We start from the raw sequence: 213037 nt of genomic DNA, 5'->3' as shown, positions 1-213037 counted from the left end.
AAGAAACCCTAAACTTGGCTCAGCAATCTCAAATGACTACTATGATTTCTCATGTGGCCACTTGTGATGCTGATAATCTTGGCGACTATCAAACCATACTCACAAGCACCCACACGAATTGCTTGATTCAATTTGTTAAAGAGCGATTGGTTAAGAACTTGTTGCCTCAACCGAGATGCGCATCCTACAGAAGCTCATCTCACTTAGCAACCTTTTATTTTTGATTTGTTCAATCAAATCAGTTGCTTGCGCCAGGATCAGCTTGAAGCTTCTCGCTAGCGGGAGGCGAATAATACAGGATAGAAAAAGCCGGTCAACCCCCCCTCCCGCATTTTTTATGGCGGGTCGCATACAGCCAGCCTCCACTGCGATTCCTCTCTATATAGAAGAGCGGTCTGCCCGCGCCACACCCGCCAGGCAAAACACTGGCGCCCGTACGCTGGCGGCAGCAGCCGCAGGCATCCGCCGAATCAATTGGGCCAGTGGCCATCTACACCTTAAGCTGTCGCTCGTCGGGTATAGCAATAAAGTATTGCCTTGGTGATGGCCCATCGCCATATTGGCGTTCCATTCTTGTGTGTGTGATTCATGAGCAAAATCGTGCCCTGTCTGGCAGCAATGATGCTGCTGAGTGGGTGCAATGGAGTGCCAACCTCGTATGTATCTGATCCGGTCTATGATCAGGCTTTCGTAGTCACCTCGCGCGGCCCGTTGCCGATGCTGTTGATGGCCTCTGCCATTCAGTGGAACGAGGACTACGCCGTCACCGCCAAACACACCCCGTTTCTGCCGAACATTGTCCATGAAGGCTTGGGCGATGTGGTGTTCTTCAAGCACAAGGCAACCCAGGTTCCGCTGTGGCGCCAGTATGTGCCTGGCGAAGCTGTGACAGCCGTCGGTTTCAACAGCCTGATGATGCCGATGCAAGGCAAAGGCCACGCATTGCCATCACTGGTGCGCCTGCAAGGTACCAAGGGCAGCGTGTTCTATGGCGTGCATGACGGCCCTATTACCAAAGGCATGTCGGGCGGCCCGGTGTTTGCCGACGACGGCAAGGTGCTGGGTATCAATATCGCTTATCTGTCCAGGGACGAAGTGCAGGCACATGACCGCGCCGACCTGGCCAGCAGCGAGCACATCAGTGTGTTCATGTCCTACAGCGAGATCGACAAGGAATGGCGGCGTTATCAGCATCTGCTGGCCAAGCAGGGCAGGCCGCAACTGCCAGTGACGCCGGTCAGAGGCATGGTAGTTGCGGCCACAGCACGATGAACCAAGCGTGAAAACGTTTGGTTACAGCGCCCCGACCAACAGCCGCGAACCTTGGACCTCGTCCGGCGTCGGATCTGCATCCGCTCCGTTCGAGGTCTACCGCGTGAAACAACTCATCGCCCGCAAGCTGCGCCTGGTGGCGAAGACCTTCGGCTATATCGGTTGGTCGCTGTTCTGGCTGCTGATCTGGGATGTCCTGGTCACAATCGATTTCATGCTGTTCTTCAACAGCAAGTTCACCTTGCCGCTGATGCCACTGACGTTGCTCGGCTCTGCTCTGGTGGTGCTGGTCAGCTTCCGTAACAGCAGTGCCTATAACCGCTGGTGGGAGGCACGCACCCTGTGGGGCGCGCTGGTCAACAGCTCGCGCAGTTTCGCGCGCCAGGTGCTGACCCTGATTGATGACGGCGATGAGGGCTTGAACCCGATCAAGGCTACCTTGTTACGCCGGCATGTCGCCTACGTGAATTGCCTGGCGGCGCACTTGAAGGGGGAAGCATGCCCAGACGAGCTGATGGCGTTTATCCCACCCAAGGAATTCGAGCGGCGTAATCGCTCGAACAACTTCGCCAATGACATCCTCAGCGGCTCGGCCGCCTTGCTCGCCCGCGAATACAAGGCCGGCCGGCTGGACAGCATTCGCCTGGCCAGGCTGGAGTCGACCCTGGTCGACCTGTCCAACGCGCAAGGCGGGATGGAGCGGATCGCCAACACGCCATTGCCCTACCCTTATGTGTACTTCCCGCGGTTGTTCATTTCGCTGTTCTGCCTGATCGTGCCGATCGGCCTGGTCGAGTCGCTGGGCTGGTTCACCCCACTGGCCTCGACCGTGGTGGGCTTCATGCTGCTGGCGATCGAGCGGATCGGCTCCGACCTGCAGAGCCCGTTCCGCTTCAGCGAGCATCAGATCCAGATGGACACCATCTGCGAAACCATCGAGCGCAATCTGGAGTCGATGCAGCGCGAAGCCCAGTGCGGCCAGGTAACCACGGACTAATCATCCAAGGCCAGCCAGTCATTGCCCCGGGCTGAGTATCCGCTCAAGCTCCGCGGCACGGTCGCGGGTCATGCCCATCACACATGTGCCGGCCTCGATCTGGCGCAGGGTGCCGCCGCTGGCCTGGCTATGGAGGGCGCAGTTGTCATCGCGATACTTGATCCAACTGCGCTGCGCCGTGCGCAAGGCCTTCTGCGCATCGCCTGCAAGCTTGGCCTGCAACTGCTTGTAGACACGGTTCAGACGCTGATCCTGCAGGCTGCTCTCGCTTTGGATACAGCTGCTCATGGCAACAGTACTGGAGGCCTTGTCCATACACTCGGTATAACTGGTGGAAAAGTCGTCGGCGCTCGCGGCTGCGCTCAAGCAACCCAGGATCAAGGTCATGACGATTGTAGTGCGGTTATGCATGAGCAAGTCTCGCGGATGAGTGACGGCGACCAGCCTAGCACTTCCCCACCCAAGGTCGGCCGCCAACGGCAACAATCAGACCAAACCCACTCGGCTCACTCCGTGTTCTGACAGATGCTCGCCACCCGCGAACGCAACCAGGCATGGCCGGCGTCGCCTTCCCGGCGTGCATGCCACGCCTGGGCAAAAGCAAAAGGTGCGATGGCCAATGGCGGGGCGAAGATACGCAGCGCCGGGTCCAGACGAGCCCCGCTGAGGCTACGCCGCGCCACCGTAAGTATCAGATCGGTGCCAACCAACAGTGTCTGCGCTACGCCCCAGTGCGGCAGCGTCAAGGCAATCCGCCGTTGCTCGCCCACCTGCTGCAGGGCGCGATCGATCTCATTGTCGATGCCCGGCCGCACCGCAACCAGCACGTGGGGGCGCTGCAACCACTGACTCAAGCTCAGCCCTGCGCGCTGCGGCAGGTTCCTGCGGTCGGCCACACAGACAAAACTTTCTTCGAACAGCACCTGGCGCTGCACTTCAGCCGGCCAATCGGGGAACACGCCGAGCGCCAGATCCACTTCTCCGTCGATCAACTGCCCCAGCATGGCTTCCCGGCTGCCCTGCGAGACCACCAGGTCGACCCCGGGTGCCTCTTCGCGGACCTGCCGTAACAGGCCGGGCAGCAACACCCTGGCGCCATAGTCCGACATCGACAGGCGAAAAGTACGACGCGATTTGCCGGCCTCAAAGCCAGGACTGCCAAGCAGACCGTCCAACTGCTGCAACGCATGCTGCAAAGGCTCGCGCAGGGATTGCGCCCGGGGGCTCAATTGCAGCCTGCCGCCACGCCGCACCAACAGCGGATCGGCAAAGATTTCTCGCAACTGAGCCAGCGCATGGCTCACGGCAGGCTGGCTGCGATGCAGACGCAACGCGGCGCGGGACACGTGCTGCTCACTGAGCAGCGCGTTTAGCGTCAGCAGCAGATTGAGGTCGATGCGGCGCAGATCATCCATCTAGCGAATACCAACTGTGCGGAGTTCGAATTTCCATCATTGAAATGGATAACACAGACTGCAGCCAGTGATTTCTTCAGGAGCATCCCAATGCCGCATGCACTTACCTTGTCTGTCCTGCTTCCCATGCTGATCGCCCTGCTGGCCGGCGCAGCTGTGCCGTTCCAGGCAGGCAGCAACGCCGCCCTCGGCCGACTGCTGGGGCATCCGTTATGGGCCGCGGGGGTTTCGTTATTGGTCAGCCTGATGCTGCTGATACCGGCATTGCTGGTGCTACGGGCACCGCTGCCGCCGCTGCAGAATCTGACCCAGGCGCCGTGGTGGGCCTGGCTGGGAGGCTTGGCAGGCGTGTTGTACATCACTGCTGCGCTGATTCTCACACCGCGCTTGGGTGCGGCCGGGTTTATCGTCTGCGTGATCGCCGGGCAGGTACTGTCCTCATTGCTGATCGATCAGTGGGGCTTGATGGGCCTGCCGGAAAAACCCGTCAACAGTCTCAGGCTGGCCGGCGTGGGCATGATCGTGCTCGGCATGCTGCTGGTGCAGTGGGGCACTGCGCGCTGACAACAGACCGGTCAGAAGGCCTGCGGTTGAATGGGCGGGTCCAGCACTCTTTCCACTTGAAAGCGCAGCGAGGGCATTTCGGTGGCCACGTACACCGTCACCCCCAACGCGGCGATCAAGGCCACGTCGAGCCAGCGCCATCCTGGCATTTGCGCGGCACTGCGGGCCTTCCAGCACCACCAGGCCTGCCCCGCGCAGAACAACGCGATTGCCGCCAGCCACAGGTAAAAGCCCGCGCCAAAACCAATCAGGTCCTGGAAGGCATAGCTGCGATTGTCCGGCAGGCGATCGATGCCCAGGCTGCTCGCCGCCAGATACAGCGCGGCGAGGCCCAGCACCAGTGCCAGCCGACGAAAGCGCCGGTGGCTGAGCACGGCCAGGGCCAACAAAGGATTGGCAAACCACTGGTAGTGCTCGAACGGAATCCCCCAAGGCCCGTATAGCAGGATCTGCAAGGCGGGCATATGCCGCCCCGCGCTCAGGTAGACACCGTCAAACGCCAGACTGCAGAGGAACAGCAACAGGCTCAGGGCGATATAGAACGTGGGCAACTGCAGGAACCAGCGGCGACCGGCATTCACCCGACCGTCATTCACCGTCATATCAGGCAACAGGTGGCTCCAGCAACAAGCCGTAGATACCCGAATCGGACAACTCCCCCGCCACGCACCAACGTGCCCGCAGGGTGCCTTCAAGGACAAAGCCCTGACGCTCAAGGGTACGTGCCGAGCCCTGATTGCGCGGGTCGATTTCACCTTCCAGGCGGCGCAGGTGCAGCGTGTGCGCAAGGTAATCGATAAAGCAGGTCAGTGCTTCGTCCATATAGCCGCGGCCCTGCACGCCGCTGGCCAGGCAATAGCCGATTTCGCCGCGACGGGAGACGTCGTCGATGTTGAACAGCTGGACCATGCCGATCAGCGCCCCGGTGTCGCGCCGGTACATGCCAAGCTTGAGTTGCTCGCCCTTGGCGTACGCTTCGCGGTCTGCCGCCAGAGCGCTTTGTGCCTCGGCCAGGTCCTGCCACGGGGCGTGGTGCCAGTAACGCATGACCTGCGGGTCGGCCATCATCTCCAACCACTGCGCGGCGTCGGCATGACGCATCGGGCGCAGTTGCAGGCGCGGGCTTTCAAGGAGCAAGTCAGAGGGGAAACTGCGGGGCTGGGTCACGCCGGACCTCCTGTCCATCGCTGGAAAGATGACAGTCTAGCGTCAGTCGGACCCCAGGGTCACCGGGCATTTTCAACCCAGTGCAATCACGCCACCTCGGCGCCTTCATCTGGCCAGTGCGGCTCGTTGGCCTCCAGCGGCGGTAACCCATAGGCAGCACGGGCTGCGTCGCAACTGGGATTGTGCACGCCATTGACCCAGGACGCCTCGAACTCGCGACAGGGCGTAGAACGGTTGGCGTAGATGCTGCACCCCACCTGCTTGCCAATCTCGCCATCGAGGCTGATGCAGCGGCACGGCTTGGCGTCGGTGCCGATCATGGCGACCCGGCTTGGGGTGATCTGCACCACCAGATCGTCCGGCACGACACCGCCCGATGACTGGCATTCGCCCCAGAAGAAGGACACACGGAAGTACCCGCAGCACGCGCCGCAGTCAAGGCAAGGGTTATATTCGGACATGATCGCCAGGGAGGGAGAGTTGTTGTTATCGGGGCTTGGCCCGCGGCGCCATTGTTGATCCAACCGGGGGTGGCTGAGAAGAGGGTATATGAAAAAAAACATGCCGCTGATCGGCGGCATGTCGGTTGGCTGTTGAGCGTACGAAGCGGTTACTTGGCGGTCAGCCCATCCGCCCGGAACATCTGGCGAATGCCACGGATCGCCTGACGGATGCGGTCCTGGTTTTCGATCAGGGCAAAGCGCACATGATCATCGCCGTAATCGCCGAAACCAATCCCTGGCGATACGCAGACCTTGGCCTCGGCCAGCAGCTTCTTCGCGAACTCCAGCGAGCCCAGGTGTGCGTATGCCTCGGGTATCTTCGCCCAGATGTACATCGAGGCCTTGGGGTTCTCGACCATCCAGCCCAGCTCGTGCAAGCCCTTGACCAACAGATTGCGGCGCTGGCGGTATTGCTCGGCGATGTCGCGCACGCATTGCTGATCACCCTCAAGGGCGGCAATGGCCGCTACCTGCAGCGGGGTGAAGGTGCCGTAATCGTGATAGCTCTTGATCCGCCCAAGGGCGCTGACCAGCTCTGGATTGCCGACCATGAAACCAATCCGCCAGCCGGCCATGTTGTAGCTTTTGGACAGGGTGAAGAACTCCACCGCGATGTCCTTGGCACCGGGCACCTGCATGATCGAAGGGGCCTTCCAGCCGTCGTAGACAATGTCGGCATAGGCCAGATCGTGGATGACCAGCACGTCGTATTGCTTGGCCAGCGCTACCACACGCTCGAAGAAATCCAGCTCGACACACTGCGCAGTCGGGTTGGACGGGAAGCCGAGGATCATCATTTTCGGCTTGGGGATCGACTCGCGGATCGCCCGCTCAAGCTCGGTGAAAAAATCCACCCCCGGCACCAACGGCACCGAACGCACCTGTGCACCGGCGATCACGGCACCGTAGATGTGGATGGGATAACTGGGGTTGGGCACCAGAACCGTGTCGCCATGATCAAGGGTGGCCAGCATCAAGTGCGCCAAGCCCTCTTTCGAGCCAATCGTGACGATGGCCTCGCTCTCAGGATCGATATCGACCTGATAGCGGTCCTGATACCAGCGCGAAATCGCCCGGCGCAGGCGCGGAATGCCGCGCGAGGTGGAATAACCATGAGTGTCGTCACGCTGGGCAACCTGCACCAGCTTCTCGACGATGTGCGGCGGCGTGGCGCCATCGGGGTTGCCCATGCTCAGATCAATGATGTCCTCGCCACGACGGCGGGCAGCCATCTTCAGCTCGGCAGTGATGTTGAAAACATAGGGCGGGAGACGATCTATGCGCGCAAAGCGGCGCGGCGAACCTTGGTCGGCCATGTGTACCTCGAAGACGTAAGCGCCCGGAACCGTCCGAGCGACGTTAGCCGCTGTAGCGGCCAGATCAGACAATAATGCCGAAATGATTTATCTGCAAAGGATAATTTTCTGTTTTTTTATATATTTTCAGGCGTATTACACAATTGCTCAGAAGCGGCTGCTCAGTGGCGCGCGCTGAACAGCCAGCTCGATCAGCGTAGTACCTTGTAGCTGTCTACGGTTACCCGCTCCAATGCCAAGCCTTCACTGGGCTTGAATGCACTGCCGGTAACCTTGCTGAAGGACGTTTCATCGGTGCCGAAGTGAACAAAGCGGTCTGCTGCACTGCCCTCTGTCACCACCGTGTAGGACTTCTTGCGCATCGCTGTGTAGCGCTCGTTCTCTGCGATCATTTCCTTGTGATACTGCATCAACTGGATATCGCTGAGCTGCAGCCGGTTGTTGAGCTTCACGCCCCAACGGGTCAGGCAGACTTCGGCAAAATGGCGCACCAGCAAGCCCGGCTCATCGAGGTGCTTGCCACCGCCGGCACCATCGACCGAAGCGTTACCGACCAATGTGGCATGCCGACCGTGCATAGGGAAGACGTGGATGCGAGTAGCCGCGGCCACACTCGGTATAACGCAGGCAAAGCCTTTTGAACGCTCGTCACGCGAGTAGAAGCCGACGTACTCCTTCACATTGCTGGCCAGCTGTACGCGGCGCTTGTCGATATTGCCTACCCCGGGTACGGGGTCGATGGCAAAGATGTTGACCGGAATGTGCTTGAGTTCCGGGTCGCTGGCCAGGGTATTGGCGAGCATATGGCAGCTGATGCCGCCGCGACTCCAGCCGACCAGATTGATCTGGGTCGGAATCAGCGGTTTGCGGAAGCGAGTAATGATCCCCTGATAGAGCTCTTGCTTGGCAAAGCTGTCGCCATAGTCGTACGTACGCCAAAACCACGAAGAGCCAGCCTCGGCATCCGGGACCTCAACCCCGCGTTTCTTCAAGTCTTCGTACTCTTCTTTGCTGAGCTTGGTGCGCTGCCAGTTGGTTTTGCCCTTGATCACCTGCACCACGTGGGCGACGTTTTCTTCCCAGCCGCGGCCAAACAGCTGACCGGTCCAGTTGAAATAACTGCCTGGCTTGACGAACAGGTCATCGTCCTGCAGGTTGCCGCTGCCTGGGCCATCGACAGCAATTTGCTCAGCCCAGAGCCGGCCTTGGTCGTTGTGGGCCAACGTCGAGACCAGTTCACCGTTCCAGAAATCAGGGTTGGCGGTGTCATATCGGGTGGAACCGGTGCCACAGAAATAGGCCGTAAATACACTCATCTGGATGTCTCCTGGGGACTAGGGAGGCACACCATATGGCGTGTGAGGCGGTGCCGAGCAGGCGGAAGAACTGCCATGCTCAAGGCAAAAAAAAGCCCCGACACACGGCCAGGGCTTCTTCACAACAGATGTCTTCAGCGGGCGTAAGTCATCAACACGTCAGCAGCAGTCTGGCTGTCTACCGACATCATCACGCTCAAGGCGGTCACGGTGAGGATAGAGAAGCCGAATACCTTGCGCGCCCACTTGCTGTCATCTTCAGCCTTGTAGCCGCCCCAGGCCATGTACAACCAGTACAGGCCCATACCGGCGGCAACCGCCATGTAGCCGAGCCCGGCGTAACCGCCGAGGGTCAGCATCAGGGTAGCGAGGACGAATGCCAGCACGTACAGCACGATCTGCTTTTTCGCCGCGAGGATACCGCGCGCCACCGGCAGAACCGGAATATTGGCAGCGCTGTAATCCTTGAAGCGGAAGATCGCGATGGCAAAGCTGTGCGGCATCTGCCACAGGCTGAACATCACCAGCAGGGTCACTGCAGCCAGGTCGAAGCTGTTGCTCACGGCGCAGTAGCCGATCACCGGAGGCATGGCACCGGACAGGCTGCCAACCAAGGTGCCGTGCACCGATTTGCGCTTCAGCCAGAGGCTGTAGAAACCGACGTAGACGACGAACCCGATCAGGGCGCAGTACGCCGCCAACGGGTTGGCCTGCACGTACAGCAAGCTGAAACCACCCAGCCCAAGCAGGGTGGCGTAAATCAGCGCCAGCGGCAGCGACATGCCGCCCTGGACCATCACGCGGTTCTTGGTGCGCTCCATCTTGATGTCGATGTCACGGTCGATGCAGTTGTTGAACACGCAACCGGACGCCACCACCATCGAGGTACCGAGCACCACCGCCAGGAACAGGGCGAAATCCACATGCCCGCTGGAGGCAAGGAAGAAGCCGCCTGCCACGGAAAGCACGTTACCGAAAATGATCCCCGGTTTGGTGATTTGGATAAAGTGCTTCAGTGACATGCAGTCTTACCTCACTTGGCCATCATTTCGAAGTGGATGCTGAACATGATCCACAGCGACAGGCCGACCAGCAGCGCGATTACCAGAATGGTGAACAGGAACGTCGACACATTGGAACGCTGCTCTTTCGAGCGGTCCATGTGCAGGAAGTACACCAGGTGTACCACTACCTGAATGACGGCCATGGCCACCACGATCAGGACGGTCAGGTTCTTCGGAAAGGTCGGGAACATGACCAGGCCGAACGGGATCGCAGTCAGGATGATCGACAGTACGAAACCGACCATGTACGACTTGACGCTGCCGTGGCTACCTTCGTGATGAGTGTCGTGTGCGTTAGCCATTACAGAACCCCCAACAGGTAAACGACGGTGAATACGCAGATCCAGACCACGTCGAGGAAGTGCCAGAACAGGCTCAGGCAGCTCATGCGGGTCTTGGCAGTCGGCGTGATGCCGTGCTTGTTGATCTGATACATCATGATCGCCATCCAGATCAGACCGGCAGTCACGTGCAGACCGTGGGTACCGACCAGCGCGAAGAACGCCGACAGGAAGCCACTGCGCTGCGGGCCGTAACCCTCAGAGATCAGGTGATGGAACTCATAGATTTCCATCGCGATGAAGCCAGCACCGAACAGGAAGGTCACAGCCAACCAGCCCAGTACACCTGCCTTGTTGCCGTCGAACATCTTCAGCATGGCGAAGCCGAAGGTGATCGAGGACAGCAGCAGGAACGCGGTTTCAACCAGCACGAAGTCGAGCTGGAAGATGTCGTGACCCGACGGGCCGCCGGCGAAACCGCCGGACAGCACCGCGTAGGTGGCGAAGAGCGACGCAAACAGGATGCAGTCGGTCATCAGGTACAGCCAGAAACCAAGTACGGTCATCTGGCCCGAGTCGTGGTGGTGATCGTCGTGCCCATGGTCATGACCATGAGCGTCACCGTGGATTACTTGACTGGACATTGATTACACCCGTTCAAACGATTCGACACGTGCGCCGGCAGGCAGAGCACCTGCTTTGGCCAACGCTTGCATGCGCTCGCCTTCGATGCGCGCCACTTCTTCAGCCGGCACCATGTAGCCCTGGTCGTCACGTGCAGCGTGGCGAACGAAGACTGCGATGGTTGCTACCAGGCTTGCGCCAACCAGCCACCAGATATGCCAGATGAAGGCAAAGCCGAAGACGGTCAACAACATGCCCATGAACAGACCGGTAGAGGTGTTGCTTGGCATGTGGATCGCTTCGTACTTGGCCGGAACCTTGTACGCAACTTCGGCTTCCTTGGCTTCGTGCCAGGCGTCCAGACCAACTTTCTCAGGCATGTGAGCGAAGTTGTAGAACGGCGGCGGCGAAGAAGTCGACCACTCCAGCGTACGGCCACCCCATGGATCGCCAGTGACGTCCAGGTTCTGATTGCGATCGCGGATCGACACGAACAGCTGGATCAGCTGGCAAGCGATACCGAACAGGATCAGCACGGCGCCGACTACCGCTACCCACAGGTAGGGTTCCCACAGTGGGTTTTCGGTGTGGTTCAGACGACGGGTCATGCCCATGAAGCCCAGGGCGTACAGCGGCATGAACGCAACGTAGAAGCCCGAGATCCAGAACCAGAAGGCAGCTTTGCCCCACTTCTCGTTCAGGGTGAAACCAAAGGCTTTCGGGAACCAGAAGGCGAAGCCGGCAATGTAGCCGAATACCGCACCACCGATGATCACGTTGTGGAAGTGAGCGATAACGAACAGGCTGTTGTGCAGCACGAAGTCAGCACCTGGAACGGCCAGCAGAACGCCAGTCATGCCACCGATCGAGAAGGTGACCATGAAGCCCAGGGTCCACAGCATCGGCGCGGTGAAGCGCACGCGGCCTTGATACATGGTGAACAGCCAGTTGAACAACTTCACACCGGTCGGGATGGAGATCAACATCGTCGCCAGGCCGAAGAAGGTGTTGACGCTCGCGCCGGCACCCATGGTGAAGAAGTGGTGCAGCCAAACTGCAAAGCCGAGAATGGCGATCGCGCCCGATGCATAGATCATCGAGTGGTGGCCGAACAGGCGTTTGCCAGAGAACGTCGAGGTAACTTCCGAGAACACGCCGAAGGCCGGCAGAATCAGAATGTAAACCTCAGGGTGACCCCACGCCCAGAACAGGTTGACGTACATCATCGGGTTCCCACCAAGCTCGTTGGTGAAGATATGGAAGTCCAGATAACGGTCAACAGTCAGCAGAGCGAGTGCAGCGGTCAGGATCGGGAACGAAGCCACGATCAGCACGTTGGCCCAGGTGCAGGTCCAGGTGAAGATCGGCATGTCCATCAGCTTCATGCCAGGCGCGCGCATTTTCATCACGGTGACGAGGAAGTTGACGCCGGTCAGCGTTGTCCCCAGACCCGATAGCTGCAGTGCCCAGATGTAGTAGTCGACACCCACGCCCGGACTGTACTGAATACCCGCAAGCGGCGGATACGCAACCCAGCCAGTCTTGGCGAACTCACCAACACCCAGGGAGATGTTGACCAGCAGCACGCCTGCCAGCAGCAGGTAGAAGCTCAGGGAGTTGAGGAACGGGAAGGCCACGTCACGTGCACCGATCTGCAGCGGAACCGCAAGGTTCATCAGACCAGTGAAGAACGGCATCGCCATGAAGATGATCATGATCACACCGTGCGCGGTGAAGATCTGGTCATAGTGTTCAGGCGGCAGATAGCCGGTGTCGCCACCCGTGGCCACGGCCAGCTGGGTACGCATCATGATGGCGTCGGCAAAGCCGCGGATCAGCATGATCATGGCGACGATGATGTACATCACGCCGATTTTCTTGTGGTCGACAGTCGTCAGCCACTCGGTCCACAAGTAGGTCCACTTGCGGAAGTAGGTGATCAGACCTACTACAGCGATACCACCCAGCGCGATCATGGCAAGTGTCACCATGACTATCGGCTCGTGATACGGGATCGCCTCCAGACTTAATTTACCGAACATCTCTTACTCCTCTGCCCCGGCAGCTGGTTGCTTACTCGACTCCACACCCTGGGTTGTGGCCAGGTCTTTGCTGCCTTGTTCTTCGTGGTTCGGCCGACCGCGGTTCATGCCTTCGTACTTGTCGACGATGGTCTGGAACTGGTCAGGCGAGGCCACGCTGTACAGCGTGACTGGGTGGTTTTCGCTTGGTTTGGCCAAGGCTTCGTATTCAGCCTTGCTCAGCGTTTTTGGCGACTGCTTGACTTCAGCAACCCACTTCTCGAAGTCGGCCTGGGAAGTGGCAGTAGCCTTGAACTTCATGCCGGTGAAACCAGCACCGCTGTAGTTGGCGCTGATACCGTCAAACACACCGTTCTCGTTGGCGATCAGGTGCAGTTTGGTGGTCATGCCCGCCATCGCGTAGATCTGGCCGCCCAGACCCGGGATGAAGAACGAGTTCATCACAGCATCCGAGGTCACACGGAAGTTCACCGGCGTGTTGGCCGGGAAGACCAGCGTGTTGACGGTGGCAATGCCCTGTTCCGGATAGATGAACAGCCATTTCCAGTCCAGCGCGACCACATCGACCTGCACCGGCTTCACGTCGGAATCCAGCGGACGATACGGATCCAGCTTGTGCGTGGACACGTAGGTCACGTAGCCCAGGGCAACGATGATGATGACCGGGATGATCCACACGGCCAGTTCGATCTTGGTCGAGTGCGACCAGTCTGGGGTGTAGGTGGCTGCCTTGTTGGAAGCACGATACTTCCAGGCAAATGCCAAAGTCATGATGATGACCGGCACAACCACCAGCAGCATCAGGCCGGTAGCGATCAGGATAAGGTTCTTTTGCTCAATGCCGACCTGACCCTTCGGGTCGAGCAGGGTCCAGTTGCACCCACTGAGTAAAAGCATGCCTAAAAAGGGCAATATGCCAAACAGTCTGGGGTAACGCTTTTTACTCATCTCACGACCTCTAGATCAGCTTGCTTCAATGCAATTTGTGTTTTGGTCACCAACACTTCGTCCTGCCAAGCGTCAGCAATTTTGGCTCGAATTCGCTCCTGCCTGGGATCCTCAACGTGGACCTGGGCGGTTAGCGGGCTTAACGGTATTTATGGTGTAGGCAAACGGCCCGTACAGCTGTACCAAGTCCATTTGGTGCGGGTTAACGCGGAGGGGTGTCCGCCCGGTATCGCCGTTGGGCGAAACTTGACGAAGTCAGCAAAAAGGAGGCCGTGGCTTCCTTCAAATCCTGCGACTCGCAAGCAGTGCCGAACGGAAATTGGGGGCGATTGTAGATAGGTCGCCCACCCTTGACTATGACTTATTGAGCAACAGTCTTTTGCAGATTCGGTAACAATGGAGTAGGGAAAATCAGGTTCGCGACAGTTTGTCGCACCCCATCCTACAGGCCTGAAACACTTATCCTGCAAGGCTTTGTCATTGATCTGGATCAAGCGAATGGCGAGAAAAGGGGCTTCTCTCGCCGTGCAACAGACTTGCGCTCAAACGGTACTTTGGTCTAAGCCCGTTTGCGGTTGCGATAGATGCCTACCGGCACCAGAATCGCGGTCAGCACGAACGCCAGCAGCGCCCATTGTGCCAGCGACAGACCCAGCAGCGGAGGGTATGGCGTGCTGCAGAAACCCTCGACCTGGAACGCCAGTGGCCAGACCTTGGCCAGTGGCAAGTCATCGACGATCGGTTGCAGGGTATCGATACCGCAACTGACCGCAGGGTTGGCGAGTATATACACATGGCGCCCAGCCGCAACGATTCCGCCAATGGCACTGAGTACCACCAGCCCTTCGAACAGGGTCAGGCCCCGACGGTTGGGCATTGCCGCGCCGATGAAGGCAAACAGCGCGATCAGCAGCAATGCATAGCGTTGCAGGATGCACAGCGGGCATGGCGCCTCGCCGAGGACAATCTGCATATACAGCGCGCCGCCAATCAGCGCCAGGCAGATCAGGCCCAGCAGGGCCAGAAAGCGCCGTTCACGGTTCAGGCGCGAGAGTTGTTGGTTCATTGCCGATTCCTTCGAGGGAGAGTGACAGCACGCAGGCCAGCCGCTGGGCAGTTTACACGCTGGCCATGAGCGTGGATGCGTCGAGACAACGGCAAGCGCCACTCTCCGGAGACACTAGGACCGAGCCAAACCTCTTCAGTTCAACGACGGCCCTGTATATAGGCGGGCGAATGCCGGGCAGGCGCAGGCGCCTCGACACACGCAAGTGAAGGATAGCGGGATTAAAGCGAGATTAAGCTGCAGCCGGCCCGTGATCGCGCGAGCCGGCTGTTACAACGGGTTTACTCCAGCGCAGCCGCCGGCCCGAAGAACTCGTAACGGCTCTGCGCCTCGGGCACGCCCAACCCTTTGAGCTGGCGTTTGACCGCCGCCATGAATGCCTTCGGCCCCAGGAAGTAAGCATCGACATCCCGCTCCTGCGGCAGCCATGCGGCCAATTGCTGCTCGCTCAACAGGCCCACGGCGTCTGCGCCCTGCCCCGCTTCGGCGTAGCAGTAAAAGCGTTTGAGCTGCGGATGACGCTCAGCCAGCGCGTCTACCCAGTCGCGGAAGGCATGCACTGCGCCATTACGTGCGCAATGAATGAAATGCACCGGACGCTGCGTCGTCAGGGCGGCCTCGAGCATGGCCAGGGTCGGCGTGATGCCGACCCCACCGCTGATCAGTACCAACGGCTTGTCGCTAGCCGCCAGGGTGAAGTCGCCTGACGGTGGGAACAGATTGAGCGTATCGCCCACCATCAGTTGCTCATGCAGATAGTTGGAGACCTTGCCGCCCGCCTCCCGCTTGACGCTGATGCGGTACTGCTGGCCATCGCTCAGTGCCGACAGCGAATAGTTGCGGCGCTGCTCGATGCCATCGATGAACAGCTGCAGGCCGATGTACTGACCAGGCTCGGCCTTGAGCACCGGCTGGCCGTCCTGCGCGGCAAAATAGAACGAGACGATCTCGCTGCTTTCCTGCTCGCGGCGTACCAAGCGAAACTCACGCGCGCCACGCCAGCCGCCAGTGGCCTGCTCCTTCTGCTGATACAGGCCTTCTTCAGCGCCGATGAGGATGTCGGCCAGCTGGCCGTAGGCACCGGCCCAGGCCTCGATCACCGCAGGTGTGGCGATGTCCTTGCCCAATACTTCCTCGATGGCGCGCAGCAAGCAGCGACCGACGATCGGGTAGTGCTCAGGCAGGATCTGCAAGGCGACATGCTTGTTGATGATCTGCCCGACCAAACCGCCCAGTTGCTCGAGCTGGTCGATATGGCGGGCATACATCAGTACGCCATTGGCCAGCGCCCGCGGTTGATCGCCGCTGGCCTGGTGAGCCTGGTTGAACAGCGGACGTACCTCTGGGTATTCACTGAGCATCATTTTATAGAAATGGGTGGTCAGCGCTTCCCCGCCGCTTTCCAGCAACGGTACGGTGGCTTTGACGATTGCACGTTGGTCGGCATTGAGCATTGCAGCAACTCCTGAGGGGCTTCAAATGGATGCAGATGCTGTTACAGCTATCATGCCAACTATCCGCCCCAGCAAAACCGGGACATTCAACCAAGCAGTGTCAAAATGACCAATCCCGGACTATAGTCATAAAGACCAAAAGGAGTCTTTATGACCGCAAAGCCACTGCTCACTGCCCTTCTTCCGCTGGTCAGCGACCTGTCCCGCGATCTGCCCGACCAGGAACGCTACCGGCGCTTGCTGCAAGCCATGCGCAGCCTGCTGCCTTGCGACGCGGCTGCGTTGCTCCGGTTGGATGGCGAATGGCTGGTGCCGCTGGCGGTCGACGGGCTTGCCCCGGATACCCTTGGCCGGCGCTTTCGGGTCAGCGAGCATCCGCGCTTCAAGATTCTGCTCAGCCACAGCGAACCGACCCGCTTCGCCAGTGACAGCGACCTGCCCGACCCGTACGACGGCCTGGTCAACGCCCCTGACGCCAACCTGGAGGTCCATGACTGCATGGGTTGCCCGTTGCTGGTCGACGAGCAGCCGTGGGGTCTGCTGACCCTCGATGCACTGACCCCGGGGCAGTTTCAGAGCCTGGAACTGGAAGCTTTGCAGGCCTTCGCCAGCCTCGCCGCCGCCACGGTCACCGTCGCCGAGCGGATTCAGCACCTGGCCCTGCGCGTCGAGGACGAGCACCAGCGAGCCGAGGTCTATCGCCAGGCCAGTGGCCAGGACAAGGAGCTGATCGGCCAGAGCAAGGCCCACACCCATCTGCTCGAAGAAATCCGCCTGGTCGGCAGCAGCGACCTGACCGTGTTGATCACCGGCGAAACCGGCGTTGGCAAGGAGCTGGTCGCCCAGGCCCTGCACCAGGCCAGCAGCCGCGCCAACAAGCCGCTGATCAGCCTCAACTGCGCAGCGCTGCCGGACACCCTGGTCGAGAGCGAGCTGTTCGGCCATGTCCGCGGCGCCTTCACCGGCGCCCATGGCGAGCGTCGCGGCAAGTTCGAACTGGCCAACGGCGGTACCTTGTTCCTGGATGAGGTCGGCGAGCTGTCGCTGACGGTCCAGGCCAAGCTGCTGCGAGTGCTGCAAAGCGGCCAATTGCAACGGCTCGGCTCGGACCGCGAGCACCATGTCGACGTGCGCCTGATCGCCGCGACCAACCGCGACCTCGCCGACGAAGTGCGCAACGGCCGTTACCGCGCCGACTTCTATCATCGCTTGAGTGTGTACCCCTTGCAGGTGCCGCCGCTGCGCGAGCGCGGCCGCGACGTGCTCCTGCTGGCCGGTTACTTCCTCGAACAAAACCGCTCGCGCCTGGGCTTGAACAGCCTGCGTCTGAGCAGCGAAGCCCAGGCCGCCTTGCTGGCGTACGACTGGCCAGGGAACGTGCGCGAGCTGGAACACCTCATTGGCCGTTCAGCGCTCAAGGCGCTTGGCCAGCAAGCACAGCGCCCGCGCATTCTCACCCTGCAGGCCGCTGACCTCGACCTGCGCAGCGTAGCGCCCATGCCAGCCGCGGCGCTGCCGCTGCCCGCCGATGCGATTCAGACGACGAACGGCGACCTGCGTACGGCCGTCGATAGTTATCAACGCCAGCTGATCGAGGCCTGCCTGCAAAAGCACCAGAACAACTGGGCGAGCGCGGCTCGCGAGCTCGGTCTGGACCGGGCAAACCTCAGCCGTTTATGTCGTCGGCTAGGCCTCAAATGAGGGCGACTGTACAAAAGGATTAACCCAGAAAGCCTCTGGTTGGCTCCCGCACGGCTGCTATATCTCCCTTACTAACGGTGAACAAGGACCGCTCTGGGCGGCTGCTGCGCACGTCTGCGCCGGCCCTCTGGTCTATGTTCACCGCCGGTCCATCAGCAGGGAGCACCTATGGACAACATCGTCGTTGCCGACAAGCAAACCGCCGCCGTTACCCAGAACGCCTGGGGCAATCTGAGCCTGAAAGGGCCGGGCCTGGTGCAGATGCCAGTGCCGCCCGGCGAAGTGGCCACCGTCACTCGCAGCGGCCAGGACCTGATCGTCACGCTCAAGTCGGGCGAAAAAGTCACCATCGGCAACTTCTTTGTAGTCGACGCGGCGGGCGAGCAGAGCGACATGGTCTTCGTCGGCGAAGACGGCACGCTCTGGCACGCCCAGTACAACGCAGAGGCCTTTACCGGTTTCACCTTCGAGGACATCGCCTCGCTGGATGAGCTGATGGCCGGGGTCGGCGTTGCCGGCAGCGGGACCAACACCTTTGCCATCGCCGCCCTGGGCTTGCTGGGCGCCGGTGGCGCTGCGGCGGCAATCGGCGGTGGTGGTGGCGGCGGTGGCGGTGGCAGCAGCGGTGGCAGCTCACCGAACCCTGGCGACACCACCGCACCCGCCAGCCCGATCGATCTATTGGTCTCGCCTGATGGCCTGCGCCTGAGCGGCCGGGGCGAAGCCGGCACCACGGTCAACATCCGTGACGCGGCGGGCAACCTGATCGGCACCGGCACAGTCGGTGCCGACGGCCGTTTCGATGTCACCCTGAGCCCGCCACAAACCAACGGCCAGGCGCTCGAGGTGACCCTTACCGATGCTGCCGGCAACACCTCAGCGCCTGGCAACACGACGGCCCCGGACATCGATACGCCGCCGGTCGACACCACTGCGCCGAATGCGCCAACCGATCTGGTCATCGCCGGTGCCGGCAAACAACTCAGCGGTCGCGGCGAAGTGGGCACCACCGTGCAGGTGCGCGATGCTGACGGCAACCTGCTGGGCAGCGGTACCGTCGGCGCCGACGGCACCTTCCAGATCAGCCTCGACCCTGCCGTGCTCGACGGCAGCACGTTGCAGGTCACCCTCACCGATGCGGCCGGCAACGTCTCCGCCGCCGGCAGCGTGGTGTCGCGCGACCTGCTTGCACCTGCGCAGCCCACCGACCTGCAACTGAGCAACGGTGTCACCCTGACCGGTAAAGGCGAGCCAGGCACCACGGTGCAGGTCCGCGACGCCTCAGGCGCCCTGATCGGCAGCGGCGTCGTGGCTGCCGACGGCAGTTTCAGCCTGACGTTGAATCCGCCCCAGGCCAACGGTGAAGCGCTAGACGTGCGCCTGGTCGACGCCGCCCAGAACACCTCGGCGCCACTCCAGTTCAATGCCCCCGACACCACCGCCCCAGCCGCTGTCAGCGGCCTGGTTGTCGGTCCGGATCGGCAAGTATTGGGCGGCCGCGGTGAGCCCGGTGCCACGGTCGAGGTACGCGACAGCAATGGCCTGCTGCTCGGCAGCGGCACGGTAGCTGCCAACGGTACCTTCCTGATCGAGCTCAACGGCGCCGTGCAGCCAGGCGAGCGCCTGAACGTGGTGCAGACCGACGCCAGCGGCAATGCGTCAGCGCCGCTGCAGTTCGATGTGCCCCTTACCACTACCCCAGTCAGCCCGAGTGACCTGAGCATCGCCGCCAATGGCAGCTCGCTCAGCGGCACCGCCCCGCCTGGCAGCCGCATTCAGGTGCGTGACGCCAATGGCAATGTAATCGGCAGCGTGGTCGTCGGCGCCGAAGGCACCTTTATCGTGGTGCTCAATCCTGCTCAGGCCAACGGTCAGTTACTCGACGTAGTTGCTCTTGATGGCAACGGCGGCGTGTCCCTGCCAGTGCAGATCAGCGCACCGGATATCACCGCGCCCGCTGCCCCCAGCCAGCTTGTGGTCAGCGCTGATGGCAGCCAGCTCAGCGGCCGCGCCGAGCCTGGCAGCACGGTGCGAGTGGTGGGCGCCAATGGCGTTGAACTCGGCACAGCTGTGGTCGGCCCAACCGGCGTGTTCACCATCGCCCTGAATCCGGCCCAGGTCGACGGCGAAGCACTGCAGGTTACCGCCACCGATGCCAAGGGCAATCTCTCCGCGCCCGGCAGTGTCAGCGCACCCGACCTGGACAGCCCCGACACCACTGCACCGAACCCGGCCAGCGGACTCGCTATCAGCGGAGACGGGCGTACGGTATCGGGTCGCGGCGAGCCTGGCAGCACCGTCAAGGTGCTCGACGCTCAAGGCAATCTGCTCGCGATCGGCACCGTCCTGGCCGACGGCAGCTTCAACCTGCAACTGCCTGCTGCAGTTACCAATGGCTCAAGCCTGCAAGTTACCCTGACCGACGCCGCTGGCAATGCCTCGGCCCCAGCTACGCTGCTCAGCCCTGACCTGCAGGCCCCCGCCCAGCCTACAGACATCAGCCTCAGCGCTGGCGTGACCCTAAGCGGCAGCGCCGAACCAGGCGCCCGGGTGGAGGTGCGCGACGCCAATGGCGACTTGCTCGGCAGCGCCATCGTAGCTGCCAACGGCACCTTCACCCTGACCCTCAACCCACCTCAGGCCAATGGTGAAGTGCTCGATATCCGCGTCATCGACCTGGCCGGCAACGCATCGACGCCGCTGGCCTATGACGCCCCGGACATCACTGCGCCAACGATAATCAGCGGCGTGACCGTGGGCAATGGCGGTCTGACCATTGCCGGTCGTGGTGAAGCAGGTGCCATCGTCGAGGTGCGGGATGCCAATGGCGCCCTGCTCGGCACTGGCACAGTCGGCGCCAACGGCACCTTCCTGTTCGACCTGGATACCCCCGCCGCTGCGGGCCAGGCGATCAGCCTGGTGCAGAAGGATGCCGCCGGCAACACCTCGCCGGAACTCGACCTGACCGTACCCACTACACCCATCCCGGCGACCCCGAGCAATCTCAGCCTGGCCGCGGACGGCAGCTCGATCAGCGGCAGTGCTACCCCGGGTACGCGGATTGACGTTCGTGATGCCCAAGGCAATGTCCTGGCCAGCACGGTGGTCGGCGCGGGCGGTACCTTCACCCTACCGCTGAACCCGGCGCAAGCCAACGGCGAATTGCTCGACGTGGTTGCGGTGGATGGCGCCAGCAGTTCGCTGCCAGCGCAGATCACTGCCCCGGATATCACCCCGCCAGGCGAAGCCAGCGACCTGCAGATCAGCGCCAACGGCGTGACTCTGACCGGGCGCGGCGAAGCCGGCGCCACAGTAGAAGTGCGCAACGCTCAGGGCAATCTGCTGGGCACTGCGCTGGTAGGCGCCAATGGCGTATTCACCGTCACCCTCGTCCCCGCCCAGACCGATGGCCAGGTGCTTGACGTCGAGCTGCGCGATGCGGCGGGCAACGAGTCCAGCGCCAGCGCAACTGCGCCGGACCTCGACGGCCCGTTGCAACCGGCGCAGATGGCACTGGATATCGCCGGCACCCAACTGACCGGTGTCGGTCAGGCCGGCTCGCTGGTCACCGTGCGGGCTGCCGACGGTACCGTGCTGGGCAGTAGCACCGTAGGCGCCGACGGCAACTTCAGCGTGACCCTCAACCAGCCCCAGCGCAACGGCGAGAAACTGACCGTCGAAGCCACCGACAGCCGCGGCAACAGTGCCGGTCCGGTCGACTTCACTGCGCCCGACACTCAGGCACCGGAGCCGATCAGCAATGAGGCGATCAATGGCACCGGTAGCCAGATCACAGGCCTTGGCGAACCCGGCGCTACCGTAACCGTACGCGCCGCTGACGGTACAGTGCTCGGCAGCGCGGTAGTGCAAGCCAACGGCGGCTTCACGATTCCCCTCAGCCCAGCCCAGAACAACGGCCAGGCACTGACCGTCGAGCAGCGCGATCCGGCGGGCAATATCTCCACCACAGTGCCCGTCACCGCCCCTGACGGCCAGGCCCCCGATGCGCCCACCGGCCTGGTATTGGCGGCGGACGGCAGTGTGCTCAGTGGACGCGGTGAGCCAGGCAGCGTCGTCACCGTGACCGGCACTGGCGGCGTCATCCTTGGCAGCGCAACCGTGCAGGGCGATGGCAGCTTCCAGGTCGCCCTCAACCCCGTCCAGCTCAACGGCCAGACCCTGACCGCCACGCAAAAGGACCAGGCTGGCAACATCTCCGAGCCGGACACCCTGACCGCGCCAGACCTGCAAGCTCCTGAAGCTGCTCAAGGGGTGCAACTCAATGCGGGCGGCAACCTGATCAGCGGTCAGGCCGAACCCGGCACGACGGTTCAGGTGCGCGACCCGAACGGGGACCTCATCGGCAGTGTGGTGGTACCTGACAACGGCAGCTTCAGCCTCCCGCTCAACCCCGTGCCGGTCGCGGGCGAGCAGTTGTCGGTAACTGTCACCGACCTGCAAGGGCAGACCTCCCCGAGCGTGCCGATCAACGCCATCGACACTACTGCCCCGATCCTGCCAACCGGCGTGCAGGTCAACGCCGATGGCACCCAGGTCAGTGGCAGGGGCGAAGCGGGCAGCACGGTCGAAGTGCGTGACGCTGCCGGCACTGTGATCGGCAGCACCACCGTGCCGCCAAGCGGCAATTTCAGCGTCATTCTCGACCCAGCACAGAAAGACGGCCAGGGCTTGAGCGTGGTCGCCACCGATGGCCGCAATGAATCCGATGTGGTGCCAGTCACCGCGCCCGACCTGACCCCGCCAGCCCTGCCCAACGGCGTCAGCGTGGCCAATGACGGCACGGTCACCGGCACTGCTCCAGGTGCCACCGAGGTGATCATTCGCGATGCCAACGGCATCGAGTTGATCAGAGGGGATGTCGAGGCAGACGGTAGCTTCAGCGTGCAGCTGCCAGGCAGCCAGAACAACGGTCAATCGCTGCTGCTGGAGGCTGTCGATGCGGCCACCAACACCAGCCCGGTGCTGCCGATCACCGCCCCTGACACCACCATACCCGCAGAAGCGACCGATATCAGCGTCAGCCCTGATGGCACCAGCGTCAGCGGCAACGCCGAGCCCGGCAGCACGGTGATCGTGCGTGACGCTGACGGCAAAGACATAGGCAGCGTGGTGGCAGGCCCGGACGGCAGCTTCGTGGTGCCGATCAACCCGCCGCTGGCCAGCGGCGACAGCGCCACTGTAGTGGTCAAGGACCCGGGCGGCGAAGCCAGCACACCGCTGGCCGGCCCGGATGGCAGCGAAGTCGCAACACCGACCGACCTCGACCTCAGCGCTGACGGCTTCGTCCTGACCGGCATGGGCACAGTCGGTGCACTGATCACTGTGACCTCCGCCGGCGCCACCCTGGGCACTGCGACGGTGGGCAGCGATGGTATCTTCCGGGTGTTCTTCAGCAACGCTCAACTCAACGCCCAGACCCTGCAGGTCAACGCGCGCTTTGGCGCAGGCAAACCTTCGGTACCGGCTATCGTCACGGCTGAGGACACCACGGCGCCTGATGCGCCAACACAACTGGCGATTGACCGCAGCGGCAGCCTGCTGACGGGTCGCGGCGAGGTCGGCGCGACCGTTTCGGTAGTGGATGCCAATGGCACCCTGCTCGGTTCGGCGACGGTCGGCAGTACCGGCCTGTTCAGCATCAGCCTCACTCCGCCACAAGCCAATGCGCAGTTGTTGACCGTCACCCAGAGCGACGCCAGCAACAACGTTTCGCTGGCAGCGACGACCACTGCGCCAGACCTGCAGGCGCCCCTGGCGGCCAGCGGCGTCAGCCTCAATAGCGCAGCTACCGTGGTCAGCGGCCAGGGCGAAGTCGGGGCCATCGTCACCGTGCGCGACGCCAGTGGCGCGGTGCTGGCTAGCGGTACCGTCAACCCGTCCGGCCAGTTCCAGATCACCCTGCCGGCAGCGCAAACCAGCGGCGCGCCCCTGCAGGTCACCCTGAGCGATGCGGCTGGCAATGTTTCTGCTCCCGCCAGCCTGGCCACACCCGATCGCACGCCACCTGCGGCGGTCACCCAAACCGTGCTCAGCGCCGACGGCCGTCAGCTTTCCGGTCTGGGCGAAGCCGGTGCCAGTGTCGAGGTGCGCAACAGTGCCGGCACCTTGCTTGGCACAGCCACAGTGGGTGCCGACGGGCGCTTCAGCGTGACGTTCGACAGCCCACAGGCCAGCGGCCAGCCGATCGGCGTGACCCAGCAGGACGCCGCGGGCAATACCTCACCCGCGACCTCGGTCAACACGCCTGACCTGACCCCACCGGCACCGCTGACCAACCTGATGCTCAACAACAATGGCCTGACCTTGACCGGCCTGGGCGAGCCCGGCGCCAGCGTCACGGTGCGCGGCCCGGACGGCACCATCATTGGCAGCGGCAACGTCGCCGCCAACGGCAGCTTTACCCTGACTCTGGATAACGCACAACTCAACGCCCAGCGCCTGAGCGTGACCCAGAGCGACGCCAGCAACAACATCTCAGCGCCTGTGGCCGTGACAGCTCCGGACCTGACCCCTCCCGCAGAGCCTGCCAATCTGCTGTTGGCCAGTAACGGCGTGCAACTGAGCGGCACCGCCGAGGCGGGCAGTACGGTCACTGTCCGCGACAGTGCCGGCAATGTTCTCGGTAGCGTGGTCGCGGCCAGCAATGGCACCTTCCAGGTCACCCTCAACAGCGTCCAGGCCAACGGTCAAACCCTGCAAGTGACCGCCACCGACGCCGCCGGCAACGTGTCCCAACCCGGTAACTTCACCGCACCTGACACTACCCCGCCCGCCGCCGTCGCCAACCTCGCCGTGGCCGCCAATGGCGCCAGCCTGGCCGGCACCGGCGAAGCTGGCGCAACGGTGGCAGTGCGGGCAGCCGATGGCACCTTGCTGGGGACCGGTACAGTGGCTGCGGACGGCCGTTTCACGGTCAATCTGAGCCCGGCGGCAATCGTCGGCAGCAATCTCAGCGTGGTCCAGAGCGACGCCAGCGGCAACGCCTCGCCCGCCGAAACCGTCACTGCCCCAGGCAGCCTGGCGCCGGATATCCCCGGTAATCTGCTGCTGGCCGCAGATGGCCTCAGCGTGACCGGCAGCGGCACTCCCGGCAGCACGGTCACGGTGTACGGCCCAGGCGGCGTAGTGCTTGGCACTGCGGTGGTAGCGGCAGGCGGCACCTTCACGGTGGCGCTCAACAGCGTCCAGGCCAACGGTGAAACCCTGCAGGTCGGCGCAGTCGGCACCGACGGCAGCGCTTCGCTGCCGGCCACCCTGCAGGCGCCGGATACCACTGCGCCGCAGCCGCTCAGCGAACTGCAACTGGCCAGTGATGGGCTGACCTTAACCGGCCGTGGCGAGCCCGGCGCCCGGGTCAGCATCAGCGGCCCTGGAGGCGTCGATCTGGGCGAAGGGGTGGTCGGCGCCGACGGCCGGTTCAGCCTGCAACTGACTGCTCCGCAGCGCAATGGCGAGGCGCTCAACGCCAGCCAGACCGATGCCGCCGGCAACGAATCCAACAGCGTCAGCCTGACCGCACCCGATCTGCTCGCCCCGAACGCACCGGGCAACCTCGCCGTCACCGGCGGCGGCACCCTGCTCGACGGCACCGGCGAAGCTGGCAGCAAAGTCACTGTGCTGGCCGCTGACGGCAGCGTCATCGGCAGCGGCATCGTGCGTGATGACGGCAGTTTCCAGGTCTCGCTCAATCCGATCCAGGCCAACGGCCAAAGCCTGCAGGTCGTGCTCACTGACAACGCCGGCAACCAATCGCCGGCGGCCAGCACCACCGCGGCCGATATCACCGCACCGGATGCGCTGACGGCGCTGGCGATTGCCAGCGACGGCGCGACCCTGACTGGTCGCGGCGAGGCCGGGGCCACGGTCAAGGTCAGCGGCCCGGATGGCGCGCCGCTGGGCGAAGCACTGGTCGATGCCAACGGCTTCTTTACCCTCACCCTCAACCCTGCCCTGGGCAATGCCGAACGGCTCAGCCTGACCCAGACCGACCTGGCCGGCAACGTCTCTGCGCCAGCAACTCTCGATACGCCTGACTTCACCCCGCCGGCGCAGCTCACTGCGGTGACTATCAGTACCGACGGCAGCATGATCGCCGGCCGCGGTGAAGCCGGCGCAACCGTCACCGTGACCGATGCCAACGGCACGTTGCTGGGCACTACCAAAGTGCTTGCCGACGGCAGCTTCGAGGTCATGCTCACGCCCGCGCAGATCAACCAGCAAGTGCTCGCGGTGCAACAGGCCGACCCGCCCGGCAACATCAGCCAGCCGGTCAACGTCGAGGCACCTGACCTGACCCCACCTGAGGCACCTGCGCAACTGCAACTGAATGCCGATGGCAGCCAACTCAGCGGCGTCGGCGAGCCAGGCAGTACCGCCAGGGTCTACCTTGGCAGCAGCCAGATCGGCACCGTGCAGGTTGGCGCCGATGGCAGGTTCGTGGTGGCATTGAACCCGCCGCAGAACAACGGCCAGCAACTGCAGGTGACCCTTGAGGATGCCAAAGGCAACCTGTCGCCAAGCATCCCGGCGACCGCGCCGGATACCACTCCACCTCCTGCCGTCGACGCCACCATCAACGCCAGCGGCACCCAGCTCAAAGGCTCCGGTGAAGCCGGCGCACGGCTGACCGTACTCAACGACAAGGGCGACCTGGTCGGTCAGGGCAGCATCGCCGCCGATGGCACCTTCGTCCTCAACCTGTCACCGGCGCAACTTGACGGCCAGGTGCTGAGCATCGTTGCCCAGGATGCTACCGGCAATCCGTCGCCGGCCTTTGCCGTCACGGCACCTGACCTGACCCCGCCAGCGCAACCCACTGGCCTCTCCGTGAACTCTGAGGGCACACTGCTCATCGGCACTGGCGAGCCCGGCAGCTTCATCACAGTACGTGCCCCGGACAACACCGTGGTCGGTTCCATCCAGGTCCCCCCAGGCGGTAACTTCAGCGTGCCCCTCGACCCGCCACAAAACAACGGCCAGATACTCGACGTGGTTGCTACTGACGCCGCCGGCAACGCCGCGCTGGCGGTGACTGTCACGGCTGAAGACACCAGCCCACCGGCACCGGTCAGCAACCTGGTGATCGATGCGACCTACAGCGTACTCAGCGGCCGCGGCGAAGCCGGCGCCAGTGTGATCGTCAGCCAGAACGGCGTGCAGATCGGCGAGGGCACCGTACTCGCCAACGGCACGTTCCAGATCGAGCTCGATACCCTGGCCCTGCCAGGTATAGAACTCAGCGTGGTGCAGACCGATGCCGCGCAGAACCCTTCGCTGCCGGCCGACTACACCCCGCCGCTGGTACCGCTGACCGCCGCGCCGCTCAATGTCGCGCTGATTGCCAATGGCGAAACCCTGACAGGTACCTCAATCCTCGGCGCCAGCATCACCGTCTACAACGCGGCGGGTCAGGTCATCGGCGAGGCCTTGGTCGTTCAAGCCAACGGTAGTTTCAGCGTTACGCTGAACCCACCGCAACGCAACGGCGAGGTGCTCTCGGTAACCGCCGACGCGGCCGACGCCGGTGAATCGGCTCCGGTCATTGTCCAGGCCGGTGATACCACTCCACCTGCGATACCGGTAGTCAGCGCACTGTCCAGCAACGGTCTGGTCCTGACCGGCACCGGTGAGGCGGGAGCCACCGTGTTCGTACGGGATACCCAGGGCAATCTGCTCGGCAGTGGCCAGGTCAACGCTGGCGGCGCCTTCAGCATCAATCTCAATGCGCCACAGCTCAACGGTCAGATCCTTGAGGTCAGCCAGCGCGACGCTGCCCTCAATCTGTCCGACAATGTGGGCTTCATCGCCCCTGACGTGCAGGCGCCCAACCCGCCAGGCAACTTGCTGGTCAATGGCTTGGGCACCCAGCTCAGTGGCACGGGCGAAATCGGTGCCACCGTTAGCGTGTTCTCGGCTACAGGCACACCGCTGGGCACCGCCGTGGTCGGTCCCAACGGGCAATTTACCGTCAACCTCACCGCTACCCAGAACGACGGCCAGGTGCTGACCGTGCGCCAGGCCGACGCCGCTGGCAATATCTCCGGCACCACCACCATCGGCGCGCCGGACACTACGCCACCGCCCGCCCCCACCGCCACCATCAATGCTGCTGGCACCTTGGTCAGCGGCGCCGGCATCGCCGGCAACAAGATCACCGTGCTCGGCGCCGGCGGCGTAGTGCTGGGCAGCGCCATCGTCGGCGCCAACGGCCTGTTCGTGGTCAGCTTGCTGGCGGCGCAGGTCGACAACCAGGCCTTGACGGTCAACCAGAGCGATGCCGCGGGCAATACCTCCGGGGTGGCCCTGACTGCCCCGGACATCACCCCACCCGCCATCGCCAGCAATCTGGTGATCAATGCCGACGGCAGCGTCATCACCGGGCGCGGCGAGCCTGGCGCGACGGTGACGGTGCGCGGTCCCAGCGGGGTCGTTTCGCAGCCTGCCACGGTCAATCCGGACGGCACCTTCACGGTCACCCTGAGCCCTGCCCAGGATAACGGCCAAGCCCTTTCGATCACCCTTACCGACCCGCGCAACAATGTCTCCGCCGGGGTTGCGCTGATCGCGCCGGACGTCGACGCCAACGCGCCTGTCTCGGCCAGCGACAATCTGGCGGTAGCCACGGTGAACCTGGCCCCGGTCATCACCACCAAGACCTTCACCGACAGCTTCAGCACGCTGTTGTCCGGCTTCTCGAAAACCTTCACCTGGACGGTCGCCGCCGGCACTACTGCCGACCCGACCCTGACCCTCAGCACCAGCAGCGCCTTGGCCTTGCTCGACGGCGCGACCTACACCCTGCAGGTCAAGAATGCTGCTGGCGGCTGGGTCACCCTCGCCACCGGCAGCAGCCAGGGGCTGCTCGACCTGATCCTGCTGCCGCTGGGCCAGGGTCTGCAGGTCAATATCGGCGAACTGCTGGCGGGTGACTACCGGCTAACGGTCAACAGTACCGGTATCGGTCTGCTGACCACAGTCACCACCAGTCTGGACGTGCAGTCCACCAGCCTGAGCCAGTTCACCGGCACCGGCACGCCGACCACCGGCAACGTCCTCAGCGACCCTGGCACCAACGGCAGCGTCGACCAGACCGGCCCGGACAACGGCGCGGTGGTGCAGGTACTGAAAAACGGCAGCTACGTCTCCGCCGGCGCCGCCACCGAAGTGCAGGGTCTGTACGGCACCTTGCTGATCCGCGCCGATGGCAGCTACAGCTATACCCCCAACGGCAGCCCGTCGAGTGTGGGCAAGGTCGATGTGTTCAGCTATCAGCTGCTGCATGCCAACGGCCTCAAAGACACCGCCAATCTCTACGTGCGCATCGACAGCCCACAAGCCACCGAGATCTGGAACGACAACAACTACAGCGCGCCAGCCACCGTGGTCGACGCGGTCAACGACCTCGACAGCACCGGTATCAGCCTGGTCAACCGTGAAACCAGCGGCAGCGCCAACCTGGCCAACCTGAGCTTGCCGCTGATTGGCAACCGCTCGGTAACGTCGGCAACCAATACGGTTGCGGTCGACACCACTGCCGATCTGCAGGTAGTGCTCAACTCGAGCAATCTGCTCGGGCTGCTCAACGGCACCAAGATCGAGCTGCTCAAGCTCAATCCGGCAACAGGTCTGTATGTAGTTGAGCAAACCGTTACTGGCGGCTCACTGGTCAGCCTGCTCGGCGGCGGCGCGGCGTACACCTTCCAAGACAAGGGGCCAGGTTCGTATCAAATTCGCGTCAGCGCCGGCGGCATTGGCCTGGCCGCTTCGATTGCCACCACTATCAACACCACCACGACCTACACCAAGGAATTCGTAGTCAGTGGCTACACCCCGGTCAGCGGCAACCTGCTCAACGACACCACCGGTACCGGCAGCGATACCCTCGGCTCCAGCCTGACCGTGCTCAGCGTGCTGGTGGCGGCCAACACCTATGCCATCCCCGGCTACAACGGCATCAGTGTCACCGGCACCTACGGCACGCTGCTGGTGCAGGCAGATGGCAGCTACAGCTATACCCTCAAGCCCGGCCTGAGCGCTGCCGTGATTGGCCAGCAGGACACCTTCACCTACGAACTGACCCACCCCAACGGCACCACCGACACCGCCACCCTGACCATTGGCCTGAACAACGCAGCAGCCTTCACCGCTACCTCGGCGCTGCTGGCCGGCGGCGACGATGACGCCGGCGCGCTGTTCAGTGTGGCCGCCGCCACTGCGGTCGAAGGGCTGCACGGCGGCGATAGCAACGACCACCTCGACGGCAGTCAGGGTGGGGCAATCAGCCTGACCGGCGGCGCCGGTGACGACACACTGGTGATCGTCGATCAGCAGTTCACCAACGTCGACGGCGGCAGCGGTACCGACACCCTGTTGTGGGCCGGCGGCGATGCCAGTATCGACCTCGGCAGCCTGGTTGGGCGCCTGCACGACATCGAGGTGATCGACCTCAATGACAGCAGTTCGGTGACCTTGAGCCTGAGCCTGGCCGACGTGGTGGCGGTGACCGAAAGCGCCAACGACACTCTGCTGATCAAGGGTGACAGCAACGATACCGTGCAGCTCAGCGACAACTGGACCCTGACCGGCCAGCAGAATGCCGACGGTATCGACTATACCCAGTACACCGCTCAGGAGGATCCAAGCCACCACTTGTGGGTACAGAACGGCATCCACGTTGTTTGAAGCTGATGAATCCCGCCGGGCAACCGGCGGCAAGGACGACCAGCAGTAAGGGAAACCTGTGAAGCGAGGCTGTCAGCTGTCACCGCTGTTACTGGGAGCCCTCGGGCTCCTCGCGTGCAACCTCTACCCGGTCGCCATGGCGGCCGATGACATAGACCCGCAACTGCGCCAGATCGGCCCGTCGTTGTTGCGCGATGCTCCGGATGCCGTACCGGCGCGCGCGCCGGTCGGCCAGTCGGCCATAGCTGGCGACCGCCTCGGCATCGACGAGGCGGTGCTGATGGCCGCGCAATGGCACCCCAGCATCGCCGAGGCGGTAGGCAACCTGTACAAACAGGGCGAAGGCATCAACGTCGCCCGCGCTGGTTATTACCCGCAGATTTCCGGCGGCCTGCGCGGCGGCTACGACACCGGCAACGGCGCCGACCGCAGCAGCCAGGCACTAAACCTGTCGCTCAAGCAGATGCTGTATGACTTCGGCAAGGTCGACAACGCCGTCAGCGCCGCCCGCGCCGCTGCCGCCCGGGCCCAGGCCAACATCCTGCTGGTGCTCGATGACCTTGCCCGCGACACCGCCTATGCCTGGATCGAAACCCGCCGCTACGAGCAACTGACAGTGATCGCCCGCGAGCAGATCCGCGGCGTCGGCGACATCGTCGAGCTCGCCCGACAACGCAGCGACATGGGCGCCAGCGCCCGTTCCGACACGGTGCAGGCCGAGTCACGGGTCGAAAGCGCGAGAGCCACCTTCGCTGAATATCAAGCGCAGCACCAACGCTGGCGCTCGACCCTGGCGGCGCTGCTCGGGCGCATCTCGCCACCGGCGCTGGCCGAGGAGTCACCGCGCCAACTGGAGGGTGCCTGCAGCCGCACCCAAGGCGGCGACGAGCGTTTGCCAGCGGTGCTGATGGCCTTGGCATTGCGTGCGCAGTCTCAGGCCGAGTTGGCCCAGGCCAAGGCTGAAGCCTACCCGACCCTGTCGTTGCAGCCGCAGGTCAATCACTACCTGGACAACGAATACGACCGCGACAATTCGCGCCTCGACCGCACCCAGGCCGGCATTTACCTCAACCTCGAAGTGCCGATTTATCAAGGCGGCGCCGTCAGTGCCCGCAGCCGCGCCGCGGGCTATGCGCTGACCTCGGCCGACGCTGCTGAAGACGCCGCTCGCCTGCAGGCCCGCCGCGGCCTGGCTGAGGCGCAAGCGCAGACGGCGGGACTGGCGCGGCGGCTGCGCTCTCTGGAAGCGCGCCAGGTCAGCATCCAGGAGGCGCGCATGCTCTATGGCCGGCAGTACCTGGACCTCGGCACGCGACCGCTGCTCGACCTGCTCAACGCCGAGCAGGAGATCTACCAGTCACGCTTCGAACTGGCCGGCACTCGCTCGGACCTGCTCCGACTGGATATCGATTGCCTCTACAACAGCAGTGCGCTGCGCTCGGCCTTCGCTCTTGAAGGCCGCAGCCTGCAAGGCGTGGAGATTCAACCATGAGCGACACCGTCAACCTTGATCTGCAGCAGACGCAACAGGCCGCGCCTGCGCCGGACGCACCGCCCCGGGCTGACCTCGGACCCTGGCTGGAGGTGATGCTGCAGGTCGCCCACCACTACCGCCTGGACGTCTCGCCGCAGCGCATCCGCTTGGCCGCCATCGAGGATGCGCGGCCGCTGGACGAGATCCTGCGGCACATGGCGCGGCAGGCCGGGCTGACCCTGCGTTTCGTGCGCTTCGATGCCAAAGGCCTGCGCCAGTGGCGCACGCCGATGGTGCTGGAACTCGACGACGGCCAGTTGGCCACGGTCGAGGCGGTTACCGAAGAAAACGATCTGGCAGTGGTGTTCGCCGGTGATCAGGGGCTGACCTCACGGCTGCCCCGTGAGGCGCTGACCGGCCGCATCGTGCGGGTGGCCCTGCTGCGTCCGGCGCGGCCGTTGCGCGATGTGCGCACCGACGACTACACCGCGCCGTATGACCGCCACTGGTTCGCCCGCATCGTCCTGCGCGACCTGCGCCCGTATGGCCAGGTCATGCTCGCCTCACTGGTGGCCAACGTGCTGGCATTGGCCGGGGTGCTGTTCTCGATGCAGGTATACGACCGGGTGATCCCGGCCGAATCGCTGCCGACCCTGTACGTGTTGTTCGGCGGCGTAGTGCTGGCGCTGGTGTTCGACTTCAGCATGCGCCTGCTGCGCCTGAAGGTCACCGACCTGCTCGGCAAGCGCGCCGACCTGCGCATCTCCGACCTGGTCTTCGGCCATGCCCTGCGCCTGCGCAACTCGGTGCGGCCAAAATCTACCGGCTCGTTCATCTCACAGTTGCGCGAACTGGAACAGATCCGCGACCTGATCACCTCGAGCACTGCCACGGCGCTGGCCGATTTGCCGTTCTTCCTGTTGTTCCTGCTGGTGTTCTGGCTGATCGGCGGCGTGCTGGTGGTGATCCCGTTGGCAGCGCTGGTGGCCATGCTCCTGCCCGGCCTGCTCGCGCAACGGCGGCTGGCACGCCTGGCGAATGCGTCGATGCGCGAGTCGGCGCTGCGCAACGCCATGCTGGTCGAGAGCATCCAGGGCATGGACGAGATCAAGGCGCTGCAGGCCGAGGCCCGCTTCGAGCGCCAATGGAACCAGTACAACGCCGCCTGCGCCCACAGCAACCTGCGCCTGCGCACGCTGACCAATGGCCTGGTGACCTGGACCCAGAACGTCCAGGGCGCGGTGTTTGCCGTGGTCATCGTGGTCGGCGCGCCGATGGTGATTGCGGGTGACCTGACCACCGGCAGCCTGGTCGCGGCATCCATGCTGTCGTCGCGGATGATGGCGCCCATGGCCCAACTGACCCACGTGCTGACCCGCTGGCAACAGGCCAAGGTCGCCCTGCAAGGGCTGGACAAATTGATGCAGTCACCAGTCGATCATCCCGAAAGCGAAGCACGCGTGCACCTGCCGGCAATTCGTGGCGAATATCAGCTGCGCCAGGCCACTTTCCGCTACAGCCCTGAAGCACCGCCGGCCCTGAGCATCAGCCAGCTGAACATTCAGCCCGGCGAACGCATCGCGATTCTGGGCCGCAATGGCGCTGGCAAGTCGACCCTGCTGCAGGCCCTGGGCGGGGCGATGGATCTGGTCGAGGGCGAGGTCACGCTCGATGGCATCGCCATGGCCCACCTCGACCCGGCCGACCTGCGCCGCGACGTCGGCCTGCTGGCGCAGTACTCGCGGCTGTTCCACGGCACCCTGCGGGAAAACCTCACCCTCGGCGCCGGCCAGGCCAGCGACCAGGAACTGCTCGCCGCCCTGGCTGCCAGTGGCGCGCTGGAATTCGTCCGGCAATTGCCCAAGGGCATGGACCACCTGGTGCTCGAAGGCGGCGCAGGCTTGTCCGGCGGGCAACGCCAGGCCCTGGTCCTGGCGCGGCTGCTGGTGCGCCAGCCACAGGTGCTGCTGCTCGATGAGCCGACCGCATCGCTGGATGACATCAGCGAACGGCGCCTGCTGGATAACCTCGAGCGCTTCTGCCAGGGCCGCACGCTGATCATCGCCACCCACCGCATGAGCGTCCTGCAACGGGTCGATCGGGTGCTGGTGCTCGATGGCGGGCGGATCATCATCGACGACAAACGTGACGCTGCCCTGTCACGTTTGAGTCAGGGCGGTCAGCCAAGCCAGGGAGGCAAAGCATGAGCAGCCACGAACTTCCGGCATCATACCTGGATGGAGAAGACGACCACGCCGTGCTGCGCGCCGGGCGCATCATCATGGTCTGCGCCTTGATGCTGGCGGCGTTTCTGGCCTGGGCAGCGTGGTTCGAGGTGGTCGAGGTGTCGACCGGCACCGGCAAGGTCATCCCCAGTTCGCGCGAGCAGGTGATCCAGTCGTTTGAAGGCGGCATCGTCGCGCAGATGAACGTCGCCGAAGGCGATCTGGTCGAGCGCGAGCAGGTGCTGGCCCAGCTCGATCCAACCAAGACCTCATCCAGCGTCGGCGAGAGCGAGGCCAAGTACTGGGCAGCGCTGGCCAGCGTCGCCCGGCTGCGCGCCGAGGTCACCGGCAAGCCGCTGAACTTCCCGCCCAGCCTGAGCAAGTCGCCGGAGCTGATCGAGACCGAAACCGCACTGTACCAGACCCGCCGCCGCGGCCTCGAGCAGACCCTGGCCGGCATCGAGGACTCGCTGCGGCTGGTGCGCAGCGAACTGAAAATCACCGAAAACCTGGCCAAGATGGGCGCCTCCAGCCGGGTCGAAGTGATCCGCCTCAACCGCCAGCGCTCGGAGCTCGAACTCAAGGCCAACGAAGCGCGCTCGGACTACCTGGTGCGCGCCCGCGAAGACCTGGCCAGGGCCAGCGCCGAAGCCGACAGCCTCGAGCAGGTGATCCGCGGCCGCAACGACTCGCTGTCCCGCCTGACCCTGCGCTCGCCGGTACGCGGCATCGTCAAGGATATCGAAGTGAATACCCTTGGCGGGGTGGTCCAGCCAGGCGGCCAGGTGATGAAAATCGTACCGATGGACGAGCGCCTGCTGATAGAAACACGCATTGCCCCGCGCGATATCGCCTTCATCCACCCCGATCAGGCGGCCAAGGTCAAGATCAGCGCCTACGACTACTCAATCTATGGCGGCCTCGAAGGCAAGGTGGTGGGTATCTCGCCAGATACCCTGCAGGACGAATTCAAACCCGAGATCTATTACTACCGGGTGTTCATCCGCACCGAACAGGACAGCCTGCAGAACAAGGCCGGCAAACATTTCGCCATTGTCCCGGGCATGATCGCTACGGTGGACATCCGCAGCGGCGAAAAAACCATCCTCGATTACCTGATCAAGCCACTCAATCGAGCCAAGGAGGCCCTGCGCGAACGTTGAAGCGGTTGCCCCAAGACCAACACGGTCCCCGTAGGAGCGGCCTTGCGTCGCGAAAGGCCCGCAAAGCGGGCCCGGCGATTATGTGGTGTTGCGCAGATCCTGGGGCCGCTACGCAGCCCTTTCGCGACACAAGGCCGCTCCTACAGTAGTACGCGTGCGCCGATGATAAAGGATGGCGCTAAAGCCTGAGCCGGGCAGGCCGATAACCCGGCATCCTCCCTATTCTGACTTAGCCGAAGGTTGCCCATGGCCACCCAAAATGCCCGCGCGGACTCGTTGTCGCTGCTGCTGTTCACCCTGCGCAGCGGCAAGCTGATGGCGATCAACCTGCTCAAGGTCAGTGAAATCATCACCTGTCCACAGCTGACCAAGCTGCCCGAGTCGCACCCGCACGTCAAAGGCGTGGCCACTCTGCGCGGCAACTCGCTGTCGGTGATCGATCTGTCGCTGGCCATCGGCGAACGGCCGCTGGCCGACCCCGATGGCGGCTGCCTGATCGTCACCGAGATCAGCCGCTCGCGCCAAGGCCTGCATGTACAGGCCGTCAGCCGCATCGTGCATTGCCTGAGCACCGACATCAAACCGCCGCCATTCGGCTCGGGCAACCGTTCGTTCATCACCGGCGTGACCCGGGTCGACAACACCCTGGTGCAGGTACTGGATATCGAAAAGGTCATCCACGCCATCGCCCCGGCGCCAGCCGAGCCGCTGCCGGGCGAACTCGGCGAGGAAGACGCCAGCCTGCTCGCGGCCGCCAACATCCTGGTGGTCGATGACAGCCAGGTTGCCCTGCAGCAGTCGGTGCACACCCTGCGCGGCCTCGGTATCGAGTGCCACACCGCGCGCAGTGCCAAGGATGCGATCAACGTCCTGCTCGAGCTGCAAGGCACCGAACGCGAGATCAACATCATCGTCTCGGATATCGAGATGTCCGAGATGGACGGCTACGCCTTCACCCGTACCCTGCGCGAGACGCCCGACTTCCAGCACCTGTACATCCTCCTGCACACCTCGCTGGATAGCGCCATGAGCAGCGAGAAGGCGAAGAATGCCGGCGCCAATGCGATCCTCACCAAGTTCTCCTCGCCCGACCTCACCGAGTGCCTGGTCACCGCAGCGCGCACCGTGGTATTTGCCGAACGGTAACACCTGGTTGCCATTTGCCCGGCGCACACCGCCAGCTGCATGCCCAGCGGGTGACGAGTCAGGCATAATCGGCGCTCCCTGGGCAATTGTTACCGGTACCCTGTATGAAGTGTTTGCGCTACCTCCTCGCTGTCTGCGCCCTGAGCAGCGGTGTCGCCCAGGCTTCCAGCAGTGAAGCCTGGAACGAATATCGCCAGCAGATGCTCAAGGACTGCCTGGCCGCCAGCCAACTGAAAGACGCCCACGCCCGCGGCAAACCCACCGAGTTCGATGATCGGGTCGGCTACAGCGCCCTGCTGATCGAAGGTATCTACCCGCAAAAACACATGAAAAAGCGCACCGGCACCGAGCTGTGCCTGTATGACCGTGCGCACAAGCAGGCCTACGTCAGCGAGTGGAACCCCAGCGCCAAGTGAATCCACCCATTCGTTTTGCCTGCACTGGCTGTGGCAAATGCTGCACCGGCCACCATGTGCCACTGACCCTCGCCGAGGCCCGCCAATGGGTGGCCGCAGAGGGGCAGGTAGTGGTGTTGATCGAAGGCTTCGTCAGCGATGGCCCAGGCATGCCGCTGGACCAGCGCGAACATGTGCTGGGTCGCTCATATCCAGTCAGTTGCGGCGCAGCCGAGCTGCGCGTGTCGGTGACCTTTGCCGCGTTCAACCCTGGCCGCTGCCGCAACCTCGATGAACACGACCTGTGCCGCATCTATGAAACACGGCCGCTGGTGTGCCGGATCTATCCCGCCGAGATCAATCCGCATCTGCCGCTGCGGCCGGAGAACAAGGACTGCCCGCCCGAGGCATGGCAACAAGGCCCTGAATTGATCCATGGGCAGATGCTGGCCGATCCGCAGTTGGTCGCACTGATCGCCGCGTCACGCCAGGCCGACCGCGACGACATCGCCACCAAGGTGGCCATCTGCGAAGCGCTGGGGATGAACACCAGTGCCCTGAAAGGCAACGGCTTCACTGCGTACCTGCCGGACATGGGCGCATTCAGCACAGCGCTGGAGCAGGTCACCAGCGCTGAGCGTGCTGCCTGGAGCGTGCATGTGGTCGACCCGGCGCTGAGCGCCGAGCTGCTCGAACATGGCCTGCGCACGACCGCCGAGACGCCGCAGTACTACGCCTTTATCGGTTTCTGAACGACACTGCAGTGCGGCGCAGGCATTGAGCGCGCCGCTGTGCCGGGCAAAACTGTCAGGGCTGACAGCTGGCTGTCACCCTGGCGACCCGGTTGCCGGGCTATAAGCTGTGAGTAGACCAAAGCGTTTCCCCCTTCCCTTCGGCTACGGTACCCGACCCGATGCGACGTCCGTCCCGCTCTGTGATTGTGCTGTGTATTGCGCTGATCGTCCTGCTCGCGCTTGCCTGGTGGTTCAGCCAGCGCCAGGCAGCGACGCAGAATCACGCGCCCAGCGCAGTGCCGGTGCGGGTGACCAAGGTGGCGCAGCAGGACGTGCCGCGCTTCGCCACGGCGATCGGCAGCGTGCTGTCGCTGCACAACGTGCAGATCCGCCCGCAGGTCGACGGCATTCTCACCCAGGTGCTGGTCAAGGAAGGTCAGTGGGTCAAGCAGGGCGATCTGCTCGCGGTCATTGACGACCGGGCCATCCGCGCCAGCCTCGATCAGGTCCGCGCCTTGCTCGAGCAGAGCCAGGCGCAGTTACAGGTGGCTGCGGTCGATCTCAAACGCTATCGCTTGCTCAGCAGCGATGACGGCGTATCGAAGCAGACCTTTGACCAGCAACAGGCGCTGGTCAAGCAGCTGCAGGCAACCGCTAAAGGCAATCAGGCGGCCATCGTCAACGCGCAGGTGCAGCTGTCGTACACGCAGATCCGCTCGCCGGTGACCGGGCGAGTCGGTATCCGCAATGTCGACCCCGGCAATCTGGTGCGCAGCAGCGATACCCAGAGCCTGTTCAGCGTGACCCAGATCGATCCGATTGCAGTCGAGTTCGCCCTGCCGCAGCAACTGCTGCCCACCTTGCAGCAGTTGCTCAAGGCACCCGAGCCGGCACTGGTGCAAGCGTTCATGGATGCCGACAATCAGCGCACGCTGCTCGGTGAAGGCCGCCTGGCCTTGATCGACAACCAGATATCAGCCAACACCGGCACCCTGCGCATCAAGGCCGAGTTCGATAACAAGGACGGCCTGCTCTGGCCCGGCCAACTGGTCACGGTCAAACTGCGCACAGGGCTTGATCGCGGCGCGCTGGTGGTGCCACCGCCGGTGGTGCAACGCGGCATCGATGGCCACTACGTCTATCGCCTGGACGGCGACAAGGTCACCAGCGTGCCGGTCAAGGTGCTGTTTCAAGACAGCGACCTGACCATCATCAGCGGGGTAGCCGCCGGCGACCAGTTGGTAGTCGATGGCCAGTCGCGGCTCAAACCTGGCGCGCGCGTCGAAGTGCTCGGCGATTCACCCGCCAGCACTGAGCTGGCCGAGCGCAGGCTACAGCCATGAACAGCCGCAACGGCCTCTCGGCCTGGTGCATCGATCACCCGGTGGCAACCCTGCTGCTGACCTTCGCGCTGATCCTGCTCGGCGCGATTGCCTTCCCCAGGTTGCCAGTGGCGCCGCTGCCGGAGGCGGATTTTCCGACCATTCAGGTCACCACCCAGCTGCCCGGGGCCAGCCCTGAAACCATGGCTTCATCGGTAGCCACGCCTCTGGAGGTGCAGTTCAGCGCCATCCCCGGGCTGGCCCAGATGACCAGCAGCAGCGCACTGGGTTCGACCAACCTGATCCTGCAGTTCAGCCTCGACAAGAACATCGACACCGCCGCCCAGGAGGTCCAGGCGGCGATCAACACGGCCACCTCGAAACTGCCCCAGGACCTGCCCAACCCGCCGACCTGGCGCAAGGTCAACCCGGCCGACAGTCCGGTGCTGGTGCTTACCGTCAGCTCGGCACAAATGCCCGGCAACGAACTGAGCGACTACGTCGAGACCTTGCTCGCGCGCCAGCTGAGCCAGATCGACGGGGTCGGCCTGATCAATATTTCCGGCCAGCTGCGCCCGGCCATCCGGGTTCAGGCGCAGGCGGAAAAACTCGCCGCCATCGGCCTGACCCTGGCCGACATCCGCCTGGCCATCCAGCAGACCAGCCTCAATCTGGCCAAAGGCGCTCTGTACGGTGAGCACAGCGTGTCGACCATCAGCGCCAACGATCAGCTGTTTCATCCCGAGGATTACGCCCGGCTGATCGTGTCCTATCGCGATGGCGCACCGGTCTACCTGAGCGATGTCGCCAAGGTCATCGAGGGCGCCGAGAACGCTTACGTCAAATCCTGGGCCGGCGATCAGTTGGGGTTGAATCTGGTGGTGTTCCGCCAGCCGGGGGCGAATATCGTCGACACCGTCGACCGCGTGCTGGCGGCGCTGCCGCGCTTGCAGGAGATGCTGCCGGCCTCGGTCGAAGTGTCAGTACTGCAGGACCGCACCCAGACCATCCGCGCCTCGCTGCACGAGGTCGAGCTGACCTTGCTGATTGCGGTGGTGCTGGTGATCGGAGTGATGGCGTTGTTCCTGCGCCAGTGGTCGGCGACCCTGGTGGTGTCCAGCGTGCTTGGCGTGTCGCTGATTGCCAGTTGCGCACTGATGTACGTGATGGGCTTCAGCCTGAACAACCTGACCCTGGTCGCGATCGTGATTTCGGTCGGCTTTGTGGTCGACGATGCCATCGTCGTGGTCGAGAACATTCACCGTCACCTTGAAGCCGGCGATGACAGCCGTACAGCGGCGATCAAAGGCGCTGGCGAGATCGGCTTCACGGTGATTTCGATCAGCTTCTCGTTGATTGCCGCGTTCATCCCGCTGCTGTTCATGGGCGGTGTGGTCGGCCGGCTGTTCAAGGAATTTGCCCTGACTGCCACCGCGACCATCCTGATTTCGGTGCTGGTCTCGCTGACCCTGGCACCCACGCTCAGCGCCCTGTTCATGCGCAGGCCGAGTGCCGAGCAGCATGGCGGTTTCGGTGAGCGCTTGCTGCGCTGGTACGAAAAGGGCCTGAATCGCGCCCTCGCCCACCAGCGGCTTACCCTCGGCGTGTTCGGCCTGACCCTGGCGCTGGCGGTAGTCGGTTACGTGGCCATCCCCAAAGGCTTCTTCCCGCTGCAAGACACCGGTTTCATCCTTGGCACCAGCGAAGCGGCGGCGGATGTGTCGTACCCGGCGATGGTCGCCAAGCACGAGGCGTTGGCGAAGATCATTGAGGCTGACCCGGCCGTGCGCGCGTTCTCCCACGCAGTGGGCGTGACCGGCAACAACCAGACCATCGCCAACGGCCGTTTCTGGATTGCCCTGAAACCCCGCGGCGAGCGCGACGTCACCGCCAGCGAACTGATCGATCGGCTGCGCCCGCAACTGGCCAAGGTGCCTGGGGTGGTGCTGTACATGCGCGCCGGCCAGGACATCAACCTCAGCTCCGGGCCGTCGCGCACGCAGTATCAATACGTGCTCAAGAGCAACGACGGCGTTGCCCTGAACCTCTGGACCCAACGCCTGACCGAGCGCCTGCGCGAGGTGCCGGCCCTGCGTGACCTGTCCAATGACCTGCAGCTGGGCGCCAGCGTCACCCGCATCGACATCGACCGTCAGGCGGCGGCACGCTTCGGCCTGACCACCACCGATATCGACCAGGCACTGTACGACGCCTTCGGCCAGCGGCAGATCAGCGAATTCCAGACCGAGACCAACCAGTACAAGGTGATCCTCGAACTGGACGCGCGCCAGCGTGGCAAGGCCGAAAGCCTCAACTACTTCTATCTGCGCTCGCCGCTGACCGGCGAAATGGTGCCACTGGCAGCGGTGGCGCATGTCGCTGCGCCGAGTACTGGGCCGCTGTCGATCGCCCATGACGGCCTGTTCCCGGCCGCCAACCTGTCATTCAACCTGGCGCCGGGAGTGGCCCTTGGCGATGCCGTGCGCATCCTCGAGCAGACCCAGCGCGAGCTGGGCATGCCCGATTCGATCAGCGGCAACTTCCAGGGCGCAGCGCAGGCCTTTCAGAGTTCGTTGTCGAGCCAGCCGTGGCTGATCCTCGCTGCGCTGGTGGCGGTGTACATCATCCTCGGCGTGCTCTACGAGAGCTTCGTGCACCCGCTGACGATCATTTCGACCCTGCCCTCGGCGGGGCTCGGTGCGCTGATTCTGCTCTGGGCGATGGGGCAGGACTTCAGCATCATGGGCCTGATCGGCGTGGTGCTGCTGATTGGCATCGTCAAGAAGAACGGTATCCTGCTGATCGACTTTGCCCTGGAGGCTCAGCGCAAACACGGCATGAGCCCGGAGCAGGCCATTCACCAGGCGTGCCTGACGCGCTTTCGGCCGATCATCATGACCACCCTGGCCGCGCTGCTGGGCGCGGTGCCATTGATGTTCGGCTTTGGCACCGGCGCCGAACTGCGCCAGCCGCTGGGCATCGCCGTGGTCGGCGGTCTGCTGGTCAGCCAGGCGCTGACCCTGTTCACGACGCCGGTGATCTACCTGGCGCTGGAGCGCCTGTTCCATCGCCGCCACCGCACCGACGCCGCCGCGCCACGTATCAGCTGAGAGCAGACCATGCGAGTACTGATCGTCGAAGACGAAGAAAAAACCGCCGACTACCTGCATCGGGGCCTGAGCGAGCAAGGCTTCACCGTTGACGTCGCCCGCGATGGCACCGACGGCCTGCACCTGGCCCTGCACAGCGACTATGACGTGATCGTGCTCGACGTCATGCTCCCCGGCCTGGATGGCTACGGCGTGCTGCGTGGCCTGCGCGCACGCAAGCAGACGCCGGTGATCATGCTGACTGCCCGCGAGCGTGTCGAAGACCGTATCCATGGCCTGCGCGAGGGCGCTGACGACTACCTCGGCAAACCGTTTTCGTTTCTCGAACTGGTCGCCCGCCTGCAGGCGCTGACCCGCCGCAGCAGCAATCATGAGCCGCTGCAGGTGCAGGTCGCTGACCTTTCCATCGACCTGATCAGCCGCAAGGCCAGCCGCGCCGGGCAGCGTCTGGAACTGACCGCCAAGGAGTTTTCGCTGCTCAGCGTGCTGGCCCGACGCCAGGGCGAAATCCTCTCCAAGACCGCCATTGCCGAGCTGGTCTGGGACATCAACTTCGACAGCGACGCGAATGTCGTCGAGGTGGCGATCAAGCGCCTGCGGGCCAAACTCGACGGGCCGTTCGCCAACAAGCTGCTGCATACCATCAGAGGCATGGGTTATGTCCTGGAAAACCGTGCCGGTTAATTCCATCGCGCTGCGCCTGGCCGGGTTGTTCATGCTGGTGGCGCTGGCGGTATTCCTGCTGATCGGCGCTGCGCTGTATCGCCAGGTCGACCGCAGCCTCGACCTGCTGCCCGCGGCCGAACTGGACGCCCGCTACAGCGTGCTCGAGTCGACCTTGAAGCGCTTCGGCACCCACGAGCATTGGCTCAAGGTCAGCAACAAGCTCAATCTGCTCAGTGAAGAAGATCGGCGCATCCGCTTCTGGGCGGTCAGCAGCGACCCGCAGTTCGAGTACGGCAAACCCAGCGAACAGATCCGCGCCTTCGCCGAAGGCGCCGAGGGCATGCGCGACCTGCGCCTGAACGGCAGCCCCTACCCGTACAAGATGTTGGTCAGTGAGCTGCCGCCCTTGGCACAGCGGCCGGCGCTGCGCTTCATTATCGGCATCGACACCGAAACCTTCTGGCAGGCGCAGCACAGCTTGCTGGTGGCCATCGTCAGCCTGGCCGCGCTGGGCGTGCTGCTGGCCGCCCTGCTGGGCTACTGGGTGGCACGCATCGGTTTACGGCCGCTGTCAGCGCTGTCCAGCAAAGCCCAGGCGCTGGCCGTGCCGCGCCTGGACGGGCGGCTGCCGACCGAGCAACTGGCCCCTGAGCTGGCGCAGTTTGCCGGCGCCTTCAACGCCACCCTGGAGCGGGTCACCCTCGCCTATTCGCGACTCGAGGCGTTCAACGCCGATGTCGCCCACGAACTGCGCTCGCCGCTGACCAACCTGATCGGCCAGACCCAGGTGGCACTGACCCGCGGACGCAGCGCCGAGCACTACCTTGAAGTACTGCAATCGAACCTTGAAGAGCTGGAACGGCTGCGCAGCATCATCAACGACATGTTGTTCCTGGCCAGCGCCGATCAGGGCAGCAAGGCCACCGCGCTGACCCAGGCGTCGCTGGCCGCTGAAGTAGCCACCACCCTCGACTACCTGGATTACATCCTCGAAGACGCCCAGGTGCAGGTCAGGGTCAGCGGCGATGCCATCGCGCCGATCGAAACCGCGCAGTTGCGCCGAGCGCTGATCAACCTGTTGCACAACGCCGTGCAGCACACCCAGGCCCATCAGGTGATCACCGTGCGCATCGATGCGCAGCCTGAGGGGGTCAGCATTGCCGTAAGCAACCCCGGCCCGGCCATCGCCGACGAGCACCTGCAACTGTTGTTCGAGCGTTTCTACCGGGTCGATGCCGCGCGCAGCAACAACGGCGCTGGCAATCATGGCCTGGGCCTGGCGATCGTCAAGGCAATCGCGCTGATGCACGGCGGTGAAGTATTTGTGCGCAGCAACCACGGCAGCAACACCTTCGGCATACGCCTGCCGAGCGCTCAAGCCAGCGGGTTTGCCGCTGATAGCTGATGGTTTCGCCGGTTATCATTACTTTTTTCGCAACAGTGCATCTCCAAGCGGATGCTGTTTCTGCGGGCTGAACAGGACTAATTTGGCGCCTGTCCTCACTCACACTTGCAGCGCAAGAAGGTTGTTTCAAATGTCCAACAGTATGGGTATCGCGAGCCTGTTCGTTGCCTCTTCCCTGTTGTTGTCACCGCTGGCCATGGCGGAAGAATCGCCGGCCTTTGTCGCCCGTAACGCAGCCCTTGCCACGGCCCATCAAGAAGCCCGCGAAGGCTATGCCGCGCAATCGGCTGAGGCCGGCAAAGATGCGCAGCAGACAGCTGCCAAGACTGACCAGGATGCTGCCAGCGACAGCTGATCGAGCTGCCTGCATCTGCCCCTCTTCCCAAGGCCTGCACGTGGGCGCCCTGCGCGCCGATATGTTAGCCTCTTCAAGCCGCTGCTGATCAGCGGCTTTTTTTATGTCCAAAATTTGCACCACGCAGATACCTTGACTCACTGCAGTCACTGCGTTTTTCGACAATAAAAATTGCCCCACCGTCAGACCAAAGGAGCTCTAACCGGTGTCTTCCGCTTTCCGTTTCACCCCGCTGTTCATTGCATTCGCCGCAACGATGCCAAGCGTTGCCCACGCCGACGAAGCCGCTGAAGGTTTTGTTGCAGGCTCCTCGTTCAACCTGCATCTGCGCAACGCCTACTTCAACCGCAACAACCTCAATAGCGGTGTGCGCGACAACCGTGAATGGGGCCAGGGTTTCGTCGCCCGCTTCGAGTCCGGCTACACCCCGGGCACTGTCGGCTTCGGCCTGGATGCGCACGCCATGCTCGGGCTCAAGCTCGATGGCGGTGGCGGCTATGCCGGCACCAGCATCCTGCCTGAACACACCAAGGCCAACGGCGAGCTGGGCGCTGCGCCGCACGCCTTCTCCACTGCCGGTGCCGCGCTCAAGCTCAAGGCGTTCGACACCGAGCTCAAGGCCGGTGACTTGTTCCTCAGCAACCCGGTCATCGCCGGCGGCGAAACGCGCATGCTGCCGCAGACCTTTCGCGGCGTCAGCCTGAGCAACAACAGCATCGACGGCCTGCTCCTCGAAGGCGGCCAGGTCAGCTTCACCAAGCCGTACAACCAGAGCGGCCACCGCCGCATCGACACTTACTACGGCGCCTTGCAGGACAACCGCGACAGTCAGCACCTGAGCTGGGCCGGCGCCTCCTGGAGCGGCAGCGAAGCGATCACCAGCAACCTCTATGCAGCCGAGCTGAAGGACATCTGGAACCAGTACTACTTCGACTTTGACTACACCTATGCAGTCAACGACCTGGTCAGCCTCAACCCGGGTTTGCACTTCTATCACACCCAGGACACCGGCCAGGCGCTGCTGGGCGACATCGACAACAACACGTTCAGCCTGCACTTCACGGTCAACGCCGGTCATCACAGCGTTACCGCCGCCTATCAGCGGGTCAACGGCAACACGCCGTTCGACTACATCAATCTGGGTGACAGCGTGTTCCTCGACAACTCGCGGATGTACTCGGACTTCAACGCACCGAACGAGCGCTCGTGGAAGCTGGCCTACGGTTATGATTTTGCCGGCCTAGGCGTCGATGGCCTGAGCACTGAGCTGTCGTACTCACGCGGTGAAGCAGACCTGACCAAGGCAGCGCAAAACAACGCCTACTACGACTACTACAATGCCGACGGCAAGCACGCCACCCATTGGGAACGTGACCTGGACATCAAGTACGTATTCCAGCAGGGCGATTTCAAAGACCTGTCGGTACTCCTGCGTTATGCCAGCCACCGCGCCAACCAGGCCTACGCTGCCGAGCAGGACAACGATGAAATCCGCCTGATCGTGGATTATCCGCTCAACCTGTTCTGATCGCGGCCTGCAAGCACGGGGCACTCTGCAATGCGGCTTTGCCGCTGCAGAGCGCCCCGTATCAGCCCCGCCAGCGCTGCACGCACTCGTCGGATGGCCAGATAACTTCTTGTCCGACAATCACCGCTTCCCTACACTACCGCCGCCCCGCCCTGGCCCTACCCTCAAGGACACGAGGGACTTACGCAGTTGCGAGCCTCATGTTGCCCAATCGATCACCGGGGAATGCCCCGCTCAAGTCGCACCCCGAACTGTTGCTCAATCTAGGCAGCTGCCTGGCTGTGCTCGCGATTTTGGCGATAGTGGTGTTCTTGCTCGCCCGCGAACGCGACAGCGTCGAGCAGTCGGCAATCCGCTCGTCGAGCAACATCGTCCAGCTGATCGAGAGCGATGTGCTACGCAACATCGAGCTTTACGACCAGTCCCTGCAAGGGCTGATCTGGGCAGTCGGGCGCAAGGAATTGACTGGCGTGCCGAGCGAGCTGCGCCAGCGGCTGCTGTTCAACGAAGCCTTCATCGACCGCCGGCGCGGTGACGTGCTGTGGATCGATGCGCAGGGGAACGTGATTGGCGACTCCACCAGCGCTGTCCCGCGCAAGGCCAACTTCGCCGACACAAAGGTATTCAAGGCCCACCAGGCCGACCCCAGCCTGGGCATGTTGATCGGCCCACCGTTCAAGGCCAGGCTTGGCGACCTGGACTGGTGCATCAGTTTCAGCCGGCGTATCAACGGGCTGAATGGTGAGTTCGCAGGTATTGCTGCCGGCGCACTGCGCCTGGGTTACGTCAGCGAGCTGTTCCAGCGCCTGGATATCGGTGTCGACAGCAGCATCAGCCTGTTCAACACCGACGGTCAGTTGCTAGCGCGCCATCCCAGTGCGGCACCCAGTACGCTGATCGGCAGCAACTTCAGCAGCCGGCCCAACTTCCAGCGCATCCTCAGCCAACGCAGTGGCAGCTTTACTGCCAAGTCCAGTGCTTCCGGGGTCGAGCGCCTGTACACCTTCGCCCAGGTTGCCGACCAGCCACTCGTTGTGGTGGTAGCGCACTCGAGCGATGAAGTATTCCAGTCATGGCGCCGTACCGCCGCCGTGGTGAGCATCGCCACGGGCGTGCTGTGCATCGCCATCCTGTGGCTGACGGTGCTGCTCGGACGCGAGCTGCGCCGTCGTCAGGAGCTCGAACTAGGCCTGGAAAAACTGGCAGCAACCGACAGCTTGACCGGCCTTGCCAACCGCCGGCGGCTGGATCAGGTGCTGCGTCTGGAATGGGCACGGGCACAGCGCAACCGCAGGCCGTTGGCGATCCTGATGGTCGATATCGATCATTTCAAGGCGTTCAATCAACGCCACGGGCATGCCGGTGGTGACCATGCATTGCGGGAGGTCGCGAAAACCATAGAAGGCTGTATTCGCAGGCCTTCAGACTTGGCAGCGCGCTACGGCGGCGAGGAATTTCAGATCGTGCTGCCGGAAACCGAACAGGCTGGCGCACTGCTGCTGGCGCAGCGGATCAAGCAGGGGGTGGAGGGCTTGGCGCCATTTGGCGCAGATACCCACTCGGTGACGGTGAGCATAGGCATCGGCCTGTACATCCCCGGTACCCAGCAAGACTTGGCCAGTCTGCTGAGCACCGCGGACGAGGCCCTCTACCGGGCCAAGGCCAAAGGCCGTAACCGGGTAGAGGGACCGCTCGATTAAGAGCGGGCGCGTGCTGCGTCGCGCAGGACCTTCACTTCATCGTGATTGCGCTGTACGCCTTGTAGCTGAGTTTCGACCAGGTTGTAGCTGCTATCGGTAGCAGTACGGCCGAGTTTGACCAGCTTCTCGCGGGCCTCTTTGTAAGCCTTGAGGGCGTGGTCTTCACCGCGCTCCACTTCATTGAGGATCGCTTCGTCGTCCTTGCCGGTCAGCAGCGACTTCAGATTGACCCAACCGCGGTGCAGATCACCACTGACGCTGGTAGAGGTTTCTGGATCGCCGCCCAGGCGACGCACTTCGCTCTGCAGCTCGGCAGCCGAGGTAGCGCAGCCAGCAGCGCGCTTGACGAAGAACGCTTTCAGCTCAGGATTCTTCACGTCCTCGGCAGAGGTCTTGAAGCCTTTCTCGCCATCCTTGCTGTATTCGATCAGGTCGTTGAGGACGTCGATTACATCTTTGTTTGGATTGCTCATTGCTCAAACTCCTTGGCAGTGGGAAGTGGTTATATACAGAGCAGGCTTCGTGCCAATTTATCGAGCAACAAAAAATACTTATAAATCATTAGCTTACGGATTAATGCTTAACCCTTGTAAACGGCGTTCTGCATGATCACCGCTTGGGCCCTCGTGCAGATTGCAGTATCGTCGGCGCTTTATCCGGAGGCGGCTGGCGATGAAACCTGAATACCTGCAACTGCTGGTGACCCGCAGCATGCCATTCGGCAAGTACCAGGGCCGGCTGTTGGCCGATCTGCCTGGCGATTACCTTGGCTGGTTTGCGCGCAAGGGCTTTCCGCCAGGTGAGCTAGGGGCGCTGCTGGCTTTGATGCATGAGATTGATCACAACGGGCTGGGTGAACTGCTGGTGCCATTGCGGCACAAGCACAAACGCTAGGCCCCTTCACCCGAAGGGACCTGGCGCTCAGATCTCAGGCCTTGACCGGCGCTATCGCCAGCTCGACCTGCTCTTTACGCTTGAGCACGGCATAGATCAGCGCCGTGACCAGGCTGCCGGCGGCAATCGCCAGCAAGTACAACAGCGCATGGTTGATCGCATTGGGGATCAACAACACGAACAGGCCGCCATGCGGCGCCATCAGCTTGCAGCCAAAGTACATCGACAGCGCCCCGGTCAACGCGCCACCGATGACGCTTGCTGGAATCACCCGCAACGGGTCCTTGGCAGCAAACGGGATCGCCCCTTCGGAGATAAAGCACAGGCCTAATGCCAAGGCTGCCTTGCCTGCCTCGCGCTCACTCTGGGCGAACTTGCTGCGGGCGATCAGGCTGGCGATTCCCAGGCCGATCGGCGGCACCATGCCGGCAGCCATGGTCGCGGCCATCGGTGCAAAGCTCTGGTTCGACAGCAGGCCGACCGAGAACGCATAGGCCGCCTTGTTGATCGGCCCGCCAAGGTCCACACACATCATCCCGCCCAGCAGCAGCCCGAGCAGAATGGCATTGGTGGTGCCCATGTTGTCGAGGAACTGGGTCAGGCCCGCAAGCATCGAGGCGACCGGTTGGCCCACCACATAGATCATCACCAGGCCGGTGAACAGGCTGGCCAGCAGCGGGATGATCAGGATCGGCTTGAGCGCCTCGAGGCTGCTCGGCAAGCGCACCCAGCGACTGATCGCCTTGGCGCTGTAGCCGGCCAGAAAGCCGGCTACGATGCCGCCGATAAAGCCCGCGCCAAGAATGGTCGCCAGCATCCCGCCGATCATCCCCGGCGCAAGGCCAGGGCGGTCGGCAATCGACCAGGCGATGTAACCGGCCAGCAGCGGCACCATCAGTTTGAAGGCTGCCTCAGCGCCGATCTGCATTAACGCCGCCGGCAGGGTGCCGGGCACTTCGTGGGCATTGATGCCGAATACGAAGGACAAGGCGATCAGCAAACCGCCAGCTACCACCATGGGCAGCATGAACGACACGCCGGTCAGCAGGTGCTTGTACACGCCGCTTTTTTCGCTGCTGGCCGTGGCCCCCGCGGCGGCATCGGCAGCGCTTTCCTGCTTGGCTTCGAGCAGGGCCTTGTCGAGGGTGGCCTTGGCTTGCTTGAGAGCAATGCCGGTACCGCAGCGGTATACCCGCTTGCCGGCAAAGCGCGCAGTGGGCACTTCGATGTCGGCCGCCAGCAGTACCACATCGGCCTCGGCAATGGCCTGCGCCGACAGCGGATTGCGCGCACCGACCGAACCCTGGGTTTCCACCGTGAGCTGGTAGCCCAGTTGCTGCGCGGCCTGCTGCAAGGCTTCGGCAGCCATGAAGGTGTGGGCCACGCCGGTTGGACAGGCCGTGACCGCGACTATCTTCGGCGGCCCCAGCGCGGCCGGTGCATCGACCACGGCGCTGGCGCTGTGGACCTGCGCCTGGGCAGCTGCCTCATCGAGAAAACTCTCGCGATCGGCCAACGCCTGAGCCGGTGTACTCTGGTACAGGCGTTTGCCAACGAAGCGCGACAGATCGACCGCGCCGGTACTGATCACCAGCACCCAGTCGGCCTCAGCGATCTGCGTGGCGCTCAAATTGCGCTCGGGGTGCTCGGCATCCTGCACCTCGACGCTGGTGCTCCAGCCGCGGCGCTGCGCTGCAGCCGCCAGCAGGCGCGCGCTGAGTACGCTGGAGACCTGGCCGTTGGGGCAGGCGGTGACAATGGCAATGTTCATCGGCAAGCCTCTTGTTGTTCTGTGATGTGTACGCCTGCTTGCAGTTGCTCCAGCTGCGCGCGGTCGCGGATACCAAAGCCGACCTGCGTCACCGCCTGGGCGGCGATGGCGGTGGCGCGGCGCAGCGTCTGTGCTGGCGCCTCGCCCTGCAACAGGCCATGGACCATGCCGGCCACCAGCGAGTCGCCGGCACCGACCGTGCTCGCCACGCGCACCTGCGGCGGTTGTGCGTGCAGCACGGCACCTGCGCGGTACCAGCTGACGCCGTGCTCGCCTTGCGACACCACTACGTGCTCGATGCCGCTTGCCAGTAGTTGGCTGGCAGCCTGCTGCTGTTCGGCCCGGCCGGTGACGCTGTGGCCGAGTACCTCAGCAAGCTCGTCGGTGTTCGGCTTGACCAGCCAGGGCGCTGCCTGAAGGCCGGCGCGCAAGGCCTCGCCGCTGCTGTCCAGAGCAATCTTCAAGCCTTGCGCCTTGAGCTGCCCGAGCAGCTCGGCAAACCACTGCGGGTCGATGCCGCGCGGCAGACTGCCGGCGACCACCACCGCGTCATGCCCTGGCGCAATCTGCAGCAGCTTGCGCATCAGCGCGCTGCGTGAAGCGGCATCGACCTCCGGGCCCTGGCCGTTGATATCGGTCACGCAGCCGTTGGCCTCGACCAGCTTGATGTTGCTGCGCGTCTCGCCGGCCACGCGGACAAAGGAGTCGGCAAAGCCGCGCCACTGGATCAGCGCTTCGAACAGCTGCAGGTTGTCGCGGCCAAGAAACCCGCCGACGGTCACGCTGTGGCCAAGGTCGGCCAGCACCTGGGCGACATTCAGGCCCTTGCCGGCGGCGTGGCTGTGCTGCGCCTGGCTGCGGTTGACCTGGCCTGCGCGCAAGCTGTCGAGGCTGACGGTGATATCCAGCGCCGGGTTCAGGGTCAGGGTGAGGATCTTGGCCATCAGTAGTGCTCCACCAACGCGCGCACGGCGGCGGCGCTGTCTTGTTGCAGGGCCTCGAGCGCAAGCGCACGGGCCGTCTGGTAATCACGCTGGCGCACCAGCGCCTTGACTTCGGCGACGCTGCGCGAGGCCACGCTGAGCTCGTCGACCTCAAGCCCAAGCAATATGGCCACCGCTTGCGGGTCGGCGGCCAGCTCGCCACAGACCCCCACCCACTTGCCTTCGGCATGGGCGGCGCGCACGGTCATGTCGATCAGGCGCAGCACTGCCGGGTGCAGGCCATCGGCCTGGGCCGACAAGCTCGGGTGGCCGCGGTCGATGGCAAGGGTGTACTGGGTCAGGTCGTTGGTGCCGATGCTGAAGAAGTCCACCTCGCGCGCCAGCTGTGGCGCCAGCAAGGCCGCGGAAGGCACCTCGACCATGATCCCCAGTTGCAGGTCGGCGACCGGGATCTCCTCGCGCAATTGCTCGACCATGGCCTTGGCTTCGCGCCACTCGTGGATCTGCCCGACCATCGGGAACATGATCCGCAGGGGGCGGCCGTCGGCGGCCTGCAACAATGCGCGCAACTGGTCGCGCATGATCTGCGGGCGCTGCAAGGTCAGGCGCACACCGCGTACGCCAAGGAACGGGTTGTCTTCGCGTGCGATCGGCCAGTACGGCAGCGGTTTGTCGCCGCCGACATCCAGCGTGCGCACTACCAGCGGCCGCCCGTCGAGGCCATCGAGTACGCGCCGGTATTCGGCTTCCTGGGTTGCCACGTCGGGCGCCTGCGGGTGGGCCATGAAGATCAGCTCGGTGCGCAGCAGGCCAACCCCTTCGGCGCCCTGCTCGACCACTTTGTCGATGCCTTGGCTGCCGCCGATGTTGGCAAAAACTTCGATGGCATGGCCGTCGCGGGTGACGGCGGGTTGATGGCGGCTGGCCCAGGCTTGCTGCAGGCGCTGTTCACGCTGGTCGCGTTCGGTCAACGCGCGTTGCAGCTCATCCGCGGCCGGCGCCACGCTGACCCGGCCGCGCTGGCCGTCGAGCAGCAGCGGCGTGCCGGGAGCCAGCAACAGCATCGCCGCGCCTGCACCGACTACCGCCGTGATGCCCAACGCACGCGCAACGATGGCGCTATGGGCAGTAGCGCCACCTTGGGCGGTGACGATGCCGGCGACCCGCTGCGGATCGAGCCGGGCGACGTCGGACGGGCCGACTTCGGTCATCACCAGCACATACGGCTCTGTTGGCTCAGGGGTATCGATGACGCCGCACAGTTGCGCCAGCACGCGCCGACCAATGTCACGCAGATCGGCGGCGCGCTCGGCGAGCAGTGCGTCGTGCAGGGCTTCCTGCTGGCGCGCGGCGGCCTCGATAACGCTCATCCAGGCGGCGGCAGCGCTTTCGCCCTGGCCCAGGCGTTGCTCGACTTCGTCCATCAGGGCCGGGTCGGCGAGCATTTCCTGATGGGTTATGAATATCTCGCCGATGGCTTTGTCGCTGCGCTGCACCAGTGCCTGCAATTCTGCATTGACGGTTTCCAGCGCAGCGCGCAATTGCGCTCGCTCCTGGCTTGGCGAGACACCGCGCAGCGGATAGTCGATGTCACGTTCGACGCAGATATGCGCCGGCCCGCAGGCAATCCCCGGGGCCGCAGGCACGCCTTGAATCAGGCTGCCAGGCACAGGTGCCGAGAGCGGTTCGGCAACCACTACGACCTCTTCGGTGCAAGCTTGGGGCAGTGCTTCAACGGTTTCACCCAGGCCGTCGGCGATGGCCGCCAGCAACACCGGCAGGGCATCGTTGGCAATATTCGGTTCGGCAATCAATTCCAGCGTCTGACCACGGCGGGCGCCGAGGCCGAGCAGCTTGCTCAGGCTCTTCACCGATACCGCCGGCTGGCTGTCGTCGAGCAGACGAATACGGATTTCACCCTCGAAGCCTTTGGCCAGTTGCGCCAGCACCTTGGCCGGGCGTGCATGCAGGCCGTGGGCATTGGCCAGCACAATCCGTGCACTGGGCCAGTCGGCCGGAACTTCACCGCCGAGCACTTCAAGCACGGTGCGGCTGCTGGTGGCCTGATAGAGCATCTGCCCACGGCCTTCGATCAGCACTTCGCACAGGCGCTCGAGCAACGCCTGATGGGCAGCACCCAGGCTGGCCAGGCAGAACAGACCATTGAGCGGCTGATCGCGATAACGCAGCGGCTGCTGCGGGGTGATGAACGCCAGCCCCGGCTGGCGCACCTGGCGCTCGCTGTGCAGCCACCACAGGCCTTCGCCCAGCGGCAGCGGCTCGGCCTGCTGCAGCATGGCGGCAAAGCCGCTTTCGACGCAGCCGGCGCGTTGCAGCAAACGAGCGCCGCGCCAGGCCAGCTCTTCGAAGTCGTCAGCCGGCAGGTTCAGGCTGACCAACTGCGCATCCAGCGCCAGCGCCTGCGGTGCGCCCTGCAATAGTTTGAGCAGCGCCTCGGCCGAACTGGCCCGGCGCAGTGCCTGGGCCAGGTCGGTCTCACCGAGGGCGCGGGTCAGCAGTTGCAGCAGGCGCAGGTGTTCGTCGGAGCGGGCGGCGATGGCAATCGCCAGGTAGACCATCTGCCCATCACCCCAGTCCACGCCCTCGGGGAACTGCATCAAGCGCACGCCGGTGGCAAACACCTGATCACGCGTCTGCGGCGTGCCGTGGGGAATGGCAATGCCCTGACCGAGGAAGGTCGAGCCTTGCTCCTCGCGGTCCTGCAAGCCTTGCAGGTAGCCCTCGGCAACCAGCCCATCGGCAACCAGGCAGTCAGCCAGCAGGCGCAGAGCCTGGCCTTTGTCGGCGGCAGACTGACCCATGGCTATCTGCTCTTTGGCGAGCTCGAGCATGACCTTCTCCTTTTGCAGTCCCGCAGCGGGTACTGAGGTATTGTTGTGAAATTCAGCAAAACAACCAGCTCAACAGCCGACGCAGGCGGCAGTGCCCGCTGATAATTGTCGGCTGAAACGTTTAATCTGACCAGGCGGCCACGTTACTCGATAATCTTGCGACGAAAAAGCCCCATCCCGTCGGACAATTGCGACAATGGTCGCCTGCGCGCAGGCTTGAGGCTGGGTCAAACTACCCAATCAGGTGCCACAGCCAGTCCCGGAAATAACAAGGAAAATTCGGTGAAACTCAGTGATATCGCCCGTCTGGCAGGTGTTTCAGTCACCACCGCCAGCTATGTCATCAACGGCAAGGCCGAACAGCAGCGTATCAGCAGCGCCACCGTCGAGCGTGTCCAGGCGGTTGTCGACGCCCATGGTTTCACGCCAAACCCCCAGGCGGCGGGTCTGCGCAGCCGGCACACGCGCACGTTGGGCTTCATTCTCCCGGATCTGGAGAACCCCAGCTATGCACGCATTGCCAAGCAACTCGAACAGGCGGCCCGCGCGCGTGGCTACCAACTGCTGATCGCCAGCAGCGACGACCAGCCGGACATCGAGCGGCAACTGCAGCAGCTGTTCCGGGCCCGGCGCTGCGATGCGCTGTTCGTCGCCAGTTGCTTGCCAGGTGAGGACGATAGCTACCGCGCCCTGCAAGACAAAGGCCTGCCGGTAATTGCCATCGACCGTGGCCTTGACCCTACGCACTTCTGCTCGGTCATCAGCGACGATCGCGATGCCAGCCAGCAACTCGCCCGCAGCCTGCTGGCAACCGCCCCGCGCAGCATTGCCCTGATCGGTGCACGCCCAGAACTGTCGGTCAGCCAGGCCCGGGCCGGCGGCTTCGATCAAGCCCTGCAGCAGTTCACCGGGGAGATCCGCCGCTATCAGGGCGAAGCGTTCAGCCGCGAGTGCGGCCAGCGCTTGATGGAGCAATTGATTGCCGAGCATGGCGGCTTGCCGGATGCGCTGGTGACCACCTCCTATGTACTGCTGCAAGGGGTGTTCGACGCCCTCCAGGCCCGCCCGGCCGAATCACGCCAGCTGCAGTTGGGCACCTTCGGTGACAACCAATTGCTCGATTTCCTGCCGCTGCCAGTCAATGCCATGGCCCAGCAGCACGGGCTGATCGCCGCCGCCGCGCTGGAGCTGGCCCTGGCGGCCATCGAACAGAAGCGCTACCAGCCGGGTGTGCACGCGGTACCGCGAACCTTCAAGCAACGTATTCAGCCGACCTGACCATGCGCCTGATCGATACCCACAGCCATCTGGACTTCCCAGAGTTCGACGCCGACCGCGAGCATGTTTTGGGTAATGCCGCAGCGAGCGGCGTGGAACGGGTGGTGGTACTGGGGGTGACGGCAGATAACCTGCAGCGGGTCTGGCAACTGGCTTGCAGCGACCCGCGTGTGTATGCCGCACTAGGTCTGCACCCGGTGTTTCTGGCCCAGCATCGGCCTGAACATCTGCTGGAACTGCGCAACTGGTTCGAGCGCCTGCGCGGCGACCCGCGCCTATGTGCGGTGGGCGAGATCGGCCTGGACTACTACCTGCCGGAGCTCGACCCTGCCGAACAACAGGCTTTGTTTGAAGCGCAATTGCAGATCGCCTGCGACTTCGACCTACCGGCGCTGCTGCACGTACGCCGCAGCCATGCCCAGGTGATCGCCACGCTCAAGCGTTATCGCTTGCAACGGGCTGGCATCATCCACGCCTTTGTCGGCAGCTTCGAAGAGGCCCGCGAATACATCAAGCTCGGCTTCAAGCTGGGCTTGGGCGGCGCGGCGACCTGGCCGCAAGCGCTACGCCTGCGCAAGACCGTGGCACGCTTACCGCTGGAAAGCGTGGTACTGGAGACCGACGCGCCGGACATGGCGCCGGCAATGTACCCAGGCCTGCGTAACAGCCCCGAGCACTTACCGCAGATCGCTCAGGTGCTGGCCGAGTTGATGGGCGTCGCCCCGGAGCAGCTGGCGGCCGCGTCCAGCCGCACAGCCTGCGAGCTGTTTGGCTGGTAGCGCCTCCTCTACAGCAACACCGTCCACAGAGCAAAGGCCGCATACCACAGCACTGCCGAGCGCAACAGCAACTCCCACAAGCTGTCCAGACGGGCCAGGCCCAACTGGCTGTCTTCCTGTTCGGGGATGTCGTCAGCGGCACGCCCAACCCGGGTTACCAGCAGCGCAGCGCTGATACGCCAATTGAGCAACTCGTGCAGCATTACCCGCATCACCGCGACAAAGTTGCCGACCAGGGCAAAGCTCAGGGTCAGCACCCGCACTGGCAGCCAATCCATGACATGCCGCAGCTGCTCGGCCCTGGCTTTAAGCGCGGGCTGTCCGCTGTACTCGCTGCACAGCACCAGCAGCCGATACGCCAATGCCGCGCCAGGCCCGAGCAGGAAGTACCAGAAGATCACCGCAAAGAAACTCTGGTAGGCGTGCCACAACAGATACCCCTGCACCTTCACCAGCAAACTCGGCGCATCATCGGCCTGCATGCCCAGGTCACGATCAGCGACATGCAGCGCCGCCTGCTTATCCCCCCGGTGCCAGGCATCGCGCAATTGCCCCAACGCCGCCTTGGCATCACCGCGGCCTAGACTGTAGATCAACACCAGCAAGTGCACCGGCAATGCCAGCAGGCCGTACGCCACCGGCTCGAGCACATGCAGCAGCAAAACAAGCAGCGCGACCGGCGCCAGTACCAGAACCGCCAACTGCCACCAGGGCTGTTGTTTGCCACTGCGCTCAAGCCGGGCCAGCTCGCCTAGAAAAAAGCCGTCACGTTGCAACCGCTGACGCAGCGCCGAAAACTTCTCGACCCACAGCACCAGCACCAACACCAGAAAACTCATGGTTGTCCCTCATTGTTCAGCAAGTCGGCGCGATAACGTGGCCAGTCAAAGGCGGCGCCGGGGTCGGTCTTGCGCCCCGGCGCGATCTCGTCATGGCCGCGAATGCGCTGCACATCGATCGCCGGCCAGGCCGCACATATCTGTTGCGTAAGGCGCGCCAGGGTCGCGTACTGAGCATCGCTGTAAGGCATTTCGTCGGTGCCTTCCAGTTCAATGCCGATGGAAAAGTCATTGCAGCCTTCCCGCCCATCGAAGCGCGACACGCCAGCATGCCAGGCACGGTCAAGCAAAGAGACGAACTGGGTAACGCCACCGTCACGCTCGACGAACAGGTGAGCGGAGACGGTCAGATGGCAGATGTCTTGAAAATAAGGATGCTCGGTCGGGTCGAGCTGGTTCTGGAAGAACTGCTGCACCTTGCCGGTGCCGAAGCATGCCGGAGGCAGGCTGATGTTGTGGATCACCAGCAACGAGATAGCCTCGCCCGCAGGGCGTTCGTTGAAGTTTGACGAAGGGCAGTGAGTGACGCCGGCAAACCAGCCGGTCGCGGGGTCCAGTTGCATCGGGCAGATCCTGAATATCATCAACCAGGGGCGTTCAGTATGCCCTAGTGGTCCGGCAGGGTGATTCGGTTATCTAGCCAATTTGTTTCGTCTTGCGCATCCGGGGGGGGGGCTTTAATCCGATGAATGAGCCAGCCATGAAACCGGCACTCAAGATAGCCAGGGCCGCTGTGCGGCCTTGCTCAATGACTGTGCGTCAGCGACCCACGCAACTGCTGCAACGCCGCATCAAGCGCACGTTCAAACAGAGGCCCATCATCAAGCACCCGCACATCCCCATTGGCCAGCGCCAACGCCAACCCACCGCGACTCCATTCACGCACCTTGATCCCGGTCCGACTGGTAAACACCAACCGATCGCAGCTATCGATCCTGACCACCAGCTTGCAGCGCAGCGGGCCGGCTTCTTCAAGCACTTCCAACCAGCTACCAACACGCAACTGGCGAACTTGCCGAGCATATTCGCTGCTGTCGTCAAAAGGCGCATCACAGATAGTCTCGTCAGCGACGGCGAGAACAATCTCATCAGCCACCAACACCTCACTGATCAGCGCCCCTTGATCAAGTTGACTCACACCACCACACGCCCGCAGGTGCAACTGCTCAAGCTCGGCGAAGAACTCCCGAGCCGCGGTCGAGTCCTGGGCGACACTGGCCAACCCATCACGCAACGCCTTGAGCAGCCCCGGCACCTGTTCGAGCAACTGCGCACAGGCCTCGGCACTGCGATGCGCACTGATGCTGGCAAGCAAGCTGTCCATGGTCGCCAGGCCCTGGCGCCAGGCCGGTGAGGCTTCGCCATGCTTGAGCCATGCCAGCAACAGCACCTGGCTCCAGGACTGCACCAGCATCTGCACCAGCGTCTGCGGCAGCACCCGCCCGTGCAGGCGCAGGTTCAGTTCCTGCTGCACGCGCCGTCGCGCCTGCACGGTGCGCGCCCGACCCTCCTCGGCATCGCGGGTGCGCTGCTCGAGCAGTTCGTTGCGACGGCGCTCATCCTGATTGAAGGCGAGAAAATCCTCGAGCAGCTCGGCGAACAACTGCGGATCTTCAGCGTAATCATTGAGCAAACGCTGGACGATGCGCTCGACTCGCTGCTGCGGCCCGCCACGCGAGACCTGTTCGTCAGCCTCCCAGCCCAGCGCCGCGGCGGCAATCTCGTCGAGCAAGCGCCGCGCCGGGTGGTTGGCGCGGCTGAACAGGCCCCTGTCGAGCATGGCCACTTTCAGCAGCGGAATATGCAGACGCGCGAGCAGTTCGCGCAGGTTGCTCGGCAGGTTGTCGTCAGTCTGGATAAAGTCGAAGAGCAAGCCGACCAGGTTGATCACATCTTCGTCGTAGTTGCCGATCCGCCGGCGGCTGCCGCTGCGTACGCCGACCCGCAGCAGCAACTGTTCCAGCTGCTGGCTCAGGTTGAAGTCGTCGGCATCAGCCACGCCGGGCACGTAGTGCTGCAAATGCGACAGCAGCCGCAGCAGATCGGCGGTATTGATTGGCTCGGCAGTTGCCACGCTCTGCAGGCGCGGCGCGAAACGCCCGCGAGCAGGCGCCAGCAGCGGTTGCAGGCTGGCGAAGAAGTCCTGGCCAGTACTGTCGCCGTCGGCCGGATCGGCCTGGGCGTGACAGTCAGCGCTGTGCAGGTGGGCCAGCGGCCGGTCTTCGGCGCGGCGCCGCGGCGCGGGCATCAGTTCGGGCAGGATGCCGGCTGCAGCGAGCAGTTGATTGGCTTCGCCGTACAGCAGATCAAGATCACGCAGCACATAGCGTTCGAACAGCTTCAGCAGGATCAGCTTGACCTGCGGGCCAACTCCCAGGCTGCGCCCGGCATCCAGAAAGAACCCGCACAGGCACTCCGGGCCCAACGGATTGCGGCGCAGTTCAAGGGGCATCTCCAGCAGCGCCTGGAAGCGCAAGCCCAGCTGATCAAGGGCAAAGCCATCACGCGACAACACCCGCGCCAGCATGCCCTCGATGGCCGCCGCCCGCTCCGGTTGAGCAGCGTTGCGCAGCGATTCGGTAATCGCCAGATAAGGTACGCGCTCGGCCTGGCCGATACGGGCGAAGGCGTCATAGAACGCATCGAGAAACTCCCGCTCGATACTCTTGCGCTTCAGCCGCAGGTCGCGCATCGCTTCGAAGTAGAGGTTCTGATCGACCCGCTCACCGGCCCGGTCGGCCATCTCGAACAGCCTGTCGTCAGCATTGTCGAACAACGCCTGCAGGCCTTGGCGCAATTGCAGGACAGCCTTGTCCCGTACCTGCAGGAGCACGATCGGAAGGCTCAGCGAGGGCACGCGCGCACCTCTGTCGGCGGCCGCCACCAAGGGCACCACCTTGCCTTCTGTATGCATCCCTAACTCCTTGCAGGAAATCGTCAAAGCCATGACGCCAAATACTGGACGCTATTATCGACAAAAAGTCTTACAGCTGCCAGCACGTAGTGCATGTCCCGGTGAAAAGACCACTAATCAGACGAAATGCTCCCCTGTTCTGACCAAAGGTCATCAGCGGCATGACTGTACACACCGCCCCCCTGCCCTATAATCGCCGGCATCTAGCCTGTGGAGCCGACCATGCCGAACCTACGCCTCGCCGACCTGACTGCCGAAATCGAAGCCAACGTGCGCCGCGCGTTGCTCGAGGACGTCGGCAATGGCGATATCACCGCGCAACTGATCCCGGCCGAGCGCCTGGCCAAGGCCACCATCATCACTCGCGAAGACTGCGTGGTGGCCGGCAGTGCCTGGGTCGATGCGGTGTTTCGCCAGCTCGATCCGCGGGTCGCGGTGCACTGGCAAGTGGTCGATGGCGACCTGGCCAAGGCCAACCAGCCGCTGTTTCACCTCGAAGGCCCAGCCCGCTCGCTGCTGACCGGCGAACGTTCAGCGCTTAACTTCCTCCAGCTGCTGTCAGGCGTGGCCACCCGGGCGCGGTTCCTCGCGGACCTGGTCGAAGGTACTCAGGTGCGCTTGCTCGATACCCGCAAGACCCTACCCGGCCTGCGCCTGGCGCAGAAGTACGCGGTGACCTGTGGCGGCTGCCACAACCACCGCATCGGCCTGTATGACGCGTTCCTGATCAAGGAAAACCACATCGCCGCCAGCGGTGGCGTTGCCGAAGCAGTAGCTGCAGCGCACCGCATCGCGCCAGGCAAGCCGGTCGAGGTCGAAGTGGAGAGTCTGGATGAGCTGCGCCAGGCGCTGGCGGCCGGGGCCGATATCGTCATGCTTGACGAGCTGAGCCTGGATGAAATGCGCGAAGCGGTGCGGATCAATGCCGGCAAGGCCAAGCTCGAGGCCAGCGGCGGTGTCAATGAAAGCACCCTGCGGGTGATCGCCGAGACCGGGGTCGACTACATCTCGATCGGCGCAATGACCAAGGACGTCAAAGCGGTCGACCTGTCGATGCGCTTGAGCCTGTAAACGCAACGCGGGGCAATGGGCGCCGGTTGCGAACCGTGCCCATTGCCCCGCGTTTTGACGCTGGCGGCTTAGAACGAAGCGTTGGCCAGGCCGTCCAGGTACCGCTCGACGTCCAGTGCAGCCATGCAGCCAGCACCCGCCGAGGTGATCGCCTGACGGTAAACGTGGTCGGCCACGTCGCCGGCGGCGAATACACCTTCGACGTTGGTTGCAGTGGCGTTGCCTTCACGGCTGCCGCTGACTACCAGGTAGCCGTCCTTCAAGGTCAGCTGACCTTCGAACAGCGATGTGTTCGGGGTGTGACCGATCGCGATGAACACGCCGTCAACGGTGATCTCGTCGCTGCTGCCGTCGTTGTTTTTCAGGCGCGCACCGGTCACGCCCATGTTGTCGCCCAGCACTTCGTCGAGGGTGGCGTTGAGCTTGAGCTCGATCTTGCCTTCGGCAACCCGCGCGTTGAGTTTGTCGACCAGAATCTTCTCGGCGCGGAAGGTTTCGCGGCGATGCACCAGGGTCACCTTGCTGGCGATGTTGGCCAGGTACAGCGCCTCTTCAACGGCAGTGTTGCCGCCGCCGACGACCGCTACCGGCTTGTTGCGGTAGAAGAAGCCGTCGCAGGTTGCGCAGGCAGACACGCCCTTGCCCATGAACGCTTCTTCCGACGGCAGGCCCAGGTAACGCGCACTGGCACCGGTGGCGACGATCAGCGCGTCGCAGGTGTAGGTGCCGCTGTCGCCCTGCAGGGTGAACGGCTTGTTGGCCAGGTCAACCGCGTTGATGTGGTCGAAGACGATCTCGGTCTCGAAGCGCTCGGCATGCTCTTGCATACGCTGCATCAGCGCTGGGCCGGTCAGGCCATGGGGGTCGCCCGGCCAGTTGTCGACTTCGGTGGTGGTGGTCAGCTGGCCACCGGCCTGCATGCCGGTAATCAACAGCGGCTTGAGGTTGGCACGCGCAGCGTAGACCGCAGCGCTGTAGCCGGCAGGGCCGGAACCGAGAATGATCACCCGCGAATGACGTACTTCAGACATGTCGAACTCCTGTCGAGCGGGCCGCACGGGTTCGGCTGCAAAGCGCCGACGGCGGCTGGAAATAAAATGGACCCACGCAGCACTTGGGGAAGGCTATAACGCGCAAGTCCGAAACCTTTAAAGTTGAGCGCACTGTAGCGAGGTCGCAGAGATTAAGGAAATATCCTCAGACAATCCACCTTATAGACACGCTCTATCCACCAGCAAAATCGATAGAGAGGTCCCGCGAGGTTTTGTTACAGCCGGTTGCGCGCTGCTCAGCCGGCTTCCGTCACGCCAGCAAACTCGGTAAGGTCAGCGCGTTTACCTTCTGCGGAGCGTCTCCATGCAAGCCCCTGTTCTATCCGGCCCGCACTACCTGCGTGAAGGCCTCAAGCTGATCCTGACCCCCGGCCTGCGCCTGTTCGTGCTGCTGCCGCTGGCGATCAATCTGCTGCTGTTCGGTGGCCTGGTGTACCTGGCCGCGCATCAGTTCAGCCTGTGGGTCGACACGCTGATGCCAACTCTGCCGGAGTGGCTGAGCTTTCTCACCTACATCATCTGGCCGCTGTTCGTGGCGCTAGTGGTGCTGATGGTGTTCTTCACCTTCACTCTTGTGGCCAACATTGTCGCGGCGCCGTTTAACGGCTTTCTGGCAGAAAAGGTCGAAGTGGTGGTGCGCGGCCAGGACACCTTCCCGCCGTTCAGCTGGGGCGAGCTGATCGCCATGGTGCCGCGCACCTTGAGCCGCGAAATGCGCAAGCTGGGCTACTTCTTGCCGCGCGCACTGGCGCTGTTCATTCTCTCGTTCATTCCGGTGGTTAACGTCATTGCCGCACCACTGTGGCTGATCTTCGGCGTGTGGATGATGGCCATCCAGTACATCGACTATCCGGCCGACAACAACAAGATGAGCTGGCAGGACATGCTCGCCTGGCTGCGCCAGAAGCGCTGGCAGAGCATGGGCTTTGGCGGCATCACCTACCTGGCGCTGATGATTCCGTTCGTCAACATCGTGATGATGCCGGCAGCGGTGGCCGGGGCGACGTTGTTCTGGGTGCGCGAGCGCAGCTGATCGGCTCTGGGGCCGGTGCACGGCCCCAGAGCAAGGCTCAAGAACCCAACTGGCTGGAAAACTGCCCCACCACTTCGACCACGCGCTTGGCGCCATCCTGAATCTCGGTTATCACCGCGCCAGTCTCGCCGGCCAGGCTCAGGCCCTGCTCGGCCTGGCGCTTGCTGGTGTCGATGATAGCCACCGCGGCCAACGCCAACTGCTCGTTCTGCTGCACGACCCGGGCGATCTCTTCGGTGGCGGTGCTGGTGCGCGAAGCCAACTGGCGTACTTCATCGGCGACCACGGCAAAGCCCCTGCCCTGCTCACCGGCGCGGGCCGCTTCGATGGCGGCGTTGAGCGCCAGCAGGTTGGTCTGCCCGGCGATATCGCTGATGGTCTTGATAATCGAGCCAATCACCCGTGACTGGGTATCCAGCGCCTGAATACCTTCGGCAGCCTGCTGCATCGAGGCTTCCAGGCCGCGCATCACGCTGACGGTCTGAGTCACCACATCATTGGCCTTGCAGGCGCTGGCATCGGTACCAAGCGAGGTGCTGTAGGCGATATCGGCTGCCTGGGCGACAGCCTGCTCCTGGTTGACCTGGTCGGTAATCACTGTGGCGAACTTGACCACTTTGTAGAGCACGTCGTGGGCGTCGATGATTGGGTTGTAGGACGCTTCGAGCCACACAACGCGGCCATTGGCATCTACCCGCTTGAACCGGTCAGCGACAAACTCGCCACGGCGCAGCTTGTCCCAGAACACCTGGTAACCGGCTGAGTTGGCTTCTTCAGGCTCGCAGAACAGGCGGTGATGCTTGCCTTTGACCTGCTCCAGGCGATAGCCCATGGTCTGCAGGAAGCGCTCGTTGGCGGTCAGTACATGGCCATCGAGGCTGAATTCGATGACAGCCGTTGAGCGCATCAGTGCATTTATCAGGCTCTCGTGCTCACGCGAACTGGCAATGGTCCGGGTCAGGTCGCTGGAGTGCAGCGTGAAGTACTTGATGCGGCCCTCGAAATCGCGCACCGGCTGCAGTATCGAGCGCAGCCACGCCTCTTCGCCATTGCCACGCAGTAGGCGGAAAGCGCCATTGAGGTGGGCGCCGGTGCTGATGGCGGCTTTCATGCGCTCATAGAAATCGAGTTTCTTGACGTGCGCCGGAACGATCTCTTCAAGGCTGCGGCCGAGCAACTGGTCAGCGCGATAGAACATTTCACGCTCAAAGTTGGCATTGACCGTTTCGATGCGCCCCTGCGGATCGAGCTGCAGCACCAGCATTTCGCTGTCGAGGCTGTCCTTGACCTGCTCCATGGACATCAAGTCCTCGCGCAGTTGCTGATTTTCTTTCTTGAGCTTGCTGTTGAACATTACCGCACTCCTGGAGCGCACCGGCCATCCGAATCCATCTGCATCGGCAGATATATGAGCGTTCTTGAGCGGCCTGCGGGGAAATATTCAGCGCACTAGGCATTGCGCAACCAGGCGTCACTTGCCGGTCATAAAGTGGTCATGGGAACGCAATCGGGCAGGCGGAAACTTCTGTCATGAACACTCCAAGCCTGCGCATCACCTTTGTCAGTGAGACATTTGCCCCTGAAGTCAATGGCGTGGCCAATACCCTCGGCCGGTTCAGTGATGGTCTGCGCGAGCGCGGCCACAGCGTTGAGCTGGTGCGCCCGCGCCAGGCCCACGATCCACTGCGCCTTGACGATGCTGACCTGCTGCTGTGCAAAGGCTGGCCGCTGCCGGGTTACCCCGACCTGCAATGGGGCGGTATTTCCCTGCACAAGCTGCTGCGGCGCTGGCGCAGGCAGCGGCCAGATGTGATCTACATCGCCACCGAGGGCCCGTTGGGGCTGAGTGCGCTGCGCGCCGCACGCCGTTTGAAGATTGCCGTGGTCAGCGGCTTTCACACCAATTTCCCGCAGTATGCAGGCCAGTACGGGCTTAGCCTGCTGGCCCGGCTACTGACCCACTACCTGCGCTGGTTCCACCGGCGCAGCGCGGTCACGCTGGTACCAAGCATCAGCCAGCGGGTGGATCTCGAACGACGCGGTTTTACCCGACTGGCCTTGCTCGCACGCGGAGTCGATGCCTGCCTGTTCAATCCCGCCCGCCGCAGCCAGATGCTGCGTGAAGCATGGGGCCTGGCCGAGCAAGACCTGGCGATAATGTATGTCGGCCGGCTGGCTGCGGAAAAAAACCTGAACCTGCTCAAGCCGTGCCTGCAAGCCCTCCAGCAGCGTTATCCACAACGGCGCCTGCGCCTGATCATGGTCGGCGACGGCCCACAGCGGGCCAGCCTTGAGCAGCAACTGCCAGACGCGGTGTTCTGCGGCGCGCAGCGTGGTCAACACCTTGCCGAGCACTACGCCAGCGGCGATGTGTTCCTGTTCCCAAGCCTGACCGAGACGTTTGGCAACGTCGTCCTCGAGGCCATGGCCTCAGGCCTGGCCGTGGTCGCTTATGACCAAGCCGCAGCGGCTCAGCACGTGCGTCATGGGCACAGCGGGGCCGTGGCGATGCCAGGGGATCAGATCGGGTTCATCGATGCAGCGTGCTGGTTACTGGACGAAAGCGAAACCCTGCGCCGGGTTCGCCTGAATGCGCGACAGCATGCCAGCCGCCAAGGTTGGCCAGCCATCGTCGAGCAGTTCGAAGGGTATTTGTGCGATGCCTGGCAGCAGGCCTGCGACGCAACCAGCGCCAGAGCGCCGCTGCCGTTGCCCGTGCTGGGCCGGTTAGCCAACCCCAGCCGCTCGCAACAGCGCCGTTAAGCCAAGGCTTTTTCGATCGCCTGCACCAGTGCAGGGTCATCCGGTGCAGTGCGCGGGGCGAAGCGAGCCAGCACGCGGCCGTCCTTGCCCACCAGAAACTTTTCGAAATTCCAGCTGATATCGCCCGGATACTCGGCACCCTCGCCCGCCAGCAGCCGATACAGCGAGTGGCGCTGAGGACCATTGACTTCAAGCTTGCTGCTCAGCGGAAAACTCACCCCGTAGTTGAGGCTGCAGAATTCCTGAATTTCACGCTCGCTGCCCGGCTCTTGGCCGGCGAACTGGTTGCACGGCAAGCCGAGCACGCTGAAGCCCTTGGCCTTGTACAGCTGGTGCAGCGATTCAAGCGAGGCGTACTGCGGGGTCAGGCCACACTTGGAGGCCACATTGACCACCAGCACCACCTGGCCCTTGAACGGCGCAAGGGGCAGATCCTCGCCGTCCAACGCATGCAACGTCAGCTCGTGAAATGCACTCATGATGACTCCCCTTTCCTGCGTTTTGATTGTCGCTGGAGCAAACGGCGCCCACTAAAAAGGCGCGCGGGCCAACCGTCACCCCTCCGATGGAGGGCAAATACGGCTTGCCCGAGCGCCTGGCGACTGTCTGAGCTTAGCGCAGATATCAGTGCTGATGGCCGCCTTCGCCATGGACGTGGCCATGGGCAACTTCTTCTTCGCTGGCATCACGGACCGCAACGACCTTGACCTGGAAGGTCAGGCGCTGACCGGCCAGTGGGTGATTGCCGTCGACAGTTACGTCGTCGCCGTCCAGGTCACGGATGGTGACGATCTGCATCTGGCCGTCCGGCGCCGAAGCGTGGAACTGCATGCCGACTTCGAGCACGTCGACACCTTCGAACATGCTGCGGTTGAGAGTGCTGACCAGCTCGGCCAGGTATTCGCCGTAGGCGTCTTCCGGCTCGATGGTAACGTTCAGTTCTTCGCCGACGTCTTTACCTTCCAGGGCTTTTTCCAGGCCTGGGATGATGTTGCCGGAACCGTGCAGGTAAACCAGCGGCGCGCCGCCGGAGGAGCTGTCAATCACCTCCCCGGCGTCGTTGGTCAGGGTATAGTCGATGGAGACGGCCTTGTTGGCGGCGATCGGCATGGGGGCGAGACCTTTTGCAAAAGAATGTAGAGCGGACAAGTGTAACCAACGCATCGCCCGATTGCGAACGCACTGCAGGCGATGCCCGCCCCGTCAGTCGGGTCAGCGGTTTTCATCAGGATGATCAGGGCCACTGGGTGGTCGAGCTGACGTGCGGGCATACCCAGCACCTGCGCCATCAACCACCCTGGCAAGCACGCCCCTGGGTGCTCGAGGCCACCGAGCGCGAACAGCGCATCGGCCAGACATTCGCGTGTGGATGGTGCGCACAAGGCGCCGATTAGCGATACCCTTGGCGATTGGTTCTTTGCACCGCTTATTTCGAGAAGCACGCATGCAGACATTTTTCATCGCACCGACCGACTTCGGTGTCGGCCTGACCTCCATCAGCCTCGGCCTGGTCCGCGCGCTCGAGCGCGGCGGCCTCAAGGTCGGCTTCTTCAAGCCCATTGCCCAGCCCCATCCGGGTGACACCGGCCCGGAGCGCTCGACCGAGCTGATGGCGCGCACCCACGGCCTGAAGCCGCCGACGCCGCTGAGCCTGGGCCAGGTCGAGCGGATGCTCGGCGACGGCCAGCTCGACGAACTGCTTGAAGAAATCATTCGCCTGTACCAACAGGCCTGCGTCGGCAAGGACGTGGTGGTGGTCGAGGGCATGGTGCCGACCCGGCATGCCAGCTACGCGGCGCGGGTCAACCTGCATCTGGCGAAAAGCCTGGATGCCGAGGTGATTCTGGTGTCGGCGCCGGAAAACGAAGTGCTCAGCGAACTGTCCGGCCGTGTCGAGCTGCAGGCGCAGTTGTTCGGCGGCCCGCGTGATCCGAAGGTACTTGGGGTGATCCTCAACAAGGTCCGCACCGAAGAGAGCATGAGCGAGTTCGCCAGCCGCCTGCGTGAGCATTCGCCGCTGCTGCGCGGCAATGACTTCCGCCTGCTCGGCTGCATCCCCTATCAACCCGAGCTGAACGCGCCACGCACCCGCGATGTGGCCGATCTGCTCGGCGCTCAGGTAGTGAACGCCGGTGACTACGAGCAACGGCGGATGAACACCATCATCATCTGCGCCCGAACCGTGGCCAACACAGTGCCGCTGCTCAAGCCCGGCACGCTGGTGGTGACCCCTGGCGATCGCGACGACATCATCCTTGCCGTAAGTCTGGCGGCAATCAACGGCGTGCCGCTGGCGGGCCTGTTGCTGACCAGCGACAGCAAGCCTGACCCGCGCATTCTCGAATTGTGCCGAGGCGCACTGCAGGCCGGCCTGCCGATCCTGTCGGTGAGCACCGGCTCCTACGACACCGCCAACCGGCTCAACTCGCTCAACCGCGAGATCCCGGTCGACGACCGCGAGCGCGCCGAATTCATCACCGACTTTGTCGCCGGCCAACTCGATGCCGCCTGGCTGCACCAGCGCTGCGGCACGCCGCGTGAACTGCGCCTGTCGCCGGCGGTGTTCCGCTATCAGCTGATCCAGCGCGCCCAGCAGGCCAACAAGCGTATCGTCCTGCCCGAGGGCGCCGAGCCGCTGCTGGTACAAGCGGCCGCGATTTGCCAGGCGCGTGGGATTGCCCGCTGCGTGCTGCTGGCCAAGCCCGAAGAAGTCCAGGCGGTCGCCCGCGCGCAGGGCATTACCCTGCCGCCGGATCTGGAAATTCTCGACCCTGATTTGATCCGTGGGCGTTACGTCGAGCCGATGGTCAATCTGCGCAAGAGCAAGAACCTCAATGCGCCGATGGCCGAACAGCAGCTGGAAGACCCGGTGGTGATCGGTACCATGATGCTGGCGCTGGATGAAGTCGACGGTTTGGTCTCTGGCCTGGTGCATTCGACCGCCAACACCATTCGCCCGGCCCTGCAACTGATCAAGACCGCGCCGGGCAGCAGCCTGGTGTCGTCGGTGTTCTTCATGCTGTTTCCGGAACAGGTGCTGGTGTACGGCGACTGCGTGATGAACCCGCACCCGAGCGCCGCCGAGCTGGCCGAGATCGCCCAGCAGAGCGCGCAGTCAGCCGAGGCCTTCGGCATTGCGCCGCGGGTGGCGATGATCAGCTATTCGAGTGATTCGGCCAGTGACGAGGAAGTCGACAAGGTGCGTGAGGCAACGCGTCTGGCGCAGCAGGCCGAACAACGCCTGGTGATCGATGGGCCGTTGCAGTATGACGCTGCCGCCAACCCGGAGATCGCCCGCCAACTCGCACCGCAAAGCCCGGTGGCTGGGCGCGCGACGGTGTTCGTGTTCCCTGACCTGAATACTGGCAATACCACCCACAAGGCGGTGCAGCGCAGCACTGACGGGGTCAGCCTGGGGCCGATGCTGCAGGGTTTGCGTAAACCTGTGAACGACCTGCCGCGCGGGGCGCAGGTGGATGACATTGTGCATACCATTGCGCTGACGGCGATTCAGGCCAGCAGGAATATCTGAGTGGATCTCGGGGCTGCTTTGCAGCCCTTTCGCGACACAAGGCCGCTCCTACAGACGCGCACGGTCCTTGTAGGAGCGGCCTTGTGTCGCGAAAGGGCCGCAACGCGGCCCCAAAAATCTCAACGTAAACGCAGATTACTGCTGATACTGCTGCCCAGGAATCGGCTTCAGGTTGACTTCAACCCGGCGATTCTGCGCACGCCCGTTGGCATCGGCGTTGCTCGCAATCGGCTGATCCGGGCCAAGGCCACGTACCGACACCCGCGAAGCATCCACGCCCTGCGAGGTCAGATAAGTGCTGACCGCCTGCGCGCGACGTTGCGACAGGTCCATGTTGTGCTGGCGGCTACCGGTGCTGTCGGTGAACCCGACCACTTCAATGGTGTTCTGGTTGAACTGCTTGAACGAGCCTGCCAGGTTGTTCAGCGGGGTGTAGAAGCTTGGCGAGATGTTCGCCGAGTCGGTGGCAAAGGTGATGTTGCCTGGCATGATCAGCTTGATCTGGTCACCTTCACGCTGCACTTCGACGCCGGTGTTGGCCATGCTCTCGCGCAGCGCAGCTTCCTGCTTGTCGGCGTAGTAACCGTAACCGGCAGCGGCAGCACCTACCGCAGCCGCGCCGATCAGCGCGCCCTTGCCGCGGTTGTTGTGGTCGATCGCAGCGCCGGCTACAGCACCGGCCAGAGCACCCAGGCCACCGTACTTGGCAGTCTTGCTCATGCCGCCAGAACCCTGGCCTTGGTTGTCATAAGGGTTCTGGCCAGCACAACCTGCCATCAGGGCAGCGGCAGTAGCGACGATAATCAGACGACGCATCATGGAAAGCTCCTACAGAAATTCAAGTGTGCAGTGATCGTACGTTGACCCATGCTGGGTTTGGATCATTGCTGGGCTGAATAATTCCATGAATATTCAAGCGCGTACGAAAGGATTCTCGCGCATCTCATCGCCCAGGCGCGTATCTGGGCCATGCCCGGCCACCACCACCGCGTCTTCATCCAGCCGGTATAAACGGTCCTTGATCGAACGCACGATAGTGCGCTGGTCGCCACCCCACAAATCGGTGCGGCCAATCCCGCGGCGGAACAAGGTGTCGCCGGCAATCAGCAGCTTGGCATCGGCAAACCAGAAGCTCATCGAGCCCGGGCTATGCCCAGGCGTGTGCAGCGCGACGCCACAGCCGCAGGCCAGCTCCTCTTCATCGGCGAGCCAGCGATCCGGTGGCGGTGCGGGGGTATATGGCACGCCGAACATCTGGCACTGCATCTCCAGGTTGTCCCACAGCGGCTGGTCGTCCTTGTGCAGGTGCAAGGTCGCGCCGGTCAGCTCCTTGAGCCGGCCAGAGGCGAGAAAGTGATCAAGGTGGGCATGGGTGTGGATAATGCTGACCAGCGTCAGGCCGTGGACCTGCAAGCGGGCGACGATCTTCTCTGGATCACCGCCCGGGTCGACGACGATGGCTTTCTTGCTCAGCGGATCACCGATCAGGGTGCAGTTACACTGCAAAGGCCCGACCGGGAAGGTTTCGCGGATAAGGCTTGGGGCGGCGCTGGTCATGGGGGTTTTGCTCAGCTGAAGAATGCTGAGCATGATACCTCGACTCAGGGCAGATAGAGCCTGAACAAACCGCCACCGAGGGCGCCACCGTTGCTGATTTCGATTCGGCCGGTAACGCCATTGCGCTCATGCAGGGCCGCAATCCGTGCCGCGAAGTACAGGCCCAGGCCAGTGCTGCCGGTGCTGGCGTCGAGGCCCTGAATGTAATCCTGCTGCCGCTCGAGCATGCGCTCGGGATAACCCGGGCCGTCGTCGTTGACGCTGATGATCAACTGCTCGCCGTCTTCTTCAATACCGATCAGCAAGGCGTGGCCGGCGTAGCGAATGGCGTTGGTGAGCACGTTGGAGATCACCGAAGCCACCAGCTCTCGGTCGAAGAAGCCCAGCGGGCTGGCGCTTTCGATACGCCAGGTGGCGAGGATATCGCGGTGCTTGAGGATCTCCTGATGCGCCGCCAACTGCGCCTCGATGAAATCTTCCAGCTCGTGGTAGCCAGGGCAGATCGGCAGCTGATTGACGCCCAGCTTGTACAGCCCGAGCATCTGCACCAGCATGCCGTTGAGGTGGCCGAATTCGTGCTCAATGACGCCCTGCTCGGTGCCTTGCCGCTGCGCTTCGGGCAGCCGCGCCAGCCATTGGTTATGCGCCTGGATCAACGCTGACAGTGAGTTTTTCATGTCGTGGACAGTGGAGGCGATCACTGTCGAGAAATCCAGCCCCGGGTTTTCCTGGTTCATGCGCCAAACACCCGCATATGCAGTTTTCGATAACGCTCGTAGCGGCTGTCGCTGGCGGGGATGCCGGCCACGCTTTGCAGGCAGCTGCGACACTCCAGCATGTATTCGGGCGAAGGCGACTCACCGGCGATACGCAACAGGGCCTGAGCCGTGTTCAAGGCGATACTGATATTTTTTGGCTGTAGCGACAGCGCTCGGCGGAACATGCCCAAGGCCTCGTCGAGCTGGCCGGTCTGATAGCAGCGTACCCCTTGGCGGTTGAGATCGACCGCTTCGGTCACGGCGCCCAGCACCGTTGGGTCGTCGGTCATCTTGGCGACGCTCTGCATGACCTTGGGGTCATCGCCGTAGGTTTCCACGCAACCCTTGAGGATGCTGGTGCCGGCTGCCTCCTGGCCCAGTTGCTGGAGCTGCTTGGCCACGGTCAGGGCGGCGTCGACCGAGAAGAACTGGTCCATGTTGTCCAGCCGCTGCATGGCCTGCTCGGTCAACTTGGCGGCGGTTTCAGGGTCGCCGGCCTGTTGCAGGCTGGCCGCCTTCATCAACCGGGCACGCACTTGCAGGCCCTGGTCCTCGCCGTTCTCCTTGGCTACCTCACTGAGCACGGTGTTGATCTCGACCCGGGTGCGTGCGTCGAGGCCAAAACCTGCGTTCTTGCTCATCAGCGCCTGAGCCAGGCCAAGGTTGGTTTCGGCGTCCTTGTAGCGCGAGCTCTGGCCCTGGCTGACAGCGTGACGGAAGGCCTTGGACGCGCTTTCGAAATCGTCGTTGCCCATCGCCAGCTTGCCCAGCGCGGCCTGCCGGCGTACCGCCAGTGGCGACAGGCGCACGGCCTCCTCGAGCATGTGCTGGGCACGCTTGTTATCGCCCTGGGCGACCAGCACATCGGCCATGCCGTCATACAGCCCCGGCATGATCGGGAAGGCTTTCAGCGCCTGCTCGTACACGCCCTTGGCCTGATCGTTCTGGCCGCGCTTGTGCAGCACGCTGCCGAGCATCGAGTAGACCCACGGCTGCGGCCTGCTGGCGAGGATCGACGAGAGAAACTTCTCCAGCTCTTCGAAGCGGCCGAGATCGCGCAGGGCATCGGCGCGGTAGCGCAGGCACAGCGGGGCAAAGCGCGGGTCCTGCTTGCACAGGGCAGCACAGGCGGCCATCACTTCGGCCGGACGACCGCGATCAAGTGCCTGCAGAATCGGCTTGAGCAGGGTTTTGCGCTGCAGCAGTTTTTCCAGGCGCTGGGCCAGACCGACACGGTTGAACGGCTTGGTCAGGTAGGCATCCGGCTCGTGCTCGAGGGTGCTGAGAACGATGGCCTGGCTGCTCTCGGCGGTGACCATGAGGAACCCGCACTCGTGGCTGATCAACTTGTCGAGGATCAGGTCCTCGAGTACCTGCTGACCGTTCTTCTTGCCATCTCCCAGGTGAAAGTCCTGCAGGATGAAGTCATAGCGTTTCTGCGCGCACATGCGCAGCGCCTGTTCGCCGCTGTCAGCGGTGTCCACATCGCGCGCGCCCAGCTCGCGGAGCATGGAGCGGGCCGAGGTGCGAAAGTCGGTGAAGTCGTCGACGATCAGAAAGCTTTTTTGCCCGTACTGCAGCATCAACACGACCTGTCATGGCAGAGGATGGAAAATGACCCGAGGCGATGCGTGTCGCCGACCTGTTTATCGGCAGCAGGTAGAGAAAGCTGAGGGCGAATTCGCAGGCCGTAGCGCAGGCTCAGGGCAGCAGGCCTAGCGCCTTGGCCTTGGCTACCGCCTGGGTGCGGCGCTCCACGCCAAGCTTGCTGTTGATGTGGCTGGCGTGGGTCTTGACGGTGTGCAGCGAGATGAACAGGCGCTCACTGATCTGCTGGTTCGAGCAGCCTTGGGCGATCAACTCAAGCACCGCCAACTCCCGCCCGCTCAGGGCTTCGCCGGTGCCACTGGCAACCACCTGCGGCTGCGGCAGGCGCGCCAGCAGGTCGAGCTGGACGCTGCTGGCGGGGCGCGTCGACAGCTGCTCGCGCAGCCACAGCGGCTGTTCATCCAGCAACCGTTGAAACGCTTGCAAGGCGCCACCCTGGGCGGCCAGTAGCGCTTGCGGCAACAGGCTGGCAGCGGACTGCTCGCGGCCCTCGGCCAGATGCAGGGCAATCAGCTGGCACAAGGCGCTGGCCGCCAGCAACTGACCGCCACTGGCCTGGCCGCGCTCGACCAGCCTCTGCAGGCGCGCGACAGCCTGCGCCGAACGGCCCTGGACGCGCTCCAGCAGCGCCTGTTGCAGCTCGATGTGCAATGGCAGTAATGGGTGAAACTCCGGCGCCGCAGCGGGCTGCTCGCCGCCATAGGTCTGAGCGAGCCGCAGCAGCCATGATTCGGCCAGGTCGGTACGGCCCTGGGCCAGCCACAGCTCGCACTTCACCAGGGTGATCATCGCCAGGTAGAAGATTGGCGGTACGTCCCAGATATGCATCAAGCGCTCGGCTTCAGCCAGTTCGGCGAAGGCTTCGGCATACTGCCCTTCGCGGCCGTCCAGCGAGGCAATCACGCAGTGCCCGATCAGCACGCTGATATCGCGACAGGCGCGCGCCTCACTGAGGCCCGCGCGCAAGCGCGCGCGGCCCTGGGCCGGTTGCAGGTGCGCCGCGAGCAAATGGCCCTCGTACAAGGTCAGCCTGGCGCGCACCGCGTACAGCCGCTGCGCTGACAGATCCTGCAGGCGCAACAAGCCCTGACGGACTTCATCCAGCGCCCGGCGGATTTCACCACGGGCGTGCAGCACCCGCGCCCGATCGTAATGGGCGAGTGCCTCGAACAACGGGTTGCCGACCCGCTGGGCCAACTCCAGCGCTTCGCGGTTCCAGCCACGCGCGCGCCAGAAGTCGGCGTCGGCAATGGCCAGGTTGGACAGTGTCGACAGGCACACCAGACGTTGGCCGTAGCGCTTGTTGGGCAGGCTCTGCAGCGCTTCGCTGCAATAGCTCAAGGTGCGTTCACGGTCGCCGCGGCCGCGAGCGATCACGCCACTGAGCGCCAGCCACTGCGCCAGCATCGAGCGCTGGGCGGTGGCCGAGGGCGCCGGCAAAAACCGGCTGAGGTGCGCCGCCAGTTCTTCGGCAGCGTCCAACTGGCAGGCCAGGCCCAACGCCCAGCTGTACAGCACGATCAGCCGCGGCGTGCTGATCAACAGGCTGTCGGGCAGGTCCATCTTCCAGCGCAGGAGCATGCCGACGTTCTGCTCGGCCAGCAGTTGCTCCTCGGACAGGCTCTGCACCAGGTCCGCCGCCACATCCAGATGGCCGGCGCGCAGGGCCTGCTCGACCGCTTCGTCAAGCAGGCCCTGGGCCTGAAACCAGCGGCAGGCGCGCAGATGCAGATCAGCCAGCGGCGCGCTGTGCTGGCGGCTGCGCAGCAAATCAGAGAACAGATGATGGTAGCGATACCAATGGCCGTGTTCATCCAGCGGCACCAGAAACACCTGATGCGCTTGCAGGTAGCGCAGGATGCCGGCGCTGTCCTGACGTGCGCGCAGGGCGTCGCACAGCTCGGCGCAGAAGCGCTCCTGGCAGGCGGTTTCGTACAAAAACGCCTGCACGTCGGCCGGCAGGATATCGATCACTTCTTCGAGCAGATAATCACGGATCAGCCCTTCGCCGCCATGCAATGCCTGCGGCAAGGCATGTTCGTCGCCCGACTCGCTGGCTGCCAGCTGCCAGAAGCGCAGCCCCGCTACCCAGCCATCGCTGCGCTGGATCAGGTTGTCCAGTGCCTGCCCGCGCAAGCCGGTGGGCTGTCGGCCGAGCACCGCCAGCGCTTCATCGGCAGTAAGGCGCAGGTCCTGCTCGTTGAGTTCGCTGAGTTGGCGCGACAGGCGCAGACGGGCCAGGTGCCAATCGGGGCGCTGGCGGCTGGTAATCATCAGCACCAGGCCGTTTGGCAGGTGATTGAGGAAGAACTGCAAACACCGGTCGAGCACCGCCCCCTGCGCCAGATGGTAGTCGTCAAGCACCAGCAGGATCGGGCTATCGCTTTGCAGGTACAGCGCCAGCTCGTCGAGCAGGCCGTCGAGCCACTCTTCGAAGGCGAACGGCTGATGACGCTGGCGCATCTTCAACAGGCCCATGGCCTGCCCGCCCAAGGCCGGGCAGTACTGCTGCAAACCTTCCAGCAGGCGCTCGAGGAAACGCCCAGGGTCGGCATCCCTTTGGCTCAACCCCAGCCACAGGCTGCGCCAGTGATCAGGCAGGGACTCGCAGAACTCGATCGCCAGTGAGCTTTTGCCGAAGCCGGCTGGCGCGTTGATCAGCAACAGCCTGCCAGACAGCCCCGCATGCAGACGCTGGCACAAGCGCCCACGGGGCACGTGGCCATCGGGCAACGGTGGCCGGAAAAAACGCCCGTCCAGCAGGCCAAGGGCCTGGCTGGTGTATCCATGCGTACGGGACAGATCAGTCATGGCCGGCTCGTTATGAGGGAGACATCAGCACAGCAGGTTGTTGCGAGACTAGCGGGTATCGCAGCCTATTTGAAGATGATGGGTGTGTTTATCCGGTAAAAGACTACGACAAAAAACGACAGAGCTGATTTACGGCAACCCATCAGTGCGCACCGGAAATCAAAACGCCCCGGCGGGCCGGGGCGTTCTGGGAGTCACGCGGAGTTTTAGCTGCGTTGATTAACGAATACCGTCCTGGCGCAACGCTGCTGGCTGGAAGTCGGCCTTGCTGGCGGTGAAGCCAAAGTCATAGGCACGTTTTTCTTCGTTTTTCAGACCCAGGGCCAGGTAGCGACCCGACTGCAGGTCATAGATCGCCTCGAGGGTGTACCACGGTACCTGGTTGTTGTAATAGTCCTGAGCATGCGCTTCGGACACGCGCCACAACTGGTTGCGACCGTCGTACTGGTCGATCACCGAGGCTTGCCAGGTATCCTCATCGATATAGAAGTCGCGCTTGGCATAGATATGCCGCTGGCCCGGCTTCAAGGTCGCGACCACATGCCAGACCCGGCGCAGCTCATAGCGGCTAAGGTCCTGGTTGATGTGGCCGGGCTTGACGATATCGGCGTATTTCAGGCTTGGCGAATCGAGCCTGTAGGTGTTGGAGGCGATGTACATCTCCTTCTTGCCTTCAAGCTTCCAGTCGTAGCGATCTGGCGCGCCGTTGAACATGTCGAGGTTATCGGATGTACGCAGCCCGTCCGCCGCAGTACCCGGACCATCGTAGGACACCTGCGGTGCCTGGCGCACGCGGCGTTGGCCGGCGTTGTAGACCCAGGCCTTGCGCGGCTCCTTGACTTGGTCAAGGGTCTCGTGGACCAGCAGCACGGTGCCCGCCAGGCGCGAAGGCGCGGTGACCTTCTGCTTGAAGTAGAACAGCACGTTGCCCGGGTTCGCTGGATCGTAATCTTTCAGCTTGTCGCGGAACACAAACTGGTCCGAGAACGATACCGGGCTGTAGGAGCCGTTGGGTTGCGGCGTGACCTGGGTAACCAGGCGCGTCACGCTGCCACCGCGATAGCGGGTGATATGGTTCCAGATCACTTCGACGCCGCTCTTGGGAATCGGGAACGGAATAGCCGTCTCGAAGTTTTCCAGGCCGTTGCCGCCCGCAACCAGATTGGTCTTGGTGGCGTTGCGCTTGATCGCGGCAAACACTTCATCCGGCACGGTCGAGCCGCGATGGGTCGGGTAGACCGGAATCTTGTAGGTCTCCGGGTAGCGCTTGAACATCGCGTACTGGCCAGGCGAAAGCTTGTCCTTGTACTGCTCGACGTTCTGCGCGGTGATGGTGAATTTGGGCTTCTCGCTGCCATACGGGTCAGACAGGAACCCCTTGGCATCGACGCTGCCAGCGGTTTTCGACAGCGGTTGCCAGGCCGTGATGGAGCCGTCGGCGTTACCGGCTTTTTCCGCACCCATCGGCGTCAGGGTGCTGCCGAGCTTGGCCGCCTCGTCAGCGGAAACCGCAGCCATGACGCTGGTTGCCAGCAGGGACATGCCCAGTACACCGGCCTTCAGCAGACTTCTGGTCTTGTTCATTGGTTGGTCGTCCTGGATCAATGGGCTTAGAAGTTCACGCCGAAGCTGAGCGCAACGAAGTCGCGGTCATCCACGGTGGTGTACTTGCCGTCAAAGAAGTTGGTGTACGACAGGCTCGCTGTGTAGGTGTTCTGGTATTCGGCATCGAGGCCCAGGCTTACGGCCTTGCGCCCTTCTTCGAAGTTGGCGCCCGGGCCAGGTGAGTAGCCGGACACGTCGTGCGACCAGGCCACGCTTGGCTTGAGGTTGACCCCAGCGAAGACGTCGTTGTAGTCCCAGATCACGCGGCCTCGGTAACCCCACGAAGTACTGGTGGTATAGCCATCGTTTTCGCACTTGCGGCTGAGGTTGGCGGTGGATGCGCCCGCGCCGGCGCCACCGATTGTGCTGTTATTGAGCGCCACACAGGTATCCGCGCCACCGGTCGCTGGCAGCGGCCCCGGGCCATAGACCGGGTCACGGCCATAGCGGATTTCGCGGGCGTTCTCCAGGCCGCCAACGTGAGTCACGCCGACTTCGCCGACCACAGTCATGCGGCTGGCGCCCATCACTTGATCGAAGAAGTGCGTCAGGGTGGTCTGGAACTGAGTGATTTCCTTGCGACGGTAGCCGTGCAGGTCCTGCCCAGGTGTGCCAGTGAGCAACGATGCGTTGGTCAACCCGCCGCCGATCGGACGTACGCCGGAGAACAGGATGTCGGTGGTGTTGAGCTGCACCGGCGCGTTTGGCCGGTAGCTGACTTCACCGCTCCAGGCGGTACCGGTTGGCAGCGTGGTGGAGAAGCTCAAACCGTACAGGCGGATGTCTTCCGGGTACTCGACGAAGTATTTCGAGTTGCCCGCAACGATCAGCGGCGCCAGACCCTGCAGCGGTGGCGGCAAACCGGCGAGGCCAGCGAACACCGATGGATCGGCGCCGGTGGCACTGAAGATCGGCGCACGGCTGTGATAATTCATGAAGTAGGCGCCGAACTCGGTGTCCAATGGCTCGAACATGTAGCGCAGCGCGACCCCGAACTGGCCACTGTCACGGGCATCGCGGTCAGCACTGCGCCGCACAAGCACGCCTTCGTTGTTGTAGTCCACCCCGCTCCCGGCCAGGATGCCCTGCGCTATAGGTGGCAGCCCGCTCAAAGTTCGCCCACTGCTGAGCACCCGCAGATTGTCGGTACAGCCGTCGGCAATGATGTCCGGCTGAGAGAAGAAGGTGCCGCAGTTATCGACAACCGTCTGGTCCCATTCCAGCTGGTAGAAGGCCTCGGCCGAGAGGTTGTCGGTCAGGCTCTGCGAGATATAGAACATGTTGACCGGGATCAGGCCTTCTTTGATCTCGGCGCCTGGACGGCGGAAGGCAGCCACGTCAATCGGGTTGATCGAGTTGATGCCACCGCCAATGAAGGTGCTTTCACCCCAGCTGACTACCTGCTTGCCGAAACGCACCGAACCGGGTTGGTCGGCAATCGAGTAGTTGTGATAGACGAACGCATCGAGCAGCTCGGCCCCGGAAGACTTGGCGCCTTCCTTGCGATTGGAGTCGCTGATGTCCTTGAACTCGCGGTGCTCATCCTTGAGCTCGAAGTCATACCAGTACTTGCCCCGGACGAAGATGCCGGTGTCGCCGTACTTCAGTTCGAGGTCATGGATGCCCTTGAAGATTTTCGAGAAGGTCTCACCGCGCTTGAAGTTCAGGTGGCCATCGTCGGAGGTCTGCGAAAGCCCTTTGCCACCATTGTTGACGCCGATCAGGTTTTTGTTCGGGCTGGCTGTCGACCAACTGGCGCCGACCGACAGCGACGAATCGAACTGGCCTTCGATTTCACCGATGTTGAAACTGACCGCGAATGCAGGGCTTGCGAGCGTAGAAGCGAGGCTGACGGCAAAGGGCAGTCTTGCCCGACGCCAGAACGGGTGTGCAGATTTCATCGACGCTACTCCATGTTCTTTTTTGTTATGGCAGTGAGTCCTTGCAGAAACGGTCCGGCTGACCGGTAGGCAGGCTTGCACCTGCGACGCTGCGAGTTGCACGCAGCGCTCCCCCTCCGTTTCTGAAAACCCCTGGCCCCGACTATAGCCAGCAGGCTCGGACGCTAGATCCCTCTAAAGTGTGATTTGCGTTCCGTGCCCGTCGCTCGCCCCGATCTGGTCCGGTGTGCGAGCTGACAGTGCTCTAGCATGGCCCAATTTTCCCATTTGACAAGGCGCCATCCTCTCTGCAATGCGGGTCGCGCCTAATTCGCCGATGACCCGCTGCGCTTCACAGGGTCGACAGGAACGCGCTGTTGCTGGCCTGCCATTCGACGATGTCGAGGCGGATGCGCTTCTTGTCCAGCTTGCCGACGCTGGTCTTGGGAATTTCCGTAACAACGGCAATCTGGCTGGGAATCGCCCACTTGTTGATATGACCTTGCTCGACGAACGGTTTGAGATGCTCTTTGAGCGCGCGGGCGTCAAGGCTCTGCCCGTCGCGAACAACCAGCAGGGCAAACGGACGCTCGCCCCACTGTGGATCGGCGACACCGACGACTGCCACTTCACGCACCGCCGAATGGCGGCTGATCAAGTCTTCAAGGTCGAGCGAGGAAATCCACTCGCCGCCGGTCTTGATCACATCCTTGATGCGGTCGCGGATGTCGATATAGCCCATGCAGTCGAGGGTGGCGACGTCTCCGGTATGCAGCCAGCCGCCAGCCCACAGCTCGGTGCTTTTTTCCGGCTCCTTGAAATACCCCATCGACAGCCACGGCGCCCGCAGCACCAGTTCGCCCTGGGTCTCACCATCGGCCGGGAGGAAATTGCCATCGCCGTCGACAATCGCGGTTTCCACCAGCGGCACCGGCACCCCGGCCTTGATCCGATAGCTGACCCGCTCGTCATCGCCGCCGGCCTGCAGCTCTTCGTTGATGTGCGCCGCGGAGATCAGCGGGCAGGTTTCGGACATACCATAAGCTGCAGTGAGCTGAATGCCACGGGCCAGCGCGGCCTGATACAGCGCACGGTTGAGCGCACTGCCGCCAATGATGATCTTCCAGCCGCCGAAGTCCTGGCCCTGGGACGCCGGGCAATTGAGCAGCATCTGCAGGATGGTCGGTACGCAGTGGGAGAAAGTGACCTTCTCTTCACGCCAGAGCTTGACCAGCATGTCCGGCTCGTATCGGCCAGGGTAGACCTGCTTCATGCCCATCAGCGTGGCTGCGTACGGGATACCCCAAGCGTGAACGTGGAACATCGGCGTGATCGGCATGTACACGTCATCGCTGCCGAGCAGGCGCACGCTGTCGATGCTGCCCAGTACCGAAGTTTCCGCCAGGGTATGCAGCACCAGTTGCCGATGGGTGAAGTACACGCCCTTAGGGTTGCCGGTGGTGCCGGTGGTGTAAAACATGGTCGCCACCGAGTTCTCGTCGAAATCAGGGAAGGCGTACTGCGGGCTGGCGGCGGCCAGCAGTTGTTCGTACTCGCCGACCAGGTTCGGCAGTTCGGCGCGCTTGTCCGGGCCGTCGGTCAGCAGCAGGGTCTTTTCAACCGTGGTCAGCTGCCCGGCGATGCCTTGGTACAGGCCGATGAAATCGCTGTTGACCAACACCAGTCGGTCCTCGGCGTGGTTCATGGTGTAGAGGATCTGCTCGGGTGACAAGCGCACATTGATGGTGTGCACCACCGCGCCGATCATCGGGATGGCAAACATGCATTCTAGGTAACGATGGCTGTCCCAGTCCATCACGGCGACGGTGTCGCCCGGCTTGACCCCGGCCTCGCTAAGCACATTGGCCAGGCGCGCGATGCGCTCGACCAGTTGTGGATAGGTCAGGCGCAACTGGTCACGGTAGACGATCTCGCGGGTGCGCTCGTAGCGGCTGCCAGACAACAGCAGGCGCTTGATCAGCAGCGGGAATTGGTAAGCACCTTCAGCGGGTTGGATGATGCGCGTCTGCAGCATGGTTATCCCTTTTTCGAGTCGGGCGAGGTCAGGCGCTTACTCTAGAGCGCAGATGTGACAGCCAAATCAGCCGAAGGAATGATTTGCGCGGCGCGGGTATGAGTGCCGCTGTTGACTCTACCGCTAGGGGCAGGCCTTAGCCTCGTTGGCTTGATTGACTGGAGCTGACATGAGCAAACGTATTCTGGTGATCCTCGGCCACCCCGCCGCGGACAGCTTTTGCGCCGCATTGGGCCAGGCCTACATCCTCGCCGCCGGCGAGGCCGGGCATGCCGTGCGTATTCTTGACCTGCCGAAAGCGACCTTCGACCCGGTACTGCACCACGGCTATCGGCAGATCCAGCCGCTGGAACCGGACTTGCGCCAGGCCCAGGAGGACATCCTCTGGGCCGAACAACTGGTGTTTGTCTTTCCGATCTGGTGGGGCGCTACCCCGGCGTTGCTCAAGGGCTTTTTCGACCGTACTTTCCTGCCTGGCTTTGCCTTCAAGTACCGCGAAGACTCGCCATTCCCTGAGCAACTGCTCAAGGGCCGCACCGCCCATTTGCTGGTGACCATGGACACGCCGCCCTGGTACTACCGTTGGGTCTATCGCATGCCTGGCCTGCATCAGATGCGTAAGACCACCCTGGCCTTCTGCGGCATCAAGCCGACCCGCACCCTGACGTTCGGGCCGGTACTCGGCTCCAGTACCAGCCAGCGCGAGCGTTGGGTGCTGCAGGCCCGCAAGCTGGCCGCCAGCTAGCCACGTAGACGCGTTCAGCTGCTTGTGTAAGATGAATCGCCAGCCCAGGCTGGCGCATCGATCACGCAAGGAAGCCCCCATGTACATCGGAAAAGCAGCCCAACTTGCGGGCACCAGCGTCAAATCGATCCGTCACTACGAGAAGCTCGGCCTGCTGCCCGAGCCGCAACGCGCAGGCAACTACCGGATCTACAGCGAACAGAGCGTAGATCGCCTGCGCCTGATCAAATGCGCGCAGCAACTTGGATTCAAGCTGAAAGAGATGCAGGCCATCCTGCAACCTTACCCAGACGGTCAGATTCCCTGGCTGCAGGTGCAACAGGCGCTCGCCGACAAGAAAGCTGCAGTTCGCGCACAGATCACCTCCTTGCAAGGGCTGCACGCGGCGCTGGAAGCATTCGAGCACGAAACTGCTGACGCCCTCTGCACGCTGCAGCCAGAGATCGGGGCAGCGGCCAAGGTCGCATGACAGATTTCAACTAGTCGACATGCGTTTTTTCACCTGATTCTGTAGGGTCTATTACCCTCCCCTTCGCGCACGCTGCCAGAGCACAGGACAGACCATGACCTCCAGCCACACTGCTGTATTTCTTGACCATGACTCACTGGACCTCGGCGACCTCGACCTAAGCGCGCTCAGGGCCTGCTTCGGCACGCTTACGCTACACGGCGCGACCGCGCCGGAGCAGGTTGCCGAACGCCTGCAGGGCGCTACTGTGGCAATCAGCAACAAGGTGCTGCTGGATGCGGACGTACTGGCGGCCAATCCGCAGTTGCAACTGATCCTGGTGGCTGCAACCGGCACCAATAACGTCGACCTGAACGCCGCGCGTGCCCAGGGCATTACCGTGTGCAACTGCCAGGGCTACGGCACTCCCTCGGTGGCGCAGCACACCCTGGCCTTGCTGCTGGCGCTGGCGACCCGCCTGTGCGACTACCAGCGCGCGGTCGCCGACGGTCAATGGGCCAAGGCCAGCCAGTTCTGCCTGCTCGACTTCCCTATCGTCGAACTTGAAGGCAAGACCCTCGGCCTGCTCGGCCACGGCGAGCTGGGCGGCGCCGTGGCACGCCTGGCCGAGGCTTTTGGTATGCGCGTTCTGAGCGGGCAGATCCCCGGTCGCCCTGCACGTGCCGAGCGCCTGCCGCTGGACGAACTGCTGCCGCAGGTCGATGCGTTGACCCTGCATTGCCCGCTCAATGAACACACCCGGCACATGATCAGCCACCGTGAACTGGCCCTGCTCAAGCCCGGCGCGTTGGTGGTCAACACCGCCCGCGGCGGCCTGATCGATGAACAGGCCTTGGCCGACGCCCTGCGCAGCGGTCATCTGGGCGGCGCGGCGACCGACGTGCTCAGCGTCGAGCCACCGGTCAACGGCAACCCGCTGCTGGAGGCGGACGTGCCACGCCTGATCGTGACTCCACACAGTGCCTGGGGCGCGGTCGAGGCACGGCAGCGCATCGTTGGGCAGCTCAGCGAAAACGCCCAGGCGTTCTTTGCCGGCGCGCCGCGCCGCGTGGTCAGCTGAGCCAAGCCAGCCTCTGCTACACTGCGCGACTTTTTTCAGGAGGCGTCGTCCATGGACCCGCGCAGTGAAGTGTTGCTCCGTCAGGCGGAGTTGTTCCAGGGCTCGGTGCTGCTTGCCGGCCTGCCCGCCGACGATCTGCTCGGCCAACTGCCGCAGGCCCACGGCTGGACCTGGCACGCCGGCGACCAGGCCCTGCTCGAAGCGCGCTTTGCCGGGCGCAACCAGCATGGCGTCGAGCCGCCGCAGATGCCGTTCGATGCCGCGGTAGTGTTCATGCCCAAGTCGCGCGAACTGGCCGCCTACCTGCTCAACGCCCTGGCTTCGCGCCTGGCTGGCCGTGAGCTGTATCTGGTCGGTGAAAAGCGCGGCGGGATCGAAGGCGGCGCCAAGCTGCTGCAAGCCTTCGGCAAGCCGCGCAAGCTCGACAGTGCACGCCACTGCCAGCTGTGGCAGGTAACCGTCGACAACGCCCCGCCCGCCACCCCACTGGAAAGCCTGGCTGAACGCTTCGAACTGCCGCTGGCCGATGGTCCGCTGCAGATCGTCAGCCTGCCCGGGGTGTTCAGCCATGGCCGGCTGGACCGCGGCACCGCCCTGTTGCTTGAGCATCTGGACGGCCTGGCGGTTGGCCCGGTACTCGACTTCGGCTGCGGCGCGGGCGTAATCGGCTCGATCGTCAAGCGCCGTTACCCGGACAGCCAGGTAACCATGCTCGACGTCGATGCCTTCGCGGTGGCCAGCAGCCGCCTCACCCTTGCCGCCAACGGCTTGCAAGCTGAAGTCATCAGTGGCGATGGAATCGATGCTGCACCGCGTGATCTGCAGGTAATCCTGAGCAATCCGCCGTTCCATACCGGCGTCCACACTGACTACAACGCCTCGGAAACACTGCTGAAAAAATCGGCTGAACATCTGCGATCAGGTGGCGAACTTCGCCTTGTTGCGAACACCTTCCTGCGCTATCAACCGTACATCCAGCAGGCCCTGGGCAACTGCAAGACGCTGATCGAAGAACAGGGTTTCAGGATTTACCAGGCAAAACGCGGATAGAAAATAGCGCTTGCCCAAACGGATTTGCCTAGGCAGAATCCGCTCCGTCCTAGGGGAGTAGTCTCCCGCAAGCACCTAAGCTTGCCCGGTACGCGTCAACATACTTGGTCCTCAGACCATGGCGCGTACGACCCACGGTCCGCACAGACGGACCCAGGGTTTGACAAGACCTATGACACGCACACCTTACCCGGGGCGGGAAGGCTGTACGTGTCATAGCCGTGTCGACCCGCCCCCGTAGGAACCCTGATGCTGGAATCCCTTCTCGTACCAACCGCCATCGTTGCGCTCGCCGAAATAGGCGACAAGACGCAACTGCTCGCGCTCATCCTTGCTGCCCGCTTTCGCAAACCCTGGCCGATCATCGCCGGTATCGTTGTCGCCACCCTGGCCAACCACGCTGCGGCAGGTGCAGTTGGGGCGTGGGTAAGTGGTTTCTTCACCGAGTCGGTTTTGCACTGGGTGCTCGCCGCAAGCTTTGTCGCAACCGCGTTGTGGACCCTGGTGCCGGACAAGATGGACGACGACGAAAGCAGCGCAGCACGCCGCTTCGGGCCGTTCGTGACGACCTTGATTGCGTTCTTCCTGGCCGAGATCGGCGACAAGACTCAGGTCGCCACCGTGATGCTGGCGGCGCAGTATCCGCACCTGATCATGGTGATTATCGGTACCACCCTGGGCATGTTGATTGCCAACGTACCGGTGGTATTGGCGGGTAACTTTGCGGCGGAGAAGTTGCCGCTGACACTGATTCGGCGCCTGGCTGCCACGGCGTTTGTGGTGCTGGCGATCGTCGCGGTGTATTCGGCGATGAAGAGCAGTGGCTGGATTGGCTGATTCAGCAGGGATTTTGGGGCTGCTTCGCAGCCCCAAAACCGCTTACTTCTTGGCAGCCTGATACAACGGCATCACCTTGGGAATGGCAGCCTGCAACGAGGCGATCCGGCTGGACGAAGCCGGGTGAGTGCTCATGAACTCAGGCGGGGCGCCCTCGGACGCCTTGCTCATCTTGTTCCACAAGGTGATCGCGGCGTTCGGGTCGTAGCCGGCACGGGCCGACAGCTCAAGACCGATCAGATCCGCCTCGTTCTCGTTGGCACGGCTGTTGGGCAAGGTCATGGAGTAGTTCACTACGGTGTCGGCGAGGGCCATGCTGTCCTGGCCCAGGCCCAGCAGGGCGCCAGCACCGGAGCGGGCCATCTCGATCCCATAGGCCTTGGACATCGCTTCACGACCATGCTCACGCAGGGCGTGAGCGATCTCATGGCCCATCACGGCGGCGATTTCAGCGTCGGTCAGCTTGAGCTGATCGATCAGGCCGGTGTAGACGATGATCTTGCCGCCAGGGCCGCAGTTCGCGTTGAGTTCGTCACTCTTGATGACGTTGACTTCCCACTTCCACTGCGCAGAATCCGGGCGAAACTGCGGCGCTTGGGCGATCAGGCGATCGGCGATGGCCTGCACGCGCTTGGCTTCGGCGCTGCTTTTATCGAGCACGCCCTTGCTCGAGGCTTCGCTCAAGGTCTGCTGATAGGACTGGGCATACATGTTGTTGACCTCGTCGGTCGACAGCATGCTGAACATGTACTGCTTGCGCTCAACGCCGACGGCGCCGCCACTGGTGGTATTCACCGCCTGGCAGCCGCTCAGCAGGACGCCGGCAGCGAGCAGGCTGAGAACAAATGACTTACGCATAAAACACTCCCTGGGTACGTGCCGCGTATCCTAGGCGCAGACGCCCGGCGCCGCCAGAGCCATAGGGAAGATTTAACCCGAGGTTTTTCTGCACCACGTCAAGCCGGCGTCAGACACTCCGGCGCATCCAGCTTGGGATCATTGACGAAATTGGCCAGCGCCCGCTCGCGTAGCGCAGCCGGTGGGCCAGCAAGCAACTCATGCAAACGCGCCAGAGGCGTCTCTGGATCAAGCCAGGCAGCCTGCCCGGCTTCGTCGAGGATCAGTGGCCGGCGCTGATTGACCACCGCCTGGGTGACCACTGCGCAGCTTAGCCAGACTTGCTCCTGCACCGGGTATGCCTCCCATATCGCTGCAAAGAACAGCGCCGCGCCCTCGCCCGGCGTCAGCCAGTAAGGCCGCTTGCGCACACTGCCACGCCATTCGTAAAAACCGTTGGCCGGCATCAGGCAACGGCGCTGGGTAAACGCCTGGCGAAACATCGGCTGTTCGGCCAGGGTCTCGGCCCGCGCTTGCGCCGGCGTCTTGGACAAGTCGGTTAGCCACGGCGGGGTCAGCCCCCAGCGCGCTCTGGCCACCTGTAGCTGGCCGTCAAGCTGGCGCTGGATCAGCACCGAGGCGCCGGGCGCGATGTTCCATTGCGCCTGTTGGTCGGCGGGGTAGCCCGGCAGTGCGGCAAAGGCCGGGGTCCAGCGAAACAGGGCGTAGCGTCCACACATGCGATATACAACCTAGCAAATCAGTGTCCCGGGATAACTCTCCGGTTCGTCGCCAGCAACTGGCTGGGCAACATTGTACGCATCGATCAGCTCGCGTGCGTAGCCGGCCTGCTCATCGGCCACCGCCAGGCCGAGCAAACCGTGCAATGGCAGCTCACCGGCGGCGCCGACCAGGTCGCGGCCGACCAGGTGCACCTCGATGCCCTCGCTGGCCAGCACCGCCACCAGCAGTTCGGCCTCCAGCAAGTTCTCTGGCTCGTAGATTCGTCGCATCAGGCGTCATCCTCGCTTTTCACATCGAGCATCCACTCGTCGCCATGCACCTGCAGGTCGAACACGATCGGCCGGCAGCAGACCTGACAGTCTTCGATGTAGCGCTGATCACCGCCGGACAGATCAACCGTGGTCTCCACCCCCTCTCCACAGTAAGGGCAATCGTAGAATGCAGTTTCCAGCATCGCGGCCTCCAGGGTGACTTATGCGTATAATTGTCGGTCTGTTTACGGGACCTGCGCGCGTCCGAGCCGTTTTTCGGAGCCGCCCCCTATCTATTACCCTAGTCGTTTCCAACAAGAGAGCATGATGGGCGAATTCGATGCCATCCGACCGTATGACGATGCTGAGGTGCAGGCGGTGCTGGCGCGCCTGTTCAGCGACCCGGCATTCCTCGATATCCTCACCCACTTCCGCTTCCCGCGGGCGGCCGGTGCCTTCGGCTGGCTGCTCAAGCCGTTGATCGCGCGCCGCCTGCGCAAAGAGTTCGCCGGCGTCAGTTGCGTCGCGACCCTGCAGGACAAAGTCGAGTATTACGTCGACCAGACCATCGATCGCGCCACCGACGGCGTCACCTATTCAGGTGTCGAGCAGCTCAAGGCAGGTACGGCTTACCTGTTTTTGGCCAACCACCGCGACATCGTCATGGATCCGGCCTTCGTCAACTACGCGGTGTACCACGCCGGCCTGCCAACGCCGCGCATCGCCATTGGCGACAACCTCCTGCAAAAGCCTTTTGTCAGCGACATGATGCGCCTGAACAAGAGCTTCATCGTGCACCGCTCATTGACCGGGCGGCGCGAGAAGCTGGCGGCTTATCAGTTGCTCTCGGCCTACATCAATCATTCGATCCGCACCGATGGCGCGTCGATCTGGATCGCCCAGGCTGAAGGCCGGGCCAAGGACGGCGATGACCGTACCGATTCGGCGATCCTCAAGATGTTCCACATGAGCCGCAAGGACGAGCCATTCGGCGCGGTGATCCAGGGCCTGAACCTGACGCCGGTATCGATCAGCTACGAGTATGACCCTTGCGATCAGGCCAAGGCGCGCGAGCTGTACATCCGCGCCACCACCGGCAGCTATACCAAGGCGCCCGGTGAAGACGACAAGAGCATCGCTACGGGCATCACCGGCTATAAAGGCCGCGTGCATATCCACTTCGCTGCACCGGTCAGGGAGTTCTTTGCCGATACCAAGCTGTTGGCGCAGGAAGTTGACCGGCAGATCCTGGGTGGTTACCGCTTGTTCCCGGTGCACTACCTGGCCTACGCAATGTGGCAGGATGCCGACCCGGCACTGGCCGTGCCGCCTGCCGAGAAGCTGTTCCAGGCTGAAGAGCTGGCCAAAGCCAAGCAGGAATGGCAACGCCGCCTCGACGCCTGCCCGGTCGAACAGCAGCCGTACCTGGTGCTGCAGTACGCAACGCCGGTACGCAATCAGTATCAGGTCAAGGTCCAGAGCCAGGTTGCCTGAACCGCGGTGGGGCTGGCAGCAGCCCCGCCGTCAGACCCAGGTACTCAACCAGGACAACAGCAGCGCCAGCGCCAGGCACGCCGAGCCGAGGGTGTAGTAGTAACGCGGCACGCGCCGATCAAAGGCGTCGACCAGGCCTTCGTCGACCGCCAGGCTGCGCCGCGTCAGCGCCGCCCGGCGCCGGGCGCTTTGCAGCAGCAGGCCGCCAGGGCAGGTAATCAGCAGGGCCAGCAGGTTGATCAGCTTGGCCGGATGGGCCGCCAGCAGCCCCCAGAGTACTTGCACAGACATTACAGACCTCGCAGTCGCGACAGCAAAGCCGAGCATTCTACCCAAGCCGGACGCGTTGGCTGCGGCTTTACGACCAACTGCCGACGGATTTCATCTGCCATACCATTTGTTCTCTGCGCTGCGCTATCGCCTGGTCCTGAAGCAAAAAAAACCGCCGCCTGAGATTCAGGCAGCGGTTTTTTTATGACCTGGCTGTGACGAACGCTTATTCGCCGAGCACCTGACCGATGGTCGGGTCCTTGAACAGACGGGTCAAGGCATCGCTGAGCACATCACTGACCAGCTTGGTGTTGGTTTCCTGGTTCGGCGCCATGCCGAAGCGCTGATCCAGCGAAGCGCCGTAACGGCCGCTGTAACGGCGGTTGGCATTGGCTACGTCAGCACGGAAGGTCGCGCCGATGGTCGCCTCGGTCACATACATCTTGTCCTTGGGCGACTGGTACTTCAGTTCGGCCAGGGTCACGGTCAACTGCGGCGCATTGGAGCCGCCCTGGGTCGGGGTGAAACCGAGCAGACGCACCGCTGCTTCGGCCTGAGCCTGCAGCTTGGGCACGACATCGTTGCCGTTGACGCTGATGGTGCTGGTTTCCGGGTACATGCCGCCACGGGTGCCGAGCGACTGCGAAGGACGACCATCGACCACCCGTACCACGACTGGCTGGCCGCGACCGACCGGATTGAGCTGAGTGGTCAGCTTGGGTTGCGGGCTGAGTTGTTGCGGGCTGTGGGCACAGCCGACCAGGCTCAGGCTGGCCACCGCGAGCAAACCGAACAGCAGACGTTGCAACATGCGCGTTTCTCCAGAAAATGCGGCAAAGGCCCACAGTATACCCAGCCGCTTGAACGCCAGCTATCGGCTATATCCGCTTGTCATAATGCTTTCATGGCCGTGCCGTTATCCTTGGCCCAGCCCACTCCAAACAGGATTCGCCGCCATGGCCTCGCTCTGGAACCTGCTGTTCAAGCGCTCGCCCCAGCTTATCTATGCTCGCCTCGACAGCACCGGTTGCTGCCTGGGTTTCAAGCAGTGCAGCCTGCCGCCCAGCGGTAGCGGCTGGGTTCAGGTCAGTGACATGCAGCTTGCCTGGCTGGGCCGGGCCTTGCCTGCCAGCGCCCGGGTTTGCGCCCGTGCAAGCCGTCGTTGGCAGCAACGCAGCCTGCCCGCCTGACAAATGCTGCAATAAAAACCGCGATTAACGACCTTTCTGCCCGCGACATCGCTATAATCTCCCCCCGATTATAAGGACGTCTCCTGATCGGGCCCCGCACCTGCCGATTGACCCCGGCACCTTCACCGCCTCGCCCACAGAGAGCCTTCCACTTCAGGTCTTGCATCCGGCTGTTGCGCCTGCTTTTTCTGGCCTTCTGCACTGCATGAACCTGTGGGTTGCCATCGCGCAGTCCCTTTTTGAGGTTCACGTCTCCAAAAGAGCGTGGAAAAAACCAGGTTTTCACAACTTCACAAGAGTGTGGCGAGCAAATGAACAGTCTGGCATGTGCAACAGCAGCAGATGTGTCCCCAACAGCCCCTGATGGCCGGTATTGGCGCTCATCCTTGATGAGTCACTGAGGCCGGTCCATAACGCACGTCGGACACCTTGACCATAAGTCGAATTGCCGCAGCCGTGGCAATCAGCGTTCAATAGCTGAACCCTGAGACTGATTGGCGGTGTTCGCGAAGTTGCAAGAACTGCGAAGAGTCGGACATGGCGAGCCTGGCAACCCCAGGGATCCTATGCTGTCAATTAGGTGCTGTAGATTGTGGAGACGCGTTAATGGCGCAGAACGAATCGGTTGATGTAGTACTGGTAGGCGCGGGCATCATGAGTGCCACCCTGGCCGTACTGCTCAAGGAGCTCGACCCGGCCCTTAAACTGGAGGTCGTCGAGGCGATGGACTCCGGGGCTGCAGAAAGCTCGAATCCCTGGAACAACGCCGGGACCGGCCATGCCGGCCTGTGCGAGCTGAACTACACGCCGCAGGCCGCCGATGGCAGCATCGACATCAAGAAGGCCGTGCACATCAACACCCAGTTCGAGGTGTCACGGCAGTTCTGGGCGTACCTGATCAACAAGGGCGGCCTCGGCGCGCCGCGTGACTTCATCAATCCCGTGCCACACCTGAGCTACGTCGAAGGTGACAAGGGCGTGTCCTTCCTCAAGAAGCGTTTCGAGCTGCTCAAGCAGCACCACGCCTTCAGCGAGATGGAGTACACCGAAGACAAGGCGGTGATGCGCGACTGGATGCCGTTGATGATGCCCGGCCGCCCGGCCGACCAGCACATCGCCGCAACCCGCGTGATGAAGGGCACCGACGTCAACTTCGGCGCCTTGACCAACAAGCTGCTGAAAATGCTCGGCAACACCGCGGACAGCCAGGTCAAGTACAGCAAGAAGGTCGTCGGCCTGCGCCGTAACGGCGCCGGCTGGACCGTCAGCATCAAGGACGTCAATAGCGGCGGTAGCCGTGAAGTCGATGCACGCTTTGTCTTCCTCGGCGCTGGTGGCGCGGCATTGCCATTGCTGCAGGCTTCGGGCATCCCCGAGAGCAAAGGCTTTGGCGGCTTCCCGGTGAGCGGCCAGTGGCTACGCTGCGACAACCCGGAAATCGTCAAGCAGCACCAGGCCAAGGTCTACAGCCAGGCTGCTGTAGGCGCTCCGCCGATGTCGGTGCCGCACCTGGATACCCGTGTCGTCGACGGCAAGACTTCGCTGCTGTTCGGGCCCTACGCCGGCTTCACCACCAAGTTCCTCAAGCACGGTTCGCTGCTCGACCTGCCACTGTCGGTACGCCTGGGCAACCTCGGCCCGATGCTGGCAGTCGCGCGCGACAACATGGACTTGACCAAGTACCTGGTCAGTGAAGTGATGCAGTCGATGGAGCAACGCCTGGACTCGCTGCGCCGCTTCTACCCAGAAGCCAAAGCCGAAGACTGGCGCCTGGAAGTGGCCGGCCAGCGCGTGCAGATCATCAAGAAAGACCCGAAAAAAGGCGGCGTGCTGCAATTTGGCACCGAGCTGGTTGCGGCGGCCGACGGCAGCCTGGCGGCCCTGCTGGGCGCATCGCCTGGTGCTTCGGTGACGGTGTCGATCATGCTTGATCTGATCGAACGCTGCTTCCCTGAGCAAGCCAAGGGTGCCTGGGCGAGCAAGCTGCACGAGATCTTCCCTGCTCGGGAAAGTGTCCTGGCCAGCGATGCAGCGCTGTACCGCAAGGTCAGCGAGCATAACGACCAGGTATTGCAGATGGTTGAAAGCAGCCCGGCTCAGCATTACGCCTGACCGGTCTAGGGGCCGCTCTGCGGCCCCAAATCACTCCAGACTCAGATCACTCAACCACGGGCGTTGTTGATGATCTCGATGTACTCCGCCGCATTACGCTGATCAGCGATCTGCTCGACGAAGGTCTGACCGTGTTCGTCCTTGCCGTCCAGCTCATAACCCGCCTCGACGAAGAACCCGACAAACCGCTCGAAGTCATCGATGCGCAGGCCACGATAGGCTTTGACCAGCTTGTGCGCGGACGGCGACGTCACGCCGTCGGCCGGGTCGTACTGCAGAAACGACTTGATGTAGTCGTCACTGATCTCGTCACCAATCACTTGCTTCTTGTCTTTACGCATTGCCGACTCCACCTAAGCCATCACCAAATTTCGCAGGGCGGCAGTGTACCCCCGCCAATGCGCAGGCCTCAACGCGTACGTACGGCGCCGGTATGCAGATCCGCCCAGACATGGCCGTTGGCGTAAGTCAGAAACTGCACGTAGAGGGTCTCGTTGCGCAGCAGGTCGATGATCACCCGGTAGTCGGCCATCGGGTAGTTCAGGCTCAGGGTGCGGGTCTTGTCGTCGTAGACTGGCTTCTTCAGGCTCTTGCCACCTTCACCATCGAAGCTGAGCAATACTTGGGTAATCGTCGCGCCCTTGCTCAGCGGCTTGCCTTTCAGGCGCATCTGCAGCGAGGCGGTGATCGGGATCGGTTGTTGGTCAGACTGACGCTGGGTGCCGACCACTACCGAGTAGTCGGTGACTTGCAGCAACTGTTGACTGGTCGGCGCCTCTTGGCGCAGCGACTGGTCATCAGGTGGCAGAAACTGGCTGTGCAGGGGCGCCGCAGACAACGGCAGGCTCAGCGCCAACAGCAAGGGAATGAACGCACGCATGTGAGGCTCCTTGGCATGAAGCCGCACTCTAGCATGCCCGCTCAGGCGAACTGCGCGCGCATCCACACCTGGTATGCGGCAACCCCTGGCTCACCCTCACGCGGGGCCCATGGCGCCAGCTCACCCTCACCCACCGGGCGATAAGGGCCGGCCTTGCACTCGAACAGAATGCTGTCGGCGGCGAGCACCACCAGCGCGTGATAGACGCCCGGTGGCAGGTCGACACCGAGGCACTCGCCACCGGCCTCGAGCAGGCGTTTTTCGATAACCCCGCCCTCCTCGTCGAACAGCAGCAGGCCAAGGCGCCCTTTGAGCACCAGCAAGGTCTCGGCCTTGTCTTCGCTCAGGTGGCGATGCGGCGGGATGTAGGTGTCAGGCTGCAAGCCAACCGCCATGCGGTGGCACGGTTCGGCCATGGCATGAAAGTTATGGTGCTGACGCCCGCGCGGGTTGGCCGCAGCCTGCTCGGCCAGGCCGGCAAACAAGGACTGGTCGATGAATGCCGGCGCGCGCATGGCTTACAGGCCCTTGACGGCGAAGATGCCGTTGGCGTTGCGCCAGTAGCCTTTGTAGTCCATGCCGTAGCCGAAGATGTAGCGGTCGATGCATGGCAAGCCGACGAAGTTGGCCTTCAGGTCCGGGCTGGCCTTGCGGTCATGCTCCTTGTCGATCAGCACGGCGGTATACACCTCACGGGCGCCGGCGTGCTTGCAGAACTCGATGATCGCGCTGAGGGTGTGGCCCTCGTCGAGAATGTCATCGACGATCAGCACATCGCGGTCAATGAACGATACTTCCGGCTTGGCCTTCCAGAACAGCTCACCGCCGCTGGTCTGGTTGCGGTAGCGAGTGGCGTGCAGGTAGGACGCTTCCAGCGGGAACTGCAGATGGGTGAGCAGCTTGCCGGCGAAAATCAGGCCACCGTTCATGACGCAGAACACGACCGGGTTCTTGTCATGCAGCTCGCGGCTGATGTGCTCGCCTACCTTGGCAATGGCCGCTTCGACCTCGGCTTCGTTGTACAGGCAGTCAGCTTCGCGCATGACTTGGCGGATGTGCTCGAGATCGGCGGACATGGCGCTCCCCAGGGGTCGGAATCGGAAAAGCGGGCAAAGGTACGCATCCGCTGGCCTCAGATCAAGCGTTTATGGACTAACGTGCACAATGACAAAGCGACAGCTCAGGCTGAATAGATTAATCTAGCGCGGTTTTTTTGCCCGCCTTCCGGAGCCCTCCCCCATGCCTACTCGTGAGATCCGCCATCCGCTGATCCGCCACAAGCTCGGCCTTATGCGCCGTGCCGATATCAGCACCAAGAACTTTCGCGAACTCGCCCAGGAAGTCGGCGCCCTGCTGACTTATGAGGCCACCCAGGACCTGCCACTGGAGTCCTACGAAATCGACGGCTGGAGCGGTAAAGTCCAGGTCGAGAAAATCGCCGGCAAGAAGATCACTGTAGTACCGATCCTGCGTGCCGGCATCGGCATGCTCGACGGCGTGCTCAGCCTGATCCCGGGCGCCAAGGTCAGCGCCGTGGGCGTTGCCCGCAACGAAGAAACCCTCGAAGCGCACACCTACCTCGAGAAACTGGCACCGGACATCAACCAGCGCCTGGCACTGATCATCGACCCGATGCTGGCCACCGGTGCGTCGATGGTCGCCACCATCGATCTGCTGAAAAAAGCCGGCTGCAAGGAGATCCGCGCGATGGTGCTGGTGGCGGCCCCCGAGGGTATCGCCACAGTCGAGAAGGCCCACCCGGATGTGAGCATCTACACCGCCTCGATCGACGAGCGCCTCAACCAGCACGGCTACATCATCCCAGGCCTGGGCGATGCCGGTGACAAGATCTTCGGCACCAAGCAGAAGGACGCCTGATCATGCAGGACGGCTTCAACGACCCGCTCTGGCGCCAGGTCGTCTCGGGCGCGCAGATGCTCTTCGTGGCATTTGGCGCGCTGGTGCTGATGCCGCTGATCACCGGCCTCGACCCTAACGTGGCGCTGTTCACTGCCGGCATCGGCACCTTGCTGTTCCAGCTGGTGACGGGCCGTCAGGTACCGGTGTTTCTCGCCTCGAGCTTTGCCTTCATCACCCCGATCATCCTCGCCAAGGGTCAGTTCGGCCTGGCCGAGACCATGGGCGGAGTGATGGCGGCAGGCTTCGTCTACACCTTCATGGGCATGATGGTGAAGATCAAAGGCACCGGTTTCATCGACCGCATGCTGCCGCCGGTGGTGATCGGCCCGGTAATCATTTCAATCGGCCTGGCGATGGCGCCGATTGCCGCCAACATGGCCATGGGCAAGGGCGGCGATGGCGCCGTGCTGATTCCGTACCAGACCGCGATGCTGATTTCCATGCCGGCCCTGCTTACCACCCTGATCGTGGCCGTGTTCGGCAAAGGCATCTTCCGCCTGGTGCCGATCATTGCCGGGGTCCTGGTCGGTTTTGCCATGGCCTTTGCCTTTGGCGTGGTCGACACAGCCAAGATCGCTGCGGCGCCTTGGCTGGCGATTCCGCATTTCACCGCGCCAGCGTTCAACTGGCAGGCGATTCTGTTCATCGTTCCGGTGGCCCTGGCGCCGGCAATCGAGCATATCGGTGGAGTGATTGCTGTCGGTAGCGTGACTGGTCGCGACTACCTGAAAAAGCCCGGCTTGCACCGCACGTTGCTGGGCGATGGCCTGGCCACTACTGCTGCCGGCCTGTTCGGCGGGCCGCCCAACACGACCTACGCGGAAGTGACCGGTGCGGTGATGCTGACCAAGAACTACAACCCGAAGATCATGACCTGGGCGGCGGTGTTTGCCATCACCCTGGCGTTTGTCGGCAAGTTTGGTGCGCTGCTGCAGAGCATTCCGGTGCCGGTCATGGGTGGGATTCTGTGTCTGCTGTTTGGCTCGATTGCGGCGGTGGGGATGAATACCATGATCCGCCACAAGATCGACCTGAGCGAGGCGCGTAACCTAGTGATTGTTTCGGTGACGTTGGTGTTCGGGATTGGCGGGGTACTGATTGGCAGCGGTGATGGGCCGGATGACTGGGGTCTGAAGGGGATTGCGCTGTGTGCCATTGTGGCGATTGTGTTGAATCTGTTGCTGCCTGGGAATGATGGGTGGAAGAACAACAAGCTGGATGATCAGTTGCCTTGAGAGGTGATTGGCTGACCCAGCTTTTGTTGGGGCTTATCCGGTATTTTTTTTACCTGACTTGGGGTTGCCGGGACCGCAGCACGGCGCAAGCTTTTGACTTTGACTTTGGCTCTTGATCTGCGCCAGCGCAGCGAGGCGTGCCCTTGATCTTGATCCACCGGCGACTCAGGAGGCCGAGCACAGGTCTTGCGAAGGGAGGTGACGGCCATGGATGGCCGGCAAGCGCTGCGGGCCAGGAGGCCCGTACAGCGCGGTCCTCCCGGGAGCAAGGCCGGAGCGAGGGAACCCCGCAGCGCAGCGAAGGGGCCGGATGTGGAGCCAAGCCCTTTTTTGGTTACTTTTTTGGGGCGTTTGCCAAAAAAGTGACTCGCCGTAAGGGCGAAAAGGGCCAGAGCAGCCGCTAAATCAAATGGATAGTGCTAAAACCGCACACCCACACATCAAACGGATCCCCCCAATCACCAGCCCCTTACATCAGGCATCCTCACAAAGCCGAGCCAACGTCCGAGCCCACTGCGGATGATCATTCAAGCAAGGCACAAGCACCAACTCCTCCCCCCCAGCCTCGATAAACTGCTCCCGCCCCCGATCCCCGATCTCCTCGAGCGTCTCGATACAGTCAGCAACAAACGCCGGGCACATCACCAGCAACCGCTTCACCCCAGCCTTGGCCAACTCATCAAGCCGCGTCTCGGTATAAGGCTCGATCCACTTGGCCCGCCCCAACCGCGACTGGAACGACGCCGACCACTTGCCATCCGCAATGCCCATCGCCTTGGCAAACGCCGCCGCACTGGCCAGGCACTGCGAGCGATAGCACACGGCCCGCACATTGGCACACGCCTGCTGGCAGCAATCGGCACTCTGGAAGCAATGGTTGCCGGTCGGATCAAGCTTCTTCAGATGCCGCTCAGGCAGCCCATGGAAGCTCAACAACAGATGGTCATAGTCATCCTGCAGATACGGCCGCGCACTGGCCACCAACGCATCGATATAGCTCGGCTGATCATAGAACGGCTGCAAAACCCGCATCTCCAGCGGCAACTGGTGCTGCGCAATGGTCTGCGTCGCCAGTTCGATCACGGTGGTTACCGTGCTGTCAGCGAACTGCGGATAGAGCGGCGCCAGCGTCACCTTGCGTACGCCCTGCGCAGCCAGGCGCTTGAGCACCTCCGGCAGCGCCGGCTGGCCATAGCGCATGGCCACTTCCACCGGGCCGTGCGGCCAATGCGCATGCATGGCGGCTTGCAGACGACGGGTCAGCACCACCAGCGGCGAGCCCTCATCCCACCAGATCGATGCGTAGGCATGAGCCGACTGCTCAGGGCGCTTGATCAGGATCAGCGACACCAGCAAGCGCCGCACCGGCCACGGCAGGTCGATCACGTACGGGTCCATCAGAAACTGGTTGAGGTAGCGGCGCACGTCGGCTACCGAAGTGGAGGCTGGCGAACCCAGGTTGACCAGCAGCAGGGCATGATCGGTCATGCAGCGTCCTATGTCAGAGGCGCCCGGACAGGTTGTCCAGCGCCGATTGCAGATCGTTAAAACGGAAGGTGAAGCCAGCCGCCAGCAAGCGCGTCGGGCGCGCGCGCTGGCCACCGAGAAGCAAAGTCGACAGCTCGCCCAGCCCGGCCTTCAACACCAACGCCGGCACGGGCAACAACGCCGGTCGATGCAGCGCCTTGCCCAGGCATTTGGCAAAGGTACGGTTGCGCACAGGCTCTGGCGCGCAGGCATTATAAGGACCGCTGGCGTCGTTGTGGCGCATGAGAAAATCTATCAGAGCGATCTGATCATCTATATGGATCCACGGCATCCACTGCCGACCACTGCCCAGCGGCCCGCCCAGGCCGAGTTTGAACGGCAGGCGCAGGCGCGACAAAAAGCCGCCATCGCTGGCCAGCACCAACCCGGTCCGCACCAGCACCACGCGTATGCCAAGCGCTTGAGCACGCTGCGCGGTCTCTTCCCAGGCGATGCACAGCTGGCTGGCGAAGTCCTCCTTGACCGGTTGCGAAGCCTCGGTCAGCTCACGCTCACCGCCATCGCCATACCAGCCCACTGCTGAGCCTGACACCAGCACTTCAGGGCGCTGCTCGCGCTTTTGCAGCCACGCCAGCAACTGCTCGGTCAAAGTAATGCGGCTGGCCCAAAGCAGATTGCGCCGCGCTGCGGTCCAGTGCCGGTCGGCAATCGGTGCGCCGGCCAGATTGATCACTGCGTCGATTGGGTCATCGGCATCCAGATCATCCAGCTGGGCGATACCGCGTACACCGCTGCCACAAAGCATCGGCACCTGTTCCGGCCGCCGGCTCCAGACCGTCAACCGATGGCCCTGGCCAGTCCACAGACGGCAAAGATGCCTGCCGAGCAAACCGGTACCGCCTGTCAGCAATATATGCATGGCTGTGTCCTCGCAGATCGTCGGGGTGGTCTATTTTTAACAACAAGGCACTTTCTTGACCGCACGCTCTCGGATAAACATAGGCCAAGCTGGCCTATAGAGCGGAATAACCTTATACAAACTTTACGCATTGTACAGGTTTGCAAGACCGCGTAATCTGCTTCGAGCAAGGTTAGAAGAGGCCATCATGACAGTACCTATTGCCATCATTGGTGCCGGCATTGCCGGCCTTTCCGCAGCCCAGGCCCTGCAGGCCGCCGGCCAGACTGTGCACTTGTTCGACAAAGGCCACGGCAGTGGTGGGCGGATGGCCAGCAAGCGCAGCGATGCCGGTGCGCTCGACCTGGGCGCGCAATACTTCACTGCCCGCGACCGGCGCTTCGTCGAGCAGGTGCAACAGTGGGAAGCCGCTGGCCATGCCGCGCAATGGAAGCCGCAGCTGTACAACTATCGCGATGGCGTCCTCAGCCCTTCCCCAGATGAGCAAGTGCGCTGGGTCGGCGTGCCGCGCATGAGCGCCATCACTCGCGGCCTGCTCAAGGACGTCACAGTCAATTTCGGCTGCCGCATCGCCGAGGTGTTTCGCGGCAAGCAGTACTGGCACCTGCAGGATACCGAAGGCTGCAGCCACGGCCCCTTCAGCCGGGTCGTGATTGCCGTGCCCGCACCGCAAGCCACGCCACTGCTGGCAGCAACCCCAAAATTGGCAGCGGTCGCCGCCGGCGTGCAGATGGAACCCACCTGGGCCATCGCCCTGGCCTTCGAGACGCCACTGCAAACACCCATGCAAGGTTGCTTCGTGCAGGACAACCCACTCGACTGGCTGGCGCGCAACCGCAGCAAACCAGGGCGCGACGAGCAGCTCGACACCTGGGTGCTGCATGCCACGTCAGACTGGAGCAAGCAGCACATCGACCTGAGCAAAGAGCTGGTGATCGAGCAGTTGAGCGGTGAATTTGCCGAGCTGATTGGCTGCGCGGTGCCGGCCCCAACCTTTGCCCTGGCCCACCGCTGGCTGTATGCCCGCCCTGCCGCTGGCCATGAATGGGGGGCGCTCGCGGATGCTGACCTGGGCTTGTACGCCTGTGGCGACTGGTGCTTGTCTGGCCGGGTCGAAGGCGCTTGGTTGAGTGGCCAGGAAGCGGCAAGACGCTTGCTCGAACATCTGGAATAGACCTGGCTGTAAATCTGTACAGAAAAAACTGTTTGCATAAGTGCGTGGCTGTGCTGGAATAGACTTGTACACAAGGAGCAACCTTGTACAAGTTTTTCTGGAGGCAGCGATGAACGCGTCGGCGAAACCCCGCATTGGCATCAGTGCCTGCCTGCTCGGCGAGAACGTGCGCTACAACGGCGGGCACAAGGCTTCCGAACTCTGCTTGAGTGCTTTCGAAGCGCACTTCGACTGGGTACCGTTGTGCCCTGAGGTCGCCATCGGCCTGGGTATTCCGCGCGATCCGATCCGCCTGGTAGGTGATCCGCAGCAGCCCGAAGTGGTTGCCACGCGCAACCCCGGCGCCAACTACTCTGCCCCACTGCGCGCCTATGGCGAGCAGATGGCTGATGAAATCGGCGATGTCTGCGGTTATATCTTCATGCAGAAGTCGCCCTCATGCGGCCTGGAGCGGGTCAAGGTCTATCAGGACAACGGCCACCCTGCGCTCAAAGGTGGCCGCGGTGCCTACGCCGACGCTTTCTGTGCGCGCCGCCCCGATCTGCCGGTCGAAGAGGAGGGCCGCCTGCATGATCCGGTACTGCGGGAGAACTTCATCAGCCGCGTGTATGCCTACGCCGATTGGCAGCAGCAACTGGCTGCGGGGCTGAGCCGGGGTGCGTTGGTGAGTTTCCATTCGCGGTACAAATACCTGCTGATGGCCAACAACCCCAAAGCCTATCGCGAGCTTGGCCGGATGTTGGGCAGCATGCGCAAGGATGCCGACCCGCAGCAGATCGGCGCGCAGTACTTCAGCCTCCTGATGCAGGCACTGCGCCGCCCGGCAAACCGTGGCACCCATTGCAACGTGCTGCTGCACCTGAGCGGTTATTTGCGAGATGCGCTAGACCAGGGTGACCGCGCCGAGCTGCAGCAGGTAATCGGCCAATATCAGCAAGGGATCGTGCCATTGGTAGTACCGATGACCCTGCTCAAACACCACCTGCGGGTACATCCAGACCCCTACCTCAGCCAGCAGGCCTATCTGCAGCCCCACCCCGAAAGCCTAGGTTTACGCAATGCAGTCTGAAGATTTGATGCCCATCGGCGAGCTTGCCCGCCGCACTGGGGTAAACCCGGTCACCTTGCGAGCCTGGGAGCGGCGCTATGGTTTGCTCAAGCCGCAACGCACGGCCAAGGGGCATCGTCTGTACGGCTCCGACCAAGTCGAGCAGGTGCAGGCGATCCTGCGCTGGCTCGAGCGTGGTGCTTCGGTCGGCCAGGTCCGTGAGCTGCTTGAACACGCCCCAAGCGTTGCCCCACAAGGGGACTGGCAGTTGCGCGAGCAGGCGTTGATCGAAGCGGTGGGTAACTTGTCCCAGCGCACCCTCGACCAGCAGCTCAATCAGGCCATGGCGCTGTACCCGGCCGTCACGCTCTGTGAACAGCTGCTGCTGCCGTTGCTGCACAGCCTCGCCCGGCGCTGGCAAACGCATTTCAACGCCCGCCTCGAGCAGGCGTTTTTTCACACCTGGCTGCGCAGCAAGTTCGGCGCACGGGTGTATCACGACAATCAGCAGCTTGCAGGGCCGCCGGTGCTGTTGGTGGTCGACAGCGATCGCGGCTTCGACGCGCATCTGTGGCTGTGCGCCTGGCTGTTTACCAGCAGTGGCCGCGCCGTCGAGGTGCTCGAGTTCGCGGTCGCCGGCGCGCAGCTGCAACGCGCCGTGAGCGAGCTGCAAGCGCAGGTACTGGTACTGCTGCTCGGCCCGCGCGTTGACTATGCCGCCCTCGAGCGCGCACTGCATGGCATCGATGCGGCAAAACTACTGGGTGGCGAAACAATTGCCCTGCACCAGACCCAACTGGAAGCCATGCAGCGACCCGGCCTGTCCCTGTTCGACACACCGCAGGCCGCCTTGCGCCTGCTTCAGCAACTTGCGCTCACCCCGCCAGAGACGACTTCTTCATGCAATTGATGTGGCTGCGCAGCGACCTGCGCATCGATGACAACAGCGCCCTCAGCGCTGCCTGTGAACGCGGCCCCACCGTGGCCGTGTGGATAGCCAGCCCCGCGCAATGGTTGAGCCATGACGATGCCCCGTGCAAGGTCGACTTCTGGTTGCGCAACCTGCGCGAGTTAAGCCAATCACTGCAGCAACTGAACATCCCGCTGCTGATTCGCCACACCGACGACTGGGCTCAGGTGCCGCAAGTGCTGCTCGATATCTGCCGGGAGCACGCGGTGGAAGCAGTGCACTGGAATGACGAATATGGCGTCAACGAGCAACTACGCGATGAGTGCGCAGAGGCCCTGCTGCGCAGCAGCGACATCAGCGTGCATCGTTACCTTGATCAGTTGCTGCTCAACCCCGGCACCGTGCTGACCAAGGCCGGTCAGTATTTTCAGGTGTTCGGCCAGTTCAAGCGTGCCTGCCTCGAGCGTCTGCAGCATGGCATGCCTGCCATGGCCAGCAGAGTTGCGAAACAAGCTGCGACGAAGATCGCCAGCGACCCGATCCCATCTGGCTTCGACGGATTTGCCGAGCCCACTCAGGCGTTGCGGGAATTGTGGCCCGCCGGTGAAAAAGAAGCGCAGCGGCGCCTCGCCGAGTTTGCCGAACACAGCATCGATGATTACCTGCAACTGCGCGATTTACCGGCCGAACCCGGCACCAGCCAGTTGTCCGCATACCTGGCAGCGGGGGTAATTTCCCCTCGGCAGTGCCTGCATGCGGCGTTGTCGGCCAATCGCGGCGAGTTCGACAGCGGCAGTGCCGGCGTGCAGACCTGGATCAACGAACTGCTCTGGCGTGAATTCTACAAACACATCCTGGTCGGTTATCCACAGGTCTCCCGCCACCAACCATTCCGCGCACACACCGCTGCCCTGCCCTGGCGCGATGCACCGGAAGATTTGAAGGCCTGGGAACAAGGCCGCACCGGCTTCCCCATCATCGACGCAGCGATGCAGCAACTGCTGGCAACTGGCTGGATGCATAACCGCCTGCGCATGATCGTCGCGATGTTTCTGAGCAAGAACCTGCTGATCGACTGGCGCCACGGAGAGCGGCACTTCATGCGTCATCTGATCGACGGCGACCTGGCCGCCAACAATGGTGGCTGGCAGTGGAGCTCATCGACCGGCACCGACTCGGTACCGTACTTCCGCATCTTCAATCCGGTGACGCAATCGCAACGCTTTGATCCCAAAGGGCGCTTTATTCGTCAGTGGCTCCCCCAATTGAAGGCCCACGACGATAAATCCATTCATTTGCCCATGAAATCTGCTGATCTTTTTGCTACAACCTCTTATCAGAGTCCAATTGTGGATCTCGCAAGCAGTCGCCAGCGCGCATTGGAGGCCTTCAAGGGCTTACCCGCTCGGCAGGATTAGAGGGCAGTGTGTGACACACACAGGCAGTTTTTGGATCACCGGTGCTACCAATGGGCTTGGTCTGGCACTGGTGATTGAGTTGCTCAAGCAAGGCCATCGGGTTGCGGCCAGCTGCAACGACAGCCATCTGCTAGATACGCTGACAGAGGACCACGGTGAGCGCTTTTTGCCGCTGCCGTGGCAGCTGCATGACCATGCCCAGGCCACCGAGGCCGCTGCACAAGTGCAAGCGGTCTGGGGCGCGCTGGATGCTCTGATCATCAATGCCGGAACCTGTGATTACCTCGCGCCCGAGCTTCCTGATGACAAGCTTTTGGAGGCGATCGTCACCAGCAATCGGCAAGCCAGCAGCAATTGCCTGGTGGCAGCTGCGCCTCTGTTGGCCAACGGCAATTCGCCTCAGGTCATGGCCATTCTCAGCCGCTATTCTGCAATGCAGCTGCACCATCCCAATCAGCCTCTCAACGCCAGCAACAGCCTGACCCACTGGTTCCGCGAGCAGCGTCAGGCACTGCAGGCGCATAGCATCGATTTGACCGTGGTCGCACCACAATCGCTGCAGGCGCCGGTCACAGCCGCGCATGCCATCCCCGAACAATGGACAGCCGAAACCGCAGCGCAAGTGCTGGTCAGCAGCCTGGCTGAACGGGAGTCGGAACTGGTGTTGGAAGTGTGGAGCCTGAGCAGCCTGTGGCCGTTACCGCGCTAGAGCGGTTCCGGGGCCGCCTGGCGCGGCCCCGGCTACCTGACGGCGCGCTTACAGCGCCATACGGTAATGCAGCGAGTAGCTCTCTACACCATCATTGGGCTGCTTGATCCCGGCATTGGAGTAGTGGATCGCGCGCACGCCGATCTCGTGGCCGCCAGCAAAGCGCAGGCCGAAGCCGATGCGGTCTTCGAACTGGAACGACGAGCCCAGGTCATTGCTTTCCAGCTTGGTGCGCGAGAACGCAGCGACACCGATACCTGCTTCGATGTACGGCTTGACGCTGTCACCGGCGAATTCATAGACGAATACCGGCGCGAACGACAGGCTGTGGTTGCTAGCAGTGGTGTCGCCGTCCCAGAAGGTATAGGCGCCATCCCAGTAGCCGGTTACCCGACCAACACTGGTTTGCCACCAGCTGGCATCCCAGTTCGATTGCAGGCCCAGGCGGTAGACCATGGTGGAGTCGCCGGTCTGCCCTACCGACAGCGACACGTCCGCCGCCTGCGCCGTTGTCATTTGCCCCATCGCCAAGGCGGCAGCCGCCGCCAAACCAAGCAGTTTCTTCATGAGAAACATCCCTTTCATTTGCTGTTTTAAGTGTTATGCCTCATCGGCACCTAATAGAAATCAAAGCTTGTACGATAGTTCAGCTTTCTAGGTGGCTTTTCACATTTTTTTTACAGTGGGAAGCTTCGCACACTGTCGGACTTCTTCCACAACAAAGGTAGGATTTTTCTTAGATTGTCCGGATCACTGCTGGTCCAGAAGGCGGTCTGCTGCGCCGGCCCCTCTGCCAACAGGTCGCGTTCGCCGAGCAAACGCTGAAGTTGCCGGGCCACCGCAGCGCCGGTATCGATGATCGCTACATCTGCCGGAACCAGTTCGGCCAGTAGCGGGCGCAAGAAGGGATAATGCGTACAGCCCAGAATCAGCGTGTCACAACCCGCCTGCAGCAGCGGCTGAACATAGCCTGCGAGCAACCGGCGCAACTCGGCGCTGATCAGGTCACCCGCCTCGATCCGCTCGACCAACCCCGGGCAGGGCTGGGTGATGACGCGGACGTCGCTGGCGAAGCGGTCGAGCAAGGCGGCAAATTTGGCACTTTGCAGAGTACCGGTGGTGGCCAGCACTCCCACTACGCCTGAACGAGTCGCCGCCGCCGCCGGTTTGACCGCAGGTTCCATCCCCACCAACGGCCACTGCGGGTACTGCTCGCGCAGATCGGCTACGGCGGCCACGGTCGCGGTATTACAGGCCAGCACCATCGCCTTGGCACCTTGCTGCTGAAAAAACTCAGCGATATGGCGCAAGCGCTGGCGGATGTAGTCAGGGGATTTTTCGCCGTAGGGCACGTGGCCACTGTCGGCCACGTAGAGCAGTGATTCGTTGGGCAGTCGGCGCTGGATCTCGGCGAGCACCGACAAACCGCCGACCCCCGAGTCCATCACGCCGACCGGCGCCGAGCGCTCAGCCATGGCGCTGAGCGCACACGGCGCAGGCCGGGTCACGCTTGACCCGCAGTTCGCGCATGCGCGTAGTCAGCGCATCGATCAGCAGCAGGCGACCGACCAGCGGCTCGCCGAATTCGGCCAGCAGCTTGAGTGCTTCAAGTGCTTGCAGGCTACCGACCAGGCCTACCAGCGGGCCGATCACGCCGGCTTCGCTGCAGGTCAGTTCGGCCTCGCTGCCGTGGCCATACAGGCAGTGGTAGCAAGGACTGGTATCGCGCCGGGTGTCGAACACCGACAGCTGGCCTTCGAGGCGAATCGCCGCGCCGCTGACCAGAGGCCTGGCCGCAGCTACGCACGCGGCATTGACCGCCTCGCGGGTGGTGAAGTTATCCGAGCAATCCAGCACCACATCGACCGCTGACACAGCCGCTGCCAGGGAATCCTCGTCCAGCGCCAAGCGGTGCGCAACCAGCTTGATCTCCGGGTTGATCGCCTGCAGCCGCCTGATCGCCGAGTCGACCTTGCCCATGCCGACACTGTCGGTGTCATGGATGATCTGCCGCTGCAGGTTGGTCAGGTCGACCGTGTCGAAGTCGGCCAGATGCAGCTCGCCAACCCCCGCCGCTGCCAGGTACAACGCCACCGGCGAGCCGAGGCCGCCGACGCCGACCACCAGCGCCTTGCTCTGCTTGAGCCGCAACTGGCCGTCGATATCCACTTGAGCCAGCAGGACCTGCCGGCTGTAGCGCAGCAGTTCCTGATCACTCAGCATGGCAGGCGCCCCAGCGAGATGCGTTCGTGGCCGCCCAGGTCACGCCGGCTGGCGACCTCGGTGAAGCCCTGTTGGCTGAGCAGTTCACGCACAGCATCAGCCTGATCGTAGCCGTGCTCAAGCAACAACCAGCCGCCTTCGACGAGGTGCTCAGGCGCCTGGGCGATGATCACGCGCAGATCATCCAGGCCATCGTCACCTGCCACCAGGGCACTGCTCGGCTCGAAGCGCACATCGCCAGCGACCAGATGCGGGTCGGCAGCACGGATATACGGCGGGTTGCTCAGAATCATCGCGAAGCGCTCGCCAGCTAGGGCATCAAACCAGTGGCTCTTGCGCACCTCGACGTTGCTCAACTGCAAGCGCTGACGATTACGCTCGGCCAGCGCCACGGCGGCGTCGATCCGGTCTACCGCGACCACCTGCCAAACCGGGCGTTCGCTGGCCAGGGCCAAGGCGATCGCGCCGGTGCCAGTGCCCAGATCGAGCAACCGCGCCGGGCCGCCGGCTTGCAGCTCGAGGGCGGTTTCAACCAACAGCTCGGTATCGGGCCGCGGGATCAGGGTGTCTGGCGCAACCTCGAGGTCGAGCTTCCAGAACCCCTGCTGACCGAGAATATAAGCCACCGGCTCGCCGTCACGGCGGCGCGCGAGGTAGTCGGCAAACACCTGCGCGGCCTCACTGCTGACGATGCGCTCAGGCCAGGTGTGGAGAAAGCTGCGCGACTTGCCCAGGGCAGCCGCCAGCAGCAACTCGGCATCGAGCCGTTCGGTCGGCGAATCTGGCAACTGTGCGTTGCGCAGCAGGCTGGCAATAATGGTCATCAGTCCCCCAGGGCAGCCAATTGATCGGCCTGGTATTCGGCCAGCAACGGTTCGATCACGGCATCGACGCCGCCGGCGAGGATGTCATCCAGGGAGTACAGGGTCAGGTTGACGCGGTGATCGGTCACCCGTCCCTGTGGATAGTTATAGGTGCGAATGCGCTCGGAGCGGTCACCCGAGCCGACCAACAGCTTGCGCTCGCTGGCAATGGCGTTCTGCGCAGCGCTGGTCTGGATGTCGTTGAGCTTGGCCGACAGCCAGGACATGGCGCGGGCGCGGTTCTTGTGCTGGGAACGCTCTTCCTGGCACTCGACCACGATGCCGGTCGGCAAGTGGGTGATGCGGATCGCCGAGTCGGTCTTGTTGATGTGCTGACCGCCAGCACCGGAGGCCCGGTAGGTGTCTACACGCAGGTCAGCCGGATTGATCTCGATCGCGACCTGCTCGTCGGGCTCGGGCAGCACTGCCACGGTGCAGGCGGAGGTATGGATACGCCCTTGCGATTCGGTCTCCGGCACCCGCTGCACACGGTGCGCGCCGGACTCGAACTTGAGCTTGGCGTAGACGTTATCACCTTCGATGCGGGCGATGATCTCTTTATAGCCGCCGTGCTCGCCGACGTTCTCGGACAGAATCTCCAGGCGCCAGCCGCGCTTCTCGGCATACCGCGAGTACATGCGAAACAGGTCGCCGGAGAAAATCGCCGCCTCGTCGCCGCCGGTGCCAGCACGGATTTCCAGGAACACGTTGCGACCGTCGTTGGGGTCCTTGGGCAGCAGCATGCGCTGCAGCTGCGACTCCAGCTCGACCAACTGCTCCTTGGCTTCGCGGACTTCCTCGACGGCCATCTCGCGCATGTCCGGGTCGCTATCCTTGAGCAGCGCCTGCGCGCCCTCGAGGTCAGCCTGGACCTTGCGCCATTCCTGGTAGGCGCTCATCACCGGCTCGACTTCGGCGTATTCCCTGGAATAGGCCCGGAAGCGCGTCTGGTCGGCAATGACCTCGCCGTCACCGAGCAGGGCAGTCAGTTCCTCGAAGCGGTCCTGGAGGATATCCAGTTTATTCAGCAGCGACGCTTTCATTGCGGGGGTTTGTCCGTGGAGCCCTCGTTGAGGGCAAAGAGTTCCTGGGCCATGGCCAGCGCATCGACGCGGCCCTCGGCCGAGAGCTTTTTCAGCTGCACGCTGGGTGCGTGCAGCAATTTGTTGGTCAGCCCTCGGGCCAGCTGGGCCAGCACGTCCTCCGGGTTGCCGCCGTTGGCCAGCAGCCGCTGGGCCTTCTGCAGCTCTTCATCGCGTAGCCGTTCACTTTGCTGGCGGTAGGCCTTGAGCACGTCGACCGCAGCCAGCTCGCGCAGGCGAACCATGAAGTCGCCGGCGCCGGCCGCAACCAGCTCTTCGGCAGCTTGCGCCGCGCCCTGGCGACTCTTGAGGTTTTCGGCGACGACATCGTGCAGGTCATCAACGGTATACAGGTAGACATCATCCAGCTCGCCGACCTGCGCTTCGATATCCCGCGGCACGGCAATGTCGACCATGAAGATCGGCTTGTGCCGGCGTTGCTTCAGCGCGCTTTCGACCGCGCCCTTGCCCAGAATCGGCAACTGACTGGCAGTGGAACTGATGACGATATCGCTGTGTGCCAGCTCCTGAGGGATGTCCGCCAGCAGTACGGCATGGGCGCCGAACTGCTCGGCGAGCATGCTTGCCCGCTCCAGGGTACGGTTGGCCACGACGATACGGCGCACGCCCTGCTCATGCAGATGGCGGGCAACCAGGGTGATGGTTTCGCCAGCACCGATCAGCAGCGCCTGGCTACGGCCCAGGTCACTGAAGATCTGCTTGGCCAGGCTGACCGCGGCAAACGCCACCGACACCGGGTTTTCGCCGATCGCGGTGTCGGTCCGTACCTGTTTGGCGGCGCTGAAGGTGGCCTGGAACAGGCGCCCCAACAGCGGCCCGATGGTGCCGGCCTCACGCGCCACGGCGTAGGCCGACTTCATCTGGCCGAGGATCTGCGGCTCGCCCAGCACCAGCGAGTCCAGCCCGGAGGCGACCCGCATCATGTGCCGCACGGCGTCATGTTCCTCATGCACGTAGGCGCTTGCGCGCAGTTCATCTACGCTGAGCTGGTGGTAGTCGGCCAGCCATTGCAGCACCGCGTCGGCGGTCAACTGGTCCTGCTCTATGTAAAGCTCGCTGCGGTTGCAGGTCGACAGGATCGCTGCCTCGCGGCTGGCGGTCAGTCGGCAGAGCTGCTGCAGGGCGTCGACCAGCTGCTCGGGCGTAAACGCCACGCGCTCGCGTACGTCTACCGAGGCAGTCTTATGGTTGATACCAAGTGCAAGAAAGGCCATGCAAGGTCGCTGGTTGTGACGTGAAGCCGATAATTGTCCTACTTCGCAGGTTCCAGAACAACCACCGTTCACTATTGTCGTAATAGATCGTGGCCATGATGGCCACTACACGCGCCTGATTCTTAATCACGCGGTATGGCTTCGCAGGTGGGTTTGCCACTGCGCTTGTGTCATCATGCTGCGACCGCCGGATAGCACTTTTATACCTTATCTATGAATAGATCCCACGCACTGCTGCTCACCTTCGCCCTGCTGCAGGGCTGCCAAAGCCTGGCCCCGCAGAACGCCGCCGAGCCGCCTGCTGCAGAGGCCGCCAAGGCTGCGCAGGAAAAGCCCGTGGTGTACGGATCGTTCAAGCCGGAAACCCTCTACAGCCTGCTCGTCGCCGAGTTGGCCGGCCAGCGCAACCGTTTCGATATCGCCCTGGCCAACTACGTGGACCAGGCCGAGAAAACCCAGGACCCAGGCGTCTCCGAGCGGGCCTTCCGCATTGCCGAGTACCTTGGTGCCGACGAACCGGCGCTGGATACCGCGCTGATCTGGGCCCGCAACGACCCGGACAACCTCGACGCCCAACGCGCCGCCGCGATCCAGCTGGCGCGTGGCGGGCGCTACGACGAGTCGATGGTGTTCATGGAAAAGGTCCTGCAAGGTCAGGGCGATACCCATTTCGACTTCCTCGCGCTGTCTGCAGCCGAGACCGATCAAAGCACCCGGGATGGCTTGATGCAGAGCTTCGAGCGCCTGTTGGTGAAGTACCCCGAGAACGGCCAGCTGATCTTCGGCAAGGCGCTGCTGCTCAATCAGGACGACAAACCGGAGCAAGCGCTGGCTCTGCTGGAGCAGCACCCACCGCAAAATGGCGAAATCGCTCCGATCCTGCTCCGTGCACGCCTGCTGCAAGCCCTCGACCGCGGCCCTGAAGCATTGCCACTGCTGCGCCGAGCAATCCGCGACAACCCGGAAGACAAGCGCCTGCGCCTGACCTATGCGCGCACCTTGGTCGAACAGGACCGCATCGGCGACGCCAAGGCCGAGTTCGAAAGCATGCTCCAGCAGTACCCGGAGGATGACGAACTGCGCTATTCCCTGGCGCTGGTATGCCTGGAAAACAAGGACTGGGACGAGGCCGAAGGCTATCTGCAAGAGCTGGTCGAACGCGACAGCAACGTCGATGCCGCGCACCTCAACCTGGGCCGGATCCGCGAGCAGCGCAACGACCCGCAAGCGGCACTGCGCGAATACGCACTGGTGGGCCCAGGCGCTGACTACTTGCCGGCGCAACTGCGCCAGGCCGACATCCTCATCGCCAACGGCCGCGGCCGCGAGGCCTCGCGCCTGCTCGCCGAAGCCCGCGAAGCACAGCCCGACTACGCCATCCAGCTGTACCTGATCGAGGCCGAAAGCTACGGCAACAACGACAAGCAGGCGCAGGCCGACCAGGTCCTGCAGCAAGCTATCAAGCGCTACCCGGACGACATCAACCTGCTTTATACCCGCGCCATGCTCGCCGAAAAGCGTGACGACCTCGGCCAGATGGAAAAGGACCTGCGCGCCATCATCAGCCGCGAGCCGGAAAACGCCATGGCCCTGAATGCCCTCGGCTACACCCTGGCCGACCGCACCACGCGCTATGCCGAAGCCAAAGCCCTGATCGAAAAAGCCCACCAACTGACCCCGGACGACCCTGCCGTGCTCGACAGCCTTGGCTGGGTGAACTATCGCCTGGGCAATCTGGATGAGGCCGAGCGCTACCTGCGCCAGGCGTTGGTGCGCTTCCCCGATCACGAAGTGGCAGCCCACCTGGGCGAAGTGCTCTGGGCCAATGGCAAGCGCCGCGAAGCGCGCCAGGTCTGGGCCAAAGCCTTCGAAACCCAACCCGACAGTAGTGTCCTGCGCAAGACCGTCTTGCGCCTGACCGGATCAGAGACTCTCTAAGCCATGTTTTTGCGTCATTGCCTTACCTTTACCCTGATCGCCGTGCTCGCTGGCTGCAGCAGCTTTGGTAGTCGTGAAGCCGTGCAGGGCCAGGGCGACCCACAACTGTGGCGTCAACACAAACAACAGCTGAGCAGCCTCGACGGCTGGCAGATCAACGGCAAGGTCGGCATCCGCGCGCCCAAGGACTCCGGTAGCGGCACCTTGTTCTGGCTGCAGCGCCAGGATTACTACGACATCCGCCTGGCTGGCCCGCTCGGCCGCGGTGCGGCGCGTCTGACCGGTCGTCCCGGCGGCGTGGTGCTGGAGGTAGCCAACCAGGGCCGCTATGAAGCGCCGAGCCCAGAGGCTCTGCTCGCCGAACAGCTTGACTGGGAATTGCCGGTGTCGCATCTGGTCTGGTGGGTGCGCGGCCTGCCCGCCCCCGACAGCAAGAGCCAACTGACCCTCGACCAGGACAGCCGCCTGGCCAGCCTGAACCAGGATGGCTGGCAGGTGCAGTACCTGAGCTACACCGAGCAGAATGGCTACTGGCTGCCAGAGCGAATCAAGCTGCATGGCAAGGACATCGACGTCACCCTGGTGGTCAAAGACTGGCAACCGCGGCAACTGGGGCATTGATCGATGACCACGCTGAGCCTGCCGGCACCGGCCAAGCTGAACCTGTGGCTGCATATCATTGGCCGCCGCGATGACGGTTACCATGAGCTGGAAACCGTGTTTCAGTTTCTTGACCACGCTGACCAGTTGCGCTTTGCCCTGCGCGACGACGATCAGGTGCGCCTGCACACGGATGTCCCCGGAGTCGACCACGACAGCAACCTGATCGTGCGCGCTGCGCGCCAATTGCAGCAGCAGTCAGGCTGCACTCACGGTGTGGATATCTGGCTGGAGAAGCTTCTGCCCATGGGCGGCGGCATTGGCGGCGGCAGCTCCGACGCCGCGACCACCTTGCTCGGCCTCAACCATCTGTGGCAACTGGGCTGGGACCTTGATCGCCTGGCTGCGCTGGGACTGAGCCTGGGCGCCGATGTACCGGTGTTCGTGCGCGGCCATGCGGCCTTCGCCCAAGGTGTTGGCGAGCAGCTCACCCCGGTCGATCCGGCCGAGCCGTGGTATGTCGTGCTGGTGCCGCAAGTGTCTGTCAGCACAGCGGAAATTTTTTCACATCCGCAGTTGACACGTGATTCCCTCCCCCTTAAGATGCGCCCCGTTCCCGAGGGAAACAGTCGAAATGACTGCCAACCGGTGGTAGAGCAAAGTTACCCGGAAGTTCGCAATGCGTTGAATCTTCTTGGTAAATATACTGAAGCTCGATTAACCGGTACTGGAAGTTGCGTGTTTGGGGCCTTCCCAAGCAAAGCAGAAGCTGATAAAGTTCTGGCCCTTCTTTCAGAGACTCAAACAGGGTTTGTGGCAAAAGGAAGCAACGTTTCGATGTTGCATCGCAAGCTACAGAGTCTGCTCTAGAAGTCGAGTACACAGTACTCGCAGCAACAGATACAGGGGCGTCGCCAAGCGGTAAGGCAGCAGGTTTTGATCCTGCCATGCGTTGGTTCGAATCCAGCCGCCCCTGCCATTTTCCTATACTCATCCAGGTATACCCTCAGCCTTCAGGTACTGCGCGTGTCCAAGATGATGGTCTTTACGGGGAACGCTAACCCCGATCTGGCTCGACGTGTCGTACGTCAGCTGCATATCCCACTTGGTGATGTTTCTGTCGGTAAGTTCTCCGACGGTGAGATCAGCACTGAGATCAATGAAAACGTCCGCGGTAAAGACGTCTTCATCATTCAGCCGACTTGCGCTCCGACCAACGATAATCTGATGGAACTGGTAGTGATGGCCGACGCCTTCCGCCGCTCCTCAGCCTCCCGAATCACCGCCGTGATTCCTTACTTCGGATACGCCCGCCAGGACCGCCGTCCGCGTTCGGCACGTGTAGCCATCAGCGCCAAAGTTGTCGCTGACATGCTCACTGTCGTGGGTATCGACCGTGTTCTCACTGTCGACCTGCACGCTGACCAGATCCAGGGTTTCTTCGATATCCCGGTCGACAACATCTACGGCTCGCCCGTATTGGTCGACGATATCGAAGACCAGCGTTTCGAGAACCTGATGATCGTCTCCCCAGACATCGGTGGCGTCGTGCGTGCACGGGCTGTTGCCAAGTCGCTGGGTGTCGATCTGGGTATCATCGACAAACGCCGTGAAAAGGCTAATCACTCCGAAGTGATGCACATCATCGGCGACGTCGAAGGGCGCACTTGCATCCTGGTAGACGACATGGTCGACACCGCCGGCACACTGTGCCACGCGGCCAAGGCTCTGAAAGAACACGGCGCTGCCAAGGTTTACGCCTATTGCACGCACCCGGTTCTGTCGGGCCGAGCGATCGAGAACATCGAGAAGTCGGTACTCGACGAGCTGGTGGTGACCAACACCATCCCGCTGTCGGCCGCTGCTCAAGCCTGTGACCGTATCCGCCAGTTGGATATTGCACCGGTTGTCGCTGAAGCGGTTCGCCGCATCAGCAACGAAGAATCGATCAGCGCGATGTTCCGCTAAGCGGAACCCCGTTGACGAAAAGCGCCCCGCCCCGACCCTTATGTCGGGGCGGGGCTTTTTTGCCCACCCCGTTTGGCGCTGGTCGCAAACGCCTGCGGGTGCTGGCTATTTTGGAGAAACAAAATGACTGATTTTACCCTGAACGCAATCAAGCGTACTGACCTGGGGAAAGGTGCGAGCCGCCGCCTGCGTCACACGCAGAGCATCCCTGCCGTCATCTACGGTGGCAACAAAGAAGCTGAGTCCGTGACCTTCGTTCTGAAGGAAATCGCCAAGCTGTTCGAAAACGAAGCTGCCTTCAGCCACGTGATCGAGCTGAACGTTGACGGCGCCAAGCAGAACGTCATCGTCAAGGCTCTGCAGCGTCACCCGGTCAAGCAGTTCATCATGCACGCCGACTTCATCCGTGTTGTCGCTGGCCAGAAACTGACCGCTCAGGTTCCAGTGCACTTCATCAACGAAGAAGCACCGATCAAGAAAGGCGGCGAGATCTCGCACGTTGAAGCTCAGATCGAAGTTTCCTGCGAAGCCAAAGACCTGCCAGAGTTCATCGAAGTTGACCTGGCTAACGCTGAAATCGGCACCATCATCCACCTGTCGGACCTGAAAGCTCCTAAAGGCGTAGAGTTCGTAGCTCTGGCCCACGGTGATGACAAAGCTGTTGCCAACGTTCACGCTCCGCGCGTTGTTGCTGACGCTGAAGAAGGCGCTGCTGAGTAATCTACTCGGCGCGCCGGTGTTGACCGGGTTACAGTGCCCAGCACTGTGACCCACCAACTCCAAGGAAGAGCCCCTACGTGACCGCCATCCAGTTGATCGTCGGCCTCGGTAACCCCGGCCCCGAATACGAACAGACCCGGCATAACGCAGGGGCTCTTTTCGTTGAACGCATTGCCAGCGCCCAGCGGGTTTCACTCACTGCTGACCGCAAATATTTCGGCCTGACGGCAAAATTCAGCCATCAGGGCAACGACGTTCGTCTGTTGATCCCCACCACCTACATGAACCGCAGCGGCCAGTCCGTGGCGGCCTTGGCCAATTTCTTCCGGATCAAACCGGAGGCCATTCTGGTGGCTCACGACGAACTCGACTTGCCTCCGGGCGTCGCCAAACTCAAACGAGGTGGCGGCCACGGTGGGCACAACGGGCTGCGCGACATCATCGCGCAACTCGGCAACCAGAACGACTTCCATCGCCTGCGGCTTGGCATCGGCCACCCAGGTGACGCCAAGCTGGTCTCCAACTTCGTCCTTGGCCGCGCACCGCGCGCCGAACAGGACAAGCTCGACGCCAGCATCGACTTTGCCCTCGGCGTGCTGCCGGACGTGCTCGCCGGCGACTTCGCCAAGGCCATGCGCGAGCTGCACTGCCAGAAGGCCTGATCTCACCAAGAGGGGAATTTCCATGGGTTTCAATTGCGGCATCGTCGGCCTGCCCAACGTCGGCAAGTCCACCCTGTTCAACGCGCTGACCAAGTCCGGCATCGCGGCTGAGAACTTCCCCTTCTGCACCATCGAGCCGAACAGCGGTATCGTGCCGATGCCGGATGCGCGCCTCGCGGCTCTGGCTGAAATCGTCAAGCCGAACCGCATCCTGCCGACCACCATGGAGTTCGTCGACATCGCCGGCCTGGTTGCTGGTGCCTCCAAAGGTGAAGGCCTGGGCAACAAGTTCCTCGCCAACATTCGCGAGACCGACGCCATCGCCCACGTGGTGCGCTGCTTCGAAGACGAGAACGTGATTCACGTCTCCAACAGCGTCGACCCCAAGCGTGACATCGAGATCATCGACCTCGAGCTGATCTTCGCCGACCTCGACAGCTGCGAGAAGCAACTGCAGAAAGTCACCCGCAATGCCAAGGGCGGTGACAAGGAGGCCCTCGCGCAGAAGGCCATCCTCGAGAAGCTGATCCCGCACTTCACTGAAGGCAAACCAGCGCGCAGCCTGATGAAGACCATGGCTGACGACGAGAAGGCCGTGATCCGTGGCTTCCACCTGCTGACCAGCAAGCCGGTGATGTACATCGCCAACGTTGCTGAAGACGGCTTCGACAACAACCCGCACCTGGATGTAGTGCGCGCGATTGCTGAAGAAGAAGGCGCAGTGGTGGTGCCGGTGTGCAACAAGATCGAGGCCGAGATTGCCGAGCTCGAGGACGGCGAAGAGAAGGACATGTTCCTCGAAGCCCTGGGCCTGGAAGAGCCTGGCCTGAACCGGGTGATTCGCGCCGGTTACGAGCTGCTCAACCTGCAGACCTACTTCACCGCCGGTGTGCAGGAAGTACGCGCCTGGACTGTGCGCATCGGTGCTACCGCACCGCAGGCGGCTGGCGTGATCCACACCGACTTCGAGAAAGGCTTCATCCGTGCTGAAGTAGTCGCCTATGACGACTTCATTCAGTTCAAAGGTGAGAGCGGCGCCAAGGAAGCAGGCAAGTGGCGCCTGGAAGGTAAGGATTACATCGTCAAAGACGGCGATGTGATGCACTTCCGCTTCAACGTCTGATTGGTTTCAGGTTGATGTGAAAAATCCGATGCCTTGGCGTCGGATTTTTTTTGTGGCGAATTCAACAAGGAAGCAGAGCAGCATGGAACAGCAGATTATTCTTATGCGTCATGGCCAGCCGCAACTGGCTGTGACCAGTCGAGTTGCCCTCGGTGACATGCGGGGTTGGATCGAAGACTATGATCGCTCAGTCATCACCCAGGACCCTGCACCTGCTGCCAGCGTGCAGTTGGCGGCTGGTGCGCAGGTAATTGCCTGCAGCAGCGCGCCGCGTGCGCTGAGCTCGGCGCAGGCGCTTGGGGTCGAGCCTGCTGTGGTTGATGCGGTGTTCTGCGAGGCGCAGCTGCCGGGTGGCCGTGGGCGGTTGGCGAAGCTTTCGCCGTTTACCTGGGCGGCTGTGCTGCGGGTGCTGTGGTTGTGCGGCTATTCGGCGGGGGTTGAGTCGGCCAAGGCGGCGGGTGCGCGGGCGGATGACGGGGCTCGGCGGTTGCAGTCGATGGCTGAGGGTGGGCCGGTGTTGTTGGTTGGGCACGGGATCATGAATCGGTTGATTGGCAAGCGGTTGCGGGCAGCAGGCTGGGTGCCACAGGCGTCCGGTGATAGCGGGTATTGGAGTGCTGTGGTGTATCGCCGCTGCTGAGTGGTTTTTGCCTACGGTTGTAGTGGGGGCTTATCCGAATTTTGACCCGCAAAGCATCTAAGAAAATCACCGGATACATCGGCTCCAGTGGCCGCTGGTGCCATGCGCCAATTTCTTCCATGACCTCATCGGTCACGGAGCTGATGAAGTCGGGCGAGACCTCTGTTCCGTACTGCTCGGAAAGAAAAGCCCGGATCTCTCTGACTGTCATCCCACGGGGCCACTCAGCCCGGCACGCGCCCCTCATAAGTCGAGGCTACCCTGCGAGCTTTGCAGATAAATTGTATAGGGCAGCAACAGGGTGTCGATAACCCCGGATGGGATCAAGTCGATGATCTGGAGGGGAATCATGGCCGGCGCGGCAGGGTCCCGCTCAGTCACCTGCGGTGGGCCATGCATCACACACAAGTCATACGACAGCCCACTATAAACACGCGGAACAGTCTCGCACCGGGTCTTTGCTTTTCTCAGCGAGTTTATCGTGTCGGCATCCGAACTAAATACCGTATTGATGGTGCCGCACCCGGACAGTACCGCGCCCAACAACACATATAATGTAAGTTTCCTTAGCATCACTCACTCTCACTTAAACGTCGTTAACTGCGAAGCGGTTGACTCCGCACACTACCTCCAGTTTGAACAAGACACTGTCGAAGGACGGGCATTTCCTGGAGACTTCCACAACACGGACCACTACTTAGTTAGTTGCAGGCCACTCTCGAATAAGACAATTCCTAAATCGTGCAGGCGCATTATCAATTCAGCGGATTGAACCCTGACAGCAGCAGATCGGTACAATTTTGGCCCCCATTTCTCGGTCATCTGGAGCAGCACGCATAAAGGCTGATCATCAGCCGGCTGACCAGACGGCGATCAGCCCACCGCATCAGTTCACAAATCCCTGAACTAATTATTTCTCCCAGCAGATTCTTCGCCCCGCAAACCCTGCGCAAAATCCGCCCACCATAATCACAATAACCGTGAGGCCACCGCAGTGGACCAGACCCTCCAGGTAAGCCAGGCCGCCGCCGAGCTGGTAGCCGCCTTTGCCAGCAACGACACCCAGCGCTACTTCGCCTGCTTCAGCGAAGACGCCAGTTTCGTCTTCCACACCCTCCCCCAGCCTCTGTTCTCGCGTCAGCAATACCAAACCCTCTGGCAGCAGTGGCAGGCGGATGGCTTCAAAGTGCTCGATTGCCAATCGAGCAACGCCAGCATCACCCTTCAGGGCGACCTGGCAATCTTCATCCACGATGTCGACACGCGCATAAGCCTGAACGGTGAAGAACAACAACTGGCCGAGCGCGAGACCATCCTGTTCCGCCGTCACGACTGCCGCTGGCTGGCGTGCCATGAGCATCTCTCGGTCGTTTCGCCAGCCTGACCCAGCAGCACACCTTGCGGCCCTGCCGCTTCTGCCAACGCACCCACAAAAGCGTCCGCGCCTTGCGCCGACCAACAACAACCGCGCTGGAGCATCAACATGAGCCACTCGACCGGTATCGAGAGCAATGGCGTCGAGCAAATCCCCGACGAGCAACGCCATGCCACCCCGCTGGACCTGTTCCGCCTGATCTTCGGCGGCGCCAATACCTTTGCCACTGCCGTGCTCGGCAGCTTCCCGGTGCTGTTCGGGCTGTCATTCCAGGCCGGCGTCTGGGCGATTCTGCTGGGCGTTGGCATCGGTGCCGTGATCCTTGCGCCCATGGGCCTGTTCGGAGCACTCAATGGCACCAACAACGCTGTATCGTCCGGTGCGCACTTTGGCGTACACGGGCGCATTGTCGGCTCATTTCTGTCATTGCTGACCGCCGTCGCGTTCTTTTCCCTGTCGGTGTGGAGCTCCGGCGATGCCTTGGTCGGCGGCGCCAAAAGGCTGATCGGGCTGCCGGAAACCGACTTGACTCTGGGTCTGGCCTATGGCCTGTTCGCGGTGCTGGTGCTGGTGGTGTGCATCTACGGTTTTCGCTTCATGCTGTGGGTCAACAAGATCGCCGTGTGGGCCTCGAGCCTGCTGTTTCTGCTGGGCATCTTCGCCTTCGCCGGGCCTTTCGATGCGGGCTACGCGGGTAGCGTCAATGTCGGCCAGGCGGGCTTCTGGGCGGCATTTGTCGGCGCGGCGATCCTGGCCATGAGCAACCCGGTGTCGTTCGGTGCGTTTCTCGGCGACTGGTCACGCTACATCCCGCGCGAAACGCCAAAAGCGCGGATCATGCTGGCCGTTATTGGCGCCCAGGCCGCCACCTTGATCCCGTTTCTGTTCGGCCTGTGCACGGCCACACTGGTCGCCAGCCAGGCGCCTGACTACATCGCTGCCAACAACTATGTCGGCGGCCTGCTGGCAATTTCGCCGAGCTGGTTCTTCTTGCCGGTGTGCCTGATTGCGGTAATCGGCGGCATGTCGACCGGTACCACCGCGCTGTATGGCACCGGGCTGGACATGTCCAGCGTGTTCCCGCGGCTGCTCAGCCGCGCCGCGGCCACCTTGCTGATTGGCGTGGCAGCAATCGGCTTTATCTTCCTTGGCCGCTTTACCTTCAACCTGGTGCAGAGCGTGTCGACCTTCGCCGTGCTGATCATCACCTGCACCAGCCCATGGATGGTGATCATGATTCTTGGCCTGATCACCCGCCGTGGCTTCTACCATGCCGACGACCTGCAAGTGTTCACCCGCGGCCAGCGCGGCGGCCACTACTGGTTTCTGCATGGCTGGAACTGGCGCGGCATGGGCGCCTGGCTGCCCAGCGCGGCGCTGGGCCTGTGCTTCGTCAATCTGCCGGGGCAATTTGTCGGCCCGCTGGGTGAACTGGCCGGCGGCATCGACGTCAGCCTGCCGGTAACCCTGGGCGTGGCCGCCCTGCTCTACCTCAGCCTGCTCCGGCTGTTCCCCGAACCCGCGGGCGTGTATGGGCCGAACGGCCCACGCTGGGTGCGCTGCAAAAACAGCGCGCCGCAACCGGTAACTTCTGCCGCCGAAATGGCCTGACTGGAATCTGCCCATGAACACGTTCAACTACATCGATGGCTGCTGGGTCGAAGGCCAAGGCACTGACTGCATCACCGTCCACGACCCCGCGCTGGGCGTGCCATTCGCCGAGCTGATGGCCGCCAGCACTGCCCAGGTTGACCTGGCGGTTACCGCCGCGCGACAGGCGCTGCCGGCCTGGAAAGCCACCCCGGCAAGTGAGCGCGCCCGCCTCTTGCACGGCTTCGCCGAGCAGCTGACGGCGCGTCGTGAAGCGTTGGTCGCCCTGCAGATGCGCAACAACGGCAAGCCCCGCCACGAGGCTGAAGTCGACCTCGATGACGCCGTTGCGACTTTCACCTATTACGCAGCGCTGGCCGAGCAATCGCCGGCGAGCAACCGCGAAGTACCCTTGGCAGTGCCAGGCTTCACCTCGCGTACGCGGCTGGAACCGATCGGTGTGGTTGGCTTGATCGTGCCGTGGAACTTCCCGCTGGTGACCAGCGCCTGGAAGCTCGCCCCGGCCCTGGCGGCAGGCTGCACGGTGGTGCTCAAGCCCTCCGAAGTCACGCCACTGGTGGAGCTGGCCTACGGCGAAATCGCCAGTCAGATCGGCCTGCCCGCAGGCGTGCTGAACATCGTCAATGGCAAGGCCGAGACTGGTGCCGCACTCAGCGGCCACCCTGGGCTGGACAAGCTGTCATTCACCGGCAGCAATGGCGTTGGCAGCCAGGTCATGCGTGCCTCGGCGGCGTATTGCCGGCCGCTGACACTGGAGCTGGGCGGTAAGTCGGCAATCATTGTGTTCGACGATTGCGACGTGCAGCAGGCAGTTGACTGGATCATCGCCGGCATCACCTGGAACGCCGGCCAGATGTGCTCGGCGACCTCTCGTTTGCTGGTGCAGGAAGGCATCGCCGACGCGCTGCTCAGCAACTTGCAGCGTGCTTTGACTCAACTGCGGGTGGGGAATCCGTCACGCGAAGAAGTCGACATGGGCCCGCTGACCAGCCAGGCGCAGTGGCTGAAAGTGGCAGGTTACTTTGCCAGCGCGCGCGATGAAGGCCTGCGCTGCCTGGCCGGCGGCAAGGCGCTGGACCGCGACGGCTGGTTTGTCAGCCCGACGCTGTATGCCGATGTGCCCGCGAGCAGCCGCCTGTGGCAGGAAGAGATCTTCGGCCCGGTACTCTGCGCGCGGCGTTTCAGCACCGAACAGCAGGCAATCGAGCTAGCCAATGACAGCCGCTTCGGCCTCGTAGCCACGGTATGCTCCAGCGACCTGCAGCGCGCCGAACGGGTCGCCGACAGCCTTGAAGTCGGCCATGTCTGGATCAACTCGGTGCAAGCGGTGTTCGTCGAAACGTCCTGGGGCGGTACGAAGGCCAGCGGCATTGGCCGCGAGCTGGGGCCATGGGGGTTGTCGGCCTATCAGGCAGTCAAGCATGTGACCCGCTGCCTGGGCTAGCCGACGCGCCCCTTGGCCAGCAAGGGGCGCGCCGCTACCACGATCAGGCGGGTTCGTCGGCGGGCTTGGGCGCTTCCTGCACCAGCACCATGCTCTGCGGCGAAGACAGCGGAATGTCGGCATCGCGCAAGCGGCCGAGCACGGTGAACAGCAGGTCGCTGCGGGTGCCGGAGACCTGCCGCGGGCTGGCCACATAGCCGCTGACGCTCAGCGTCATGCCACTGGCGGTAAGGTCCTTGAACGTCACCGAGGGCGCCGGCGCATCCAGAATCGCCTCGTGCTCGTGGTACGCCGCCATCAGCAGGTCGCGCACCTGATCAGGGTCGGTTTCCAGCGGCAGGGTCAGGGTGATACCCACCACACCCAGCGCATTGCCCATGGTCACGTTGCGCACGTTCTGCGAGATGAACTGCGAGTTCGGCACGATCACCGTCGAACGGTCAGACATCTGGATCTCGGTGGCGCGCACGTTGATCCGGCGGATATCGCCTTCGACGCCAGCCAGGCTGACCCAGTCGCCGACCTTGACCGGGCGCTCGGTGAGCAGGATCAGGCCGGAGATGAAGTTCTGCACGATCTGCTGCAGGCCGAAACCGATACCCACCGACAACGCACTGACCACCCAGGTCAGGCTGGTCAGGTTGATGCGCAGGGTCGTCATCACCAGCATCGCCAGGAACAGGAAGCCCAGATAGCCGACCAGGGTCACCAGCGAGGCACGCATGCCGGCGTCCATATCGGTCTCGGGCAGCAGACGCTCGCTCAGCCAGCGCTTGACCACACGAATGGCAAACAGCCCACCGAGGAACATCGCCACAGCGATGAAAATATCCTGCGGCACGATGTTCAGATTGCCGAGCACCTTGCCGCCGCTGCCGTCCCAATCGGCCAAGCTCATCAGCAGCTCGCTAGGGCTGGTGCCGGACGGCATCAGCGCCAGCAGCGCCGCGAGGAACAGCAACAAGGTGCGTCCGATGCCAGCCAGAACAGTGCTTGCCTGGGCCTGATGACGCGGCTTCAAGCCAAGCGTCGAAGCCAACGCCAGGCCACCAGGCTGGCGTGGCGAGAGCAGGGTTTCGCAGAGGTCGCCGAATACCGTCACCAGCAGGTAGGCGCAGGTGACGACCACGCTGATCCAGAGCATTTTCGCCGCGAGGAAGTACGCCAGGGTCAGGTAGCCCGCCAGCAATGCCAGCAGGATCAGCAACACCCAGACCACGATCACGAACGGGATCAGCCCGGCGAGGCCGCTTGGTCGCTCGATCTGGTGCTTGCGTCGGGTGCGGCGGTAGCGCACCAGGGCGGCGAAGAACACCAGCGACACCACCAAAGCGGTCAGGCCATTGGTGGCAACGGTCAACGCCAGGCTGGTGCCAATCACACTGTTGATCCGCTCCTGGGTCAACAGCACCATCAGCGCTACGGCCAGCACCTTGGGGAACCAGCCCAGCGCGCTGGCCACTTCGTCGGGAATCGGCGGCAGCCGCCAGGACGGCCGCTGCAGCATCAGCATGGCCCGGCCCAGGCCGGTGATGAAGGCACTGAACACCACCAGCGTCAGCACGTGGTTGATCAGGCTGGCGATATCGGCGCCCAGCTCGGCGCTGGTCTCCAGCCCCCAGCGCACCAACGACACCGAACCGGCAATGGTCGCCAGCGTGGCCAGGCTGACGCCCAGCGCCAGGGCGCTGCGGCGCAGGCGGCCTTCAGGCAGCCAACGGACCATCGCATCGGCCAGCAGACGCTCGACCAGCAGACGCGCCAATGTCCATACCAGCAGCGCGGCGACCAGGCTGGCGATGAACAGCCAGCGGTGTTCAGGGCTGAGCGCGCTGGCCAGGGCATCACTGGCCTCGGTCTTCAAGGCCTGCAAGCGGGCGACGTCATCGTCGGTCGGGCGAATCATGCTTGACCAGAACGCTGGGCTCAGTGGGCTGGCGGCGCGGCTGGTAACCTGCGAGTTGAACTGGCTGCGGCGCAGGTTGACGATCTGGGTCGACAAGTCACGCGCTGACTGAGTCAGCTGGGTGGCGTTCTTCTGCTCGGCCAGTAGCTTCTTCTTGTCACTGGTGAGCTGCTGACGCTGGCGGGTGATGCTTTCGCCCTCGTCGGGCAGCACATCGCCAAGCACCTTGAGCTGATCATCCAGGCGAGTAATGTCGGTGGTGCGCACGGTGGTCAGCGCATCGGCCTGGCGCTGCACCTGCATGGCCGCCTGACGCAGCTGTGACAGCTGGTCGTCATTGGCATTGCTGGTAACGCCCTGGCGGATCTGGTCGAGCCGATCGGTCAACTGCTCCAGGCTGGCGTTTTCTTCCAGCGCCGGCATTTCCCCGGCCAGCAGTTGCGATACCGGCGTAGCGCCTGCCGACCAGGCCGGAGTCGCCACCCACATAAGCAGGGCCAGTAACCCCACACACAAACGGTCAAGGCTTACACGCCTCATCGAAATCACCTATAGACAGACTCTGCTGGCGGCGAATTCTACGCCGCTTGCCGGCTTAGGGAAGTGCCGTTTCTCGCTCCAGCAACTGCCGTTTACGCTCAACTCCCCAGCGGTAGCCGCTTAGATCACCGTCACGGCGAACGACCCGATGACAGGGGATGGCCACGGCGATGCGGTTGGCTGCACAAGCGAGTGCTACTGCCCGCACGGCTTTTGGCGCACCGATGCGCTCGGCGATATCGGTATAGCTGACGCGCTGGCCTGCCGGGACTTCACGCAAGGCCTGCCAGACCCGCTCCTGAAACGCCGTGCCCTGCACATCCAGCGGCAGGTTAAGGCCCAGTGCGGGTTGTTCAACAAAGCCCACTACCTGCGCGATCAACTGCTCGAAGCGGCTGTCTGCACCGATCAGTTCGGCGTTGGCGAACTGATCCTGCAGGTCATTCAGCAACTGCGCAGGGTCATCGCCAAGAAATATCGCGCAGACCCCACGCGCACTCTGCGCCACCAGAATCGCGCCCAGCGCGCACTGCCCAACGGCAAAGTAGATGGTCGCGCCTGCACCACGTGCGCGGTACTGCTTGGGCAACATGCCCAGGCGTTGGCCGGCGCCTTCGTAGAAGCGGCTGTTGGAGTTGTAGCCGGCATCGAACAGCGCTTCGGTCACGGTCGCCGCCTCGCCTTGCAAGCGCTCGCGCAGGCGCTGGGCGCGAAATGCCGAGGCATAAGCCTTGGGGGTAAGGCCGGTCTCGGCCTTGAACAGGCGGTGCAGATGAAACCGGCTGACCGCGAGCTCGGCCGCCAGTTGGTCAAGGCTGGGCAGGCTCTCACTGGTTTCGATCAGGCGGCAGGCGCGCGCAATCAATGCGGTACGCCGGGCGCTGGTAGTGTCGACAGGCTGCATGTCGCAGTCTCCTGGCTTGGATGGGCAAAGCGTGGCAGAGCCTCAGCCAGCGTTCACTCCGATTCTTGCGCTTGTTCCACTGGTCAGCCTACCGCACGCCACAGATACCACGCCGCAGCGGTCCGATAGGGGCTCAAGGGTAGTGCCAACGCGCGCATCTGCGCAGGCGTCGGCGCCTTGTCCAGACCCTTGATGCGCCGATAACCCTCGCGCACACCAAAATCATCGACCGGAAGGATATCCGAGCGCTCCAGGCAGTAGATCAGCAGCATCTCTACCGTCCAGCGGCCGACCCCACGCAACGTCACCAGCCGCTCGATCAATTCGTCATCGGCCATACCCAGCGCCTCGGCCCGGCTTGGCACCAGGCCGTCGAGGCGGGCCTGGGCGATGCCCTGCACAGTGGCCAACTTGTTCGCCGAAAAACCACACCCGCGCAGGGCCAACGAAGTGGTCGCCAGCAACTGCTGAGGGCTGGGAAACGCCGCCTCCGGATATAACGCGAGCATCCGCTGCAAGATCGCCTCGGCCGCGCGCGCGTGCAACTGCTGGTAGGCAATCGCCCGCACCAACGCCTCATAGGGCTCACGCCCGGGCGTAGCGCGATGCAGGCAAGGGCCTATCGTCGCAACATGGCGGGCCCAGTCAGCATCAATGCTCGCCAGATGAACGCTGGCCTGCTGCAGCCCCGCCGCGCTGAGGTCGGACACAATCATTGGCAAAAACCTGTGTTGAGCCTGATCGCCCATCTTAGCCCAGGCCTTTACCTGAACCCTACTTCACCCATAGAATTGAGAACCATTAACAAACGCATATAACTCTAGTTCAGGGCCATTGATCCGATGCAGATGAACGACACGCTCAAGCCGTCCGAGGTCGATCTGCTCTATCAAACCCACCATGCCTGGCTGCGTGGCTGGCTGCGGACTAGAGTCGGCTGCATGGAAAACGCTGCCGACCTGGCCCAGGATACCTTCGTCCGCCTGTTGCGGGCACGCCAGGTATCACCGCTGAAGGAACCCCGCGCTTATCTGAGCAGCATCGCTCGTGGCCTGATGATCGATCAGTTTCGCCGACGTGCACTGGAGCGGGCCTATCAGGACAGCCTGGCCTGCCTGCCCGAGGGCGAAGCGCCCAGCGAAGAGTACCGGCTGATCATTCTCGATACCCTCGAACGCCTGGATCGCGCCCTGCAGCAACTCAAGCCGCGGGTGCGCCAGGCGTTTTTGCTTGCACAGCTGGATGGCCTGAGCATTACCCAAATCGCCCTGCGCCTGGAGGTTTCCCGCGCCACCATCGAACGCGACCTGGCCAAGGCACTTGGCGTCTGCTACCGGTTGCGCTATGCCGACCTCTGAGCGCACGCCGGCGCAGGCCCAGGTCGATCAGGCCATCGACTGGCTGGTCAAGCTGCGTTTCGACGAGCCAAGTGCACGCACCCAGCGCCAGTTCCAGCAATGGCTTGCCAGCCATCCGCATAATGCCCTGGCCTGGCAACGGGTCAGCGAGCTGAGCGAAGAGCTGGCCGGCCTGCCCAGCGACTTGAGCCGGCGTACCCTCGATGGCAGCCGTCGGCAGCGCATCAGCCGCCGCGATCAGCTCAAGCTGATGGCCGTGCTGGCGGTTGGCGGCAGCCTCGGCTGGGCGGCGCGTGAACCCCTCGGCCTGCAGGCACTGCTCGCCGACAGCAGTACCGGCACCGGCGAGCAACGCCAGGTGCAAGGCAGCGACGGCAGCACAATCCAGCTCAACACCGCCAGCGCCATCGACCTGCGCTACAGCAGCGATCAGCGCCAGTTGAGCCTGCTGCGTGGCGAGCTGACGCTGGACAGCAATGGCGCCGATAACCGGCCTTTCATCGTCAGTACTCGGGTGGGTCAGCTGAGCACGCAGAACGGGCAATTGTTGTTGCGCGAAAACGACGCCGGCTTGTTGCTGGCGGTGCGTCGTGGCTCAGTCACTGTTGACTCGCAGAGCAACCCGTTGCGACAGGTGCAGGCGGGCCAGGTAGTGCAATTGTCGATGTATGGCGCCGCGTCAGCGGTGCAACTGCATGGCGATCCCTGGGCCTGGACCGACGGCGTGCTCAGCGTGCAGCAGATGCCCCTTGGCGAGTTCATCAGCGAGCTGTCGCGCTACCGGCCAGGGCTGTTGCGCTGTGCAGATGAGGTTGCTCGGTTGAGGGTGTCCGGTACCTACCAATTGGCCGATACCGAACAAATTCTGTTGCTGCTGGCGCGCACCCTGCCGGTGCGGATCGACTACCGCACACGCTACTGGGTCAGCATCGGTGCGGCCTGAAAAAACTCAAAATAAATGAGGTGGAATCTCATTCTCGCTCGGCCTGAAGGAACAAAGCCCGAAAAGTGGACTTGATCATCTTCAGGAGCGCTGCATGATTCACCGCCGTCCCCACCGCCCCGATCGCCTGCGGCATGCCGTCCAGGCCGCCCTGCTCGGCCTCGGCCTGAGCGCCGCCGCTCTGCCCGTGCTGGTCCAGGCCGCCCCCGTCAGTCAGAACCAGCAACGTGACTGGAACATCGCCGCCGGCCCGCTGGCCAGCGTACTGGACCAGTTGGCCCGGCAAGGCGGCCTGAGTCTGTCGTTCGACGCCAACAGCCTGCAAGGCAAGACCACCCGAGGCGTGCAAGGCCGGTATGACAGTGCCCAGGCCTTGTCGATCGTACTGCAGGGCAGTGACGTGCAGGTCCAGCAGGAGAGCCCCAGCAGCTTCCTGCTGATCCCGGCAATCGACGCCGGCGGCGCGCTCGAGCTGGGCGCGACCAGCATCTCCAGCGACCGCCTGGGCGAGACCACCGAGCATTCCGGCTCCTACACCACCGGCGCGGTGACCATCGGCAAAACCGCCCAGAGCATCCGCCGCACCCCGCAATCGGTCACCGTGGTCACTCGCCAGCGGATCGACGACCAGAACATCACCAACCTGACCAACCTGCTCGAGCAGACCCCGGGTGTGGTGGTCAACATGACCGACAGCGAGCGCGTGCAGTACTACTCCCGCGGCTACGCGATCGACGCCATTCAGTACGACGGCGCCACCGTGGTGCAAGGCAGCGGCGGTGGCTCGTTCATCCAGAGCGACTCGGCGATCATCGACCGCGCCGAGATCCTGCGCGGCGCCACCGGCATGCTGCGCGGTGCCGGCAACCCGTCCGGTACGGTCAACCTGGTGCGCAAGCGCCCAACTGCCGAGTTTCAGGGTGAAGGCAGCGTGACCCTGGGCAGCTGGGATGCCCAGCGCTATGTGGCCGATGTGTCCGGCCCGCTGACCGAAACCGGCAACGTACGTGGGCGGATGATTGCCGTGCACGACGACAAGGATCACTTCCAGAACTCGCGCATGGAGCGCAAAGAGGTGCTGTACGGCGTACTCGCCTTCGACCTCAGCAACAGCACCACGCTGACCACCGGCCTGGAATGGACCAAGCTCGACGCCACCGGCGCCTGGGGCAACCTGCCCGCCGACTTCGACGGCAAGCCGCTGCCGTTTGGCCGCAGCACCTACCTGGGGTCGGACTGGAACCGCTGGGACCGCAGCAATCTGCAGACTTTCGCCGAGCTGGAGCACCGCTTCGACAACGACTGGAAGCTCAAGCTGATGGCCCAGCGTACGCACTTTGAGCTTGACGACCACGGCTTCAAGCAGACCTTCTTCAGCCGGCCCACTGGCACCAGCAATCCCTACCTGATGAATTACCAGGTCACCGAAGGGGATGGCGGCGAGAGCATCCAGAACAACCTCAGCGCCACCCTCAACGGCCCGTTCGAGCTGCTCGGTCGCACCCATGAATTGATGCTCGGCGTCGAACGCATCCGCAACGACTCCTACGCTTCGGCCACCAACAACGTCGCCTCGGGGCAGTTCGATCTGCGCGACTGGGACCCGAAGACCAGCCTGCCGGAGCCGGATATCACCATCTTCGCGCACCCAGTGCGCACCCGTACCACCCAGCAGGCGGCCTATGCCACCTGGCGCATTTCGCTGGCCGAGCCGCTGACGGCGATCATCGGTGCGCGCAACAACTGGTACGACTACGAGCAGGAAAACAACGTCAAATCCAACGGCAAGTTCGCCGTCGACAACAAGATCGTGCCGTATGCCGCGCTGATCTATGACATCAACGACAACTTCAGTACCTACGCCAGCTACACCGAGATCTTCAACCCGCAGACCGCCACCGGGGTCAGCGGCGCGGTGCTCGAGCCGACTACTGGTGAAGCCTACGAGACCGGGATCAAGGGTGAGTTCTACGAAGGGCGGTTGAATACCTCGCTGGCGTTCTTCCGCATCTATCAGGTCGGCAACGCCCTGGATGACATCAGCGGGCCTAACCCGTGCCTGCCCAACTACACCAGCGGCTACTGCAAGGTCGCTGCCGGCAAGAACCGCAGCCAGGGCTTCGAGCTGGAGATTTCCGGTGAGGTGCTGCCGGGCTGGAACGTTGGCGGCGGCTACACCTACAACACCACCGAGTACCTGAAGGACACCAGCAACAGCACCGGCAACCCGATCCGTACCACCGACCCCAAGCGCATGTTGCGCCTGTTCACCAGCTACCGCCTGCCGGGCGAGCTGGAGGCGTGGACCATTGGCGGCGGGGTGCAGGCGCAGAGCGATATCTACAACCGCAATGGCACTGCCGAAGCGTCGCAGGCGGGCTATGCGGTGTACAACGGCATGGTCAACTACCGCTTCAACCAGCAGTACTCGCTGCAGCTCAACGCCAACAACATCTTCGACAAGAAGTACTACCGCCAGGTCGCGCCGACGCCAACCGGCTATTACTGGGGTGATCCGCGCAACGTCTCGGTGACCCTGCGCGGCAGCTTCTGAGCCTTCGCCGAGCGCTTACTCGGCGGCTGCCTTGAGCTTGCCGGCGCGGCGGTACGACTGCCGGGCAAAGCACACGAACAGCCCTGCCATCAGTGCCAGCGCCATCGGCAGGCCATGCGGTGCGGCGCCCATCGCGGCGCCGCTGAGCAGCGGCCCGATCAGGCTGCCGACGCCCCACAGCAGGCCGACGCTGGCATTGGCCGTGACCAGGTCGCGGCCCCTGAAGCGCTGGCCGATCAGCACCAGCGCCAAGGTGTAGATGCCGCCAGCCACTGCGCCCAGCAGCACCAGCATCGGCCATAACAGCCAGCTCATCTGCAGCAACCACGGCAGGCCAATACCGATCAGCATTGCTACCACCCCGCACAGCAAATGCAGGCCGGTGCGCTCGACCCGATCCGCCAACCAGCCCAGCGGCAGCTGGAACAGCATGTCGCCGGCGAACACCACGGTCACCATCAGCGCCGCTACGGCCACGGCAAAGCCATGAGTGGTGGCATACACCGGCAGCAACGACAGCACCACCGCATCGAAGAACGAGAAGAACAGCACCGCCACACACAGCGCCGGCGCGACCCGGAAGAAACCCGCCAGGGTAAAGCTCTTGTCGTCTTCTTCAGCGTGTTCGACGTGGTCGTTGGGTACGGTCAGCACGATGCACAGCAGGGCCAGGCCATAACAGGCCGTGACCACCCCGGTGATCCACGGGCTATGCGCGCCGACCAGCGCCAGCATCGCCGGGCCAAGCACCTGAAAGCCGGTAAAACTGGTGGCGTACAGCGCCATGATCTTGCCGCGGTTGTGCTCCGGGCAAAGCTCGTTGACCCACGATTCACCCAGAATGATGGCGATCCCCATGCCCAGGCCAAGCCCCAGTCGCAACAGGGCCAGCAGCCAGATCGATGAGAACGCCCACTCCAACAGGCCGATGGACAGCGCGCACAAGCTGAAGCACAGCAAATAGATGGTGCGTCGGGTCAGGTAGCGGCAGCAGGCATCGACCAGAAACGCCGAGAGCATCATCCCCGCCGCCGGTATCGCCGCCATGATGCCGATCTGCAGGGTGTTGGCACCGCTGTCCTGCAGCCGCAACGACACCAGCGGCAGGCTCGCCCCGAGGCTGAAACCCACGACCGATACGGCGAACAGAAGGCCCGCCAGCAAACGCATGTTCATTACCCACTCCTTGCATGCCGGCACGGCGGCACCTGCGGCCGCGTCGGCTGATAACCCTGAAAAATGACTGCACACAGGCGCCCATGGCCAGGCGCAATGGGCGCTGGTCGCAGCGGCGCGAATCAGTTCAGGGCAAGGTGTGGCGAGAAGGTGAAGGCAAACAGCACGCTGCGCCGCCGCTTGAGCACCGTGTCGCTCGGCCAGGCACGCCGACAGGCCTGGGCTGCAGGCTGAAGTGCTTGGAGGAGACGCTGACTACGGCGCATTGCATCGACTACGCAGGTAAAGAGGAAGCGGCACTCTAGGCCAAGGCTGGCGAGCGCGTCAATCCGGGGCATGCAAGGGCGGTGAAGCGAAATGTGCGCTTCACCGCCTCCAGGCCTACATGTCGTAATGCAGCGCCAGGCCAAAGGTACGTGGCGCACCGGCATCGATGATGTCGCCGCCACGGTTGTTGGTCACGTACTCCTTGTCGAAGGCGTTTTTGACAAAGCCGGACACCGCGATGTTCTTGGTGACCTTGTACTCGCTGCTGAAGTTGGCCAGCACGTAGTTGTCGCTTCTGCGCTCACCGATAACCTGGCCGGCGGTATTGAAGTCGTATTGCGACGGCGCCGTACTTTGGTAAGTCAGGTCGGTGTTGAAGGTAAGGCGTTCATTGACCCGATACAACGCGCCCAGCGACATCTTGTACTTTGGCGCATAGAGAAACGCCTCGCCACTGCGGTCCTGGCCGTTGCCGGCAACGAAGTCCTTGTACTTGCCATCGGTGACCGAGCCACCCAAGGTCAGCGTCAGTTGCTCGCTGAGGTCTTTTTCGACAAACACTTCCAGGCCTTTGATGGTGCTGCGACCGGCGTTATACACATTGATTACGTTGCTGTTGTCCTGGCGTACGCTGACCTGCTGGTCTTTCCAGTCCGTGTAATAGAGATTGGCGCGAGTGCGCAGGCTGCCTTCCATGAACGTCCCGCGATAGGACAGCTCATAGTTGGTGGTGTATTCCGGGTCATACGACTCGTGACCACTGCCGGAGCGCACGTTGACGCCGCCGCCGCGATAGCCTTTCTGCACCATGAAACCGAGGAACTGATTGGCCGCCAGTTCGTAGTTCAGACCCAGCTTGGGCAACAGGGCGTTGAACGATTCGCTGACTTGCCCCGGACTGGACAGGTCATCCTGCTTGACGTCGGTGTCATTGGTTTCGTGGTCGTAACGCAGGCCGGTGATCAACGTCCAGCGCGGCGCGAAGGTCCAGTTGACCTCACCGAATACAGCCTTGTTATCGATTGTCGTGTCGCCTTTGACGGTGGCGAACAAGGTGTCATCGAACAACAGGCGGTCATGGAATTTGTTGGTGCTGTGGCCGTAATAGGCGCCGATGAAACTCTTCACGTCATCCGAGCTGTAGTTCAGCCGCAGTTCCTGGCTGAACAAATTGCCATCGTGTGCACGGAGGATGACGTCGTTGCTCTCGGCGGTCTGGTCGAAGTCCAGGCGGTTGCTGTAATCGGAGCGGGTGTTGACGGTCATGCTGGTCAGCGACCAGGCGTCGCTCAGGCGATAGTCGACCTTGGCGCTGACGGTGTCCTGCTTGAGGTTGTCAAAGGCCTGGGTATTGGACGACACCTTGTAGTAGCGGACTTTGTCATTCTCGCGCATGACCGAGTTGTCGCCCTGACGGTGCTCGCTGTGGGCATAAGTCAGCAGTACATCGAGATCGTCATTGGGCAGGATCAGCAACTTGCCGCGGGCATTGCTGGTGCGATGCGGGTTGGCATCCTTGCCCAGCGCGATATTGTCGATATAGCCGTCGCCGTCCTGGCGATCCACAGCGATACGCCCGGCGACCTTGCCCTCGACAATGGCGCCACCACCAGCAACGGCCAGGCCTTTTTCACCGTAGTTGCCAACGTTGGTCTGGGCAGAGAAGCTTGGGTCGAAGGTCGGATCCTTGGTCTTGATCACCACTGCACCGGCCAGCGAGTTGCGCCCTTGAGTGGTGGACTGCGGGCCAAGAAACACCTCGACCTGCTCGGTATCCCACAGCGGGTTTGGGCTCAAGGTCAGCACCCGGTTGGGCTGCACAGCGCCATCGATATAGACCGACACGGCACCATTCATGGTCGACGGCCCCTGGTCATCGAAACCGGACACCGGCACACCACGGATGCCCCAGTTCTCGTTGCCGGCCTGGCTGTATACCCCAGGCGTTCGCGCAAACACATCAACCAGGCTGTGATCGGCCTTGTCGCGCAGTTGCTGCTCGGTGACGACCACAACGCTGGACTGGGTCTGCTCGAGGGTGCGGTCGATCTTCTCGCCGGTCACCGTGATTGGCGCCATCTCGACCACGTTTGGTGATGCAGCGTTCGATGTTTCAGCGGCCCAGCCGCTATTGGCCAGGCACGCGGCAGCGCCCACAGCCAGGGCAAGCGTATTCTTCTTGAAATTCACGACCCGCTCCACTACGCCAGATATTGTTGTTTTGCGCAGGCCCACTGCTCGTTGCGGCCAGCGGGGCGGATTCTAAGTGAAAGTGAGCGTTATAGGAATAAGATTGATAATGACTCTTATTAACTTGCAGTGAGGCCGCATTGCGACCCCACTGCACTTGTCAGCGTTTGCCGGTAGACGGCAGCAATATTGCCAGCAGGCCAAACAGCGGCAGATACGAACAAAGCGCATACACGTATTCGATCCCGCGCAGGTCGGCCACATAGCCCAGCAGCGCCGCGCCGATGCCGCCAAAGCCGAACATCAGGCCGAAGAAGATCCCGGCGATCATGCCAACATTGCCCGGCACCAGCTCCTGGGCGTAAACGACGATGGCCGAGAATGCCGAAGCGAGGATAAAGCCGATCACCACACTGAGGATGGTGGTCCAGAACTGATCGGCATACGGCAGCGCCAGGGTGAACGGCGCCACACCGAGAATCGAGAACCAGATCACCGCCTTGCGCCCGAAGCGGTCGCCGATCGGCCCGCCAAAGAACGTCCCCGCCGCCACTGCGCCAAGGAACAGGAACAGGTGCAACTGCGAGCTGGCCACCGAAACGTCGAATTTCTCGATCAGGTAGAAGGTGAAATAGCTGGTGAAGCTGGCCATGTAGAAGTACTTGGAGAACACCAGCAAGCCCAGCACCACCAATGCGCCAATCACGCGCTGGCGCGACAGGCCATGGGTCGCTTCTACCGCCTTGCGCGCCTTGGCCTGGTTGAGGTGCTCCTTGTACCAGCGGCGCAGCAGCAGGGTTACGCCGAAGAAGAACAAGCCAGCCAGGCCGAACCAGGCGACATGGGTCTGGCCGAACGGAATGACGATCGCTGCTGCCAGCAGCGGGCCCAGCGCCGAGCCGGCATTACCGCCGACCTGGAAGGTCGACTGGGCCAGGCCAAAGCGCCCACCCGAAGCCAACCGGGCAATCCGCGATGTCTCGGGGTGGAATGCTGACGAACCGATGCCGACCAGCGCCGAAGCCACCAGAATCATCGGGAAGCTGCCAACAAATGCCAGCATCACGATCCCGACCAAGGTGCACAGGGTGCCCAGCGGTAGCAGATTCGGCGTCGGCCGCTTGTCGGTGAAAAAGCCCACCCACGGCTGCAACAGCGATGCAGTGATCTGGAACGTCAGAGTGATCAGGCCGATCTGGGCGAAGCTCAAGTTGTAATTGGCCTTGAGCATTGGGTAGATCGCCGGCAGCACGGCCTGGATCAGGTCGTTGATCAGGTGCGCCAGCGCACAGAAGCCGATGATGCGCATCACCAGAGGGTTGGCACCTGAAGCCGTAGTTGCGCTGGAGGTGGTTTGAGAACTGCTGATGGCCATGGGCTCGACATCCGTCCGCGGGTTTGGGATCCGATTATCGGGAAACAAATCGATACATAGCTAGCTTTTTTACCATCGGTCCGACACGCACTTGTAAATGGTTCTCAATATAATTAGCATCCATGGCACATTGCCCCACTCCCTTTCGCCGCTTCCGCCTCACCTGCGAGCAGACCGATCAATGAACCCAATGCCCGCCCAGCAGCCCACGCCCGACGCCGATCGCGAGGCACTGGAGTGGTTTTCCATGCTCCGTCAGCCAGGTTGCGATGAGCAGCAGCGGCAGGCGTTCGCCACGTGGCAGCAGCAGGACCCAGCCAACGCCCGCGCCTACGCTGAACTGGAAGCCTACTGGCAGCAACTCGCTCCGCCTCCAGCAAGGCCGCGCCCGCGTCAGTTGAAAACCCGCCGCAGCTATCTCGGCAAAACCCTCGCCGCGCTGTTTCTGTTGATCCTCGCCGCCCTTGCCTATCTGTATTGGCCGTTGATGCAGCGCCTGGCCAGTGAACTGCACACCGCCAGCGGCGAGCGCCGCAGTGTGCGCCTGGCCGACGGTTCAACGATGCACCTGGACAGCGCCAGCGCGATGAACGCCGACCTGCGCGGGCGCACCCGCCAGTTGCAACTGGTGCAAGGTCAGGTTTCGCTCGAAGTGGTGCTCGATGGCCGCGCCCTGGAAGTGCAAGTCGGCCAGGCGCGGATTCAGGTCTATGGCACTCGCCTGATGATCGCCCGCAGCAGCCAACATGACGAACTGGTCGTGCTCAACGGCAAAGCCATGATCATTCAAGGCGGCGATCAACGCCTGCTCTCGGCCGGCGAACGGGTAACCTTCACCGAACAGCGCATCGACCCTGTGCAAAAAATCGACGTGAAGCGCGTCGAGGCCTGGCGCAGCGGGCACTTGCAGGTCAAGGATCAGCCCCTGGCCAGCGTGCTCGAGCGCCTGGCCGGCTATCAAGGCCAGCGCGTCTGGCTGATGGATGAGCAAACCGCTTATCGCCGGGTCAGCGGTGATTTCAACCTCGACCGCGCCCAGGCCAGCCTCGATCAGCTCGCCGCCGAGCAGCAATTGCAGCTGTATAGCCTGTTCGGCCAGTGGCTGATCGCCCGCTGAAACCGCACGTGCAGGCTAAGCGGTTGAAACCGTGTAAATTTTTTTTGATCCGGGTGTTGACAGAGGGGCGTCTGAAGCGAATAATGCGCGCCAGTTGGCTACATAGCTCAGTTGGTTAGAGCATAGCATTCATAATGCTGGGGTCCGGGGTTCAAGTCCCTGTGTAGCCACCACCCTTCAGATCTACAGATCTATCACGAGGTCTGTAGATCTAACAAGAAGCCCGCCTAGTGCGGGCTTTCTTGTTTCTGGCGTTCTGTCCTTGAATCGCCCTGCAACTCCTCTGCGTATTCCTCTGGGCAAATTTCCCCGCCTGCCCTCTCAGTGCCGATGCCGCGATAAGTCAACGCACTTACGTTCAGTGCGTATGATTATTTACATTCACCACGTATCAATATAGGGTCCCTTTCATACGCCGCGTATGTTCTGCTCCAGGTAACACTGCCAGACGACAAGGCTTGCTTGAAAATTCAAAGGACCTGAACCATGAGCACGTCTTCATCCGAACTCACAGCAACCTCCGCGCAGCACCCCTGGCTGGCCGTCAGCGCAGTCGGCCTTGCGACATTTTCCGTGGTCACCACTGAAATGCTCCCGGTCGGGCTGCTGCCACCGATTGCCGAATCGCTGGACACGTCCACCGGCACGGCAGGGCTGATGATCTCACTGCCTGCACTACTGGCAGCGTTTTTTGCCCCGCTGGTGGTCATCGCATCCGGCGGCATTGATCGGCGCAGGATCCTCTGCGGCTTGCTGGGGCTGTTGGTGATCGTCAACATCGCCTCGGCGTTGGCCCCGAGCATGGCCTGGATGCTGGCCGCGCGTGTACTGGTCGGCTTTTGCATGGGGGGGATCTGGGCGATCGCCGGGGGGCTGGCGGGGCGGCTGGTGGCGGCGCACTCGGCTGGCCTGGCGACCTCGATCATCTTCGGCGGGGTGGCCGCTGCTTCGGTGCTGGGCGTGCCGCTGGGTGCGTTGATCGGCGACTATGCCGGGTGGCGCTGGGCCTTTGCCGGCATGGCCCTGTTCAGCGCATTGGTGCTGGCGTTGCACCTTGCGGTGATCCCCGGGCTACCGGTAACCAGTTCGGTGACCGTGCGCCAGTTTGCCCAGCAGCTGGGTAGCCGCAAACTGCAAGTGGGGTTGCTGCTGACGCTGGCACTGGTCGCCGGACACTTCATGCTGTTCACCTACGTGCGGCCATTGCTGATGTCGGTGTCAGGCTTCGATAGCCAATGGGTCAGCGCACTGCTGTTCGCCTATGGCTTCGCCGGCATCGTCGGCAACTTCCTTGCCGGCGTCATCGCCGCGCGGCGCACAGCACGCACCTTGCTGGCGATCTCGACCGGGCTGCTGCTGACGCCGGTGCTGTTCCTGGTCATCGGCAATTCCAACCTCGGCGGCGGCATGCTGTTGCTGGTCTGGGGGCTGGCCTATGGCGGTGTGTCGGTAGGCCTGATGACGTGGATGATGAAGGCCGCACCAGGTGCCGTGGAAGTCGCTACGGCGCTTTATGTAGGGATTTTCAATGTTGCCATCGCATTGGGGGCATGGGCCGGTGGCCTGGTTTTGGACAAGGTAGGCCTTACAGGGAATCTTTGGCTGGCGGCTGGGTTCGCAACTACTGCCCTGCTGCTGGCGCTCGGTGTATGCCTGGCTGAGCACAGGGCTGCAAATGCTGATGTGGGCTCACCACCGCTCCAGTGCCAATAGCAGATTGTCATGCACCCTCGCCTGGATAATAATGAGATATATTATCATCCGTAGCGATCAGTCATGGACGCAGGGCTCAAGGCTTCAAACTCACTGAATATCGGCCACCTTTATGGCGAGCACCATGGCTGGCTCAAAGGCTGGCTGCGCACGCGCACTTGCAACAGCGCCGATGCAGCCGACCTGGCTCAGGATACCTTCATGCGTATGCTGACTTTGCGGCAAATGCCTGCTCTGCGCGAACCCCGTCATTACCTGGTAACTATCGCTCGAGGCCTGCTGATCGACAAAGCCCGTCGGCAAACCCTTGAGCGGGCGTACCTGGAGGTATTGGCGGCGCGACCGGAGCCGCTTGAGGTTTCGCCGGAAACCTACCATCTGATCATCGAATCGCTGTTGGCCATCGACACCCTGCTCGATGGCCTGGGCCAGCGCACCCGGCAGATCTTCCTCATGGTGCAACTCGAAGGCCTAAGCTATGTCGAGGTGGGCAAGCATCTTGGCCTCTCGGTGACAACGGTCAAGAACCACCTGAGCAAGGCATTGATGCAGTGCATTGTGTTGATGGACGCATGACCAGCTTACCCGCCTCTGTGCCCGGCAAAAATCATCTGCAGGCGGCAGTAGCGTGGTATCTCGCGCTCAATGACAACGAGGTCACGCCAGACCAGCATCAGGCCTGGCAACGCTGGCTCGATGCTGACCCTGCACACGTCAATGCCTGGGCGCGGATAGAAAAGCTCCAGCAACAATTGCGCGGCGTGCCTGGTGAGCTGGCCTTGCCGGTGTTGTCGCAGATGGGCGTGCAGCGCCGCCAAGGTCTCAAGCTGCTGCTCCTGCTGGCCACTGGCGCCGCAACTTTCGCCGGTTATCGCAGCTCGCCCCACAGCGCCGACTTCGCCACCGGTACTGGCCAGCGCCGGCACGTGAAGTTGCCTGATGGCAGCCGCCTGGATTTGAACACCGACACTCAGGTTGATATCGCCTACAGCGCACAGCAGCGATTGATCGTTCTACGTCAGGGCGAAATCTTTGTGACGACTGCGTCCGAGCAGGCGCCCGCGCGACCGCTTGCAGTGCAGACACCTCACGGAAGGGTTCTTGCGCTAGGAACCCGCTTTGATGTCCGCGTGCTGTCAGGTTTCAGCACGGTTGAGGTGGAGCAGCATGCAGTCGAAGTCAGCAGCCGCGACGCGCCACGTCAGGTGCAACGGGTCGAGCACGGCCAGGCGCTAACCTTTGGCGCGGCCCAAATGGGCAATCTACGCCTTGGCTCTGCCGGCAACAGCGCCTGGACCCAAGGCGTGCTGGTGGCGATTGACTGGCGCCTGGCGGACTTCATTGGCGAGCTGTCGCGCTACCGTGCGGGCTATCTGGGCTGCGCCGAGCAGGTCGCGGACTTGAGAATATCCGGCGCGTTTCGCCTGGATGATATCGATGGAGTACTGGCCAACCTGCAGGTTTCGTTGCCGGTGAAGGTGCGCCAGCTTTCGCGGTACTGGGTACGGATAGAAGCGTAAACAGATTTCACCCGTTGCAGCTTGCCGATTGCGAGTTTCGTTCGGCTCATCAGTAGAGCGGTCATTCAGCCGCCATTACTGCAACGGCATAGGAAGTCACGCATGAGCCCCCCCACCCCTCTCGCAGCTTTGCGCTTTCGCCTCAACTCCACACTGCTGCGCATCAGCCTCGGCGGTGCGCTTTGTGCTGGCGCGGTAGCCACTCCGGCCTGGTCGCAACAAGCTGCTGAACAACGTGAATATGCAATTGCAGCCGGGCCTCTGGATACCGCGCTCAGCCACTTTGCCGCCAGCAACGGGGTGACGTTATCGTTCGCGTCGACTCAAACCGAAGGCTTGTTCAGCCCCGGTCTGAACGGTCGTCACACGTTTGCCGAGGGTATTGCCCGGCTGCTCGCCAACAGTGGATTACAGGCACGCCAGGAAGGGCCGCAACGCTACACCCTGGTCAGCACGCCAAGCGATGCAGCGCTGGAACTCGGTGCCACCACCATCACCGGCGCGACTCTTGGCGCCACCAGCGAACATACCGGCTCCTATACGACCGGCCCTATGCAGACCGCCACCAAGCTGGCCTTGAGCATGCGCCAGACGCCACAGTCGGTCTCGGTAGTTACCCGCCAGCGCATGGACGACCGTGGCATGCAGGACCTGCACGACGTGATCAAGGACGTCCCCGGGGTCACCGTGGAAAAGGACGGCCCCGAGCGCCCGACCTACTACGCCCGTGGTTTTCAGGTCGACAACATCATGTACGACGGCCTGCCGACCACCGTGTCCAGCTACACCGCCCGGGACACCATCGCCGCCGCCGACACCGCCATGCTCGATCGGGTCGAAGTGGTACGCGGCGCCACCGGCTTGATGAGTGGTTCCGGCAGTCCCTCTGCGGCAATCAACCTGGTGCGCAAGCGCCCGACCAAGGACGCTCAGGTCAGCGTGACTGCCAGTGCCGGCAGCTGGGACAACTATCGCGGCGAGCTGGATGCCTCCAGCGCCCTCAACGACAGCGCCAGCCTGCGCGGCCGGGCGGTCACCAGCTATCAGGTCAAGGACAGCTTCCAGGACGTGGTCAACAAAGAGCACGCACTGTTCTACGGCATCGCCGAGGCAGACCTGAGCGACAGCACTACCCTGACCGTAGGCGCCTCGAATCAGAACCTGAACAACAACACCGCCTGGGGCGGCGTGCCCACCGCCAGCGATGGCGGCGACCTCAAGCTGTCGCGCTCGACCTATCTGGGCAATGACTGGGGCCGCTGGGATCAGGACAACAACAGCCTCTTCAGTGAGCTCGAACAGCGCTTCGACAATGGCTGGAAGCTGCGCCTGGCAGCGACCAGGATGTGGTCCAAGCTTGATCTGCTGGCGTCCTACGTCAGTGCCGGTGCAGTCGACGGCAGCTTCAACCAGATGACCGGCAAGTTCAAATACAGCAATGAGCAGAGCAGCTATGACGCATTTGCCAGCGGCCCGTTCAGCTTGTTCGAGCGCGAACATGAACTGGTGATCGGCGCCAGCCGCCGCAAGGAAACCTTCCACGGCAACGGCACCACAGTCTTGTCGGCTGCCGATATCAACATTTACAACTGGAACCCCCACGTAACCGCGATTCCAGCGTTCAACATGGGCGCCTGGCAGCAACAAAGCGAAACCGAACAAACCGGCGCGTACCTCACTGGCCGCTTCAGCCTGGCCGAACCGCTGCACCTGATTCTGGGTGCACGCCTGGACTGGTACGACTACCAGATCGACAACTCGAGCAATATTGCCGGAGTCCAGCCGACCTCCAGCCAATACGACGTCAGCCGTAACCTGACCAAGTACGCCGGGCTCATCTATGACCTCGACGATACTTACTCGGTGTACGTCAGCTACACCGATATCTTCACCCCGCAAGGTGTGGTCGATAGCCAGAACAAGGCCATCCAACCCATCGTTGGCAAGAACTATGAAGCCGGCATCAAGGCCGAATATTTTGACGGCACCTTGAACGCCAGTGCCGCCCTCTTCCGTATCGATCAGGAAAACCGCGCCTCGGTGATCAATACCCCAGGCGTCTGCCAGACACCCGCCGGTGTGTCCTGCTACCAGGCCTCTGGCGAAGTGCGCAGCCAAGGCCTGGAGTTGGAAGTCAGCGGCGCACTGAACGAGCGCTGGCAAATGGCGGCTGGCTACACCTACAACGCCGCCAAGTACCGCAAGGATGCCAACCGGGACAACGAAGGCCGGATGTTCGCCAGCGACCTGCCCCGCCATTTGTTCAAGGCCAGCACTACCTACCAACTGCCTGGCACGCTCGAACGCTGGCGTGTCGGCGGCGCCATCAGCGCGCAGAACACCATCTACAACCAGGGCAGCGGCTACCGCATCGAGCAGAAGGCCTACCAGGTGCTCGATCTGATGGCTGGTTACAAAGTCTCGGACAACGTCGACCTGCGCTTGAACGTCAATAACGTCTTCGACAAGAAGTACTACCAGAGCATCAACAGCAATACCTGGAACGGTTTCAACGTTTATGGCGAACCGCGCAATGCCGCATTGACCGTGAAGTGGTCCCTTTGAGTCAGCAGCGCGCTGGCGATGTGCGGGCCAAGTTCTGACAGCGCTTGCCCGGCGCAGCGCCGATCTGCCTGGAGCGGCCGGTACAGCGCTGGGCGCAGCTAGCGGACATTGCGATGGAGCATCAACCGCGCGCTTTCATGCAGCCCATGGGTGAGCGTGCGTAAACGCTGGAATTCCTCGGGATACTGCGCGGCGACATCATCACGCGGCGTTGCCGAGGCCAGATCGTGCAGGGTCGGTGCGCTGCCGTCGTGCTGCATCTGCAGCAGGAAGTCCCTGGTCACGCCGCCGATGATCGGGAAGGTGCCCTCGCGCAATACCAGCGGCACCACCCGCTCGCCTTCCGGCGCTGGCTGCTGGATGTCGCGGCCCAGCGCGCCGTTGACGAAGGGCACGCCGGCCATGCCGGCTACGGTCGGCAACAGGTCAACCAGGCCCACCGCTTGTTCGATCACCCGCGGCTCAAGACCTGGGGCATGAATCAGCAACGGCACATTGTTGCTTTCCAGGCCCAGCTGTTCAAACGCCGGCGCCATGTGCGGGATCTGGCTGATGCGCGTGTTGTGGTCACCGAAGAACACAAAGATGCTGTTGTCGTAGTAACCACCGGCCTTGGCTATCTCCATCAGGCGGCCAATGTTGTAGTCGAGCAGGCGCACGGCGTTGTACTGCTCGACACTGCGCGAGCCGGCAGCATTGACTTGCTCAAGGGTTACGTCGACCACCTGGAAACCGTCGTTGTGCCTGGGGATGGTGAAGGGCCGGTGGTTGCCGGAGGTCTGCAGATAGGCGAAGAACGGCTGGTCCTTGGGCACGGCACGCAACAGCGCGTCGCTTTCCTTGAACAGATCCAGATCGGAAATCCCCCAGACGTCGACCCGCGGCGATTGCCAGTCGCTCTCTTCATACAACTGCACGCCGTCGATGCTCTGGCGGATCAGCGCGTTGATGTTGGCCCAGCCGGCATTGCCGCCGATCATGTAGAACTTCTGATAACCCTCGAAGGCGTTGATCAAGGTGTGTTGCCGAGTGATCAGCGGATTGCGCGTGGCCGTCTCTTGCCGGGTGACGTCAGGCACGCCAGTAATGCTCGCCCACACCGTTTTTGCAGTGCCGGTGACGGGCACATAGAAGTGTTTGAAGAACCAGCTCTGGCTGGCCAGCTTGTCCAGGTTCGGCGTTGGATTGAGCGGGTTGCCGTAGGCGCCGACGGCGCTGGTGCCGAGTGATTCGAGCATGACGAAGATGACATTCGGAGGGCGCTCGCCGGCCAGCTTATAGGGCTGCACCGGCTGCTTGCGGATGAAGTCGAGACGGCCAGCGTCTGGTTGATCCACGCTCAGGTACTGGGCGATCTGCGGATAGTACTCACGCACTTTGGCTTCATCGTACTGAGCCTGGCCGGCCTTTAGCGTGTCATAGAGGAACAGCACCGGGTTAAGACCCACCGCTGCAACCTGACTGTTGCCGGAGAAGAATGCATCGCTCCAGCGCAAAGGCACCGGGTTTTCCAGGTTGAGGTTGGCAACCCGCCCGAGCAGGGCCAGCAGCACTGCAACTACCCCAATCAACGAAACCGAGGCCAGCGCCCAGCGCTTGATCGGCTTGCGCACAGCGTCCAGGGTCAGCCGTTCCAGGCAAACCAAGGCCCATACCCACAAGCCGACTGCTGCCAGCCAACAGGCAGTTATCCACAGCACCGGATAGGTTTCCCAGACCATCTGCTGCGAGATTTGCGCGTCCTGCAGATAGCGCAGCACCGTCGCGTTGATCCGCACGCCGAGGTATGCGTAGTGGCCGAAGTCGATGATATAGACCAGGCCCACCGCGGCCAGCACCACGGCCAGATAAACCCGCGCCAGCCAGCGCATGGCCGGCAGGGTAGTCAGGTTCCAGCGTGGCAGCCACGCCAGCACGGCCAGCGGCAGCAGGATCAGCAGCGCCAGGCGCAGGTCGAAGCGCAGGCCGATACCCAGGGTCTCCAGCAGCGCCGGGGTGGTCAGTTCAAGCCCGGAAAAACCCAGCAGAAACACCAGCCGCAAGGCCACCAGCAACGCGAACACCAAACCGATTGCGCCCACGCCGTAGCGCAGGCGGCGAGACTGCAACACTCCCATCATTGACCTCTATGCCATTTCATCAGGGGCCGCCATGCACTGCCGATCAGCAGCGCGGTTGCGGCGATCAGGCAGTACCCCGTCAGCAACGGGTCGAGCAGGTAATCCCAGTAGTTTTCCGAAGGTTTCAGGCGCAGGGCGAACGCCAGGGTGCCCAGTGCCAGCATCGCGACGGCCAGCGTGTTGCGCAGCCACAGCATCAGCAGCGCCAGCCCTGCCACCAGCACAATCATTGGCCGCGGATTGAAACCCCAGCGGTACGGATCAAAATAGGTCAGCCCCAGCGTGGCCGGGTACAGCAGCAGGCTCAGCAGCGTGAACGCCAGCAGCAACTGCATCCGCTGCGCGCGCTCGAGTGGTTGCAGCAGACCCAGGCGGGTCAGGCTCACCCAGGCCAGCAGGACCAGCGTGCTGAACGCCAGATCATCGGTAAAGCTGCGTACATAGGTTGCCAGCGACAGTTGGCTTAGCGGAATGAAGCTGGCCACCACCAACAGCGGCAGCAGCCAGGGCCGCCACGGCGCGGTAAAACGCAGCGCGCTGAACGCGACAAAGCCGATCAGGACGAAACTCAAGTGGGCCTGCCATACCGAAACCATCACAGGCGCCCCGCCAGCCAGGCTTGGTTGAAGCTGACATGTTTGATGAAGGTGTTGTTCCACGAGTAGACCAGGTGGTACATGCCATCTGCACTGCGGCTGAAGTACGGATACTCGTACTCGAAGTCGCAGCCACGCGGTTTGCATACGCGGTAATCGAGGTTACTCAGGAAGCGCTGTTCGAGCGGCAGCCGGCGCGCACCGCTGGAGGCGCGAAAGCCCTCACCAATGATCGCTTTATAGGCCTCGGGCGAGAACGGCTGGCCAAGCGGATCCGGCGACTGGTCCAGCTCCACCACACTGCGCCACTCGTTGAGGTCGGCGTCAGTGCCGTACAGGCTGAGCTTGAAGCGGCCATCCTGCAGGTCGTTCAGGGCTACCAGCAGACCGTCGTCGTCAGTGCCGACTGCGGCCAGCGACGAGTTGGGGTTGGCCGGTTCCAGCGGGTACGGTTCGCTCCAGGTCTGGCCGGCGTCTTCGGTACGGCTGGCCAGCACGCGGTGATGGGTTTCGCCGGCATAGCGCAACATCGCCACGGCGCGCTGGCCATCGAGCGGGACGATGGTCGGTTGCAGCGAGTGCTTGCCGCGGCTTATGCGGAATTTGTCGACCACCTCACCCTCGGCGCTCAAGTACAGGTACTCGGCAAACTTGCCCATGAACTCGTGGTACACCGGCAGGCCGATCGAGCCATCGGCGTGAAACACCGGCGCGGCGCGCACCAGGGTGCTGATATTGAAAAACGGCGAAGTCACCAGTTGCCGTGGCGCCGACCAGCTGCTTCCGAGGTCATCGGAGACCATCAGGTTGATCGCACTGGTGGCCCAGCCACCCACGGAAACCGAGACATAAAACATCCACAAGCGGTTGTCCGGGCCGAGCGCGATCACCGGATTGCCGAGCTTGCGGATATAGCGCTGGGTGCCGTCGCGGGTGCTTTCACGGGTAGCCAGCACCTGTTCGGCGCCCCACTCGTCAGTGCGCGGATCAAAGCGCGCCGCGCGCACCTGAACATCGGCCGCACCTTCGCGCGAGCCGGCAAACCACACGGCCATCAAGCCACCATCGGGCATGGCCGTGACCGAGGATGAATGGACAAAGTCAGTCAGCTGGCTGGAGACGAAGCGGCTACTGAATTGCGCCGGGGCCGGCGTGCCTGTGTCGTTCGAGCTGAGCTGGGCAAACGGCGCCAGCACATGGGGCGGATGGCTTTGCCAGGCAGCAAAAAACACCGCCAGCACGCCACAGATCATTAAGGCAGAGCGCATAGAGAACCTGTCGATGGGAGTATTACTGCGCACGCTCTTCCGGCAGGCGCTTCCTGCGGCCGGTGAGCATGGAGAGCGGCAGGTTGTCCCGCACCTGGATACTTTCAAACACTGCGGCCAGCACATGCACACAGACCAGCGCCAACAACACATCGGCGGCAGTCTCGTGGACTTGCAGCGGCCAATCGGCGCCCCACAGGGCATCGACTTCTTGCATCAGGAACCCGCTGCTGCCAATCACCAGCAGCGCCAGCAGCATTAACAACATCACCAGCGCGCCAATAGGCGAATGGCCAAGACGGTGTTGCGGCTTGCCCTTGAGCAGTGAGCGCAGGTGCGCGGCGAGCCGTTGCGGGGTCGGCCAGAAGTCTGCCCAGCGCGCACTGCGCGGCCCGACGAATCCCCACACGCTGCGTACCAGCAGCCAGGCCATGGCGTAGTAGCCGAGCCAGACATGCCAGTCGTCGCCGGCTTCATTGAAGAAGTAGTTGGCGACGAAGACCCCGGCGATAGACAGATGAAACAGCCTTACCAAAGGGTCCCACAGGCGCAGGGATTCGCCCTGCATCAGTCTTTGATCTCGGTCTTGATTGCCTTGCCGGTGACCGGGTCATGGTAGATTTCGACCTTGCGCTTGTCCTTGTCGAAGCCGTAGATCTCGTAGCAGCTGCCGTCGGTGACCTTGAACTTGCTGATCTGGTAACCCTCGGCTTTGAGCTTGTCCTGGAAGGCAGTTTGATCCTGCCACTGCGAGCGTTCGGCGGTGGTGCACTGCGGGCCGGCGACGGCCAGGGGGCTGGCGATGATCAGGGACAGCAGGAGAATTTTGCGCATGGAAAAGCTCTCGGCAGATGTGGGTGGGCCCACAATGCAAAAGCAACCTTAGGCCAACCTTAGCCGGTAACGAGCAGTTACATCTTTGCTGAAATCCGCCTGTGCAGAACCCGGCATGATGCCGCCGATTACTTCAGAGACTGCACCATGCGCCTACTCCTCGTCGAAGATGATCGAGCCCTCGGCCAGGGTATTCGCGTGGCCTTGGGCGCCGAAGGCTATACCCTCGACTGGCTGCAGGATGGGGTGGCCGCCTTGCACGCGTTACGCACCGAGAGCTTCGATCTGTTGTTGCTCGACCTCGGCCTGCCACGCCTGGACGGCCTCGACCTGTTGCAGCAATTGCGCGCCGAGCAGCAGGACCTGCCGGTGCTGATCCTGACCGCCCGCGATGGCACCGCCGCGCGTATCGCCGGGCTGGATGCCGGCGCCGACGACTACCTGATCAAACCGTTCGACGTCGACGAACTCAAGGCCCGCGTGCGCGCCCTGCTGCGCCGCAGTCAGGGCCGTGCGCAACCGCTGCTGGAGCACGCCGGGATCAGCCTCGACCCAGCCACACAACAAGTGCACTACCTGCACGCCGAGGTCATCGTCACGCCCATGGAGTACCAGTTGCTGCATCAACTGATGGTGCGCCCCGGCAAGGTCGTCACCCGCGAGCGCCTGTCCCGTGCGCTGTATGGCTGGCAGGATCGGGTCGAGAGCAATACCCTCGAAGTGCTGATTCATAACCTGCGCAAAAAGCTCTGCAGCGAGCTGATCCGCACCGTACGCGGTGTCGGTTATGTGCTGGCGGTGCAGGCATGATCTCGGTCCGCGCGCGCATTCTGGTCCCGGTACTGGTGATGATCCTGCTCGGCGACGCGTTGATCAGCTGGCTGGTGCTGCGCGACAGCCATCACGAAATCGAAGAAGTCTACGACGCCCAGCTCGCCCAGAGCGCCCGTCTGCTGCAGGGTGTACTGCGCCAGGGCGATGCTGGCGAGGCCGACTGGGAGCGCTTGTATCAGGCCTTCGACCAGGCCATGAGTCGGGTCGGTGTCGACGGCGTCGCCCACCCTTACGAAACCCGCCTCACCTTCCAGGTCTGGCGCAGCGATGGCGAGTTGCTGGTGCGCTCGGCCGAGGCGCCGGTGCTGGCAGCGCCGCCCGCGACCCTCGGTGCCCATGATTTGCTCGATAACGGCAACGAGTGGTGCGCGTTTCTCCTCGCCGACCCGCAGCAAGGCTTGCTGATCTGGGTGGGCGAGCGCGACGACATTCGTCAGGACCTGATCCAGCGCATCATGCGTCACACTCTGTGGCCAACCCTGATCGGCGTGCCGTTGCTGACGCTGGTGATCTGGCTGGTGATCGGCTGGGGCCTCAAGCCCTTGCGCAGCATGGCCCGTAAGCTCCGCGTGCGGCAGACCGGCAGCCTCCATCCACTGCGCCTCAAGCCGCTGCCGAGCGATCTGGAACCGATGCAGACCGCGCTCAACCGGCTGTTGCTGCAAGTCGAAGAGCTGCTCGCCCGCGAGCGCCGTTTTATCGCCGACGCCGCCCACGAACTGCGCACGCCGCTGGCGATTCTGCGCATTCACGCACAAAACGCACGCAACGCCGCCACCGCCGAGCAACGCCACGAAGCGTTGGATTTTCTGGTCAGCGGCGTCGACCGCGCTACCCGCATCGGCAGCCAGTTGCTGACCATGGCCCGTATCGAGCCGCAACTGAGCGACCCCCAGCGCAGCCGCGTGCAATTGACCGAGCTGGTGCGTGAAGAGTTGGCCGAGTTGACCCCGCTGGCGCTGAACAAGGGTGTCGACCTGGTCCTCGAAGGTGACGAAGAGTGCTGGGTCGAGACCGAGCCGGTGGCACTGGCCATCGCCCTGCAGAACCTGGTGACCAACGCACTCAACTTCTCCCCGCCGGGCAGCGAAGTGAAGGTAGTGATCGGCGACAACCGCCTCAGCGTCGAGGATCAGGGCCCGGGCATTGACGAGGCAGACATGGAGCGCCTGTTCGAACGCTTCTACAGCCGGGGCAACGCCAATGGCGCCGGGCTGGGCCTGGCGATCGTGGAAATGATTGTCGACAAGATCGGCTGCGACTTGCGTCTGTACAACCTGCGCCAAGGCGGGCTCTGCGCCGAACTGACGCTGAGCCAGGCGCGCGCCAGCTGAGCTCAGCGCACGCCCGCAACCAGCACGGTCACCCCCAGGCTGATCAGCGCCACGCCGATCAGCCGATCAACCACTCGCTGGCGCTCGATCATTGCCAGGCGCAGCGCTGCGCTGGAAAAAAACACCGCCACCAGGCTGAACCACAGCCAATGGGCGAAGGACATGAACGCGCCGTAGGCGAAGTCCTGCGCCAGCGAGCTGCCCGGCTGCACCACCTGGGTGTAGGCGCTGATCACAAACAGCATGGTCTTGGGGTTCAGCGCGTTGGTGAAAAATCCTGTGCGTAACGCCCTCAAGCTACCCCTGCCCTGCCCCTGGCCGACGTCGTCGAGGTGGATCCGCTTGGTATTGGTCAGCGACTGGTAGCCCAGATAAATCAGGTAGCCCGCGCCCAGCACCTTCATGGCCATGAACAGCGCCGGGCTTTGGCTGATGATCACGGCAATGCCCAGCACCGTGTACAGCACATGCACCTGCACACCCAAGGCAATGCCGACCGCAGCGGCCAGGCCGGCCTTGCGCCCCTGTGCATAACTGCTGCGGGTGACCATGGCAAAGTCAGCGCCGGGGCTGATCACGGCAAGTACGGTAAACACGGCGACGGCAATCAGTTCATTCACTCAGGCAACCTCGATAGACGATGAAAATCCACAGATCGTCGATTATCGAGGGCTTATCCACAGGTCAAAATCGATTTATAGTCGCGCAAATCCGCTAGTTTTTCTCACAGATATGCAGCGTTCACTTGCGCCGAGATTTCAATGAAACTGCCGCCGCTCAACACCCTGCGTTTTTTCGACGTTGCCGCCCAGACCGAGAGCTTTGTGCGCGCGGCCGAGCGTCTGCACGTCACCCATGGCGCGGTTAGCCGGCAAGTACGCTTGCTAGAGCAAAGTCTGGGGGTCGAACTGTTCGAGCGGCGCAACCGGGCGCTGTTTTTGACAGCCGCCGGGCGCGCCCTGCAGAGCACCACCCAGGCCATCTTCGAGCAGATCGAAGACACCGTGCAGCGCTTGCAACAACCGCTTCAGGACAACGTGCTGGTGCTGTCCTGCGAGCCGACCATCGCCATGCGCTGGCTGATCCCACGGCTGCCGGACTTTCATGCCGCGCACCCGGATATCCAGCTGCAACTGGTCGCTGCTGGCGGAGCGGTGGACTTTGCCCGCAGCGGCATTGACCTGGCCTTGCGGCGTGACGATTTTCACTGGGAACGCACGCTGCACAGCGTGAAGATCTGCGATGAATGGATGGGGCCGGTCTGTCGAGCGGGCAGCCAGCAAGCGGCGCAAAACCCTCGTTTGCTGCACAGCCGCACCCGCCCCAAGGCATGGTCTGACTGGCATCGGTTGCGCGGCGAAGGGGCACGGCAGCGCGCAGGCAGCGAGTATGAGCACTTCTATCTGTCGATCCAGGCAGCCAGCGCTGGCCTTGGGCTGGCCATGGCGTCAGCCTTGATGGTCAGCGACGAGATTGCCAGCGGCCAATTGCACGCGCCCGCCGGGTTTATCGCGGATGGCTCGGCGTATCACCTGCTCAGCCCGCAGGCGTTTCTGCCCGGCTGCAAGCGCCAGCGCTTTGCCGACTGGGTGCGCTGCCAATCTCAGGCCTGCCTGGCTCAGCTGGGTTTGGCACAAAACGACGAACCCGAGCTGCCATCACCGCCCCAGGTGCGATAGCCGGCCGTGTCGATATGGATGCGCCCCGACGGGTAGCGGCCCAGGCCCATCTTCCAGGCCTGACCATGCTGCTGCCAGAAGCGGCACAGCGGATTGGGGTCGGCCCATACCGGCAGCAACAGATCAACGGCAAAGGCGCGCATGTGGGCACTGTCCACCGCGCCGCCAGCGCAGGCGTTGAGTTGCGGATCGCGGTATGCCGAGACCACCTCGAACTGACCCAGGGCGCCCTGCCCACCCAAGGTTTTCAGCAATGCCAGGGTCGAGCGCACCGCCGGCCATTGCGCCTGTGGCGGCACCGCGAACGGCGAGGCACGACACTGGCGCCAGTCCGATGCCGAGCGTAGTAGTTGATGGATAGGCACCACACCATACAGCCGTGCCTCGACCAGCATTTCGCGAAACGGTCGGGTCTGATGGTCGCCGGCCCACTGGGCGAACATCCACAGGTCGCGCGGGTCGGCCTGAGCAACACTGGCGATGCTCAAGCCAGCTGCACAGAGCAGCATCCTTGCTGTTTTCATTGCTCACCCCTTCAGCCAGTTGGCCGCTACTGGCTTAGAGTTAAGCCTACTCCTGCGGGCGCAGGCGGTATTGCGGCGGCAATTGGGCAAAGCCGCTTATGGTGGTGTCCAGGCTCTTCCAGCGGCCATCCTTGATGCCATAGATGCAACCATGGATAGACAGCTCCTGACCGCGATGCCAGGCGTTCTGGATGATGCTGGTGTGGGCAACGTTGGCCACCTGCTGGATCACGTTCAGCTCGCACATGCGGTCGACCCGCGCCTCGTCCGTGTCGAGCTTGGCCAGCTCACCGCGTTTTTCGTAGTAGAGGTCACGAATCGAGCGCAGCCAGCCGTCGATCAGTCCGAGTTGACGGTCCTGCATGGCCGCGCGCACGCCGCCGCAGCCATAGTGGCCGGTGACCAGGATGTGTTTGACCTTGAGCACTTCGACCGCGTACTGAATCACCGACAGGCAGTTAAGGTCGGTGTGCAGCACCACGTTGGCGACGTTGCGGTGGACGAACAGATCGCCCGGTAGCATGCCGACGATCTCGTTGGCCGGCACGCGTGCGTCGGAGCAGCCGATCCAGAGAAACTCCGGCGTCTGCTGACGGGCCAGCTTGGCGAAGAAGTCCGGGTCACGCTGGGTGATCGCGTCAGCCCAGCGCTCGTTGTTGTCGATCAGTTCCTGCAGGTCGTGCATGGTCTTGCCTCATCAGGTTATGCCTGTGTGACTGGACCTGACGGCGCAAGGTCACTCGTCGAACAGGGTGCAGGCCATTACCAGGGCATCTTCGCGGCCACCAGCCATTGGATAGTAGTCGCGGCGCCGGCCAATCTCGTTGAAGCCGAAGCGTTCATACAGACGATAGGCCGACTGGTTGCTCGCGCGCAGCTCGAGGAAGCACTCGCGGCCATTGAGCTTGTAGGCCTCGGCCATGAGTTTTTCCAGCAGGCGCAGGCCCAGGCCGCGGCCCTGGTTTTCCGGTTTTACGGTGATGTTGAGCAGGTGCGCTTCGTCGATGATCACGTTGATCACGCCGTGACCCACCTGCTGGGCGCCATCGAACATCAACCAGATCTGGTATGACTTGAGCGCATCCAGAAAAATCCCGCGGGTCCAGGGATGGCTGAACGCGGCGTACTCGATCTTCAGCACCGCATCCAGGTCCGCCTCGGTCATCGGGCGGAAACTGATCGAATCACTCATTCAACGCTCTTCCAGCGCGCCATCAGCTGGCGCATCGCTTGCCAGACGTCCGCCTTGCGCTGCGGCTCGTCCATCAACAGTTCCAGGCCAGGCAGCGCCCAGGCAGTGCCCAGCGCTTCGACCTGCAGTTCTTGGTAATAGGCCGGTGCCTCGGCCTGGGCGGCAAAGCGTAGCGCCGGCAGGCCGATCAGCCACAGGCAGGTGCAGGGTGATTCTTCCAGGCGTGCCTGGATAAAGCCTTGGACGAAGTCACGCGCAGCCTCGGGGCCTTGGTCCATGTTGCCGCGCACCAGCAGCGGCCAACGGATCGGCTCGCCGATGATCTGCGGCGCATCCGGCAGGCCGGCGGCGCGGAGCATGTCCTTGAGCAGCAGGTAGGATGGGTCGCGGCTCTGGAACGGCTGCCCGGTGGCCAGCTCGACCAGCACCAGGCAACTGCCGGCGCGCAGCAACTGCAGGGCAAACCGTGGCGGTGGCACCGGCGCCGCACGGGCCACCACTGGCTCAGCCTCGGTCTCGGTCGGCTTGACCGCTGGCTTGACGCTGCTGGCTGGGCGCGGAATCTCGATTTTCGGCCGTTCGATGCTGCGTGCCTGCGGCGCGATCGGCGCGGCGGCAGACGCTGGCGCCAAGGCTTCGAGTTCGACCTCCTCGACCGGCGCCTGCGGCAGCAGCAGCTCGGGGCGCGACGGCGCAGCGAACGGCAGTTCGGCACGCGGCAGCCAGTGCACCACTTGCATGGCGGACAGGTAAGCGCGGCGGCGGGACTCGATCAGCACAGCACGGTCATCCGGGAAAAGTCAGTCGCGCATTCTAACGCCGTTGACCGCCCCGCGCCGCTACAGGTTGGCGGAAATTTGCCAGCCGGCAAAACCCTGGGCCAACCCGGTAAATCCCTGACGCAATCTCATTACAGACCAAGGGGTGAATTCCTCCCCCCTGGATGCAGTACAATCGCCGGCTTTAATTTGGCAACGAGTCGACCCGCCAATGATCGAACCCAAGCGCGTCCTGCGCGCCCTCGCCGAACACTGGGCATTGATCGAGCCGCTGTGCGAGCGTTTCGACCAGGGCACATTGAGCCTGATCGAACTGCGCCAGCAACTCGGCCGCCAGCAGGTAGAAAGCACCCCGCAGGACATCACCCAGCTGCTCGATGTGTGGATCCGCCTGGATATTCTGGTACCGGTGGCAAAAAGCCCGAACCGCTTCGAGCTGAATGCGCAGATCCACGACTTCCTGGCCTACCTGCGCCGCGAGCACCGGCTCGGCCTGTGCCTGGAAATCGAAGCCTATCTGCGCCACCTGGAGCGCCTGGCCGGGCATATTCAGGACGCTTTCGATAACCGCGACAGCGATGACCTGGCGCGCCAGCTGCGCTTGCTCGACATGCGCGTGCGCGACGTGTTGAAGAAACTCGGCAACGACGAGCAGGCGCTGGTCGCGGTAGCCGAACGGGCCAAGACCAGCAACCGGCAGATCCCGCTGCGCCAGCGCTACGCCGAAGTACTGGCAACCTGGGACGAGTACGTCGAGCCGATGATCCAGCTGGTCAACGCCGACGGCGCCTTCGAGCAAGGCGTGCGCAAGGTCGAGACAGTGCTGCTGCGCCTGCTCGGCGAGCAGGCGCGGCTCGGCCACCTGGTCGACGACGACATGCTCCTGCGCACCCATGCGCGCATCCTCGAGATGCAGACCAGCGCCCAGCTGACCCTGCGCCATGCCCGCGAACTGCTGCTGCCGCTGCGCGAAGAAGCGCGCCGGCACAACGCCGTGACCCGCGGCGCGGCGCTGGCCCTGTCGGTGATCCGGCGCAAGGGCATCGATGCCGTGCCGCACGCGGCCATGCCGATGTTCACTCGACCGCAAAGCACCTTTCTCGGCAGCGCCAGCCAGGTCGAGGCCTACGTTTACGCGCTGGCCCGCTTCGAGCCCAAGCCGGCGCGCTTCCCCAAGGCCCACCGCACCGACAAGGGCCCGACGCCACGTGCCCCGCGCACGGTCAAGGAGATGCTCGAACGCTGTGCCAGCGCCCTGCCGCTGCCCGACCTGATGGTGTGGCTGCTGGAGCAGGAGCCCGAAGGCGCCACCGACGAGCTGCTGTACTGGTTCTCGCGCCTGTCGCGCGAGAAGCGCTTCAGCCGCGAGCGCCTCGAACGGCGCGACTATCTCACCACCGAACACCGGGTGAGCCTGCGCTCCTTCGCCCTGACCGAATCATCGCCTGCATCCACTGCGAGCCCAGCCAATGCATCTTGATCTTTCCGAACTGTCCCAGCTCGCGCCGATCTTCCGCGAGCTGTTCAAAGGTTTCCACGTCAGCCGCCGCGACCCCGAGTTGTACGCCCAGCTGTCGAACTTCCAGGACCAGTACCGCACCCTGTTCAAGGCGCTTGGCTTCGAGCTGGTGTGCGATACCCGCGGTTTCTATTACTTCGTGCCAGAGCTGGCCGCGGCGCAGGTCAACAAGACCGCCCAGCGCCTTTCGCTGTTCACCTTCATCCTGGTCGAGCACTTGGCTGACCAGGGCCGCGACCCGATCGCCGTGCTCGATGGCGGCAGCATCGGCCGCGATGAGCTGCCGTCGCTGCTGGAAAAGTACCGCGACCTGTTCATCCAGGCCGAAGTACAGACCGTCGACGAGCTTGAAGAAAAGATCCTCCGGCGCATGACCCAACTGGGCTTCGCCCATGAAGAAGGCGGCATCTACCGCTTCCTGCCGCCGATGCACCGCTTCATCGATGTGTGCCTGTCGGTGCAGCAGGACCGCGACCTGGCCGCGACCCTGCACAGCGCCCTGCCACTGCCGGTACCGGCGCTGGCCGACGACGACAGCGCCGAGCAACTGGAAACCGACGACCCGCTCGACCTCAGCCCGTTTGCCGGCGACGAGAGCGAAGAAGACGCCCTTGCCCGCGCCATCCGCGAAGAGCAACAGGAGATTGACGCATGAGCCAGCAACGCTACGGCATCCGCCGCTTCGCCTTGCTCAACACCGCCGGCTACAGCCTCGGCCTGTTCCCGCTGGAGCACCCGCTGTCGGTCTATGGCGCCAACAACCTGGGTAAGTCGGCGTCGATCAACGCCCTGCAGTTCCCGATTCTGGCGCGCATGTCGGACATGAGCTTCGGCAAGTACAGCCTCGAGCAGTCACGCCGCTTCTACTTCGCCAGCGACACCAGCTACATCCTCTGCGAGCTGGACCTGCCCCATGGCCCGCACGTGATCGGCGTGGTCGGCCGCGGCCCGGGCGGCGGCTTCGGTCACCAGTTCTTTGCCTACCAAGGCCAGCTGGACCTGGCTCACTACCAGAAAGACGACACCTGCCTGCGCCAAAAGGAGCTGTTCACCAACCTTGAGCGCAATGGCCTCAAGGCTTACGAGCTGAAGCCCGACGAACTGCGCCGTCTGCTGGTCGGTGGCCATACTTCGGTGCCACTGGACCTGACCCTGATCCCGCTGCGCTCGACCAGCGAGCAGAGCCTGAAGACCTTCCGCGCCCTGTTCATCAACCTGCTGCACATGCGCGAAATCACTGCAGCCAAGCTCAAGCAGCTGTTCCTCGATGCCTTCGAGCACAGCCTGCGCTCGGGCAGCGTCGACTACATCGCTGCCTGCGAAGAGGCCTTCCGCGACGTACGCCGCATGGAAGGCGATTACAACGCCCTGGTCGCCGCCGGGCCGTTGGTCGAAGCCCTCGCCGGCGGCGTCGCTCAGCGCGACATCCTGCGTGGCAAGCTGCATCGCCTGTCGCCGCTGCTGGATAACCTGCTCGGCACCTGGCAGGAATATGCCATGGCGCGTAAAGAAGAACTGGTGATCCAGTCCGAGCATTACCGCAGCGAGCAGGACCGCCTGCAGAACGACCAACGCGGCGGTACCCAGGAGCTGATGCGCCTGGAGCGCGAGATCAGCGGTATCCAGCGCTGGCTGGGCGAACTGTCGGTGCTGAAGAATCGCTTTGCGCTGGTCGATGATGTACGCGTCCTCGAGCAGCAGTTGCTTGCCGCCAAGGACGCCCACGACGAACTTGCCGGCGCCCTGGCGCAATCGCGGCAGTTCTCCGCCGAAGACCTCGACGAACGTGTGCGGGATCTGGAGAAGCGGGTCAAGGTGGTCAAGCAGCAGCTCGATCATGCCGACAACAACAGCTACGCACGCCTGCGCGAAGAGTTCTCGCAAGGCGACGTCGACCGCCTGATGCGCCTGTTCAACGGCGCACTGTTCAGCCTGCCGCTGGGCGAGCGCGGCATCGAACTGGATGACAGCGACCTCTGGGTCAAGTCACTGGAAGCGGTGCTCGACAGCTTCAAGGGCGAGCGTTTCGAGGCGCCGGGCCTGTCCATCGACCTCTCGCACATCGAGCCGCCGGCGCTGCAAGCGTTGGCTGACCGCGCGGCGCTGCGCGACCAAAAAGACCGCCTCGACCGCGAGCTCAAGCAGCTCAAGACCCAGCAGGCGGTCGCCGCCGACCGCACCGCCAGCAAGGCCCAGACCGAAGCCCTGTACCAGCAGGTACTGGATGCGCAAAAGGCCCTGGAAGACTTCCGCCGCAGCGAAACCCTGGCCGCTGAAGAGCCAGAGAAGCTTGAGCAACTGGCCCAGCTTGAAGCGGCCCAGGACGAGCTCAAGCGCTCCAGCGACGCCTTCACCGAGCGCGTCCAGCAACTGTCGGCCAAGCTGCAACTGGTCGGCCGTCAGTTGGCCGACCTCGAAGCCAAGCAGCGCACCCTCGAAGACGCCCTGCGCCGCCGTCAGCTGCTACCCAACGACATGCCGTTCGGCACGCCGTTCATGGAAGCGGTGGACGACTCGATGGACAACCTGCTGCCGCTGCTCAATGACTATCAGGACAGCTGGCAGGCGCTGCAACGGGCGGATAACCAGATCGAGGCGCTGTACGCCCAGGTACGCCTCAAAGGGGTGGCCAAGTTCGACAGCGAAGACGACATGGAGCGCCGCCTGCAGCTGCTGATCAACGCCTACTCGCACCGCACCGAAGAAGCCCTGACCCTGGCCAAGGCGCGCCGTGCGGCGGTTACCGACATCGCCCGGACCCTGCGCAACATCCGCAGCGACTACGACAGCCTCGAGCACCAGCTGGCGCTGTTCAACCGCGAGATCAACAAGCGCCAGGTGTCCAACCTGGAAAGCTTCCGCGTGGTGCTGGCGCCGAACAAGGAAGCGCTCAAGCACATCGACCAGATCATCCACAGCGCTGGCCAGTACGAAGAAGGCGAGACCCTGTCGGTGTTCGACCTGACCCAAAGCAGCGACCAGGATCACAAGAACGAAGAGGCCAAGGAGTACCTGGCCCGGCTGGTGGCAGCCAACCACAACCAACTGGGCCTCAAGGACCTGTTCGAGCTGGCGTTCGAGATCACCAAGATCAACAGCCAGCCGGTGATCCACGCCGACATCGATGGCGCTGCCTCCAACGGCACCACCATGACCATCAAGGCGCTGACCAACATGTACTTGTTGCTGCACCTGATGGACCGCGACCTGGCCGGACGCATTCGCTTGCCGTACTACCTCGACGAGGCCGCCGACATCGACGAACGCAACCAGGCGGCGCTGCTCGAGACCAGCCAGCAGCTGGGCTTCGTGCCGATTCTGGCCAGCGTCAAGCCACAGGTGTCGGCGCACGTGGCGATCGATCTGGAAGGTGGTAGCGGGCCGAATGGCATCTACATCGACGAATCGGACTGGAAGTACATCAGCCGGATCGATGCAGAGAAGGCGATTGTGCGTGAGGATGTGGCCGAAGAGTTGGCCTGATCTGTGATCTGCGCTAGTGGGGCCGCTGCGCGGCCCTTTCTCGACACAAGGCCGCTCCTACAGGCAAGCAGCGATCTGCTCTTGTAGGAGCGGCCTTGTGTCGCGAAAGGGCTGCAAAGCAGCCCCAAAATAAGTACTACCTGCTACTGCGCCCAAGGCAGAATCGGAATCGCGGTCACCGCGTTCTGCGGGCTGCCTTCGATCATGCGATCGCTGTAGACCAGGTACACCAGGGTGTTGCGCTTCTTGTCGAGAAAACGCACCACCTGCATGGTCTTGAACACCAGCGAGGTGCGCTCCTTGAACACCTCGTCACCGTCCTTGAGTTCACCCTTGAAGTTGATCGGCCCAACCTGACGGCAGGCGATCGATGCTTCTGCACGGTCCTCGGCCAGGCCCAGGCCACCCTTTACGCCGCCGGTCTTGGCCCGCGACAGGTAGCAGGTCACACCCTCGACCTTGGGGTCATCGAACGCTTCGACGACGATCCGGTCATTCGGCCCGACAAACTTGAACACGGTCGAGACCTGGCCGATTTCTTCAGCGCCCGCAACCATCGGCAGCATCAACACCGCCACGGCAAACAGCTTTTTCAGCACAGTCATCCCCTTACACCAGAACCAGGTTGTCGCGGTGCACCAGCTCGGGCTCCGCGCTGTAGCCAAGCAACGCTTCGATTGCATCGGACGGTTGGCCGATGATCTTCTGCGCTTCCAATGCACTGTAATTGGCCAGCCCGCGGGCCACTTCATGGCCGTCCGGGCCGACGCAGATCACCATCTCGCCGCGACGGAAGCTGCCCTGAACAGTCTTGACCCCAACCGGCAGCAGGCTCTTGTTGGCCTGGCGCAGTGCCTGCACGGCACCCTCGTCGAGCACCAGCGTGCCGCGGGTCTGCAGGTGGCCTGCCAGCCACTGCTTGCGTGCCGCGAGCATGCCGCGCTCTGGCGACAGCAGCGTGCCGAGGCGCTCACCGGCCTTGAGCCGATCCAGCACGCGCTCGATGCGCCCGCCAATGATGATGGTGTGCGCACCGGAACGCGCCGCCAGGCGCGCCGCACGCAGTTTGGTCTGCATGCCGCCGCGCCCCAGCGCACCGCCGGTGCTGCCGGCCACGGCGTCGAGCGCCGGGTCATCGGCGCGCGCTTCGAAGATCAGCTGGGCGTCGGGGTTGTGCCGTGGGTCGGCATCGAACATACCGTCGCGGTCGGTGAGAATCACCAGCAGGTCCGCTTCGACCAAGTTGGCCACCAGCGCTGCAAGGGTGTCGTTGTCGCCGAAACGGATCTCGTCGGTGACCACCGTGTCGTTCTCGTTGATCACCGGCACCACACCCAGATCGACCAGAGTGCGCAGGGTGCTGCGGGCATTCAGGTAACGCTTGCGATCAGACAGATCGTCGTGGGTCAGGAGGATCTGCGCGGTGTGCTTGCCGTGCTCACCAAAGCTCGACTCCCACGCCTGCACCAGGCGCATCTGGCCCAGCGAGGCGGCGGCCTGCAGCTCGTTCATGGCACTCGGTCGCTTGTTCCAGCCAAGCTGGCTCATGCCCGCTGCTACGGCCCCGGAAGAGACCAGCACCAACTCCACCCCTGCTTCACGCAGGGCCACCATCTGCTCGACCCAAACGCCCATGGCACCGCGGTCCAGGCCCTTGCCATCGGCGGTCAGCAGGGCGCTGCCGATCTTCACGACCCAGCGCTTCGCGCCCGTCACCTTGCTTCGCATCTTCATCCAACCCATGTCGATTCGTAGATACTAAAACGCCGCTCCTGAGAGCGGCGTTTAGTGTACTGCAAGCGGTCAGTCGCGCACGTAAATGATTTCCGGGCCGTCTTCGTCGTCCTCGAAATCATCATCCCAGACATCGTCTTCGCCAACGCTGTGCACGCTCTTGACGCCAGTGCGGCGCAAGGTACGGGCATCGTCCAGGGCCTGCAACTGAGCACGCGCTTCGTCTTCGATGCGCTGATCGAGGCTGGCCAGCTGCGCGGCGTAGGCCGGGTCGGCGGCCAGGCGGTCGGCGCGGTCTTCGAGGTAGCGCATGATGTCGCGGCTGAGGGCTTCGGTACCCTGCTTGGAGATTGCCGAGATCACATAGACCGGGCCCTTCCACTGCAGGCGCTCGACCACTTCCTTGACCCGCTCGTCACGCTCGTCGTCCATCAGCATGTCCGACTTGTTCAGCACCAGCCAGCGCTCACGCTCGGCCAGCGACGGGCTGAAGCGAGTCAGCTCGTTGACGATGACTTCGGCAGCGTCGGCCGAGTTGGTCTCGTCCAGCGGCGCCAGGTCAACCAGATGCAGCAGGATGCGAGTACGCGCCAGGTGCTTGAGGAACCGGATACCCAGGCCGGCACCTTCCGAGGCGCCTTCGATCAGGCCGGGGATGTCGGCGATGACGAAGCTCTTCCAGCGGTCGACGCTGACCACGCCCAGGTTTGGCACCAGGGTGGTGAACGGGTAGTCGGCGACTTTCGGCTTGGCGGCCGATACCGAACGGATGAAGGTACTTTTGCCAGCGTTGGGCAGGCCGAGCAGGCCGACGTCAGCGAGGACTTTCATTTCCAGTTTCAGGTCACGCTGATCACCCGGCTTGCCTGGGGTGGTCTGGCGTGGCGCACGGTTGGTGCTGGACTTGAAACGGGTGTTGCCCAGGCCGTGCCAGCCGCCTTGGGCGACCATCAGCTTTTGCCCGGCCTTGACCAGGTCGCCGATCACTTCCTGGGTCGAGGCATCAATCACGGTGGTGCCAACCGGCACCCGCAGGATCATGTCTTCGCCCTTCTTGCCGGTGCAGTCGGTGCTGCCGCCGTTGGCGCCGCGCTGGGCGTCGAAGTGACGGGTGTAGCGATAGTCGACCAGGGTGTTGAGGTTTTCGTCGGCAATCATGTACACCGAGCCACCGTCGCCGCCATCACCACCGTTGGGGCCACCGTTCTCGATGAACTTCTCGCGGCGGAAGCTCATGCAACCGTTACCGCCATCACCGGCTTTGACCCGGATCGATACTTCGTCAACAAACTTCATAGAAACCGCCTCTCGTCAGCAGACGAGTTGAAATGACTCAAAAACATGAGGCTCTTGCAAAAATGAGCGCGGCGACCCCGAGACGCAGAGACCGACGCCGGCAGCCCAGACAAACAGCTTTGCAAGAGGCTCACCACAAACGAAAAAGCCCCGTCGCGTGACGGGGCTTCTCCAGCGACAGCGCGATTAGCCCGCGACGACGCTCACGTAACGGCGGTTGAATTCGCCTTTCTTCTCGAACTTGATCACGCCTTCGATCTTGGCGAACAAGGTGTGATCCTTGCCCATGCCAACGCCGTAGCCGGCGTGGAACTGGGTGCCACGCTGACGGACGATGATGTTGCCGGCCTTGATGACCTGGCCGCCATACATCTTCACGCCAAGGCGTTTCGATTCTGAGTCGCGACCGTTACGAGTACTACCACCAGCCTTCTTGTGAGCCATGGTTCAATTCTCCAAATAAATTCAGGGGATCTAGGAAATTAAGCCTGGATGCCGGTGATTTTGATCTCGGTGAACCACTGGCGGTGGCCCATACGCTTCATGTGGTGCTTACGACGACGGAACTTGATGATGCGAACCTTGTCGTGACGGCCTTGCGAGATGACCTCGGCAACCACGGTAGCGCCAGCAACAACTGGAGCACCGATGGTGACTGCGTCGCCATTGGCAACCAGCAGGACGCGATCGAAGGTCACGGATTCGCCAGTGGCGATTTCCAGTTTCTCGATCTTCAGGTATTCACCTTCAGCGACTTTGTACTGCTTGCCGCCGGTAACAATTACTGCGTAAGACATGGTATTTCTCCGATAATCCTGCTCACCCAGCTCTTTATATATTGAGTATTGGCTGGCATGGCTGCACAAGGCTGGAACGGCCCGGCGCAATTGCGTAAGGCAGGTGCTGCCCAGGAAAGTTAGGGTGCGCGATTGTACGCAACCCAGGATGGCCTTGCAAGTCCCGCCCCGGCGCGGCAGGCAGCGTGCCTTGACACACCGCAACCCTCGACCTAGCATGCCGCGCAACCCCAATGGAGCAGCCGATGCAACCCCAAACCTTCTACCGCGCGGTAGCTGATGATTTCAGCGCCGTCGACGAGATCATCAAGAAGCAGCTGACCTCGCGCGTGCCGCTGGTATCGAAGATCGGCGACTATATCACGTCGGCCGGCGGCAAACGCCTGCGGCCCTTGCTGGTACTGCTCTGCGGCAAGGCGCTGGGTCGCGAAAGCGACGACCTGCGCCTGCTGGCAGCGACCATCGAGTTCCTCCACACCGCCACCCTGCTGCACGACGATGTGGTCGACATGTCCGGCATGCGCCGTGGCCGCTCCACCGCCAACGCGCTGTGGGGCAACGCGCCGAGCGTGCTGGTGGGCGACTTCCTTTATTCGCGCTCGTTCGAAATGATGGTCGAACTGGGTTCGATGTCGGTGATGCAGATCCTCGCCAAGGCCACTCGCGTGATCGCCGAAGGCGAAGTGCTGCAGCTGTCGCGGGTACGTGATGCGAGCACCAGCGAAGAGGTGTACATGGAAGTCATCCGCGGCAAGACCGCGATGCTCTTCGAAGCCTCGACCCACAGCGCCGCTGCGCTGGCCGGTGCCAGCGACGAGCAACGTGAAGCGCTGCGCACCTTTGGTGATCACCTTGGCGTGGCCTTCCAGCTGGTCGACGACCTGCTCGACTATCAGGGCGACTCGGAGACACTTGGCAAGAACGTCGGCGACGATCTGGCCGAAGGCAAGCCGACCCTGCCGCTGATCTACACCATGCGCGAAGGCTCGCCCGAGCAGGCCGCACTGGTGCGCAAGGCGATCCAGAAGGGTGGCCTGGAAGATCTCGAGCAGATTCGCGCTGCCGTGCACGACTCAGGCGCCCTCGCCTACACCGCGCAGATGGCCCGCGACTACGTCGCACGCGCCATCGCCTGCCTGGAAGTACTGCCAGCCAGCGAATACCGCGATGCACTGGTCGAACTCAGCGAGTTTGCGGTAGCCCGTACTCACTAATCGGGCGCTCCAACACGGATCGCGCCAGCAGAGGGCGATGAGAGCGAATCTCATCGCCCCGCTCACGGGCAAAACCTTATACAATGTAGGCTTTTCCAGCCCTGCCAAAGGACCCGTAGTGAGCACTCTGCCTGCCTGCCCCAAATGCAATTCCGAATATACCTACGAAGACGGCACCCAGCTGATCTGCCCTGAATGCGCCCACGAGTGGTCGGCCAGCGGCGATGCCGAAGCAGCCAGCGATGACGTGGTGAAGAAGGATTCGGTCGGTAACGTCCTGCAGGACGGCGATACCATCACCGTGATCAAGGACCTCAAGGTCAAGGGCACCTCGCTGGTGGTCAAGGTCGGCACCAAGGTCAAGAACATCCGCCTGTGCGACGGCGACCATGACATCGACTGCAAGATCGACGGCATCGGCCCGATGAAGCTCAAGTCCGAGTTCGTGCGCAAGGTCTGACTTGCTCTGGTCTGGGGCTGCCCTCGGTGGCCCCGACAGATCCTGCAACAGGATCGACCGACCATTGGCGAAAAAAACCAATAGTTACTTGCTATTTTGATAATAAGAATTATTCTCATTGGAAACAGCTATCCAAGGAGAGTAGCCATGACTTATCTGATCGACGCCTGGCTGGACCGCCCCCATCCCTACCTGAGAATCCTCCACCGCGAGACCGGTGAAGTGTGCGCGGTACTTGAACAGGACGCCCTCAACGAGCTACGCGACCAGGGTGACCTGGACCTGCATGGGCTTAATTCAAGCGAGCCGGTGGTGCTCAAGGAGCTGGTACGCAATTTGTTTCTGTTCTGCTATGCACGGGCATTGCGCCCTGGCGGGACGGACTGGAACTGAAGGTCAAGCGAAAGGGCCGCACCAGGCGGCCCAGACGGTCTTACAGAACGTCGAGCAGCTCGACGTCGAACACCAGAACGCTGTGCGGCGGGATGCTGCCAACGCCTTGAGCGCCGTAAGCCAGCTCGCTCGGCACATACAGGCGCCATTTGCTGCCGGCATTCATCAGCTGCAGAGCTTCGGTCCAGCCGGCGATCACGCCACCAACCGGGAATTCAGCAGGCTGACCACGATCGTAGGAACTGTCGAATACAGTGCCGTCGATCAGGGTGCCGTGGTAGTGGGTGCGTACAGTGTCGTCGCGGCTTGGCTTGGCGCCAACACCGGCGGTCAGCACTTCGAACTGCAGGCCTGAAGCCAGGGTGGTGATGCCTTCGCGCTTGGCGTTTTCAGCCAGGAACTCGACGCCCACAGCAGCAGCGACTTCAGCCTTGGCAGCGGCTTCGGCTTGCATGATGTCGCGGATGGTCTTGAACGCAGCCGACAGGTCGGCCTCGTTGACCCGGCTTTCAACGCCATTGAAGGCGTCGGTCAGGCCGGCGACGATGGCTTCCAGGCTGACGCCTGGTGGCGGGTTGTCACGCAGCTGACCGCCGAGCTGACGGCCAATGCCGTAGCTGACGCGGGTTTCGTCGGTGGACAGAATGAGTTCGGACATTGACTTGCTCCGCAGCAGGGCGCAGTGCAGCCGCGCCCTTGATCAAAAGGGCGAGCAGCCTAGCACACTGCAGCGCAGCAGATCAGCTACCGGGCCACTGCGCACCGCAGATACACAACCGCCCGGCCGTTGGGCAACGGTCGGGCGGCATGGGCAATGCGGCAGAGCAATGCTTAGTGCTTGGTCAGCTTGTCCAGATAACCCATGACAAATGCCGAAATGACAAAGGTCATGTGGATGATCACGTACCACATCAGCTTGTCGGTGGAGATGTTCTGCGCATCCATGAACACCCGCAGCAGATGAATCGAAGAAATTGCCACGATCGACGCGGCGACTTTCATCTTCAGCGAGGTCGAGTCCATCTTGCCCAGCCAGCTGAGCTTTTCCTTGCTGTCGTCAATGTCCAGCTGCGAGACGAAGTTCTCGTAGCCAGAGATCATCACCATCACCAGCAGGCCGCCAACCAGCGACATGTCGATCAGCGACAGGATGACCAGGATCAGGTCGGCCTCGCTGAGAGCGAACACATTGGGCAGCACATGCAGGACTTCTTGGAAGAACTTCAGCGCCAGCGCCAGCAGGCCAAGCGACAGACCGAAGTAGATCGGGGCAAGCAACCAACGCGATGCGTACATCGCGTTCTCGAGAAAACGTTCCATGGAGGATAAAACTCGTCAGGTGAGCGGAAAGCGATCGCGAGTATAGCCACCCACCTGTTACAGCAAAAGCCTGCGGTCGGTTGCCGCAGGGTAGAAATCGCTCAAGCGGGCGGGTCAGGTTTCAGGATGAAACTGATAGTCGCCCAGATTGCGGCAGCGTTCACCGTTGATCTTGCGCAGTTGCCCTTGCAGGTGCACACACCAGATCTGCGGGTCTTCAGCGACGTGATAACCATGCAAGGTCAGGCTGTCGACAATCGCGTTGAGCACCGACTCGGCCACCAGCGGTCCATGAAACGGCCCCTGGGCCTTGATCGCCGAGGGCTGTTCACCGGCCATGCCGGCCGCAAACAGCAGCGTCCACATGCCGTTGTCGCCAGACAGCGGACGAATGCTGCATTCAATACGAGTCACCAGGCCAAGGCACTGGCGGGTGAGGCTGAGGTTGCGCATGGCGGCGTCCCCTCCGAGGTAACCATTTCAGCCAATCACTGCAGGCTGTTTCCATCCTGAACGCTGTTGCTCTCCCTAAGTTCCAGCATAGAAGATCAACGGAAAAAGATGGAAAACCGGCGCCGAACGGTAGCACATTGCCTCCAGCGCCGTTTTTTTGACTTACGCCGGTTTAGCTTGAGCGATCATCTCCTCCATACGCTCCTTCTCAGCGTCCTTGATGTCTTCCTCGCTGATCATTTCGGCAATCTCGCTGAGCCGCTCGACCACTCGGGCGTTGACACTGCCCTCGGGGAATTCACCGTTCTCATCCGGCGTACCGGCATCGGCGCCGACCAGCAGGCTCAACGCTTCGTCCGCCTGGCTGACCGCGTAGACGTTGAACTGACCCGCCTCCACTGCCTGCAACACACGCTCATCGAGCATCAACGTGGCGACGTTGGCGCGCGGGATGATCACCCCTTGCTCGCCGGTCAGGCCGCGCGCTTCGCACAGGCGGAAGAAGCCCTCGATCTTCTCGTTGACCCCGCCAACCGCCTGCACCTCGCCAAACTGGTTGATCGAGCCGGTGATGGCGAAACACTGCTTGAGCGGCGTGCGCGACAGCGCCGAGATCAGCGTACAGGCCTCGCCCAGCGACGCACTGTCGCCATCGACATAGCCGTAGGACTGCTCAAGGGCGATGCTCGCCGAGATCGCCAGAGGGAATTCCTGGGCGTACCGGCTGCCCAGATACCCGGTTAGGATCATCACCCCCTTGGAGTGAATCGGCTGGCCCAGATTGACCTCACGCTCGATGTCGACGATACCGCTGCCACCCGGATACACCGTGGCCGAGATCCGCGCCGGCATACCGAACGCCGAATCACCCACCTCGAGCACGGTCAGGCCGTTGCACTTGCCGATCGCCGCACCTTCGGTGTCGATCAGGATGATCCCGGCCAGCATGTCGTCGAGCACCCGCTGCGAGACGCGCCCGGTACGAGTAGCCTTGGCTTTCAGGGCCCGTTCGATATGCCCGGCATCAGTCATTTCGCCGTTGGCCAACTGGCGGATGAAGTCCGCCTCACTGACCAACTGGAACAGGTCGCCGATGCGCGCCGACAGGCGTGACTGGTTTTCTGCCAGGCGAGCGCTGTAGGTGGCCAGACGCGCAACCGCGTCGCTGGTCAACGGCGCCATGCCCTCTTCGTTGGTGCGGGTACGCAGCAACTGGGCGAACTGCTCAAGGTTCTCGTCGACCATGGGCATGTCTTCGTCGAAGTCGACCAGCACCCGGAACATCTCCTGGAAGTCCGAATCATGGTCTTGCAGCGCGTAGTACAGCTGACGCGAGCCAATGATCACCAACTTGACGTTGAGCGGGATCATCTGCGGCGCGAGGCTGACCGTGGCTACGCGGCCCAGCTCACCCAGCGGCGATTCCATCTTCAGCTTGCGCGACTGCAACGCACGCTTGAGGCCGTCCCAGACGTACGGCTCGCCGAGCATCTTCTCTGCTTCAAGGATCAGGAAGCCGCCATTGGCCCGGTGCAAGGCACCTGGACGCAGCTGGCGGTAGGAGGTGTACAGCGCGCCCTGGTCGGTGCTGTATTCAATGCGACCGAACAGATTGTCGTAGGTCGGGTGCGGCTCGAACACTACCGGCGCGCCGCCGCTGTTGGGGTGACCGACCATCAGGCTTGGCGCGTAATACTCCTCGAGCATCTTGCGCGCGACCGGGTCGGCCTTGGCGTCATCGACCAGTTCTTCAACCACGGTGCGCAGCAGGTTCAACTGCACCGACTGCAGATAGGCGCAGACTGCTGCGTTTTCAGCGTATTTTTCCGACAGCGGTGCCAACAGCGGCTGCAGTGCCAGGGTGATGGTTTCTTCGTTGAGCTGGCGCAGTTGGTTGTTCGATTCACGCTTCCATTGCGGCAGGCTGGCAAGCTCTTCGTTGAGACGCTCTTCAAGCTGCGAAATGTCGTCGTGGAAGCGCTCGCGCACTTCGTCCGGCAACTGGGCGAACTCCGCTTCGTCCAGCGCCTTGCCGTCGCTCATCGGCGTGAAGGCAACGTTGCTGGCGTCGCGGTACAGGGCCACGTCCTTTTCCAGCGAGGCGCGTTCGATAACGTCCAGGGCACGGTCGTAGCGCTGGTTGAAGGCGCGGTCGATGGCGCTTTTTTTCTGCTGGTAGGACGGGTGCTCGAACACTGCCGGGAAGGTCGCCAGCAGGTTGTCGATCAAACCGTTCATGTCACTGATGAACTCGCCGGCAGTGCCCGACGGCAGCTCCAGCGCACGCGGCTCGCGCATGTCCTCGAAGTTGTTGACGTAGACCCAGTCAGCCGGCGTCTTCTGGCGCTTACCCTCGGCGCGCAGGTAGCGTTTGACGAAAGAGAAGCGACCGGTACCCGGCTCGCCCATGACAAACACGTTGTAACCAGGGCGCGGCATGGCCACACCGAATTGCAGGGCCTCGACAGCACGTTCCTGGCCCAGAACGCCGCGAAACGGTTCCAGATCGTCAGTATTGGTGAAAGCAAACTGCTCGGGAGAAAAACGCCGGGTCAGGGCTTCAGGCGCAAGACGCAGGCGCGCAGCGACAGGATCGGGCATTGGGTTTCCTTACTTCGGCGGGGCGATGAAAGCATTCTGGCGCTGCCTGACCGCACGTTGCAAGGCTCACCGGGACTTTATGTCGCAGCCAACCTCTGGCAATTACTCATGCAATTTTTTGTAATAAGCCACGCAACCTTTGGATCGTGCCTAAACTCCAACATTGCGCGGGGTAGCATTATGCTGTTCCGAGCTGGCAAGGAATTGCCAGAACCCCTGACCATTGGTAAGTCTACTAAGAAAGAGAACGAAGCTATGAAACGGATTCTTCTGGGTACTCTGTTCACCGCAATCTCGATCAACGCCATGGCAGAAGCGCCTGGTGGCCCGAACTGCGGCTGGGGCAACATGCTGTTCGAAGGCCAGCGCGGGACTCCTGCTCACTTCCTGGCTTCCACCACCAACGGTACTTCCGGCAACGCCACCTTCGGCATGACCTCGGGCACCAACGGTTGCTCGACCAAGGCTTCGCTGACCTACGGCGGCAAGTCCTGGTTCGCCATGAACGGCATGATGAACGAGCTTTCCGAAGACATGGCGCAAGGCCAGGGCGAAGCTCTGACCACCTACGCCGTGGTTCTCGGCGTTGCACCTGAAGATCGCGCGCACTTCGCCGCGGTTACCCACCAGCACTTCGGCGAGATCTTCAACAGCGCCGACGCCACTGCTGAAACCGTGCACAACAACACCCTCGCGGTGCTCAAAAGCGACCCGCAACTGGCCAAGTACGCTACCGAGGCTTGAGTCCGGCCCTTCCCGCCCCTCACCGGGGCGGGACTGGCATCATCATCGGCATCCTTCAAGAAGTAGTTGCCCGACATGCTCAAACGCCTTGCCCTTCTGGCTCTGCTTGGCAGCGCCCAGCTCAACGCTGCACCCCACGTCGACCCTGCGCGCCTGCAACAGCTGGCGACCACGCCCTACTGGATTGCCCTCGGCCACTACGAGACCGGCAAACTGGGCGGTTGGCGCAGTTATGTCGACGATGCCAAATTCTTCCTCGCCGAAGACGGCGGGCACCATCCCGACCGCGAACTGGCGGCCACTGTACAAGCGTTGTACGCCCCGGCCAGCCTCGGCGACAAGCACGCCCAATGCGTCTACCCCGCGCGCACCCGCTGGCTGCGCGAGCAACTCGATCTGCAAGACCTGCCGCAGCCCGACTGCGCCGAATTCCGCCAGTGGTATCAGTCGGTAGACCCGCACAGCGCAGTACTGATATTCCCCGCGGCTTACCTGAACAGCCCGTCGTCGATGTTCGGCCATACCCTGCTGCGTATCGACCAGGCCAAGACCCGCGACGACGACACCACCCTGCTCAGCTACGCGATCAACTTCGGTGCCTACATCGAAGGCAGCGACAACAGCATTCTATATGCCTGGAAAGGCCTGGCAGGTGGCTACCCCGGGTTATTCGCCCTGATGCCGTACCAGGAGAAGTTGTCCGAGTATCGCAGCCTGGAAAACCGCGACCTGTGGGAGTACCAGCTGGACCTGACGCCGACCGAGACCGGGCGCATGGTCGAACACGTGTGGGAGCTCAAACAGGTCCAGTTCGACTATTTCTTCTTTGACGAAAACTGCTCGTATCGCCTGCTCGAACTGCTGCAGGTCGCCCGCCCCGGGCTGGACCTGACCTCGCAGTTCCCGCTGACCGCGATCCCTACCGACACGGTCAAGGCAGTCAAGCAATCCGGGCTGGTTTCCAGTGTTCGCTACCGGCCCTCGCGTGAACGTGAACTGCTGGCCCGCGCAGATTCGCTCGATCATCAGGAAAAACAGCAAGTGCTGGCCATCAGCGCCGACACCGCGCAGCTGCAGAGCGCCGAATTCAACGCCCTGCCCAAGCCGCGTCAGGCCCTGGTGCAAGACGCCGCCTACCGCCTGGAGCGCTATCGCGCCAACGGCCAGGAACGCGACCCGGCTCAGGCCAAGCGCAGTTTCGAGCTGCTGCAGGCAATCAACCGCAATCCACCTGAGCCACTCGAAGTAGAACGCCCGGGCCTGCCTGAAAACGGCCACCAGTCGCGCACCTGGCAGGTTGGCGTTGGCACCCGTGAAGACCGCGCCTTTGCCGAGTACGGCCTGCGCATGGCTTACCACGACCTCAACGACAACGCCTACGGCTTCCCACTCGGCGCGCAGATCGAGATTCTCCAACTCAAGCTGCGCCAGTACGAAGGCAACGACTGGCAGGTACAGCAACTCGACCTCGCCACCATCCGCTCCCTGACGCCGCGCAACGAGCTGCTCAAACCGCTGTCGTGGCAGGTTGCCGGTGGCCTTGAGCGGGTACCTGGCAAGCATGACGATGAAGTGCTGGTCAGCCACGTCAACGGCGGCGCCGGCGGCACCTGGCAGTTGGCCGACGGCTTGCTCGGCTTCGCCTTGGGCACGGTACGGGTCGAACACCACAACGACTTTGCCGAGTTCATCAGCCCGGCTGCAGGCTTCAATGGTGGCCTGCTCTGGCGCAATGGGCTGGGCAACATGACCGTCGAAGCCAAGGGCGATTACTTCACCAATGGCGAAGTGCGCCGCAGCCTCAGCCTCAATCAGCAGTGGGAAATCAGCCAGGACCTGGGCCTGCGCCTGAGCGCCAAGCGTGAATACAGCCACCTGGCCACTGCGCAAAACGAGGTGATGCTCGAGTTGAAGTGGTACCACTACTGATGCAGCCGGCCCCGGTCTGAGCGCACAGGGTTGCGTTCAGGCCGGGTTTGGCCGTACAGCAATCCAACATTGTTTTGACATCAGCGCGACAATCCGGCGCCTAGACTCTCTCTATTACGTGGAGGTCTGGCACATGCCGCGGTACTGGCTTGGAATCGGAATAGCATTGTTGCTCACGGGCTGCCAGTCAGCTCACGAGCAGATGATCGAGCACGGCTATCCGCCCGCCTACGCCGATGGTTACGGCGACGGCTGCAGCAGCGGCCGCCAGGCGGCGGGCTTGATGGTCGGGGACTTTCGCAAGAACGTGCCGCGTTATCTCGCCGAGCGCCAGTATGAAACCGGATGGGACGATGGCTTTCGGCAGTGCCAGAGCATGCAGGCCAATCAGGATTTGCGTGACTACCGCGAACACTACTGGAACGAGCGTGACCGCGACTGGCAGCATGAAAAGGATCGCGACACCGCGCGGGCCTACCGTCATAACTAGGCCCCGAACTGCCTTCAACTGAAACGACCAGCCTGTGGCAGAGGTCTCATGCCTGAGGAGGGCCGAGCATGAGCCGAGCATTTGTCAACGAAGACCACGCCGCCGCCCAGGCCGAACAGCCGGTTGAGCGGCGGGTCAGCGAGCAACCCAACTACGTCACCGCTGCTGGCCTGCGCTTGCTGCAGCAGCGCGTGGCCGCGCTGAACGCCCAGCGAGAGCAACTGCTGGCAGAGGGTGAGCGTGCCGACAAGCAGCAGGTGGCAAACACCGAAAGCGAACTGCGTTACTTCGCCGCGCGCGTGCAGAGCGCACAGGTGGTGCCACCGGCGACCTCCGAGCAGAAGGTGCAGATTGGCAGCTGCGTGATGTTTATCGATGAGGATGAGCAACAACACAGCGTGCAGTTGGTCGGCGAGGATCAAGCAGACGCCAGGCAAGGCCTGATCAACTGGGGTTCGCCACTGGGCCGCGCGTTACTAGGCGCGGCGCCGGGGGATGAAGTCCTGTGGCGGCGCCCGGCCGGGGACCAGATGATCGTTATTACCGCCATAACGCCGGACGCTGTGTAGGAGCGGCCTTGCCGGGGCGCTCCTACACAAGCGTATGTCAGACCACGCCTTGCGCCAGCATCGCGTCAGCGACTTTGACGAAGCCGGCGATGTTGGCGCCTTTGACGTAGTTGACCTTACCGTCGGCTTCTTCGCCGTAATGCACGCAAGCATGGTGGATCGACTGCATGATGTTGTGCAGCTTGCTGTCCACTTCACCCGCGGTCCACAGCAGGCGCATGGCGTTCTGCGACATTTCCAGGCCGCTGACGGCAACGCCGCCGGCGTTCGAAGCCTTACCCGGGGCATACAGAATGTCCGCGTCGATGAAGATATCCACAGCCTCGAGCGTGGTCGGCATGTTGGCGCCTTCTGCCACACAGATACAGCCGTTGCGCAGCAGAGTCTGCGCGTCTTCGGCGCCCAGCTCATTCTGAGTAGCACATGGCAGGGCGATGTCGCAGGCCAGGGTCCATGGAGTTTGCCCCTTGCGGAACTCCAGGCCGAACTGGCTGGCCAGCTCGCTGATACGCCCACGCTTGACGTTTTTCAGCTCCATCAATGCATCCCACTGGGCATCGTTCAGGCCGGCTTCGCAGTACAGCGTGCCTTCCGAGTCGGACAGCGAGATGACCTTGCCGCCCAGGTCCATGACCTTGCGCGCTGCATACTGAGCCACGTTGCCGGAGCCGGAGATGGCCACCCGGCGACCGTCGATACGCAGGCCCTGACGCTTGAGCATTTCTTCAGCGAAGTACACGCAGCCGTAGCCGGTCGCTTCCGGGCGGATCAGGCTGCCGCCGTAGGTCATGCCTTTGCCGGTCAGCACCGAGGTGAACTGGTTGGCCAGACGCTTGTACTGGCCGAACATGAAGCCGATCTCGCGTGCACCAACGCCGATATCACCGGCCGGCACGTCGCAATCAGCACCAATGTGGCGGTACAGCTCGCTCATGAAGGCCTGGCAGAAGCGCATCACTTCAGCGTCGCTCTTGCCCTTTGGATCGAAGTCCGAGCCACCCTTGCCGCCGCCCATGGGCAGCGAGGTCAGCGAGTTCTTGAAGGTCTGCTCGAAGGCGAGGAACTTGAGCACGCTGAGGTTGACCGAGCGATGGAAGCGCAAGCCGCCTTTGTAAGGGCCGATGGCGCTGTTCATCTGGATGCGGTAGCCGCGGTTGACCTGGACCTTGCCCTGATCATCGACCCAGGAGACACGGAACAGAATCGCGCGCTCAGGCTCGACGATACGCTCAAGAATGCCGGCTTGCAGGTAGTGAGGGTTGGCCTCGAGGAAGGGCCAAAGCGTACGCAGGACCTCCTCCACTGCCTGGTGGAATTCGGGTTGGCCAGGGTCACGCTGCTGCAGGCGCGCGAGGAAATCGTCGACGGATTCGATCATGCTAGACATCTCACCAAGAGAGGGTTGGACTTATATTTTTTCCCGACTCTATCAAGAACCGCTCGCACTGCAACAGGGCGAAATGTCGTTTTTTTGAAATAAATTGGTGCGTTTTATATAAATGTATACAAAGTACCACGCGGAATGCTTGTGAAAGCAGCCTGACCGTAGCTTAAGCAGGCACAAAAAAGGGGCCCCGCAGGGCCCCAATCTTGTGCAGCGGATGAAGCTGTTACTGCGCCAGCTTCTTGTGGCGAACACGGTGCGGCTGGGCCGCTGCATCGCCGAGGCGTTTCTTGCGATCAGCTTCGTACTCGGTGTAGTTACCTTCGAAGAACAGCACGTTGGAGTCGTCCTCGTAGGCGAGGATGTGCGTGGCGACACGGTCCAGGAACCACCGATCGTGAGAGATCACAATGGCTGCGCCTGGGAAGTCGAGCAGCGCTTCCTCCAGCGAACGCAGGGTTTCGACGTCGAGGTCGTTGGACGGTTCGTCGAGCAGCAGGACGTTGCCGCCTTCTTTCAAGGTCAGCGCCAGGTGCAGACGGCCACGCTCACCACCGGACAGGTCCTTGACGAACTTCTGCTGATCCCCGCCCTTGAAGTTGAAGCGGCCAACATAGGTACGCGCCGGGATCTCATAGTTGCCGATGCGGATCTGGTCGGAGCCGTCGGAAATCTGCTGGAATACCGACTTGCTGCCGTCGAGGTCCTCGCGGCTCTGGTCAACACAGGCCAGCTGCACGGTTTCGCCGATCTCGATGGTGCCCGAGTCCGGTTGCTCTTTGCCCATCAGCATGCGGAACAGGGTCGACTTACCGGCACCGTTACCGCCGATCACGCCAACGATGGCGCCTTTAGGCATGGCGAATGAGAGGTTCTCGATCAGCACGCGATCGCCATAGCTCTTGCTGACGTTCTTGAACTCGATGACCTTGTCGCCCAGACGTGGACCGGCCGGGATATAGATCTCGTTGGTCTCGCTGCGCTTCTGGAATTCCTGCGACTGCATTTCTTCGAAGCGTGCCAGACGGGCCTTGGACTTGGACTGGCGGGCCTTGGCGCCTTTGCGCACCCACTCCAGTTCTTCCTTCATGGCTTTTTCGTGAGCGCTCTGCTGCTTGGACTCTTGCGCCAGACGGTCCGACTTGGCTTCCAGCCAGCCCGAATAGTTGCCTTCGTACGGGATACCGGCGCCGCGGTCGAGCTCGAGGATCCAGCCGGCAACGTTGTCGAGGAAGTACCGGTCGTGGGTAATCGCGACCACGGTGCCCGGGAAGTCGTGCAGGAAGCGCTCGAGCCAGGCCACCGAATCAGCATCCAGGTGGTTGGTTGGTTCGTCGAGCAGGAGCATGTCGGGGGCCGACAGGAGCAGGCGGCACAGAGCGACGCGGCGTTTTTCACCACCGGAGAGGTGCTCGACCTTGGCATCCCATGCCGGCAGACGCAGGGCATCGGCAGCGACTTCGAGCTGACGCTCGAGGTTGTGGCCGTCGGCGGCCTGCAGGATCGACTCGAGCTTGGCCTGTTCGGCAGCCAGCTTGTCGAAGTCGGCATCCGGTTCGGCGTAGGCAGCGTAGACCTCGTCCAGGCGCGCCTGGGCGTCCTTGATCACGCTGACCGCTTCCTCGACCACTTCACGCACGGTCTTGGTTGGGTCCAGCTGCGGCTCCTGAGGCAGGTAGCCGACGTTCAGTTCAGGCATCGGACGGGCTTCACCGTCGAACTCTTTGTCGACGCCAGCCATGATCTTCAGCAAAGTCGATTTGCCCGAACCGTTGAGGCCGAGCACGCCGATCTTGGCGCCGGGGAAGAACGACAGCGAAATGTTCTTCAGGATTTCGCGCTTCGGCGGCACGACCTTGCTCAGCCGATGCATGGTGTAGACGTATTGAGCCAAAACCAAGCCCTCTATAGATAGGTGAAGACATCCGAACTACCCGGCTGATGCCAGGGGGATGTGCTTACAGGGTGTCAGTGAACAAAGGCGACCATTCTACGCCAACTGCGGGCGTTGGCCAGATGTCAGGGCTTGAGGTGCAGGGGCCGCTGTGCGGCCCCAATCACACAGCTGTCAAGCCAGCAGCCTCAACCACGCCGCTGCTTGGCCTGCTTGCCTCGCGGCGGGCGATTGCCGGCCTGCTTGACCAACTGCGCCGCCCAGGCGGCCTTGGCATTGAAGCTGGCCGCAGGTGCTGGCTGGCTCGACACTGGCTGCTTGAGCACAGACGCCAGCGCAGGGTTGACCTGCGGCGTGGCTACCGAAGGAGCCGCTGCAGGCAACACCACTGAGGCGACCGCAAAACCAGGCTCACTGGCAGCCTTGGCAGCCTTCGCCGACTTGCGCAGCTCAGCCAGCGACGGGCTCTTGCGCACCACTGCCGCGTTGGCATCAGGTTTGACCAGCGAGCGCTGGCAGGATTTACACGAAACGGCATCGGCCACACCGGTGCTGACCAGGGTCTGGCTGCTGCGCCCGCAGGCGGAATCGAGGCCGTTGAGGGAATAGTGGGTAACCAAAACCGTACATCTCCAGAAGCGTAAACAGTCAAGCGGCGGGCATTCTCGCACAGCCAGCAAGAGGTTGCCGAACCGGACCCGATCAACGCATCGGCGACAGGCTGAATGCGGAGCTGGCACTTCGCCACAATTGCAGGCATGCTAGCCGCCTTCATGTGTCCACAACTATAAGTGCGCGCCACTCCAGGCTCAGGCACGACCCATGCATGTTGCGCCCCTGCCGTCGCCGCCCAATTGCAGGACCATCGCTTGACCAATCTCAACCAACCGCCCGTTTTGCGCCCTGCTCCCACTTCGAGCAGTGTATCCCTGCGCGGCTCGCTCAAGGGCGCGCTGGCCATGCTTGCGCTGGTTTTGCTGGGCTTGCTGCTGTGGCAGCTGTTCGCGCAGTTCCGCCATACCCAGGCTGAAATGCGCGAACACACGGTTGTCGCCAGCGCCAAATTGGCCGACAACCTCAACCTGAATCTGGCGCTCAAGGCTCAGCAAGCGCTGAACCTAGTCCAGCCCTACGTCAAAGCGCCGACGCCTGAAGCATTGCCGTCGCTGCTGCAAACCCTACAGACGCGCCTGCCTAGCCTGCGCCATGTGGCCTGGTTGAACCAGAATGGCCAGGTCGTGGCCGACAGCCTGGTCGGCAGCCCTGACCGCCAGTTGATTGACGAGTTGCTGCAATTGAATCGCGGCCGCAGCCATTTCTTTGCCAATGCTGCGGACAACGGCACTATCTATCTGCTGCTGCGGCAAACGCCGGAACAAGGCGTCGGGTATTGGCTGCTGCGTCTGAGCCCTGACTATTACCCGGCGCTGACCGAGCATCTGGACGGCCCTGACCACCCGCTCTGGCTGCTGGAAAGCAGCCGCGACGGTGCGGTGCTGGAGCGCCATGAGCCCGCCGCTTCCAGCGGTGAACCGCTACAAAGCGTGATGCTCGCCTTCCTCGATAACAGTACCTGGCAACTGCGCGGCCTGTATGACGAAGGCTTGACTCGCCAGCAACTGCTGCTACCAATGCTGGGCAAGTGCCTGTTGGTGGTGATCTGTGCGTTGCTGCCGTTGCTGGCACTGATCAACATGCGCCGGCGCCAGCGCGCGCTGCAGGAAGACCGCCGCCGCTATCACGAGATTTTCGAAGGCACCGGGGTTGCCCTGTGCGTTCTCGACCTGTCGAGCCTGCCCGGTCAGCTCGACCGCTATCACCTGCGCAACCTGGCTGCACTGAGGCAGAGCCTGGCGCTGGAACCAAACCTGCGCCGCTCGTTGCTGCAGGAGCTGAAAATCACCGAGATCAACCAGGTGGCGCGCCAGTTGCTCAGTGTCGAATGCCACGAAGGCGCCTGGCAGCGCCTGATCGAGGCGTCCGGGCATGGCCGCGAGAGCGTCGGCATGCAGTTGATCGACGCCCTGATCGAACAGCGCGGCGTGCTTGAACTGGAAGTCTGCCTGCCGGCGCCACTGGGAGGCGACCTGCACCTGTGGCTGATGGTGCGCCTGCCACAGCAACGCCGCGATTATCAGGCGGTGATCCTCAGCATCAGCGATATCACCAGCCGCAAGCAGGTCGAGTTGTCGCTGCTGGAGCGCGAAAGCTTCTGGTCGGACGTGGTCCGTACCGTGCCCGATCAGCTCTACGTGCAGGACGTGGCCAGCCAGCGGATGATCTTCAGCAACCGGCATCTGGGCCAGACCCTGGGCTACGACCGCGCCGAGCTGGCGCAGATGGGCGAGCGCTTCTGGGAGCTGTTGCTGCACCCCGAAGACGCCGCGCACTATCGCAGCCAGCTGCAGTTGCAACGCGACAGCGGCCACCGCGATGCGCTGCACTGCCAGTTGCGCTTCCGCCACCATGACGGCGGCTGGCGTTGCTATGACATCCGCGAGCAGGTGCTGACCCGCGACAACGATGGCCAAGTCACGCGCATCGTCGGCGTCGGCAAGGACGTCACCGTACAGATCGAGGCCAGCGCGTCGCTGCGTGACAGCGAGCAACGCTACCGCATGCTCGCCGAGAGCATCAGCGACGTGATCTTCTCCACCGACAGCCGCTTGCTGCTCAATTACGTCAGCCCGTCGGTGCGCGCGGTGCTCGGCTATGAGGCAGAGTGGATATTCGCCAATGGCTGGCAGTCGGTGGTCGCCAACCCGGCCCAGTTGAGCGGTGTCTACAGTTTGATGGAGCAGGTCAGCAAAGCGATCGATGACCGCGCGCAACTGGCCCTGCTGCGCACCGAGCTGCCGACCCAGCTGTTCCTGTTCGACTGCCTGCGCGCCGATGGCCGCAAGATCCCGATTGAGCTGCGCCTGGTGCTGGTGTGGGATGAGCACGAGCGCTTCGAGGGCATCCTTGGGGTCGGCCGCGACATCAGCCAGCAACGCCGTGCAGAAAAAGACCTGCGCATGGCGGCAACGGTATTCGAGCACTCGACCTCGGCGATTCTGATCACCGACCCGGCCGGCTACATCGTTCAGGCCAACGACGCCTTCAGCCGGGTCAGTGGTTATGCGGTCAGCGAAGTGCTCGACCAACTGCCACGCCTGCTCACCGTCGAGGACCAGCAGGAATCGCACCTGCGTTACGTGCTCAAGCAACTCAACCAGCGCGGCAGCTGGGAGGGCGAAGTCTGGCTCAAACGCCGTGACGGCGAGCATTACCCGGCCTGGGTCGGCATCACCGCGGTGCTCGACGACGAGGGCGACCTGGCCAGCTACGTGTGTTTCTTCACCGATATCAGTGAGCGCAAGGCCAGCGAACAGCGCATTCACCGCCTGGCCTATTACGACGCCCTGACCCACCTGCCCAACCGCACCCTGTTCCAGGACCGCCTGTACACGGCGCTGCAGCAGGCCGAGCGGCACAAGTCGTGGGTGGTGCTGATGTTCCTCGACCTGGACCGCTTCAAGCCGATCAACGACTCGCTCGGCCACGCCGCCGGCGACCGCATGCTCAAGGACATGGCCCAGCGCCTGCTCGAGTGCGTCGATGACGACGACACCGTTGCGCGCATGGGCGGCGACGAATTCACCCTGCTGCTGCAGCCGCGCGCCAGCCGCGAACAGGCCCTGAACCGCGCCATTCATGTTGCCGAGAGCATTCTTGGCAGCCTGGTGCGGCCGTTCGTACTGGAGAACCGCGAGTTCTTCGTCACCGCCAGTATCGGCATCGCCCTGAGCCCGCAGGATGGCAGCGAACTCAGCCAGCTGATGAAAAACGCCGACACCGCCATGTACCACGCCAAGGAGCGCGGCAAGAACAACTTCCAGTTCTACCAGACCGAGATGAACGCCAGTGCCCTCGAGCGCCTGGAACTTGAAAGCGATTTGCGCCATGCCCTCGAACAGAACGAATTCATCCTCTATTACCAGCCGCAATTCAGTGGCGACGGCAAACGCCTGACCGGCGCCGAAGCGCTGCTGCGCTGGCGCCACCCACGTCGCGGGCTGGTGCCGCCGGGCGATTTCATCCCGGTGCTGGAAGAGGTCGGGCTGGTGGTGGATGTCGGTGACTGGGTGTTGCGCGAGTCGTGCCGCCAGCTCAAGGCCTGGCATCAGGCCAAGGTGCGCGTACCGAAAGTGTCGGTGAACATCTCGGCGCGGCAGTTCTCCGACGGCCAGTTGGGCACGCGCATCGCGACCATTCTTGAAGAAACCGGGCTACCGCCGGCGTGCCTGGAGCTGGAGCTGACCGAAAGCATCCTGATGCGCGAAGTGCACGAGGCCATGCAGATTCTCGACAGCCTGAAAAACCTTGGCCTGAGCATCGCCGTGGATGACTTCGGCACTGGCTACTCATCGCTCAACTACCTGAAGCAGTTCCCCATCGATGTGCTCAAGATCGACCGCACCTTCGTCGACGGCCTGCCCTCCGGCGAGCAAGATGCGCAGATCGCCCGGGCGATCATCGCCATGGCCCACAGCCTCAACCTGGCGGTGATCGCCGAGGGTGTCGAAACCCACGAGCAGCTGGAGTTTCTGCGCGAGCACGACTGCGACGAAGTGCAGGGCTACCTGTTCGGCCGGCCAATGCCGCCGCAGCAGTTCGAAGCGCAGTTCAGCAACGAGACGCTGTTCATGTTCCAGTGAGCCGAGCGGCATGTCCGCCCGGTCATTTTACGACGTGAATGGCATTGGTCTGCGACATGACGCCAGTTCATATGCCACGCCTCGGCCAATCGGTTAGAATGCACACCCAATTCAGCCCCGATCCTTGAGGACCGCCATGTTCAGCCGTGATTTGACCATTGCCAAGTACGACGCCGATCTCTTTGCCGCCATGGAGCAAGAAGCTCAGCGTCAGGAAGAGCATATCGAGCTGATCGCTTCGGAAAACTACACCAGCCCCGCGGTGATGGAAGCCCAAGGTTCGGTACTGACCAACAAGTACGCCGAAGGCTACCCAGGCAAGCGCTACTACGGCGGCTGTGAATACGTCGACGTGGTCGAGCAACTGGCTATCGATCGCGCCAAAGAGCTGTTCGGCGCCGATTACGCCAACGTCCAGCCGCATGCCGGCTCTCAGGCCAACGCTGCGGTCTACCTGGCCCTGCTGTCGGCCGGTGACACCATCCTGGGCATGAGCCTGGCCCACGGCGGTCACCTGACCCACGGCGCCAGCGTCAGCTCGTCGGGCAAGCTGTACAACGCCGTGCAGTACGGCATCGACGGCAATGGCCTGATCGATTACGACGAAGTCGAGCGCCTGGCTGTTGAACACAAGCCGAAAATGATCGTAGCCGGCTTCTCGGCCTACTCGCAGGTTCTCGACTTCCCGCGCTTCCGCGCCATCGCCGACAAGGTCGGTGCCTACCTGTTCGTCGACATGGCCCACGTTGCTGGCCTGGTTGCCGCTGGCGTGTACCCGAACCCGGTGCCGTTCGCAGACGTGGTCACCACCACCACCCACAAGACCTTGCGCGGTCCACGTGGCGGCCTGATCCTGGCCCGTGCCAACGCCGACATCGAGAAGAAACTCAACTCGGCAGTGTTCCCAGGCGCCCAGGGCGGCCCGCTCGAGCACGTCATCGCCGCCAAGGCGATCTGCTTCAAGGAAGCGCTGCAGCCTGAGTTCAAGGCTTACCAGCAGCAAGTGGTGAAAAACGCCCAGGCCATGGCCGAGGTGTTCATCGAGCGCGGCTTCGACGTGGTGTCCGGCGGTACTCAAAACCACCTGTTCCTGCTCTCGCTGATCAAGCAGGATATCTCCGGTAAAGATGCTGACGCTGCCCTGGGCAACGCTTTCATCACCGTTAACAAGAACTCGGTACCGAACGACCCACGTTCGCCGTTCGTCACCTCGGGCCTGCGCTTCGGCACCCCGGCCGTGACCACCCGCGGCTTCAAGGAAACCGAATGCCGCGAGCTGGCTGGCTGGATCTGCGACATCCTCGCCGACCTGAACAACCAGGCCGTGATCGACGCGGTACGTGAGAAGGTCAAGGCCATCTGCAAAAAGCTGCCGGTTTACGGCAACTGATCCACGCGTGATCCAGCCTGTCGCTTTTTGTCGTTGAAAACCAGGCTGCATGAAAAACCGATGTCAGTTCGCTGACATCGGTTTTTTGTTTTTCAGCCCGGCGGCTCCATCAACACCAGGCCACTTTCTGCGGCACAAAGCTCAACGGCTGCTCGCGAAAGCTCAGGTAATGGCGCAACACCTGCACCGGCGCTTCGATGTGCGGGTAATGACCAATGCCCTGCAACTGCACCGTATCGGCATCCACGACGAGCTGGCGAAAGGCGTCGACCATGTGGGCACCGCACAGTGGATCAACCGAGCCGTTGATCAGGCGCAAACGCACGCCATCAGCCTGCAGCGCGCCCACCCAACGCTCACGCTGCTGGCGCCGTTCATGCACGTAGTTGATCAGCCGGTGCAGGATATGCGTGCCACGGTTGGCGGTGATCAGGCTCCAGCTGTCGTCCAGAGCGCTTTCGCTGGGGTGGGTGCAGGGCCCGTAGATCTGGGTGACGGTACGCACCAGGTCATCCCGGCCGAACGAGCGGCCGATCAGCCAGCCAAGCGGGCTGAGCAACAGCTTATGCACCAGCAGCAGCGGGCAATGCTCTGGGAACAGCGCGCTGTTGAGGAAGGCACAGCTGGCGATGTTGCTGCGCTGCTCATAGTGCCGTGCAAGCAACTCTTGAGCGACGCTGCCGCCATAGTCGTGGGCGAGCAGGTGCACTGGCTCGTCGATGCCCAAGTGAGCGAGCAAGGCCTGCTGCAGATCGGCCTGCTCGATCAGACTGTAGCGATGGCCGAGCGGCTTGGCCGAGTCGCCAAAGCCGAGCATGTCGCAGGCCACTACGCGAAAGCGCTGGGTCAACGGGCCCCATAAATAGTGCCAGTCCCAGCTGGCCGTGGGGAAACCGTGGAGAAGCAGCAGAGGCTCGCCTTGCCCTGCCGTCCAGTAGCGGATGCTCTGGCCCTGGAATGAGAAATCCTGACCCCGGGTACGCCAGACGCACAATGGAATTTCGGCCAAAGGCATCAGAGTTGTCCTGGAGTAGTAGCTTGGATCAAAGCTGCGTGGGTCGAATACGGCAAGGCTGCGGTCATTGCATGTCACCTTGGCACTTACATGTGCTCTTTATGTTGCGTCCTGCACAGCATAGTCAGCGCCTCGGTCGGCGGAACTCGCCTTGGCAGCCAGCTTGATGACCGTACAGGTCAGTGGCACGAACGGTCACAGCAACGCCGCCAGCAATGGCGCGGCAAACAAGTTGAGCAAGCCGGTCAGGACCATGACCAGGCCGGCCACCGAGCCTTCTTCGCGGCCCACTTCCTGCGCCCGGCTGACGCCAGCGCCATGTGCGCCGACGCCAAACAGCGCGCCACGGGCCAGTGGCGTGCGCAATGGCAGCCAGCGCAGCAAGGTGCCGCCGAACAGTGCCCCGAGCACCCCGGTGAACATCACGAACACCGCAGTAAGCTCCGGCACGCCGCCCAGATCGTGGGCCAGCGGCATGGCAAACGGGGTGGTGATCGAGCGCGGCAGCAGCGACAGGCTGACTGCATCGTCCAGCGCCATCAGGTGTGCGAGGCCCCAGGAGCTGCCGATCGACACGCAGCTGCCGGCCAGCATGCCCAGCAGCAACGCCGGCCAATGCCGCGCGAGCAACCCCCGTTGCTGCCAGATCGGCACGGCAAAGGCCACCGTCACCGGGCCAAGCACGGCCATCAGCCAATGGGTATTGCGCGCGTACTCGGCATAGGCGGTGTGCAGTGGCACGGCCACCGCCAGCAGCAACGCCGGCACCAGGATCAGCGGCGACAGCAGATAACGCCCGCTGCGCCGGTACAGCCAGCGGCTGCCTAGATAAGCGGCCAGTGTCAGCGCCAGCCAGAACAGCGGCATCGGTTCAAGGCTCATGGCGCAGGCTCCAGCGGCACACCAGCTCGACCGTCACGGCAGTGACCACCATTACCAGCAGCGTGCTCACCGCGATCACCAGGAGGATGCGCCAGCCTTCATCGCGCAGCAGGCTGCCGTAATCGAGCAGGCTCATCAGCGCCGGAATGAAGAACAACAGCATTTCGGCCATCAGCCAGCCCGCACCGGCCTGGAGCATGGCCGGTTTCAGCAGGCCGCTGGCGAACAGGATCAAGAGCAGGGCCAGGCCGAAAACACCACCCGGAATGGGCCAGCCAGACCAGGCCGCAAGCTGGCTGCCGAACAGGAACAAGGCAAACAGCACCGCCAGCTCGCAGATCAGCCGAGTGAGTTTTTTTAGCAATACAGCGTTCATCAATGGGTTCCTCGACGGGTGCCCATTGTAAATTTGCCGTGCCTAGGCCAGAAGCGAATTGTTAGACTGCCTGCCATTCCAAAAAGGAATTCAGGCGATGGAATTCAAGCAGCTACGCAGCTTTGTCGAAGTGGTTCATCGCGGTGGTTTTACCCAGGCCGCGCAGACGCTGAATATCAGCCAGTCAGCGGTGAGCAAGCAGGTGGCTCAGCTGGAGGATGACATCGGCCAGCAACTGCTCGAACGGCAGGGCTCGCAGATGCACCTGACCGCCGCCGGGCGCATCGTCCTCGAGCGCGGCGAAGCGCTGCTGCGCCAGCGCCATGAGCTGTTGAGCGAGCTGGATGATCTGAGCCAGATGCACCGTGGCGAATTGCGCCTGGGCCTGCCACTGCTGGGCAGTGATGCGCTGTTTGCCGGGCTGTTCGCCGAGTACCGGCGGCGCCATCCGAACATCGTCATTCACCTGCTCGAGGGCGGCAGCCGCACCATTGAGCAGGCGGTACGCAGCGGTGAGCTGGAATTGGGCGGCAGCCTGACGCCAAACGACGACGCCTTCGCCTTTCAGCCCTTCTGCAACGAGCCGCTGGATGCCCTGCTGCCCGCCGGACACGCCCTGGCAGGCTTGACCGAGGTTGACCTGGGCCAACTGGCCGAGACGCCGTTCTTGCTCTACCAGCGCAGCTTCGTCCTCAACGACCGCCTGCTCAGCGCCTGCCAGCAGTTGGGTTTCACCCCCAAGGAAGGCGGGCGCAGCGGTCAGGCGGACTTTCTCGCGGCACTGGTGGCAGCAGGCCAAGGCGTGGTGCTGCTGCCGCGGGTAGTCGCCCGCGCGCTGGAGCGCCCTGGGGTGGTCCGTCTGCCCTTACTGGCACCCGAGGCGCTGCGCTGGGACATTGCCTTTATCTGGCGCCGCGGCGCGTATCTGTCACGCGCAGCGCAAGCCTGGCTGGGGTTGCTGCGCGAGCAAGCTTAGGCCTTCAGTGCGGCGGCCAGCTCGGCCAACCACGGCTCGGCGTCAGCCTCCGGGGTGACCGTTTCGCTGGCATCCAGACGCAACATCGGCAGCACTTCGTGCACACCCAGTTCGGTAAACAGCTCGCGCATCTGCTCGCCGCCGCCGCAGTAGGTGTCGCCGTAGCTGGAGTCGCCCAGGCCGATCACTGCGCCGGGCAGGCCGCGCCATGCCGCTGGCAGGCTGTCGCGAATAGCGCAGAACAGCGGCATAAGGTTATCCGGCAGCTCACCCATGCCGGTGGTCGAGGTCACAGCCAGCAGGGCTTGCGAGGCAAAGCCTTCGATGTCGGCCAGGCTGGCCCGCGCCGCGTACCAGGCTTCAAGGCCAGCGGCTTTGAGCAACGCCTCGGCATGACGGGCAACTTCTTCGGCGGTGCCATACACTGAACCGGAAATAATGACGACTTTCATCTGCGGGAGGATTCCGAAACTGAGTAAAAACGTAGGATACTAGCATCCTGCAATGGCAAAAGGCCGCTTGAGGCGTAAGTCGCCGCTATCCAATCTCTGGTCCGCACATGATCAACGCTCAACTGCTGCAATCGATGGTCGATGCCTCCAATGACGGCATCGTGGTCTGTGAACAGGAAGGTGACGACACCATCCTGATCTACGTGAACGCCGCCTTCGAGCGCCTGACCGGTTTCAGCCGCGACGAAATCCTCTATCAGGACTGCCGCTTTCTGCAGGGCAATGACCGCGACCAACTGGCCCGCGTACGCATCCGCAAGGCCATGCTTGACGGCAAACCGTGCCGCGAAGTTTTGCTCAACTACCGCAAGGACGGCAGCGCGTTCTGGAATGAGCTGTCTATCACGCCGGTGTACAACGAAGCCGACCAGCGCCGCTATTTCATTGGTATCCAGAAGGACGTCAGCCGCCAGGTCGAACTGCAGCGCAGCCTGGAACAATGCCAGGCGCAGTTCGCCGATCTGAAATCCGAGCTGCTCAAATGAACCAACCGCCGCCGCCGCTGTCCATCCTGTCACTGTTGAAAAAATCGCCACATTCGGATGCGACCATGCAAGCAGATACCCTGCTCACCCAGGCCGAGATGAGCTTCATCCAAGACTTGCAGCATTCGCCGCAACTGAACTTGGCTGACCCTATGTCCGGCCTGCTGGTCAACGGCGATCGCCAGCTGCAGACCTTGCTGACGCGCCTTGCGGCCAGTGATCAGGTTACCCTGCAGGCGCATTTCAACAACCAGCAGATCAGCTTCCCGCTGCAACTGGTCGAAGACGAATTCCACGCCCTGCACCTGCAGCTTGGCTCCCCGGAAATCTACGAGGAAGACGGCCCGCAACTGCGGCCATGGCGCTTGTCACTCGAAGAGCCCTCGGCGCTGCTCGAAAGCAAAGGCAAACGCAGCAACCTGTGGGTCCGGGACATCTCGTTCAAGGGTGTATTGCTTGAAGTGCGCGGCCTGAAACAGGCGCCCAAGCGCTTCGACCTGAGCTTCGCCCCTGACGGCATCGCGCCGATCGGCCTGCACGGCGTGCTGCGCCGGCGTATCGGTGCAAACCTGGCCGCGTACGACCTCAGCCGCAGCCCGGCAGAAGAGATCGAGCGCTTGCGCGAATACATCCTCCAGGCCCACCGTAGCGCCCATCCCGAACTGCACGCTTAAGCTTCAGGTATCGAGCTGACCGGCCAGATACTGGCGCAAGCGTCGGCGCATCAGGCTGACCTCGGCTCCCAGGCAGACCACCGCACTGCCGGCCAGCGTGTCCTGAGCAAACTCCGCCGCCTCCCCCGCCAGCAGTAACGGGCAACCCAACCCTAAACGTGCCAGGCGCTTACCCAACTCGGCAGTTGGCCGCTGATTGGAGAACAGCACCACCGCATCCGGCTCCAGCTGCCGACAGATCAGCGCCAGCTCCTGCAGCGGCTGACTGGCCGGCAGCAGTACCACGCCGACTTCTTCGCTGCCGAGCAGCAGCCCGGCCACCAGCAACTCCAGCTCCTGCAGCGCGGTTGACAGCGGCGCCAGCACGACGCGCTGGCGCCGCGGTGCCCGCGCCAGCTGCAGGCGCATCAGCACCCGCCCGCGCAAGAACTGGTCGAGAAAACCCCACTCGCTGGCCTGGCCAAAACCGCGCGGCGCCCCGCGCAGGGTGTGCCAAACCGGCATGAATACGTCGTTGAACACCCGCTCCTGGGTAGTACTGGCAAATACCTGATCGAACAAACGGTCGAGCCTAGCGCCGTCAAAGCACTGCACTGCCTCGCGTACCTGGGTACGCCACCTGGCCAGGTCATCGGCATTGCTTGCAGCACTGCTGTCCTGCGCCAGCGCCTGGCCACGGGCGAGAATGCTGCCGACCTTGCTCACCGCCACGCCGCGCTCAAGCCAGCCGAGGATGCTGCGTACCGCGTCGACGTCGGCCTGCGAGTACAAGCGGTGGCCGCTGTCGGTGCGAGTTGGCTGGATCAGGCCGTAGCGACGCTCCCAGGCACGCAGCGTCACCGGGTTGACCCCGGTCAGGCGCGAAACCTCGCGGATTGGAAACAGCTCTTGGTGATCCAGACCGGCTATAGGGAGTGCCTGCTCGTTCATGCGTGGTGAAAACCCGGATTCGATTAAACAAAGCACATTCTACGCCGGGACGGGCAAACAAATAACCAACCGTTCGCCCGCTGACACTGACGAGTCACAGTTTATCCGCGATAATCCGCGCCTGATTCTTGCATGCATGCCTGCGTCGCCCACCACCCCGGGCGCGCAAGCCTAAGGGCCGGCTACCCGCCAGTCCTGTCGCCAGGAGATACACAATGTCTACCCCACCCGTTACCCTGATGGTGTCGCGCCGCGCCGCCCATGGCCGCTACCAGGACCTGCTGACCTGGCTGCATGAAGGCGAGCAGCTGGCCACTGACTTCACCGGTTACCTCGGCTCGGGCATCCTCGCCCCGCCCGGAGATGGCGACGAATTCCAGATCATCTTCCGTTTCACCAGCGAGCAGACCATGCATGCCTGGGAGCATTCGGCCTCGCGCCGCGCCTGGCTGCAACGCGGCGACGGCCTGTTCGAACGCCCCAGGGAGCAGCGCGTCAGCGGCATCGACGACTGGTTCGGCGCCAATACAGTGCAAAAGCCGCCGCGCTGGAAGCAGGCCGTGGCAATCTGGCTGGCGTTCTTCCCGGTCTCGCTGCTGTTCAACCTGGTCTTCGGCCACTGGCTCAGCGCACTCGACCTGCTGCCGCGGGTGCTGCTCAGCACCTTGGGCCTGACGCCAGTCATGGTCTATCTATTCATCCCGCTGTCGACGCGGCTGCTGGCCAGCTGGCTACACCCGGCGCCAGCCGCCAGCGCAGAGCCCACGCGCGGGCTGCGCAGCCGCTGAGGCGCCCCCCAGAGGGAAGCAGTTCGGGTATGCTGGGGCATCACTGCCTGCACAGACAAGTAGACCGCCCTGAACATGAACAGCCCCATTCTGATCACCGGAGCCAGCCAACGCGTAGGGCTGGCTCTGGCACTTGAACTGGCACAGGCCGGCCATACGGTGGTCGCTGCCAGTCGCCATGTCCATGCGCAATCTGCGCACCCGAACATCGTCCAGTTTCGCGCCGATCTGTGCCAGCAGGCCGACCGCGACGCCCTGATCGATCACCTGGGCAGCCACTACGACGGCCTGCGCGCGATCATCCACAACGCCTCGGTGTGGCTGGATGACGACCTGGTCAATCTTGAGCTGATGTTCCGCCTGCACGTCGAGGCGCCGTATCACCTCAACCTGGCCCTTGGCGACATGCTGCGCAAGGTCGACAAGGCCGACATCATCCACATCTGCGACGAAACCTCCTCGCGCGGCAGCAAGAGCCATATCGGCTACGCCGCGACCAAGGCCGCACTGCAGAACATGGTGCTGTCGTTTGCCGAAAAGTACGCGCCGACGGTGCGCGTCAACGGTATCCTGCCGGGGTTGTTGATCCTCAAGGAAGGCGGCGACGAAGCCTACCGCCAGCAGACCCTGAAAAAGGCCCTGCTGGAATTCGAACCCGGCGCCGGGCCGCTGATCGAGGCGGTCAAGTACCTGCTCGACAGCCACTACAGCACCGGCAGCCAGGTGGTCATCAACGGTGGCCGCCACCTGAAGAACCGCATGATCTGAGAGAAGCCCATGACCCCACAACAACAGCTCGAACTCGAAGCCGCCGCGTTTCGCCGGCTGGTCGACCACCTGCAAAAACGCACCGATGTGCAGAACATCGACCTGATGAACCTGTCCGGTTTCTGCCGCAACTGCCTGTCCAAGTGGTACAAGGCGGCTGCCGATGAGCAGCAGGTCGACATCAGCCTGGATGACGCCCGCGAAGCGGTGTACGGCATGCCTTACGCCGAATGGAAAGCCCAATACCAGAAAGAAGCCAGCGCCGATCAGCAAGCGGCGTTCGAACAAGGAAAACCCCGTGACTGACTTGAACACCCTGCGCGCCAGCCTCGAAAGCGGCGAACACGCCTTTGCCGACACCCTTGCGTTCATCGCCGAGCACTACAGCTATCAGCCGCAGGCGTTTACCAACGGTGACGTGGAAAACGCCGCCGGCCAGAACGAAGGCTCGTGCAAGACCCTCGGCATGGCCGTGCTGGAAGGCTTGAGCGACCGCGAAGCGTTGCTGGCCTTTGGTGAGCATTACCGCAGCGTGGTCGCCACGCCAGATGGCAGCGACCACGGCAATATCCGTGCGTTGATCGCGTATGGCCTGGCTGGGGTGAAGTTTGCCCAGCAGCCGCTCAAGCGCCTGGCTTGATGACAAAGGGGCTGCCTGCGTAGCCCCTTGGCTTGCGGCGTCAGCGCAGCCGCTGGCCGGGCGTGCCTGGTGACAGCTGGCCGTGTTGCAACCATTCCAGTGCAATCGGCCACAGCGTCTGCCTGAAGCGGTCATGAAAGAAGGCAAAGTGGCCGATCTCGGCGACCTGTATGTCCGCCGGGGCAATCCGCAGATGCGCGGGTTGCGCCTCGCTCAGATAAGCCAGTAAACGCTCGGTAGCAGCCACCGTACCGAACGGGTCATCGCTCAAGCTGATCGCCAATGTTGCCGCATGCACCTGAGCGAATGGCCTTGTCGCCAGCAAGCGCCCGCTAGGACGCTGTTCGTACGCAGGCGTGGGCGTACTCCAGTCAGCAACAACCCCTGCCGGGGTATCTTCCAGCCAACCCAGGCGTTTGCCCGGGAAATAGCCCATCACCCTGGTCAGCAGCGGCATTGCCACATGCCATTTGGCCAACAAGCGCCAGCGCTGCGCAGCCGCATAGTCGCGCCAATAGGCAAACTGCGCACCGACCATCACCACCCGCCGCACCTGCTGCGCCGAGGGCGCCAGGCCTACCGCCCAACCGCCGAAGCTGTGCCCGACCACATCCACTGGCTGCCCGGGGAAGTGCTCGGCCGCATACTGCAGCATGGCCTCGAAATCCAGTTGCCCCCAATCGCTCCATGACGCCGTGAAGCCACGCAACGACGGCGGCCGTGATTCGCCGATGCCGCGATAATCGAAGCACAGCACATCACAGCCCTGGGCAAACAGGTAGTCGGCAAAGCGCGAGTAGTAAGCGCAGCGCACCGAAGTGGCCGGGTTGATGATCACCAGCGGGCGCTGAGGATCAGGTCGAGCATGGCGCCAGACAAAACCGCCGAGGCTGTAGCCATCGGCGGCTTTGTGGCGCAGGGCGCTGGCGGGTTGGGTCAGGCTGCTCATGGCGGACTCTTTGTTGGAGTCTGCTCACGCTAGCAAAATTTCAGCCCCACGCCATCACCAGACACACGCTTCGCTGATTACAGCTGAACGCAGTCGAACTGGACGTCTGTCGCCACGTCTGCGTCGTAGTCGACGTCAGCGCGTTCGAAGCCGAACAGGTTGAGGAACTGCTTCTTGTAACCGGCGTAGTCGGTCATTTCGAACAGGTTCTCGGTGGTCACTTGTGGCCACAGGGCCTTGCACGCATCCTGGACGTCGTCGCGCAGTTCCCAGTCGTCCAGGCGCAGGCGGCCTTTTTCGTCGACTTCAGCCGGCGCGCCGTCTTCCCGGAACAAGCGGTCGCGGAACATGCGATCGAGCTGGTCCTGGGTGCCTTCGTGCACACCCTTTTCCTGCATGATCTTGAACACCATCGACAGGTACAGCGGCATTACCGGGATCGCCGAGCTGGCCTGGGTGACCACCGACTTGAGCACGGCAACGTTGGCGCCGCCCTTGATCTCGCTGGCGAGCTTCTGGTCCAGGCGCAGGGCGGTGTCGTCCAGGTCCTGCTTGGCCTTGCCCAGTGCACCGTGCCAGTAGATCGGCCAGGTGATTTCGGTGCCGATGTAGCTGAACGCGACGGTACGCGCCTGCTCGGCCAGCACGCCGGCATCAGCCAGAGCGTCGATCCACAACTGCCAGTCCTGACCACCCATGACGGTGACGGTGTCGGCGATTTCCTGCTCGGTGGCCGGCTCGATCGAGGCTTCGGTGATCACGTCTTTGTTGGTGTCGATGGCAGTCGACTTGTACGGCTGGCCGATTGGTTTGAGCGACGAGCGAATCACTTCGCCAGTCTTTGGCAGCTTGCGCACAGGCGAGGCCAGCGAGTAGATGACCAGGTCAACCTTGCCGCCCATTTCGTTCTTGATCAGCTCGATGACCTTGGCGCGGGCTTCATCGGAGAAGGCGTCACCGTTGATCGACTTGCTGTACAGGCCTTCAGCCTTGGCGAACTTGTCGAATGCAGCAGCGTTGTACCAGCCGGCGGTGCCTGGCTTGTTTTCGGTGCCTGGCTTTTCGAAGAACACGCCGAGGGTGTCGGCTTTGAAGCCGAAGGCTGCAGTGATGCGTGCTGCCAGGCCGTAGCCGCTGGAAGCACCGATCACCAGGACCTTTTTCGGACCATCATCGCGCACGCCCAGCTTGCGGGTGGCTTCGATCTGGTCACGGACGTTGAGCTCGCAGCCCTTCGGATGGGTCGTGGTGCAGATGAAACCGCGAACCTTGGGATGAATGATGGCCAATGTCTGTACCTCGTCAGGTTTAGGCTAGGGAGCCGCGCCGCGCGGGCGGGTTCCGTTTGATCTGAGGGTGAGACTACCCCCGCAAGTTATCCGACACATATTACGGGCTGACGGGGGTGGTTCCAACCGCAGATCGCCCCAGCTGCTCACGCAGCCACTGCATGAAGGCACGCGCCAGCGGGTCATCCTGGCTGTCGCGGTGCACCAGGCACGCCCACGCCGGGCCCCTGACCCGCTGCGCCGACAACGCCTGCAGTAAACCCTGCGCCGCTGCGCATCGACGCGATTGCCGCAGGCGGCGGTGACATTCACTGCGTCACTCATCAGTGCCCTGCCGTCTAACGGGGTGATTGATTAGCTTTGCGAATCAATGCCAAAGAAAAACAAACTTAACAAATGAACCGTTTGCACCGATGCTGGGTGGTACTGCGTCGCCTCGTCGCGCCACCTTCATCGGAGAACAACAACATGCATGAAGTCGTCATCGTCGCCGCCACCCGTACCGCCATCGGCAGTTTCCAGGGCGCTCTGGCCAGCGTGCCAGCCGTCGATCTGGGCGCTGCGGTGATCAAGCGCCTGCTCGAGCAGACCGGGCTCGACCCAGCACAAGTCGACGAGGTGATCCTTGGCCAGGTGCTGACCGCCGGTGCCGGACAAAACCCGGCGCGTCAGGCTGCGGTCAAGGCCGGCTTGCCGTTCAGCGTGCCGGCGCTGACCCTGAACAAAGTCTGCGGCTCGGGCCTCAAGGCCTTGCACCTGGCGACCCAGGCGATTCGCTGTGGCGATGCCGATGTGGTCATAGCCGGCGGCCAGGAGAACATGAGCCTGGCGCCCTACGTCATGCCCTCGGCCCGCACCGGTCAGCGCATGGGCCATGGCCAGTTGATCGACAGCATGATCAGCGACGGCCTGTGGGACGCCTTCAACGATTACCACATGGGCATCACAGCCGAGAACCTGGTCGACAAGTTCGACATCAGCCGTGAACAGCAGGACGCCTTTGCCGCCGAATCCCAACGCAAGGCCGTCGCCGCCATCGAAGCCGGGCGTTTCAAGGACGAGATCACGCCCATCGTGCTGCCGCAGAAAAAGGGCGAGCCAAAGGTGGTCGAGCGCGACGAGCAACCCCGTCCCGAATCCACCGCCGAAGCACTGGCCAAACTGCGTCCGGCGTTCAAGAAAGACGGCAGCGTCACCGCCGGCAACGCCTCCAGCCTCAACGACGGCGCAGCGGCGGTACTGCTGATGAGCGCGGCCAAAGCGACCGAGCTGGGCCTGCCGGTGCTGGCCAGGATTGCCAGCTACGCCAGTGCTGGGGTCGACCCGGCGATCATGGGCATTGGCCCGGTGTCGGCCACCCAGCGCTGCCTGGCCAAGGCCGGCTGGCAGTTGGCCGATCTGGACCTGATCGAAGCCAACGAAGCCTTCGCCGCGCAGGCGCTGGCGGTGGGCAAGTCGCTGGAATGGGACGCAGACAAGGTCAACGTCAATGGCGGCGCCATTGCCCTCGGTCATCCGATTGGCGCATCTGGTTGCCGAGTGCTGGTGACCCTGCTGCACGAGATGATCAAGCGTGATGCCAAGAAAGGCCTGGCGACCCTGTGCATTGGTGGTGGTCAGGGCGTGGCGCTGGCGATCGAGCGCTAGGTCGGCGATTGCGTGAACCGGGCTGGCGGCGCGTGCCGGCAGCCTGGTTGCTCAAGAAGGTTCAGAAGCGCTCGTCAGCGATGGCTGGCAGAGTCAGCTCACGCACGTAGCTGGCTGGCGACAAGCTGAGCAATGTGCGCACCATCAGCACCACATCGTGCACCGGAATCAACTCCCCTGCCCCGCGTGCTGCGGCTTCGGCCAACGGCACTTCAAGGTCGTCTTCGGTATTCAGGTAGCCGAGATTGAGGCAGGTGACGCCGAGCTGTTGATCTCGGTAGCCTTCGCGCAGCGCTTCGGCGATACCGCGCAAGGCGAATTTCGATGCGCCAAAGGTAACTTCGGGGCGACCGCTCTGACTCAGGCCGGAGGTCGAGCCGGTGAGGATGATTCGCGGCGCTTGGCTGCGCAACAGAACCGGCAGCAGACGTTTGATCAGCAGGATTGTCGCGGTGATATTGCAGCTGACCATGTGCTCCAGCTGCTCATCATCGTCGCTTGCAAAACTGTAGCCGGCTTCGAACGCCTGCGTTTCCCACAAACCAAGGTTGTAGATCAGGGCATCGATACCGCCCGCCTCTACTGCATGTGCAATCTGCTGCGCCGCCAACTTGGGCTGGCCCATGTCCGCTGCGATCCACTGCACTGCAATGCCATCGCGAACCGGCAACGGTTCAGGCTGCGTGCGTGACACCCCGATCAGCGTATCGTCCGTTGCTCCCAGCCCGTCGATCAATGCCTTGCCCAGCCCTTTGCTGGCACCCACCACTAGAACTTTCATCCCAACACTCCCTGTAGGCCGGATAGCCGAGCGGCATCGAAACAGAACTCGGCAGGTGCGGCAAAGCCAGGTTGTATCTGGATATGAGCAGGGGCTCGCCTGCTACGCGGCACGAGCCTGGGCTACGTCCGAGTGGTTGAGCGCCTTGGTCAGCAGTGCTACCTGCTGGCACTTGTCGGCGGCGAGGGCGAGCTCATTGTTGAGCTCGGCATCGTCTTGCTCGTCAGCGCTGTGCAGCAGCGGGCACGACGGCGCTACCCACAACCGGTCGCCCAGGCGCTCGGCGGCGAGGCGCAGGACGTGCAGCGCATCGTCCAGATTCCAGTGCCCGCTGTTACGGCCACTGACTACGCCCAGCGAAAGCACCTTGTACGCCGGCAGGCGATCAAGAATGGTCGGGAATTGTTCAGGGGCCTGCACCAGGTCGATGTGCAGGCCGTCGACCGGGAGATTGGCGGCCAGGCCGAGGTTGGCGTTCAGGCCGCCAAAGTAGGTCGCGACCAGCTTTTTCAGCGGCGCCCGCTGGAGGATGTTGTAGACCCGCTCGTAGGCATTCTTCCAGGCCTGCGGCAGTTCCAGCGCCAGGATCGGTTCATCGATCTGTACCCACTCCACACCTTGCGCAGCCAGCTGGTTGAGGATCTGGTCGTACAGCGGCAGCAGGCGATCAAGCAATTCCAGTTTGTCGAAGTCGCCACCTTGGCATTCACCCAGCCACAGGTAAGTCAGCGGGCCGAGCACGACTGGCTTGACGGCATGGCCGAGCGCTTTGGCCTCGTTTACCTCTTCAAGCAGTTGCTCCCAGTTCAGGGCGAACTGCTGATCAACGCTGAGCTGCGGGGCCAGGTGGTGGCTGTTGCTGTCGAACCACTGGGTCAGCTCCAGCGCGTGGTCGCTGACTGGCAGCAGCTCGATGCCGGCATCTTTCTGCAGCTGCCAGTGCTTGGCACGCAACTCACGGCCCACCGCACGCAGGCCGGCTTCATCCAGCGCGCCCGTGAGGAACGCCTGTTGGGCCTTCTTCAGTTCGGGATCACAGCCGATGCGTGGAAAGCCGAGGTTGTGTGCCAGTGCCATGTGAGGTGTTCCTTGCCGTTGAATTTCAATGGGGCAAGTCTGTGCGCAATGCGATGCTGAGACAAACTCATATAATTTATGATCATCTCAAGAAATTCTCATACAGCGCTTTGACGTACACCGACTTAAGATTGGCCCAGCCGCGCCATGGCATGTCTTTTCCACACCTGTCACCAGCGCAATCAGACAAGCCAACCTCACCCATCTGCCGCACAATGCCGGCCAGATCCACTGCCGGTGCCGAGCCCCGCATGAGCCTGCTGAAAACCGCGCTGCATGAGCACGCCTTCGTCTGCATCATGGAATTCGTGCCCAAGCCCTCTGCCGAGCGCTTCGCCGCGCTCGAAGCGATCATGACCCGCAAACAGCTGTGCGGCTGGCCGCTGACCGTGTCCATCGGCGACCGCGTCGGCAGCCCGCTGGACATGTCGCCGCTGGACGCTTTCAACTCGCTGACTACACCCGTGCCCGCCCTGCTGCACTTTTCCGGCAAGGCCCGCGAACGCCACGACCTGCTCAGCCAGCTGCAACACATGGATGCCGCCGGCCTCGACCAGTTGCTGATCCTTACCGGCGATCGTCTGCCCGGGCACACGCCCGGCCAACAGCCGGTGCGCTACCTCGAATCCGTCGCCGCCCTGCAGATCGCCCGCCAGGCCCGACCCGACTGGCTGCTCGGCGCCGCTCTCAACCCGTTCAAGTACCGCGAAGAAGAAGGCGCTGCGCAGTATCTCAAGGCTGAGAAAAAGCTCAGTGCCGGTGCTGACTTCCTCACCCTGCAGCTCGGCTACGACGATCAAAAACATCAGGAAGCGCTGCAGTGGATGGCTCGTCAGCGCACACCGAAACCGCTGATCGCCTGCCTTATGGCGCTCACCCACGGCCGCGCGCAGATGCTCGAACACGTTGCCGGCGCCGTCGTCACGCCATCGATGCGCGATGTACTGGCTGCCGAGCTGGCGCTGTCCAAGGCGTATGCCCAGGCGCGCAGTATTCAGCGCCTGGCGTTGCAGGTGGTGGGTTTGAAATTGATGGGGTATGCCGGCGTGCACCTGTCCGGTGTGCATGAAATTACCCAGTTGCAAGCGCTGGAGGATGAGCTGGAGCAAGTGCTGGCAAGTGTTCATACCCTGGAACAATGGGCGCCTGCCTGGACTGCCAGCTGGCAGATGCCGGACCTGCCCGCAGTGACCTTCACCCCGCCCGGCGCGCATTGGCGGCTTGGCCAGTCACGGGTCAGCGCCAGCCTGCGGGAGCAGGTTCGCTATCACTTGTTGTCGAGCATGCACGGGTTGTTGTTCGGCCGCGAGAACCGGGCCAGTCGTGCGTTTGGCTGGGCTGTGACTAGACCTTTGTGGTCGAAACCTGGCGCAGCAAGCCTGCTGCATGGCCTTGAGCGCGGCATCAAAAGACCGTTGGTTGGTTGCGACACCTGCGGCAGTTGTCGCCTACAAGACACTCTCTACATTTGCCCAGAATCCTGCCCCAAAGGCCTCGCCAACGGCCCCTGCGGCGGCACCTCGCTGAACCGCTGCGAGTTCGGTGATCGCGAGTGCGTGCATGGCGTGAAGTACCGCGTGGCCAAGACTGTGGGCGAGACCGATGTGCTGCGCGAGCGATTGATTCCTTGCGTCGAAGTCGAGAACCGCCACCGCAGCTCGTGGCCGGTGTGGTTTCAAACGGCGCCGGTGGTCAAGGTTGAGCCGGTGGTTGCGGTGCGGCGGGCTGCAGGTTCGGAGTCTGTTCAGCGTGAGGTAGCGGTTGCTGAGGTGGATAACTGACGCCGCCGACTGCGGCCTTGCAGGCCATAGCACGTTACGACAAAAGGAGAGGTTTTGATGCAACTGGCGCTAGGGCCAGGTTTGGCAGCCCACTAACTTGTAGCGGCCTGCACGGGCAAGCTTACCGTGAACGCAGTCCCCGCCACAGCATCCGAAACCATGCTCACCGTCCCGCCATGCGCCTCGGCAATTTGCTTGACAATGAACAACCCCAGTCCGACCGACCGAATCGAACCGTCATACTCATTGGCCCGCATCATGGGCTCGAACAACGTCGGGATCACCGCCTCGGCGATGTGCTCGCCATGGTTGTGAACGCTCAAGGTCGCGCCTGCTGCGGACAGGTCAGTGCTCAAGGTGATCGGAAAACTCAGATCACCATAAGCAACGCTGTTGGCAACCAGATTACCGATCATCTGCTGCAGACGATCCTGATCCACTTCAAGCGTGCCGCACCCGCGCGACACATGCCGGATGTGCGCATCAGCAAAGGCAATCCTCAGCTCACTTACACACTGGTCCACAAACTCAGGGAGGGGGACCTGATGCCGGCTGATCTTGATGCCCTGCCCAATCCGCACCGAGGCAAAATCCAGCAGGTCAACAATCATCCGCTGCGCCCGCTCGGCTGAGGTGCTGATGCCATCAAGTAGGCGCTGCTCCCGTTCGGAGCGCTGCCCATGCTCGAGCATGTGCGCGGCCATCTTGATGGCCATCATCGGGTTCTTCAGGTCATGGCTGGCAATCGCGACCATCTGCTCAGCCAAGAAGATCACCCGCGCAAAATGCCGAGCGATTTGCCCATCGGTACGCTTGAAGCTGCTGAGCAACTCCTCACCCAGCGCAGGTTCCCCAGGTTCGCCCATCAACACCGGGGCCATGGTGGTTGACCAGCCCTGATAGTTGTCGTCGATGGCCTCGAGCAACGCATCGACCTCCTCAGCCAGGAAGCCACCGGCATAGTCGCCCGAGTCGATATAGCTGGGCGATCCGCCAATCATGACCATCGCCGCGACGCGCCCTGGCTGCTGGCGCTGAGCCAGGGTACCGATCATTGCGCTTGCAGAATGGCAAACCAGGATAACCGGGCCCTCGGCGTACGCGTCGATAAGCTCGTTGAGGTCCGATGCGTAGCCCCACAGCGAGGAATACTTCTCAGGGTCGTAAGCAGCAAGATCCGACTGGCCCGCACCAACCAAGTCGTAGCTGATCACCCGAAAACGCGAAGCAAGGTGCGGCAGCAGCAATTTCCACATGGTTTGGTCGCAACCGAAGCCGTGCGAAAGGATCAAGGTCGCGCTGCCGCTGCCGGAGATGTTTACGTTGTTGCGCTTTTGCAGAGTCATTCTTATCTCGATCTCGTACAGCAAAGGCCAGGCCGTGATGATCCGCACCACCTGCCACTGAGAATAGATCAGGCATTGAGGGCATGGTTCGGATCAATGATGAAGATTCAATACCCGATCACGGTTAGAGGGGCAAGGAAGGACATGGTTCTGGCGTCACTGCTACGAGCCGGTTCTGGAGGACAGATACGCGATAGTCCCTGTAAACCGGGTGGAAATGAAAAGCTAGAGATGGATGTACCTTGCACCTCTCTGGACGAAGTCCGCCAAGAAATCTATGAAATTGACCGCAACCTTGTTTAGCTTCTCGCCAAACGGGGCCGCTGATACAGATAGCGAGATAAAACTGTGGCGAAAATGCCCATCAAGGCAAAACCCCTTTCAGCACAGCCCCATCTACCGCAGGAACTCGCACACGCAGTGCAATCAGCAACGCGGCCAGCAGCATCAGCACGGCCGCCGCCACGAATACGCCTGCGCTGCCACCGAGGCTGAACATTGCCCCACCCGCGGCTGCGCCTGTGGCGATGGCCGACTGCACAGACGCTACCACCATGCCGCCAGCGCTCTCCGCTTGATCAGGGACCGCGCTGGCGACCCAGTTCGACCATGCCACCGGCACACCCCCAAAGGCCAGGCCCCAGACCGCCAGCAGTACAGCCTGCCCTGGCACCGAAGCTGGCAACAAGACCAGCGCCAGTGCCGCAACGCCTACCAACGCTGGCATCAACACCAGGGTGGCCAATGGGTGACGAGTGAGCATCCACCCGGCCACCAACGTGCCGACAAAGTTCGCCACACCAAAACCCAGCAACATCAGCGACAGGCCCTGCGGGCCAATGCCGGTCGTATCTTCGAGGAATGGCCGAATATACGTGAACATCGCGAAGTGGCCGCTGTGCACCAGCACACAACCGAACATCCCCATAGCAATGCCTGGGCGCTGCAACACTTCAAGCACCGTACGCAGGCGTGCCGGCCGACGTGGCGCAAGGCTCGGCAGCGTAAGCGACTGGAAAATCAGGGTCACCCCCCCCACTGCTGCCGCTGCATAGAACGCGCTGCGCCAGCCATAGAGCCCGCCCAGATAACTACCCAGCGGGACCGCGACCACCGTCCCGACGGCGATGCCGCTGAAAATGATCGAGAGCGCTCGCGGCAACAAAGCCACGGGCACCAAGCGCATCGCCACCGCTGCCGCCATGCTCCAAAACCCACCAAGCGCGATGCCGAGCAAGATACGCATCAACAACAGCACCGCGAAACTGGAGGAAACGGCGACCAGCAGGTTGGATGCGATCATCAACGTGGAAAACCCCAGCAACACCCAGCGCCGATCGATACTTCGAGTCAGGCCTGGCACCAACAGGCCAGCGAACAGCGCCACCACCGCTGTCACCGTTACCGCTTGGCCAGCCAGCGCTTCGGACACCCCCAGCTCGGTTGCCATCGGCGTCAACAGGCTGGCCGGAAGGTACTCAGCGGTCAGCAAGCCAAACACGCCCATCGCCAACGAGAATACGGCCATCCACGCTGGAGTTGTAGGTTCTGCATCCGGCGCGGCGCCGCGACGGCTGTCGGGTACGGCATTGCATATAAGGTCAGTCACTGCATGGATCTCCCAATCTTCAATTGCGACCGGTAGTCTAGGCGCGAGATTCCGGATGATCTATGATCGAAAAACTCAATTTTTTGATTAAAACACCGAGCCGATGTCGACAGACCAATTTGCCCTCTCTTCCGACCTCATCAACGAGCTGTTGCGCGGCATGCGCCTGCGCGGTGTCGAGTACCGCCGTATCCAGGCGGGCCCAGCCTTCGGCTTGGCCTTCGCTGCCAAACCCGGGCATGCTTGGTTCCACTTCCTGGCGGTCGGCAACGCGGTGCTACGTATGGAAGACGGGACGACCTATGCGCTGTCAGCCGGTAACGCCGTCTTCATCTGCCATGGCGCGGCCCATCACTTGCTCTCGCATACGCAGGTACCCGTGCAGGACATTGATCTGCTGGACGGCGAGCCTCTCGGCGAAACCGTAAGCGCGGTGGACACCGGAACCGATCCCGGCTCCATGCCGACCACGCTGTTGTTCAGTGGATGCATGGAATTCGAATTGGGCAGCCTCCATGGCCTTGGCAAGCTGATGCCTGGCCTGATGCTTATTGATGCCGGCGGCCAGCGTTACCCCGGGCTGGTGCCTATTCTCACCACCATGGAGCGCGAGGTCAGCGCCGCACGCGTTGGCTTCGCCGGCATCCTCGCGCGATTGGCCGATGTGGTCGCCGCCATGGTCGTTCGCGGTTGGGTCGAGTGCGCCTGCGGCAACGCCTCCGGCCTGGTTGCCGCTCTGCGCGATCCGCGGCTGGCAGGTGCACTTCTGGCGCTTCATCAGCAACCGGGCCGAGACTGGACCGTCGAGCAGTTGGCGGAGCAATGCAATACCTCCCGCTCGGTCTTTGCCGAGCGCTTCCAACTGACGATTGGCATGAGCCCACTGCGCTACGTTACCGAAGTGCGAATGCGGCTTGCCAGCCAGTGGCTGACGCTGGAAAGAGTACCTATTGAAGAGGTCGCGCAGCGGTTGGGCTATACGTCCCAGGCGGCCTTCAGTCGGGCGTTCAAGCGAGTTACGGGTACCACGCCTGGGTTGAGTCGCAGGTTGAGGCAGTTGGCTGCCACCTGAAGCTGAGGCTAATTGGTGCCGAGCCGGAAAGCAGCGAATGTGTCTGCGGCTGCCAACTCCAGCGCCAAGTTCTCCGACCATCTGCCGCTGTACCGGCAAGAAAGGATCTTTTGGCCGAGCAGGCTTGGCCATCCCGCGTTCAACCCTGGCTCAATGGGTAGGGCAAACCGGCGTGCAGCTCCAGCCCTTGGTGGATGCGCTGCGCGGAGCTTGATGATGGTGCTGTGCCTATCGACGGTCGCTCCAACTGGTTGTTCGCCGGTTCGCTGCGCAGTGGTAAACGAGCGGCGGCTATCATGAGCTTGATCCAGTCGGCGCGCATGAACGGGCATGATCCGTACAGATACCTGAAGGACGTACTGACGCGCTTGCCAACTCACCAAGCAAGCAATCTGCACGACCTGCATCCGCACGCTTGCTCGGCTTAAGCAAAGAAGCTGCTTCCACTGAGGTATTCATATCTGTAAATTCGAATATACGAATAAACAAATATACAGGTTGGCCATGTCCTTTCAGCCCCACACTTTCTTCAAATGCCTCGGTGATGAAACTCGCGCCCGAATCATGCTGATGCTCGCTGTCGAGGGGGAGCTATGTGTCTGCGAATTGATCTGGGCGCTCGACGATCACCAACCAAAAGTGTCCCGGCACCTCGCTCAGTTGCGCACCTGCGGGCTGCTGGAAGATCGCCGTCAGGGCCAATGGATCTATTACCGCCTTCATCCAGAACTCCCTCAGTGGGCAGTGGAGGTGCTCCAAACGACCCTTGAGGCTAACCGTTCCTGGCTCGGCGATGACCAAGGTCGCCTTGCTTCGATGGAAGGTCGCCCAGTACGCCAGGCTTCCTGCTGCTAAGTGTTTCTGGAGAACTGACATGCTGTTGGCAATTTCAATATTTCTGGTCACGCTGGTACTGGTGATCTGGCAACCCCGTGGACTTGGCGTTGGCTGGAGCGCGTCTGCCGGGGCGGTACTCGCATTGTTGACCGGTGTCATCACGCTCAGCGATATCCCCGTGGTCTGGCACATAGTGTGGAACGCCACGGCAACGTTCATCGCGGTGATCATCATCAGCCTTCTGCTGGATGAGGCGGGCTTTTTCGAGTGGGCAGCACTTCATGTGGCTCGCTGGGGAGGAGGCAGCGGCGCACGCCTGTTTGCACTGATGGTGCTCTTGGGGGCAGCGGTTTCGGCCCTGTTTGCCAATGACGGCGCAGCATTGATACTGACTCCCATCGTGATCGCGATGCTGACCGCGCTCCGCTTCAGTCCAGCGGCGACCTTAGCTTTCGTGATGGCTGCCGGTTTCATTGCCGACACTGCCAGCCTGCCGCTGGTTGTCTCGAACTTGGTGAACATCGTCTCTGCCGACTTTTTCGATATCGGATTCGCCCGGTACGCCTCGATCATGTGGCCGGTGAATCTGGTCAGTGTCGTGGTGACCCTGAGCATGCTCTGGTTGTTTTATCGAAAGGAGGTGCCGCAGGCGTATTCGCCCGAGCAACTAAGGCGGCCAGAAAAAGCCATCAAAGATCGCCATACGTTCCTTGCAGGCTGGTGGGTGCTGGTACTTCTGTTGCTCGGGTTATTCGTCCTTGAGCCGCTTGGTATTCCTGTCAGTGCTGTCGCCGCCGCATGCGCCTTGGTGCTGCTGATCATTGCCGCAAAGGGGCATGTAATCTCGACACGCAAAGTGATGTTCAACGCCCCCTGGCAAGTCGTCCTGTTCTCGCTTGGCATGTATCTGGTGATCTACGGGCTGAAGAATGCCGGGCTGACTGAAGGACTCAGCTCGCTGCTTGGCACCTTCGCCGACCATGGCCTGTGGGCTGCCACGCTGGGTACCGGTTTCACCGCCGCGTTGCTGTCATCCGTGATGAACAATATGCCCAGCGTGCTGATCGGTGCCTTGTCGATCCAGGGCAGTGGGGTATCGGGACTCGCACACGAGGCCATGGTGTACGCCAACGTCATTGGCTGCGACCTCGGCCCGAAGATCACCCCCATCGGCAGTTTGGCCACGCTGCTCTGGCTGCACGTCCTGGCCCAGAAAAACATCCGCATCACCTGGGGTTACTACTTCAAGGTTGGCTGCGTACTCACCTTTCCCATTTTGCTTACGACACTGGCAGCACTTGCCGTGCGCTTGAGCATCAGCGCTTAGGAGTTGCTTTATGAAGATTCTGTTCATGTGTACGGCCAATAGCTGTCGTAGCGTCCTGTCCGAAGGGCTGTTCAACCATGTCGCCCCAGACGGCTTCACGGCCATCAGTTCGGGCAGCTTCCCGAGCGGCAAACTCAATCCGCGAGCGGTGAGCACTCTGCAAGGATTGGGAATCGACACGTCCGGCCTGTACAGCAAAGGCTCGGAAGTCTTCGTAGACACACCACCCGATATCGTCATCACCGTGTGCGACAAGGCGGGCGGCGAACCTTGCCCGGTGTATTTCGGCCCGGCCATCAAAAGCCACTGGGGGCTGTCCGACCCGTCTGATGTCGACGGCTCTGATGAGGAGGTTCAGGCCGCATTTGATGCGACCGTTGAACGTATCAAGAGGCGATTTACCGCGCTCTTCACCTTGAATCTGAAAACGCTTCAGGGCGCTGATCTGAAGCAGGCTCTGGATCGGATCGGAGCCCTGTGATGAGCGAATTTGATATGGACTCTGTCGATACTTTTCCAGCTCTTGATCTGTCGCTGATGGATATGCCGAGCGCTGAAAAATTGGGTTTTTCAGATGGTTCGAACATCAAACCACGCATTCTCCTGCTCTATGGGTCGACCAGAGAGCGGTCGTTCAGCCGTCTGCTGACGCATGAAGCTGCACGTCTGCTCCAACAAATGGGTGCCGAGACGGTGATCTTCGATCCGTCCGGACTGCCGTTGCCGGATGACGCGCCAGTCGATCACCCTAAGGTGCAGGAGCTGCGCGATCTGGTGCTGTGGTCAGACGGTCAGGTGTGGTGCTCCCCGGAACGACACGGAGCGATGTCTGCGGTGTTCAAAGCGCAGATTGACTGGATTCCTCTGACCATGGGTGCCGTACGCCCCACACAGGGTAAGACTCTCGCGGTGATGCAGGTGTGCGGCGGCTCGCAGTCCTTCAACGCAGTGAACCAGATGCGGGTTCTGGGTCGGTGGATGCGCATGCTGACCATCCCGAATCAGTCGTCTGTGCCCAAGGCGTATCTGGAGTTCGACGAGGCAGATCGAATGAAGCCTTCACCGTACTACGACCGGGTAGTCGATGTGATGGAGGAACTGGTGAAATTCACTCTGCTGGTTCGCGGTCGTGAGAGCTACCTGGTGGATCGCTACTCGGAGCGAAAAGAAAGCGCGGAAGCATTATCCGCCAGGATGAATCAACGCTCTATCTAGGCCAGCTGCGCTCGGCTGGGAAGTCCGCCATTGCACATTTTCAATTGCAATGTGTAATGGCTGGACACTTACGGCTTTGGAATGCGCCGAGCAGGATTACGGGATCAACAAGCTCGGGCGTAGTACGGAAGCGGCTCTTTAAACGGTCACGTCGTGAACTGACTGCGGTAGCGACAGGATTGGTCACAGCATGCAAGTTGGTATCGGTCTTGTCGCTGCACTGGGTTGGCGAATCGAAGAAACGGCGCCCGGCAGACCCGACTGTCTTTCAAGAGACCAACGTCAGGGGTGCTGATTTAGTCATCTCTGGCGTGGATGACGAGTCCAGCATCATCATTAATTTTTCCTTCCCGAAACTGGATGGAAACAAGCTTGTTCAACAAGCCCAGAAGGCAGTCGAGTCGTTCTGACTACGAGCCTCCCTCTGTGTTGAGCCCCGCGATAGCGGGGCGCATTTGGGGTCAGGGGAAGTTGCCTGGCTCGTTCCAGAAGCTCGTGATCAGGCACGCAGACCAAGAGCCATCCACCCCGAGGAAATCAGTGCGGGTGACGAATAAATCCCTGCAGACGCGGTCATAGCGAAAATTCTGCAGGGAAATGGATCAATGACGACACGCTTGAGATTCTGTTTAGTGCTGTTGCCAATGTTCGCAGGTTGCAAGTATCTCCCCCACACCGATTACTTTGTCGCACCCGCGAATGAGCCGAATCCGGCCTGGATTCGGGTCGTCAATTTCACCCAGCACGCGGCAATCTACCAGACCGACAACGGTGTGAGGACCGGCGGTGTGGTGCGTACCGGGCCTTTCCCCTTTATCCATACCCAAGACATTGGCTTGCCCAAAGCGGGGCAAGACCTGACCTGGGACTACTACGAATCAACGATTCGGCCGGGCCTGGAAACAACTGTGTATATGACATGGAAGGGTTCGCGTACCAGGACCTGCTCTGTCACAACCCAATTCACACCTGAAGCCGGGCGCTACTATCAGTTCCTCCTCACTTCAGGTTCCAGTGGGAAGTGCACGCTGTCCCCAACGCTGATCGAGCGTGACAAAGAAGGTACGGGCTGGCATCTGGTCCGTAACGAAGATGTAACCTACAAGCATGCTGGGCCAACCGCCGAGACCTTCTACACCAACAGTCAATTCGAAAACCCTGACTACCAGCCACCACCCGAGCTGTACCCGGGCACAGACGTCAGATAGCGGCTACACACAGGCCCAGCGACTCAGGTATCCAGATGAAGCCACAACCGTTGCACTTGGTTGCCGATGTGAAAGTACCTTGCGCATACCGACCCAGCGTCTCGACGATCGTGTTGTTTGGTCTTGAAGTCGCGGGTGAGCACGAGCCGCCGGTATACATGGAGATTCGCTTCGTGGACTACGCCCGCCAGCAGGTTGAAGGCGATCATTTGATGATTACACTGGAGCAGGCTCTGGAATCAGCCGAGCAGGATTACGGGATCAGCAAGGATGATTGGCGCCAGATGAGCGACGCAGAAATTGCCCGTATCAGCTGGTCGTGATCTGATGGTCAAACCAGCGCGGCAGCAGAATATGTCGGCTGCTAGACAATGACCGAGTGTTCATAACACTAAGGCAACCGCTTCTCCATCGGCTGATAGACGAGCCCGGCGGATTCACCTACGTCACCTGCCAGGACGAACCCGTAGCGTTGGTATGATGCCACCGAGGACAACGAGGCATTCACGGTTACTACCTCTGCCCTGGCCTGCTCCAGCGCAGCATTTACAAGGCGCCTGCCGATACCTCGACGCTGCCAGCTCGGCGCGACGAACAGCATCGCCACGTGGCGCCCTTGCTTGAGCTCAACAAGCCCTGTTATCACGCCATCCGCTTCACAGACCAACATCAGATTGTCGCCCTGCTTACGCTCGGCAAACGCGTCCACGGATGCCACCTTGGCGAAGGTTTCCACGCCCTGCGCTGATAGCGAGGGCGCAACTGCCAGCATGAACGCATCAATACAAACGGCGCTGGCGAGGGGCAGGTCGTCTTCGGTCAGTGTGCGTACGTGCATGGGAGTCGTCCCTGTCTGCAGGATGGAGAGTGGATTATGTCTTTACTGAGCACGCGCGTTATCAGATACGCCTGTCCCACTGTTTACTCAGCCGTGTCACGGCCGGTACAGCGGGAATGCTTCCATCAGCGGCGGGATCTCCTGCCCCATCGCTGTTGCGCTCTCGGTGGGATCGTTCGGTTTTGGAATGGTCCGGGCGAAGTGAAAAATTATGGTCTGGCCAGTGGTGCCATCGGTGTAGTACTTGAAGTAACTAATCTCCGAAAACTGCCCGTCTTTACGGACTGAATCGGGGTAGTACATCATCGCGTAGTCGATCCCGGTTCTATTTTTTGTCAGCAGGACTGCCGGCATATTCGGGTTTTCCTGCTGATGCAGCTGGATGGCACGTTTGGCCAGGTCGAGGGGCTTGAAGCGGTTCAGCTCGCGAGGCACGACAGTAAAGTCGACCATCTCGGTCCAGGCATCCATGCTTTCATCTTCAGGGAAATATTCCCACAGGCCCTGCTTCTGGAACTTGAGGACAAACGTCTTCCCACCGAACTGCACCGATTTGGTTTCGGCGATCGAGGGGCTGGCCTTGGTAGCGGTGAGCGGCGTGGAGCAGCCGGAAAGCAGGAGCAAGGTCGATAGCACAAGCAATAGGGCTTTCATTTCAATCCTTGAAAAAAGTGCATCAGGCAATTTTTTTGCGCAGCTAACAATAGCTCAAGGCAACTCTGAATACTTGCTTTATCTAGCAGGCCAGGAAGTCACGTTGCCTACCGCTCCCTCTCCAAACTCCCCCGCGCCGCCTCCCTCAACATCTCCCCCGCCAACACCCGAAATCTCTGCGTCAGCACATTCTCAGGCCGGTCGGACGACAGCAGCAAATAGGTATAAAAGCGCAGCTCCGGCGCAAACGGCCGGATGTCGATATCGGTATGCAGGTACTCGTTGGCCACCAGCGGGCTGACCACGCTGACGCCCAGCCCAAGCCCGACCAGTGAGCAGACAGTGGCAGCATGGGTCGCATCCATGTTCAGCACGCGCGGATCTTCTTCGGCAAACAGTCGGTCGAGCCGCGTGCGGGAGCCGTCGGTGTGCGACAGCGAGATGAATTCCTCGCCCTTCAAATCTGCCGGTGTCACTACCTCCAAGGCACCAAGCCGATGCCCTTTGGGGAAAATGCACACGCCAGGCACATCACAGATGATTTCCGACTGCACACCGGCCATGTCTTCGGCCACGTAGGACACCAGGCAGACATCGCAGAAACGGGTCGCCGCCCAGTGCGCGACGTTGGGCGAGTCATTGGTGTGGATCGATATATGCACGTGTGGGTTCTGCTGGCGAAAGCGCTGGATGATCGCCGGCAGCAGGCCGTGGGTCAGCGACGGCACAGCGCCGATGCGCAAGCGCCCGGTACCGCCACGTTTGAGGTGCTGGGCGGAGTTTTCCAGGCTGTGCAGGCCGATAAAGGCGCGCTCGACGTCGGCGAAAAACTGCGCGCCTTCATCGGTTGGCACCAATCGCGCGCCCACCCGCTCAAACAATTTGAAGCCGTTGGCCCGTTCGAGCTGGGCGATCAGGCGGCTGACGTTCGGCTGCGAGGTGTGCAACGCCTGCGCCGCCGCCGTCATGGAGCCGCTGACCATCACCGCGCGGAAGGTTTCGATCTGCTTGAAGTTAATGGCCATATCATTTCTGCATGACTAGTTGATGGATTGTCATTTGATTGCATGACCCGAAGATTTTATAACTAGATCTACATCGACGTCTGCCCCGATGCAGCGCGATGCCAACCGAGCGCATACCCGCAACAACAAAAACAAAACCGGTGCTCAAGCTTCATTTCAGCTCTGCCCTTGTACTCATCGTTTCGCCGCACGCCAGTGGGGCGATGCAGCCCGGTAATCAGGAGGCATCATGTCGTTCTCGTATAAAAAACTAAGCGCTGCACTGGCCCTTTCGTGCGTGTCCATGGCAGCGGTGTCCACCGCCCAAGCCGTCGACTTGCCGGCCGTTCCTGCAGCTATCAAAGAGGCAGGCCAGCTGCGAGCTGGCGTGCGTTGCGACCAGCCGCCTTATGGCTATCAAGACAACAAGGGCGACTTTGCCGGCGTCGAAGTAGAGATGGCAAAGCAGGTGTCACTGTGGGCCCTGGGCTCCAAGGACAAGGTCAGCTTTACCTGCGTGACTGCCGAAAACCGAGTGCCGCAACTGCTGGGGCGCAAGGTCGACTTCCTCATCGCCACCCTCGGCGTGACCCCGGAGCGTCAGCGCGTGATCGACTTCACCACGCCCTACCGCTGGGGGGCGAGTGACGTGGTGGTGAAGAAGGACAGCCCGGCACAGAAGATCGCCGACCTCAAGGGCAAGACCCTCGCCACGCTCAAGGGCTCGGTGCAGGCCAAGTGGTTCGAAGACCACATGCCCGACGTGAAAACCCTGCGCATGAACAGCGCCGCCGATGCCCTGCAAGCCTTCCGCCAAGGCCGCGCCGATGCCTACACCCACGACGCCGCAACGCTGGTGGTGGTGGCAGACAACGACAAGGACGCGCGCCTGATCGGCGAACCGTTCCAGATCTCCGACGCGGCCATCGGTGTGCGCAAGAACGAAGAGCAGTGGCGCGACTTCCTCAGCGCGGCGGTGCTGCGCATGCGTGAAGAGCACCTGTACCGCGGCTGGGTAGAGCAGTTCGTACCGAAGAATATCCAGGGCTATTACATCAGTGTGTTCGAGCAGGCCAAACCTGCCGAATCGCTCTGATCGGCCGCGATCATGGATTTCGACATCCATTACTTGATGGCGCAGTGGCCTGCGCTGCTCGACGGCGTGTTGATGACGCTGAAGATCACCGCGCTGGCCATCTTCTTTTCAATGCTGATCGGTGTGCTGGGCGGCGCGGTGCGGGTGATGAAAGTGCCGGTGCTGTCGCAGGCCGTGGTGCTGTACGTGGAGTTGATCCGCAATACGCCGATCCTGGTGCAGTTGTTCTTCATCTTCTACGGTCTGCCGGCCATTGGCTTAGGGTTGTCGCTGTTCTGGTCGGGGGTGGTGTGCCTGTCACTGTGGGCTGGGGCTTATCAGATCGAGAACATCCGCGGCGGCCTGGCCACCGTGGAGCGCGGCATGCGCGAGGCGAGCCTGGCACTCAGCCTCAAGCCCGCGCAGTACTTTGCCCTGATCGCCCTGCCGATCGCGTTTCGCACCAGCCTGCCGGCGATGCTCAACACCGCGATCTCGCTGCTGAAGAACTCTTCGTACCTGCAGGCCATCGGCCTGGCGGAATTGACCTTCGTCGCGGTGGACCGCATCGCCACGGACTTTCGCGCCATCGAGATGTTCACGGCCATCTGCGTCATGTACCTGGTGCTGGTCGGCGTGCTCGCGCTTTTGACTGCGCGCCTTTCCGCCCACTTACAACGCCCTTTCCGGCAGTGAGGCGAGCATGAACTTCATCTTCGAAAACTGGAGCTTCGTTTTAAAAGGGTTGTTGATGACCCTGCAGCTGGCGCTGGTGGTGCTGTTGTTCACCACGCTGATCTCGGCCGTGCTCGGCGTACTGGCCACGGTCAAGAACCGCGTGCTGTGGTGGACGATTCATGCCTATGTGGAGCTGTTCCGCTCCATTCCGCTGATCGTCAACGTGTTCTTCATCTTCTTCGGCGCGCCGATGTTCGGCGTCGATCTAAGCCCGTTTGCCGCGGTCACCGTCGGCCTGACCTTGTGGGGCAGCGCCAACGGTATCGAGATCGTGCGGGGCGGGTTGGAGTCGGTGTCCCGACACCAGTGGAAAAGCGCCTGGGCCTTGGGCCTGCGCCCCTGGCAGATCTACCTGCACGTGATCGTGCCGCAGTCGATGAAAGCCATTCTGCCGGCCTATACCGGGCTGCTGACGATCCTCGTGCAAGCGACGTCGCTGGGCGCCCTGGTCGGCGTAGGCGAATTCCTCAAGGTCGGCCAGATCATCATCGAACGGGAAACCGTCATGACCGGCGTCAGCCCGGCCTTCTCGGTCTACGCCGTGGTGTTGCTGGTGTACTTCGTCATCTGCTCGGCACTGACCTGGCTTAGCCGTTATCTCGAACGTCGTCTGGGTCGCCCGGCGGTACGTACTTCTATTGGAGAGGTTCCAACATGCAAGAATCCAAAGTCAGTCGGCGTCTGAAAGAAAGCACCGCGCCGGAAGTCAACGAGTACATCTATCGCCCGCGCCTGGAAGGCTTCGCCAGCGGTTTCGCCAACCTGGGCAACGTCAACAAGGCGCACATCCTGATGCTTGCCGAACAGGGGCTGATTCGCGGCGAACATGCCAGTGCGCTGGCCAAGGGTGTGCTGGACATGGAGCAGGCCGGGCCGGATGCGGTCGAGCTGGACCCGTCCCGCGAAGACGCCTACTTCAACTACGAAGCGCACCTGATCGAGCAGATCGGCGCCGACATCGGCGGGCGCCTGCACACCGGTCGCAGCCGCAACGACATCCTCGCCACACTCGACCGCCTGCGCTGCCGCGAGTTGTTGATGGACCTGATCGATGAACTGGTGACCGTGCGCGCCACGGCCCTGCGCTGCGCCGCGATGTACGCCGAAGTGGTGATGCCCGGCTACACCCACCTGCAGCCGGCGCAACCGATCACCTACGGCTACTACCTGAGCGCGGTGGAACAGGCGCTGGAGCGCGACAGCAAGCGCCTGATCCAGACTCTGGAGTCGATGAACCAGTGTCCACTCGGCGCAGCCGCTTTCGCCGGCACGCCGTTCGACATCGACCGCGCCCGCACCGCCGAGCTGCTCGGCTTCGACGGCTACCTGGACAACGCGCTGGACGCCATCGGCTCACGCGACTTCCTGCTCGAAAGCCTGTCGCACCTGAGCCACCTGGCGGTGTTCTGGAGCCGCGTCGCGCAGGACTACTTTGTCTGGAGCACCCATGAGTTCAACCTCATCGACTTCCCCGACAGCGTCGCCGCCACCTCCAGCATCATGCCGCAAAAGAAAAACCCCACCGTACTCGAGTACCTCAAGGGCCGCAGCGGGCACATCGTCGGCCTGCTGATGGGCGCCAGCGTGAGCATCAAGGGCACCAACTTTTCCCACACCGGCGACGGCAACCGCGAAGGCACCCGCGGCTTCTGGGAAGCCGCCGAAGAAACCCTACGCTGCCTGAAACTGCTCGACCTGGTGCTGCGCACCGCAACGCCCAACATCGACCTGGCGGTACGCCGCGCCGGTGAAGACTTCTCCACCGCCACCGGCCTTGCCGACCTGATGGTGCGCGAAGTCGACCTGTCGTTCCGCGAAGCCCACCATGTGGTCGGCGGCGTGGTGCGCATGGCCATGGACCAGGGCCTGCCGGCCAACCAGATCACCACGCAGATGGTCGATGCCTGCGCCCTCGAACAACTCGGCCACGCCCTCAACCTGCCCGAGCACAAAGTCCGTGATTGCCTCGACCCGGTCAGCAACGTGCAAGGTCGCAGCTCCGCAGGCGGCCCCTCGCTCGGCTCACTCAAGCCAAGCCTGGCACGTGCCAGCGAGCGCCTGAGCGCCGAGCGCATTGCCAACCAGCAGCGCCGCGAGCGCCTCAGCGCGGCCAACCTCAACCTACAAACCCTGACCCGGGCACAGGCGGGCGTATGAGCACGATCCTGACGGTTCGCGACCTGCACAAAAGCTTCGGCGCGCACGAGGTGGTCAAGGGCGTGGACATGGACGTTCGCCAAGGTGAAGTGGTGGTCATCATCGGCCCCAGCGGCTCGGGCAAGTCGACCTTCATCCGCTGCCTGAACAGCCTGGAAGAGCCATCGTTCGGCACCGTGGTAATCGCCAATGGCGACTCGGCCAATGCCGGTGACCGCAAGGCTTTGGCCAAGCTGCGCGAAGAGGTGGGCATGGTGTTTCAGGACTACACCCTGTTCCCGCACATGAGCGTGCTGGCGAACATGATGCTCGCCCCGGTCAAGCTCAAGCGCTCGAGCAAACAGGAAGCCCAGACCCACGCCCTCGCCCTGCTCGACCGCGTCGGCCTGCGGCACAAGGCCGAGCATTATCCGGCGGAGCTGTCCGGCGGCCAGCAACAGCGGGTGGCGATCGTTCGCGCCTTGGCGATGAAACCCAAGCTGATGCTGTTCGACGAGCCCACCTCCGCGCTCGATCCGGAGACCGTAGGTGACGTGCTGAACGTGATGAAAGGCCTCGCGGCCGAGGGCATGACCATGATCGTTGTCACTCACGAAATGGGCTTCGCACGTGAGGTGGCCGACCGCGTGGTGTTCTTCGACGGCGGCAAGATCATCGAAATGGGCCCGCCGGCGGAAATCTTCAGCGCACCGAAGGAGCCTCGCACCCGGCAGTTCCTGGAAAGCGTCCTGCACTGAGGCAACGGCACCTGCAACATCCTCTTCCCACATCAGGCGTGCCCGCTTCCACAGGGACGGCGCGCCTGTGCTCCGGCAAGGAGTTTCAAATGAGTCAAGCGACCGGCAAAGCCCTGG

General features: G+C 62.6%; 189 protein-coding genes, 2 tRNA genes, 7 pseudogenes and 1 riboswitch (1 of these 199 only partly in view). Of the genes and pseudogenes, 102 read left to right on the top strand and 96 right to left on the bottom strand.

All coding sequences use genetic code 11. The annotated features are described in order from the left end of the window. The first annotated feature begins 621 nt into the window (after positions 1-621). Both M2396_RS21680 and M2396_RS21675 read left to right on the top strand, forming a co-directional pair. Positions 622-1272, top strand: a complete 651-nt coding sequence (locus tag M2396_RS21680; RefSeq protein ID WP_150570102.1) for a trypsin-like peptidase domain-containing protein — start codon at positions 622-624, stop codon at positions 1270-1272. Positions 1273-1375: 103 nt separating this feature from the next. Next, positions 1376-2269, top strand: coding sequence for a bestrophin family protein (locus M2396_RS21675; protein ID WP_101322946.1), 894 nt, complete (start codon positions 1376-1378; stop codon positions 2267-2269). Positions 2270-2287: 18 nt separating this feature from the next. On the opposite strand, the gene M2396_RS21670 is transcribed toward M2396_RS21675, so the two are convergent. Then, a complete protein-coding gene (locus M2396_RS21670) occupies positions 2288-2680 on the bottom strand; it encodes a lysozyme inhibitor LprI family protein (RefSeq protein ID WP_259077884.1) in 393 nt (130 codons plus the stop codon). 95 nt (positions 2681-2775) lie between these two features. Further along, entirely contained in the window at positions 2776-3684 is a 909-nt protein-coding gene (locus M2396_RS21665) for a LysR family transcriptional regulator (RefSeq protein WP_101316658.1), read from the bottom strand. 90 nt (positions 3685-3774) lie between these two features. On the opposite strand from M2396_RS21665, the gene M2396_RS21660 reads away from it, so the two are divergent. Further along, entirely contained in the window at positions 3775-4248 is a 474-nt protein-coding gene (locus M2396_RS21660) for a DMT family transporter (RefSeq protein ID WP_188035380.1), read from the top strand. An 11-nt stretch (positions 4249-4259) separates the two neighbouring features. Here M2396_RS21660 and M2396_RS21655 read toward each other — a convergent pair whose 3' ends face one another. From M2396_RS21655 to hmpA, 12 genes are all read right to left on the bottom strand, one after another. Next, on the bottom strand, positions 4260-4799 hold the full coding sequence (locus M2396_RS21655) for a hypothetical protein (RefSeq protein ID WP_150570100.1): 540 nt from the start codon (positions 4797-4799) through the stop codon (positions 4260-4262). A 52-nt stretch (positions 4800-4851) separates the two neighbouring features. Continuing rightward, positions 4852-5415, bottom strand: coding sequence for a GNAT family N-acetyltransferase (locus tag M2396_RS21650; RefSeq protein ID WP_259077880.1), 564 nt, complete (start codon positions 5413-5415; stop codon positions 4852-4854). Between the two features lie 86 nt (positions 5416-5501). Further along, positions 5502-5876 carry a YkgJ family cysteine cluster protein gene (locus M2396_RS21645; protein WP_101316652.1) on the bottom strand — a complete coding sequence of 125 codons (375 nt, stop codon included), beginning with the start codon at positions 5874-5876 and terminating at the stop codon, positions 5502-5504. A 149-nt stretch (positions 5877-6025) separates the two neighbouring features. Continuing rightward, positions 6026-7234, bottom strand: coding sequence for an alanine transaminase (gene alaC / locus M2396_RS21640; protein WP_101316650.1), 1209 nt, complete (start codon positions 7232-7234; stop codon positions 6026-6028). Positions 7235-7425: 191 nt separating this feature from the next. Next, positions 7426-8550 carry a hypothetical protein gene (locus M2396_RS21635; protein ID WP_259077878.1) on the bottom strand — a complete coding sequence of 375 codons (1125 nt, stop codon included), beginning with the start codon at positions 8548-8550 and terminating at the stop codon, positions 7426-7428. A 134-nt stretch (positions 8551-8684) separates the two neighbouring features. After that, positions 8685-9572 (bottom strand): heme o synthase, encoded by an 888-nt coding sequence (cyoE, locus tag M2396_RS21630; RefSeq protein WP_103436097.1) that lies wholly within the window; start codon positions 9570-9572, stop codon positions 8685-8687. Between the two features lie 11 nt (positions 9573-9583). Beyond that, positions 9584-9916 (bottom strand): cytochrome o ubiquinol oxidase subunit IV, encoded by a 333-nt coding sequence (cyoD, locus tag M2396_RS21625; RefSeq protein ID WP_150570092.1) that lies wholly within the window; start codon positions 9914-9916, stop codon positions 9584-9586. Beyond that, on the bottom strand, positions 9916-10539 hold the full coding sequence (locus M2396_RS21620) for a cytochrome o ubiquinol oxidase subunit III (protein ID WP_101316642.1): 624 nt from the start codon (positions 10537-10539) through the stop codon (positions 9916-9918). The genes cyoD and M2396_RS21620 overlap by 1 nt, the downstream gene beginning before the upstream one ends. Positions 10540-10542: 3 nt before the next feature. Next, positions 10543-12561, bottom strand: coding sequence for a cytochrome o ubiquinol oxidase subunit I (gene cyoB / locus M2396_RS21615; RefSeq protein WP_150573526.1), 2019 nt, complete (start codon positions 12559-12561; stop codon positions 10543-10545). A gap of 3 nt (positions 12562-12564) precedes the next feature. Beyond that, the gene (gene cyoA, locus M2396_RS21610) at positions 12565-13509 is read right to left on the bottom strand and encodes a ubiquinol oxidase subunit II (protein ID WP_101316638.1); all 945 of its coding nucleotides are present in this window, start codon (positions 13507-13509) and stop codon (positions 12565-12567) included. 559 nt (positions 13510-14068) lie between these two features. Continuing rightward, on the bottom strand, positions 14069-14575 hold the full coding sequence (locus M2396_RS21605; protein WP_259077873.1) for a disulfide bond formation protein B: 507 nt from the start codon (positions 14573-14575) through the stop codon (positions 14069-14071). Between the two features lie 281 nt (positions 14576-14856). Beyond that, on the bottom strand, positions 14857-16029 hold the full coding sequence (gene hmpA, locus M2396_RS21600; RefSeq protein ID WP_101316634.1) for an NO-inducible flavohemoprotein: 1173 nt from the start codon (positions 16027-16029) through the stop codon (positions 14857-14859). Positions 16030-16179: 150 nt separating this feature from the next. Between hmpA and norR the strand changes: the two genes are divergently transcribed. The 15 genes from norR to M2396_RS21525 all read left to right on the top strand — a co-directional run bounded on the left by norR (position 16180) and on the right by M2396_RS21525 (position 47655). After that, positions 16180-17730 carry a nitric oxide reductase transcriptional regulator NorR gene (gene norR / locus M2396_RS21595; RefSeq protein WP_220633110.1) on the top strand — a complete coding sequence of 517 codons (1551 nt, stop codon included), beginning with the start codon at positions 16180-16182 and terminating at the stop codon, positions 17728-17730. 168 nt (positions 17731-17898) lie between these two features. Next, a complete protein-coding gene (locus M2396_RS21590; protein WP_259077871.1) occupies positions 17899-30432 on the top strand; it encodes a BapA/Bap/LapF family large adhesin in 12534 nt (4177 codons plus the stop codon). A gap of 58 nt (positions 30433-30490) precedes the next feature. Beyond that, positions 30491-31924 carry a TolC family outer membrane protein gene (locus M2396_RS21585; RefSeq protein ID WP_188035375.1) on the top strand — a complete coding sequence of 478 codons (1434 nt, stop codon included), beginning with the start codon at positions 30491-30493 and terminating at the stop codon, positions 31922-31924. Next, the gene (locus M2396_RS21580; protein ID WP_259077868.1) at positions 31921-34113 is read left to right on the top strand and encodes a type I secretion system permease/ATPase; all 2193 of its coding nucleotides are present in this window, start codon (positions 31921-31923) and stop codon (positions 34111-34113) included. The genes M2396_RS21585 and M2396_RS21580 overlap by 4 nt, the downstream gene beginning before the upstream one ends. Continuing rightward, positions 34110-35294, top strand: a complete 1185-nt coding sequence (locus M2396_RS21575) for an HlyD family type I secretion periplasmic adaptor subunit (RefSeq protein WP_259077867.1) — start codon at positions 34110-34112, stop codon at positions 35292-35294. Before M2396_RS21580 ends, M2396_RS21575 begins: the two co-directional genes overlap by 4 nt. 246 nt (positions 35295-35540) lie before the next feature. Then, on the top strand, positions 35541-36440 hold the full coding sequence (locus tag M2396_RS21570; protein ID WP_101316622.1) for a chemotaxis protein: 900 nt from the start codon (positions 35541-35543) through the stop codon (positions 36438-36440). A gap of 104 nt (positions 36441-36544) precedes the next feature. Continuing rightward, positions 36545-36856: a hypothetical protein gene (locus tag M2396_RS21565; protein WP_101316620.1), complete on the top strand. Its 312-nt coding sequence runs from the start codon at positions 36545-36547 to the stop codon at positions 36854-36856. Beyond that, positions 36853-37587: a YkgJ family cysteine cluster protein gene (locus tag M2396_RS21560; protein WP_259077863.1), complete on the top strand. Its 735-nt coding sequence runs from the start codon at positions 36853-36855 to the stop codon at positions 37585-37587. Before M2396_RS21565 ends, M2396_RS21560 begins: the two co-directional genes overlap by 4 nt. A gap of 161 nt (positions 37588-37748) precedes the next feature. Beyond that, positions 37749-38912, top strand: coding sequence for an efflux RND transporter periplasmic adaptor subunit (locus M2396_RS21555; protein WP_259077862.1), 1164 nt, complete (start codon positions 37749-37751; stop codon positions 38910-38912). Further along, positions 38909-42001 carry a multidrug efflux RND transporter permease subunit gene (locus tag M2396_RS21550; protein ID WP_259077860.1) on the top strand — a complete coding sequence of 1031 codons (3093 nt, stop codon included), beginning with the start codon at positions 38909-38911 and terminating at the stop codon, positions 41999-42001. Before M2396_RS21555 ends, M2396_RS21550 begins: the two co-directional genes overlap by 4 nt. Positions 42002-42010: 9 nt before the next feature. After that, positions 42011-42685 carry a heavy metal response regulator transcription factor gene (locus M2396_RS21545; RefSeq protein ID WP_103436083.1) on the top strand — a complete coding sequence of 225 codons (675 nt, stop codon included), beginning with the start codon at positions 42011-42013 and terminating at the stop codon, positions 42683-42685. Next, positions 42660-44072 (top strand): heavy metal sensor histidine kinase, encoded by a 1413-nt coding sequence (locus tag M2396_RS21540; protein ID WP_259077857.1) that lies wholly within the window; start codon positions 42660-42662, stop codon positions 44070-44072. Before M2396_RS21545 ends, M2396_RS21540 begins: the two co-directional genes overlap by 26 nt. Positions 44073-44202: 130 nt before the next feature. Next, positions 44203-44427, top strand: a complete 225-nt coding sequence (locus tag M2396_RS21535) for a hypothetical protein (RefSeq protein ID WP_188035371.1) — start codon at positions 44203-44205, stop codon at positions 44425-44427. 205 nt (positions 44428-44632) lie between these two features. Next, complete coding sequence (locus tag M2396_RS21530) at positions 44633-45955, top strand: OprD family porin (protein WP_150570079.1); 1323 nt, start codon at positions 44633-44635, stop codon at positions 45953-45955. 203 nt (positions 45956-46158) lie between these two features. After that, positions 46159-47655: a sensor domain-containing diguanylate cyclase gene (locus M2396_RS21525; protein WP_101322943.1), complete on the top strand. Its 1497-nt coding sequence runs from the start codon at positions 46159-46161 to the stop codon at positions 47653-47655. Here M2396_RS21525 and M2396_RS21520 read toward each other — a convergent pair. After that, on the bottom strand, positions 47652-48128 hold the full coding sequence (locus M2396_RS21520) for a PA2169 family four-helix-bundle protein (RefSeq protein WP_101316604.1): 477 nt from the start codon (positions 48126-48128) through the stop codon (positions 47652-47654). The genes M2396_RS21525 and M2396_RS21520 overlap by 4 nt on opposite strands. Positions 48129-48327: 199 nt before the next feature. Between M2396_RS21520 and M2396_RS21515 the strand changes: the two genes are divergently transcribed. Next, entirely contained in the window at positions 48328-48549 is a 222-nt protein-coding gene (locus tag M2396_RS21515; RefSeq protein WP_101316602.1) for a DUF3820 family protein, read from the top strand. Positions 48550-48583: 34 nt separating this feature from the next. Here the strand turns inward: M2396_RS21515 and M2396_RS21510 are convergent, their stop codons facing one another. The 3 genes from M2396_RS21510 to ptsP are packed head-to-tail and all read right to left on the bottom strand — an operon-like array spanning position 48584 to position 54116. Continuing rightward, positions 48584-50320, bottom strand: coding sequence for a PTS fructose-like transporter subunit IIB (locus M2396_RS21510; protein ID WP_101316600.1), 1737 nt, complete (start codon positions 50318-50320; stop codon positions 48584-48586). Next, the gene (pfkB, locus tag M2396_RS21505; protein ID WP_259077851.1) at positions 50317-51264 is read right to left on the bottom strand and encodes a 1-phosphofructokinase; all 948 of its coding nucleotides are present in this window, start codon (positions 51262-51264) and stop codon (positions 50317-50319) included. The genes M2396_RS21510 and pfkB overlap by 4 nt, the downstream gene beginning before the upstream one ends. Continuing rightward, entirely contained in the window at positions 51264-54116 is a 2853-nt protein-coding gene (gene ptsP / locus M2396_RS21500; protein WP_259077849.1) for a phosphoenolpyruvate--protein phosphotransferase, read from the bottom strand. Before ptsP ends, pfkB begins: the two co-directional genes overlap by 1 nt. A gap of 282 nt (positions 54117-54398) precedes the next feature. Between ptsP and cra the strand changes: the two genes are divergently transcribed. Both cra and M2396_RS21490 read left to right on the top strand, forming a co-directional pair. After that, complete coding sequence (gene cra / locus M2396_RS21495; RefSeq protein WP_101316594.1) at positions 54399-55394, top strand: catabolite repressor/activator; 996 nt, start codon at positions 54399-54401, stop codon at positions 55392-55394. Positions 55395-55396: 2 nt separating this feature from the next. Continuing rightward, a complete protein-coding gene (locus tag M2396_RS21490) occupies positions 55397-56173 on the top strand; it encodes a TatD family hydrolase (protein WP_259077846.1) in 777 nt (258 codons plus the stop codon). Between the two features lie 8 nt (positions 56174-56181). On the opposite strand, the gene ampE is transcribed toward M2396_RS21490, so the two are convergent. From ampE to M2396_RS21475, 3 genes are all read right to left on the bottom strand, one after another. After that, positions 56182-57012: a regulatory signaling modulator protein AmpE gene (gene ampE, locus M2396_RS21485; protein WP_259077844.1), complete on the bottom strand. Its 831-nt coding sequence runs from the start codon at positions 57010-57012 to the stop codon at positions 56182-56184. After that, on the bottom strand, positions 57009-57575 hold the full coding sequence (ampD, locus tag M2396_RS21480; RefSeq protein ID WP_259077843.1) for a 1,6-anhydro-N-acetylmuramyl-L-alanine amidase AmpD: 567 nt from the start codon (positions 57573-57575) through the stop codon (positions 57009-57011). The genes ampE and ampD overlap by 4 nt, the downstream gene beginning before the upstream one ends. Before the next feature lie 182 nt (positions 57576-57757). Next, on the bottom strand, positions 57758-59926 hold the full coding sequence (locus M2396_RS21475) for a DUF1631 domain-containing protein (RefSeq protein WP_259077840.1): 2169 nt from the start codon (positions 59924-59926) through the stop codon (positions 57758-57760). Positions 59927-60148: 222 nt separating this feature from the next. Between M2396_RS21475 and nadC the strand changes: the two genes are divergently transcribed. Continuing rightward, on the top strand, positions 60149-60997 hold the full coding sequence (gene nadC / locus M2396_RS21470) for a carboxylating nicotinate-nucleotide diphosphorylase (RefSeq protein ID WP_188035365.1): 849 nt from the start codon (positions 60149-60151) through the stop codon (positions 60995-60997). 68 nt (positions 60998-61065) lie between these two features. Here nadC and trxB read toward each other — a convergent pair whose 3' ends face one another. Then, positions 61066-62028, bottom strand: a complete 963-nt coding sequence (gene trxB / locus M2396_RS21465; protein ID WP_101316581.1) for a thioredoxin-disulfide reductase — start codon at positions 62026-62028, stop codon at positions 61066-61068. A 325-nt stretch (positions 62029-62353) separates the two neighbouring features. Between trxB and cysZ the strand changes: the two genes are divergently transcribed. Further along, complete coding sequence (gene cysZ, locus M2396_RS21460) at positions 62354-63082, top strand: sulfate transporter CysZ (protein ID WP_150570072.1); 729 nt, start codon at positions 62354-62356, stop codon at positions 63080-63082. Positions 63083-63119: 37 nt separating this feature from the next. On the opposite strand, the pseudogene M2396_RS24425 reads toward cysZ, so the two are convergent. Next, positions 63120-63524, bottom strand: a pseudogene (locus tag M2396_RS24425) (methyl-accepting chemotaxis protein); the annotation flags it as partial. A 183-nt stretch (positions 63525-63707) separates the two neighbouring features. After that, positions 63708-64346: pseudogene (locus M2396_RS24420) on the bottom strand (PAS domain-containing protein); the annotation flags it as partial. Positions 64347-64612: 266 nt separating this feature from the next. On the opposite strand from M2396_RS24420, the gene M2396_RS21450 reads away from it, so the two are divergent. Beyond that, positions 64613-65845, top strand: coding sequence for a glycosyltransferase family 1 protein (locus M2396_RS21450; RefSeq protein ID WP_259077834.1), 1233 nt, complete (start codon positions 64613-64615; stop codon positions 65843-65845). Here the strand turns inward: M2396_RS21450 and M2396_RS21445 are convergent. Both M2396_RS21445 and M2396_RS21440 read right to left on the bottom strand, forming a co-directional pair. Continuing rightward, entirely contained in the window at positions 65842-66324 is a 483-nt protein-coding gene (locus tag M2396_RS21445) for a glutathione peroxidase (protein ID WP_101316572.1), read from the bottom strand. The two genes, M2396_RS21450 and M2396_RS21445, sit on opposite strands and share 4 nt — an antisense overlap. A gap of 145 nt (positions 66325-66469) precedes the next feature. Further along, the gene (locus tag M2396_RS21440) at positions 66470-66955 is read right to left on the bottom strand and encodes a peptidylprolyl isomerase (RefSeq protein ID WP_101316570.1); all 486 of its coding nucleotides are present in this window, start codon (positions 66953-66955) and stop codon (positions 66470-66472) included. On the opposite strand from M2396_RS21440, the pseudogene M2396_RS21435 reads away from it, so the two are divergent. Next, positions 66924-67239: pseudogene (locus tag M2396_RS21435) on the top strand (DUF3565 domain-containing protein). The gene M2396_RS21440 and the pseudogene M2396_RS21435 overlap by 32 nt on opposite strands. A 50-nt stretch (positions 67240-67289) precedes the next feature. Further along, positions 67290-69377 carry a phosphate acetyltransferase gene (gene pta, locus M2396_RS21430; protein WP_101316566.1) on the top strand — a complete coding sequence of 696 codons (2088 nt, stop codon included), beginning with the start codon at positions 67290-67292 and terminating at the stop codon, positions 69375-69377. Between the two features lie 135 nt (positions 69378-69512). On the opposite strand, the gene M2396_RS21425 is transcribed toward pta, so the two are convergent. The 8 genes from M2396_RS21425 to M2396_RS21390 all read right to left on the bottom strand — a co-directional run bounded on the left by M2396_RS21425 (position 69513) and on the right by M2396_RS21390 (position 81631). Then, the gene (locus M2396_RS21425) at positions 69513-70196 is read right to left on the bottom strand and encodes an OmpA family protein (protein ID WP_178080745.1); all 684 of its coding nucleotides are present in this window, start codon (positions 70194-70196) and stop codon (positions 69513-69515) included. A gap of 93 nt (positions 70197-70289) precedes the next feature. Then, on the bottom strand, positions 70290-70934 hold the full coding sequence (locus M2396_RS21420; RefSeq protein ID WP_259077902.1) for an MBL fold metallo-hydrolase: 645 nt from the start codon (positions 70932-70934) through the stop codon (positions 70290-70292). Between the two features lie 44 nt (positions 70935-70978). Beyond that, positions 70979-71671, bottom strand: coding sequence for a sensor histidine kinase KdpD (locus M2396_RS21415; RefSeq protein WP_150573622.1), 693 nt, complete (start codon positions 71669-71671; stop codon positions 70979-70981). Continuing rightward, positions 71668-73275 carry a tetratricopeptide repeat-containing response regulator gene (locus M2396_RS21410; protein WP_101322940.1) on the bottom strand — a complete coding sequence of 536 codons (1608 nt, stop codon included), beginning with the start codon at positions 73273-73275 and terminating at the stop codon, positions 71668-71670. The genes M2396_RS21415 and M2396_RS21410 overlap by 4 nt, the downstream gene beginning before the upstream one ends. Positions 73276-73393: 118 nt before the next feature. Continuing rightward, a complete protein-coding gene (locus M2396_RS21405; protein WP_220633097.1) occupies positions 73394-76111 on the bottom strand; it encodes a LuxR C-terminal-related transcriptional regulator in 2718 nt (905 codons plus the stop codon). Between the two features lie 219 nt (positions 76112-76330). Then, on the bottom strand, positions 76331-77695 hold the full coding sequence (locus M2396_RS21400) for a DUF1329 domain-containing protein (protein ID WP_101316558.1): 1365 nt from the start codon (positions 77693-77695) through the stop codon (positions 76331-76333). Positions 77696-77721: 26 nt separating this feature from the next. After that, complete coding sequence (locus M2396_RS21395; protein WP_150570065.1) at positions 77722-79617, bottom strand: DUF1302 domain-containing protein; 1896 nt, start codon at positions 79615-79617, stop codon at positions 77722-77724. Between the two features lie 331 nt (positions 79618-79948). Next, the gene (locus tag M2396_RS21390) at positions 79949-81631 is read right to left on the bottom strand and encodes a fatty acid--CoA ligase (RefSeq protein WP_259077826.1); all 1683 of its coding nucleotides are present in this window, start codon (positions 81629-81631) and stop codon (positions 79949-79951) included. 169 nt (positions 81632-81800) lie between these two features. On the opposite strand from M2396_RS21390, the gene M2396_RS21385 reads away from it, so the two are divergent. From M2396_RS21385 to M2396_RS21365, 5 genes are all read left to right on the top strand, one after another. Continuing rightward, a complete protein-coding gene (locus tag M2396_RS21385; protein ID WP_150573436.1) occupies positions 81801-82376 on the top strand; it encodes an NAD(P)H-dependent oxidoreductase in 576 nt (191 codons plus the stop codon). Positions 82377-82455: 79 nt separating this feature from the next. Continuing rightward, the gene (locus tag M2396_RS21380; protein ID WP_150573439.1) at positions 82456-82845 is read left to right on the top strand and encodes a MerR family transcriptional regulator; all 390 of its coding nucleotides are present in this window, start codon (positions 82456-82458) and stop codon (positions 82843-82845) included. 94 nt (positions 82846-82939) lie between these two features. After that, positions 82940-83905 (top strand): 2-hydroxyacid dehydrogenase, encoded by a 966-nt coding sequence (locus tag M2396_RS21375; protein WP_259077823.1) that lies wholly within the window; start codon positions 82940-82942, stop codon positions 83903-83905. A gap of 51 nt (positions 83906-83956) precedes the next feature. Further along, complete coding sequence (locus M2396_RS21370) at positions 83957-84955, top strand: class I SAM-dependent methyltransferase (RefSeq protein ID WP_150570062.1); 999 nt, start codon at positions 83957-83959, stop codon at positions 84953-84955. Between the two features lie 40 nt (positions 84956-84995). Then, a riboswitch (yybP-ykoY riboswitch) is annotated at positions 84996-85116 on the top strand. Positions 85117-85207: 91 nt separating this feature from the next. Further along, on the top strand, positions 85208-85792 hold the full coding sequence (locus M2396_RS21365) for a TMEM165/GDT1 family protein (protein ID WP_178080814.1): 585 nt from the start codon (positions 85208-85210) through the stop codon (positions 85790-85792). A 42-nt stretch (positions 85793-85834) separates the two neighbouring features. On the opposite strand, the gene M2396_RS21360 is transcribed toward M2396_RS21365, so the two are convergent. From M2396_RS21360 to M2396_RS21345, 4 genes are all read right to left on the bottom strand, one after another. Beyond that, positions 85835-86650 (bottom strand): M48 family metallopeptidase, encoded by an 816-nt coding sequence (locus M2396_RS21360; protein ID WP_101316543.1) that lies wholly within the window; start codon positions 86648-86650, stop codon positions 85835-85837. Between the two features lie 98 nt (positions 86651-86748). Continuing rightward, positions 86749-87369 carry an SOS response-associated peptidase gene (locus M2396_RS21355; RefSeq protein WP_181089871.1) on the bottom strand — a complete coding sequence of 207 codons (621 nt, stop codon included), beginning with the start codon at positions 87367-87369 and terminating at the stop codon, positions 86749-86751. A gap of 12 nt (positions 87370-87381) precedes the next feature. After that, positions 87382-87642: a putative signal transducing protein gene (locus M2396_RS21350; protein WP_101316540.1), complete on the bottom strand. Its 261-nt coding sequence runs from the start codon at positions 87640-87642 to the stop codon at positions 87382-87384. Then, positions 87642-87827, bottom strand: coding sequence for a CPXCG motif-containing cysteine-rich protein (locus M2396_RS21345; protein WP_101316538.1), 186 nt, complete (start codon positions 87825-87827; stop codon positions 87642-87644). The genes M2396_RS21350 and M2396_RS21345 overlap by 1 nt, the downstream gene beginning before the upstream one ends. Before the next feature lie 121 nt (positions 87828-87948). Here M2396_RS21345 and M2396_RS21340 point away from each other — a divergent pair, with 121 nt between their 5' ends. Further along, complete coding sequence (locus M2396_RS21340; RefSeq protein WP_188035358.1) at positions 87949-89118, top strand: 1-acyl-sn-glycerol-3-phosphate acyltransferase; 1170 nt, start codon at positions 87949-87951, stop codon at positions 89116-89118. A gap of 30 nt (positions 89119-89148) precedes the next feature. Here the strand turns inward: M2396_RS21340 and M2396_RS21335 are convergent, their stop codons facing one another. Next, positions 89149-89409 (bottom strand): hypothetical protein, encoded by a 261-nt coding sequence (locus M2396_RS21335; RefSeq protein ID WP_101316534.1) that lies wholly within the window; start codon positions 89407-89409, stop codon positions 89149-89151. Positions 89410-89614: 205 nt separating this feature from the next. Further along, the gene (locus M2396_RS21330; RefSeq protein WP_101316532.1) at positions 89615-90199 is read right to left on the bottom strand and encodes a YajG family lipoprotein; all 585 of its coding nucleotides are present in this window, start codon (positions 90197-90199) and stop codon (positions 89615-89617) included. Between the two features lie 145 nt (positions 90200-90344). Here M2396_RS21330 and M2396_RS21325 point away from each other — a divergent pair, with 145 nt between their 5' ends. Both M2396_RS21325 and mqo read left to right on the top strand, forming a co-directional pair. Next, the gene (locus tag M2396_RS21325) at positions 90345-90578 is read left to right on the top strand and encodes a hypothetical protein (RefSeq protein WP_150573434.1); all 234 of its coding nucleotides are present in this window, start codon (positions 90345-90347) and stop codon (positions 90576-90578) included. Between the two features lie 606 nt (positions 90579-91184). Continuing rightward, positions 91185-92690: a malate dehydrogenase (quinone) gene (mqo, locus tag M2396_RS21320; RefSeq protein WP_101316529.1), complete on the top strand. Its 1506-nt coding sequence runs from the start codon at positions 91185-91187 to the stop codon at positions 92688-92690. A 50-nt stretch (positions 92691-92740) separates the two neighbouring features. On the opposite strand, the gene M2396_RS21315 is transcribed toward mqo, so the two are convergent. From M2396_RS21315 to M2396_RS21300, 4 genes are all read right to left on the bottom strand, one after another. After that, the gene (locus M2396_RS21315; RefSeq protein WP_101316527.1) at positions 92741-93031 is read right to left on the bottom strand and encodes a PA4642 family protein; all 291 of its coding nucleotides are present in this window, start codon (positions 93029-93031) and stop codon (positions 92741-92743) included. Between the two features lie 68 nt (positions 93032-93099). Then, positions 93100-93570, bottom strand: coding sequence for a hypothetical protein (locus M2396_RS21310; protein WP_259077814.1), 471 nt, complete (start codon positions 93568-93570; stop codon positions 93100-93102). Positions 93571-93611: 41 nt separating this feature from the next. Beyond that, a complete protein-coding gene (locus tag M2396_RS21305; protein WP_101316523.1) occupies positions 93612-94085 on the bottom strand; it encodes a WbuC family cupin fold metalloprotein in 474 nt (157 codons plus the stop codon). A gap of 3 nt (positions 94086-94088) precedes the next feature. Continuing rightward, complete coding sequence (locus M2396_RS21300) at positions 94089-94646, bottom strand: hypoxanthine-guanine phosphoribosyltransferase (RefSeq protein WP_101316521.1); 558 nt, start codon at positions 94644-94646, stop codon at positions 94089-94091. 163 nt (positions 94647-94809) lie between these two features. On the opposite strand from M2396_RS21300, the gene upp reads away from it, so the two are divergent. Together upp and M2396_RS21290 are read left to right on the top strand one after the other, a co-directional pair. After that, positions 94810-95448: a uracil phosphoribosyltransferase gene (gene upp / locus M2396_RS21295; protein ID WP_101316519.1), complete on the top strand. Its 639-nt coding sequence runs from the start codon at positions 94810-94812 to the stop codon at positions 95446-95448. 2 nt (positions 95449-95450) lie between these two features. Continuing rightward, positions 95451-96725, top strand: a complete 1275-nt coding sequence (locus M2396_RS21290) for a uracil-xanthine permease family protein (protein WP_103436044.1) — start codon at positions 95451-95453, stop codon at positions 96723-96725. 474 nt (positions 96726-97199) lie between these two features. On the opposite strand, the gene hemH is transcribed toward M2396_RS21290, so the two are convergent. Together hemH and M2396_RS21280 are read right to left on the bottom strand one after the other, a co-directional pair. Continuing rightward, positions 97200-98213 carry a ferrochelatase gene (gene hemH, locus M2396_RS21285; RefSeq protein WP_259077810.1) on the bottom strand — a complete coding sequence of 338 codons (1014 nt, stop codon included), beginning with the start codon at positions 98211-98213 and terminating at the stop codon, positions 97200-97202. A 13-nt stretch (positions 98214-98226) separates the two neighbouring features. Further along, positions 98227-99132, bottom strand: coding sequence for a TIGR01777 family oxidoreductase (locus M2396_RS21280; protein ID WP_101316513.1), 906 nt, complete (start codon positions 99130-99132; stop codon positions 98227-98229). 187 nt (positions 99133-99319) lie between these two features. Between M2396_RS21280 and M2396_RS21275 the strand changes: the two genes are divergently transcribed. The 5 genes from M2396_RS21275 to M2396_RS21255 all read left to right on the top strand — a co-directional run bounded on the left by M2396_RS21275 (position 99320) and on the right by M2396_RS21255 (position 104391). Next, positions 99320-100306 carry an NAD(P)/FAD-dependent oxidoreductase gene (locus M2396_RS21275; protein ID WP_101316511.1) on the top strand — a complete coding sequence of 329 codons (987 nt, stop codon included), beginning with the start codon at positions 99320-99322 and terminating at the stop codon, positions 100304-100306. Between the two features lie 109 nt (positions 100307-100415). Beyond that, the gene (locus M2396_RS21270) at positions 100416-101375 is read left to right on the top strand and encodes a DUF523 and DUF1722 domain-containing protein (protein WP_259077806.1); all 960 of its coding nucleotides are present in this window, start codon (positions 100416-100418) and stop codon (positions 101373-101375) included. Next, positions 101365-102264, top strand: coding sequence for a MerR family transcriptional regulator (locus tag M2396_RS21265; protein WP_259077803.1), 900 nt, complete (start codon positions 101365-101367; stop codon positions 102262-102264). The genes M2396_RS21270 and M2396_RS21265 overlap by 11 nt, the downstream gene beginning before the upstream one ends. After that, complete coding sequence (phrB, locus tag M2396_RS21260) at positions 102255-103682, top strand: deoxyribodipyrimidine photo-lyase (protein WP_259077801.1); 1428 nt, start codon at positions 102255-102257, stop codon at positions 103680-103682. Before M2396_RS21265 ends, phrB begins: the two co-directional genes overlap by 10 nt. A gap of 10 nt (positions 103683-103692) precedes the next feature. After that, complete coding sequence (locus M2396_RS21255) at positions 103693-104391, top strand: SDR family oxidoreductase (RefSeq protein WP_259077799.1); 699 nt, start codon at positions 103693-103695, stop codon at positions 104389-104391. Between the two features lie 48 nt (positions 104392-104439). Here the strand turns inward: M2396_RS21255 and M2396_RS21250 are convergent, their stop codons facing one another. The 6 genes from M2396_RS21250 to hemA form a co-directional block, all read right to left on the bottom strand. Further along, positions 104440-104967, bottom strand: coding sequence for an acyloxyacyl hydrolase (locus M2396_RS21250; RefSeq protein WP_101316502.1), 528 nt, complete (start codon positions 104965-104967; stop codon positions 104440-104442). Positions 104968-105068: 101 nt separating this feature from the next. Next, positions 105069-105866, bottom strand: coding sequence for a glutamate racemase (murI, locus tag M2396_RS21245; protein WP_101316500.1), 798 nt, complete (start codon positions 105864-105866; stop codon positions 105069-105071). Further along, entirely contained in the window at positions 105859-106614 is a 756-nt protein-coding gene (locus M2396_RS21240; protein ID WP_101316498.1) for a molybdopterin-synthase adenylyltransferase MoeB, read from the bottom strand. The genes murI and M2396_RS21240 overlap by 8 nt, the downstream gene beginning before the upstream one ends. Continuing rightward, positions 106608-107438, bottom strand: coding sequence for a peptide chain release factor N(5)-glutamine methyltransferase (gene prmC / locus M2396_RS21235; protein ID WP_101316496.1), 831 nt, complete (start codon positions 107436-107438; stop codon positions 106608-106610). Before prmC ends, M2396_RS21240 begins: the two co-directional genes overlap by 7 nt. Beyond that, positions 107438-108520, bottom strand: a complete 1083-nt coding sequence (prfA, locus tag M2396_RS21230) for a peptide chain release factor 1 (protein WP_101316494.1) — start codon at positions 108518-108520, stop codon at positions 107438-107440. The genes prmC and prfA overlap by 1 nt, the downstream gene beginning before the upstream one ends. Further along, the gene (gene hemA / locus M2396_RS21225) at positions 108517-109794 is read right to left on the bottom strand and encodes a glutamyl-tRNA reductase (RefSeq protein WP_101316492.1); all 1278 of its coding nucleotides are present in this window, start codon (positions 109792-109794) and stop codon (positions 108517-108519) included. Before hemA ends, prfA begins: the two co-directional genes overlap by 4 nt. Before the next feature lie 213 nt (positions 109795-110007). Here hemA and M2396_RS21220 point away from each other — a divergent pair, with 213 nt between their 5' ends. The 9 genes from M2396_RS21220 (at position 110008) to M2396_RS21180 (ending at position 117445) form a co-directional block, all read left to right on the top strand. Further along, on the top strand, positions 110008-111732 hold the full coding sequence (locus M2396_RS21220; protein WP_259077792.1) for a tetratricopeptide repeat protein: 1725 nt from the start codon (positions 110008-110010) through the stop codon (positions 111730-111732). Positions 111733-111735: 3 nt separating this feature from the next. Continuing rightward, positions 111736-112353: a lipoprotein insertase outer membrane protein LolB gene (gene lolB / locus M2396_RS21215; RefSeq protein ID WP_259077788.1), complete on the top strand. Its 618-nt coding sequence runs from the start codon at positions 111736-111738 to the stop codon at positions 112351-112353. 3 nt (positions 112354-112356) lie between these two features. Then, positions 112357-113202 carry a 4-(cytidine 5'-diphospho)-2-C-methyl-D-erythritol kinase gene (ispE, locus tag M2396_RS21210; RefSeq protein WP_259077786.1) on the top strand — a complete coding sequence of 282 codons (846 nt, stop codon included), beginning with the start codon at positions 112357-112359 and terminating at the stop codon, positions 113200-113202. Positions 113203-113236: 34 nt separating this feature from the next. Then, positions 113237-113311, top strand: a tRNA-Gln gene (locus M2396_RS21205). Between the two features lie 47 nt (positions 113312-113358). Continuing rightward, positions 113359-114300: a ribose-phosphate pyrophosphokinase gene (locus M2396_RS21200; protein WP_099773531.1), complete on the top strand. Its 942-nt coding sequence runs from the start codon at positions 113359-113361 to the stop codon at positions 114298-114300. 123 nt (positions 114301-114423) lie between these two features. Further along, positions 114424-115020: a 50S ribosomal protein L25/general stress protein Ctc gene (locus M2396_RS21195; protein ID WP_150570046.1), complete on the top strand. Its 597-nt coding sequence runs from the start codon at positions 114424-114426 to the stop codon at positions 115018-115020. Between the two features lie 77 nt (positions 115021-115097). Further along, a complete protein-coding gene (gene pth, locus M2396_RS21190) occupies positions 115098-115682 on the top strand; it encodes an aminoacyl-tRNA hydrolase (RefSeq protein ID WP_101316482.1) in 585 nt (194 codons plus the stop codon). A 22-nt stretch (positions 115683-115704) separates the two neighbouring features. Next, entirely contained in the window at positions 115705-116805 is a 1101-nt protein-coding gene (gene ychF, locus M2396_RS21185) for a redox-regulated ATPase YchF (protein WP_259077774.1), read from the top strand. An 82-nt stretch (positions 116806-116887) separates the two neighbouring features. Further along, a complete protein-coding gene (locus tag M2396_RS21180) occupies positions 116888-117445 on the top strand; it encodes a histidine phosphatase family protein (protein ID WP_259077772.1) in 558 nt (185 codons plus the stop codon). 34 nt (positions 117446-117479) lie between these two features. Here the strand turns inward: M2396_RS21180 and M2396_RS21175 are convergent. Next, positions 117480-117674, bottom strand: a pseudogene (locus M2396_RS21175) (transposase); the annotation flags it as partial. Positions 117675-117688: 14 nt separating this feature from the next. Next, the gene (locus M2396_RS21170; RefSeq protein ID WP_101316476.1) at positions 117689-118018 is read right to left on the bottom strand and encodes a YceK/YidQ family lipoprotein; all 330 of its coding nucleotides are present in this window, start codon (positions 118016-118018) and stop codon (positions 117689-117691) included. A 421-nt stretch (positions 118019-118439) separates the two neighbouring features. Between M2396_RS21170 and M2396_RS21165 the strand changes: the two genes are divergently transcribed. From M2396_RS21165 to M2396_RS21155, 3 genes are all read left to right on the top strand, one after another. Beyond that, positions 118440-118829: a nuclear transport factor 2 family protein gene (locus M2396_RS21165; RefSeq protein ID WP_188035343.1), complete on the top strand. Its 390-nt coding sequence runs from the start codon at positions 118440-118442 to the stop codon at positions 118827-118829. Between the two features lie 99 nt (positions 118830-118928). Then, positions 118929-120431, top strand: coding sequence for a cytosine permease (locus M2396_RS21160; RefSeq protein ID WP_259077768.1), 1503 nt, complete (start codon positions 118929-118931; stop codon positions 120429-120431). 13 nt (positions 120432-120444) lie between these two features. Then, on the top strand, positions 120445-121875 hold the full coding sequence (locus M2396_RS21155; protein WP_259077765.1) for an aldehyde dehydrogenase family protein: 1431 nt from the start codon (positions 120445-120447) through the stop codon (positions 121873-121875). Positions 121876-121918: 43 nt separating this feature from the next. Here M2396_RS21155 and M2396_RS21150 read toward each other — a convergent pair whose 3' ends face one another. The 3 genes and pseudogenes from M2396_RS21150 to M2396_RS21140 all read right to left on the bottom strand — a co-directional run bounded on the left by M2396_RS21150 (position 121919) and on the right by M2396_RS21140 (position 125941). Then, positions 121919-124321 (bottom strand): DUF3772 domain-containing protein, encoded by a 2403-nt coding sequence (locus M2396_RS21150; protein WP_150570041.1) that lies wholly within the window; start codon positions 124319-124321, stop codon positions 121919-121921. 55 nt (positions 124322-124376) lie between these two features. Further along, a pseudogene (gene ada, locus M2396_RS21145) lies at positions 124377-125180 on the bottom strand (bifunctional DNA-binding transcriptional regulator/O6-methylguanine-DNA methyltransferase Ada); the annotation flags it as partial. Positions 125181-125308: 128 nt separating this feature from the next. Next, a complete protein-coding gene (locus M2396_RS21140) occupies positions 125309-125941 on the bottom strand; it encodes a DNA-3-methyladenine glycosylase (RefSeq protein WP_259077760.1) in 633 nt (210 codons plus the stop codon). A 126-nt stretch (positions 125942-126067) separates the two neighbouring features. Here M2396_RS21140 and M2396_RS21135 point away from each other — a divergent pair, with 126 nt between their 5' ends. From M2396_RS21135 to M2396_RS21125, 3 genes are all read left to right on the top strand, one after another. Continuing rightward, positions 126068-126583, top strand: a complete 516-nt coding sequence (locus M2396_RS21135) for a sigma-70 family RNA polymerase sigma factor (RefSeq protein ID WP_101316461.1) — start codon at positions 126068-126070, stop codon at positions 126581-126583. Next, complete coding sequence (locus tag M2396_RS21130; RefSeq protein ID WP_259077758.1) at positions 126570-127526, top strand: FecR domain-containing protein; 957 nt, start codon at positions 126570-126572, stop codon at positions 127524-127526. The genes M2396_RS21135 and M2396_RS21130 overlap by 14 nt, the downstream gene beginning before the upstream one ends. Positions 127527-127620: 94 nt before the next feature. Beyond that, a complete protein-coding gene (locus tag M2396_RS21125) occupies positions 127621-130080 on the top strand; it encodes a TonB-dependent receptor (protein WP_259077756.1) in 2460 nt (819 codons plus the stop codon). Positions 130081-130095: 15 nt separating this feature from the next. On the opposite strand, the gene M2396_RS21120 is transcribed toward M2396_RS21125, so the two are convergent. The 3 genes from M2396_RS21120 to M2396_RS21110 all read right to left on the bottom strand — a co-directional run bounded on the left by M2396_RS21120 (position 130096) and on the right by M2396_RS21110 (position 135088). Then, on the bottom strand, positions 130096-131256 hold the full coding sequence (locus M2396_RS21120) for an MFS transporter (RefSeq protein ID WP_150570037.1): 1161 nt from the start codon (positions 131254-131256) through the stop codon (positions 130096-130098). Positions 131257-131637: 381 nt separating this feature from the next. Continuing rightward, positions 131638-133713 carry a TonB-dependent receptor gene (locus tag M2396_RS21115; RefSeq protein ID WP_259077754.1) on the bottom strand — a complete coding sequence of 692 codons (2076 nt, stop codon included), beginning with the start codon at positions 133711-133713 and terminating at the stop codon, positions 131638-131640. 160 nt (positions 133714-133873) lie between these two features. Next, the gene (locus M2396_RS21110; RefSeq protein WP_101316450.1) at positions 133874-135088 is read right to left on the bottom strand and encodes an MFS transporter; all 1215 of its coding nucleotides are present in this window, start codon (positions 135086-135088) and stop codon (positions 133874-133876) included. Between the two features lie 190 nt (positions 135089-135278). Between M2396_RS21110 and M2396_RS21105 the strand changes: the two genes are divergently transcribed. The 6 genes from M2396_RS21105 (at position 135279) to M2396_RS21080 (ending at position 142003) form a co-directional block, all read left to right on the top strand. Beyond that, positions 135279-136205 (top strand): FecR family protein, encoded by a 927-nt coding sequence (locus M2396_RS21105; protein ID WP_409035113.1) that lies wholly within the window; start codon positions 135279-135281, stop codon positions 136203-136205. A 96-nt stretch (positions 136206-136301) separates the two neighbouring features. Next, positions 136302-136378 (top strand) — tRNA-Met (locus M2396_RS21100). 313 nt (positions 136379-136691) lie between these two features. After that, positions 136692-137918, top strand: coding sequence for an MFS transporter (locus M2396_RS21095; protein WP_259077749.1), 1227 nt, complete (start codon positions 136692-136694; stop codon positions 137916-137918). Positions 137919-137981: 63 nt separating this feature from the next. After that, on the top strand, positions 137982-138494 hold the full coding sequence (locus tag M2396_RS21090; RefSeq protein ID WP_259077747.1) for a sigma-70 family RNA polymerase sigma factor: 513 nt from the start codon (positions 137982-137984) through the stop codon (positions 138492-138494). Continuing rightward, positions 138491-139438, top strand: a complete 948-nt coding sequence (locus M2396_RS21085) for a FecR domain-containing protein (protein WP_259077745.1) — start codon at positions 138491-138493, stop codon at positions 139436-139438. The genes M2396_RS21090 and M2396_RS21085 overlap by 4 nt, the downstream gene beginning before the upstream one ends. 102 nt (positions 139439-139540) lie before the next feature. Then, positions 139541-142003: a TonB-dependent siderophore receptor gene (locus M2396_RS21080; RefSeq protein ID WP_259077743.1), complete on the top strand. Its 2463-nt coding sequence runs from the start codon at positions 139541-139543 to the stop codon at positions 142001-142003. Between the two features lie 98 nt (positions 142004-142101). Here the strand turns inward: M2396_RS21080 and M2396_RS21075 are convergent, their stop codons facing one another. Genes M2396_RS21075 through M2396_RS21055 form a run of 5 tightly spaced genes read right to left on the bottom strand, consistent with a single transcriptional unit; the run spans position 142102 to position 146821 of the window. Next, positions 142102-144120 (bottom strand): LTA synthase family protein, encoded by a 2019-nt coding sequence (locus M2396_RS21075; RefSeq protein WP_150572759.1) that lies wholly within the window; start codon positions 144118-144120, stop codon positions 142102-142104. After that, positions 144120-144719, bottom strand: coding sequence for a hypothetical protein (locus tag M2396_RS21070; RefSeq protein WP_259077741.1), 600 nt, complete (start codon positions 144717-144719; stop codon positions 144120-144122). Before M2396_RS21070 ends, M2396_RS21075 begins: the two co-directional genes overlap by 1 nt. Then, positions 144719-145987, bottom strand: coding sequence for an exo-alpha-sialidase (locus tag M2396_RS21065; RefSeq protein WP_259077739.1), 1269 nt, complete (start codon positions 145985-145987; stop codon positions 144719-144721). The genes M2396_RS21070 and M2396_RS21065 overlap by 1 nt, the downstream gene beginning before the upstream one ends. Before the next feature lie 22 nt (positions 145988-146009). Further along, entirely contained in the window at positions 146010-146555 is a 546-nt protein-coding gene (locus M2396_RS21060) for a cytochrome b/b6 domain-containing protein (protein WP_259077737.1), read from the bottom strand. Continuing rightward, positions 146555-146821, bottom strand: coding sequence for a PepSY domain-containing protein (locus M2396_RS21055; protein WP_150570027.1), 267 nt, complete (start codon positions 146819-146821; stop codon positions 146555-146557). The genes M2396_RS21060 and M2396_RS21055 overlap by 1 nt, the downstream gene beginning before the upstream one ends. 147 nt (positions 146822-146968) lie before the next feature. Here M2396_RS21055 and M2396_RS21050 point away from each other — a divergent pair, with 147 nt between their 5' ends. Further along, on the top strand, positions 146969-147631 hold the full coding sequence (locus tag M2396_RS21050) for a response regulator (protein WP_150570026.1): 663 nt from the start codon (positions 146969-146971) through the stop codon (positions 147629-147631). Then, complete coding sequence (locus tag M2396_RS21045) at positions 147628-148989, top strand: sensor histidine kinase (protein ID WP_150570025.1); 1362 nt, start codon at positions 147628-147630, stop codon at positions 148987-148989. Before M2396_RS21050 ends, M2396_RS21045 begins: the two co-directional genes overlap by 4 nt. A gap of 2 nt (positions 148990-148991) precedes the next feature. Here M2396_RS21045 and M2396_RS21040 read toward each other — a convergent pair whose 3' ends face one another. Further along, on the bottom strand, positions 148992-149609 hold the full coding sequence (locus M2396_RS21040) for a LysE family translocator (protein ID WP_150570024.1): 618 nt from the start codon (positions 149607-149609) through the stop codon (positions 148992-148994). A gap of 141 nt (positions 149610-149750) precedes the next feature. On the opposite strand from M2396_RS21040, the gene M2396_RS21035 reads away from it, so the two are divergent. Continuing rightward, positions 149751-150668 carry a LysR substrate-binding domain-containing protein gene (locus M2396_RS21035; protein ID WP_259077732.1) on the top strand — a complete coding sequence of 306 codons (918 nt, stop codon included), beginning with the start codon at positions 149751-149753 and terminating at the stop codon, positions 150666-150668. Here the strand turns inward: M2396_RS21035 and M2396_RS21030 are convergent. From M2396_RS21030 to M2396_RS21015, 4 genes are read right to left on the bottom strand one after another with little or no spacing between them, the layout of a single operon-like run. After that, positions 150608-151192, bottom strand: a complete 585-nt coding sequence (locus M2396_RS21030; RefSeq protein WP_259077730.1) for a D-Ala-D-Ala carboxypeptidase family metallohydrolase — start codon at positions 151190-151192, stop codon at positions 150608-150610. The two genes, M2396_RS21035 and M2396_RS21030, sit on opposite strands and share 61 nt — an antisense overlap. 46 nt (positions 151193-151238) lie before the next feature. Continuing rightward, entirely contained in the window at positions 151239-151877 is a 639-nt protein-coding gene (gene can, locus M2396_RS21025; RefSeq protein WP_101316418.1) for a carbonate dehydratase, read from the bottom strand. 51 nt (positions 151878-151928) lie between these two features. After that, entirely contained in the window at positions 151929-152384 is a 456-nt protein-coding gene (gene rimI / locus M2396_RS21020; RefSeq protein ID WP_101316416.1) for a ribosomal protein S18-alanine N-acetyltransferase, read from the bottom strand. Beyond that, positions 152381-153163: an energy transducer TonB gene (locus M2396_RS21015; RefSeq protein ID WP_259077725.1), complete on the bottom strand. Its 783-nt coding sequence runs from the start codon at positions 153161-153163 to the stop codon at positions 152381-152383. The genes rimI and M2396_RS21015 overlap by 4 nt, the downstream gene beginning before the upstream one ends. Before the next feature lie 211 nt (positions 153164-153374). Here M2396_RS21015 and mksB point away from each other — a divergent pair, with 211 nt between their 5' ends. The 3 genes from mksB to mksF are packed head-to-tail and all read left to right on the top strand — an operon-like array spanning position 153375 to position 158165. Then, positions 153375-154643: an Mks condensin complex protein MksB gene (mksB, locus tag M2396_RS21010; RefSeq protein WP_259077721.1), complete on the top strand. Its 1269-nt coding sequence runs from the start codon at positions 153375-153377 to the stop codon at positions 154641-154643. Further along, positions 154633-155337: an Mks condensin complex protein MksE gene (gene mksE / locus M2396_RS21005; RefSeq protein ID WP_259077718.1), complete on the top strand. Its 705-nt coding sequence runs from the start codon at positions 154633-154635 to the stop codon at positions 155335-155337. The genes mksB and mksE overlap by 11 nt, the downstream gene beginning before the upstream one ends. Continuing rightward, positions 155334-158165, top strand: a complete 2832-nt coding sequence (mksF, locus tag M2396_RS21000; RefSeq protein WP_150570021.1) for an Mks condensin complex protein MksF — start codon at positions 155334-155336, stop codon at positions 158163-158165. Before mksE ends, mksF begins: the two co-directional genes overlap by 4 nt. A 143-nt stretch (positions 158166-158308) precedes the next feature. Here mksF and M2396_RS20995 read toward each other — a convergent pair whose 3' ends face one another. The 5 genes from M2396_RS20995 to rplU all read right to left on the bottom strand — a co-directional run bounded on the left by M2396_RS20995 (position 158309) and on the right by rplU (position 161992). After that, entirely contained in the window at positions 158309-158770 is a 462-nt protein-coding gene (locus tag M2396_RS20995) for a CreA family protein (protein ID WP_150570020.1), read from the bottom strand. Positions 158771-158774: 4 nt separating this feature from the next. Continuing rightward, positions 158775-159893 carry a glutamate 5-kinase gene (gene proB / locus M2396_RS20990; protein WP_101322938.1) on the bottom strand — a complete coding sequence of 373 codons (1119 nt, stop codon included), beginning with the start codon at positions 159891-159893 and terminating at the stop codon, positions 158775-158777. 75 nt (positions 159894-159968) lie between these two features. After that, a complete protein-coding gene (cgtA, locus tag M2396_RS20985; protein WP_101316404.1) occupies positions 159969-161195 on the bottom strand; it encodes an Obg family GTPase CgtA in 1227 nt (408 codons plus the stop codon). A gap of 186 nt (positions 161196-161381) precedes the next feature. Beyond that, on the bottom strand, positions 161382-161639 hold the full coding sequence (gene rpmA, locus M2396_RS20980; RefSeq protein ID WP_101316402.1) for a 50S ribosomal protein L27: 258 nt from the start codon (positions 161637-161639) through the stop codon (positions 161382-161384). Positions 161640-161677: 38 nt separating this feature from the next. Beyond that, positions 161678-161992, bottom strand: coding sequence for a 50S ribosomal protein L21 (gene rplU / locus M2396_RS20975; RefSeq protein WP_101316400.1), 315 nt, complete (start codon positions 161990-161992; stop codon positions 161678-161680). Between the two features lie 245 nt (positions 161993-162237). Between rplU and M2396_RS20970 the strand changes: the two genes are divergently transcribed. The 3 genes from M2396_RS20970 (at position 162238) to M2396_RS20960 (ending at position 164059) form a co-directional block, all read left to right on the top strand. Further along, positions 162238-163206: a polyprenyl synthetase family protein gene (locus tag M2396_RS20970; RefSeq protein WP_101316398.1), complete on the top strand. Its 969-nt coding sequence runs from the start codon at positions 162238-162240 to the stop codon at positions 163204-163206. A gap of 118 nt (positions 163207-163324) precedes the next feature. Then, positions 163325-163666 carry a zinc ribbon domain-containing protein YjdM gene (locus M2396_RS20965; protein ID WP_101316396.1) on the top strand — a complete coding sequence of 114 codons (342 nt, stop codon included), beginning with the start codon at positions 163325-163327 and terminating at the stop codon, positions 163664-163666. A gap of 147 nt (positions 163667-163813) precedes the next feature. Continuing rightward, positions 163814-164059, top strand: a complete 246-nt coding sequence (locus M2396_RS20960) for a hypothetical protein (protein ID WP_101316394.1) — start codon at positions 163814-163816, stop codon at positions 164057-164059. Positions 164060-164099: 40 nt separating this feature from the next. On the opposite strand, the gene M2396_RS20955 is transcribed toward M2396_RS20960, so the two are convergent. The 4 genes from M2396_RS20955 to M2396_RS20940 form a co-directional block, all read right to left on the bottom strand. After that, entirely contained in the window at positions 164100-164717 is a 618-nt protein-coding gene (locus M2396_RS20955) for an FKBP-type peptidyl-prolyl cis-trans isomerase (protein ID WP_101316392.1), read from the bottom strand. A gap of 173 nt (positions 164718-164890) precedes the next feature. Further along, on the bottom strand, positions 164891-165379 hold the full coding sequence (locus tag M2396_RS20950) for a TIGR00645 family protein (protein ID WP_101316390.1): 489 nt from the start codon (positions 165377-165379) through the stop codon (positions 164891-164893). Between the two features lie 114 nt (positions 165380-165493). Then, entirely contained in the window at positions 165494-165832 is a 339-nt protein-coding gene (locus tag M2396_RS20945) for a hypothetical protein (protein WP_101316388.1), read from the bottom strand. A gap of 162 nt (positions 165833-165994) precedes the next feature. Further along, a complete protein-coding gene (locus M2396_RS20940; RefSeq protein ID WP_259077709.1) occupies positions 165995-168433 on the bottom strand; it encodes a Lon protease family protein in 2439 nt (812 codons plus the stop codon). 255 nt (positions 168434-168688) lie between these two features. On the opposite strand from M2396_RS20940, the gene M2396_RS20935 reads away from it, so the two are divergent. The 4 genes from M2396_RS20935 to M2396_RS20920 all read left to right on the top strand — a co-directional run bounded on the left by M2396_RS20935 (position 168689) and on the right by M2396_RS20920 (position 172165). Then, positions 168689-169177 carry a DUF3015 domain-containing protein gene (locus M2396_RS20935; protein WP_101316383.1) on the top strand — a complete coding sequence of 163 codons (489 nt, stop codon included), beginning with the start codon at positions 168689-168691 and terminating at the stop codon, positions 169175-169177. A gap of 75 nt (positions 169178-169252) precedes the next feature. Then, positions 169253-171106, top strand: a complete 1854-nt coding sequence (locus tag M2396_RS20930; RefSeq protein ID WP_259077706.1) for a DUF4105 domain-containing protein — start codon at positions 169253-169255, stop codon at positions 171104-171106. Between the two features lie 133 nt (positions 171107-171239). Further along, entirely contained in the window at positions 171240-171596 is a 357-nt protein-coding gene (locus M2396_RS20925) for a hypothetical protein (protein WP_259077699.1), read from the top strand. A gap of 68 nt (positions 171597-171664) precedes the next feature. Then, entirely contained in the window at positions 171665-172165 is a 501-nt protein-coding gene (locus M2396_RS20920; RefSeq protein ID WP_181089103.1) for a GreA/GreB family elongation factor, read from the top strand. Positions 172166-172202: 37 nt separating this feature from the next. Here M2396_RS20920 and gdhA read toward each other — a convergent pair whose 3' ends face one another. The 3 genes from gdhA to M2396_RS20905 all read right to left on the bottom strand — a co-directional run bounded on the left by gdhA (position 172203) and on the right by M2396_RS20905 (position 176063). Then, the gene (gene gdhA, locus M2396_RS20915) at positions 172203-173543 is read right to left on the bottom strand and encodes an NADP-specific glutamate dehydrogenase (protein ID WP_259077696.1); all 1341 of its coding nucleotides are present in this window, start codon (positions 173541-173543) and stop codon (positions 172203-172205) included. Between the two features lie 232 nt (positions 173544-173775). After that, entirely contained in the window at positions 173776-175443 is a 1668-nt protein-coding gene (gene ettA, locus M2396_RS20910; protein WP_103435998.1) for an energy-dependent translational throttle protein EttA, read from the bottom strand. A 188-nt stretch (positions 175444-175631) separates the two neighbouring features. Next, positions 175632-176063, bottom strand: a complete 432-nt coding sequence (locus tag M2396_RS20905) for a hypothetical protein (protein ID WP_150570014.1) — start codon at positions 176061-176063, stop codon at positions 175632-175634. 249 nt (positions 176064-176312) lie between these two features. Here M2396_RS20905 and M2396_RS20900 point away from each other — a divergent pair, with 249 nt between their 5' ends. Both M2396_RS20900 and glyA read left to right on the top strand, forming a co-directional pair. Further along, complete coding sequence (locus M2396_RS20900) at positions 176313-180143, top strand: EAL domain-containing protein (protein WP_310504245.1); 3831 nt, start codon at positions 176313-176315, stop codon at positions 180141-180143. A 136-nt stretch (positions 180144-180279) separates the two neighbouring features. Next, positions 180280-181533: a serine hydroxymethyltransferase gene (gene glyA / locus M2396_RS20895; protein WP_101316367.1), complete on the top strand. Its 1254-nt coding sequence runs from the start codon at positions 180280-180282 to the stop codon at positions 181531-181533. A 109-nt stretch (positions 181534-181642) separates the two neighbouring features. Here the strand turns inward: glyA and M2396_RS20890 are convergent, their stop codons facing one another. The 3 genes from M2396_RS20890 to M2396_RS20880 all read right to left on the bottom strand — a co-directional run bounded on the left by M2396_RS20890 (position 181643) and on the right by M2396_RS20880 (position 183806). Further along, complete coding sequence (locus M2396_RS20890; protein ID WP_101316365.1) at positions 181643-182548, bottom strand: alpha/beta fold hydrolase; 906 nt, start codon at positions 182546-182548, stop codon at positions 181643-181645. Positions 182549-182743: 195 nt separating this feature from the next. After that, positions 182744-183430 (bottom strand): LrgB family protein, encoded by a 687-nt coding sequence (locus M2396_RS20885; RefSeq protein WP_101316363.1) that lies wholly within the window; start codon positions 183428-183430, stop codon positions 182744-182746. Then, entirely contained in the window at positions 183420-183806 is a 387-nt protein-coding gene (locus tag M2396_RS20880) for a CidA/LrgA family protein (protein ID WP_101316361.1), read from the bottom strand. Before M2396_RS20880 ends, M2396_RS20885 begins: the two co-directional genes overlap by 11 nt. Positions 183807-183903: 97 nt before the next feature. Here M2396_RS20880 and M2396_RS20875 point away from each other — a divergent pair, with 97 nt between their 5' ends. Then, positions 183904-184782, top strand: a complete 879-nt coding sequence (locus M2396_RS20875) for a LysR family transcriptional regulator (protein ID WP_259077688.1) — start codon at positions 183904-183906, stop codon at positions 184780-184782. Here the strand turns inward: M2396_RS20875 and M2396_RS20870 are convergent. Then, positions 184779-185234 (bottom strand): flavodoxin, encoded by a 456-nt coding sequence (locus tag M2396_RS20870; protein WP_259077686.1) that lies wholly within the window; start codon positions 185232-185234, stop codon positions 184779-184781. The genes M2396_RS20875 and M2396_RS20870 overlap by 4 nt on opposite strands. A 107-nt stretch (positions 185235-185341) precedes the next feature. On the opposite strand from M2396_RS20870, the gene M2396_RS20865 reads away from it, so the two are divergent. Beyond that, on the top strand, positions 185342-185779 hold the full coding sequence (locus tag M2396_RS20865; RefSeq protein ID WP_101316355.1) for a PAS domain-containing protein: 438 nt from the start codon (positions 185342-185344) through the stop codon (positions 185777-185779). 65 nt (positions 185780-185844) lie between these two features. Continuing rightward, positions 185845-186453: a hypothetical protein gene (locus M2396_RS20860; protein ID WP_101322937.1), complete on the top strand. Its 609-nt coding sequence runs from the start codon at positions 185845-185847 to the stop codon at positions 186451-186453. Between the two features lie 3 nt (positions 186454-186456). Here the strand turns inward: M2396_RS20860 and M2396_RS20855 are convergent, their stop codons facing one another. Continuing rightward, complete coding sequence (locus M2396_RS20855) at positions 186457-187383, bottom strand: MerR family transcriptional regulator (protein ID WP_259077681.1); 927 nt, start codon at positions 187381-187383, stop codon at positions 186457-186459. Between the two features lie 215 nt (positions 187384-187598). On the opposite strand from M2396_RS20855, the gene M2396_RS20850 reads away from it, so the two are divergent. From M2396_RS20850 to M2396_RS20835, 4 genes are all read left to right on the top strand, one after another. Continuing rightward, entirely contained in the window at positions 187599-188171 is a 573-nt protein-coding gene (locus M2396_RS20850) for an antibiotic biosynthesis monooxygenase (RefSeq protein ID WP_259077678.1), read from the top strand. Positions 188172-188246: 75 nt separating this feature from the next. After that, positions 188247-188939 carry a dihydromonapterin reductase gene (gene folM, locus M2396_RS20845; RefSeq protein ID WP_101316349.1) on the top strand — a complete coding sequence of 231 codons (693 nt, stop codon included), beginning with the start codon at positions 188247-188249 and terminating at the stop codon, positions 188937-188939. Positions 188940-188948: 9 nt separating this feature from the next. Next, a complete protein-coding gene (locus M2396_RS20840; protein ID WP_150570009.1) occupies positions 188949-189245 on the top strand; it encodes a DUF1244 domain-containing protein in 297 nt (98 codons plus the stop codon). Continuing rightward, positions 189238-189579, top strand: coding sequence for a HopJ type III effector protein (locus M2396_RS20835; RefSeq protein WP_178080741.1), 342 nt, complete (start codon positions 189238-189240; stop codon positions 189577-189579). The genes M2396_RS20840 and M2396_RS20835 overlap by 8 nt, the downstream gene beginning before the upstream one ends. A 40-nt stretch (positions 189580-189619) precedes the next feature. On the opposite strand, the gene M2396_RS20830 is transcribed toward M2396_RS20835, so the two are convergent. Beyond that, positions 189620-190528 (bottom strand): alpha/beta fold hydrolase, encoded by a 909-nt coding sequence (locus tag M2396_RS20830; protein WP_188035316.1) that lies wholly within the window; start codon positions 190526-190528, stop codon positions 189620-189622. Between the two features lie 77 nt (positions 190529-190605). Beyond that, positions 190606-191817: an enoyl-ACP reductase FabV gene (gene fabV, locus M2396_RS20825; RefSeq protein ID WP_188035315.1), complete on the bottom strand. Its 1212-nt coding sequence runs from the start codon at positions 191815-191817 to the stop codon at positions 190606-190608. 468 nt (positions 191818-192285) lie between these two features. Between fabV and M2396_RS20815 the strand changes: the two genes are divergently transcribed. Continuing rightward, the gene (locus M2396_RS20815; RefSeq protein ID WP_101316341.1) at positions 192286-193464 is read left to right on the top strand and encodes an acetyl-CoA C-acetyltransferase; all 1179 of its coding nucleotides are present in this window, start codon (positions 192286-192288) and stop codon (positions 193462-193464) included. 61 nt (positions 193465-193525) lie between these two features. Here the strand turns inward: M2396_RS20815 and M2396_RS20810 are convergent, their stop codons facing one another. After that, positions 193526-194245, bottom strand: a complete 720-nt coding sequence (locus tag M2396_RS20810; protein WP_259077671.1) for an SDR family oxidoreductase — start codon at positions 194243-194245, stop codon at positions 193526-193528. Positions 194246-194350: 105 nt separating this feature from the next. Then, positions 194351-195322, bottom strand: a pseudogene (locus M2396_RS20805) (5-methyltetrahydropteroyltriglutamate--homocysteine S-methyltransferase); the annotation flags it as partial. Between the two features lie 251 nt (positions 195323-195573). Here M2396_RS20805 and M2396_RS20800 point away from each other — a divergent pair. After that, the gene (locus M2396_RS20800) at positions 195574-197103 is read left to right on the top strand and encodes a methylenetetrahydrofolate reductase C-terminal domain-containing protein (RefSeq protein WP_259077670.1); all 1530 of its coding nucleotides are present in this window, start codon (positions 195574-195576) and stop codon (positions 197101-197103) included. Positions 197104-197195: 92 nt separating this feature from the next. Here the strand turns inward: M2396_RS20800 and M2396_RS24415 are convergent, their stop codons facing one another. Continuing rightward, positions 197196-198449: an alpha/beta fold hydrolase gene (locus M2396_RS24415; protein ID WP_409035112.1), complete on the bottom strand. Its 1254-nt coding sequence runs from the start codon at positions 198447-198449 to the stop codon at positions 197196-197198. A gap of 364 nt (positions 198450-198813) precedes the next feature. Beyond that, positions 198814-200058, bottom strand: coding sequence for an MFS transporter (locus M2396_RS20785; protein ID WP_259077669.1), 1245 nt, complete (start codon positions 200056-200058; stop codon positions 198814-198816). Positions 200059-200161: 103 nt separating this feature from the next. Between M2396_RS20785 and M2396_RS20780 the strand changes: the two genes are divergently transcribed. From M2396_RS20780 to M2396_RS20740, 10 genes and pseudogenes are all read left to right on the top strand, one after another. Then, complete coding sequence (locus tag M2396_RS20780) at positions 200162-201130, top strand: AraC family transcriptional regulator (RefSeq protein WP_101316326.1); 969 nt, start codon at positions 200162-200164, stop codon at positions 201128-201130. A gap of 37 nt (positions 201131-201167) precedes the next feature. Next, entirely contained in the window at positions 201168-201344 is a 177-nt protein-coding gene (locus tag M2396_RS24410; protein WP_409035111.1) for a transposase, read from the top strand. Continuing rightward, positions 201319-201558 (top strand): annotated as a pseudogene (locus tag M2396_RS20775) (transposase domain-containing protein); the annotation flags it as partial. The gene M2396_RS24410 and the pseudogene M2396_RS20775, both read left to right, overlap by 26 nt. A gap of 76 nt (positions 201559-201634) precedes the next feature. Further along, positions 201635-201985 carry a metalloregulator ArsR/SmtB family transcription factor gene (locus M2396_RS20770; protein ID WP_259077667.1) on the top strand — a complete coding sequence of 117 codons (351 nt, stop codon included), beginning with the start codon at positions 201635-201637 and terminating at the stop codon, positions 201983-201985. A 19-nt stretch (positions 201986-202004) separates the two neighbouring features. Beyond that, entirely contained in the window at positions 202005-203294 is a 1290-nt protein-coding gene (locus tag M2396_RS20765) for an arsenic transporter (RefSeq protein WP_259077666.1), read from the top strand. A gap of 10 nt (positions 203295-203304) precedes the next feature. Beyond that, the gene (locus M2396_RS20760) at positions 203305-203775 is read left to right on the top strand and encodes an arsenate reductase ArsC (protein WP_259077663.1); all 471 of its coding nucleotides are present in this window, start codon (positions 203305-203307) and stop codon (positions 203773-203775) included. Continuing rightward, on the top strand, positions 203775-204509 hold the full coding sequence (gene arsH / locus M2396_RS20755; protein ID WP_259077661.1) for an arsenical resistance protein ArsH: 735 nt from the start codon (positions 203775-203777) through the stop codon (positions 204507-204509). Before M2396_RS20760 ends, arsH begins: the two co-directional genes overlap by 1 nt. A 209-nt stretch (positions 204510-204718) precedes the next feature. Then, positions 204719-204919, top strand: coding sequence for a hypothetical protein (locus M2396_RS20750; RefSeq protein WP_259077658.1), 201 nt, complete (start codon positions 204719-204721; stop codon positions 204917-204919). Positions 204920-205114: 195 nt separating this feature from the next. Then, on the top strand, positions 205115-205717 hold the full coding sequence (locus tag M2396_RS20745; protein ID WP_259077654.1) for a hypothetical protein: 603 nt from the start codon (positions 205115-205117) through the stop codon (positions 205715-205717). Positions 205718-205752: 35 nt separating this feature from the next. After that, positions 205753-206040, top strand: coding sequence for a hypothetical protein (locus M2396_RS20740; protein ID WP_259077651.1), 288 nt, complete (start codon positions 205753-205755; stop codon positions 206038-206040). A 68-nt stretch (positions 206041-206108) separates the two neighbouring features. Here M2396_RS20740 and M2396_RS20735 read toward each other — a convergent pair whose 3' ends face one another. The 3 genes from M2396_RS20735 to M2396_RS20725 all read right to left on the bottom strand — a co-directional run bounded on the left by M2396_RS20735 (position 206109) and on the right by M2396_RS20725 (position 208234). Beyond that, the gene (locus M2396_RS20735) at positions 206109-206555 is read right to left on the bottom strand and encodes a GNAT family N-acetyltransferase (protein ID WP_259077648.1); all 447 of its coding nucleotides are present in this window, start codon (positions 206553-206555) and stop codon (positions 206109-206111) included. Positions 206556-206651: 96 nt separating this feature from the next. Beyond that, positions 206652-207209: a hypothetical protein gene (locus M2396_RS20730; protein ID WP_150569990.1), complete on the bottom strand. Its 558-nt coding sequence runs from the start codon at positions 207207-207209 to the stop codon at positions 206652-206654. 107 nt (positions 207210-207316) lie between these two features. Continuing rightward, positions 207317-208234: a LysR substrate-binding domain-containing protein gene (locus M2396_RS20725; protein WP_189691832.1), complete on the bottom strand. Its 918-nt coding sequence runs from the start codon at positions 208232-208234 to the stop codon at positions 207317-207319. Positions 208235-208463: 229 nt separating this feature from the next. Here M2396_RS20725 and M2396_RS20720 point away from each other — a divergent pair, with 229 nt between their 5' ends. The 6 genes from M2396_RS20720 to M2396_RS20695 form a co-directional block, all read left to right on the top strand. After that, a complete protein-coding gene (locus M2396_RS20720) occupies positions 208464-209309 on the top strand; it encodes a transporter substrate-binding domain-containing protein (protein ID WP_220633047.1) in 846 nt (281 codons plus the stop codon). Positions 209310-209321: 12 nt separating this feature from the next. Then, positions 209322-209984, top strand: coding sequence for an amino acid ABC transporter permease (locus M2396_RS20715; protein WP_259077644.1), 663 nt, complete (start codon positions 209322-209324; stop codon positions 209982-209984). A 7-nt stretch (positions 209985-209991) separates the two neighbouring features. Then, positions 209992-210711, top strand: a complete 720-nt coding sequence (locus M2396_RS20710; protein ID WP_150569989.1) for an amino acid ABC transporter permease — start codon at positions 209992-209994, stop codon at positions 210709-210711. Then, positions 210681-212183: an argininosuccinate lyase gene (argH, locus tag M2396_RS20705; RefSeq protein WP_259077640.1), complete on the top strand. Its 1503-nt coding sequence runs from the start codon at positions 210681-210683 to the stop codon at positions 212181-212183. The genes M2396_RS20710 and argH overlap by 31 nt, the downstream gene beginning before the upstream one ends. Next, positions 212180-212920 (top strand): amino acid ABC transporter ATP-binding protein, encoded by a 741-nt coding sequence (locus M2396_RS20700; RefSeq protein ID WP_310504244.1) that lies wholly within the window; start codon positions 212180-212182, stop codon positions 212918-212920. The genes argH and M2396_RS20700 overlap by 4 nt, the downstream gene beginning before the upstream one ends. A gap of 89 nt (positions 212921-213009) precedes the next feature. Next, positions 213010-213037, top strand: the start of a protein-coding gene (locus M2396_RS20695) for an amino acid ABC transporter ATP-binding protein (RefSeq protein ID WP_259077638.1). Its footprint extends 746 nt past the window's final position; only the first 28 of its 774 coding nucleotides appear in the window; the start codon lies at positions 213010-213012; the stop codon falls past the right edge of the window.

The organism is Pseudomonas sp. BIGb0278 (genome assembly GCF_024809895.1).
In the GTDB taxonomy this organism is placed as follows: Bacteria; Pseudomonadota; Gammaproteobacteria; order Pseudomonadales; family Pseudomonadaceae; genus Aquipseudomonas; species Aquipseudomonas shirazensis.
Note: the sequence above shows the minus strand (reverse complement) of the source record. Positions and strands in the feature narration are given on the sequence as shown.

What these genes read in the sequence shown, in the direction of transcription:
- M2396_RS21680 (WP_150570102.1), top strand. Translation starts at nt 622, where the DNA reads ATGCTGCTGAGTGGGTGCAATGGAGTGCCAACCTCGTATGTATCTGAT.
- M2396_RS21670 (WP_259077884.1), bottom strand. Translation starts at nt 2,680, where the DNA reads ATGCATAACCGCACTACAATCGTCATGACCTTGATCCTGGGTTGCTTG.
- M2396_RS21665 (WP_101316658.1), bottom strand. Translation starts at nt 3,684, where the DNA reads ATGGATGATCTGCGCCGCATCGACCTCAATCTGCTGCTGACGCTAAAC.
- M2396_RS21660 (WP_188035380.1), top strand. Translation starts at nt 3,775, where the DNA reads ATGCCGCATGCACTTACCTTGTCTGTCCTGCTTCCCATGCTGATCGCC.
- M2396_RS21645 (WP_101316652.1), bottom strand. Translation starts at nt 5,876, where the DNA reads ATGTCCGAATATAACCCTTGCCTTGACTGCGGCGCGTGCTGCGGGTAC.
- alaC (WP_101316650.1), bottom strand. Translation starts at nt 7,234, where the DNA reads ATGGCCGACCAAGGTTCGCCGCGCCGCTTTGCGCGCATAGATCGTCTC.
- M2396_RS21635 (WP_259077878.1), bottom strand. Translation starts at nt 8,550, where the DNA reads ATGAGTGTATTTACGGCCTATTTCTGTGGCACCGGTTCCACCCGATAT.
- cyoE (WP_103436097.1), bottom strand. Translation starts at nt 9,572, where the DNA reads ATGTCACTGAAGCACTTTATCCAAATCACCAAACCGGGGATCATTTTC.
- cyoD (WP_150570092.1), bottom strand. Translation starts at nt 9,916, where the DNA reads ATGGCTAACGCACACGACACTCATCACGAAGGTAGCCACGGCAGCGTC.
- M2396_RS21620 (WP_101316642.1), bottom strand. Translation starts at nt 10,539, where the DNA reads ATGTCCAGTCAAGTAATCCACGGTGACGCTCATGGTCATGACCATGGG.
- cyoB (WP_150573526.1), bottom strand. Translation starts at nt 12,561, where the DNA reads ATGTTCGGTAAATTAAGTCTGGAGGCGATCCCGTATCACGAGCCGATA.
- cyoA (WP_101316638.1), bottom strand. Translation starts at nt 13,509, where the DNA reads ATGAGTAAAAAGCGTTACCCCAGACTGTTTGGCATATTGCCCTTTTTA.
- M2396_RS21605 (WP_259077873.1), bottom strand. Translation starts at nt 14,575, where the DNA reads ATGAACCAACAACTCTCGCGCCTGAACCGTGAACGGCGCTTTCTGGCC.
- hmpA (WP_101316634.1), bottom strand. Translation starts at nt 16,029, where the DNA reads ATGCTCAATGCCGACCAACGTGCAATCGTCAAAGCCACCGTACCGTTG.
- norR (WP_220633110.1), top strand. Translation starts at nt 16,180, where the DNA reads ATGACCGCAAAGCCACTGCTCACTGCCCTTCTTCCGCTGGTCAGCGAC.
- M2396_RS21590 (WP_259077871.1), top strand. Translation starts at nt 17,899, where the DNA reads ATGGACAACATCGTCGTTGCCGACAAGCAAACCGCCGCCGTTACCCAG.
- M2396_RS21580 (WP_259077868.1), top strand. Translation starts at nt 31,921, where the DNA reads ATGAGCGACACCGTCAACCTTGATCTGCAGCAGACGCAACAGGCCGCG.
- M2396_RS21575 (WP_259077867.1), top strand. Translation starts at nt 34,110, where the DNA reads ATGAGCAGCCACGAACTTCCGGCATCATACCTGGATGGAGAAGACGAC.
- M2396_RS21570 (WP_101316622.1), top strand. Translation starts at nt 35,541, where the DNA reads ATGGCCACCCAAAATGCCCGCGCGGACTCGTTGTCGCTGCTGCTGTTC.
- M2396_RS21565 (WP_101316620.1), top strand. Translation starts at nt 36,545, where the DNA reads ATGAAGTGTTTGCGCTACCTCCTCGCTGTCTGCGCCCTGAGCAGCGGT.
- M2396_RS21555 (WP_259077862.1), top strand. Translation starts at nt 37,749, where the DNA reads ATGCGACGTCCGTCCCGCTCTGTGATTGTGCTGTGTATTGCGCTGATC.
- M2396_RS21550 (WP_259077860.1), top strand. Translation starts at nt 38,909, where the DNA reads ATGAACAGCCGCAACGGCCTCTCGGCCTGGTGCATCGATCACCCGGTG.
- M2396_RS21545 (WP_103436083.1), top strand. Translation starts at nt 42,011, where the DNA reads ATGCGAGTACTGATCGTCGAAGACGAAGAAAAAACCGCCGACTACCTG.
- M2396_RS21540 (WP_259077857.1), top strand. Translation starts at nt 42,660, where the DNA reads ATGTCCTGGAAAACCGTGCCGGTTAATTCCATCGCGCTGCGCCTGGCC.
- M2396_RS21535 (WP_188035371.1), top strand. Translation starts at nt 44,203, where the DNA reads ATGTCCAACAGTATGGGTATCGCGAGCCTGTTCGTTGCCTCTTCCCTG.
- M2396_RS21520 (WP_101316604.1), bottom strand. Translation starts at nt 48,128, where the DNA reads ATGAGCAATCCAAACAAAGATGTAATCGACGTCCTCAACGACCTGATC.
- M2396_RS21515 (WP_101316602.1), top strand. Translation starts at nt 48,328, where the DNA reads ATGAAACCTGAATACCTGCAACTGCTGGTGACCCGCAGCATGCCATTC.
- M2396_RS21510 (WP_101316600.1), bottom strand. Translation starts at nt 50,320, where the DNA reads ATGAACATTGCCATTGTCACCGCCTGCCCCAACGGCCAGGTCTCCAGC.
- pfkB (WP_259077851.1), bottom strand. Translation starts at nt 51,264, where the DNA reads ATGGCCAAGATCCTCACCCTGACCCTGAACCCGGCGCTGGATATCACC.
- ptsP (WP_259077849.1), bottom strand. Translation starts at nt 54,116, where the DNA reads ATGCTCGAGCTCGCCAAAGAGCAGATAGCCATGGGTCAGTCTGCCGCC.
- M2396_RS21490 (WP_259077846.1), top strand. Translation starts at nt 55,397, where the DNA reads ATGCGCCTGATCGATACCCACAGCCATCTGGACTTCCCAGAGTTCGAC.
- ampE (WP_259077844.1), bottom strand. Translation starts at nt 57,012, where the DNA reads ATGAGTTTTCTGGTGTTGGTGCTGGTGCTGTGGGTCGAGAAGTTTTCG.
- ampD (WP_259077843.1), bottom strand. Translation starts at nt 57,575, where the DNA reads ATGCAACTGGACCCCGCGACCGGCTGGTTTGCCGGCGTCACTCACTGC.
- M2396_RS21475 (WP_259077840.1), bottom strand. Translation starts at nt 59,926, where the DNA reads ATGCATACAGAAGGCAAGGTGGTGCCCTTGGTGGCGGCCGCCGACAGA.
- nadC (WP_188035365.1), top strand. Translation starts at nt 60,149, where the DNA reads ATGCCGAACCTACGCCTCGCCGACCTGACTGCCGAAATCGAAGCCAAC.
- trxB (WP_101316581.1), bottom strand. Translation starts at nt 62,028, where the DNA reads ATGTCTGAAGTACGTCATTCGCGGGTGATCATTCTCGGTTCCGGCCCT.
- cysZ (WP_150570072.1), top strand. Translation starts at nt 62,354, where the DNA reads ATGCAAGCCCCTGTTCTATCCGGCCCGCACTACCTGCGTGAAGGCCTC.
- M2396_RS21450 (WP_259077834.1), top strand. Translation starts at nt 64,613, where the DNA reads ATGAACACTCCAAGCCTGCGCATCACCTTTGTCAGTGAGACATTTGCC.
- M2396_RS21445 (WP_101316572.1), bottom strand. Translation starts at nt 66,324, where the DNA reads ATGAGTGCATTTCACGAGCTGACGTTGCATGCGTTGGACGGCGAGGAT.
- M2396_RS21440 (WP_101316570.1), bottom strand. Translation starts at nt 66,955, where the DNA reads ATGCCGATCGCCGCCAACAAGGCCGTCTCCATCGACTATACCCTGACC.
- pta (WP_101316566.1), top strand. Translation starts at nt 67,290, where the DNA reads ATGCAGACATTTTTCATCGCACCGACCGACTTCGGTGTCGGCCTGACC.
- M2396_RS21425 (WP_178080745.1), bottom strand. Translation starts at nt 70,196, where the DNA reads ATGATGCGTCGTCTGATTATCGTCGCTACTGCCGCTGCCCTGATGGCA.
- M2396_RS21420 (WP_259077902.1), bottom strand. Translation starts at nt 70,934, where the DNA reads ATGACCAGCGCCGCCCCAAGCCTTATCCGCGAAACCTTCCCGGTCGGG.
- M2396_RS21415 (WP_150573622.1), bottom strand. Translation starts at nt 71,671, where the DNA reads ATGAACCAGGAAAACCCGGGGCTGGATTTCTCGACAGTGATCGCCTCC.
- M2396_RS21410 (WP_101322940.1), bottom strand. Translation starts at nt 73,275, where the DNA reads ATGCTGCAGTACGGGCAAAAAAGCTTTCTGATCGTCGACGACTTCACC.
- M2396_RS21405 (WP_220633097.1), bottom strand. Translation starts at nt 76,111, where the DNA reads ATGACTGATCTGTCCCGTACGCATGGATACACCAGCCAGGCCCTTGGC.
- M2396_RS21400 (WP_101316558.1), bottom strand. Translation starts at nt 77,695, where the DNA reads ATGAACAAGACCAGAAGTCTGCTGAAGGCCGGTGTACTGGGCATGTCC.
- M2396_RS21395 (WP_150570065.1), bottom strand. Translation starts at nt 79,617, where the DNA reads ATGAAATCTGCACACCCGTTCTGGCGTCGGGCAAGACTGCCCTTTGCC.
- M2396_RS21390 (WP_259077826.1), bottom strand. Translation starts at nt 81,631, where the DNA reads ATGCTGCAGACGCGCATCATCCAACCCGCTGAAGGTGCTTACCAATTC.
- M2396_RS21385 (WP_150573436.1), top strand. Translation starts at nt 81,801, where the DNA reads ATGAGCAAACGTATTCTGGTGATCCTCGGCCACCCCGCCGCGGACAGC.
- M2396_RS21380 (WP_150573439.1), top strand. Translation starts at nt 82,456, where the DNA reads ATGTACATCGGAAAAGCAGCCCAACTTGCGGGCACCAGCGTCAAATCG.
- M2396_RS21375 (WP_259077823.1), top strand. Translation starts at nt 82,940, where the DNA reads ATGACCTCCAGCCACACTGCTGTATTTCTTGACCATGACTCACTGGAC.
- M2396_RS21370 (WP_150570062.1), top strand. Translation starts at nt 83,957, where the DNA reads ATGGACCCGCGCAGTGAAGTGTTGCTCCGTCAGGCGGAGTTGTTCCAG.
- M2396_RS21360 (WP_101316543.1), bottom strand. Translation starts at nt 86,650, where the DNA reads ATGCGTAAGTCATTTGTTCTCAGCCTGCTCGCTGCCGGCGTCCTGCTG.
- M2396_RS21355 (WP_181089871.1), bottom strand. Translation starts at nt 87,369, where the DNA reads ATGTGTGGACGCTACGCCCTGTTTCGCTGGACCCCGGCCTTTGCCGCA.
- M2396_RS21350 (WP_101316540.1), bottom strand. Translation starts at nt 87,642, where the DNA reads ATGCGACGAATCTACGAGCCAGAGAACTTGCTGGAGGCCGAACTGCTG.
- M2396_RS21345 (WP_101316538.1), bottom strand. Translation starts at nt 87,827, where the DNA reads ATGCTGGAAACTGCATTCTACGATTGCCCTTACTGTGGAGAGGGGGTG.
- M2396_RS21340 (WP_188035358.1), top strand. Translation starts at nt 87,949, where the DNA reads ATGATGGGCGAATTCGATGCCATCCGACCGTATGACGATGCTGAGGTG.
- M2396_RS21335 (WP_101316534.1), bottom strand. Translation starts at nt 89,409, where the DNA reads ATGTCTGTGCAAGTACTCTGGGGGCTGCTGGCGGCCCATCCGGCCAAG.
- M2396_RS21330 (WP_101316532.1), bottom strand. Translation starts at nt 90,199, where the DNA reads ATGTTGCAACGTCTGCTGTTCGGTTTGCTCGCGGTGGCCAGCCTGAGC.
- M2396_RS21325 (WP_150573434.1), top strand. Translation starts at nt 90,345, where the DNA reads ATGGCCTCGCTCTGGAACCTGCTGTTCAAGCGCTCGCCCCAGCTTATC.
- mqo (WP_101316529.1), top strand. Translation starts at nt 91,185, where the DNA reads ATGGCGCAGAACGAATCGGTTGATGTAGTACTGGTAGGCGCGGGCATC.
- M2396_RS21315 (WP_101316527.1), bottom strand. Translation starts at nt 93,031, where the DNA reads ATGCGTAAAGACAAGAAGCAAGTGATTGGTGACGAGATCAGTGACGAC.
- M2396_RS21310 (WP_259077814.1), bottom strand. Translation starts at nt 93,570, where the DNA reads ATGCGTGCGTTCATTCCCTTGCTGTTGGCGCTGAGCCTGCCGTTGTCT.
- M2396_RS21305 (WP_101316523.1), bottom strand. Translation starts at nt 94,085, where the DNA reads ATGCGCGCGCCGGCATTCATCGACCAGTCCTTGTTTGCCGGCCTGGCC.
- M2396_RS21300 (WP_101316521.1), bottom strand. Translation starts at nt 94,646, where the DNA reads ATGTCCGCCGATCTCGAGCACATCCGCCAAGTCATGCGCGAAGCTGAC.
- upp (WP_101316519.1), top strand. Translation starts at nt 94,810, where the DNA reads ATGCCTACTCGTGAGATCCGCCATCCGCTGATCCGCCACAAGCTCGGC.
- M2396_RS21290 (WP_103436044.1), top strand. Translation starts at nt 95,451, where the DNA reads ATGCAGGACGGCTTCAACGACCCGCTCTGGCGCCAGGTCGTCTCGGGC.
- hemH (WP_259077810.1), bottom strand. Translation starts at nt 98,213, where the DNA reads ATGACCGATCATGCCCTGCTGCTGGTCAACCTGGGTTCGCCAGCCTCC.
- M2396_RS21280 (WP_101316513.1), bottom strand. Translation starts at nt 99,132, where the DNA reads ATGCATATATTGCTGACAGGCGGTACCGGTTTGCTCGGCAGGCATCTT.
- M2396_RS21275 (WP_101316511.1), top strand. Translation starts at nt 99,320, where the DNA reads ATGACAGTACCTATTGCCATCATTGGTGCCGGCATTGCCGGCCTTTCC.
- M2396_RS21270 (WP_259077806.1), top strand. Translation starts at nt 100,416, where the DNA reads ATGAACGCGTCGGCGAAACCCCGCATTGGCATCAGTGCCTGCCTGCTC.
- M2396_RS21265 (WP_259077803.1), top strand. Translation starts at nt 101,365, where the DNA reads ATGCAGTCTGAAGATTTGATGCCCATCGGCGAGCTTGCCCGCCGCACT.
- phrB (WP_259077801.1), top strand. Translation starts at nt 102,255, where the DNA reads ATGCAATTGATGTGGCTGCGCAGCGACCTGCGCATCGATGACAACAGC.
- M2396_RS21250 (WP_101316502.1), bottom strand. Translation starts at nt 104,967, where the DNA reads ATGTTTCTCATGAAGAAACTGCTTGGTTTGGCGGCGGCTGCCGCCTTG.
- murI (WP_101316500.1), bottom strand. Translation starts at nt 105,866, where the DNA reads ATGGCTGAGCGCTCGGCGCCGGTCGGCGTGATGGACTCGGGGGTCGGC.
- M2396_RS21240 (WP_101316498.1), bottom strand. Translation starts at nt 106,614, where the DNA reads ATGCTGAGTGATCAGGAACTGCTGCGCTACAGCCGGCAGGTCCTGCTG.
- prmC (WP_101316496.1), bottom strand. Translation starts at nt 107,438, where the DNA reads ATGACCATTATTGCCAGCCTGCTGCGCAACGCACAGTTGCCAGATTCG.
- prfA (WP_101316494.1), bottom strand. Translation starts at nt 108,520, where the DNA reads ATGAAAGCGTCGCTGCTGAATAAACTGGATATCCTCCAGGACCGCTTC.
- hemA (WP_101316492.1), bottom strand. Translation starts at nt 109,794, where the DNA reads ATGGCCTTTCTTGCACTTGGTATCAACCATAAGACTGCCTCGGTAGAC.
- M2396_RS21220 (WP_259077792.1), top strand. Translation starts at nt 110,008, where the DNA reads ATGAATAGATCCCACGCACTGCTGCTCACCTTCGCCCTGCTGCAGGGC.
- lolB (WP_259077788.1), top strand. Translation starts at nt 111,736, where the DNA reads ATGTTTTTGCGTCATTGCCTTACCTTTACCCTGATCGCCGTGCTCGCT.
- ispE (WP_259077786.1), top strand. Translation starts at nt 112,357, where the DNA reads ATGACCACGCTGAGCCTGCCGGCACCGGCCAAGCTGAACCTGTGGCTG.
- M2396_RS21195 (WP_150570046.1), top strand. Translation starts at nt 114,424, where the DNA reads ATGACTGATTTTACCCTGAACGCAATCAAGCGTACTGACCTGGGGAAA.
- ychF (WP_259077774.1), top strand. Translation starts at nt 115,705, where the DNA reads ATGGGTTTCAATTGCGGCATCGTCGGCCTGCCCAACGTCGGCAAGTCC.
- M2396_RS21180 (WP_259077772.1), top strand. Translation starts at nt 116,888, where the DNA reads ATGGAACAGCAGATTATTCTTATGCGTCATGGCCAGCCGCAACTGGCT.
- M2396_RS21170 (WP_101316476.1), bottom strand. Translation starts at nt 118,018, where the DNA reads ATGCTAAGGAAACTTACATTATATGTGTTGTTGGGCGCGGTACTGTCC.
- M2396_RS21160 (WP_259077768.1), top strand. Translation starts at nt 118,929, where the DNA reads ATGAGCCACTCGACCGGTATCGAGAGCAATGGCGTCGAGCAAATCCCC.
- M2396_RS21155 (WP_259077765.1), top strand. Translation starts at nt 120,445, where the DNA reads ATGAACACGTTCAACTACATCGATGGCTGCTGGGTCGAAGGCCAAGGC.
- M2396_RS21150 (WP_150570041.1), bottom strand. Translation starts at nt 124,321, where the DNA reads ATGAGGCGTGTAAGCCTTGACCGTTTGTGTGTGGGGTTACTGGCCCTG.
- M2396_RS21140 (WP_259077760.1), bottom strand. Translation starts at nt 125,941, where the DNA reads ATGATTGTGTCCGACCTCAGCGCGGCGGGGCTGCAGCAGGCCAGCGTT.
- M2396_RS21135 (WP_101316461.1), top strand. Translation starts at nt 126,068, where the DNA reads ATGCAGATGAACGACACGCTCAAGCCGTCCGAGGTCGATCTGCTCTAT.
- M2396_RS21130 (WP_259077758.1), top strand. Translation starts at nt 126,570, where the DNA reads ATGCCGACCTCTGAGCGCACGCCGGCGCAGGCCCAGGTCGATCAGGCC.
- M2396_RS21125 (WP_259077756.1), top strand. Translation starts at nt 127,621, where the DNA reads ATGATTCACCGCCGTCCCCACCGCCCCGATCGCCTGCGGCATGCCGTC.
- M2396_RS21120 (WP_150570037.1), bottom strand. Translation starts at nt 131,256, where the DNA reads ATGAACATGCGTTTGCTGGCGGGCCTTCTGTTCGCCGTATCGGTCGTG.
- M2396_RS21110 (WP_101316450.1), bottom strand. Translation starts at nt 135,088, where the DNA reads ATGGCCATCAGCAGTTCTCAAACCACCTCCAGCGCAACTACGGCTTCA.
- M2396_RS21105 (WP_409035113.1), top strand. Translation starts at nt 135,279, where the DNA reads ATGCCCGCCCAGCAGCCCACGCCCGACGCCGATCGCGAGGCACTGGAG.
- M2396_RS21095 (WP_259077749.1), top strand. Translation starts at nt 136,692, where the DNA reads ATGAGCACGTCTTCATCCGAACTCACAGCAACCTCCGCGCAGCACCCC.
- M2396_RS21090 (WP_259077747.1), top strand. Translation starts at nt 137,982, where the DNA reads ATGGACGCAGGGCTCAAGGCTTCAAACTCACTGAATATCGGCCACCTT.
- M2396_RS21085 (WP_259077745.1), top strand. Translation starts at nt 138,491, where the DNA reads ATGACCAGCTTACCCGCCTCTGTGCCCGGCAAAAATCATCTGCAGGCG.
- M2396_RS21080 (WP_259077743.1), top strand. Translation starts at nt 139,541, where the DNA reads ATGAGCCCCCCCACCCCTCTCGCAGCTTTGCGCTTTCGCCTCAACTCC.
- M2396_RS21075 (WP_150572759.1), bottom strand. Translation starts at nt 144,120, where the DNA reads ATGGGAGTGTTGCAGTCTCGCCGCCTGCGCTACGGCGTGGGCGCAATC.
- M2396_RS21070 (WP_259077741.1), bottom strand. Translation starts at nt 144,719, where the DNA reads ATGGTTTCGGTATGGCAGGCCCACTTGAGTTTCGTCCTGATCGGCTTT.
- M2396_RS21065 (WP_259077739.1), bottom strand. Translation starts at nt 145,987, where the DNA reads ATGCGCTCTGCCTTAATGATCTGTGGCGTGCTGGCGGTGTTTTTTGCT.
- M2396_RS21060 (WP_259077737.1), bottom strand. Translation starts at nt 146,555, where the DNA reads ATGCAGGGCGAATCCCTGCGCCTGTGGGACCCTTTGGTAAGGCTGTTT.
- M2396_RS21055 (WP_150570027.1), bottom strand. Translation starts at nt 146,821, where the DNA reads ATGCGCAAAATTCTCCTGCTGTCCCTGATCATCGCCAGCCCCCTGGCC.
- M2396_RS21050 (WP_150570026.1), top strand. Translation starts at nt 146,969, where the DNA reads ATGCGCCTACTCCTCGTCGAAGATGATCGAGCCCTCGGCCAGGGTATT.
- M2396_RS21045 (WP_150570025.1), top strand. Translation starts at nt 147,628, where the DNA reads ATGATCTCGGTCCGCGCGCGCATTCTGGTCCCGGTACTGGTGATGATC.
- M2396_RS21035 (WP_259077732.1), top strand. Translation starts at nt 149,751, where the DNA reads ATGAAACTGCCGCCGCTCAACACCCTGCGTTTTTTCGACGTTGCCGCC.
- M2396_RS21030 (WP_259077730.1), bottom strand. Translation starts at nt 151,192, where the DNA reads ATGAAAACAGCAAGGATGCTGCTCTGTGCAGCTGGCTTGAGCATCGCC.
- can (WP_101316418.1), bottom strand. Translation starts at nt 151,877, where the DNA reads ATGCACGACCTGCAGGAACTGATCGACAACAACGAGCGCTGGGCTGAC.
- rimI (WP_101316416.1), bottom strand. Translation starts at nt 152,384, where the DNA reads ATGAGTGATTCGATCAGTTTCCGCCCGATGACCGAGGCGGACCTGGAT.
- mksB (WP_259077721.1), top strand. Translation starts at nt 153,375, where the DNA reads ATGATCGAACCCAAGCGCGTCCTGCGCGCCCTCGCCGAACACTGGGCA.
- mksE (WP_259077718.1), top strand. Translation starts at nt 154,633, where the DNA reads ATGCATCTTGATCTTTCCGAACTGTCCCAGCTCGCGCCGATCTTCCGC.
- mksF (WP_150570021.1), top strand. Translation starts at nt 155,334, where the DNA reads ATGAGCCAGCAACGCTACGGCATCCGCCGCTTCGCCTTGCTCAACACC.
- M2396_RS20995 (WP_150570020.1), bottom strand. Translation starts at nt 158,770, where the DNA reads ATGACTGTGCTGAAAAAGCTGTTTGCCGTGGCGGTGTTGATGCTGCCG.
- proB (WP_101322938.1), bottom strand. Translation starts at nt 159,893, where the DNA reads ATGCGAAGCAAGGTGACGGGCGCGAAGCGCTGGGTCGTGAAGATCGGC.
- cgtA (WP_101316404.1), bottom strand. Translation starts at nt 161,195, where the DNA reads ATGAAGTTTGTTGACGAAGTATCGATCCGGGTCAAAGCCGGTGATGGC.
- rpmA (WP_101316402.1), bottom strand. Translation starts at nt 161,639, where the DNA reads ATGGCTCACAAGAAGGCTGGTGGTAGTACTCGTAACGGTCGCGACTCA.
- rplU (WP_101316400.1), bottom strand. Translation starts at nt 161,992, where the DNA reads ATGTCTTACGCAGTAATTGTTACCGGCGGCAAGCAGTACAAAGTCGCT.
- M2396_RS20970 (WP_101316398.1), top strand. Translation starts at nt 162,238, where the DNA reads ATGCAACCCCAAACCTTCTACCGCGCGGTAGCTGATGATTTCAGCGCC.
- M2396_RS20960 (WP_101316394.1), top strand. Translation starts at nt 163,814, where the DNA reads ATGACTTATCTGATCGACGCCTGGCTGGACCGCCCCCATCCCTACCTG.
- M2396_RS20955 (WP_101316392.1), bottom strand. Translation starts at nt 164,717, where the DNA reads ATGTCCGAACTCATTCTGTCCACCGACGAAACCCGCGTCAGCTACGGC.
- M2396_RS20950 (WP_101316390.1), bottom strand. Translation starts at nt 165,379, where the DNA reads ATGGAACGTTTTCTCGAGAACGCGATGTACGCATCGCGTTGGTTGCTT.
- M2396_RS20945 (WP_101316388.1), bottom strand. Translation starts at nt 165,832, where the DNA reads ATGCGCAACCTCAGCCTCACCCGCCAGTGCCTTGGCCTGGTGACTCGT.
- M2396_RS20940 (WP_259077709.1), bottom strand. Translation starts at nt 168,433, where the DNA reads ATGCCCGATCCTGTCGCTGCGCGCCTGCGTCTTGCGCCTGAAGCCCTG.
- M2396_RS20935 (WP_101316383.1), top strand. Translation starts at nt 168,689, where the DNA reads ATGAAACGGATTCTTCTGGGTACTCTGTTCACCGCAATCTCGATCAAC.
- M2396_RS20930 (WP_259077706.1), top strand. Translation starts at nt 169,253, where the DNA reads ATGCTCAAACGCCTTGCCCTTCTGGCTCTGCTTGGCAGCGCCCAGCTC.
- M2396_RS20925 (WP_259077699.1), top strand. Translation starts at nt 171,240, where the DNA reads ATGCCGCGGTACTGGCTTGGAATCGGAATAGCATTGTTGCTCACGGGC.
- M2396_RS20920 (WP_181089103.1), top strand. Translation starts at nt 171,665, where the DNA reads ATGAGCCGAGCATTTGTCAACGAAGACCACGCCGCCGCCCAGGCCGAA.
- gdhA (WP_259077696.1), bottom strand. Translation starts at nt 173,543, where the DNA reads ATGATCGAATCCGTCGACGATTTCCTCGCGCGCCTGCAGCAGCGTGAC.
- glyA (WP_101316367.1), top strand. Translation starts at nt 180,280, where the DNA reads ATGTTCAGCCGTGATTTGACCATTGCCAAGTACGACGCCGATCTCTTT.
- M2396_RS20890 (WP_101316365.1), bottom strand. Translation starts at nt 182,548, where the DNA reads ATGCCTTTGGCCGAAATTCCATTGTGCGTCTGGCGTACCCGGGGTCAG.
- M2396_RS20885 (WP_101316363.1), bottom strand. Translation starts at nt 183,430, where the DNA reads ATGAGCCTTGAACCGATGCCGCTGTTCTGGCTGGCGCTGACACTGGCC.
- M2396_RS20880 (WP_101316361.1), bottom strand. Translation starts at nt 183,806, where the DNA reads ATGAACGCTGTATTGCTAAAAAAACTCACTCGGCTGATCTGCGAGCTG.
- M2396_RS20875 (WP_259077688.1), top strand. Translation starts at nt 183,904, where the DNA reads ATGGAATTCAAGCAGCTACGCAGCTTTGTCGAAGTGGTTCATCGCGGT.
- M2396_RS20870 (WP_259077686.1), bottom strand. Translation starts at nt 185,234, where the DNA reads ATGAAAGTCGTCATTATTTCCGGTTCAGTGTATGGCACCGCCGAAGAA.
- M2396_RS20865 (WP_101316355.1), top strand. Translation starts at nt 185,342, where the DNA reads ATGATCAACGCTCAACTGCTGCAATCGATGGTCGATGCCTCCAATGAC.
- M2396_RS20860 (WP_101322937.1), top strand. Translation starts at nt 185,845, where the DNA reads ATGCAAGCAGATACCCTGCTCACCCAGGCCGAGATGAGCTTCATCCAA.
- M2396_RS20855 (WP_259077681.1), bottom strand. Translation starts at nt 187,383, where the DNA reads ATGAACGAGCAGGCACTCCCTATAGCCGGTCTGGATCACCAAGAGCTG.
- M2396_RS20850 (WP_259077678.1), top strand. Translation starts at nt 187,599, where the DNA reads ATGTCTACCCCACCCGTTACCCTGATGGTGTCGCGCCGCGCCGCCCAT.
- folM (WP_101316349.1), top strand. Translation starts at nt 188,247, where the DNA reads ATGAACAGCCCCATTCTGATCACCGGAGCCAGCCAACGCGTAGGGCTG.
- M2396_RS20840 (WP_150570009.1), top strand. Translation starts at nt 188,949, where the DNA reads ATGACCCCACAACAACAGCTCGAACTCGAAGCCGCCGCGTTTCGCCGG.
- M2396_RS20830 (WP_188035316.1), bottom strand. Translation starts at nt 190,528, where the DNA reads ATGAGCAGCCTGACCCAACCCGCCAGCGCCCTGCGCCACAAAGCCGCC.
- M2396_RS20815 (WP_101316341.1), top strand. Translation starts at nt 192,286, where the DNA reads ATGCATGAAGTCGTCATCGTCGCCGCCACCCGTACCGCCATCGGCAGT.
- M2396_RS20810 (WP_259077671.1), bottom strand. Translation starts at nt 194,245, where the DNA reads ATGAAAGTTCTAGTGGTGGGTGCCAGCAAAGGGCTGGGCAAGGCATTG.
- M2396_RS20800 (WP_259077670.1), top strand. Translation starts at nt 195,574, where the DNA reads ATGAGCCTGCTGAAAACCGCGCTGCATGAGCACGCCTTCGTCTGCATC.
- M2396_RS24415 (WP_409035112.1), bottom strand. Translation starts at nt 198,449, where the DNA reads ATGACTCTGCAAAAGCGCAACAACGTAAACATCTCCGGCAGCGGCAGC.
- M2396_RS20780 (WP_101316326.1), top strand. Translation starts at nt 200,162, where the DNA reads ATGTCGACAGACCAATTTGCCCTCTCTTCCGACCTCATCAACGAGCTG.
- M2396_RS24410 (WP_409035111.1), top strand. Translation starts at nt 201,168, where the DNA reads ATGTGTCTGCGGCTGCCAACTCCAGCGCCAAGTTCTCCGACCATCTGC.
- M2396_RS20770 (WP_259077667.1), top strand. Translation starts at nt 201,635, where the DNA reads ATGTCCTTTCAGCCCCACACTTTCTTCAAATGCCTCGGTGATGAAACT.
- M2396_RS20765 (WP_259077666.1), top strand. Translation starts at nt 202,005, where the DNA reads ATGCTGTTGGCAATTTCAATATTTCTGGTCACGCTGGTACTGGTGATC.
- M2396_RS20760 (WP_259077663.1), top strand. Translation starts at nt 203,305, where the DNA reads ATGAAGATTCTGTTCATGTGTACGGCCAATAGCTGTCGTAGCGTCCTG.
- arsH (WP_259077661.1), top strand. Translation starts at nt 203,775, where the DNA reads ATGAGCGAATTTGATATGGACTCTGTCGATACTTTTCCAGCTCTTGAT.
- M2396_RS20745 (WP_259077654.1), top strand. Translation starts at nt 205,115, where the DNA reads ATGACGACACGCTTGAGATTCTGTTTAGTGCTGTTGCCAATGTTCGCA.
- M2396_RS20740 (WP_259077651.1), top strand. Translation starts at nt 205,753, where the DNA reads ATGAAGCCACAACCGTTGCACTTGGTTGCCGATGTGAAAGTACCTTGC.
- M2396_RS20735 (WP_259077648.1), bottom strand. Translation starts at nt 206,555, where the DNA reads ATGCACGTACGCACACTGACCGAAGACGACCTGCCCCTCGCCAGCGCC.
- M2396_RS20730 (WP_150569990.1), bottom strand. Translation starts at nt 207,209, where the DNA reads ATGAAAGCCCTATTGCTTGTGCTATCGACCTTGCTCCTGCTTTCCGGC.
- M2396_RS20725 (WP_189691832.1), bottom strand. Translation starts at nt 208,234, where the DNA reads ATGGCCATTAACTTCAAGCAGATCGAAACCTTCCGCGCGGTGATGGTC.
- M2396_RS20720 (WP_220633047.1), top strand. Translation starts at nt 208,464, where the DNA reads ATGTCGTTCTCGTATAAAAAACTAAGCGCTGCACTGGCCCTTTCGTGC.
- M2396_RS20715 (WP_259077644.1), top strand. Translation starts at nt 209,322, where the DNA reads ATGGATTTCGACATCCATTACTTGATGGCGCAGTGGCCTGCGCTGCTC.
- M2396_RS20710 (WP_150569989.1), top strand. Translation starts at nt 209,992, where the DNA reads ATGAACTTCATCTTCGAAAACTGGAGCTTCGTTTTAAAAGGGTTGTTG.
- argH (WP_259077640.1), top strand. Translation starts at nt 210,681, where the DNA reads ATGCAAGAATCCAAAGTCAGTCGGCGTCTGAAAGAAAGCACCGCGCCG.
- M2396_RS20700 (WP_310504244.1), top strand. Translation starts at nt 212,180, where the DNA reads ATGAGCACGATCCTGACGGTTCGCGACCTGCACAAAAGCTTCGGCGCG.